Source organism: Methylobacterium sp. TK31 (assembly GCF_055361545.1).
Genome location: NZ_CM143964.1, coordinates 4330159 through 4554706, shown reverse-complemented (window position 1 = coordinate 4554706; position 224548 = coordinate 4330159). Strand labels below are relative to the sequence as shown.

The following is a 224548-nucleotide window of genomic DNA, read 5'->3' as shown; positions in this document are numbered from 1 at the left end:
CGGAGATCGAGAGCGTGATCTCCTGGGGGTCGATGATCGTGATCTGGTCCCGTCCCTCGGGCGTCCGCAGGTTCAGCGACTTCTTGGGCAGTTCGCGCCGAAGGTAGGTGAGGATTTCTCCCAGGGTTTTTCCCTTGGCGTCGATCGGGCCGACGAGGGGAAGCGTCACCCGGCCGTCCGTATCGACGGTCGACGTCCGCTGGAGGGACACGCCCGCGACCGAGAAGTCGAGCGTATCACCGATGTGGAGGCGATACTCGTCCGCCTGGACCGGTGATCGCAGGAACACGGCGGCCGAAATACATAGGATAAAAATCCAGCATTTCATCGAAATCTCTCTGTTCATGCGCCGTCGTCTGACCTTGGATACATGCCTGCCCAGCCTGAATGGTGAGGTGCCGCGATCGTTCGAACGCGAATCCCAACACCAATCGGAACGATATTTACAAAATACAGATTCGATCTGTCTTATTTTTCATGGTCGGTGATCGACCAATTGTGCGTCCCTGGATTCGGTTGCTTGGAATATCACTTCGGAGCCGCGGCGGTCATATCGCCCGGAGCATCTAAACCCTACGCACGCTCACATGTAACTCCGTGCACATCAAGGTACCGAAGTGCCATGGTCGAGAGGACAGGACTGGGCCAGCGGGGGGCTCGGCGGTCCTCTGCCCCGTACCGATCCCCGCCCAGGCGTCACGGGCCAGTCCGGGCACGCCGTCCCGTGACCCGCGAAGTCGATGTCATGAGCCTCCTCGCGCCCCTTCGGCATAGCGGGCGTTAGGGGCGAAGCGTGCTCGATCCCCGCGAGACGAACCCGTCGATCGAACATAAGGTTCGGGCGGTCCGTCACTCCTGCGTGTGGTTCCCCGCAGACCTTTTCCGAGACATTCGTCGACATGATTCTCGAGCCCGCGCCTCCCTGTCCCATCGCTCGAATGCCGGATCGCCGTGCGTTCGGGCTCGGCTTGTTCGCGGCTTGCTGGGCGATACGAACGCAGGCGGCGGTCTCCCCTGCGATCGTCGCCTGGGGCGACAGCCTCACCTACGGCACCGGCGCCCGCACGGTGGCGGCACGCTATCCGGTCGTTCTGGGGCGGCTCTTCACACCGATGCGCAGCGTCCGCAATGCGGGCGTGGGCGGGGAATCGAGTTCGGAGATCGCCGCTCGCATGCTGGCCGACACGCGGTCCCACGATGCGGTGACGATCATCTGGGCCGGCCGCAACAACTACGAAGACGTCCGGCGGGTACGGGCGGACGTCAAAGCCATGGTGGACGCCGTCAGGAGCAAGCGTGTCCTCGTCCTGTCGATCCTGAATGCCGACACGTCCGAAGAGCGGCGGGGCGAGTCCGGTTACCGCACCATCGTGGATCTCAACGACGCCCTCCGGGCCGCCCACGGCCCGTCCTACGTCGATATCCGCTCCCGGCTCATCGATTCCGGCCTGGCGCTGGCCCGGATCGCGCCGACGGGGCCCGATCGTGCGGATCTGGCTCGGGACGTGCCGCCGCGCTCGCTGCGCGAGGATCACATTCACCTCAACGACGCCGGCCAGGCCGTCGTCGCGCGGGTGGTGCATGACTCACTGGTCGCGCGCGGCTGGTAGGGCCGGTGGCAGCGGGGAGAGGGCTCCCCCGGGTTCATCGCGGGTGTCGAGCCGCCGCCGCAGGCGTGCGAACGGGCGCTCGACGAAGCGGTGCATCAGCGCAGCATAGGTCAGCGTCAGGCCGAGGGCGACGACGATCTGCAGGAAATCGGAGCCGATGTAGCCCGTGACGGCTTCGATCATCACCGCGTGCACGAGATAGATGGTGTAGGAGTAGAGGCCGATCCGCCGTAGGAGCGGTCCCGACAGGTGGCGCGCCAGCCGGCCGCAGAGGCTGGCGTCCGCGGGCCGCAGGATCGCCGCGAACAGGACGAACAGGGCACCGCCCTGGATGGTGTAGCGCAGGGTCTGCCGGAACGTCTCGTCGCGCAGCAGGATCGTTCCGCAGAGCACGCCGAACGCCAGGGCCGCCTGGAAATCACCGGGCCGGTAGGCCTTGGCTCCGTCGATCAGGGGATTGCGCCAGAGGGCGAGACAGCACCCGAAGAGAATCGAATCGATACGGGTATGCGTCCAAATGTAGGTGTCGCTCGCATCCGTCAGCAGCCGGACCGCGGCGATCCGCAAGCCGAGCACCACGAGGCAGACCGCGAGGCAGGCAAGCGCGAGCCGGGGGGGCGAAGCGCGTCCGACGAGGAAGACGAGGGGGAAGAGCAGATAGAAATGCTCTTCGACGGCCAAGGACCAGAGCGGCAGCGGCAGCGCGAGGCTGATGTCGCCCCCCAGGGGCCCCACGTAGTTCACCAGGAAGGTCGCCTGGGTCAGGATCACGAAGGGATCGTAGGGGCCTTTGAGGGCGCCCGCTGCGTAGAGGCCCAGCGCGAAGAGCAGGGTCAGGTAGAGAGGCGGAAAAATCCGGAAGACACGGCGGAGGTAGAAGGCCGGCAGGCTGACGCTTCCGGTCCGTCCGGCCTCGCAACGCAGCAGCGTGGTGATCAGATAACCGCTCAGGAAGAAGAAGATCGTGACCCCGAGGCCCCCCGGTACGATATGCCCGAGGCCTGCATGGGACAGGAAAACGAGCCCGACCGCGAGGGCGCGGATGCCGTCCAGTTGGGGCAGGTAGGGCATGCCGCCGCCCTTCGGATCCGGGTCCGGTCTCATGCCTGCCGTCCGCATCGCCATGGCCGGACGAGCCGCACCGGAGTCGGGGCGCCCGGGGCTTCGAGTGGGCGGAGGAAACCGGGGAACCAGGACAGAAGCCCGGCTTCGGGTGCGGGCCTCATCCTGCGGCGTTCCGCGGTCCCGCGCCGAGCCGGATTGGGCCGAGGGCCGGTCCGGCATAGTGCCGGCCGAGGACGAACAGGCAGTAGAACTGGAAGATCGTCGACATCCGGTTGTGCGCCAGGAACACGAAATTGGTCGCACTGTTCAGGATGAAGACGATGAGGATCGCCGACAGCACCAGTGCGCAGCGCTGATCGAGGCTGGGATGGGCGAAGATGCACGACGAAACGGACAGCAGGAGGACGTACAGGACACCGCCGACGATCCCCAGTCCGACGAGGATGTCGAGGAACGCGTTGTGGAAGTCCGGCGTGAAGAAATACAGTTCGTGCTCCCACACGCGCCAGGCCCCCGAGAACGGGTCGGTGTTGAAGAAGCTGAGGTAGCCCGCCCCGAACAGCGGGCGTTCCCGGATGGCGTCGAAGGCGTAGGGCCAGAAGGTGCTCCGCCCCGTGAAGTCCGCGCTGCGGCCGAGGGCGAGCGCGAGGTCGCCGATCCCGATGAGGGGCAGTGTCAGGGCCAGCACGATCGCGAAGACCGTCGCCACCGCGAAGACGGGGATGCTGAGGCGCGGCAGCAGCCTGGCGGCGAGCAATGCCGCTCCGGCGACGATCGCTCCGGCGACCGACCCCATCGAGTTGGCCAGGATCAGGCCGAGCGTGAGCAGGGCAATGGCCGGCCAGCGCCGGCCGCGCCCGCTGGCATCGGGCAGGAACAGCAGGATCAGGATGGCGATGGAGGCCGAGATGCCGTGGACGGTCTTGTTCGCATAGGCGCCGAACAATTCACCGGCCATGAGCAGACCCGGGCGGGTGACGTCTGTCCGGACTCCGTCGGGATCGAGCACCAGCATGACGAGGGAGATCCCCACCAGCGCGACGTTCGTCCAGGCGAAGAGGCGCAGGAACCGCGCCGGGTGAACCGCCGCCGCGAGCGCTCCCGCGATGACCATGTTCAGGACGAGCATGCCGGCCGGCACCAGCGACGCCCATGGATCCGCGGACCATGTCGACGAGAGCAGGATGTAGCCGGCCAGCGGCGCCAGGGCGATGAGGCAGAGATCGAGCCCGTTGCGCAGCGAATCGCGGAAGATCACCCATCCGGAGAGGGCATAGAGCCCGAGCCAGAGGCCGACATAGATCAGATTGCCGCGGTTCGAAGGGACGTGCGACTTGTCGTTCCCGAAGCTTTCGCCGCCACCGGCGAAGACCGAGTAGAACGCGTTCACGCTCATCAGCACCGCGAACACCACGAAGAGCGTGTTCCACAGATCGCGGGTCCGCTCCGCCGGCGCCCGCGTCGGCGCGCCCGGTGCCGCGGCCGAGAGGAATGGCGGGATCATTCTGGGTCTCCCCGGCGGCGCAGCGTCACGGACCCCGGCCCTGAACCTCACCCGGGCCGGCGGGCCGGCGGAGCGGTGGCGCCGCGGCCTGCAGGCGCCGCGCGGCCGGATCGGTTCCGGGCCGGGTCTCGCCGCGCAGGAGTCCGAGGACGAGCGTCGCCATCAGCCCGGCGGCCAGCCCGATCAGGGTTCCAAGGCCGATCACGATGGTCTTGCTCAGGTTCGCCGGACCCGTCGGCGGGATGGCGGAGCTGATCGGCCGGATGTTGCTGACGTCGACCCGCGTCTGCTCGGCAAGCTCGCGTGAACGGACGAGGAACTGCGTGAACAGCGTGCGTCGTGCCTCGGCCTCCCGCACCAGGTCCTGGAGCTGGCTGAGGGCCCGGCTGTCGGTGAACGAGGCTTGCGATAGGTTCGTCACCGCCTTGCGCAGACTTTCCTCGACCTGCTTCGCCCGCTGGTAATTCGCCCGCGCGGCATCGACGATCCGGCGCAGCTCCTGGTCGAGCTGCTCCTGCAGCTCGGTGATTTCCTGGTTCAACGAGGTGAGCTCCGGGTGGCGAAGGCCCAGGAGGTTGGCGAGGTTGGCCCGCCGTCGCTTGGCCTCCGCGATCTGGCCGCGGAACTGCGTCACCGTCTGGGACTGCATCGCCTCCGGCGAGCCGCCGAGCTTGTCACCCGGTGCCGTCACCTGTTCCAGGCGCGCGCGCGCTTCGGCGGCACGCGACTGAGCGGCCACGAGTTGCTCGTTGAGGTCGCGCAGGCGCCGGTCACGGGTGAGCACGCCGTCGGCCCGGACCAGATCGTTGCGGACCTTGAAGGCCTCGACCCGGTCCTCGGCCTCCCGTGCCGCCGCGCGCAGCTCGGCGAGCCGGCCGTCGAGCGAGACGCCCGAGCGACGCGCCAGCTCGGCCCGCGTCTTGTTCGCCTGCTCGATGTAGATGGCCACCAGTTCGTTGGCGATCCGGGCCGATTTCTCGGCCTCGCGGCTCGCCACGGTGACTTCGACCACGAAGCTTCGCTCGGCGCGGCGCACGGCGATCTTGCGGTCCAGGGCCTGCAGCGCGGCGATGCGCGGTGCCGGCTCGCGCGTCGTGGGCGGGGTCCGGAACAGGTCGAGGACGGTGCTCTTCAGCCGGCCCAGGGCCCCCGGCGGATTGCCGACGAATTCAGGATCCTTGTCGAGGCCGAGGCGGGTGATCAGCGCATCGAGGACTTCGCTCGATTTCAGGACCCGCATCTCGTTCTCGACGGTCGCGACCTGACCGTCGGCGTTGTCGGTGCTCGGATTGACCTCCCGCTCGACGACGCGCAGGCCGCGCGGGTCGATGATGACCTGACTGGTCGCGATGTAGCGCGGTTCGGACGAGGCGACGAAGAACACGGCTCCGGCGAAGCCGAGGATCAGCCCGAGTACGACGATCCAGCTCCGGCGCCGGATCAGCGCGACGGCCTGGCTCGCCGTGATGGTGCGCGCACGCCCGGCGGAGTCGCCCTGCCACTCGATCGGATGCAGCGGCACGGGGCCGTGCGCCATCGGGTGGTTCGTCATCTCGAAACCTGCCATCTCACGACAGCACCCCCCTGTGCGTGTGTCCGTGCCACCCTCATCCGATTCCACGCGGGTGTGTCCCGAGTGCTGCAAGGTCGTGGCCATCCGGTCCGTGCCATATCGGGACGGACCCGTGGCCCCTGGGCGCCAACCCCCGAGGCCTCCGCAGATCGGCCTGCCGGAAATCCGCCGTGGCGCAACCCCGGCGGAATACGGGTCAGCCCCCATTTGAGAGCACGACGAACCTTCGAGCCCCGTTAATTCCGCGTCGGAAAAGGATGGGAGTCCCAGCGCGGAACACCTGTCCCGAGTGTTATCCCCGCTAACCTCGTTGACGATTTAAGAGCGCATCGCCCGAAACGGATGCCCGGAGACTTGCATCGGGGCCGAGGCGGGAAAAGCGGCCCAGGTCTCCGCGCCCGGCGATGGCGGCGCGGCACCGGCTTGTGGAGCGGCGCAGGTTCCGGCAACGTCGCCGCGCCAGTCGGGCTCCCGTCCGCTGTCACGCCGTCAGGCGCTCGTCTTCGGTGTTCCCGTCATGCCTGTCCGCGACCCGGCTGCCCGTCGGCTCCGTCGTCTCGCCTCGGCCGATCTTGCGCAGCCGTACAGGGCCGCGGGCGCGTGGATTGCGTCGATCCGGAGCGCCACGGTCGGAATCGGCCTCGTCCTGGCCGCCGCCGTGCCGGTTATCGCGTTACATGTAACTCCGGCCTCGGCCGAGCAGGTGATCCGCGTTCCGCCGCCCGGCCCCGGCCCCGTCTCGGGTCCGGCCGAGGCGCTGGGACGGATCGCAGCGATGCGTGCCCGCCAGCCCGGGCAACCGCTGGCCGTCGAGTTCGCATCGGGGGTCTATCATCTGCCCGCGGCTCTGCGGATCGGATCCGAGCACAGCGGCACGCCGGGTGCGCCGCTGGTGCTTCGCGGGGCCCCGGACGGAAGCACGCACCTCGTCGGGAGCGTCCCGGTCTCGCCCGCGGCCGTACCGGCGGACCTCGCGAACCGACTGCCCGCCATCGCCCGCCGCCATGTCCGGGCCTACCGCCTGCCGGCCGGCGTGATGCCGAACGCGCCCATCAGATCGCCGCGCCTCCTCGGTCCGCCGCCGCCGCCGCTCACGCTTGAGGTCTATGACGAGCGCGGTGCGCTGACTCCGGCGCGCTGGCCGAACGACGGCTTCGCCCGGGTCGAGGCCGGTCCGGGCGGCGATGCCGCTCATTTCCGCCTCGTGGGAGCCCGGCCCGAGCGCTGGCTCGGTGAGACGGATCTATGGGCCGAGGGGTACTGGCGGTGGGACTGGCTGTTCGAGACGATCCCCCTGCGGATCTCGGGCCGGGCGATGCCCCTGCGCCTGGGCACGCGGCCCTATGAGGGGATCCGCGACGGTGCGCGGGCGCGTGTCGTCCATGCCCTGGCGGAACTCGACGAGCCCGGAGAGTGGTGGCGCGACCGTGCGCGCAACCTGCTCCTGGTCTGGCCGCGCGAGGGGACGGGGGCCATCGAAGTGGCCGTCGCCGATACGCTCCTGACCCTCGAGGGGGCCGCCCATGTCCGGATCGAGACCCTGCACCTCGCGCGCAGTCGTGGCGATCTGCTGACGGCCCGCGGGGGGCGCGACGTCGTCGTGCGCAACAGCGCGCTGGCCTGGAGCGGGCTTCGCGCGGCGGTGTTCGAAGACATCGAGGGCGGAGGCCTGGAGGCCTGCAGCATCGCCGATACGGGATTCGGGGCGGTCCGCCTCTCCGGCGGAGACAGGCCGTCCCTCCGGCCGGGCGGGCTCTTCCTGAAGGACAGCCGCATCACCCGCTACGCGCGTCTGTCCCGCACCCAGAGTCCCGCCGTCGAGCTCGACGGCGTGGGGGCGCAGGTCACCGGCAACTACATCCACGACGCCCTCGACTACGCCGTGCACCTGCGGGGCAACGACCACCTCGTGGCCGACAATGAGATCGCCCGCTTGCTCCAGGGCGCGACGGATAGCGGTGCGATCTATGCCGGGCGGGACTGGACCGCCCGCGGATCGACCATCCGGGGCAATTTCCTGCACGACCTCGCGACCGACCCGGGTCACGAGGTGAAAGGCGTCTACCTCGACGACATGGCGAGCGGCTTCGCCGTCACCGGCAATCTCTTTCTGCGGGTGGAGCAGCCGGTCTTCATCGGTGGAGGGCGCGACAATGCCATCACGGGCAACATCTTCGTGGCGTCGAGTCCGGCGGTCCACATCGACGCGCGAGGTCTGGACTGGGCGTCCGGCTCGGTGATGAACCCGACCTCCGAGATCCGGACGGCGCTCGCCGCGATGCCCGTGTCCTCGCCTCTGTGGCGCAGCCGCTACCCGAACCTGGCGGAGATCCTCAAGCGAACGCCGGGGGCAGCTCGGGACAACCGGATCACCGACAACGTGTTCTGGCTGAGCGACCCGTTCCGATACGAGCCTCCGGCCCGCGCGAGCGACCAGACCGTCCAGCGCAACGTCGCTGTGACGCCGGACCATCCGCCGGGCGCGGGTACCGATCCGGCTTCCTTTGCCTCACCTCCCGCCGCGAATGCCCTTCGGCTGGATGTCGGCCGGATGCATCGCTCGACGCTTCCCTCGGCTCCCGTTCCCAGGATCGTGCCACGAGGCTGACGCGCAAGAAGACCGAACAAAATCCGGGGAGGCCGGGGGCGCATGACGGCGCGTGGCCGAATGCATCAGAGACATCGCGCCGCTCGAAGCGGGCACCACCATCCCCAAATCTTCGTCGATCGAAAAGGAGAGTGGTGCTGCTGGACAGGATTGAACTGTCGACCTCCTCATTACCAATGAGGTGCTCTACCACTGAGCTACAGCAGCCAAACGTCCTGGGTTGCGGCGAGGGCCGTGCGAACCGGACGGAGGGGCAATTAGCCGATCATCATGCCCTTGGCAATCGCATCGCAGCGAATTGTCCGGGTTTCTCGCGGGCCGGTGTCCGAATCCCGACGCCGCCGGCAGATCTGCCGCCGAGCGGCGTCAGGCGAGGGCCCCGGCTTCGCGCTTGCAGGCGGCCCGAATGATCGCGGCGAGCCCCGCCTCCGCCACGGCATCTGCCGCCTCCGAGGGCCGGAACCAGCGATCCTCGCGCTGGTGGCGCTCCGGCCAGTGCTTGAGCTGCTTGCGCACTTCGAGGGGGAACACCTTCACCTGGCACAGCACCGCATCGCGGCTCTTCAGGCGCTTTTCGTAGAGGTAGAAGCCGAGCGGGCGCTTGCCGACGGTGCCGAGGAGACCGGCTTCCTCGTAGGCCTCGCGCGCGGCCGCGTCGTAGGGCTTGCGCCCCTTCATGGGCCAGCCCTTCGGAATCACCCAGCGCCGGCTCTCCCGCGAGGTGATGAGCATGACCATGAAACTGCCGTCGGGCATCCGCCGGAACGGCAGAACGCCAACCTGCCGCCGCGGGGCCAGATCCGCTTCGCCCGCATGCGCACTCATCGATCGGAAACGCCCTGAGCCCGGGCAAGTTCGACGCCGGCAAGTTCGACGCCACAAAGTTCGACGGCACAAAGTTCGACGGCACCCAGCGCGACGCCGTTCCGGTTCAACGCAGCGGTCAGGAGGGCGATCCGGCCATCGCTCGCGTCGAAACGGAACGGCGTCGCGAGAGCCAGCTGGACCGATCGATGGGCATCCACGATACGCTCAATCCCGTACAGGTGTGAACGAGGGCTTGTCCGCGGCACGACGCATCGGAAGGCACCGCCTTACCGGGACTATCCCGTCCCAGACAAGCGAAACTTACCCGGCAAAGTTTCAGACTCGCGCAGGGGGCGAGGAGCAGCCCCGGGCGGCGCCCGATCGAGGCCGTCGCAGCGCATCAACCAGCCGCGCTCAGGTTCTCGATCAGGGCGTTCAAGTCGGCGCGCATCGCCTGAACCTCCGGCTCCGACATGTTGAGCTGGCACATCACCGATTCCCGCACAGCGGTCGCCTCCGCGCGCAGGTCCCGTCCATGCGGCGTCAGCGCGATCTCGACCTCGCGCTCGTCAGAGCGACGACGGCTGCGTACGAGGAAGCCCGCCGCCTCCAGGCGCTTCAGCACCGGGGTCAGGGTGCCGGAATCGAGACGCAGGCGCCGTCCGATCTCCGAGACCGTGATGCCGTCGGTTTCCCAGAGCACCAGCAACACGAGGTATTGCGGGTAGGTGAGACCCATGCGCTCCAGCATCGGCCGGTAGGACTTCGTCATCCGATGGGCGGCCGCATAGAGAGCGTAGCAGAGCTGATTGTCGAGCAGCAGCGGATCGACGAGAGGCGTGGTTGTCTCGCGGGGAGCGTCCGTCATGCATGCCATGCCACTGAAATTCCCGAAGCCCGCGACCGCAGCGTCCCAGGATGACGACCAGGAACCCCCTGCGGACAATCGAGGATAGCGGACCTAGAGGGCTCTAGTATATGCCTGTTTCGCCGCAGCGGTAGCAGGATCACGGCGTTCTGCCGGGTGCCGGACCTTCCGGTTCGGCCTGCCTGTACCCAGGCCGGTCTCCGGCCGGCCTCAGGCCGCGACGCTCTCGGGCGGATGCTCCGCGATCAGCACCACGATGTCGGTCCAGCGCGAAACGAAAGCGGCCACGCAGTCCGGATCGAAGTGGGTGCCGGCATGCGTCTCGATGTGCTGGCGCGCCTTCTCCAGGGACCAAGCCTTCTTGTAGACCCGCTCGGAGATGAGGGCATCGAACACGTCGGCCACCGCGATGATCCGGCCCGCCAGGGGAATCTCCGTGCTCCGCAATCCCTGGGGATAGCCCTTGCCGTCCCAGCGCTCGTGGTGGGTCAGGGCGATGTCGGAAGCGAGCTGCAGCAGATGGGACGGGCTGTCGTTGAGCATGCGATAGCCCCGCAGGGCATGCTGCTTCATCTCTTCGCGCTCGGCCTCGGTGAGGGCGCCCGGCTTCATCAGGATGTGGTCCGGGATGCTGATCTTTCCGATGTCGTGCATGGTCGAGGCGAACGCGATGTCGTTCGCCTCTTGCTCCGACAGGCCGAGGCCCTCGGCGATCGCGATGGCGCAGCCGGCGACGCGGGTGAGATGGCCCCCGGCCTGATCGTCGCGGAACTCGGCGGCCAGCATCAGGCGCCGGATGATCTCGCGCTCGCGGGCGGCCGCCTCGACCACGGCCCGCTCGACGGTGCGGGCTGCCAGACGACCCTGCTGCTCGGCGGCCCGGCGGGCGAGGGCGAGTTCGAGCAGGTTGCCGACCCGGATCCTGAGGTCGAAGGCATCGACCGGGTAGGCCATGATATCGGTCGCTCCCGCGGCCGCGGCCTCGCGCCGGACCTGTGCCGCGTCCTCGGCCGCGACCAGCAGGATCGGCGTCCGGGCATGCTCGGTCAGTCCGCGCACGCGCGCGACGAGCGCCAGGACATCCCCGTGCTCCTGCGCGCCCGCCTCGACCAGGATCAGGTCGCAGGCCTGGATGGTCGTGAGGTCCGGCGACGGTCCGACGATCGGTCGGATCACGCAGTCGAGGGTCGACAGGGCCCGAATGAGGTGCAGCGGAGCGGAGCCGGCCAAGATGGCGATCAGGGCAGTGCCGGCGTCCAATGCCATCCCTCGATTCCCAGTTCAGGATTCCGCCCGCCGCCGCCCCGGCACCGACCGGTTCCGATTCCCGCGCTTCGAGCGTCGCACCGGTCCGGTTAAGCAACGCTGAAGGCCCGACGATCCCGAAGGGGCGACTCAGGAGGAGCGGACCAGCAAGACCGGCCCGGTGCAGGTGTCTCCCGTCCCGCGCCACGCTTTCCGCGATCCGCCGCTTGTGAAAGCCGAACCACTCGTGCTAGTGACCGCCCGTCTCATCGAGGCGCCTTCGCGGAGAGGTGGCAGAGCGGTTGAATGCACCGCACTCGAAATGCGGCATGCCTGCAAGGGCATCGGGGGTTCGAATCCCCCCCTCTCCGCCACTAAGCTCTTGTTACTGTTTGCTTTTTGGTTAGGTAGCTGTAGGCGGTGATACGCTAGTACCTGTTTCGTCTGTCACACTTTGTCACAGTGGCAGATATCAAATGGCGACGTTTCGAAAACGCGGCAGTTCCTGGCAGGCACAAGTGCGTCGCGCTGGTCGTGATCCTGTCTCACGCTCATTCCCAACCAAAGATGAAGCCGCGCGTTGGGCCAGGGTGACAGAAGTCGCCATGGATGGTGCTTCCTCGCCTGCGGATGGTCATCAACCCCATGCAATCGCCAACTCCGACGGCCGAACCGTTGCGGACCTGTTGACCCGTTACGAACGAGAAATCACGCCAGCCAAGCGCGGTGCAGAACGGGAACTCCATAAATTTCGAGTGATCCGACGTTATCCTATCAGCGCAATCCCAGCGTCTGCCGTGACCCGCGGTGCACTTGCTTCCTACAGAGACGCACGAATGGCGGTTGTGAAGCCGGCCACGGTAAAGCGCGAACTCGCGATAATCCGGCACTGCCTTGAGATAGCAATGCGCGAATGGGACCTCGGCATAAGCGAAAATCCAGCACGAAGTGTCAGGGTTGTCCAAGCCGATGAATGCCGCCAGCGCCGTCTCTCCCCAGAGGAATTCCATCGCCTAGAGGCAGCCCTAGATGCCGGCAAATGGTTTCTAAAACCAGCCTTCATACTTGCTGTTGAAACAGGGATGAGACGCGGAGAAATACTTAATATATCTGACACTGATCGGTCTAAGTGCGGGACTCTTTTAAAGATTTGTCCGTCGTCAGATGATTTGGGACATTCAGCGGTGTTCAGGAGCGGAGGCTCTGGTCCATCTGGGGTAAGAGGTTAGGCAGCGTGCGCGTGGTGGCGCAAGCGGCGATCCATGAGGGTCTGGCGCTTGATGCGTTCTCGCTCGGCCAGGATCCCTTCGCCGCGTCCGAAGTAGACGTCGGCGGGCGTGAGGTTGCTCAGGCTCTCATGGGCTCGGGCATGGTTGTAGTGTTCGACGAAGTTGGCAACCTGCGTCTCCAGCTCGCCGGGCAAGTAGGCGTGTTCAAGCAGGATGCGGTTCTTGAGCGTCTGGTGCCAACGCTCGATCTTGCCCTGCGTTTGAGGATGGCATGGCGCGCCGCGGATGTGGGTCATGGCCCGAATGCCGAGCCAGTCGGCTAGGTCGCTGGCGACGTAGCTCGGTCCATTGTCGGAGAGCAGGCGTGGCCGCGGCATCACCCGCGCCTGATCGAGCCCAGCCGCACCCAGCGCCAGGTCGAGCGTGGCGGTGACGTCGCTGGCCTGCATCGTCGTGCACAGCTTCCAGGCGACGATGTAGCGTGAGAAGTCGTCCAGGACCGTCGACAGGTAGTACCAGCCCCAGCCAACGACCTTCAGGTAGGTGAAGTCCGTCTGCCAAAGCTGGTTGGGCGCGGTGGTCTTATCGCGGAACTCGTCGGCGGCCTTGATGACGATATAGGCCGGGCTGGTGATCAGGTCCTGAGACTTGAGCAGCCGGTAGACGGTCGCTTCCGAGACGAAGTAGCGCCGCTCGTCGGTGAAGCGTACCGCCAGTTCACGCGGGCTGAGTTCAGGCTGCTCCAAGGCCAGAGCAACGATCTGCTCGCGGATCTCCGCAGGTAGGCGGTTCCAGACCCGGCTTGGCTGCGAAGGATGGTCATTCAACGCCTCGGGGCCGCCGCGCTGGTAGGCGTCGTACCAGCGGTAGAACGTCGAGCGGGTGATGCCGAGCTTGTCCAGGGTAGCGCGCACCGGCAGGTGGGATTGCTCGACGAGCCGGATGATCTCCAGCTTCTCGGGGGCCGGGTACCTCATGCCTCGTCGCCCCCAGCCCCGCTCATGCTTTTTTTGAGCAGACGGTTCTCCAGGACGAGATCAGCTACGACCTCCTTCAGCGCCCCCGTCTCGCGACGGAGGTCCCGCACCTCATCCGTGGTGGCCGCACGAGACGTGTCGCCGGACAGGCGCTTCTTGCCAGCCTCCAGGAACTCCTTGGACCAGCCGTAGTACATCGAGGCGGCGATCCCCTCACGTCGGCATAACTCGGCGATGCTGTCCTCGCCCCGCAAGCCTTCCAGCACCACACGGATCTTCTCCTCGGACGAGAACTGCCGACGTGTGGCCCGACGGATGTCCTTGATCACCGCTTCTGCCGGCTTCTTGGCCGGTCCGGATGTCTGCTTCATCTTCGCTCCTCAGGGGCTACGATGAACCAGCCATCCTCCGTTCGTGAAGACCCTCAATCTGTCCCACAGGTGCTGACGTCGGACAGGAATGACGACCGGGATGTCTTCGTTGGCGCAGATCACGTCGCGATGCGCCACCGGCGGCCCGTCGCCGACATTCTCGAATCTCAGGGTGACCTTGGCGCCGTCGACCGCGCCTTCGTAGTCGGAGACGAGATAGCTGAAGGTCGCCTCGCCCCAGTAATCGGCGTCCGGCGTGAAGATGATGGTGCCGTGGTTGGTGACCTGGATGTCGCCGTGCACGGCGTTGCCGGCGCTCTCAAAGCGCACCGAAAAGCCTTCGGGATCGTAATCGTTCTTCAAGAGTTCGATAATCGGGATCTCGATCGGCGTATCCTCGAAGCCGCGCAGGATCGGCAGGACGTCGTCGCCGTGGCTGTCGTCGCGCGCAATGGGCAGGTCGTTCACGGCCTGGTAGGCGAGCGTCGTCCGCGCCCAGACGCTGGCGCCGTGCCCGTCATCGACCTGGTACTCGAACGACGCGTCGCCGTTGAAGTCCGTGTTGGGCGTGAACAGGACCGTGCCGTTCGCAAGAAGCGTCGCGTAACCGCCACCGCCTTGAACGTTGCGCACGGCGGTGAGGATCATCGTCTCGCCGTCATGCTCGATGTCGTTGGTGAGCAGGCGGTCGGCGCCAATGATGATCGGGTTGTCCTCGCGGATCGGGCCGCCGAAATCGGTGGTCTCGAAGCGATCGTCATGGAGCTCGGGCGGGTCATTCACCGGGGTCACCGTGAAGGTGACGCGACCGGTGGAGGTCGCGCCGCTGGCGTCGGCGACGACGTAGTCGAACCAGGCCGCGCCCCAGAAATAAGCGCGCGGCGCCACGCGGATGAGACCGTCGGCGCCAATCGCCGCCGTCACGTTGGCGTTGGACTGGACGGACTGGACCGCGAGCCGGTCGCCATCGATGTCGGTGTCGTTGACCAGCAGCGTGCGAGGATCAAGGGTGAAGCTCGCGCCTTCGGCGATGGCCTCAGCGGTGTCGTCGCGACCGACCGGCGCGTCGTTGACGGCCGTCACCTGGATCACGACCTTGGCCTCGGCCCGGCCGCCCTCCAGCGTGTTCGCCACGTAGGTGAATTCGGCGCTGCCGTTGAAGTCGGCGGTCGGCGTGAACGAGATATTGCCGTCGCTAGACAGCGAAACGGAGCCGTTCTTGGCGCCGGTGATCTGCCCGACGATCATGCGATCGCCGTCGAGATCGTTGGCGAGCAGGCGCTCGACGCGGATGACGAGCGAGGCATCTTCCGCCACCGTGAAGCCGTTGTCCGGATAGGCAGTGGCGACGGGGCGCACGCGCAGGTCGATCGAGGCGGTCGAGAAGCCGTTCCGGCCATCGGAGACCGTGTAGCTGACCGAAGCCGGCCCATAATAGCCGTCGACCGCGTGGAAGCGGATATTGCCCTGGGCGTCGATAGACGCGACGCCGATATCGCCGGCGTCGACGGCGACGATGGTAAGGGCATCGCCATCCGCGTCGAAGTCGTTGCGCAGGATGTCCGAGGCCTTGATGACGATCTCCACGCCCGTCGTGACGGAGTAGAAGCCGTCGCCCAGAGCGGTGGGCGCCCGGTTGCCGAGAAGCTGGCGAAGGGTGTCCTTGGTCCAGGTCACGCCGTCGACGAAGACGTAGCTCTCGATCCCCTTCGGCCCTGTCGAGAGCGCGTCGAAGATGGTCAGGCTGTCGGTCTTGTTGCCCGTGAAGCCGATGCTGATGGCATCGGACCCGCGATAGAGCTGCTCGACGCGCGCGTCAGTGGAGGCGAGGCCCAGGATCGTGACCCTGTCGGCCCCGTAGCCCCCGGAATCGACGATGGTGTCGGCGCCCGAGCCGCGGCCGAACAGGTAGAGATCGCCGCCTTCTCCTCCCGAGAGCAGGTCGTCGCCGCCGCGCGCCGCGAAGGTGTCGGCGCCGTCGAAGCCGTAGACGGTGTCGCTTTCGGCCGCGTCGATGTCCGACAGCGCGCGAGCGCGCATGGCGTCGCGATCCCAGACTGCGCCGTCGGCAAAGCGCAGCGACAGCGCGCCGCCGCCGTTGTTCGACGGACTCAGGGCCGCGAGCAGGACGAGCCGGTCGCCCGCGCCGGAGAAAGTGATCACGAGATCGTTGCTGTCGGGTCCGGCGCGGACCGCCGAGCGGATGTCGGCGATTGTGTAGTCGGTGAGGCTCACGGCATCCGGCCCGGCTCCCACCGCGTCGATGCGGTCGTCGCCGTCACCGCGTCGATACAGGTAGGTGTCTGCGCCGGATCCGCCGCGCAGCAGGTCGCTGCCCTTGCCGCCCGTCAGCGTGTCGGCACCGTCGGTTCCGATGACGATGTCGGCACCGTCGGTGGAGAGCCCGGCGAGGATCGCCAGACGCATGTCCGCAACGGAAAACAGCGTTCCGTCGGCCAGGGCAACGGTCTCAATGCCCACCGAGCCCGAGCCGAGCGCGTGAACGATGACTGTCCGACGTCAGCACCTATGGGACAGATTGAGGGTCTTCACGAACGGAGGATGGCTGGTTCATCGTAGCCCCTGAGGAGCGAAGATGAAGCAGACATCCGGACCGGCCAAGAAGCCGGCAGAAGCGGTGATCAAGGACATCCGTCGGGCCACACGTCGGCAGTTCTCGTCCGAGGAGAAGATCCGTGTGGTGCTGGAAGGCTTGCGGGGCGAGGACAGCATCGCCGAGTTATGCCGACGTGAGGGGATCGCCGCCTCGATGTACTACGGCTGGTCCAAGGAGTTCCTGGAGGCTGGCAAGAAGCGCCTGTCCGGCGACACGTCTCGTGCGGCCACTACGGATGAGGTGCGGGACCTCCGTCGCGAGACGGGGGCGCTGAAGGAGGTCGTAGCTGATCTCGTCCTGGAGAACCGTCTGCTCAAAAAAAGCATGAGCGGGGCTGGGGGCGACGAGGCATGAGGTACCCGGCCCCCGAGAAGCTGGAGATCATCCGGCTCGTCGAGCAATCCCACCTGCCGGTGCGCGCTACCCTGGACAAGCTCGGCATCACCCGCTCGACGTTCTACCGCTGGTACGACGCCTACCAGCGCGGCGGCCCCGAGGCGTTGAATGACCATCCTTCGCAGCCAAGCCGGGTCTGGAACCGCCTACCTGCGGAGATCCGCGAGCAGATCGTTGCTCTGGCCTTGGAGCAGCCTGAACTCAGCCCGCGTGAACTGGCGGTACGCTTCACCGACGAGCGGCGCTACTTCGTCTCGGAAGCGACCGTCTACCGGCTGCTCAAGTCTCAGGACCTGATCACCAGCCCGGCCTATATCGTCATCAAGGCCGCCGACGAGTTCCGCGATAAGACCACCGCGCCCAACCAGCTTTGGCAGACGGACTTCACCTACCTGAAGGTCGTTGGCTGGGGCTGGTACTACCTGTCGACGGTCCTGGACGACTTCTCACGCTACATCGTCGCCTGGAAGCTGTGCACGACGATGCAGGCCAGCGACGTCACCGCCACGCTCGACCTGGCGCTGGGTGCGGCTGGGCTCGATCAGGCGCGGGTGATGCCGCGGCCACGCCTGCTCTCCGACAATGGGCCGAGCTACGTCGCCAGCGACCTAGCTGACTGGCTCGGCATTCGGGCCATGACCCACATCCGCGGCGCGCCATGCCATCCTCAAACGCAGGGCAAGATCGAGCGTTGGCACCAGACGCTCAAGAACCGCATCCTGCTTGAACACGCCTACTTGCCCGGCGAGCTGGAGACGCAGGTTGCCAACTTCGTCGAACACTACAACCATGCCCGAGCCCATGAGAGCCTGAGCAACCTCACGCCCGCCGACGTCTACTTCGGACGCGGTGAAGGGATCCTGGCCGAGCGGGAACGCATCAAGCGCCAGACCTTCATGGATCGCCGCTTGCGCCACCACGCGCACGCTGCCTAACCTCTCACCCCAGATGGACCAGAGCCTCCGCTCCTGAACACCGCTGAATGTCCCAAATCATCTGACGACGGACAGTCGATGCCTACAACCACGCCCGCAGGCTCAAGACCCTGCGGGGCCTGACGCCCGCTGAGTTCATCCTCGATGCCTGGACGAGGGAGCCCAATCGCTCCAGGATCGACCCGCCACACCTCATCCCGGGACCATACAGCTAGGCGGGAGGCTCTGGGCAGACCGCGCCAGGATTGCACCTTCCCCCGGAGTGCTGCGCGTGACACCGTGTCGCCCGAGGCCTGCATCGTGCTGGCGGAGACCCGCGTCTACATGCAAGCGGGGCAGCGTTCGGGGCGTGATGACGGCACTTTGGTTCATATTGGCGTTCATGACCGGCACAGCGGTGTTCGCCCTGCTCTGGCCGATGTCGCGCCGGGCCAATCCCGCCGCCGCGCCGGAGGCCGGCGGCCTCGCCACCGAGACCGGCTTCTATGAGGACCAGCTGCGCGAGATCGAGCGCGACGAGGCCCGCGGCCTGATCGCGGCCCCCGAGGCGGAGGCCGCGCGCACCGAGGCGGCCCGCCGCCTACTGCGCGCCAACCGGGCCGGTGTCCCCGCCGCCCAGGACATCGCCGAGCCGGCCCTGCGCCAGCGCCGGGCGGCCTCGGCCTTCGCCCTCTCGACCATCCCCCTCGTCGCCCTCATCGCCTACGGCCTCTACGGCTCGCCGCACATGCCCGCGCAGGGCCAGGCCGAGCGGGCGGCGGTCCAGAGCGGCGACCAGGATCTCCTCAAGGCCATCGGGCAAATCGAGGCGCGCCTCGCCGCCGACCCCACCGACGGGCGCGGCTGGTCGGTGCTCGCCCCGGTCTACATGCGGATGGGCCGCTTCGACGACGCCGCCCATGCCTACGAGGCCGCCACCCGCCTCCTCGGCGAGACGCCGCAGCGCCTGTCCGACTGGGGCGAGGCCCTGGTGGCGGCGGCCAACGGCGCGGTCACGCCCCAGGCCAAGGGCATCTTCCAGCGCGCCGTCGATCTCGACGGACAGGTGGCCAAGCCGCAATTCTACCTGGCGCGGGCGGCCGAACTCGACGGCGACATCCCCCAGGCGGTCCGGCGGCTGCAGGCGATGGCCGATGCCGCCCCCGCCGATGCGCCCTGGCTGCCCCTGGTCCGCGAGACCCTCGGGCGACTCAAGGGCGAGAGCGCACCGGGACGGCTCGCGGCGCCCGAGGCCGGCGCCGCGGCCGCCCTCCAGGCCCTGCCGCCGGCGAGCCGCGACGGCGCCATCCGGGCCATGGTCGACAGCCTCGACAAGCGCCTCGCCGACCGGGGCGGCAGCCTGGAGGATTGGCTGCGCCTGGTGCGCTCCTACGGCGTGCTGCAGGAGCGCGATAAGGCGAAGGACGCCCTGGAACGGGCGCGCAAGGCCCTGGCCGACGATCCGGAAGCAATGCCCCGCCTCGACGCGATCGCCGCCGAGGCGGGCCTGGCGGCGGCCGGCCCGGCCCCGGGCGCCCCGGCTCCCGCAAGTCCGCCGATCGCTCCACCGGTCCCCCCATCCGCTGCGCTCCCGCCCGCCGCACCGGTGGCCGGAGCGGGGTCGGACGACGCGGCCCGGGCCGGCACCGAGGCCGCCGTCGCGGCCGTGAAGGCGATGCCGGCGGCCGAGCGCGACGCGGCCATCCGCGGCATGGTGGCCGGGCTCGACCGGCGGCTGGCGGCCAAGGGCGGCAGCGTCGACGACTGGCTGCGCCTCATCCGCTCCTACAGCGTGCTGGGCGAGCGCGAGCGCGCGCTGCAGGCCCTCGACCGGGCCCGCATGGCCCTGAGCCCGGATGCGGAGGCCATGGAGCGGCTCGGCGAATTGTCGCGCGAGCTGAGTCTCCAGCCCGGCGCGAAGCCGGGCACCGCCGCGGCGAAGCCCTGAAACCCTGACGAGAAGCCTCGGCCCCTGACAATCGGTCCCGGCCCCGGGCCTTGACCCGGATGGCGCCCCGGTCGACACCGGAGGACACGATGTTGCCCGCCGGGGATCGCGCCCCGCCGGGGGGCCGGCGCAGGATGCGACCCGCCCCGCCCTCCGAGCCACCAACCGGGATCCTGCCCACGTGACCCGCAAGAGCCGCCGCCTGATCCTGATCGCCGCCTGCGGCGCCGTGCTGGCCCTGGCGCTCGGCCTGATCCTGTCGGCCATGAGCGGGTCGATCGTGTTCTTCCGCTCGCCCACCGAGGTGGCCGCCCAGAGTGTGGCGCCGGGCACCCGCTTCCGCCTCGGCGGCCTCGTCAAGGACGGCTCGCTCCAGCGCGGTCCGGACCAGACCGTCGACTTCTCGGTGACCGACACCAACGCCACCATCGCGGTCCAGTACCGCGGCCTGCTGCCCGACCTGTTCCGCGAGGGCCAGGGCGTGGTCGCCGAGGGCACGCTCCTGCCCGGCGGGATCTTCCGGGCCGACACCGTGCTCGCCAAGCACGACGAATCCTACATGCCGCGCGAGGTCGCCGATGCCCTCAAGGCGCAGGGGCGCTGGCAGGAGGGCAAGGGCATGATCGACAAGCCCGCCGCGGCCGCCGGCTCCGAGACCCGGACGGCGGTCGAGGACAAGACCCTCGGCCGGCGCAGCGAGCGATGACGTTCCCCCTCCGCCGGCCGGCTTCCCGCCGGCTCATCCTCCCCCGGAAGGACACCCCGCCTTGCTGATCGAGGTCGGCCATTTCGCGCTCGCCCTGGCGCTCGCCCTGTCCCTGGTCCAGGCGGTGATGCCGGTCTGGGCCGCCCGCTCGGGCGACCAGGCCCTGCGCGCCGTGGCGACCCCGGCGGCGCTGGGCGCCTTCGCCTGCATCCTGTTCTCGTTCGGGGCGCTGACCTATGCCCACGTCACGTCGGACTTCTCGGTCCTGAACGTGATCGAGAACTCGCATACGGCGAAGCCCTTCCTCTACAAGATCTCCGGCGTCTGGGGGAACCACGAGGGCTCGATGCTGCTCTGGGTCCTCATCCTCGCCCTGTTCGGGGCGCTGGTGGCGGTGGCGCGCGAATCCGTGCCGCCGACCCTGCGGGCCAACACCCTGGCGGTCCAGGGGCTGATCACCTTCGTGTTCGTGCTGTTCATCATCACGACCTCGAACCCGTTCACCCGGGTCAGCCCGGCCCCGGCCGAGGGCAACGACCTCAACCCGCTGCTGCAGGATTTCGGCCTCGCGGTGCATCCGCCGCTGCTCTACATCGGCTATGTCGGCTTCTCGATCACCTTCGCCTTCGCCATCGCGGCGCTGATCGACGGGCGCATCGATGCCGTCTGGGCGCGGGCCGTGCGGCCCTGGACCCTGATCGCCTGGAGCTTCCTGACCCTCGGCATCGCGATGGGCTCGTACTGGGCCTATTACGAGCTGGGCTGGGGCGGCTGGTGGTTCTGGGACCCGGTCGAGAACGCCTCGCTGATGCCCTGGCTCGCCGGCACCGCCCTCCTCCACTCCACCGTGGTGATGGAGAAGCGCGACGCCCTCAAGGTCTGGACGGTGCTGCTCGCCATCCTGACCTTCTCGCTCTCGCTGCTCGGCACCTTCATCGTGCGCTCGGGCGTGCTGACCTCCGTCCACACCTTCGCCACCGACCCGACCCGCGGCGTGTTCATCCTCGCGATCCTGATCCTGTTCATCGGCGGCTCGCTGACCCTGTTCGCCTGGCGGGCGCCGATGCTGCGCCAGGGCGGCATCTTCGCGCCGATCTCCCGCGAGGGGGCGCTGGTGATGAACAACCTGTTCCTCGCCGCCGGCTGCGCCACGGTCTTCGTGGGCACGCTCTACCCGCTGCTGCTGGAGATGCTCACCGCCGAGAAGATCTCGGTCGGCCCGCCGTTCTTCAACTACACCTTCGTGCCCCTGGCGATCCCGCTGCTCCTGATCGTGCCCTTCGGCCAGACCCTGGCCTGGAAGCGCGGCGACGTGCACGCGGCGACGCAGCGCCTGTTCGCGGCCCTGGCCGCCGCCCTGGTGGTCGGCCTCGCCGTGATGGCCCTGACCTGGGGCGGCCCGATGATGGCACCCGTCGGCATCGGCCTCGGCGCCTACCTCGTCATCGGCTCGGTGATGGAGATCGTGTCCCGCGCCCGCGGCTACGGCGGCAACCGCGCCCGGGGCGCCGCGATCTGGCGCCGGGCCGCCGGCCTGCCGCGCTCGGCCTGGGGTACCGCGCTGGCCCATGCGGGCGTCGGCGTCGTCGTGCTCGGCATCGCCGCCCAGGGCTGGGCGACGGAGGGGCTGAAGACCCTCAAGCCCGGCGAATCCCTCGCCTCCGGCCCCTACGTCGCCACCCTCGACCGGGTCGGCCCGCGCACCGGCGAGAACTACGCCGAGACCACCGCCTTCCTGACCATTCGCAACGCCGGCGGCGACTTCGTCGGCACCGTGGAGACCGGCAAACGCTTCTATCCGAGCCGCAAGATGACGGTGACCGAATCCGGCCTGCTGACCATCGGGGCGAGCCAGGTCTATGCCAGCCTCGGCGAGGTGCTGCCGGAAGGCGCCATCGGCCTGCGGCTCTACTACAAGCCCCTCGTGCTGCTGATCTGGCTCGGCGCCGTGGTGATGGCGCTCGGCGGCGCCGTATCGCTCACCGACCGGCGCATGCGGGTCGGCGCCCCGGCGCGGGCACGGGCCAAGCCCGTCCCGCCCGGCATGGCCGCCGCCGAATGAGCCGCCCTCGGCTTCCGCGCCTCGCCCTGGCGCTCGGGCTGATGCTCGCCTCCGCCGCCGGCGCCCTGGCGGTGCAGCCGGACGAGGTGCTGAAGGACCCGGCCCTCGAGGCACGGGCGCGCGACATCTCGTCGGGCCTGCGCTGCCTCGTCTGCCAGAACCAGTCCATCGACGATTCCGACGCCCCCCTCGCCCGCGACCTGCGCCTGATCGTGCGCGAGCGCCTCACCGCCGGGGACGACGACCGGCAGGTGCAGGCCTACGTGGTCGGGCGCTACGGCGAGTACGTGCTGCTGCGCCCGGTCTTCGCCCTGCACACCCTGCTCCTCTGGCTGACGCCGGTGGCGGTCATCGGCCTCGGCCTGTTCGGCCTCTGGCGCCTGTCCCGCCGCCGCCCTCCTGCCGCCGCCGCGAGCCTCAGCACCGAGGAGCGCGCCGAGATCGCCGCGCTGACCCGGCGGGACTGAGCCCCCCGCCGAGACTCTCCGTTGTGCGCCGCACATCGCGGCCGCCGCCGGTTCGGCGCCCGGACGTCCTTCTTGTATATTACGCCGAAAACGCATGGAAAACGGGCACGATCCGCCCAGCGGAGATGCTTTCCGTGCATGGGAGAAACAATCTTAAGCCAAGCTATGCGGCAAGGGGATTGTTGCAATGCAAAATTTTAAGCTTTGCAGCGCACCAATTCGACGGCATGGTGCGGGCTCCCGGTACGACCGGCTCTCCGAACGGGCACTCCCGGCGGACAGTAACCGGACAGGACGACCCCCATGCGCGCATTTCTCATCGCCCTCGCCGCCGCCTCCGTCGCGACGGCCCCGGCGCTCGCCACCGAGCTCAAGGTCGCTCGCGCGGTCAGCGTCGATCTCGCCTCCTTCCGCGGCACCGCCTATTACACCGAGACCAAGGACGGCTACCGCGTCGTCGCGACCCTCGCCTCCGTGAATTCCAGCGCCGCGACCCCGCAGGTGATCCGGATGGTCACCACGCTCAACCCCGACCAGACCGTGCACCTCTCCGTGCCGGGCGCCCTCGGCGCCGACGGTCGCGAGGCCACCATCGCCTTCTCGCGCCGCGGCGACCGGGTGGACGTCGCCTCCTCCGACTGAGCGCATTGGCGTGGGGGCGCCCTCGGGGCGCCGGACCACGGGTGCAGGACCTCATGTCCGACGCCGGACCGGCCCCTCGCGCGGCCGATCCGGCGTCGCTCGTTTTCGGGGGCGCCCTAACCCGCGCCTCGCTTTCGCCCCAGTGAGGCGGGAGATCGGTCCGTGGCGACGGATCACGCGGCCGGCGCAGCTTTACGAAGTCTTTACCCTGACTCGCGAGCGTCCCGTGCCATGCCGACCGCCTCGCTCCCCCGCATCGCCGCCCTGTTCGGGGCCGCCCTCGCAGCCCTCGCCACGTCTCCGGCGCAGGCCCATCCCCATGTCTGGGTGACGACCAAGGCCGAGATCGCCTATGGCGAGGGCGGGCGCGTCACCGGCGTCCGCCATGCCTGGACCTTCGACGCTTCCTACTCGGCCTTCGTCACACAGGGGCTCGACGCGAACAAGGACGGCAAGCTGACGCCGGACGAGCTCGCCGGCCTCGCCGCCGAGAACACCGCCAACCTCGCCGAATTCGGCTACTTCACGAAGATGAAGGTCGGCGGCAAGGAGCAGGCCTTCGCCGACCCCGTCGAGCCCCGCATGGCGATGGAGGGCGACAAGCTGACCCTGAGCTTCCTGCTGCCCCTGAAGGCGCCCGTGGCCCAGGGCCGGGGCGTGACGGCCCTCGAGGTCTACGACCCGACCTTCTTCGTCGCCTTCAGCCTCGCGGAGGGGGCGGACGTGGCCCGCCTCGCCGGGGCGCCGGCCGGATGCGCCGCCACCCTGACGCGCCCGAAGTCGGAGACGCCCGATGCCAAGACCGCCGATGCCAAGCCCGGCATGTCGGAGGCGTTCTTCGAGGCCCTGACCTCGGCCTCGAACTACGGCGTCCAGTTCGCCAACCGGATCATCGTCGCGTGTCCCTAGGCGCCGCCCTCGCCGCGCGGACGGACGGGCGCTCCCGCCTCGCCCGCCAGGTGCTCCTCGCCCTGGCGGCCGTCGCCCTCGCGACCCTGATCGTCGCCGGCCTCGCCTGGCTGGTGAGCCCGGGCGTCGCCGCCCCGCCGGCGCGCTCGCCCTTCGGCATCGGATTCCGCGAGGCCGCCCCCGCCGCCACCGGTCTCGGGGGCCGGATCCTCGCCCTGCAGGCGAGCTTTTCCCGCAGCCTCCAGGCCGCGGTCCAATCCCTGAAAGCCGAGGGCGCCTGGGGCCCGATGATGCTCCTGGGCTTCGCCTATGGGGTGTTCCACGCCGCCGGGCCGGGCCACGGCAAGGCGGTGATCGCCGGCTACATCGTCGCCGGCGAGCGCGCCCTGACCCGTGGCTTCAGCCTGAGCTTCGCCGCCGCCCTGCTCCAGGCGCTGGTGGCCATCGCCCTGGTGGGGGTCGGGACCCTGGTACTCGGCGCCACCGCCGCGGGCATGACCCGCGCCGGCACCGTGATCGAGACGGTGAGCTTCGCCCTGGTGGCGCTCCTCGGCCTCGCCGTCACCTGGCGCAAGGCCGGGCGGCTGGCGGGCGGCAGCGACCCCGCCTGCGCCCCCGGCTGCGGCCATGTCCACCTCACCGATGCGGCGGCCATCGCCCGGCTCGATTCGTGGCGCGAGCGGGCGGGCGTGGTGCTGGCTGCGGGCACGCGCCCCTGCGCCGGCGCGGTGCTGATCCTGGTCTTCTCCGCCTCGCAGGGCCTGCTGGCGGCCGGCATCGCCGCGACCCTCGCCATGGCCCTCGGCACGGCCCTGACTACTGGCACCCTGGCCAGCCTGGCGGTCTTCGCCAAGGCCTTCGCCCTGCGCCTCGCAGGCGGGCGCGGGCGGGCCGGGGCGCTCACCATCGGCGGCCTCGAACTCCTCGCCGGCGCCTTCGTGCTGGTGCTCGGCCTCGCCATGCTGGCCGGGCTCGCCGGCGATCTCGGCGGCTGACGGACGGCACCGGCGCGCTCGCCAAGCCTTCCCTCGCCAAAGCCTTCCCTCGCCAAACCTGGCCCGCACCGAGCCTGCCCTCGCCAACCCCGCCGCGCCGTGGCAGTCTCAGCGTCCGAGGGACGAGAGAGCGCGGACATGGCAGCAGGCATGGCGGCGGACTTAATGACTGCGGATTTCGCCCATATCCTGAACTGGCGGCTCCTGGCGGGCTCGCACGACTTTCCCGGCCCGGACGGCGGCACCTGCATCAACGAGGCGGCGATCGTGGCCGCCGGACTGCCCTACCGGGCGATCCGCGCCTCGGCCGATTGCCCACCCTGCTTCTCGCCGCCCCTGGCCGCCTACGCCCTCGGGTTGAACGACGCCATGCCGGATGCCGAGCGGCCGCGCCTGATGGCCTTCGTGCTGCGCCTCTCCGGATCGGCCGACGCGCCGGCCGTGGAGGCGCAGCGCATTGCCTTCCTCGCCCGGGCGAGCGTGCGGCGCATCCTGCCCCCGCTCCTCGACCGGGCGGGCCTGCCCAGCCTCGCCGCCGCCTGCGCGGAGGCCGCCGATGCGGAGCAGGCGCTGGCGGCGGCGCGGGCGGCCGCCTGGCAGGGCGGGGCGCGGGCGCAGGAGGCATCGCGGCGCGGAGCCTGGAGACAGGGCGCCCAGGCCGCGGCGGTCGCCCGGACCGCCACAGCCGCCGCAAAGGCCTTCGCGGATGCGCGCTGCGCGGCGGAGGTCGCCGAGGGCGCAGCGCCCTTCGTGCCGGAGACCTAGGCGAGCGCCGTGGCGATCCTCGACGAGGCCCTGGCGATCGGTCGCCGGGCGGAACCCCTCGAAGTCGCCCTGGTGCAGCGACGCCTGGACGCCGCGCGAGCCGTGCCGGCCTGACGCCCGGATCAGACCGGTACGGGCGCCGCGCTCGGGTCGAAGCTCACGGTCTGGCAGTTGTCGAGCCAGACCCCGGTCAGGTGATAGAAGAAGGTGCCGTGGCCGACGACCGCGATGCTGCGCTCGGGCCGGGCCGCGAGCCAGTCGCGAAAGCCGAGGACGCGGGCATCGAAGAGGGTGCGCGGCTCGATATGGATGCCGCGGGCATCGGCCTCGCCCTCCGCGTGCCACCAGATCTCCGGCAGGTGGCCGACATCGACGTCCGGAAACTCGGCCGCCAGCACGGAGGCGGCCCGGCCGACGTCGCAGCTGCTCTCCTGGCACTCCCGGTGCAGGACTTCCACGAGGATGCGCGGCCGGCTCGGATGGTCGCCGAAGATGCCCTTGGTGGTCTGGATCGCCCGGGTCAGGGGCGAGGTCACCACGAGATCGAAGGGGATGTCGTGCAGGGCGGCCCGCGCCGCCCGGACCTGCCCCTGCCCCCGCTCGGTCAGCCGGGCATCGACATGGCCCGGGTCCTGCCCGGTCAGGCGATGGGCGGCGTTGAAGGTCGATTCGCCGTGGCGGACGCAGACGATGCGGGAGGGGGCCATACGGGTCCGGTTTCGATGGATGGATCGGCAGTGCCGGCGACAACCCCGCCGGGCGGCCCATCGTTGCGCCGCGCGGCGGAGCACCGCGCCTGGGCAAGAGCCTCGCGGCGAGGATCATGGCTGGCACGGCAGGACGAAGAGGGCCGCGCAAAGAAAAAGGCCCGGTTGCCCGGGCCTCGATGGATCTCGCGCGCGGGCGCGGCGACGGGGTAGGCCGCGCGGGTCAGGCCTTGCGGGCGAGCGGGCCGCGACGGCGCAGGCGGACGATCACCTCGACGCCGGCGATCTCCATGCCCTCGGGGGCGTCGGGCAGGGAATCCACGGTGATCCCGCAATCGGGCATGTCCATCACCTGACCCTCGTCCTCGAGGAAGAAGTGGTGATGCTCGCTCGGGTTGGTGTCGAAATAGGCCTTCGAGCCGTCGAGGGCGAGCTGGCGCAGCAGGCCGGCCTCGGTAAACTGGTGCAGCGTGTTGTAGACGGTGGCCAGCGACACCGGAACCTTGGCGCGCATCGCCTCGTCGTAGAGCATTTCCGCCGTGAGGTGGCGGTCGCCGCGGCCGAACAGCAGCCAGCCCAGGGACAGGCGCTGGCGGGTCGGACGCAGGCCCGCCCGGCGCAGGCGATCGCGCAGATCCGACAGCGGGCAACCGCGACGGCCGGCGGCCGTGTCGCCGCCGGGAACGGAGGCCCGCGCGTTCAGCACGGCCTGCAGGGGCAGAAGGTTCGACATCGGGCGGACAAACATCCCACGCGGAAAACTGGAGACTGAGCGACATGTATACGGAACCCGCCGCCGCATCGCAACCCGAGCCCCGCGCGGGGCTCGGGTTGCGATGCGGCGGTCCTGCCGGCTCGGCCGGGGTTCCACCCGTACTGGGCTTGCCACCCGGCAGGGCTCGACAAGTCTCACCGCAAGGCGTCCAACGGGCCGGCGGCCGCGGATTGGCACGTCCGGACCCGGCGGGCAGCTTTGAGGCGCACAGGCCCTGTGTTAACGAAGCGCCGATTTCACGCCGCGTCGCCGGCCGGATCGGCCCGTGCCGGTCCGGCTCCGGGGATGACGGCGCGATGCCGAGGGGGCCTTTCCCGCCCCGGACCCATCCTTGAGGACCGATCCGCTCATCATGTCTTCCGCTTCCGATCCGAACGCTCCGTCGGGCACCGCCCCGGCGACCGCCGCGCCCCAGCGGGCCTCGCACTATTCCTACGAGGAACTGCTCGCCTGCGGCCGTGGCGAACTGTTCGGTGCCGGGAACGCGCAGCTACCGCTGCCGCCGATGCTGATGTTCGACCGCATCGTCTCGATCGGTTCCGAGGGCGGCGCCCACGGCAAGGGCCACGTGCTCGCCGAGTTCGACATCCGGCCGGACCTCTGGTTCTTCGGCTGCCACTTCAAGAACGATCCGGTGATGCCCGGCTGCCTCGGCCTCGATGCCCTCTGGCAGCTCGTCGGCTTCCATCTCGGCTGGCTCGGGGCCCCCGGCCGCGGCCGGGCGCTCGGCGTCGGCGAGGTCAAGTTCACCGACCAGGTCCTGCCCACGGTGACCAAGGTCGTGTACGGCATCGACATCAAGCGCGTGCGCCTCGGCAAGCTGGTGCTCGGCATCGCCGACGGCTGGCTGGAGGCCGACGGCACCCGGATCTACGAGGCCAAGGACCTGCGCGTCGCGCTGTTCCAGGCGCAGGCCGACGCCGCGGGCGGCTGAAGGCCGGGTCGGGTCGGCCCGGCGCAGTTGAGATCGGGACGTCCACGTCCTACCTGAGACCCACGCGAAGGTGCCGTCTCGAGAAGAAGCACCGCGAAGAGCAAGCCCCGGCGGCGGAGAGCATCGTGTCCATGCGGCGTGTCGTGATCACCGGGATGGGCATCGTCTCATCCATCGGCAACAACACCGAGGAAGTCCTCGCCTCCCTGCGCGAGGCCAAGTCCGGCATCGGGCGCTCGGCCTCCTACGCGGAGCACGGCTTCCGCAGCCAGGTCGAGGGCCGTCCCACCCTTGATCCGGAGGGCGTCGTCGACCGGCGCGCCATGCGCTTCCACGGCGGCGGCACCGCCTGGAACCACGTCGCCATGGATCAGGCGATCCGGAATGCCGGGCTGGAGGCGTCCGACGTCTCCAACGACCGGACCGGCATCATCATGGGCTCGGGCGGCCCGTCCACGAAGGTCATCGTCGAATCCGCCGCCATCGCGGTGGACAAGGGCCCCAAGCGCGTCGGCCCCTTCGCCGTGCCGAAGGCGATGTCCTCCACCGCCTCGGCGACCCTGGCGACTTGGTTCAAGATCAAGGGCGTGAACTACTCGATCTCCTCGGCCTGCGCGACGTCGAACCACTGCATCGGCAATGCCGCCGAGGTGATCCAGGGCGGCCGGCAGGACATCATCTTCGCGGGCGGCTGCGAGGACCTCGACTGGACCCTGTCGGTGCTGTTCGACGCCATGGGCGCCATGTCCTCGAAGTACAACGACACCCCGGCCCGGGCCTCCCGCGCCTACGACGCCAATCGCGACGGCTTCGTCATCGCGGGCGGCGCCGGCGTGCTGGTGCTCGAGGAATACGAGCACGCCAAGGCCCGCGGCGCGACGATCTACGGCGAGATCGCCGGCTACGGCGCCACCTCGGACGGGCACGACATGGTCGCCCCCTCCGGCGAGGGCGCGGTGCGCTGCATGCGCCAGGCGATCGAGGGCCTGAAGGGCGCCAGGATCGACTACATCAACCCGCACGCCACCTCGACGCCGGTCGGCGACGACAAGGAGATCGAGGCGATCCGCGAGGTCTTCGGACGCGGCGATGCCTGCCCGCCGATCGCCGCCACCAAGTCGCTCACCGGCCACTCCCTGGGGGCGACGGGCGTGCAGGAGGCGATCTATTCGCTCCTGATGATGAACAACGACTTCATCTGCGAGAGCGCGCATATCGACGAGATCGACCCGGCCTTCGCCGACATGCCGATCCTGCGCCAGCGCCGCGACGGGGCCAAGCTCGGCCACGTCCTCTCGAACTCCTTCGGCTTCGGCGGCACCAACGCGACGCTGGTCCTCAAGCACGTCGACGCCTGAGGGCGGCGGATCCGGGCCGGCCTTAACCGGCGGCCCGGCTCGTTAAGGAACTGGAGACGCCTTCCGCGGTTCATTGTTTCTATGGATTGCTGGAAGGCACGGCCATGTTGTGGTTCACCCTCGGAACGGTCGGCGGCCTCGCCATTGCCGGAACCACGGCCGTCTACATCAAGCAGATCATGATCGACCGCGCCAACTGCGACACGGACGGCTACTTCTAGCCCCGGCCGAACGACCCCCCGCCGCGAGACCGAATCCCGATCCCAGGCCCCGTCCCGGCTCCAGTCCGCACGGGGCCTTCGCGTTTCGCAACCCCCTCCCCTCCTGTCGGGGCCGGACCGCGCCCGGATTGGACAGGGCCACGAGCGCCGGGCTAAGCCTCCAGCCAACGATGACGGGCCCGAGGGGCCCAGGGTCCGCGTCCGGGGGAAGTTGCATGACGGGATTGATGGCGGGAAAGCGCGGCCTGATCATGGGGGTCGCCAACGATCACTCGATCGCGTGGGGCATCGCCAAGGTCCTGCACCGGCACGGGGCCGAACTCGCCTTCACCTACCAGGGCGAGGCGCTGGGGCGCCGGGTGACGCCGCTGGCGGCCTCCGTCGGCTCGGACATCGTGCTGCCCTGCGACGTCGAGGACATCGCCAGCGTCGATGCGCTGTTCACCGCCCTGGACGCGCGCTTCCCCGAGGGCCTCGACTTCGTCGTCCACGCCATCGGCTTCTCCGACAAGGGCCAGCTCAAGGGCCGCTACGTCGACGTCACCACCCGCGAGAATTTCTCGCGGACGATGACGATCTCCTGCTTCTCCTTCACCGAGATCGCGCAGCGCGCGGCCAAGCGGATGCCCCGCGGCGGCTCGCTCCTGACGCTGACCTATGGCGGCTCCACCCGGATCATGCCGAACTACAACGTCATGGGCGTCGCCAAGGCGGCGCTCGAGGCCTCCGTGCGCTACCTCGCCGGCGATCTCGGCCCGGACGGCATCCGGGTCAACGCCCTCTCGGCCGGGCCGATGCGGACCCTGGCCGGCGCCGGAATCGCCGATGCCCGCCTGATGTTCAACCACCAGAAGGCGCACGCCCCCCTGCGCCGCACGGTGACCCAGGAGGAGGTCGGGGGCTCGGCGATGTACCTGCTCTCCGACCTGTCGGGCGGCGTCACCGGCGAGATCCACTTCGTCGATTCCGGCTACAACATCATCTCGATGCCCCGCCCCGACGTGCTGCAGGCCCAGGACGAGGCGGGCGTCATCGGCGACGCGGTCTGAGGCGAAAAGTTCAGTCCTCGAACAGCTCGGGTCGGCGGGCGCGCAGGGCGAGGACCAGGGTCAGGGTCTTGAGATCGGTGAATTCGCAGCGCTCGGCCATCCGGGCGAGGTCGGCCAGCGACATCTCGACGACCCGGATGTTCTCGTGCTCGCCGTCCGCGCCCCCGCCGCCCTCGACCCGGTCGGCCGCGGCGTAGGCGGCCAGGAACAGGTGGATCCGCTCCGTCGAGATGCCGCCGCAGGAATAGGTGGCGCCGACGAAGTCGAGGTCGCGCAGGCGCAGGCCCGTCTCCTCCAGCACCTCCCGCCGCGCATTCTCCTCCGGCGTGCCTTCATCGATCAGGCCCGCCGGGGCTTCGAGCTGGCTCTGCTCGCCGGCCGCGTAGAGGGCGGGCACGCGCAGCTCGCGCACCAGGGTCGCGACCCGGCGGCCCGGATCGTAGGGCAGCACCCCCACGGAATCGCCGTGGTCCTCGATCTCGCGCTCGGCTTCGCTGCCGTCGGCGAGGCGGACCCGGGCGAGGGAGAAGCGGCTCCAGCCCTCGTGGAGGGTGCGCAGGCTGAGGATCTCGGCTTTCATCGCAGGGACGGTCTTTCTCGCGCGGGCGCGCGTTTCGGCTCGCGCCGGAGGGACGTGTCGGGATGGCGGCGACCGTCAGGGGCCGCCCGCCAGGGCGCCCTCGATCACCATGATGAGCTCGTCGAGGTTGATCCGGCCGTCGAGCCGGAGGAAGCCCGGTTCGCCGGCCTCGACGGTCAGGCCCTCGTCGCTGACCTCGGCCCGGCGCTTCAGCTCGGCGACGATCGCCTCCGCGATGGTGGTCTGGATGTCCATGTCGGCCTCCCGCGCGCGGCGTCTTCAGTGTCCGAGGGCGACGAGGGCGGCGCCCATCAGCACCAGCACGATCAGGCCCGCCATCAGCACCGCCGCCCTGACCCGCCGCCCCTCGACGGGCGGAGCCGCCGGGGACGGGGTCCCGCCGGCGGCGACCGGTCCGGCCGCCCGGGACGGCGGCGTGATCGGGCGCCGCGGCTCGGACGCCCCGTCGAGGGAGGGCAGTCCGGGCGCGGGGGCGAGGGGCACCGGCGCGATTCCGTCGGGGTGGGCCCGCCCGGGGAGCAGGTCCTCCAGCTCCACCGGAATGCCGACGGCGTCGAGGTCCAGGACCACCTGGGCAATCGCCTCGGCGCTCATGCCGTGGATCGGCAGGACCGCCTGAAGGTCGGCCGGGGAGAGCTCGCCCTTCTGCCGCCCGAGGGCGATCAGCCGGTCGAGGTCGCCCCGGGCGACGGCCGGGGCGGCGTTCACCACGGACGCGGCGCCGTCACGGCGCCGGCCGGTCCGGAGGGTCGTGCGTGTTCTGATCCGGCCATTCGCCACTCCCGACGCTCTGCCGTCGGGAAACCCGTGGGGGCTCCGCGCTGTTCCCAGGCTCCCCGGGCGCCACCCGGCCCCGTCCGCTCACTCCTGGCTCGGGCCCACGCTGTCGGCGGCGAAGGCCCGGCGCACCCCCAAGGGCTTTGGCCGGCCCTCGGTGCTGTCGCAGGCGGTCTGGCGCTCCATCTCCGAGTTGATCTCGGCGCCCACCAGGACGATGACGATGGACAGCCACATCCAGGTCATGAAGCCGATGCCGGCGCCCAGCGACCCGTAGATGCGGTTGTAGCTGTCGAAGCTCGCCACGTACCAGGAGAACACCCCCGAGGCGCCGACCCAGAACAGCGCTGCGAGGCTGCTCCCCCAGGTCACCCAGCGCCACTTCGCCCGGTTCCGGCTCGGGCCGTAGCGGTAGATCAGCGACAGGCTGAGGGTGACGACGCCGAGCAGGGCCGGCCAGCGCACGATCTGCAGGATGGTGTCGGTGGCGCTGATGAAGCCGAGCCGGTCGAGGACCGCCGGCAGCAGCACCACGGCGCTGGTGGAGACGAGGAAGAACACCACGCTGGTGATCGTGAACAGGAAGGTGGTGGCGTAGAAGCGGACCAGCGTGCGCTTCTCGCGCTCCTTGTAGATCACGTTGAGGGCGTCGAAGAGCGCGCTCACCCCGGAATTGGCGCTCCACAGGGCGATCAGCAGGCTGATGCCCGAGGTGGTGCTGAGGGAGCCGGTGCTGCGCTGCGCGATCCGCACCAGCTGGTCGGAGAACAGCTGGAGGGCGCCCGGCGGCAGGATGTCCGCGAGCAGGCTCACGTGCTGGCTGATGACGTGGGGGTCCGAGAACAGCCCGTAGATCGAGACCACCGCGACGAGGCCCGGAAACACCGCCAGCAGGGCGAAGAACGCGACGCCCCCCGCCGTGGTCAGCACCCGGTCCTGCGGCATCGCCCAGAACACCCGCCACAGGATGTCCCGCCATCCGTCTCTGGGGATGTCGACGGGATCGGTCGCGCGCCGGCCGCGGCCGGGCTCGTGCGCGCGCTCGCGCGCCTCCGCCAGTTCCTCGGGGTTCAGGGCGCGGGTGCTGACCGAGCGCCAGTCCTGACCCTCTTCCTCTTCTCGCATCATGCCGAGACCCTGCCGGACCGCTCGTCGCCGGAACGCCGCCGCGAGGGGTTCGCCCCCGGGATCACACTCTGCCCGAACTCTCGTTATAGGTCGCCACCGATGCCGGCACAGGCGTGGGACGATCGAGCCCGGGCACCGTGCAGATCGCCGCCCTCCGGGCCATCTTGCTGCGGACGTGCTCGCGGAACAGGCGCACCCGCGCGGGAAGCTCGCGGCCCGCGAGGGTGACGGCGCGCAGGGTCCCGCCCCGGCTCGCCCAGTCGGGCAGGACGCGCACGAGGTCGCCCCGGTCCAGGGACTTGGCGGCGACGAGGCTCGGGATGTGACCGATCCCGGCCCCGGCCAGGGTCAGGCGCAGCACCGTGGCGAAGTCGGTGGCCCGCACGGCGGGGCGCAGGGTGATCCCGGCCTCCCGCCCCGCGACGTCCGAGACGAGGATCTGGGTGGCGCCGAGGCGCTCCCGGGCCAGCACCACGTCGTGCGCCGACAGGTCGGCGATGTCGGTCGGGCCCGGGCGCTGCGCCAGGTAGGCCGGGGCCGCGTAGAGGCCGATCGTCAAGTCGGCCAGGATCGGGGCGGTGTAGCCGCTGTCGGGATGGTCGCCGCCGCCGAGGCGCAGGGCGAGGTCGACCCGGTTGGCGGCGAGGTCGAGGCGGCTGTCGGTGATGAGGAGTTCGAGAGTGATCTGCGGGTGCCGCGCCCGGAAGCTCGCCACGAGGTCCGGCAGCACCTCGACCCCGAAATCGATCGAGGCCGTCACCCGCAGGTGCCCCCGCGGCAGGGTGCGGGAGCCCCGCGCCGTCTGCAGGGCCTCGTCCAGGAGGGCGAGGCTCTCCAGGGCCCGGGCATGGAAGGCGAGGCCCTCGGCGGTGGGCGAGACCGCCCGCGGGGTCCGGGCGAGCAGGGTCACCCTCAGCACCGCCTCCAGGCGGGCGACGCGGCGGCTGACGCTGCCCTTGGTCTCGCGCAGGAAGGCGCCGGCCTGGGTCATGCTGCCGAGATCGACCACCGCGCAGAAGGCCCGGACGTCGTCGAGGTTTCCGGCGAAGGTTTCCAGATGCGCAACCATGTGTCCCCGATTAGCGCGCTATCGCACCCGCGGGAAGCGGCCTATCTGCGCTCCACAGACCCGGCGCCCTGGCGCCCCCATTCTTGGAGCGAACCCCGTGATCCGTCTCTTCCCGTCCCTCGTCGCCCAGACCGTGTCCCTCGCCCTCGCGTTCGCCGCACCGGCCCTCGCCCAGACCCCGCCGACCCGCGACCCGGCCCAGATCCAGGCCGGCACCTACGCGGTCGATCCCGGCCATACCCAGGTCGGCTTCACCGTCTCGCACATGGGCTTCTCGAACTATTCCGGCGGCTTCTCGGACGTCTCGGGTACCCTGGAGCTGCAGCCCAAGACCCCCGCCGCCTCCAAGCTGTCCATCAAGATTCCGGTGGCCTCGGTGATGACGACCAGCGAGAAGCTGACCGGCGAGCTCAAGGGCGACCAGTGGCTCGACGCGGCCAAGTTCCCCGAGATGACCTTCGTCTCCACGAAGGTGACGCCCGAGGGTAAGGACAAGGCGAAGGTCACCGGCGACCTGACCCTGCACGGCGTGACCAAGCCGGTGACGCTCACCGTCACCCTCGTGGGCGCCGGCGTGAACCCGCTCAATAAGAAGGTCACCGTGGGCTTCGAGGCCACCGGCACGCTCAAGCGCTCCGAGTTCGGCGTGAAGACCTACGTGCCGCTGATCGGCGACGACCTGCACCTCACCATCGCGGGTGCCTTCGAGCGCAAGGAATAAGGCGCGCCGTCCACCCCGCCCAAGGGAGAGCGTCATGATCGGGACCGTCCGCGCCGCGCCCCCGCCGCGCTACACCCGCGTCGCCATCGCGCTGCACTGGCTCAGTGCGCTGGCGGTGCTGGGGCTGATCGCGATCGGCCTGGCCATGACGCACGGGGACCTGGCGCCGATGCGCCGGTTCCAGCTCTATCAGTGGCACAAGTCGGTGGGCCTGACGGTGCTCGCGCTGACGCTGCTGCGCCTCGGCTGGCGGCTGGCCCACCGGCCGCCGCCCCTGCCCGCCACGCTGCCGGCTCGGGAGCGGGCCGGGGCGCACGCGGCCCACGCCCTGCTCTACGGGCTGCTCCTCGGCCTGCCGCTCGTCGGCTGGGCCGTGGTCTCGGCCTCGCCCTTCAACCTGCCGACCGTGCTCTACGGCGTCCTGCCCTGGCCGCACCTGCCGGTTCTGCCGGACCTGGCGAACAAGGCCGCCGTGGAGGCGGTGCTGAAGCAGGTCCATGCCTGGGGCGCCTGGTTCCTCATCGGTCTCCTGCTGCTGCATGTCGGCGCGGCCCTGCGCCACCACCTCGTGCTGCGCGACGACACGCTCCGGCGGATGCTGCCCCGCGCCCCGCTCCAGTCCGGATCCCGCACATGATCCCCGCCACGATCGCATCCCCGCCATGATCGCCGTTCGTCTCGCCTGCGCGGCCGCCCTCGCGGCGGCGCCCCTGGCCCTCCCCGCCCGCGCCGAGGCCGCCGCCTGAACCGTCGACGCGGCCCGGAGCCGGATCGGGTTCTCCGGCGTCCAGGTCGGCGCGCCCTCTCAGGGCCGGTTCAAGCGCTTCACCGCGCAGATCGACTTCGACCCCGCCGCTCCCGAGAGCGGGCACGCCGTGGTCGACATCGATCTGGCGAGCGCCGAGACCGGCGACGCCCAGCGCGACGCCTCGCTGCCCCAGGCCGAGTGGTTCGACGTGAAGGCCGCATCGCAGGCCCGGTTCGAGGCGACGCGGTTCGTCGCCAAGGGCAATGATGCCTCCGAGGCCATCGGCAGGCTGACGATCCGCGGTATCCGCCGCGACGCGGTCCTGCCCTTCCGCCTGACCCGCACGGGAGCGACGGCCCGGGCGGTGGGCCATCTCGACCTCGTGCGCACGCAGTTCGGCGTCGGACAGGGCCCCTGGGCCTCGGGCCAATGGGTCGCCCTGGAGGTCGGCGTCGATATCGACCTGACCGCGACGGAGACGGTACCGAAGCCCTGACGCGGATCGGCAAGCAGACAGGCCGCCGGCCGGCTCAAAAGAATACACGCCAGATCGTATTGCTACGATTGCGCATCGACGGGAGGAGGCGCCGAAGGCAAAACCTGTGTTTGCAGGGCAGATCGCGACCTTTGCGCCGCACCGGATTTCTTGTTTCTGACTTGTAACGCATGCGCAAAAGCCTTGGGCCGTGCGCACAAAGCGGGAGCCCTGCCGCGGCGGTTCGGTTATTCCTCTGGTCCGGTCCCTCCGACGGCTTCGTCCCCGGCGCGCCCGGCACGGCGGCGTCCACGCGGGGCGCCGGCCGCAAGACGCCAGAGGAAGAGACCCATGCCCGTGCCGACGATCGACCGCCGTGCCCTGCTCGGCTCCGCGGGCCTCGCGCTCGTGGGAGCCGGCAGCGCCGTCCCATCCGCGCAGGCGGCCTCCGATCCGAAGGGCGAGACCAGGGCGGAGCCGAAGCCGGTGCCGCCGGAGGTCACCCGGATTCTCGCCCGCTACGTCGTCGGCGCCCGCTACGCGGACCTGCCCGAGGCCGTCCGCCGCGAGGGCACCCGCACCCTGCTGAACTGGGTCGGCGTCGCCATCGGCGGCTCGCATCACCAGACCCTCGACGTCGCGGTCTCGGCCGTGAAGCCGTTCTCCGGCCCGCCGCAGGCCGGGCTGTTCGGGCGCCCCGAGCGCTTCGACATCATGAACGCGGCCTTCCTCAACGGCGTCGCCAGCCACATCTTCGACTACGACGACACCCACCTGAAGACCGTGATCCACCCGGCCGGTCCCGTCGCCTCGGCGATCCTCGCCTATGCGGAGATGCACCCGGTCTCGGGGGCGGACTTCCTCAACGCCCTGGTGCTCGGCGTCGAGACCGAGTGCCGGATCGGCAACGCGGTCTATCCGAACCACTACGATGTCGGCTGGCACATCACCGGCACCGCCGGGGTGTTCGGCGCGGCGGCCGCGGCGGGCAAGCTGATGGGGCTCTCCGAGCAGCAGATGGTCTGGGCCCTCGGGCTCGCCGCCTCGCAGCCCGTGGGCCTGCGCGAATCCTTCGGCTCCATGAACAAGAGCTTCAATCCGGGCCGGGCCGCCGCGAACGGCCTGTTCGCCGCGATCCTGGCCGCCAAGAACTACACCAGCTCGGACGGGATGATCGAGGCCAGGCGCGGCTGGGCCAACACCATCTCGACGAAGCAGGATTACCGCGAGATCACGGAGGGGCTCGGCACCCGCTACGAGGCGGCGCTGAACACCTACAAGCCCTTCGCCTGCGGCATCGTCATGCACCCGGCCATCGACGCGGCGGTGCAGCTGCGCAACGAGAACCACCTCACCGCCGACGCGATCGAGCGGGTCGACATGAAGGTCCACCCCCTGGTGCTCGAGCTCACGGGCAAGACCGCGCCGCGCACCGGCCTCGAGGGCAAGTTCAGCATCACCCACGCCGTCGCGGTGGCGCTGGTGGAGGGGGCCGGGGGCGAGAAGCAGTTCAGCGACCGGGCGGTGAACGACCCCGTCGTCGTGGGGCTGCGCGCCCGGGTGAAGCCGGTGGTCGATCCCGCGATCCGGCCCGAGCAGGTCGAGCTCACGGTGGTGCTGAAGGACGGCCGCAGCCTGCCCCGGCGCATCGAGCACGCCATCGGCAGCGTCGAACGGCCGATGTCGGACGCCGCGCTGGAGACCAAGTTCACCGACCTCGCGGAGGGTATCCTGCCCGACGCTCAGGTCCGCCGGGTCATGGACCTGTGCTGGCGCATCGCCGAGCTGCCCGATGCGGGCGACGTGGCCCGGGCCGGCGTCCAGGCCTGACCGGCGCGGAGCCGGGATCGACGGGCCGGTCCCGGCCGCGTATGGCGAAGCCGCTCCGGGGGCCTTCCCCGGTACCCGGTCCCCTCCGCCGCTCTCTCCGCCGCACCCTCCTCCGCCCCCCTGCCCTCCATCAAGGACACCGGACCTGAAGGCCGAGTTCTCGACCACGCGCCTGATCGTGATCCTGGCCTTCGCCGGTTTCGCCAGCACCTTCGCGGGCCGCTCCATCGAGCCGCTGGTGGGCGTGCTGGCGCGCGACCTGCGCAGCGATCCCCACACGGTGGCGCTGCTCTCCACCGCCTTCGCCCTGCCCTACGCGCTGATCCAGCCGATCCTCGGCCCCGTGGGCGACGCCCTGGGCAAGGAACGGATCATCACGATCTGCCTCGCCATCCTCACCCTGGCGCTGGCGGCTTGCGCGCTCACCACCGACCTCGACACCCTGTTCGTCCTGCGGATGATCGCCGGGGGCAGCGCCGGCGGCGTCGTGCCGCTGGCCCTGGCGCTGATGGGCGACCGCATCGCGATCGAGCGCCGGCAGGTCGCCATCGGCCGCTTCCTCGTGGCGGTGATCCTCGGGCAGCTCTCCGGCTCGACCTTCGCGGGCCTGATCGAGGGGGCGATCGGCTGGGCCGGAGTCTTCGCCATCACCTCGGCGGTGGCGGCGCTCGGCTGCGGCGCGGCCCTCCTGGGCTTCGACCGCGGCGCGGCGGCGCCGGCCCGGCGGCCGGACTTCCGCACGGCGGTGGCGCGCTACCGCAGCATCGTGGCCAATCCGCGCGCCCGCATCCTGTTCGGGGCCGTGTTCATCGAGGCGATCGCGGTGTTCGGGATCTTCCCCCACCTCGCCCCGCTGATCGAGGCGCGGGGCGAGGGCGGCGCCCGCGAGGCCGGCCTGGCGCTCGCCGGCTTCGCCGCCGGGGGACTGATCTACGCGTTCTCGGTGGGCCTGCTCCTGCGCTTCCTCGGCCTGTCGCGGATGCTGATCGGCGGCGGCCTGATCTGCGCCGGCGCCCTCGTCACCATCGGTCTGGCCGGAACCTGGCAGCTCGACTGCGCCGCCCTGGTGGCCATGGGGCTCGGCTTCTACATGCTCCACAACACCTTCCAGGTGCAGGTGACCGAGGTGGCGCCGACCGCCCGCGCCTCGGCGGTGGCGCTCCATGCCTTCTCGTTCTTCTGCGGGCAGGCGCTCGGCGTGGCCATCCTCGGCGGCGCGCTCCAGGGCCTCGGCCAGCGCACCGCCCTGAGCCTCTGCGCCGTGGTCATCGCCGGCCTCGGTTTCGTCACGGCGCGCCGCCTGGCGACGACCCCGTCGCGGTGACATCCCGACCGCCGGGATGCGGGCCGGCGGTCCGAGGGCGGATGAGCGGGGGCGCGGAGGGTTGACGGAGGCGACACGGGGTCGATCTCTCCCGGGACCGACAATCCGCTCGAGCGAGGCGCAAGGCATGACCGAGGCGACGCGACGAACCCTCCTGGCCTCGACCCTGGCGGCCACCGCCCTCGCGGGCTCCGGCGCATCGGCGCGGGCGGCCGACGCGGCCCCGGCCGGGCCGCAGGCGCCGGGCTTCTACCGCTACCGGGTCGGCGACGTCCGCGTCACGGCGGTGACGGACGGGGCCAACACCCTGCCGCTCCCCGAGCGCTTCGTGCTCAACGCCGATCGCGCCGCGGTCTCGGCGGCGCTCACGGCGGATTTTCGCGACGGGGCCAGCCTCACCGTGCCCTTCACGCCCCTGGTGATCGAGACGGGCGGCCGGCGCGTCGTCATCGACACCGGCAACGGCGAGGCCGCCCTGCAGGCGAGCCGGGGCGCCGTGGGGCAGTTCCACGCCAACCTGAAGGCGGCGGGCTTCGACCGGGGCGCGATCGACGCCGTGGTGATCTCCCACTTTCACGGCGACCACGTGAACGGCCTGCTGAATCCCGAGGGCAAGCCCGCCTTCCCGAATGCCGAGATCCACGTGCCGGAGGCCGAATGGGCCTACTGGATGGATGACGGCGCCATGAGCCGGGCCCCGGCGGGGCGGATGCAGGACCAGTTCCGCAACGTCCGGCGGGTCTTCGACGGGCTCGACCGGAAGGTGACGCCCTACGCCTGGGAGCGGGAGGTCCTGCCCGGCCTCACGGCGCTCGGCACCCCCGGCCATACGCCCGGGCACACGTCGTTCCTGCTCGCCTCGGGGAGCGACAGCCTGTTCGTGCAGTCCGACGTCACCAACGTACCGGTGCTGTTCGCGCGCCATCCGGGCTGGCACGTGATGTACGACCAAGATCCCGCCATGGCCGAGGCCACGCGGCGCCGGGTCTACGACCGGATCGCGGCCGACCGCACCCTGCTGCAGGGCTTCCACTATCCCTTCCCGGCCGCCGCCCACCTGGAGCGGACGGCGGACGGCTACCGCGAGGTCCTGGTGCCGTGGGACCCGGTCCCGCGCTGAGCGGAACCGGGCCGACGTCCGGGAGGCCCGGCGATCAGGGAGCCATGTCGGGGACGGGCTTCAGGACGCCGCCCTGGGCGCTGGCAGCCCTGCCGGTCGTGGCCGGCACCTGCGAAGCGGCGACGGGCTGGGGCGGCGGCGTGAGCTGCAGGTGCTCGCTGGTATAGACCAGCTCCTGGTAGGCCTTCTGCGCGTCGTCGTTCAGCTTGGTGCCGTAGCTCGGCACGATCTGGCGGATCTTGGCCTGCCACTCGGGCGTGGCGACCTTCTGCGCGAAGACCTTCTCCAGCACGTTCAGCATGATCGGCGCGGCGGTCGAGGCGCCCGGCGAGGCGCCGAGCAGGGCCGCGATGCTGCCGTCCTTGGCGCTGACGATCTCGGTGCCGAGCTTGAGCACGCCGCCCTTCTCCGGGTCGCGCTTGATGATCTGCACGCGCTGGCCGGCCTGGACCAGGCGCCACTCGCTCTTCTTCGCGTTGGGGAAGTACTCGCGCAGGGCCTGGTAGCGGTCCTCGTCGGAGAGCATCACCTGGCCCGCGAGGTACTCGATCAGCGGATACTGGTCGACGCCGACCCGGACCATCGGCCAGACGTTGCTGGTGGTGGTGGAGGTGAGCAGGTCGAAATACGAGCCTTCCTTCAGGAACTTGGTCGAGAAGGTCGCGAAGGGTCCGAACAGGATCACGCGCTTGCCGCCGAGCACGCGGGTATCGAGGTGGGGCACCGACATCGGGGGCGAACCGACCGAGGCCTTGCCGTAGGCCTTGGCGAGGTGGCGGGTCGCCACGTCCGGGTTCTCGTTGACGAGGAACGAGCCGCCCACCGGGAAGCCGCCGTAATCCGCGCCCTCCGGGATGCCGGAGGCCTGGAGCAGGTGCAGGGCGCCGCCGCCCGCGCCGATGAACACGAACTTCGCGTCGACGGCCTGACGGCTGCCGTCCTTGAGGTTCTTGGAGCTGATGCGCCAGGTGCCGTCCTTGTTGCGCTCGATGCCCTCGACCTCGGTGGAGAGCCGCAGGTCGAATTTCGGCTGGGCCTTCAGGGCGGCGACGTACTGGCGGGTGATCTCGCCCCATTCCACGTCGGTGCCCACCGGCGTCCAGGTGGCGGCGATCTTCTGCTTCGGGTCGCGTCCCTCCATCATCAGGGGGACCCACTTCTTCAGCGTCTCCGGATCGGTCGAGTATTCCATCCCGGCGAAGAGGGGGCTGGCCTTCAGGGCCTCGTAGCGCTTCTGCAGGTAGGTGATGTTGTCGTCGCCCCAGACGAAGCTCATGTGCGGGGTCGAGTTGATGAAGGAGCGCGGGTTCTTAAGAACGCCCTTCTGAACCTGCCAGGCCAGGAACTGGCGGGTGATCTGGAAGGCTTCGTTGATCTTGACGGCCTGCTCGATCCGGACGGTGCCCTTCGAGTCCTCGGGCGTGTAGTTCAGCTCGGCGAGCGCCGAGTGGCCGGTGCCGGCATTGTTCCAGCCGTTCGAGCTCTCCAGCGCCACGCCGTCGAGACGCTCGATCATTTCCAGGGACCAGTCGGGCTCGAGTTCGCGCAGCCAGACGCCGAGCGTGGCGCTCATGATGCCGCCGCCGATCAGCAGGACGTCGACCTTGCGCGCCTCGGGGGCGGCCAGCACGGAGGCGCCCGGCAGCGTCGAGACCGCCAGGCCCGCCATGGCGCCGCCGATGATCTGCCGACGGTTCATCGGCAGTGCGTTATGCTGCATTGCGGCATGGCGAGTCTGCATTTTATCGTCAGTGATCATATTATTTTTCGGCACGCATAAGTTTTATTTGAATAAATCTCCGCTACAGCATCGACGCCTGTCGCACAAGGCGCCCGGGTCATGGCTGCCATGCCGGCGAAACCCGATTGTTCCCAAGGAATTGTTCATCTCCGACGCGAACACGCGCTGCGCAGCGGCAAAGATTTGCGCTGCACTGCACAGAGATTGTGCGGCTTGCGGACGGGTGTCCGCCCTCCGTGCCGGTCAGGGATTCGGGTGAGCGCGCGATCTGGGGAGACCGGACCCGCCGGCTCGGCGATCCGTCGTGGCCTGCCCGGCCATCGGGGCCGCTGCATCCTGCCCCGCGGCTGAGCGGCGGCCGGGCCAGGGAGCGGGCGCCTGTCCGGGCCGCCGGAATCACCACGTGCGGTCCGCAGGGGCGGAAGGGCTTTCCAGCGTTGCGCCGCCCGGAGGCTCGGGACGGCGTTCCCAGGTTCCTCGTCCGTCCCGGGATGCCCTCGGGGACAGACCGGGAGTCTTCAGGTCTCGGGAGTCTTCAAGTCCCGGGAGACCTTCGCGTCCCGGGAGGCCTTCGCGTCCCGGGATGTCCGTGCCTTCGGGTGAACCGGGACCGGCGCGATGGCACCAGCTCCCCGGTCCGACAGTTCAGGGACGGCGGGCGAGCCATCCGACGGCGAAGGCGACGGCGGCCAGGCCGAGCAGGGCCGAGGCGCGGTGGTCGTCGGCGTAGCGGACGGCCTGCCGGCCATAGGCGGTGCCGCGCGCGCGGGCCTGGCGGGCGCGGTCGCGCCCGTCCGCGATCAGGTACCCGGCGCGATCCCGGGCCGCGCCGGCGCGGTCGCGCCCGTCCTCGGCCCAGTCCTCGACCCGGTCGCGGGCCCGGCCGTAGGCGTACTGGGCCCCGCCCGCCACCTGGTCGACCGCCCCGCGCACCTGGCGGGCCGGATCGCCCGTGAGGCCGCCGAGGGCGGTCTGGGCCCGGCCCTTGAGGTGGCGCGCGGCGCCTCGGAACTCGTCGCGGTTCATGGCAGGTCTCCTGGGATGGGGTCGGGCCCCGGGGCTAAGTGGATGGACCCGGCCGGTCCCGCGGGGGGACCGGCCGGGGGTCGGCTCAGGCGCGGCGGGCGTCGTAGCCGGCGGCGAGGGTGTGGAGCTTCGGCGCGCCGAGGCGGCCGCCGAGGAAGCCGGCCAGCGCGCCCAGGATCAGCGCCAGCGCGCCGTAGAAGGCCCCCTGGGTCGCCGCCGACTTGGTCGCCAGCGCGGCCGCTTCGGCCTTCTGCTTGGCGCTGGCCACGGTCTCGTCGTACTGCTTCTTGTAGTCCTGGATCTGCGCCCGGGCCTGGTCGGCCGGGATGCCCTGCGCCTTGGCCAGGGCGTCGGCCGCGCGGGTCTCGGCCTGGGCCTTCTGGGCCGGGTCACCGGTGAACAGCGCCCGGATGGCGGCCACCGCCGCGTCCTTGGCCGCCTGCGGGTCCTGGCCGGCCGCCTGCTGGCGCACCGACTGCTCGATGCCGTCGAAGGGGTTCGAGATCTTCGACAGGGACGGCGCGGCCGCCTGGGCGGCGGTCTGCACCGTGCCGCCCACCAGCGAGCCGGCCCCGCCCAGCGTGCTGGTCACGCCCGAGAAGGCCCCCCCGATCAGCCCGCCGGCCGCCGAGGTCAGCAGGTAGAGCACCACCAGGGTGGTCACCGCCCAGGAGACGAGGCCGTGCAGGCCGGCCGCACCCGGGACGGGCTTGCCCGACAGGCGCCCGGCGATGAGCCCGCCGGCGAGCGAGGCGACCACGCCCGATCCCACGAACCAGAGCCCCGCGCCCAGCGAGAGCGTCGCGGCGGCCGGGTTGTCGGCGGCGTTCGCGCCGACGCTGGACAGGCCCACGCCCACGCCGACCATGTTGAGGATGACCTGGCTCACCAGCGCGGTGACGGCGCCCGCGAAGATGGCGCCCCACGAGACCTGGTTGAGCAGGACCGTGCGGGTGTCGGCGGAGGCGCCGGGGGTCGAGGTGGCGAGAAGGGGGGAGGTGGACACGTGACAGGTACTCCGGGTCGTCGGTCGTCCGAGAAGCTCGGTCGTTCGAGGGGTCAGTCGGGGCGAGGGGTCAGTCGGGGGTGTGAGGTCGTCGGGGGGGTGAGGGGGCGGCCGGGCAGGGTCCCGGCCGTGGAAGTTCCAGCCGTGAAGTCCCGGCTGCGAAGAAGTCCCGGCTGCGAAGGCGCCCGGCCGCGGCGAAGGCCGCCGCGGCCGGGGCTTCAGTCGCGGCCGTGGATGAGCAGGCCGAGGCCGTAGCCGAGGAGGCCGGCCACCAGGAGCGCGGCCACGGGATGCTCGGCGACCTGGTGGCCGACCTCGTGGCCGCCCTGGCGCAGGGAGCGCCGGCCGGCCGCATAGGCGTCCCCGACCTGGTCGTAGGCATCGTCGGCGGCGTGGCGCACCGCCCGCTCGGCCCGCTCGTAGGTGTCGCCGGCCGCGCCCTGCGCCCGGCGGGCCCGCTCCTCGAGCTCGCCCGAGCCGGTCAGGTGGCCGACCGCGTCGCGGACCTTGCCGCCGAGCTCGCGGGCGGTGTCGGCGACGGTGTCGGCGGCCTCGCGCACCCCGTCCTTGGCCTGGCCGTAGAGGCTCTCGGCCGCCCCTTGCGCCTCGCGGGCCCGGCCCTCGAGGGAGTCGCGCTTCGAGCCGGTGAGGTCGCCCACCGCGCCCTGGACCTTGCCGCCGAGTTCCTGGGCCGCGCCCGTGATCCGATTGGTGTCCACCATGATGCCTGATCCTTGTTGGCCGCGCCTGGGGCGGGCCGGGGTGAGTGGGTGAGTGGGTAAGGGGTGGGGTGAAGACGCGCGGGGGCGCCGGGGGTGAGGCGGGGCGGGTCGGGCGAGGCCCGCCGCTAGCGACCGGCCGGCCGGGTCGCCGGCTTGTCGGCCCTGCGCGGCCTGTCCGCCCCGGGCCTGCGGGCCTCGTCCCCGGGGGACGCGCCCTCGCGCTGCCCCCGCGCTTCGGGGTCGCCTTGCCCCTCGGGGGAGCCTTGCGCCTCGCTGCGGCCCTCGGCCTCGACCGACCCGTCGCCGATCAGCTTGCCGAGGGCTTCCTTGACCGAGCCCTTCACGGCAGCGGCGGAGGCGGGCGGCTTCATCGCGGTCATGGCAGGCCTCCGGAAAGACGGGGCGGGCCGGACGCTTATATCGGTGGCGAGGATCACGAAGCGGCTCCTGAACCTCTTCGATCGTCGGCGAGGTCCCTGCGTAACAGGGGCTCGGGACCGATGTTCCAGGGCCGGAACGGCCAGGATTGGTATATCTGGATCACTGACGTGAATGTGATGACCTAAAGCCGGACCGTCGCGGCCGACGGATCGGCCTCTCGGCCGAAACCCCGGTCCCGTTCTGCGGCCGAGCGCCCCCGGTGACAGCGCGGGCACCGACTACCGCGAAATCCAGTCGAGGCGCTTGATCGGCCGAGCTTTTCTCGACATGGCTCGCACCATCAAATCCAAAAACACTCTATAGCGGCTGTCGAGCCGGGAGGGGTCCGGCCGCACGGATGCGAAACCCGCGTCACGGCTCGGCCTTGCCTTCCTTCGGCAATGCCGGCCCGCGGCGAGGTCATGCGACGACGAGTTCATGCGAAGGCAAGTTCATGCGAAGGGATACTGACCGGATGGATGAACCTGGACGCCGGGAGACGCGCGACGGGCCGCAGCCCCTGCGGGTCGTCGTCGTGACGCCGCTCGGACGCGGTGGACGCGGCGGGATCGACCGGCTGATGGACGAGTTGCGGGTCTCGCTGCGCCTGCCACGGTTCGTCGATACGGACGTGACCTTCCTCACGAGCCGGGGCCAGGGTTCGCAGGCCGCGGCGCCGCTGCTCATCCTCCGCCTGCTCGCTGAACTCGTCCGGCGCAAGCTGACGTCCCGGGTCGATGTCGTCCACATCAACCTGTCCCAGACCGGAAGCACCTACCGCAAGCTCGTCATCAGCGCGGCCTGCCGGCTCCTCGGCCTCCCCTACGTCCTCCACCTGCACGGATCGCGCTACCGCCAGTTCTGGGACGGGGCTCCGGCACCGGTCAGCCAGGCCGTCGCCCGGATGTTCGCCGGCAGCGCGCGGATCCTGGTCCTCGGCAGCGTCTGGCGGGACTATGTCGGCGCAAAGGTGCCGGCGGCGCGCGAGCGCATCCTCGTCCTGCCGAACGCGACGCGCGACCCCGGCCGGCGTGAGCGCGTGGAGGGACGGCCGCTGCACATCCTGTTCGCCGGGCGCCTGGGCGAGCGGAAGGGCATCGTCGAGCTCGTCGCCGCCCTCGGGCTCTTGAAGGACCGCCCCTGGCGGGCCACCCTGGCGGGCGACGGCGACGTCGAGAAGACGCGCCAGGCGGTGGCGGCACTCGGCCTCGCGGAGCGGGTCTCCATCCCGGGCTGGATCTCGGGCGAAGCCTTCGAGGCGCTCCTGGGCGAGGCCGACATCCTCACGCTGCCCTCCTACGACGAGAACCTGCCGCTCTCGGTGATCGAGGCCTTCGCCCGAGAGACCCCGGTGGTCTGTACCCCGGTCGGAGCGGTTCCGGACATCGTGGAGGATGGGAAGACGGGGCTCCTGGTGCAGCCGGGCGACGTCCCGGGCCTCGCCGACGCCCTGGGCCGCCTCCTCGACGGGCCGGAGCTGCGCCGGTCCCTGGCGACCCGGGCCCGCGCCCTCTACGAGGAGCGCCTCGAATTCGTCGACTATACCGGCCGGCTGATCGCCGCCTGGCGGTCGGCGGCCGCGCACGGCCGGCGCTGACGGCGCACCGCGCGCCTCGGCGCGGACCCGCGCCTGTCCGTCTGATCCATCGCTCCGCCGCCGACCCGGTTCGGCGGCTCCCCGCACGGGCCTCCCCCGCCGGAGGCCGCCCCAGGAGGGACCCCGAGCCATGTCGCTCAAATGGTACATCGGACGCCTCGCCGCGATGAGCCCGGCCGAGATCGGCCACCGCGTCGGCGAGGTCGCCAAGAAGTCGCTGTCGCGCCGGCGCTCCTACGGCTGGGCGGCGTTCCCGGCGGCGGCCGGGCCCGTCCCGGTCATCCCGGGATTGCGGGACGCCTTCCTGGCGAACGTCACCCCGGACTTGGCGGCGGCGGTGCGGGTGGCGGGCGACACGCTCCTCGCTGGGCGCTTCACCGCGCTCGGGGTCGCCTGGCCGGAGCGGGCGGCCTCGCGGCTCTTCCCGGCGGAGGTCTGGCACCTCGATCCGGTGACGGGCGGCACCTGGCCCGGGTCGGAGCGCTTCTGCTTCGACATCCCCTACCGGCACGAGCGCACCCTGGGCGACATCAAGTACGTCTGGGAGTTCAACCGCCTGCAGCACCTCCAGCCCCTGGCCGCCCGGGTGGCGCTGGAGGGCGACCGCGCCGCCCTCGCGGCGATCGAGGCGGCCATCGAGAGCTGGTACGAGGCCAACCCGCCGTTCCGGGGCCTCGGCTGGAACTCGGGGATCGAGCTGGCCCTGCGGTCCGTCTCCCTGCTGGTCGTCGCCAGCCTCTGCGGCGACGTCCTGTCGGCCGCAAGCGTCGGACGCATCCGGGTGATGCTGGCCGCCCATCTCCACTGGCTCCGGCGCTATCCCTCGCGGTTCAGCTCGGCCAACAACCACCTCGTCGCCGAGGCCATGGCGGAATTCCTCATCGCCCTGGCACTACCGGACCTCGCCGAATCGCGCAGGGCCGAGAGCGACGCCCGCGCGATCCTGGAGCGGGAGGCGGCCAGCCAGATCCTGGACGACGGCGTTCCCGCCGAGCAGTCCCCGACCTACGGCGCCTTCACCGCCGAGATGCTGATGCTCGCCAGTGCCGCGGCGCGGGCGGCGGGGCGTCCGCTCGCCGCCATCGTCGGGACCCGGCTCGCCGCCTTCGCCCGCTTCGTCGGCACCCTCGCGACGCCCAGCGGGGCGGTGCCGGCCATCGGCGACGACGACGAGGGGCGCGTGCTGACCCTGACCGTCCCTCCGGAGACCGCCTACCCGGCCTCGGTCTGCGCCGCCATCGCGGGGCATCTCGGGCAGCCGCCCTTCGGCCCGGTCTCCGCCGAACCGGAATTGCGGGACGCGGTCTTCGCGGCGCCGCGGTCCGGTGCGCTCCCGCCCCTGGGCCTCGAGACCTTTCCCACGGGCGGCCTGACCGTAGTGCGCGAGGCCCGTCGCGGCCGCGATCTGGTGCTGGTGCTCGATCACGGCCCGCTCGGATACCTGGCGATCGCCGCCCACGGCCATGCGGACGCCAACGCCATCATGCTCGCCCTCGATGGCGAGCCGGTCCTCGTGGATCCCGGGACCTACCTCTACCATTCCGGCGGACCGTGGCGGGACTGGTTCCGCGGGACGGCGGCGCACAACACGCTGATGCTGGCGGGCCTCGACCAGAGCACCATCTCGGGGCCGTTCAACTGGTCCCACAAAGCCAAGGCCCGGGTGGAGCATGTGCAATCCGGGGACAAGTGGTCGGTGACGGCGAGCCATGACGGCTATCGCCGCCGCCTCGGGACGGACCACGTCCGCACCGTAGAGGCGACGAGCACGGGCCTGAGGATCATCGACCGGCTCGATCCGGTTCCGCCGCAGCCGCTCACCGGGGATCTGGTGTTCCAATTCGCGCCGGGAATCACCCTGCAGGAGACGGACGGCGCATGGCAGGCGAGCCGGAACGGAGCGCCGCTCCTCGTCCTGGCCTTCGACAGCCCGGGCACCGTCACGGCGTCCACAGGTGAATCGGCGCTGTCCGGAGGCTGGGTCTCGCCGGCTTTCGGGCTCAAGGTCCCGGCCACGCGCCTGGTCTGGCGCGGCAGCCTCGGTCCGGCCGGCCTGGCGACGGAGATCACGGTCCCGCCACGGGCCTGAGGCGAATCGTCCGGCGGCGCCCGCGATCATCGGGGCGCTGCCGGAGGATCATTCCCACGCCTCCTGTAACGGCATCGTGAAAACGATCGTTCACCATAAGTCTTTTCGGCTCTTTAAGAGCAAAAGCCTATGACGATTGTCTTAGACGCTCGGTTCGGGGCATTCGGCGGGCCGCACGACGCCCTCCCGGCTCCGATCGTGCCGGCCTAATCCCAGGAATACAGTTGCCGGTAGGGTTTGGCTCGCAGCAAAGGCGCCGTCGCGACCTGATTCAGGACTGCGACATCGTCGGGATACAAGGGGACCTCGACATGCGGAGCGCAGCGCAGGAGAAGCACGATGCCGTCCTTGCACGGCGGCACGGCGACGGCGAGCGGACGCGCGATCGGCCGCGGCGCGTAACCGCCTGCGTAGCTCGGCCCGAGGTCCGAAGCGTGCGCGCCGACGATCGGACCCCCGATCGAACAGGCGGCAAGGGTTGCGAAAAGCAGACAGATCCTGTTCATGCAAGCTTCCTAAGCCCGGGACACGACGAACACAAATCAAAAAATCGCACGATCGACAGATTCATTGTACCCGTGAGTTGCAACTAACGTGTTGCGACAATGTAACGGTTGGCCGCAAATGAAACTGTAGAGCAGAAACGCATAACCTTCGGCTAGCTCCACCAAGCCCAGATGGATAAATCCCGGTGGGGCTCTTCTGATTATAAGCCACATTTTGAAAATTGAGATGCGGCACTCCATGTTGCATTCAGGAGACTCGTGAATGAGGTCCGTAGTTCTAACTCTCCTGATCGGCCTCGGAGTCGGAGCCTGCCAGCCTGTCGCGAAGGACGGACCCACCAAGAGCAGCTTCCTCGACAACGCCGATGTGATCGTGGAGGAGACCGCCCCCACCGTCAGCTACGCGCTGGTGGACCTGAGCGCACAGGCGATCCAGGCGTCGAACCGGTTCACGCTCGCCAAGAACCCCGCCTTCGCCAGAGACTTCATGGAACGCGGACCGTCGCGGACCGGACTCATCGGCTTCGGCGATATCCTGGCCATCACGATCTTCGAAGCGGCCTCGGGCGGCCTGTTCATCCCGAGCGAGGCCGGGTCCCGAGCCGGCAACTTCGTCCAGGTGCCGAACCAGCAGGTCGACGCAGCCGGCAACATCGTGGTGCCCTATGCCGGCACCATCCGGGTCGGCGGCCGCACCGCGCAGGACGTGTCCGCCGAGATCGTCCAGAAGCTCCGCAATCGCGCCATCGAGCCGCAGGTGGTCGTCACCATCGCGGAGCGCCGCGGCAACGACATCAGCGTGATCGGCGAAGTGAACCAGCCCGCGCGCATCCCGCTCGATCCCGGCGGCCTCAAGGTGCTCGGCGCGATCGCGCGCGCCGGCGGGCCGCGCAACCCGGCCTACGAGACCATCGTGACGATCCAGCGCGGCCGCGCCACCGGCCAGTCGTCGCTGAGCACGATCGTCCGGGACCCGTCCCAGAACGTCGCGGTCCGGCCCGGCGACGTGATCTACGTCTCCCGCGAGCAGAAGGTCTTCATGGTGCTCGGTTCGACGCCGTCGCCGGGCGCGATCGGGGGCACCAACAACCGGCGCTTCACCTTCGACAACGACAACGTGACCCTCGCGGAGGCAATCTCGAAGAGCGGCGGCCTCGACGGGCTCCGGGCCGATGCCGGGGCGATCTTCCTGCTCCGCTACGAGTCGCGCGACGCCCTTCAGGCGATGGGGGTCGACACCTCCAGCTACCAGGGGGACCTGATCCCAACGATCCACCGGGCGAACTGGACCAAGGCCGCCGGCGTCTTCCTGACCAACGACCTGTATGTCCGGAACAAGGACATCATCTACGTCGCCGAGCATCCGGCCTCGGACTTCGCAAAGCTGAGCGCCATATTCCGGAGCGTCTCGGTGCCGGCCTCGGATGCGGCGCTGGTCGTCCGCTGATCCGCCCGGAAGATCCGTTTCCGCCGGGCCGGCGGCGCCCGGCGGCGATTGCCGATTGATATCGAGCGGACGGCGCGGCTCAGTTATTGCTGAGCCGCGCCGTATGCCCGCTGCAGACGCGGATCACGGTCCGGCGACCGAAGAGATCCGACTGGATCTTCTCGGCCTCGCCCCGTACCGCCGATATCACGTTGGAGATCGTCAGGCATGTTGAGCCGCTGGCTGGCTCGCCGGGTGGACCCGGGCTCGAAGCATCGCCGCGGCGTGTCCGGTGCGATCGCGCGACATCCACCCGCCGTCCCGCCCGGTATTCGCATCTATGCGATCGGCGACATCCACGGCCGCCACGATCTTCTCGACCGGATGCTTCTGAAGATCGACGCGCATGCCGAGGCCGATCCGTGCCCACGCAACGTGATCGTTCTGGTGGGCGACTACATCGACCGCGGGCCGCACTCGGCACAGGTCCTCGACCGGCTCGTCGCACTCAGTATGGGCCGGGACATCGTGCTGCTTCGCGGCAATCACGAAGCGATGATGATCGACGCCCTCTCACATCCGTCGCGTCTTGCGAGTTGGATCAGCAATGGTGGGCGCGAAACACTGCTCTCCTATGGCCTCGACTCGTCCGGTCAACTCAATAGCCCAACGTCGGCCGCGAACCTTTCCGATCAAATCTTCTTGAACGTGCCAGATAGCCACATCGGCCTTTTGAAGACTCTCGACTGGACGTTTCTGTGCGGCGACTACCTGTTCGTTCATGCCGGGGTTCACCCGGACCGGTCCCTTCATACGCAGCGCCCTCGGGACCTGCTCTGGATTCGCGAACCTTTTCTCTCCTGGCCAGCAGATTTCGGTGCCGTCATCGTCCATGGTCACAGCCCCGTTCCCAGACCTGAGCAGCACCCGAACCGAATCAATATTGACACCGGCGCTTATGTGACGGGTCGTTTGACCTGTCTGATCCTGAAAGACACCATTCAGGACTTCATACAGACCTGATTCCCGTTTCCTGTGCAGTTGCTCATCGCCGGTCGGGCCCCTTCCCGCCACGCCCTTCCCGGATCGGATCGAACGTCCACGGCGCAAACTGGCGCCGATGGGCAAATGGCATCCCCTGCTTTAGAACCCCGAACTGCGAGCGGCCATGGGGAGATGGCGTGGCGCTGGGCCCAATAAGCCGTGTAACCGGCAGCTGTTCTGATGCGTTAGCGAGTCGAAAAGAGATTATTCGTTACAATCTGGCGCAGTACGATCGACGTCATCCGCCGCCAGAGATGTAGATCGCGGGCATTGAGCAGCGCATTATGCTAGACAAGCAGCCGAATACCCGGAAGACGGCACCCGAGAAATCTATCGCAAGTCGTGCGCATGCAGGCAAAATCGTATTCATTCTGCCTACACTGACCCTCGGTGGCGCGGAGCGCCATACCGTTCAGTTGCGAAATCTTATGCGAGCCCGAGGTTTTTCTACCGCACTCATCGTCCACGGCCGGGCCTGGTCGCGAGAAATGGCCGAGGCCAAGGGCGCAGAGGATCCGATCCATTTCAACCTGCGCGGCATGTCGGATCCGATGGGCTGGCTCCGACTCTGGTCCACCCTCAGGACGCTCAAGCCGGACGTCATCGTCGGCGTGAACCAGACGCCGCTGATCGTCGCGATCGTCCTGCGGCTCCTCGGGGCGACGCGCGCCCGCGTCATCAGCGTCTTCCACACGACCTACCTCCTCGAGAAGGAGATGCGGCGGTTCTTCCTCTACAAGTGGACCCTGCGCCTGGCCGACGCCATCGTCTTCGTGAGCGCGACTCAGAAGCGGGTCTGGCAGGAGCAGGGATTGAGCGCCCGGCGGATGGAGGTCATCCCGAACGGGGTGGACCTGGCGGGCTTCCGCCCGGACCCCGTGGCGCGTGAGCGCGTCCGCGCGGAACTCGGGTTCCGGGAGGACGCGCTGGTCCTCGCGCTCGTCGCGGCCTTCCGCCCCGAGAAGAACCACGAACAGCTCCTGCACGCGGCCCGCAGCTTGCTGGACCGGGGCGTGCCGGTGCGGATCCTGTTCGTCGGAGACGGCCCGACGCGGCCCGCGATCGAGACGCTGGCGACGACGCTGGGGGTTCATTCGAGCGTGACCTTCGCGGGCTCGCAATCCGACGTGCGGCCGTGGATCGCGGCGTCCGATCTCGGCGTCCTGTGCTCCCATGCCGAGACGTTTCCGCTGAGTGCGCTGGAATTCATCGCGATGGGCGTTCCGATGATCATGCCGGCCATCGGCGGCACGTCCGAGATCGTGCAGGACCGGATCAACGGACTCCTGTTCGAGCCCGGCTCCAACGAGAGCCTGACGCAGGCGATCCTGTCCCTGGCAGACCCGAAGGAGCGCGCCCGCTATGCGGAGGCGGCGGTGCAATCGGCGCTGCAGTTCTCCGTCGAGACTATGGCGGATACCTATCGATATTTGTTAGAGGGGCTCATGGACCGCACCGACTCGCTTCTCCCCGCCGAGGTATCCCGAGCCCTATGAGGATGGAGAGCAGCCCCGGAGCGAAGCGTCCGTCCTTCCTGCTGTCCATCGATACCGAAGGCGACGACGTCTGGGCGAAGCCGCGTCCGGCCCTGACCCGCAATGCGGAGACGCTCCCGCGCTTCCAGCAGCTCTGCGAGCGCCACGGCCTGCGTCCGACCTACCTGACCAACTGGGAGATGGCGAATTGCCCGGTGTTCCAGGAGCTCGGGCGCGACGTTCTCAGGCGCAACGCCGCCGAGATCGGCATGCACCTGCACGGGTGGGATTCGCCGCCCATCGTGCCGCTGTCCTCCGACGACGCCGAGCACCAGCCCTACCTCTTCGAATACCCGGCGGCGGTGCGCCGGCAGAAGATCGAGACGATGACCCGGTGTCTGGAGGATACGTTCCAGATCCCGATCCTGAGCCATCGCGCGGGCCGGTTCGGCTTCGACGCCGTCTCCGCGCAGGCGCTGGAGGCCCTCGGCTACCTGGTCGACTGCTCGGTGACCCCCAACGTCTCGTGGACCAGCCATCCCGGGTCCCCGACGGGCCGGGGCGGAGCCGACTTCTCGGCGTTTCCCGAGCACGCCTACCGGATCGACCTCGAGCGGATCGACAGGCCGGGCACGGCGCGGCTGCTCGAAATTCCGATGACCATCATCCGGCAGCGCCGGCCGCTGCCGGCGCGGCTGGCGCGGAAGCTGCTTGGGAAGTCCGTGGACCGGGTGTTCTGGCTGCGCCCGAACGGTCGGAACGTGAAGGACATGCTCGAGGTTCTCGACATCGCGGAGGCCGAGGGACGCGACTACGTCCAGTTCACGCTTCACTCCTCGGAGTTCATGCCCAACGGCAGCCCGACTTTCCGGACCGCGGAAAGCATCGAGAAGCTGTACGAGGACATGCAGATCCTTTTCAGCGCCGCGCAAAAACGTTTCGTAGGTCGAACCCTGTGTGAGCATCGAGCCGTGTTCCACTGATCTTACATGGTACCATGGAGCATGCAGTCGATATGACGGGAATACGATCGTATGCCGAGCAAGGCCCCATCGTCTTCTTTCTTCCGGGCCTCGATGTCGGCGGTGCCGAGCGCCATACGATCGATCTGAGGGCGCGCCTGCGCCGGCGGGGCTGGGACACCCAGGTCCTGGTCTACGGCCCGCGCCGCTCCGAGGCGATCCTCCGCATGGAGGGAGCCGAGGACGTCCTCCAGCTCAACATCGCCGGCATGTCCCGCATCCGGGGCTGGGTGACCGCCTGGAAGAGCCTGCGGCGCATGCGGCCCGGCCTCGTCGTCGCGGTCAACCAGGCCCCCCTGATCGTCGCCGTCGTCCTGCGGCTGCTCGGCGCCTCCCGGGCGCCCATCATAGGCATCTTCCACACCACCGTGCTGAGGAAGTCCGAGGAGCGGACGTTCTTCCTGTTCCAGGCGGCCATCCGCCTCGCGGACGTCCTGGTCTATGTCAGCGCGAACCAGCGGGCCTACTGGACGAAGCGGAATCTCCAGTGCCGGAAGACCGCCGTGATCATCAACGGCGTCGACCACGCGCGCTTCGCCGAGAACGAGGCCGCGGGTCCCGAGACGCGCAGGCGGTTCGGCCTCGCCGAGACGGACTACGTCATCGGCAACGTCGCGGCGCTGCGGCCCGAGAAGAACCATTGCCAGCTCGTCGAAGCTGTCTCCGTCCTGCGCCGGAACGGCATCCCCGCCCGCGCCCTGCTCGTCGGCGACGGCCCGGCCCGCGCGGAGATCCTCGCCAAGGCCCGCGAAGCCGGGATCGAGGAGCACGTCATCCTGGCCGGCGAGCAGGCCGACGTCCGTCCGCTCATCGCCGCCTGCGACGTCGGCGTGCTGTGCAGCAACGCCGTCGAGACGCTCTCCCTGTCGGCCCTGGAATTCCTGTCCAGCGGCGTCCCCATGATCATGTCGGAGATCGGCGGCGCCTCGGAACTGGTCCGGGACGGCGTCAACGGCTACCTCTTCCCCTCCGGCGACACCGACATGCTGGTGAACCGCCTGGTCGCCGCCGCCGACGCCACCACCCGGGCCGGGCTCGCGGCGCAGGCCCGCCCCTCGGTGAGCGGCCTCTCGGTGGAGGGCATGGTCGACCAGTACGCGCAGCTCCTCGGCGAATCGCTCCGGGCGCCGCAGGCCCCCATCCGGACCCTGGCCCTGGACGACCGGTGAGGGCTTGGCCGGCCCCCTGCGCCGCCGGGGCGCGGAGCGGGCCGCAGCGGCCGGAGACCGCCCCTCAGGGCGCGACCGCCCCCTCGCCGGCCCTGTGCCGGTAGGCGTCCACATCGGCAATATTTCGCTTGGCCACGGCCGGAATGCCCGCGATGAGCGCGTTGGCGGGCATGTCCTCGATCACGACCGCATTGGCCGCCACCACCGAGCCGGCGCCGATGGTGATGGGCCCGATGATCTTGGCGCCCGCATGCACGATGACGTTCCGCTCGAGATGGGGCGCCCCCGGCAGCGGGGTCCGGCCGCCGAGCACGACGTGGACACCGATCTCGCAGCCATCCTCGATCACCGAGGCGCCGTTGATCACGACGCCGATGCCGCTGTGATGGAACATCACGCCCTTCCCGATCGACGCCCGCCCCGGGATGGAGGCGGCGAACCCGACCCGGACGATGCCGTCGATGATGCGGGACAGCGGGCGCAGGCCGCCGAGATGGAAGCGCCGGGAAAGCCGCTGGAGGGCAGCCACAGCCTGCATGCGAGCACTCCGCCTGACGGGATCGTTGCGGCGTCGTTATACGGCCGGTTCCAGATCAGGGAAATGGTTTTTCCGAACGGAATAATATCGCCAGTGGATGTCGACCTTTCACCAATATACAGACGAATGCGGAGTCAGGCGCCACAGATCGAGCGACCAGCGTGAAGCCTAAACTTACTTTTTTCGTTCCGGGTCTCGATATGGGCGGAGCGGAGCGACACACGCTCGACCTCCGCGCACGCCTGATGGAGCGCGGCTATCCCACCTCGGTCGTCGTGTTCGGCCGCGGCCGCTCCCCGCAGACCCTCGCCCTGCCGGGCGCCCAGGGCGCCCGGATGCTGGGCTGCCGCGGCCTGGCCGATTTCGGCTCCTGGCTCCGGATCGGGAAAGCCCTGCGTCAGGAGAACGCCGACGTCCTCTTCGTCGTCAACCAGGCCCCCACCATCGTGACCCTGCCGTTCCGCTGGAGCCTGCGCGGCAAGGTGGTCGGCATCTTCCACACGACGGTGCCGCGCCCCGGCGAGGGCCCCCGCACGGCGCTGTTCCGGATCGCGGCCCGGTTCGTCGACCGCCTCGTCTACGTCAGCGTCAACCAGCGGGCCTACTGGCGCGCGCGCGGGCTTACCGGGACCCGCGACGAGGCGATCGTCAACGGGATCGATCTCGACCACTTCGCGCCCCGCCCGGGGGATCGCGAGGCGACCCGGGCCGCCTGGGGCGTCCAGCCCGACGATTTCGTCATGGGCCTGGTGGCGACGATGCGGCCGGAGAAGAACCACGCGCAGCTCGTCGACGCCCTCGTCGCGCTCCGGCAGCGGGGCATCCCCGCCAAGATCGTCTTCGTCGGCAACGGTCCCGACCGGGAGCGACTGACCCAGGTCGTCGAGACCGCCGGGATGACGCCCCACGTCGTGTTCACGGGCGAGCAGGGCGACGTCCGGCCGAGCATCGCCGGCTTCGACGTCGGCGTCCTGTGCAGCACGTCGATCGAGACCCTCTCCCTCTCCGCCCTCGAAATCCTCGCCGGCGGGGTGCCGCTGGTGATCTCCGAGATCGGGGGCGCGTCCGAGATCGTGCAGGACGGGGTCAACGGCTACCTCTTCGAGGTCGGACGGACCGATCAGCTGATCGATCGGCTCGCCCGCGTCGCGCAACCGGAGCAGCGCGCGCGCCTGGCCGGGGCGACCCGCCGGACCGCGGCGGCCTTCAGCGTGGACCGCATGCTCGCCTCCTACATCGCCCTCGTGGACGACCTCGTCGCGCCCGGGCGCTGAGGGACGCCGCCCCGGCCTGTCTCCTCCCGCGTCGGTCCAATCCCGCCGCAGTGCCGCGGGCGCCTGACACCGGTGCGCGTCGCAGCGAAGACGATCCGGTCCGTCCGCGGCCTGCGCGGCGGCTTCGATCCGCGCCCATAATACACGCCCGTGTCCCGCGCCCATGTTCTACGCTCTTGGCCCACGTTCCTGGCCCGAGTGCCCGCGCGCGCATCATTCCCTGCCTGCATTCCACGCTTTCGAAGCCTTCCTGCGCAAGTGCAGTGCAACATCACGGCCCGACTTGACGGATCTCAGCGGCGCATATTCTATGCGTATAGTTTGGATAGTTTATCCGACGCGAGAGCGGGGAGCGGTGCCATGCGTGATCGTCGTGCGTTTCTGAAGACCTCGCTCACGGCGGCGGCCCTGGGGGCCTCCGGCCTCCCGCTGCCCGGGTTCCTGCGCGGCGCCCGCGCGGCCGACGGCCCCCTCGTCATCGGCGCGCCGCTGCCGATCTCCGGCGCCTTCGCGGCCAACGGCAAGTACGCCTCCCTCGGGGCCGCCTTCGCCGCCCAGGAGGCCGGCAAGGTCCTCGGCCGCGCCGTCACGGTCGCGGACATCGACACCGAGGGCAAGCCGGCACCGGCCGCCCGCAAGGTGCAGGAGGCGATGGCCCAGGGCACCCGTCTCTTCGCGGGCGGCATCCTCTCCTCCGAGGCTCTGGTGATGGGCAAGGAAGCGGCGAAGTCCGACGGCGTCTTCATCACCACGGCGGGCGCCGACGAGATCACCGGGTCGGACTGCAACCGGGGCACCTTCCGCTGGACCGTGCCGACCTTCGGCGCCATCGCCCAGACGGTGCGCCCGCTGATCGCGCAGATGCCCCAGGCCAAGCGCTGGTACACGATCACCCCGCAATACGTGTTCGGCGAGGGCCTGCTCAGCGCCGCCAAGGCGGTCTTCCAGGAGAAGGGCGTCGAGCATGTCGGCAACAGCTACCACTCGCTGGCCGAGAAGGAGTTCAGCGGCTACCTGACCAACGCCATCGCGGCCAAGCCCGACGTGCTGCTGCTCCTCAACTTCGGCTCGCAATCCTCGGACGCCCTGCGCCAGGCGGTGAGCTTCGGCCTCAAGAAGCGCATGACCATCGTGCTCGCCTGGGCCTCGGGCCTGGAGCAGTTCGAGGCCCTGGGCGCCGACCTCTGCGAGGGCGTCTATTTCGGCGCGCAATACTGGCACGGCATCGACTCGCCCCTGAACAAGGCCCTGGTGGCCAAGGTCCGCGAGACCGCCAAGATGACGCCGAACTACTCCTTCGCCGGCTCGTACCAGATCACCAAGCTGCTCCTCGACGCGGCCGCCAAGGCCGGCGCCGCCGACGGACCCGCCGTGATCAAGACCCTCGAGGGCATGCGCTATGCGGGCCTGACCGGCGAGGAGGAGATCCGCGCCGCCGACCACCAGGTCATCAAGGATTACTACCTGCTCAAGGGCAAGGCGAAGTCCGCCATGAAGGACAAGGACGACTTCGCCGAGGTCATCCAGTCCGGCAAGTCGTTCCTCTCGCCCGAGGCCGCCGGCTGCAAGATGGCGTGAGGGTGAACCGGAGCCGAGGTTCCTCACCAGACCGGTTGTCGCTCAAGCGTTGCGTCATTCCGGGGCGCCGCAGGCGAGCCCGGAATCCAGAGCCGCTGACGGAGCCAAGCAAGACGCCACCTGTGTTTCTGGATTCCGGGCTCCGCTTCGCGGCCCCGGAATGACGCGGTGGCGCGCTGGTCGGCGCAACCCTCGAACCAATGCCTGACACGGACCTGGAGACCCTGTGACCTACCTGTTCCAGATCCTGAACGGTCTCGGCCTCGGGATGCTCTACTTCCTGCTGGCGGTGGGTCTGAGCATCATCTTCGGGCTGCTGCAGTTCGTGAATTTCGCCCACGGGGCGTTCTATCTCCTCGGCGCCTACCTCGCCTACGAGGGCGTCGAGCGAGGCCTGAGCTTCTGGGTGGCGATGCCGCTGGCCGCCCTCGTCGTCGCGGGGCTGGCGGCCCTGACCGAGATGCTGCTCCTGCGCCGGGTCTACAAGCTGCCCCACACCTTCCACATCCTCGTCACGGTCGGCCTCGCCCTGGTGGTGCAGGAACTGGTCATCATCGTCTGGGGGCCGATCGGCGGGAACGTCGCCCCGCCGGAGGAACTCGGCGGCGTGATGATCCTGGGCGACTTCATCTATCCGGAATACCGGCTCTTCGTGATCGGCTTCACGGCGATCCTGGCGGCCGGCCTCTGGTGGCTCCTCGACCGGACGCGGCTCGGCGCCATCGTGCGGGCCGGGTCGGAATCCCCGTCGAATATGGCGCTCCTCGGCTACGACACCCTGCGCATCAACACCGCGGTGTTCGCCCTCGGCGCCGGGCTCGCGGGGCTGGCCGGGGCACTCGCCGCCCCCATCCGCGGCGTCGAGCCCTTCATGGGGGTCGAGGCCCTGGGCATCGCCTTCGTGGTGGTGGTGATCGGCGGGATGGGCAGCTACGCCGGGGCGCTCGCGGCCGGCCTCCTCGTCGGCATCGCCCAGAGCCTGATGGCCACCCTGTGGCCCGAGGGGGCGCGCCTCGTCATCTATCTCGGCATGGCCGGCATCATCATGGCGATGCCGCGCGGCCTGTTCGGCCGGGCCTGAGGAGGATTTCGCGATGATCCCCGTCCTCGACCGGCCCCTGGTTCAGTTCGGCCTCGCGGTCGCCGCCGTGCTGGTCCTGCCCCTCGTCATGCGCTCCGGCACCCTGGCCAGCGAGATCCTGATCTTCGGGCTGGCGGTCGCCGCCTGCAACCTGCTGCTGGGCTACACGGGCCTCCTCTCCTTCGGCCAGGGCATCTTCTTCGGCCTGGGCAGCTACGTCGCCGGGCTCGGCCTCGTCCGGGCCGGCCTACCCGCCCCCGTCATGCTGCTACTGTCGCTCGCCCTCGGCGCCCTGGTGGCGGCCGTGGTGGGCTGGGTCTCGATCCGGCGCCAGGGCGTCTACTTCGTGATGCTGACGCTCGCCTTCTCGCAGATGTTCTACTTCCTGGCCTACACCTTCAGCGGCATCACCGGCGGCGACAACGGCCTGCTCGACATCCCGCGCCCGCGCCTCGCCGGCACGGTCCTCAGCGATCCCTGGAGCTACTACGCCTTCGTGGCCGTGCTCTTCCTCGCGCTCTTCGCCGCCCTGCAGCGGGTCGCGCTCTCCACCTTCGGGCGCACCCTGCTCGCCATCCGCGACAACGAGGGCCGGGCCGGGGCGATCGGCTACCCGGTGCGCGCCTTCAAGGTCGCGGCCTTCGCGATCTCCGGGGCGGTCACGGCCTTCGCGGGCGCGCTCCACGCCATGCTGATCGGCGTCGCGCCGCTGTCGAACATCGACTACCACACCAGCGAGACCCTGCTGATCATGACGATCATCGGCGGATCCGCGAACCTGTTCGCCTCGCTCCTCGGGGCCGGCGCCTACCTGCTCGCCGCCGACGCCCTCTCGGCGATCTGGCCGCGCTGGCTCCTCCTCCTCGGCCTGCTCCTCATCGTGATCACGCTGTTCCTGCAGCGCGGGCTCTGGGGCCTGATCGAGCGCGCCGTCGCCCTCGTGACGCGGGCCCCGCCGCCCGACGACCCGGCGCCGGACCGGCCCGTGGTGGCCGACCCCGCGGTCGCGCCCGCGGCGGAGGGTCTCCCGGTGGCGGAGAGCGGACGCGCACCGGAGGTCGCCCGATGAGCGCGCCGATCCTCGCCACGGACGCCTTGAGCGTGCGCTACGGCAGCTTCGTCGCCCTGCAGGACGTGACCCTGCGCATCGCCGAGAACAGCGTCCACTCGATCATCGGCCCGAACGGCGCCGGCAAGACCACGCTGTTCCACGCCCTGACCGGCCGGATCGCGCCCTCGGCCGGGCGCATCACCCTGGCCGGGCGGGACATCACCCGCACGGCCGACCACGAGCGCGTGCGCCTCGGCCTCGCCCGCTCGTTCCAGGTCACCAGCCTCTTCCCGACGCTGAGTGTCCGCGAGAACCTGCGGCTGGCCGCGCAGGGCCGGACGCCCTGGCAGGCGCTGGCCCCCTGGCGCCGGGCCGAGGCCAACCGGCCGGCGCTGGCCATGGCGGAGGCGATGCTGGAGCGCCTCGACCTCACCCGCGTGGCCCTGCGCGCCGCCGGCGAGCTCTCGCACGGCCAGCAGCGGCGCCTCGAGGTCGGGATGGCGATGGCGGCGGCGCCGAAGGTCATCCTCCTCGACGAGCCGACCTCCGGCATGGGCATCGACGACATCGCGGCGATGACGGCGCTGATCCGCGACCTCGGGCGCGACCACACCGTCCTGTTCATCGAGCACAACATGGGCATCGTCATGAACATCTCCGACACCGTGACGGTGATGCGCGCCGGCCGCGTGCTGGTGGAGGGGCCGCCGGCAAGAGTCCGCGACGACCCGGAGGTGCGCCGGGCCTATCTCGGCAACATGATCACCGGGGACCTGGTCTCGTGAGCGGCCCGGTCGCCCTCGCCCTGGACGCGGTCCAGGGCTTCTACGGCAAGAGCCACATCCTCCAGGGCGTCAGCCTGGAGGTGCGGGCGGGCGAGATCGTCTGCCTCCTCGGGCGCAACGGCGCCGGCAAGACCTCGACGCTGAAAGCGATCAGCGGACTCCTGCCCCCGCGCGGCGGCCGGGTGCGCTTCCACGGCACCGACGTGGCCGGCTGGCCCGCGCATCGCATCGCCCGGGCCGGCCTCACCCTCGTGCCGGAGGATCGCGGCATCTTCAGCCTGCTCAGCGTGGAGGAGAACCTGGCCATCGCCGTGCGCAAGGGCTCGCCCTGGGGCCTGCGGGAGATCTACGCCATGTTCCCGCGCCTGGAGGAGCGCCGCCGCAACGGGGGCGCGCAGCTCTCGGGCGGCGAGCAGCAGATGCTCTCGATCGCCCGCGCCCTCCTCTCCGGGCCGAAGCTCCTCATGCTCGACGAGCCTGTGGAGGGCCTCGCCCCCGTCATCGTCGAGGAGATCGTCGCCCAGATCCGCGCCATCCGCGAGGCCGGGGTCCCGATCCTGCTGGTGGAGCAGAACCTCGCGGTCTGCACGAGCCTCGCCGACCGCCACTACATCCTCGAACTCGGCCGCGTCGCCTACGCGGCCGGCAATGCCGACTTCGTCGCCGACGAGGCGGCGCGCGACCGCTTCCTCGGCGTGAAGGCGGCGTGAGCAGCAGGGAACCCGGGACAGCCATGTCGAACCTCACCATCAACGCCGAGCGCCTCTGGGACACCCTGACGGAGACCGCCGCCATCGGCGCCACCCCCGACGGCGGCATCGCCCGCCTGACGCTCAGCGACGAGGACCGCCGGGTGCGCGACTGGCTGCGGGCCCAGGTCGCGGCCCTGGGCTGCACCCTCACGGTGGATGCGGTGGGCAACATGTTCGCCCTGCGCCCCGGCCGGAACCCGGACCTGAAGCCGATCGCGCTGGGGAGCCACCTCGACACCCAGCCCACCGGCGGCAAGTTCGACGGGGTGCTGGGCGTGCTCGCCGGCCTCGAGGTGCTGCGCACCCTCGACGGGGCCGGCTTCGTCACCGAGGCGCCGCTGCTGCTGGTGAACTGGACCAACGAGGAGGGCGCGCGCTTCGCCCCCGCCATGCTGGGCTCCGGCGTCTATGCGGGCATCTATGCCGGCGACTGGGCCGAGGCGCGCCAGGACAGCGCCGGCACCCGCTTCGGCGCGGCCCTCGACGCCATCGGCTATCGCGGCGCGGCCCCCGCCGGCTCGGTGCCGTTCGGGGCGATGTTCGAACTGCACATCGAGCAGGGCCCGATCCTGGAGGCGGAGGGCGCCGCCATCGGCGTGGTGCAGGGCGTGCAGGGCATGCGCTGGTACGAGGTCACCCTGGAGGGCCAGTCCGCCCATACCGGCTCGACCCCGATGCCGATGCGGCGCAACGCGCTTCTCGGCGCCGCCCGCCTGGTCGAGGCGGTGGACGCGGCCGCCCGGGCCCACGCCCCCGACGCGGTCGGCACCGTCGGCCACCTCACCGTGACGCCGAACTCCAACAACGTGATCCCGGGCCACGTCTTCCTCACCGTGGACCTGCGCCACCCGCAGGACGCGGTGCTCGACGCCATGGAGGCGGCCCTGGAGGCGGCCGTGGCGCGCGTCGCGGCCGAGCTCGGCCTCGAGACCCGGCTGAAGACCATCGCCCGGACCGCGCCGGTCGCCTTCGACCCCGCCTGCATCGCCTCCGTCCGGCGCGCGGCCGAGAAGGGCGGTCACGCCACCCGCGACATGGTCTCGGGGGCCGGCCACGACGCCGCCCACGTCGCCGCCCTGGTGCCCACCACCATGGTGTTCGTGCCGAGCGCCGGGGGCCTCAGCCACAACCCGGCCGAATCCACCGCGCCCGCCGAATGCGCCGCCGGCGCGCAGGTGCTCCTCGACGCGGTGCTCGACTACGATGCCCGCCACGCCCCCGCGGCCTGATCCCAATCCCAGCAAGGCTTCGAAGCGCATGCGTATCGTCACCGCCCGGGTGAACCACGAGACCAACACCTTCTCGCCCCTGGCGACGCCGCTCGCCGCCTTCGCCCCGCTCTGGGGCGAGGCCGCCCTGGCAGCGGGGCGCGACAGCACCACGGCGCTCGGCGCCTTCATCCGCTTCGCGGAAGGCCGGGGCGCCACCGTCGCGGTGCCGGTCTCGGCCCATGCCAACCCGAGCGGCCCGGTGGCGGACGCGGCCTTCGAGGCGCTCAGCGCGGCGATCCTCGAGGCGATCCGCCCCGGCTGCGACGCGATCCTCCTCGACCTGCACGGGGCGATGGTGACGCAGAGCCACGACGACGGCGAGGGCGAACTCCTGGCCCGCATCCGCGCCCTGGCGCCCGGCGTGCCGCTCGGCGTCGCCCTCGATCTGCACGGCAACATCACCGGGCGCATGGTGGCGAACTGCGACGCGATCGCCGGCTTCAAGACCTATCCGCACGTGGACATGGCCGAGACGGGCGCCCTCGTCGCCGGCATCGTCGGGCGGATGCTCGACGAGGGCCTGAGCCCGTGCCGGGCCTGGGTCCACCCGCCGATGCTCGCCCACACCCTGCGCATGGACACCCGCGTGCCCGGCCCGATGCAGGCGGCGGTGGCGGCCGCCCGGGCGGCGGAGGCCCGCCCCGGCGTCCTGGCCGCCACGATCTTCGGCGGCTTCTCCCTGGCGGACCTGGCCGAGGCCGGGGTCTCGGTCACGGTCACGGCCGAGACCCAGCAGGCCGCCGATGCGGCGGCCCGCGACCTCGCCGCGGGGCTCTGGGAGGCGCGTCAGGACTTCGTCTACGACGAGGCGCCGCTGGCCGGGTCCATCGCGGCGGCCGAGGCGGTGCTGGCCGGGCCTGGCGAAGGCCCGGTGCTCCTCCTCGACCACGGCGACAACTGCATGTCGGGGGGCACCTGCGACGTGATGGACGTCCTCGCCGCCGCCCTGGCTGCCGGGATGGAGGGCATCCTCGCCGGCCCGATCTGCGACCCCGAGGCCGTCGCGGCGCTGCAGGCGGCGGGCGTCGGCGCCCGGGTCGAACTCGGCCTCGGCAACCGCGTGCCCCTGCCGGGCTTCGAGCGCCAGGCCCCCCTCCCCCTGACCGGGACGGTGGCGGCGCTCGGCGACGGCACCTACGTCATCACCGGCCCGACCTATACCGGCCAGCGCTGCCACATGGGCCGTGCGGCGGTGCTCGACACCGGGGCGGCCCGCATCCTGGTGACGGAAGAGCCGCACGAGCCCTGGGACCTCGGCGTGTTCACGGGCTCGGGCCTCGACCCGGCCGCGGCCCGGGTGCTGATCCTGAAGTCGCGGATGTATTGCCGGCCGGTCTTCGAGCCCATCGCCCGGGCCGTGGTGGAATGCGCGAGCCGGGGCGTCACCAGCTCCGATTACGGGCTGTTCCCGTTCGCCAAGCTCGCCCGCCCGATCTTCCCCCTCGATCCCGACGTGGCCTGGACGCCCCCGACGAACCAGGTCCCCCGATGACCACCACGCCCGAGGCGGCGGAGCCGCCCGCGCCGATGCGGCGGATCAAGCTGTCCGACCAGATCGCGGAGGATCTCTGCAACCGGATCGCCCGCGAGCGCCTGGCCCCCGGCGACCGCCTGCCGAACGAGCGCGCCCTGATGCAGCATTACGGCTGCGCCAAGGGCACGATCCGCGAGGCCCTGAAGGCCCTCGAGGTCCAGGGGCTGGTGACGATGCAGTCCGGCCCCAATGGCGGCCCGGAGATCCGCCCGATCTCGGTGGACGCCGCCGCGCAGCAGCTGCGCCGGTTCCTGCACTTCCAGGAGCTCGATTTCGCCCAGGTCTACGCCCTGCGCCGCAGCCTAGAGGTGACGCTGGGCGTCAGCGTCGTCGGCCGCCTCGGCGAGGCCGAGTTCCGCCGCCTGGAGGAGAACATGGCCGCCTGCGAGGCCGCCAATGCGGGCGACCAGCGCGGCCTCGGCCGGGTCGTCGAGGTCGATTTCCACGACATCCTGTGCGACGCCAGCGACAACCCGCTGCTGGCCTTCATGTGCCGGTTCCTCAACAGCCTGCTGCGCGACCTCGTCGAGTTCCGCAGCGACAGCCTCACCGAGCACGAGGCCTTCGGCGCCCACAACCTCGCCAGCCACCGCGCCCTCGTGGCCGCCTACCGCGCCGAGGACGCCGAGGCCGTCCGCCGCGAGATGCACGACCACATGTGCTGCGCCGAGCACTTCATGCAGCGCCTGGACGCCAAGTTCCGCAAGGACCTGCTCAGCCGGCGCGGGGCGAACGGCGCCGGCGTCTGAGGGGACGCGGCCCGGGCCTGTACCAGGGGCACGCGCTTCCTGAGCGAGCCTCGTCTTGGCCGTTGCTCGCTGCGACAACGACGACGCAGATTATTCCCGGTGCGACAAAATGCCTTTTGCGGGGATGCCGTGGTATTCGGCTTCGCGCCGAGCGCCGTAATTCGCCCGTCAACTTACGGTGCCCGATCCGATGCGATCGCCAATGGCTAAGCTAAGTCCGATCGACCGCCCTGGGGCGTCCGAATATCTCGGACCCGATCGATACGCCTCTTGATCCAGGCTTTTAGTGATCTTTTCTCGAACTTCCGAAACACGAAAAGATAATTCCTACGATAACACCTGTAGATCAGCATATATTCTCTTACGATAGCTTGTTACAATTTGATAAAAATCGACTTGATTGCATAGCTTTTAACCATATGCTGACGAAGTTAGTTGAACATATGCGTTTCGCAGCAGCCTGTCTTTCTCATCGAGATGCGCCGCAGATTTGCAATTTTGTGCAGAGATCGAGCTTGATCGCACGAGAGCACGCAGATAACAGGCATTATTGTGACGATTTACTATGTCGACAACTCCTCCTCGTCTGCCTCGGATCGAAATGCCGGCACATCGGCGGCAGCGCCCCTGAGCAGCCTCGACGCGGTCAACAAGCTCAAGCTCCAGGCCGGTGACACCGTCGCCTTCAAGGCCGGCACCGCCTACACCGCCTCGGCCGCCCACACGGGCGCGCTCACCATCAGCGCATCGGGCACCGAGAAGGCTCCCATCACCTTCACCAGCTACGGCACCGGCCCGGCCGCCAAGATCGGCAACAGCGCCACGGGCTATTCCGACGGGATCTACGTCGGCAACGCCAAGTACGTGGTCATCGACGGGCTGAACATCACCGGCGCCGGACAGGCCGGGGTCAACGTCAGCAAGTCCGCCAGCCACATCACGATCCAGAACGTCGAGGCCAGCAAGGTCGGCGAAGGCGTGATGCTCAGCGGCACCGACAACCTCGTCACGCGCAGCTACTTCCACGACCTGAAGATGATCAAGAACACGGCCAACGTCTACGACGACGATTACGGCGCCGCCGGGGTGATGATCGCCAACAGCAACAACGAGGTCTCGTACACCAGGATCGTCAACGCCAAGGCGCCGAGCTTCGATTACGGCACCGATGGCGGCGGCATCGAGCTGTTCGGCTCGATGAACAACATCAAGATCCACGACAACTGGGTCGAGAACAGCGACGGCTTCGTCGAGGCCGGCGGGTTCAAGAGCACCCTGACCAACATTGCGATCTCGAACAACGTCAGCCTGAACAACGGCGGCTTTCTCTCCCTGCACAACGGCGGCGGGGCCTTCGCCAGCACGTTCAGGAACGTGGACCTGTCCCACAACACGGTCGTGGAGCAGAAAAACGGCGCCAAGACCAGCGCGAGCGTCTTGTTGGACGCGCCCTACAAATCGGGGCAGCTATCCTTCCATGACAACGCCATCTACCTGAACGCCGGCGACTCCTTCTTCAAGCAGCATGGCAACTACCATTCCAACAACGTCTTCTACAAAAATTCGAGCGCGACCCATCTCTACAACGACTGGGGCATGACGCTCGGAAGCGGAGAGACGTTCGCGACCCTGGCATCCGCCGGCGCGTCCTCCATCGTCCAGGCCGTCGCGGCGCAGTCGGGCAGAGCCGGGTCGACGCTCGTCGCGGCGACGCAGACCGGGCCGGGCTCCACCGCCTCGCATGCCGCGACCGGAACGACGCCGGCCTCCGCGTCGACCGGGACCGACACGTCGGCTCCGGTCTCCGGGACCGCGCCCGTACAGGCTCCGGCGCCCGCCCCGGCACCGGCACCGGCTCCCGTACCGGTCTCGACCGAGAAGGGCAGGACGGAGTTCGCCCTGATCGACGGGGACCGGGTCACCTCCACCTACGACGCCTCCGGCACGCTCACCAGCAAGGTCGTGCAGCATCCCGACACCTCCAGCGAGCTCTATGTCGACGGCCTGACCGGCAGGCCCTACGCCTCGGCCCACACCAGCTACGACAAGACCGGCAAGGTCGTGCTGCAGGAGCAGTTCCGCGAAGACGGCAGCCTGATGTCGAAGAAGGTCGTCGGGACCGATCTCACGCTGGAGACCTACGACACCCACGGCGCCGTCATCAGGAAGGTGGTTCAGCACGCGGACAAGACGTCCGACATCTATTCCAGCGGCGTCACCAGCCGGGACCACGTCGCCGAGCACGCCAGCTACACCGCCGACGGCCGGATCGGCTTCGTCGACCGGACGAAGCTGGACGGCTCGCATACCCAGACCGCCTTCCGGGCCGATCAGACGCTGGTCTCCACGCCCGGTGCGAGCGACGCCTTCAAGAGCTTCGGCGGCGATACCTTCGTGTTCGCCTCCGGCTTCGGCAGGGACACGATCACGGGGTTCCATGCAGGCTCGGGCAGCGGGCACGACACCCTGCAGCTGGACAGGGCCCAGGTCTCGAGCTTCGCCGAATTGCAGGCCCACCTGACGGATACGGGCGCCGACACCCTGCTCACGCTGAGTGCCCACGACACGATCCTGCTCAAGGGCGTCGAGAAGGCCCTGCTGACGGCGGAGAACCTCCACTTCGTCGATCACGGCCTGCTCCACGCCTGATCCCCGGCGCTCGGCGGGGCCTGACCCGCCGGCATCGGCGGTGGGCGACGGAAAACGTCACCGTGGCGTTCGCCCACCGATCCGGTACAGGGTAGGCCTCGGACCGACCGGCCCTGCCGGCCGATCGGACAGCGAGGAGCGACGGGTGAACCTGCCGGGAGAATCCCCGAACCTCGCCTCCGGGCCGAGCCCGGCGGCCGGCCCACCCGCCGAACGATCCCTCGCCGCCGAACGATCCCTCGCCGCGGAACGCTCCGCCGCCGGATCTCTTCCCGTAGTTTCCCCTGCCGAAGTTCCCCCTCCCGAAGTTTCCCCTGCCGAAGTGCCCCCTCCCGAACTCCCCCCTGCCGGAGGATCGCCCGCGGAGGTGTTCCGGGTCTTCCTGAAGCTCGGCCTCACCTCCTTCGGCGGCCCGATCGCGCATCTCGGCTACTTCCGGGCCGAGCTGGTGCAGCACCGGCGCTGGATGGACGAGGCCGGATACGCCGACCTCGTCGCCCTGTGCCAGTTCCTGCCGGGGCCGGCCTCCAGCCAGGTCGGGTTCTCCCTCGGCCTGCTGCGGGGCGGCGGACTCCTCGGGGGCCTCGCCGCCTGGGCGGCCTTCACCCTGCCCTCCGCCCTGGTGCTCCTCGCCTTTGCCCTGGGGGCCGGCGCCCTGACGGGGCCCTGGGCCGAGGCCGTGCTGCACGGCCTCAAGCTCGTGGCCGTGGCGGTGGTGGCCCAGGCGGTCTGGGGCATGGCCCGCACCCTCGCCCCCGACCGGCCCCGCGCCGGGATCGCCGTGGCGGCGCTGACGGGCGTCGTCGTCCTGCCCGGCGCCGTCGGCCAGGTGCTGGCGATCGGCCTCGGGGCGGCGGCCGGGCTGATCCTGTGCCGGGCCGGCCCCGCCGCGACCGGCGGCCGCCTCGCGGTGCCGGTCTCGCGCCGGGCGGGCGCGGCGGCGCTCATGCTGTTCGCGATCCTGCTCGTCGGGCCGGCCCTCCTCGCGCCCGTCCTGCCCGCACCGGGCGGCGGGGGGCCGGCGGCCCAGGGACTCGCCCTGTTCGACGCCTTCTACCGCTCGGGCGCCCTGGTGTTCGGCGGCGGCCACGTGGTGCTGCCCCTGCTGCAGGCGGAGTTGGTCGGCCCCGGCTGGATCGACCCGGCCCGGTTCCTTGCCGGCTACGGCGCCGCCCAGGCGGTGCCGGGGCCGCTCTTCACCGTGGCGGCCTATCTCGGCGCCGCGGTCCAGCCGGCGCCGCACGGCCTTGCCGGGGCGGCCATCGCCCTGGCGGCGATCTTCCTGCCCGGCCTGCTCCTGGTCTACGGCGCCCTGCCCTACTGGGACGTCCTGCGCGCCCGCCCCCGGGCCCAGGCGGCGATGCGCGGCACCAACGCCGCCGTGGTCGGCATCCTCGGGGCCGCCCTCTACGATCCCGTCTGGGTGAGCGCCGTGGGCAATGCCCGCGACTTCGCCCTCGCGGTGCTGGCCTTCGTGCTCCTCACCGTGGGGCGGGTGCCGCCCTGGATCGTGGTGCTGCTCACGGCGGCCGGCGGCCTCGCGCTGGCCTGGGCCCGCTGATCCTCACGGGCGCACCGCCGGGGTCTCCACCGGCAGGGGCGCGGCCCGGTCCATGAGGTAGCGCTCCAGGGCGACGAAGTCCGGCGACCCGTAGGCGAACGGCTCGGCCCGCATCCCCGTCATGCAGTTGCGCAGGCGCCGCTGCACCGAGCCGACCCCCTGCCATTCGAGGCGATAGAGCGGATAGCCGGTGGGATGTCCCTGCGGGATCAGGGCCGGGCCGAGCCGGCGCCCGTGATTGGCGTCGTGGCAGGCGGCGCAGGACAGGCCGAGCTGGCCCATGCGCTGCGTGAACAGCGCCTTGCCGGCCGCCCGGGCGGGTCCGAGGCGGGGATCGTCCGGGACCGCGATCGGCAGGCCCGCGGACTGGGCGGCGACGTAGGCGGTGAGCCCGAGGAGCTCCCGGCTCTCGTACGGATAGGGCTCCGCGCCCTGGTGGCGGCGCCGGCAGGCGTTGACCCGGCCCTGGAGGTCGATCGGCGCCCCGGTCTCGGCGTCCCAGGCCGGGTAGCGGGCGGCGACGCCGCGCATCGCGGTTCCGGCCTCGCCGTGGCAGCCGGCGCAGGCGGGCCCGCCCGGGGCCGGCGGCTTGCCCCAGAGGTCGGCGCCGTCCTCAAGCCAGAGCAGGGCCGGGTTGGCCATGCCGTCGCGCTGCATCGCTTGGATGTCGGGGCTCATGGTGTCGAAGCCCGAGCGCCGGTCGGCCGGCGGGATCTCGCCCGCCCGCGCCGGGCCCGCCGCCAGGCCCGCCAGCATCAGGAGCGCCAGCCGCCTCACGTCACCGTCAGGGTCGCGGTCTCGGTCTGCGAGAAGCCGTTGTCGCCGCGCCAGGTGAAGGTGAGCGTGCCCGTCTGCGTCGCCCGCAGGGTGAAGGTCAGGTAGGGGTTGGCCGCCGTCGCCGGGAACAGCTCGGCCCGGAACACCGCCTCGCCGTCGTACAGGCAGGTGAACTCCGTGATGATGTCGCGCGGGCGGATGCGCCCGTCGGCCCCCGGCCGGAAGCCGGTCTCCATCGGATGCGAGATCAGGGTCTTGATCGTGACGACCTCGCCGGCCCGGGCGGTCTTCGGAACGTTGATCAGGGTGCGGGCCATGGCGGCTCAGCCCTCCAGGCAGGCGGCGAGGGTGACGATGGCGTCGGCCGTGGTCGACCAGTAGCGCCCGTCGCTGGTCTCCGCGATGGCGGTGATGCGTTGCGTGTCGGCGAGGCGGATCCGGGTCGTGATCGCGGCGCGACCTCCGCGCGACCCCAGGTATACCGTGATGACGTTCGGCTGCGGATTCTTGTCGTTGAACACCGCGATGCGGCGGACATGGTCCTCCGGCGTCATCGGGCTGTCCACCGTCACGGTGATCGTCACCGCGTTGCCGTTCTCGACCAGCGGCGGCAGGTCGAGGCGGATGCGCCCCGCCTGGATCTCGGCCTCGCCGGCAAAGCGCCGGATGGCCTCGGCGGTGCTCTCGGTGCGGGTCGCGGCCCCGGCCGCCACCGGGCGCAGGGCCACGGTCGCGGCGATGCCGGGTCCCAGGGCGAGGAGTCCGCGACGGCTCGGACGATGGGATGTCTGCGGGCTCACGGCGCCGGCCTCTCCGATGGTGTGTCGCGCAACGTCGCCAGGAAGGCGACGATGTCCTCGATCTCCTGGGGTCCCAGGACGGGCCGGCCCCGCCAGGCCGCGCCGACCCGCACGGTGCCCGCGAGGCTGTAATAGGAGGGCATGATGGTGTCCGGGTTCAAGACCCGGCCGTCGACGAGGCGTAGGCGCAGGGCACCGGATGCCAGCCGATCGCCGACACCCGTGAGATCGGGGCCGAGATCGCCGGTGAAGCGCTCCTCGGGGAACGGCCCGGCATGGCAGAGCAGGCAGAGTCCCCTGGTGCGGTCGGTGACGATCGCCCGGCCCCGCGCGGGATCGCCCGGTACCCCGGTCAGGCTCGCGGGAATGGCCTGGCCGACGATGGCCACGGGTCGCATCCCCTCCGCCTCCGAAACCTCTCCGGCCTCCGCCCTTGCGGGCAGGATCGCGCAGGCGATCCAGGCCCAGAAAAGCACCCCCCTCACCCGAAGACCTGCCGGGTCATGGTGCGATACCAGTCGGCGGCGTAGAGCGCCTCCTGCTCGCGCAGGGCCATCGGCGCATCGACCGGGCTGATCCCGCCGGCGCCTTCCACGTCGGCGAGAACGCCGCCCGCCGGATGGTAGACCCCCGCGATGGAGATGCCGTAGCCGGGCGCCACCAGGCTGTAGCAGGTGTTGATCAGCTTCGGGATCTCGGGGGCGCGCCCGGCCAGGAGGTCGATCACCGCATCGGCGCAGACCTTGGCCTGGGCATTGGCCGAGAAGGCGGATTTCGGCATCGCCCCGGCGATGGCGGCGTCGCCGATGACGTGGATGCCGGGCACCAGCCGGGATTCGAAGGTGACGGGGTCGATCGGGCACCATCCGCTGCGATCGGCGACCCCGGCGACCGCAGCGATCCGGCCGGCCCGCTGGGGCGGGATGATGCAGGCCACGTCGGCCTTGTATTCCGAGAAGTCGGTGCGGACGATCATGGCGTCCGGATCGACGGCGCTGACCTGACCGCCCTCCGCCAGCGGTACGTATTCGAGCTGGGTCGGGTAGAGCGCGGCCCAGGCCGACTGGAACAGGCGCTGCTTTGAGAAGGTATCCTTGGCGTCGAGGAGGATCAGCTTCGCGCGCGGCTTGGTGGTCTTGAGCACATGGGCGATCAGGCTCGCCCGCTCGTAGGGACCGGGCGGGCAGCGATAGGGGTTGCCCGGCACCGACAGCACCACGGTACCGCCCTCGGGCATGGCCGCCAGTTGCCGGGCGAGCAGGAGCGTCTGTTCGCCCGCCTTCCAGGCATGGGGCATGCGGTCGGCCGCGGCCGCGTCGTAGCCCGGTATGGCGTCGAAGCGCAGGTCGATCCCCGGCGACAGCACGAGGCGGTCATAGGCGAGCGTGCTGCCGTCGGCGAGCGTCACCCGGCGCGCGCCCGCATCGATACCGGTGGCGGCGGCATGCACCACCTGGATGCCGGCGCGGACAAGACCTTCGTAGCCGAACCGCTGCGCCGCCATGGGCTGGAGGCCGGCGATGACCTCGTTGCTGAATGGGCAGGAGACGTAGGTCGGGTTCGCCTCCACGAGCGTCACATCGAGGCCGCCGCGGTGAAGCGCGCGCGCGGCCGTGGCGCCGCCGAAACCGCCGCCGACCACCACGACCTTCGCGGCGGACTGGGCCAGAGCCGGCCGCCCCAGAGCGAAGGCCGCCCCGGTGGCGAGGAGCGCGCGGCGCGTCGGATTCATGGTCGTTCCTGGCTCGTGGGGTGGTTCGTCTCCCGCTCGGTCGGGCGTTGCCGCGACAGGTAGGCGGCGATCGCCTGGGAGTCCGCCTCCGAGAAGCCCTTGGCGATCCGGCTCATCACGCTCGCGGGCCGCGCCCCCGAGCGGTACTCGGCCAGGGCGGCCGCGATCTCGGCCTCCGGGCGCCCGTCGATCGCCCCCATCGCCGCCCCCTCGGCGTGGCATCCGGCGCAGGAGGACGCCCCCGGCGGCGGGCGCTCCGCCGCCGGGGCGACCCCGACCGACCCGGCCAGGAGCCAGGCCGCGACCATGCCCGAGCGCCTCACGCCCGGCGCAGGTCCGTGTTCTTCACCGGCATCTGGCGCACGCGCTTGCCGGTGGCCGCGAAGATGGCGTTCAGCACGGCGGGCGCCGCCACCGCGATCGTGGGTTCGCCGACGCCGCCCCAGAACCCGCCCGACGGCATCACGATGGTCTCGACCACCGGCATCTCCTCGAGGCGCATCACCGGATAGGTGTCGAAGTTCGTCTGCTCGATGCGGCCGTCCTTGACCGTGCATTCCTGGTAGAGCGCCGCCGACAGGCCGTAGACGAAGGAGCCGGCGATCTGAGCGTCGATCTGCTGTGGATTGAGGGCGTGGCCCGGATCGGTGGCCGCGACGATGCGGTGGACCTTGACCGCCCCGTCATCGCCGACCGAGACCTCGGCCACGGCCGCCACGTAGGAGCCGAAGCCCATCATCTGGGCGAGTCCCCGGTGGACGCCTTGCGGAGGCGTCGTGCCCCAGCCGGCCTTGTCCGCCACCGCCTGCAGCACAGCCCGATGCTTGGGGTGCTTGTCCATCAGCTTCAGCCGGAAGGCCAGCGGGTCCTGCCCCGCCGCATGAGCGAGTTCGTCCATGAAGCATTCGAGGTAGATGGCGTTCGGGTTCATGTTCACGCCGCGCCAGAAGCCCGGCGGGATGTGCGGGTTGCGCATGGCGTGATCCACGAGGATGTTCGGGATCGCGTAGCCGATCGCAGCCTCCGCGCCGCCGGGGTTGAGGCCCTGAAATACCACCGGGTCCTTGCCGTCCACCATTCGGTTCGGCGCCACCGAGACCAAGATCGACTGCCCCGAGATGCGCATGTGCAGCCCGGTGACGTTGCCGGCCTCGTCCAGCCCGGCGCGCATCCGGCACTGGGTGATCGGGTGGTAGCGCCCGTGGGTCATGTCCTCCTCGCGGGTCCAGATCAGCTTGATCGGGGTCCCGGGCATCTCCTTGGCGATCAGCACCGCCTGGCGGAGCCAGTCGTGGGTGGCGCCGCGCCGGCCGAAGCCGCCGCCGAGCAGGAGCTTGTAGACGTCGCACTGGGTCGCCGAGAGGCCGGCGGCCTCGGCCACGGCGGCGAGCGCCGCCTCGCCGTTCTGGGTCGGCGCCCAGGCCTCGCAGCGCTCCGGCGTCCAGCGCACCGTGGCGTTCATCGGCTCCATGGTGGCGTGGTTCTGGAACGGCACGCCGTAGGTCGCTTCCACGACCCGGGCCGCGCCCTTCAGGGCGGCCATGACGTCACCGCCCTTGTTGCCCACATAGGCGTCCTCGGCGTCGAGGCCCTCGCGCAGGGTCGCCGCGATGGTCTCGCTCGAGACCTGACCGTTCGGGCCCTCGTCCCAGACAATCGGCAAGGCCTCCACGGCGGTCTTGGCGCGCCAGAACGTATCGGCGATCACCGCCACGCCGGACTCGCCCACCGCGACGACCTTCTTCACGCCGGGCATGCCCTCGACCGCCTTGGCGTCGAAGCTCTTCACCGTTCCGCCGAAGACCGGGCAATCGCGGATCGCCGCGTTCAGCAGGCCCGGCATCGTCAGATCGATGCCGTAGACCTGGCTGCCGTCGGTCTTCTCGACGGTGTCAAGGCGCTTCACCGGCTTGCCGGCGATGGTCCAGTCCTTCGGGTCCTTGAGGACGACCTCCTTCGGCGGCGTCACCTTGGCCGCTTCCATCGCCACTGCGCCGAAGGTGGTGGTGCGGCCGGAACCAGCGTGGCTGATCACGCCCTTCTCGACCCGGCACTCGGAGGGGGCCACGCCCCAGCCCTTGGCCGCGGCCTCCACCAGCATGATGCGGGCGGCGGCGCCACCTTTGCGGACATAGTCCTGGGATTCACGGATGCCGCGACTGCCCCCGGTGCCGAAATCGCCCCAGACCCGGCCGCGGGCGACGTTCTGGCCCGGCGTCGGGTACTCGGTGACAACCCTGCTCCAGTCGCAGCCGAGTTCCTCGGCGACGAGTTGGGCGAGGCCCGTGAGGGTACCCTGGCCCATTTCGGAGCGGGCGATTCGGATCACCACGGTCTCGTCGGGCTTGATCACCACCCAGGCATTGACCTCGGGGGTGAGCGCGGGGGCGCCCCCCTGCGCGGCAGCCTCGGGGAAGGGTACGTGGAAGCCGAGGCTGAGGCCGGCGGCGGCCGTGCCGGCCACGAAGGCGCGGCGGGAGAGGTTCGTCACGGGGGCGTTCTTCTTCGCGGACGCGTTCATGGCTCTCTCCTCAACCGGCCTGGCCGCCATCGGCGGCGAGCTTGATGCCGGCGAGAACACGGTTGTAGGTGCCGCAGCGACAGATGTTGGTGATCTCGGAGCGGATCTGCGCCTCGCTCGGGTGGGGGTTCTGGGCCAGCAAGGCCGCCGACGCCATGATCATCCCGGATTGGCAGAAGCCGCATTGCGGCACGTCGAGTTCGGCCCAGGCCTTCTGCACCGGGTGGGAGCGGTCCTTTGACAGGCCCTCGATCGTCACGATCTTCTGGTCCGGCGTGACGCTGGAGACCGGCATCGAGCAGGAGCGCACCGCCGTGCCGTCGATGTGCACCGTGCAGGCCCCGCACTGGGCGATGCCGCAGCCGTACTTCGTGCCGGTCAGGCCCGCCTGCTCGCGGATAACCCAGAGGAGCGGCGTATCGGGCTCGGCCTCGACCTCGCGGACGGTGCCGTTCAGGTTCAGACGGATCATGCGTTTCCTGCCGTGTTGCCCAGTCGTGAGCCGTGCTCCGCCAGATCTCCGCGGCGACGGCTTCGTCTTTGGAATGATTGTACGGTGCCGTGGTCGACCAAGTCCACAGCCATTTGGCGCGACGACACGTAGGGGGCCGACCCCTGGAGCGGGACGATCCTGAGACTCCGACGGGCAGACTTCACGAGGACCTGCGTGATCTTCGTCGATGCTCGCGGTACACGTAACGGACGTCGGGCATGGCCCGGTGCGGGCTCTGAAACGGGGCGCCGCGCTTCTCCGCGAGGACCGAGACAATGGCCGGGGCCTGTCACCGGCGCAGGGCCGCGTCGCGGTTGAAACCCGCGCCCGCGGTGCCGACATCGCAGGTGTCTCACGAAGATCCGGTCCAGAGGGCGCGGATCTTCCATACCGATCGAAGTGCCTCCTTCCCAAGGTCAGCGCTCCGATAGGGGCCGGGCGGCTCAAGTCTCAACAGCTGTCCCCGCCCGGCCCTGCCCCGCCCGCACGAACCGGTGGGATTCCGATGCGACGTCCGGGATCGGGGGCAGGCGGGATGATGCGGCCATCCTCGCCCTCGGGCAGCCCATGGCTGCCGGCGAAGAGCGCCTCCAGAGCCTGGCGGTCCCGCTCGCGCCGGGTCTCGATCCGGCGCAGGACTTCGCAGGCTACTTCGAAGGCTGGCACGCCCGGCGAAGCGTCAGAGCGCTGCCGTTCGCGCGATGATCGTCTGTGGCGACACCGACGGCCAAAGTTGGCGCCTCCCTCTCGGTCTTCATGCTACAAGATGACGACGGAGCGGCCCGGCCGCGCTATGGGATTTCGACACGCCTCCCCTTCCCTGGGAGACTGGCGGTCGTCAGACCCTCAGAACCTAGACCTGTCGACATCAAACCTTCCCAAGAAAGGCATTTTCGCAATGAGCCTCGCCGCTGGTGCCGATCTCAGCATGCTCATTCGGAAGCTGGAGACCATCATCACGGTCTCCGATGCGGAGCGTCGGGCGATCGAGGGCCTGCCGGTGACGCGCCGCCACCTGGGCGCCCATCAAGACATCGTGCGCGACGGCGATCATCCCAAGCAGTGCTGCCTTCTGCTGGAGGGGTGGGCCTTCCGCTACAAGCTCCTCGACGAGGGCAAGCGTCAGATCCTGTCGGTTCACATCCCGGGCGACATCCCGGACCTGCAGAGCCTGCACCTGCCGGTGATGGATCACAGCCTCAGCACGCTTACAGCCTGCACGCTGGCCTTCATCCCGCATGAGGCGTTGCTCGACCTCACCCGCAATTATCCCGGCATCACGGCCGCCCTCTGGCGCGACACACTCGTGGATGCCGCGATCTTCCGGGAGTGGATGACCAATATCGGCCGGCGCTCGACGCTCGGCCGGATCACCCATCTGTTCTGCGAGATCTATCTGAAGCTTCACGCCCTGGGACTGGCGCGGGACTTCACCTGCGAGATGGCCCTGACGCAGGGCGACATCGCCGACGCGATCGGCGTCTCGAACGTGCATGTCAACCGCGTCCTGCAGGAACTGCGCGGACAGGGTCTGCTGACCCTCCAGGGCCAGCGCCTCGTCATCCACGATTGGGACGCCCTGACGAACCGCGCGGAGTTCGACCCGGCCTATCTGCATCAGAAGAAATCGGTCATCCCATGACCCTGATCTCATGACCCTGCTCCCATGACCCTGGGCCCCCAGCCCGTGCGGATCCGGAGCAGCGACGAGGGACGCCCGCCGCCGCTCGGGCAACCGGCCCGTTCCGGCGCGGGGCCTCAGGTCAGGAGGAGGCGATGGCCGTCCGGGTCGCGGAGTTGGCGGGGCTCACCGCCGGCGCCCTCGAAGACCAGGACGGTGGCGGCGATGTCGCGGTCTCCGCAAGGCTGCGCGTCGCGGGAAAATTCACCAGCGTAATCAAGAAGTTCGACGTGCGGCGTCGGGGCGCCCGGCGGAGTCAGGCCCGTCACGGTGACGTGCGGGTCGGGCACGCCGTCGAGGCGGGCCTGCTCGGGCCCGACATTGATGGACTGCGCCGTCACCGAGAAGCCGAGGCCCGCATAGAAGGCGAGGCTCGCGGCGGTGTCCGTCACCGAGAGGGCCGAATGGTCGATGCCGAGGCAGGGATCCGGCCCCGCCCGGCGCCAGATCTCGGGTATCCCGGAGGCGGGAAATGCAAGGAATTCAAGGGGATGCCCTTCGGGGTCGCGAAACTTGAAGGCGCTCACCCCGCCCGAGGCCGCGGGCAGCCGCTCCGGCCCGGCCGTGGAGATCGGGCGCCAGCCCGGGCAGGCGGCGAGGCGGGCATGGGCGGCGGCCATGTCCGAGACCACGAGGGCGATGTGCTGGAACAGGGGGCTCCAGCCCGGCACGGCGTCCGGATAGGGCCGGCCCGGCCGGTCGAATCCGACGAGGTCGACGGCCTGCGCGCCGAGCCGGAGGGGCACGATCGTCGCGCCGGAAGTGGTTCGCCGGTCGACCGGGGGTCGCGTCGAGGTCACACGGGTGAAGCCGAGGGCCGCGGTGAAGAACACGGCCAGGGCCTCGGGGTCGGCACTGACCAGGCGGATGCGGCTCAGGCGGAGGCCTGCGGGGCTCGGCGGGCCGGCGCTCACGGCGTCTGCGCCCCGCGCCGGTTGAGGAAGATGGCGTAGAGGGTGTGCGAGCCGCCGATGAACAGGCGGTTCTTCATCCGTCCGCCGAAGGCGAGGTTCGAGACCCGGTGGGGCACGAAGATCTTGCCCATGAGATGGCCGTCCGGGTCGATGCAGTGGACGCCGTCGGCGGCGCTGCTCCAGACGTTGCCGTCCTCGTCGACCCGCATCCCGTCGCAGTAGCCGGGCTCCACGGTGTGGAAGACCCCGCCGCCGGAGAGCGCGAAGTCCGGTCCGACATCGAAGACGCGGATGAACTGGCGCGGGTTCGGCCGGCTCTGGTCGCCGGTCTCGGAGACGTAGAGCCTTCGCTCGTCGGGGGAGAAGGCGAGCCCGTTCGGGCCGTCGAAATCGGTGGCCATGGCGCGGATCTCGCCCGAATCCGGGTCCAGGCGGTAGAGCGCTGGCGGCTGCTCGGAGGCCTGGCGGCCGCCCTCGTAGTCGTTGGAAATGCCGTAGACCGGATCGGTGAACCAGATCCCGCCGTCGGAGGCCACCACCACGTCGTTCGGCGCGTTGAGGCGGCGCCCGGCATGGTGGGTGACGAGGGTGGTGACGGCGCCGTCATACGCGGTGCGGGTGAGGCAGCGGTTCCGGTGCGAGCAGGCGATCAGCCGGCCCTGGCGGTCGCGGGTCTGGCCGTTGGCGAAGTGCGAGGGCGCCCGGTAGACGGACAGCCCTTCCGCCTCGCTCCAGCGCATGGTGCGGTCGCGCGGCAGGTCCTGGAACAGGAGGCAGTCGGCATCCCCGAACCAGACCGGCCCCTCGATCCAGCGGAAGCCCGTGGCGATCTCCTCGAGTTCGGCATTGCCGAGCAGGTACCCGGCAAAGCGCGGATCGACGACCTCGAAGCCCGGATTCGGGAGCGGGGACGCCATGGCGCTACCGGAACCGGCAGGGGGTGGCGAGGGTGGGCGGGGAATCGAACTGCACCACCATCAGCACGGCGGGTTCGTCGCCGACGGTGCCGGAGAGGTGCCCCTGGCGTCCGTCCACCGCCCTGGTGTTCTGGTCCTCCCCGAAGGAGATCTCACCGGGTCCCATCTCGACCCGGGTGCCGTCCATCGATTCGACGAACCAGCGCCCGGAGAGCGGGACGATCCATTGCGGCTTCGGGTTCTCGTGCCAGGCGCCGGTCCAGCCCACCGGCTGCACCGTCACCATCACGGTGGCGCCGTCATGGGTCTTGGTGCCCTGCCATTGCGGGTCGGCCGGCGGCTGCATCGACTTCATGTCGAAATCCGTGAGCGCGCAGCGGGTCTGGTGGCTGACGCCCTCGGCGTCGGTCCAGAGGTGCCAGTAGGGCACGCGGGGTTTCTCGGGGGCGGTCTCGTCACGCGTGGCATCACTCATGGGCTTGTCCTGACGGGCTCGGGAAAACGGGCGGGCTCGGGAAAAGGGGTGGTGCGGTAGGGCTGCGAGGAGGCCAGCGGATCGGCGAGGAAGAGCCGCACCGTGTCGGCCCCGGTGCCGAAGGTGATGAGCAGAAACCCGCCGGCCAGGGCGAAGTTCTTCAGGAAGTCCCAGAACAGGCCCCGGCCCTTGCTGTCGCCGCCGGCCCAGAAGTCGCCCGGGCGCCAGAACTGCTTCCACAGGAGGGCGGTGACGCCGCAATAGCCGGCGAGCACGAAGGCGGCGGCCCGGTCGGCGATGCCGGTGAGGATGCCGGCCGACATCACCACCTCGACGAAGAGCCCGGCGAGGATGAGGGCGCGGGCGAGCCCGGTGCTGGCGACGCGCTCCCGCGCCTGGCCCACCGCCCCGCGAAAATTCAGGATCTTGTCCAGGGCACTGAAGGGCAGGAACAGCAGCACCAGGAGGAGCCGGACCGCGAAGGCGACGACGAGGCTGAGTGCGATCACGGAGCGGTCCAGACCTGAGACGGGCGCCGAGAGGTCGCCCGGAGACGCAGAGGGCACCCCGCATGGACGCCAGCCCCGGAAGCGAAGCCGACTCCGGGGGTGACGGCCCCGGACGTGAAGCCGGCCGCCCCAAGCGAACGTGATGCCGTCGGCGGTTGAACGCGGCACCCGCGTGCCGGTTCAAACGTTCGAAGCGTCGGAGGCCTCACGTCGGCGCGACCACTTCCGGCCGGCACGGCGCCGGCATCCGCGGCCTGCTCCGGGCCGCACCCCGGACCCGCGAAAGCCCACTTGTACGAAGGCCCCCTTGCACGAAGGCCCCCTGGCACGAAGGCCCCCTGGCGTGAGGGCTGTCATCAGCGAAGGACCCCCATGAGCGACGAGCATTACGACGTGGTCATCGTGGGCTCGGGCCCCGGCGGCGGCACCATGGCCTGGCGCCTGGCCCAGACCGGCAAGCGCGTGCTGCTGCTGGAGCGCGGCGGCTACCTGCCGCGCGAGCGCGAGAACTGGGACAGCCAGGCCGTGTTCGTGGATGCCCGCTACCAGGCGCCCGAGACCTGGTACGGCGCCGACGGACGCAGCTTCCACCCGGGCCTGCACTACTACGTGGGCGGCAACAGCAAGGTCTACGGCTCGGTGCTGCTGCGCCTGCGCGCCCGCGACTTCGACGTGGTGCGCCACCCCGACGGCGACGCGCCCGAATGGCCGGTGAAGTACGACACCTTCGAGCCCTACTACCAGGCGGCGGAGGAACTCTTCCACGTGCACGGCCTGCGCGGCGAGGACCCCACCGAGCCGCCCGCGCCCAAGCCCTACGCCTACCCGCCGGTCTCCCACGAGCCGCGCATCCAGGAACTCTTCGACGGGTTGAAGCGCGAGGGCCACCGGCCCTTCCACCTGCCGGTGGGCGTGCTCCTCGACGAGCGCGACGGCCAGGCCCTGCCGCACTCGGCCTGCATCCGCTGCGACGCCTTCGACGGCTATCCCTGCCTGACCAACGGCAAGGCCGACGCGCAGATCATCTGCGTCGACCCGGCGCTCGCCCGGTACCCGAACCTCACCCTCTGGACCGGCGCCTACGTGGAGCGCCTGCTGACCAGCCCGAGCGGGCGCGCGATCACCGGGGTCGAGCTCGTGCGCGAGGGCCGGCGCCGCACGGTGACGGGCGACATCGTGGTGGTGGCCTGCGGCGCCCTCTCCTCGGCGCTGCTGATGCTGCGCTCGGCCAACGACGCGCACCCGCACGGGCTCGCCAACGCCTCCGGCCAGGTCGGGCGCAACTACATGCGCCACAACAACGCCACCGTGCTGGCGGTCTCGCGCACCCCGAACCCGACGAAGTTCCAGAAGACCCTCGGGCTGAACGACTTCTACTTCGGCTCGGACGACTGGGACTTCCCGCTGGGCCACATCCAGATGGTCGGCAAATCCGACGGCACGCAGATCCACGGCGAGGGCCTGCCGGGCTTCCTGCAATGGTTTCCCGAGAAGCCCTTCGACTGGATCGCCAAGCATTCCCTCGACTTCTGGCTGACCTCGGAGGACCTGCCCCGGCCGGAGAACCGGATCTTCTACGAGGGCGGCCGGGTCCGCCTCGACCTGACCGAGAGCAACATGGAGGGGCATCGACGCCTGAAACAGAAGCTGCGCGACCTCTGCGGCAAGCTCGACGTGCACCCGCACCTGTTCGACCGCTCGCTCTACCTCGGCAAGGACACGCCCATCGGCGGCACCGCGCACCAGGCCGGGACGCTGCGCTTCGGCGAGGACCCGGCCACCTCGGTGCTCGACCTCGATTGCCGGGCCCACGGCATCGACAACCTCTACGTCACCGATGCGAGCTTCTTCCCCTCGATCGGCGCCGTGAACCCGACCCTGACGATCATCGCCAACGCCCTCCGGGTCGGGGACGGCCTCGCGGCCCGGCTGTGACCGGCCCGCCCGCCTCCTCGCCCTGGCGATCCGCCGCAGCGGGCGCCGGCGCGGCCTCGCCCGGGCCGATCTCGACCCCGCGGCGGCGGCGGCGACGCGCCCGGCCCGGCCGACGCCCGCCCAGCGCCGGAGCCCGGCGGTGCGCTGGGAGACCCGCGACGGCCTCGAGCTCTGCACGCTGGCGCCGCGCACGGGCGCCCGGCTGCTCGACCGGCCGCCCGACTCGAATCCGATCGAACTCGCCTTCGCCGAGCGCAAGGCGGGCCTGCATGCCCAGGCCGCCCGCACGGGCGCGGACCTCCGCGACACCCTCGAGCCAGCCTTCAGACGCTTCGCACCGGACGCATGCCGCAACGACCCGACGGCCGCAGGCTGCGATGCCTTCGACCCCACCTGATCGGATGCAAATCTCGCCGTCGTAGCGCCAGCGGCACTGGAGGATCTCGAGCGCCGGCTCCGCACCCTGGCCGGCGCCCCGATAGACCAGGCGATGCGCCCCGGTGATCCGGCGCGACCACCAGCCCTCGGGATTGCCCTGCAGGGGCTCGGGCTTGCCAAGGCCCCGGAACGGGTTTCGCCGCGCCTGTCCGATCAGTGCGTCGATGCGCCGGAATGTCGTGCGGTCGGTCGCCCGCCCGTGGCGGTGATCGTCCCAGGCATGGTCCGACCAGACCAGCTTCACGGCTGGATCAGGTCCCGCTCCGTCCCGCCGCCCGCATCGAGCTGCGCCATCCCTTCCGTCAGTCGGCGGGCATTCGCGGGCGTGCCCAGGAGGTGAAGGGTCTCCCGCAGGCTCTCGAGCTCGGCCAGGGGCAGGATCACGAGATCCTCGTGGTTCTGCCGCGTCACCACCAACGCCGTGCGGTCGGCCTCGACGCAATTGAAACGGGTCGCGCGGTTCCTGCGCAACTCGCCGAAGCCGACATGGGTCATGGACCGCAGACCTATCTGTACAGGTTTCTGCCCGTGGCTCGGCAGCACCGAGGGTTCAAGGCGGCCCCCTCAGGGCATCTGCTCGATCAGCCCGTCCCGGATCGTCACGCGCCGGTCCATGCGGGCGGCCAGGTCCATGTTGTGGGTGGCCACCAGGGCGGCGAGGCCGGAGGCGCGCACCAGCGAGACCAGGATGCCGAAGACATGGGCCGCGGTGTGCGGGTCGAGGTTGCCGGTGGGCTCGTCGGCCAGGAGCAGGCGCGGGCCGTTGGCCACCGCCCGGGCGATGGCGACGCGCTGCTGCTCCCCGCCCGAGAGCTCGGCCGGCCGGTGCAGCAGGCGCTCCTTCAGGCCGAGGAAGCTCAGGAGTTCGCTCGCCCGCGCCCGCGCCTCGCGCTGGGACAGCCCGCGGATGAGCTGGGGCATGACCACGTTCTCCAGGGCGGAGAATTCCGGCAGGAGGTGGTGGAACTGGTAGACGAAGCCCATCTCCTCGCGGCGCAGGCGGGTGCGCTCGGCATCCGCCATCGCGGCGGTGGGGTTGCCGCCCACGTAGATCTCGCCGCCATCCGGGCGCTCCAGCAGGCCCGCGAGGTGCAGGAGCGTGCTCTTGCCGGCGCCCGAGGGCGCCACCAGGGCGACGAGCTCGCCCGGCCAGATCGCGAAATCCGCCTGCCGCAGGATCTCTAGAGCGCCCGCCCCTTGCGTGTAGCGCCGCTCCACCTTGGCGAAGAACAGGGCCGGGACCGGCTGCGCGCCGGGCGCCTCGGCTTTCGTGGTCATGGATGTTCGGGCCTCAGCCGTAGCGCAGGGCCTGCACCGGATCGAGCCGGGCGGCGCGCCACGAGGGATACAGCGTCGCGATCAGCGACAGGGCGATGGAGGTGACGACCACCACGGTGATCTCGTTGGCGTTCATCTCGGCCGGGATCTCGGCGAGGAAGCGCACGGTCGGGTCCCAGGCGGAGGGGAACAGCACCCGCTGGATGCCCTTGATGTTCATCGTGATCAGGACGCCGAGGCCGAGGCCGCTCAGGGTGCCGACCACGCCGATCAGCGCGCCGTTGATGAGGAACACCCGCATGATGGTGCCCGGCGTCGCCCCCATGGTGCGCAGGATGGCGATGTCGCTCGACTTGTCGCGCACCAGCAGGATCAGCCCCGAGATGATGTTCAGGGTCGCCACCACGACGATCAGGCTGAGGATCAGGAACATCACGTTCCGCTCCACCTCCAGGGCGCCGAAGAAGGTCCGGTTGCGCTGGCGCCAGTCGGTGAGCAGCACCGGGCGCTCGGCCGCCATCTCGAGGTCGGGCCGCATGGCCGCCACCGTCTCGGCGTTGTCGAGGTAGATCTCGATCAGGCTGACGTCGGCGTCCCGGTTGAAGAAGGCCTGCGCCTCGGTGAGCGGCATGAACACGAAGGTCGAATCGAACTCGGTCATGCCGATCTCGAAGATCGCCCTGATGGTGTAGCCCTTGGTGCGCGGCGCCGTGCCGAAGGGGGTCGAGGCGCCCTTCGGGGTCAGCAGGTTGATCTGATCGCCGGCCTGGACGCCGAGGGATTCGGCCAGGCGCCGGCCGATGGCGACGCCCGAGCCGTCGTCGAAGCCCTCCAGGCTGCCGCCCTTGATGTTGCTCGCGATGGCGCCGATCTTGCCGAGGTCCTCGCCCCGGATGCCGCGCACCAGCACGCCGCTGCCGGCGCCGCCATAGGGCGAGGAGGCGAAGGCCTGACCCTCGACCAGGGGGATGGCCGCCCGCACCCCGGCGACCTTGGACAGGCGCTCGGAGAGGTCGGCATAGTCGGTGAAGAGCGTGTCGATCGGCGCGACGAAGACGTGGCCGTTGATGCCGACGATCTTCGACAGGAGTTCGGTGCGGAAGCCGTTCATCACCGACAGCACGATGATCAGCGTGGCGACGCCGAGGGCGATGCCGAGCAGCGAGAAGAACGCCACCACGGAGACGCCGCCGCCCCGGCGCCGGGCCCGCAGGTAGCGCCCGGCGATGATCCACTCGAACCCGGCGAAGGGCGGCGTGCTCCCGCGCCGGAACCGGGCGCGAAGGCCCGCAAGCCTGTCCGTCAGGGTCGCCGCCATGGGGGGCCTCAGAGCCGCTTCAGACGGGCGAGGAGATCGATCGGCGCGATGGTCTCCCGCTCGCCGCCGGCCCGACGCTTCAGCTCGACCTTGCCCTCGGCGAGGCCGCGCGGCCCGACGATGACCTGCCAGGGCAGGCCGATGAGGTCGGCGGTGGCGAACTTGGCGCCCGGGCGCTCGTCGCGGTCGTCGTAGAGCACGCTGAGGCCGGCCGCCTCCAGGGTGGCCTGGATCTCGCCGCAGGCGGCGTCGGTGGCGGCGTCCCCGGTCTTGAGGTTGATCAGCGCCACGTCGAAGGGCGCCACCGCGTCGGGCCAGATGATCCCGGCCTCGTCGTGGCTCGCCTCGATGATCGCCGCCACGAGGCGGCTCGGGCCGATGCCGTAGGAGCCCATGTGGACCGGGCGCTCGACGCCGTCGGGGCCGGTGACCTTGGCGCCCATCGGTTCGGAATACTTGGTGCCGAAGTAGAAGATGTGCCCGACCTCGATGCCGCGCGCGGCCATCTGCTTGTCGGCCTGCACCTCGGCGAAGGCGGCCGGCTCGTGCATCTCGGAGGTGGCGGCGTAGAGCGAGGTCCAGCGGTCGACGGTGCCCTGCAGGGCGGCCACGTCCTCGAAGTCGGTGCTGACCGGCGGGACCTCGAAGTCGAGATACTGGCTGTCGCAGTAGACCTCGCTCTCGCCGGTCTGGGCCAGGATGATGAATTCGTGGCTGAGGTCGCCGCCGATCGGGCCGGTATCGGCCCGCATCGGGATCGCCTTCAGGCCGAGGCCCGCGAAGGTGCGCAGGTAGGCCACGAACATCCGGTTGTAGGCGTGGCGGGCGGCGGCCTGGTCGATGTCGAAGGAATAGGCGTCCTTCATCAGGAATTCGCGCGAGCGCATGGTGCCGAAGCGCGGGCGGACCTCGTCGCGGAACTTCCAGGAGATCTGGTAGAGGTTCTTCGGCAGGTCCTTGTAGGATTTCACGGTCCCGCGGAAGATCTCGGTGACGACCTCCTCGGCGGTGGGGCCGAACAGCATCTCGCGGTCGTGGCGGTCGGCGATGCGGAGCATCTCCTTGCCGTAGGCCTCGTAGCGGCCGGATTCGCGCCAGAGCTCGGCCGACTGGATCGCCGGCATCAGGATCTCGATGGCGCCCGCCCGGTCCTGCTCCTCGCGGATCACCGCGCAGACCTTGTTCAGGACGCGCAGGCCCAGCGGCAGCCAGGCATAGATGCCGGCCGCCTCCTGGCGCACCAGCCCGGCGCGCAGCATGAGGCGGTGGGAGACGATCTCGGCCTCCTTGGGCGTCTCGCGCAAGGTCGGCAGGAAGTAGCGGGAGAGACGCATGGAAGACCCTGGAAACAGCGCGCCAGCGGGTCGGCGGCACGCCCCGGCACACAACACATTGCATCGGGAAAACACAAGCGCAGCGGGGCGACACTGCTCCGCAGCGTGGCGTTTCGCCCCTCCCGGAGCGGATCGTCCGCGCCCGGCGCCGGCGCGCATTCCGGTAGGAAAGCGCAGGAATGTTTCATCAAGCAGGTGACAATGGGAATTGTTATTCCTATAAGCGCGTCCGTGATGATCGCGCTGCCAAGCAGCAGCGCCGCACGGTCCGAGTCTCGGGAGGAATTTCAGCCGCCACGCCGTCAGCAATGCGTGAGACAATCGAGGCTGAACCGACTACCATCTTCATAAAAGCAAGGCTTAGGCCTTGCTTTTTTTATGTCTCGCCGCTTGCGCGAGGCTGTCGCCGCTGCGGCGTGATCCGCGCGACGGCTTGTTCTCACTGGAAGGCGGCGCACGCGCAGACGGCACCGCCCTGTCAGTCCGGGGCGCCGCAGGCGAGCCCGGACCCGAAGGGGCGCGCCGGCCGCGTGCCACCCGGAACCGCCGACGGCGTCAGGTTCGGCACCCCCTACGGATCTGGATCCCGGGCTCCGCTGCGCGGCCCCGGGATGACGGCGTGCTGCGCGCGGGTGTCCGGACCCGGCCTACCCGTCCCGGTAGGGCGATCGCAGATAGCCCCACACCGTCATTCCGGGGCGCCGTAGGCGAGCCCGGAATCCAGAGCCGCTGACGGTGTCAGGTTCGCGCCCTCCTGCGCGTCGGAAGCCCGGGGGCCCGGACGCTCTCAGAGGCCGGCCAGCTCGAAGACCTGGATCGCCGCCAGGAAGACGACGCTCGCCAGGACGGAGGTGAGGATCGCCTTCTCGCGCAGGCGCGGGGCGGCGGGCGCCCCCGGATCCTGCCCGGGCACGATCCGCTCCGGATCGGTCTCGACCTGGTTGCGCAGCGGCAGGATGACGAAGAGCAGGGTCCACCAGACCACGAAATACAGGGCGAGCGCCCCGAACACGGTGAGCTTGAACAGGCCCACCGCGAGGACGACCACCGCGGCGAGCACCGCCACCATCACCGCCACGGTGCGCAGGGTGGAGGCCGCCAGGGTCTGGAGGACGGTGCCCATCCGGCTCAGACCTGCTCCAGCTCGACCAGGGTGCCGAGGAAGTCCTTCGGGTGGAGGAACAGCACGGGCTTGCCGTGGGCGCCGATCTTCGGTTCGCCGGTGCCGAGGACGCGGGCCCCCTGGGCCTTCAGCTTGTCGCGGGCGGCGATGATGTCGTCGACCTCGTAGCAGACGTGATGCACGCCGCCGTTGGGATTGCGCTCCACGAAGCTCTCGATCGGCGAGCCCGCGCCGAGCGGCGACATCAGCTCGACCTTGCTGTTGGGCAGGTTGACGAACACCACGGTGACGCCGTGCTCGGGCTGCGGCAGCGGCTCCGTCACGGTGGCCCCGAGCGTGTCCCGGTAGATGGCGCAGGCGGCGTCGAGATCGCGCACCGCGATGGCGACATGGTTCAGGCGTCCGATCATGATGTCCTCCCCTTCCTTCCCCAAAACGGTCACGCCACCCCTCCCCCGTCGAGCGGGGCGATATCGATGGCACCGCGATGTCGTTCCGGGGCGCCGCAGGCGAGCCCGGAATCCAGAGCCGCCGACGGTGCCGGACGCGACGAAACCTGTGGTTCTGGATCCCGGGCTCCGCTGCGCGGCCCCGGGATGACGGTGTGCTGCGCGCCGGCGTCCCGCGCAACCCACCCGCATCGGCGACGCCCCTCCCCCGCAGAGGGGGGAGGGTTTCAGCATTAGACCTCGACCACCTGCACGTGGCAGGCGGGCTTCTTGCCCCAGACCTCGTTGACCGCCGAGCGGATCGCGCGGTCGACGGCCTTCTCGGTCCCCTCGGCGTCCTTGCGCTTCTGCTTCGACAGGCCCGAGAGCGTGCGCGAGACCGATTCGACGACGACGTCGAGCATCGCCTGACCGTTCCGGCCGCGATTGGGCAGGCCGATGATGTCGATGGCGGGCTCGCCCAGGACCTCGCCCTGCACGTCGATGGCGATGGCCACCGAGACGAGGCCGGCCTGCGCCAGCTTGCGGCGCTCGGGGATGGCCCGGTCCTTGGCGTCGATCAGGACGTTGCCATCCTTGAACAGGCGCCCGGCCTTGACGTGGTCGACGATCTCCGGCGTGCCGGGCGCGAGGCGCACGACGCTGCCGTTGCGGGCCTTGACGATGTTCGGCACGCCCTGGGCCCGGGCGAAGCGCGCATGCTCGTCGAGGTGCAGGGCCTCGCCGTGGACGGGGATCGCCGTCTGCGGCCGGGTCCAGGCATACATCTCCGCCATCTCGTCGCGCCGGGGGTGGCCCGAGACGTGGACGAGCTTCGTGCGGTCGGTGACCACCTCGATGCCGGCATTGATGAGGTCGTTGATGATCGCGCCCACCGCCCGCTCGTTGCCGGGGATCGCCCGCGAGGAGAAGATGACGCGGTCGCCCGCCGCCAGGGTGATGTCGGGATGGTCGTCGCGCGAGACCCGGGCGAGCGCGGCGCGCTCCTCGCCCTGGGAGCCCGTGAGCAGGGCCACGACCTTGTCGCGGGGCAGGTAGCCGTAGCTGTCCGAAGACCGGAACTCCGGCAGTCCGTCGAGGAAGCCGCATTCGCGGGCGACCGCGATGACCCGGTCCATGGCGCGGCCGACCGCGACCACCTCGCGGCCGCAGGCCTGGGCGGCCTCCGCCACCGCGCGCATGCGGGCGACGTTGGAGGCGAAGGTGGTCACCGCGACCCGGTTGGGGGCCTCGGAGATCAGCTCGCGCAGGGTGGCGGCGACCTCGGCCTCGCTGGGGGAGCGCCCCTCGCGCACGACGTTGGTCGAATCGCTGATCATCGCCAGGATGCCCTCGTCGCCGAGGGCCCGGAAGGCGGCCTCCGAGGTCACGTCGCCGAGGATCGGGGTCGGGTCGAGCTTCCAGTCGCCGGTGTGGAGCAGGAGGCCGTGCGGCGTCCGGATCGCGACCGCGTTCGACTCGGGGATCGAGTGCGAGACGGGGACGTACTCGATCTCGAACGGGCCGATCTGGACCCGGCGGCCGGCCTGGATCTCCTTGAGGACGACCTTGGGCGCGCCCGGCTCGCTCAGGCGGCGGGCCTCGAGGAGGTTCTTGGCGAAGCGCGTCGCGTAGACGGGCGCCTTCAGCTTGGGCCAGAGCTCGCCGATCGCGCCGATATGGTCCTCGTGCGCGTGGGTGATGAAGATGGCCAGGAGGTCGTCCTTGCGCTCCTCGATGAAGCTGAGATCCGGGAACATCAGGTCGATGCCGGGGAATCCCTCCTCGCCGGCGAAGCCCATGCCGCAATCGACCATGATCCATTTGCGCCGCTTCGGGGGGCCGAAGCCGTAGAGCGCCGCGTTCATGCCGATCTCGCCCACGCCGCCGAGCGGCACGAAGACGAGTTCGTCTTGCCCTGTCGTCATTGTCCGTCCAAACCTCAAGCCGCCGTCGCGGCCGTTCCCAGATGCACCTCGCCCGCCGTCACGGTCCGTCGCGTCCCATCCTCCGATCGGACCACGAGCCGTCCTGCCTCGTCGATCGTCTCGAAAATTCCGTGTACGAGGGTGTCGCCTGTCCGCACCGAAACCGGCGCGCCGATCCCGGCCGCGTCAGCGATCCAGCGCTCGCGGATCCTCGAGAATCCGCGGCCACACTCCCAGAGTCGCGCGGCGTCGACGAGTCCGTCCGTCAGGTGGACGAACAGATCCTCGGCGCGCGTGTCGTACTGCATCTGCCTGAGGCACGTGGCGCGATAAGGCAAGCCCTGCGGCGTCGCAGCGACGTTGACGCCGAAGCCCATCACCACCGCGCGGCGCCCGCCGGGCCGGCTCTCGGCCTCCAGCAGGAGCCCCGCGAGCTTGGCGCCCGCGGCCAGGACGTCGTTGGGCCATTTCAGCCGGCACCCGGCGATTCCGCAGGCCGCGAGGGCGGAGGCCAGGGCGAGGCCGGCGACGAAGCCGAGGGTCGGCACCTGTGCCGGGTCGACGTCGTCCACGGGCCAGAGCAGGCTGGCGGCGAGGTTTCCGGGCTCGGAGACCCAGGCGTTGCCGCGACGGCCGCGGCCCGCCTCCTGCCGGTGCGCCACCACCCAGAGCGGCCCGGCCTCGCCATCGCGAAACCGCTCCAGCGCCTCGGTGTTGGTGGAGCCGAGGCGGTCGTGCACGTGGAGGCGGTGCCCCTCCGTCCGCGCCTGGATGCCGAGGGCGTAGCCGCTCAACGCCCTAGAACAGCGACTTGGCGGCGGCGCCCGCGGCCCCGACCAGGGGACCCGGGACGATGCCGAGCAGCACCACGACCAGGCTCGCGAGCGCGAGGACGATGCGGGGGCCCGGCGCCATCGGCTCGTAGGCCGCCACCGGCTCGTCGAAATACATCACCTTGACGACGCGCAGGTAGTAGAACGCCCCGACCACGCTGGTGACGACGCCGATGACCGCCAGGGCCACGAGCCCCGACTGGATGGCGGCGAGGAAGACGTAGTACTTGGCGAAGAACCCGGCCAGCGGCGGGATGCCGGCCAGCGAGAACATCATCGCGGCGAGGCAGAAGGCCATGACCGGATGGGTGCGCGACAGGCCGGCGAGGTCGTCCACGGTCTCGAACATCTGGCCGCCGCGGCGCAGCGACAGCAGCACCGCGAAGGCGCCGAGCGTCATCGCCAGGTAGATGATCATGTAGACCACCACGCCGCTGATGCCCGCCTGCGAGCCGGCCGCGAGGCCGACCAGGGCGTAGCCGACATTGCCGATGGAGGAATAGGCCATCAGGCGCTTCAGGGAGCGCTGGCCGATCGCCGCGAAGGAGCCCAGAGCCATCGAGGCGATCGCCACGAAGACGATGATCTGCTGCCAGACCGCGGTCACGTCCGGGAAGGCGCCGATGAAGAGCCGCACCGTCATCGCCATGGCGGCCATCTTGGGCGCCGAGGCGAAGAAGGCGGTGACGGGCGTCGGCGAGCCCTCGTAGACGTCGGGCGTCCACATGTGGAACGGCACGGCGGCGAGCTTGAAGGCGACGCCGGCCGCCACGAAGACGATGCCGAGCACGATGCCGAAGCTCGCCGTGCCGTCCAGCGCCGCGACGATGCCGGGGAACGAGACGGTGCCGGTGAAGCCGTAGACCAGGGAGGCGCCGTAGAGCAGCATGCCCGAGGAGAGCGCCCCGAGGACGAAGTACTTCAGCCCGGCCTCCGTGGACTTCAGGTTGTCCCGGTGGAAGGCGGCGATCACGTAGGCGGCGAGCGACTGCAGCTCGAGGCCGAGATAGAGCGAGATCAGGTCGTTGGCCGAGGCCATCACCATCATGCCGATGGTGCAGAGGATCAGCAGGATCGGAAACTCGAACCGGTCGATACGCTCGCGCTGGAAGTAGTCGCGCGAGAGCAGGATCGAGGCCGCCGAGCCGAGCAGGATCAGGGCCTTCATCACCTTCGAGAAGTTGTCGACGATGAAGGAGCCGTTCAGGGTCGTGATCCGGGCGCCCGACTGGGACATGACCGCGAACAGCGCGACCACCAGCAGGACCAGCGCGCCGACATTGACGCCCTCGGCGGAGCGCTCGCCCCGGAACGCGCCGTAGAGGATCAGCACCAGCACGCCGAGGCTGAGGATCAGCTCCGGCAGGGCGGGCCCGAGCGCGGGCATGACGATCTGAGCGGCGTTCATCGGGTCAAGCCTTCAGCGCGACGCGGGCGGCAGGGTGGCCGCGGCGGTCTGCGTGTTCGAGAGCGCGGTCCGCATGCTCTGCATCAACGCTTCCGTCGAGGGCGCGAAGGTGTCGAGCACGGGGGCCGGGTGGACGCCGTAATAGATCGTCAGGGCGACGAGCGGCGCGATGATGATCTTTTCGCGAAGATCCAGGTCGAGGATGCCCTGCAGGTTGGGCTTCTCGAGCTTGCCGTAGATCACCCGGGCGTAGAGCCAGAGGGCGTAGCCGGCCGACAGGATGATGCCGAAGACCGAGAAGAACGCCACCGTCGGGTTGGCCCGGAAGGCGCCCATCATGGCGAGGAACTCGCCGACGAAGCCGGAGGTGCCCGGCAGGCCGACATTGGCCATGGTGAACACCATCATGGCCGCCGCGTAGAGGGGCATCCGCTTCACGAGGCCGCCATAGGCGGCGATCTCGCGGGTGTGCATCCGGTCGTAGACCACGCCGACGCAGAGGAAGAGCGCGCCCGAGACGATGCCGTGCGAGATCATCAGGAACAGCGCGCCCTGGATGCCCTGCTCGTTCATGGTGAACAGGCCGAGCGTCACGAAGCCCATATGCGCCACCGACGAATAGGCGATGAGCTTCTTGATGTCGGTCTGCATCAGCGCGATCAGCGAGGTGAAGATGATCGCGATCACCGAGAGGGCGAACACCATCGGGGCGAAGGCGTGGGAGGCGTCCGGGAACATCGGCAGCGAGATCCGGATGAAGCCGTAGCCGCCCATCTTGAGCAGGATGCCCGCCAGGATCACCGAGCCGGCGGTGGGCGCCTCCACGTGCGCGTCCGGCAGCCAGGTATGGACCGGCCACATCGGCATCTTCACCGCGAAGGAGGCGAAGAAGGCCAGCCAGAGCCAGGTCTGCATCTCCACGGGGAAGCGGGTGTGCAGCAGGGTCGGGATGTCGGTGGTGCCGGCCTGCCAGTACATCGCCATGATGGCGAGCAGCATCAGCACCGAGCCGAGCAGGGTGTAGAGGAAGAACTTGAAGCTGGCGTAGATGCGCCGCTTGCCGCCCCAGATGCCGATGATGAGGAACATCGGGATCAGGCCGGCCTCGAAGAACAGGTAGAACAGCACCAGGTCGAGGGCGCAGAACACGCCGATCATCGTCGTCTCGAGGACGAGGAAGGCGACGAAGTACTCCTTCACCCGGGTGTTCACCGAGAGCCACGAGGCGCCGATGCAGAACGGCATCAGGAAGGTGGCCAGCAGGATCAGCGGCATCGAGAAGCCGTCGACCCCGAGCTTGAACCGGGTGGCCTCGCTCAGCCAGGCATGGGTCTCCACGAGCTGGAAGCTCGCGGTGGTCGCGTCGTAGCGGCCCCAGGCCACCAGCGAGAGCAGGAAGGTGGCGAGCGTGGTGATGAGCGCGGCCCAGCGGGCGTTGCGCTTCGAGGCCTCGGTCTCCTCACCCAGGGTGAGGATGAAGGCCGCGCCGCAGAGCGGCACGATGAGGAGGCCGGAGAGGATGCCGAGGCCGAACATTAGCGGGCGCTCCGATAGGTGACAGCGGCCATCAATGGGCGACCTTGGGCAAGCCGGTCAGCATGTACCAGCTGATGAGGGCGGCGACGCCGACGAGCATGACGAAGGCGTAGTGGTAGACGTAGCCGGTCTGGAGGCGGACCACGCCGCGGGTCACGTCGAGGACGCGGGTGGCGATGCCGTCCGGGCCCATGCCGTCGATGACCCGGCCGTCGGCCTCCTTCCAGAGGAACTTGCCGAAATCCTTGGCCGGACGGACGAAGATCCGGTCGTAGAGCTCGTCGAAGTACCACTTGTTGAGCAGGAACCGGTACAGGCTTGGCTGCTGCGCGGCGAGCTGGCCCGGCAGCTCGGGCCGGCGGATATACATCCAGTAGGCCAGCACGAAGCCGATCAGCATCATGATGAAGGGCGAATAGGCCACCAGCGCCGGCACCGAATGGATGTCGTGCATGATGTGGTTGTCGGGACCGTGGCCGAGGGCGTGGCCCCAGAACGATTCCATGCCCTCGCCGATGAAGCGGTTCTTGAAGATCAGGCCGGCGAAGAGCGCGCCGAAGGCCAGGATGCCGAGCGGGATCGTCATCACCAGCGGGCTCTCATGCGGGGTGTGCGCATGGTCGTGGTGCTCGATGGCGCTGTGCGAGGCCGGCTCGACGTCGTGGCCCTTGTCGTCGTGGGCCACCCCCTCGTGATGGCCCGGCGCCCCGTCGGCCTGGGCCGATGCGGCCGCATGCGCCACCGCGGAATGGTCGTCGTGGTGCGCCCCGTGGCCGGCCCAGCGGGCGGGTCCCTCGAAGGTCATGAAGAACAGGCGCCAGGAATAGAACGAGGTCATCAGCGCGGCGACCACGGTGCACAGGAAGGCCAGCGTGTGCCCGGGCCGGGTCGAGGCGTAGGCCGCCTCGATGATCGCGTCCTTCGAGTAGTAGCCGGCCGTGAAGGGGAAGCCGATCAGCGCCAGGGTGCCGATGGTCATCATCGCCGAGGTGAAGGGGATGTAGCGGCGCAGATTCCCCATGTTCCGCATGTCCTGCTCGTGGTGCATCGCGTGGATGACCGAGCCGGCCCCGAGGAACAGCAGCGCCTTGAAGAAGGCGTGGGTGAAGAGGTGGAACACCGCGGCCGAGTAGGCGCCGACGCCGAGGGCCACGAACATGTAGCCGAGCTGCGAGCATGTCGAGTAGGCGATCACGCGCTTGATGTCGTTCTGCACGAGGCCGACCGTGGCCGCGAAGAACGCCGTGATGCCGCCGATGACCGTGACCACCACGAGGGCGTTGGGGGCGAGCTCGAAAACCGGCGACAGGCGCGCCACCATGAACACGCCGGCCGTCACCATGGTGGCGGCGTGGATCAGCGCCGAGACCGGGGTCGGCCCCTCCATGGCGTCCGGCAGCCAGGTGTGCAGCAGGAACTGGGCCGACTTGCCCATGGCGCCCATGAACAGCAGCAGGCAGGCGAGCGTCCAGGCGCTCCAGTCGTAGCCGAGGAAGTGGAAGGTCGCGTCCTTGATCTCGGGCGCCCGGGCGAAGATGCCGTCGAAGGCGATCGAGCCGGTGAGCACGAAGACCAGGAAGATGCCCAGCGAGAAGCCGAAATCGCCGACGCGGTTGACGATGAAGGCCTTCATGGCCGCGGCGTTGGCCGAGGGCTTCTCGTACCAGAACCCGATCAGCAGGTAGGAGGCCAGGCCGACGCCCTCCCAGCCGAAGAACATCTGCACGAGGTTGTCGGACGTCACCAGCATCAGCATGGCGAAGGTGAACAGCGACAGGTAGGCGAAGAAGCGCGGCCGGTGCGGGTCCTCCTCCATGTAGCCGATGGAGTAGAGGTGCACGAGGGTCGAGACCGAGGTCACCACCACCAGCATGATCACCGTCAGGGTGTCGATGCGGAAGGCCCAGTCGACCACGAGGTCGCCGGCGGTGAACCAGGTCGCGACCTGCACGCGGGTGGCGTGCTCGGTGCCGGGCACCTCGAGGAAGGCGCCCCAGGACAGCAGCGCCGAGAAGGCGAGGAGGCCGGTGGTGATGCCCTCGCTGAGCTTCGGGCCGAGCTGGCGGCCGAACAGGCCGGCGAGCAGCGCACCGACGAGCGGGAGGAAGACGATCGCGTGATACATCGCTGGCTTGTCCGGCCTCCTGGGGCGCGCCCGGACCCCGCGCGACCTGCGCGGGGGGCCGGGGCGGCGCCCTGTGGGGTTCGTGTCACCGCCCTGGCGGCGCGAGGACCGCGCCGCCGGACGTCGAGGAAGTTCCGCCTCGGGTTCCGCTCAGCCCTTCATCATGCTGACGTCCTCGACCGCGATGGAGCCGCGGTTTCGGAAGAACACGACGAGGATGGCGAGGCCGATGGCCGCCTCCGCCGCCGCGACCGTCAGCACGAACAGGGCGAAGATCTGTCCGGTGATGTCGTTGAGGTGGGTGGAGAAGGCCACGAGGTTGATGTTCACTGCGAGCAGGATCAGCTCGATGGACATCAGGATGACGATGACGTTCTTGCGGTTCACGAAGATGCCGAGCACGCCGAGCGTGAACAGGATCGCGGCGACCGTCAGGTAGTGGCTCAGGCCGATCATCGGATGTGGCTCCCGGTCTCTGCCGTTCGAGGTCTGCCGGCGCGTGTGGCTCCGCCGGCCATCAGACTTCGACGCCCTGGCGCGAGGGCACCTTGCGGGTCTCCACCGCCATGCCCTGCGTGCGCGCGTTCTGGACGGCGATGTTCTGGCGCTTGACGCCGGGGCGGTCGCGCAGGGTCAGAACGATGGCGCCGATCATCGCGACCAGCAGGATCAGTCCGGCGAGCTGGAAGAAGAAGACGTAGTCCGTGTAGAGCACCCGGCCGAGCGCCTGGGTGTTGGTGACCGAATCGGCGCTGGCGACGGGGCCGAGCGGCGCCTGGACCAGGCCGGGATCGATGGTCCAGGAGCCGACCACGAGCAGCAGCTCGATCAGGAACACCGCCCCGATCAGCGCGCCGATGGGCAGGTATTGCTGGAAGCCCTGGCGCAGCTGCGCGAAATCCACGTCGAGCATCATCACGACGAACAGGAACAGCACCGCGACCGCGCCCACGTAGACGACCACGAGGATCATCGCCAGGAACTCGGCGCCCATCATCACGAACAGGCCGGCGGCGTTCACGAAGGCGAGGATGAGGAAGAGCACCGAGGCCACGGGATTGCGCGAGGCGATCACCATGAAGCCCGAGGCGATGGTCACACCTGCGAACAGGTAGAAGAAGGCAGCGGCTGCGCTCATGCGGTTCTTGAGATCAGCCGTCCCGAGGACGGCCCCTTCTGCCGAAAATGTGCCACGGCCCACCGGCCGCCCGTCTATAGAACCCGCCCCTGCGGCACACAACCGCCTCGGCGGGCCCGGGCCGGCTCCGTGGGCACGGAACCGGTCCCCTGTCTCATTCCGCCGACCGGCGGACGGTGCCACCTCAGCGGTAGGGCGCGTCCACGGCGAGGTTGCGCGCGATCTCGCGCTCCCAGCGGTCGCCGTTCAGGAGAAGCTTCTCCTTGTCGTAGAGCAGCTCCTCCCGGGTCTCGACCGAGAACTCGAAGTTCGGCCCCTCGACGATCGCGTCCACCGGGCAGGCCTCCTGGCACATGCCGCAATAGATGCACTTGACCATGTCGAGGTCGTAGCGGGTCGTGCGGCGGGTGCCGTCGTTGCGGCGCGGGCCCGCCTCGATGGTGATGGCCTGGGCGGGGCAGATGGCCTCGCACAGCTTGCACGCGATGCAGCGCTCCTCGCCGTTGGGATAGCGGCGCAGGGCGTGCTCCCCCCGGAAGCGCGGGCCGCGATGGCCCATCTCGAAGGGGTAGTTGATCGTGGCCTTCGGCTTGAAGAAGTACTTCATCGCCAGGACGAACCCGGACGCGAACTCCTTGAGCAGCAGACCCTTAGCGACCTGATCGAGCTTCATGGCTCGGATCTCCGTGAGGGGTTGTCAGGCGCCCGGCGCGAGGCCGGTGAGCTTGAGGACGAAGGCGACGACGACGACCGAGACGAGCGAGAGCGGCAGGAACACCTTCCAGCCTAGGCGCATAAGCTGGTCGTAGCGGTAGCGCGGCACCATGGCCTTCACCATGGCGATCATGAAGAACAGGAAGCTGGCCTTGAGGGCGAACCAGATCAGGCCCGGCACCCAGGTGAAGGGCGCGAACGGGATCGGGGAGAGCCAGCCGCCGAGGAACAGCACCGTACCCAGCGCGCACATGGTCATGATGGCCACGTACTCGCCCAACATGAAGAGCAGGTACGGCGTCGAGGAATACTCGACCATGTAGCCGGCGACCAACTCCGATTCGGCCTCCGGCAGGTCGAAGGGCGGGCGGTTCGTCTCGGCCAGCGCCGAGATGAAGAACACCACGAACATCGGGAACAGCCAGAGCCAGTACCAGCCCAGGATGCCGAGGCTGGTGTCCTGCGCCATGACGATGCGCGAGAGGTTGAGGGAGCCGGCGCAGAGCAGGACGCAGATGATGACGAAGCCGAGGGAGACTTCGTAGGAGATCATCTGCGCGGCCGAGCGCAGCGCGCCCAGGAAGGCGTATTTCGAGTTCGAGGCCCAGCCGCCCATCAGGACGCCGTACACGCCCAGCGACGAGATCGCGAAGATGTAGGTGATGCCGACGTTCAGGTCGGCGATGGCCCAGCCCTCGGCGAGCGGGATCACCGCCCAGGCGGCGAGCGCCAGGGTGGCGAAGACCAGGGGCGCCAGCAGGAACAGCGCCTTGTTGGCGCCGGCCGGGATGACCGGCTCCTTCAGGACGAACTTCAGCAGGTCGGCGAAGGACTGGAACAGGCCCCAGGGCCCGACCACGTTCGGACCCCGCCGGAGCTGCACCGCCGCCCAGATCTTGCGGTCGGCGAGCAGCGCGTAGGCGATGAAGACCAGCAGAAGCGCCAGGAGCACGAAGCTCTTGAGCGCCAGCAGCAGGACGGTGCCGAGGATTTCCCAGAAGGTCATCGCAGGAGATCCTTATTCGGCCGCTTCGAGGCCGCGCACCCGGGCGAGGCTCGAACATTCGGCGAGCACCCGCGAGGCGCGGGCGATCGCGTTGCTGAGGTAGAAGTCCGGGACCGCCGCCGCGAAGGCGGTGCGGGCCGGCTCGCCGCCGAGACCCGACAGGGTCTCCACCGTGGCCACCGCGTCGCTCGGCGCGATGGCGTCGAGGGCGGCGAAGTGCGGATGCTCGGCGTAGAGCGTCCGGCGCAGGGCTCCCAGCGAATCGAACGGCAGGCGCTTGCCCAGCACGTCGGACAGGGCGCGCAGGATCGCCCAATCCTCGCGGGCATCGCCCGGCGGGAAGCCGGCGCGATTCGTGGTCTGGACCCGGCCCTCGAGATTGACGTAGGTGGCGCTCTTTTCCGTGTAGGCGGCCCCCGGCAGCACGACGTCGGCGCGGGTGGCGCCGCGGTCGCCGTGGGTGCCCTGGTAGATCACGAACGCACCCGGTCCCACCGCGACCTCGTCGGCACCCAGGTTGTATACCACGTCGAGATTCGCCCCGTTCGCGATGCCGGCGAAGTCGAGCCCGCCCTCCCCCGGCACGAAGCCGAGATCGAGGGCCCCGACCCGGGCGGCCGCCGTCTGGAGCACGCCGAAGCCGCTCCATTCGGGCGTGACCGCACCGATCTCCCGGGCGAGCTTCGCCGCGGCGGCGAGGATCGCGGTGCCGTCGGGCCGGGCGAGCGCGCCGGTGCCGACGATGATCAGGGGCCGGCTCGCCGCCTTCAGCACCTCGGCGAAGCTGTGCTGGCCGGAGGCGAGGTCGGCCAGGGTCTCGGGTCCGGCGCCCAGGTAGGTATGGGGGTAGGTCAGGTCGACGGGCTCACCGATCAGGCCGACGGCGAGCGGCCCCATCCGCCAGCGCTTGCGGATGCGCACGTTGAGGAGGGAGGCCTCCAGGCGCGGATTGGTCCCCACGAGCAGGATGGCATCCGCCTCCTCGATCCCGGCGATGCCGGTGCCGAGGGTGTAGGCGGACCGGCCCCAGGTCGGGTCAATCGCCTCGCCGGCCTGCCGGCAATCGAGGTTCGTCACCCCGAGGGAGGTCATCAAGGCCTTGAGCGCATAGGTTTCTTCGACACCCGCGAGGTCGCCGACCACCGCGCCGATGCGCTTCGGATCGGTGCCCTTCACCCGGGCGGCGATGGCGGCGAAGGCCTCACCCCAGGAGGCGGGGCGCAGGCGGCCGTTCTCGCGCAGGTAGGGCCGGTCGAGGCGCTGGGTGCGCAGACCGTCCACGGCGTGGCGGGTCTTGTCGGAGATCCACTCCTCGTTGATCCCCTCATGCACGCGCGGCTCGATCTGCATGACCTCGCGGCCGCGGGCATCGACCCGGATGGCGCAGCCGACCGCATCCATCACGTCGACGGATTCGGTCTTGGACAGCTCCCAGGGCCGGACCTCGTAGCTCTGCGGCTTGTGGACGAGGGCGCCCACGGGGCAGAGATCGGCGACGTTGCCCTGCAGTTCGGAGCCCATGGCGGATTCGAGGTAGCTCGTGATCTCCATGTCCTCGCCACGCCCGATGGCACCGAGATCCGGCACGCCGGCCACCTCCGCCAGGAAGCGGACGCAGCGGGTGCAGTGGATGCAGCGGTTCATGGCGGTCCGCACCAGCGGCCCGATATACTTCTCCTCGACGGCGCGCTTGTTCTCGCCGTAGCGGGTCGAGTCGACCCCGTAGGCCATCGCCTGGTCCTGCAGGTCGCAATGCCCGCCCTGGTCGCAGATCGGGCAATCGAGCGGGTGGTTGATGAGGAGGAACTCCATCACCCCCTCGCGGGCCTTCTTCGTCTGGCCCGAGCGCGTCAGCACCTCCGGCGGCTCGCCGTTGGGGCCCGGACGGCAATCCTTCACCGCATAGGCGCAGGAGGCCACCGGCTTCGGAGCCCCCTTGAGCTCCACGAGGCACATCCGGCAGTTGCCCGCGATGGACAGCCGCTCGTGGAAGCAGAAGCGCGGGATTTCCGCGCCTGCGACCTCGCAGGCCTGGAGCAGCGTGTACTCCGCCGGAACATCGACCTCGGTGCCGTCGACGACGATCTTGGTCATGCGTGGGTCTCGGTCTCGAAACTTAGGGGCGGCGCGAGGGGCGGATCACTCCGCCGCCATCGGCACCGGATCGGAATGCGGGTTGGCGCTGTAGCGGTCGATGCGCTTCTCAATCTCGGGGCGGAAGTGCCGGATCAGCCCCTGGATCGGCCAGGCGGCGGCATCCCCGAGCGCGCAGATGGTGTGGCCCTCGATCTGCTTCGTCACGTCGAGGAGCATGTCGATCTCCCGGCGCTGGGCCCGGCCCTCCGCCATGCGCAGCATCACGCGCCACATCCAGCCGGTACCCTCCCGGCAGGGCGTGCACTGGCCGCAGGACTCATGCTTGTAGAAATAGGCGATGCGGGCGATGGCCGAGACGATGTCCGTGGACCTGTCGAGCACGATCACCGCCGCCGTCCCGAGGCCGGAGCCGAGGTTCTTCAGGGTGTCGAAGTCCATCTTGGCGTCGATGATCTGCTCGGCCGGGACCAGGGGCACCGAGGAGCCACCGGGGATGGAGCAGAGCAGGTTATCCCAGCCGCCGCGCATGCCGCCACAGTGCTTGTCGACGAGTTCGCGGAACGTGATCCCGAGTTCTTCCTCGACGTTGCAGGGCTTGTTGACGTGGCCCGAGACGCAGAACAGCTTGGTGCCGGTGTTGTTCTTGCCGCCGAGGCCGGCGAACCAGGCGCCACCCCGGCGCAGGATGGTGCCCGCCACCGCGATCGACTCGACGTTGTTGACCGTCGTGGGGCAGCCGTAGAGGCCCATATTCGCGGGGAATGGGGGCTTCAGGCGCGGCATGCCCTTCTTGCCTTCGAGGCTCTCCAGCAGCGCCGTCTCTTCGCCGCAGATATAGGCGCCGGCGCCGTGATGGACGTAGATGTCGAAGGGGTAGCCGTGAACGTTGTCCTTACCCACGAGGCGGGCTTCGTAGGCCTCGTCCACCGCCCGCTGGAGCGCGTGCTTCTCAGCGACGTACTCGCCGCGGATGTAGATGTAGCAGGCATGCGCGGCCATCGCGAAGGAGGCCAGCAGGCAGCCCTCGATCAGGAGATGCGGATCGTGCCGCATGATCTCCCGGTCCTTGCAGGTCCCCGGCTCGGACTCGTCGGCGTTGACGACGAGGTAGTGCGGGCGCCCGTCGGACTTCTTGGGCATGAACGACCATTTGAGGCCGGTTGGAAAGCCGGCTCCGCCACGGCCGCGCAGACCGGACTGCTTCATCTCGTCGATGATCCAGTCCCGTCCCATTTCCAGGAGGAACTTGGTCCCGTCCCAGGCGCCCCGCTGCTTGGCGGCTTCCAGACCCGGGGAGTGCAGGCCGTAGAGGTTCGTGAAGATGCGATCCTGATCGGCGAGCATGTCAGTTCCCCTTCTTTGGGGCGGGAGACCGGGGCGTTGACGGCTTCGTCGTCGAGGCCTTCGTCGTCGGTGCCTTCGCATCGCCCGGCTTCGCGCTGGCGGCTTCCGGGCTGGCGCCCGATGCGGCGGGCTGCGGCGGCGGCTCGTTGCGGGGCAGATCGGACTGCGTACCGGCCTCAGCGCCGGCCGCCTCCGCCCTGGCGATCGTCTCCGGCGCGGCAGCGGGCTGCGCAGATGGCTGGACCGTCGACTCCGTTCCGTCGGCGGCATCCGCCTTGTCGCCGGACTTCACCGGGGTTTCGCCGGCCGCAATCCGCTGAGCGGGGCCATCGGTCGCCGGCGTCCCCACCGCCCGACCGGCATCGGGACGAGCCGGCATCGGCTCGGCGGCGGCGCGTTGCTCGGACGATGCCGCCTCGGCCTTGCCCTGCTCGGTGCCCCCCTCGGCTTCCTTCTCCTCGAAGCGCTTGCGCCACGCGCCGACGCGAGATCCATCGAACAGGGTTGCGTCGGTAAGCGTATCGGCGCCGCCCAGCGGCTCGGACGAGGTTCGTCCGGCCTGCGATCCGACCTTCACGGGCCGACCGGCGGCGAGGTCGTCCATCAGCTTTCCGAGGAGATCGGGCGTCAGGTCTTCGTAATAGTCCTGGTTGATCTGTGCCATCGGCGCATTGCAGCAGGCGCCCAGACACTCGACCTCGAGCCAGGAGAAATTCCCGTCCGCACTGACATGGCCCGGGGCGCCGAGGCGGTGGTGCAGGTAATCCTTCAGTTCGCGGGCGCCGCAGGAATCGCACGGCACGGTCCCGCAGAGCTGGATCCAGAACTTGCCGACCGGCTCCAGCGCGAACATCGTGTAGAAGGTCGCGACCTCGAGCACACGGATATGCGGCATGCCGAGCTCGTCGGCCACGGCCTCGATCGCCTTCTGCGGCAGCCAGCCGCCATTCTGCTCCTGGGCCTTCCAGAGCAGCGGGATCACCGCGGACGCCTGACGGCCCTCGGGATACTTCTCGATCTGGCCCTTCGCCCACTCGGCGTTCTCGGACGAGAACGCGAAGGAGGCAGGCTGCTCGGCGGCGGGGGCGAGTCTGCGGTTGGCCATCAGTTTCGAACCTTGATCCTCACCGGTCCACTTCGCCGAACACGATATCCAGCGTGCCGAGCACGCAGGACACGTCGGCCAGCATGTGGCCGCGGCACATCCAGTCCATCGCCTGCAGGTGGGCGAAACCCGGAGCGCGGATCTTGCAGCGGTAGGGTTTGTTGGTGCCGTCGGCGACGAGATAGACGCCGAACTCGCCCTTGGGCGCCTCGACGGCGGCATAGACTTCACCGGCCGGGACGTGGAAGCCCTCTGTGTAGAGCTTGAAGTGGTGGATCAGCGCTTCCATCGAACGCTTCATCTCACGGCGCGGCGGCGGCGCAATCTTGCCGTCGGTCGCCGCGATCGGCCCCTGGCCGGCAGGCTCGCGCAGCTTGATGCAGCACTGCTTCATGATCTTGGCCGATTCGCGCATTTCTTCCATGCGAATGACCTGGCGATCGTAGGTGTCGCCGTTCTTCCCCACGGGGATGTCGAATTCCATCTCCTCGTAGGCTTCGTAGGGCTGCGACTTGCGCAGGTCCCACGGGATGCCCGAGCCGCGCACCATCACGCCGGAGAAGCCCCAGGCCATGGCCTCGTCCACGGTGACGATGCCGATGTCGACGTTGCGTTGCTTGAAGATGCGGTTCCCCATGACGAGGTTGTCGAGGTCGTCGACCACCTGCAGGAACGGATCGATGAAGGCCTCGATGTCGTCGATCAGCGCAGGCGGCAGATCCTGGTGGACGCCGCCGGGTCGGAAGTAGTTGGCGTGGAGCCGGGCGCCCGACGCGCGCTCGTAGAAGATCATCAGCTTCTCGCGCTCCTCGAAACCCCAGAGCGGGGGCGTCAGCGCGCCGACGTCCATGGCCTGCGTGGTGACGTTGAGGAGGTGGGAGAGAATACGACCGATCTCGCAGAACAGCGTGCGGATAAGCTGCGCCCGCCGTGGCACCTCGAGTCCGAGCAGTTTCTCGATGCCGAGACAGAAGGCATGCTCCTGGTTCATCGGCGAAACGTAGTCGAGCCGGTCGAAATAGGGCGTCGCCTGTAGGTAGGTCTTGTGCTCGATCAGTTTCTCGGTGCCGCGGTGCAGGAGGCCGATATGGGGATCGACGCGCTCAACGATCTCACCGTCGAGTTCCAGCACGAGGCGCAGGACGCCGTGCGCCGCCGGGTGCTGGGGGCCGAAGTTGATCGCGAAATTGCGGATGTTGTGCTCGGTCATGGCCTCGCTCCGCCGCTCAAGCCGACGTCTTCTCGTCGCCCGGGAGCACGTACTCGGTGCCCTCCCACGGCGAGAGGAAGTCGAAGTTCCGGAATTCCTGGGTGAGCTTCACCGGCTCGTAGACGACGCGGGCCTCGTCCTGATCGTAGCGGACCTCCACGAAGCCCGTGAGCGGGAAGTCCTTACGGAGGGGATGCCCCTCGAAGCCGTAATCGGTGAGCAGGCGGCGAAGATCCGGGTGGCCCGAGAACAGGATGCCGTAGAGATCGTAGGTCTCGCGCTCGAACCAGTTCGCCGCGGGAAAGACTTCGATCACGGATGGTACAGGCGTCTGGTCGTCGGTCTGCACCTTCACGCGAATACGCGTGTTGTGGCGCAGGGAGAGCAGGTGGTAGACCACGTCGAAGCGCTTCTCGCGGGCCGGATAGTCGGCGCCGCAGATGTCGATGAAGCAGCGGAACGCGCAAGCCGGGTCGTCGCGCAGGTAGGTCAGCGCGTAGACGATGTCGCTGGCCTGCACCACGAGGGTGAGCTCTCCGAACGCGATCGCGCGGGAGACGATCGCGGGGCCCAGCGCGCCGGCGACATGGTCGCTGATCCGCTGCAGGGCGCCGATGCCGGAATCCGGTGCTGTATGGGCGAGGATGCTGATGCCGTTGGTCATGCCGGGCGTCCTTCCTCAGCGCTCGATCGTGCCGGTGCGGCGGATCTTCTTCTGGAGCAGGAGCACGCCATAAAGCAGCGCCTCGGCCGTGGGCGGGCAGCCCGGGACGTAGATGTCCACCGGCACCACCCGGTCGCAGCCGCGGACCACCGAGTAGGAGTAGTGGTAGTAGCCGCCGCCATTGGCGCAGGAGCCCATGGAGATGACGTAGCGCGGCTCCGGCATCTGGTCGTAGACCTTGCGCAGGGCGGGAGCCATCTTGTTGGTCAGCGTGCCGGCGACGATCATCACGTCGGACTGCCGCGGGCTTCCCCGCGGTGCGAAGCCGAAGCGCTCGCAATCGTAGCGCGGCATCGACATCTGCATCATCTCGACGGCGCAGCAGGCGAGACCGAAGGTCATCCACATCAGCGAGCCCGTACGAGCCCAGTTGATCAGGTCGTCCGTGGAAGTGACGAGAAAGCCGCGGTCGGCGAGCTCGTTGTTGATCGACAGGAACGTCGGATCGTCGGCGCCGATCGGCAGCCCCGTATTGGGATCGATGATCCCCTTGGGGGCCGGCGCGATCGCCGGGGCGCGGGAGAGGTCGGGGCTGAAGGCCATCGGTTTCTCGGGATCAGGCTTCGGACAGGTAGGCTTCGTGAGCAGCGCGATTCGGAGGCGCTAGTCCCATTCGAGCGCGCCCTTGCGCCACTCGTAGACGAAGCCGACGGTCAGAACGCCGAGGAAGGCCATCATCGACCACATGCCGAACCATCCGAGCTCACCGAACGTGATCGCCCACGGGAACAGGAACGCGACCTCCAGGTCGAAGATGATGAACAGGATCGCGACAAGATAGAAGCGCACATCGAATTTCATGCGCGCGTCGTCGAAAGCATTGAAGCCGCACTCGTAAGCCGACAGCTTCTCCGGATCGGGGCTGTTGTAGGCGACGAGAAAGGGTGCAACCAACAGGGCCGCGGCAATGAACACCGAGACGCCGATAAAAACGATGAGGGGCAGATAGTCTGCCATCAGGCCGGACATGCGGAACCTCTCGTGTTCGCGGACGATTGCGACGCCTTCGGCGCCGCCGGCCACGTGGAATTGCTCCAATGCCAGACTGCGCAGGCGCGAGGCTTAGACGACCCCCCGAAGTGAAACAAGGGCATCGTGCGTCGCACAAAATCGGCCATGCGCCTCAAGTAGTTCTCCGTCCCTTCCGCACAACACGACCGATGCGCGCAGGGCCCTTCGCGGCAGGGTTCCTGCCAGTCCCGCCATAGGCTTGGCTGGTATGCCAGACAGCACCGAGCACGGGGATATCGGGGACATCCCGGACGATTTGTCAGAGAGCCCTGGCGATGAGGCGGGGCCGGGAACCATAACCTTGGCCGTCCGTTTCGTTCATGTCCCACTCAGGCCGGATCGCGTTAGGTCGGCGCAACATTCGACCTCATAGGAGACGCTTCGTGCGCATTGCCCAGATTGCTCCGCTTTCGGAGGCCGTACCCCCGAAGTTCTATGGTGGGACCGAGCGCGTCGTGTCGTGGATCACCGAGGAACTGGTTCGCCAGGGCCACGATGTGACCCTGTTCGCCAGCGGCGATTCGGAGACCTCGGCCAAGCTGGCTGCCTGCACGCCCGAGGGCCTGCGTCTCCTGGGCTATCGGGATCATACCGCGAGCCACCTCGCGATGCTGCACCACGTGCACAAGCGGGCGCACGAGTTCGACATCCTGCACTTCCACATCGATCTGCTTCAGTATCCGATGTTCGAGGATCTGAACCACAAGTGCCTCACCACGATGCATGGCCGCCTGGACGTACCGGACTTCATGCCGGTCTACCGGACCTTCACGGGCATGCCCCTGGTGTCGATCTCCGACAACCAGCGCGATCCGATGCCCGAGAACGTGAACTGGCTCTCGACCATCCACCATGGCCTGCCGGCCCAGAACTGCCCGTTCTACCCGGAGTCGAAAGGCGGCTATCTCGCCTTCCTCGGCCGCATCTCCCCGGAGAAGCGCCCCGACCGCGCCATCGAAATGGCGATCCGCTCCGGCGTGCCGCTGAAGATCGCCGCGAAGGTCGACAAGGCCGACCAGGATTATTGGGACGAGGTCATCGAGCCGATGATCCACCATCCGCTCGTCGAGTTCATCGGCGAGATCAACGAGGAGCAGAAGAAGGACTTCCTCGGCAACGCCCTCGCCCTCGCCTTCCCGATCGATTGGCCGGAGCCCTTCGGCCTGGTGATGATCGAAGCGATGTCGGCCGGCACGCCGGTGATCGCCTTCCGCAACGGCTCCGTGCCGGAAGTCATCGCCGACGGCGTCTCCGGCGTCCTGTGCGACTCGATGGACGATGCGGTGGCGGCCGTTCACACCGTGAAGACGATGAGCCGGGCCGGCGTGCGCAAGCATTTCGAGGGCAATTTCACCGCCGAGTGCATGGTGCGCAAGTACGTGGCCGCCTACGAGCAACTGCTCGCCGGCGCGAACTCGGTGATCAAGCTGCCGCATGCGGGTGCCTTTTCCTCGCATTACGGCGAGATGAACGGCTCCGCCCTGCCCCAGATCTCCGTCGCCGCCATGCCGGCCTGAAGCAGGCCGAGCCGGGTCCGCCCGGCATCGGTTTTGCTCGCCGCCGGGCGGGCTGGCGCCGCAAGATTGCCGCACTACCTCTGCCACTGAGGGCCGCCGCGCCGCATCATGCGACCGGCGGCCCTTTCGATTCGACCCCCATTTCGGAGACGCTCAGGCATGGCAGCGGATACACTGAAGGCGACCTCCGAGCCCGCGACCGAGACGCGGATCCCCCGTGGCTTCCAGGATGCCGACGAAGTCCTGCCGCAGTACCACATCGAGGCGCAGACCTCCCTGGTCGAGCGCCCGCTGCGCTCGCTGAAGTATGGCGAAGCCTTTGCGGTGCTCGACAGCTACGGTGACATCGGCGTGCTTCCCGGTCCCGAGGGTCTCTACTTCCAGGACACCCGCTATCTCTCACGTCTGCACGTGACCATCGAAGACCAGAGGCCGTTGCTGCTCTCCTCCGTGATGCAGGATGACAACGGCGCCCTCAGCGTCGACATGACGACGCCCGACATCCGCATCGATGCGCATGACGAGACCACGATTCCGCGCGAACTGATCGCGATCGAACGTACCAAGTTCCTGTTCAAGGGCGCCTGCTACGACCGGATCGGCCTTCGCAATTACGACTCCCGGCACTGGCACCTGAAGGTCGCCGTCACCTTCGATGCCGATTTCCGTGATCTCTTCGAGGTTCGCGGCATGGATCGCCCCGTGCGCGGCAAGCGCAGCGTCCAGGTTGCGAGCGAGTCCGAGGTCCAGTTCCGCTACGCCGGTCTCGACGAGGTCGTGCGCACCACGAGCCTTCATTTCGGGCCGAAGCCGAAGCACATCGAGCCGGGCCGCGCCGAGTTCACCGTCTCCCTGCCGCCGGGCGGACGGGCGTCGCTGTTCCTGAGAGCGGTCTTCGAATCGCATCGCGCCTTCACGAGTGCCCCAGCGGCCGAGCGCGTCGGCGAGGATGCCGCCGCTGGCCTGTCGCGCGCCGCCGGCAGTTCCGCCGCTCCGCGCCATCCCAAGGGTCTGGCCGAGGGTGTCATCTTCGCCCGGGCCTACCGCGACTCTCGCCGCGACCTGCGCCAGCTCACGGCAGGCATCACCACGATCATCTCGTCGAACGATCAGTTCAACGAGGCTGCCTGCCGCGCCACCGCCGACCTCTACATGCTCGCGAGCCGCACACCGGAGGGTATCTATCCCTTCGCCGGCATCCCCTGGTACTCCACGGTGTTCGGGCGCGACGGCATCATCACCGCCATGATGGCGCTCTGGATCGACCCGAATTTTGGTAAGGGTGTCCTTCGCTACCTCGCCTCGACCCAGGCCAAGGCCGTCGATCCGGCCGCCGACGCACAGCCCGGCAAGGTGCTGCACGAGACCCGGCGGGGCGAGATGGCCATGCTCGGCGAGGTGCCGTTCCGCCACTATTACGGGACCATCGACGGCACACCGCTCTTCGTGATGCTGGCCTGGGAATACTACGCCGTCACCGGCGATCTCGAGACGATCTCGGCGATCTGGCCCGCTCTGGAACTCGCCCTCACCTGGATGGACGAGTACGGCGACCGGGACGGCGACGGCTTCGTCGAATACGCTCGCGATACCGACAAAGGCCTGGAGAATCAGGGCTGGAAGGACAGCCACGACTCGATCTTCCATACCGACGGCAATCTCGCGAAGGGACCCATCGCGCTCTGCGAGGTCCAGGGTTACGTCTATGCCGCCAAGAACGGGGCTGCCAAGCTCGCCGCTCTCCTGGGCCATGACGATCTGGCGCAGCGTCTCGGCGACGAGGCGACGGTCCTGCGCGAAAACTTCGACAAGGCGTTCTGGTGCGAGGCGATCGGCACCTATGCCCTCGCCCTCGACGGTGAGAAGCGGCAATGCGCCGTGCGCTCGTCCAATGCCGGCCACGCGCTCTTCACCGGCATCGCCCTGCCGGAGCGAGCAGCGAGCGTCGCGGCCAACCTTCTGTCGAAGGATGGCTTCAATGGGTGGGGTGTGCGCACCATCGCCCGCGGTGAAGCGCGCTACAATCCGATGTCGTACCACAACGGCTCGATCTGGCCGCACGACAACGCGCTCATCGCCCTCGGATTGGCGCGCTACGACCTGAAGCAGGAAGCCTCGCGCATCTTCGAGGGCATGTTCGACACGGCTCTGTATCAGGATCAGAAGCGCCTGCCGGAGCTGTTCTGCGGCTTCATGCGGCGGCACCAGCGCGGGCCCGTCTCCTACCCCGTAGCCTGCTCGCCGCAGGCCTGGGCAGCGGCCGCCCCCTTCGCATTCCTGGCGGCCTGCCTCGGGCTGGAGATCGACCACGATCGCAACCGGGTGCGCTTCCGCAATCCGACTCTGCCACCCTTCCTCGACGGAGTCTCGATCTTCAACCTGAAGATCGGCACCTCGCGCGTGGACCTGCGCCTGCAGCGCTACGGAGAGGACGTGACGGTCAACGTCCTGCGGCGGACGGGCGACGCACAGATCTCTCTGCTGAAATAGCGACCCCTAGGATGGGCAGCATCCTCGTGCGGGATGCTGCCCGTGAGCTGAGGCCCCCTCCACCTCAATCGCGCCGGACGGGGCGATTTCGAAAAACGAAAACACCGCCTTTCCGGGGAAAGGCGGTGTTTTGTCGAGGACGAACGGTAAGCCTAGCGCAACTCAGCGGGGCGCCAGGATCATGATCATCTGACGGCCTTCGAGCATCGGCTCGCTTTCGACCTTCGCGATCTCCTGGGTCTCGTTCTTCACCCGCTCGAGCAGACGCAGGCCGATATCCTGGTGTGCCATCTCACGGCCGCGGAAGCGCAGGGTCACCTTGACCTTGTCGCCCTCCTCGAAGAACCGGATCACGGCTTTCATCTTGGTGTCGTAGTCGTGCTTGTCGATGCCGGGGCGGAGCTTGATCTCCTTGACCTCGACCGTCTTCTGCTTCTTGCGCGCCTCGTTCTGCTTCTTCTGCTCGTTGAAGCGGAAGCGGCCGTAATCGAGAAGCTTGCAGACGGGAGGGACGGAGTTCGGTGCGATCTCGACCAAGTCGAGACCTGCCTCCTCAGCCATCGCGATGGCGTCGAAGAAGGCGACGACGCCACGGTTCTGTCCAGTGTCGTCGATGAGCTGCACTTCGCGAACGCCGCGGATATCCCGGTTGGCGCGCGGCCCGTCCTTCTGCGGGGCCGGCATAGCTCTCATAGGTCTACGAATGGCTTTGGTCTCCTAGTGAAACGACGAAACGGCAGCCTACGAACCCGAACCCCGGTTGGGGTCGATCCTGGCCACCCATCGCTCGCGAAATTCGATGCGACACCTTGGCTGAACTGTCGTGCAAGTCAACTCGGTCGTCGCGGTTTGGTTCATTGGACGCAGCGATCACGCCTGCGCGGCCATCGCCCGGCTCGCGATGAGGTCGGCATAGACAGCGAGCGTGTCGCCGACCATGCCTTCCAGTGAGAAATGCGCTTCGACATGCGCCCGGCCTCGCCGGGTCATGGCATCGCGTGCACTGGCCCCAAGGGAGAGAGCCTCCGACAGGGCATCGGCAAGAGCCCCGGCGTCGCCGGGCGGTACCCGCCAACCCGTCCGCTGCGCGGGCGGGACCTCGGGGGGCGCCAGCACCGTCTCGGGCACGGCGCCGAGATCCGAAACCACGACCGGCGTACCCAGCGCCTGCGCCTCTACCGCGGAGCGCCCGAAAGCCTCGGGTTCCACGGACGGAACCGCCACCACGGAAGCGGCCCGGAAGGCCGCCGGCATGTCGGTGCAATGCCCGACCCGGTGCACGATCGACTGAAGGCCGCGTGCCGCGATCAATGCGTCGAGCTCGCGCTCGTAGCCGACGCGCCCCTGCGGATCGCCCGCGAGCACGACCGCGACATCGGTGACGCCGCGGTCGCGCATCAGCGCCGCCGCCTCGATCAGGACGCGCTGGCCTTTCCAGCCCGTCAGGCGTGCGGCGAGCAGCACCACCCGTTCGTGCGGGGCGACACCCCAGGCGCGGCGCAGAGTCTCGACCCGTGCGGGAAGGACCGCCGCAGGTGTGAACTGCGCCAGATCGGTACCGCGATGGATCACCCGGACCCGGTCACCCGCCTGCTCGGGATGCAGGGTCCGGATCAGGTCTGCCGTGTAGTGCGAGTTGGCGATCACCACGTCGCCCCGGGCCATCACGGAATTGTACAGGACCTTCACGCCCGTCCGGCCGGAATAGCTGCCGTGATAGGTGGTCACGAAGGGCAGCTTCAGCCGCCGCGCGGCGCCGAGCGCGACCCAGGCCGGGGCCCGCGATCGCGCATGAACGATCTGCACCCCTTCGCGCCGACACAGCCGCGCGAGGCGACCGACGTTCAGAGCCATGGCGAGCGGGTTCTTCGAAGCCGCCGGAAACGGCAGCCAGATCCCGCCCTTGGCCTGTAGTTCGCCGATCAGGCGTCCCCCTTCCGTTGCGACCAGCGCACGAGCACCAGCCGCCGCGAGAGCGGCAGCGACGTCGACGGTCGTGCGCTCTGCGCCCCCCGCATCGAGTTCCGGGATGATCTGCAGGATGGTTGCCCCGGCGAGGGGCACCCGCTCGCTGGGGAAACTGCCGCGCACGTCGCCATTCATGACGAGCAAGCCGAGTTGGCCCAGGGCCCGTAGAAGAAACCAGGGCTGGTCACCCGAGGCCAGCAGAATCCGTCTTGCGTATCGGTCATGGCCGTGAGCTTGAACGCCGCGCTTTACGGCCCGGTAAACGAAATGCGAAGGCGATGCATTCAGTTCGATGCATCCCAGGGCGAGGGTTAACGAATGACGTCTGCGCAGGGCGAGGCTCCGGACTTCATCGAAGTCGGGACCGGAGACGCGGCACGCCAGATCGCCGTACGGCGGCGGCCCGGGAACGGTCCACCGTTGGTCTGGCTCGGCGGATTTCGCTCCGACATGGGAGCCACGAAGGCGATGGCCCTCGATGCCTGGGCCGCGCAGGCCGGCCGCGCCCTGGTCCGCTTCGACTATACGGGCCACGGTGAATCAGGCGGTGTGTTCGCCGAGGCCACGATCTCCACCTGGCTCGCCGATGCGCAGGCGGTGATTGCCGCGCATGCGCTGGAACGCCCGATCCTGGTGGGATCGTCGATGGGCGGCTGGATCGCGTGCCTGGTGGCACAGGCTCTCGCGCGACACGGCCGACCGGCCCCCTCGGGCCTCGTGCTCATCGCTCCCGCTCTGGACTTCACCCAGAGCCTGCTATGGGACCGATTCCCGCCGGAGGTCCGTGCACAGATCGAACGGGACGGGGCCTGGTTTCGGCCGAGCGCTTACGATCCGACCCCCGTTCCGATCACCCGCGCGCTCATCGAGGATGGGCGAAGCCACTGCCTCCTGGGAAGCCCCTTCGATCCCGCCTGCCCGGTCCACATCCTGCAGGGCATGGACGACCCGGACGTGCCCTATACGCACGCCCTCCGGGTGGTGGAGAGACTGCCGAAAGCCGGCACCCTCCTCACGCTGATCGCCGATGGCGACCACCGCCTCTCGCGCCCGCAGGACCTCGCGCGGCTCCTGGCGGTGGTGGCCGATATGCCGCCTAGTGTAGGCTGACCGTGTAGAGGTCGTTCGCGGCCGCGTTGGCCACCACGGCGTCCCGGGAATCAGCGAGTAGGATCGGCGCGCCGCTGGCGGAAAGGAGCGCGAACAGGTCGAGGCCGGGGGTCAGGTCCGGCGCCTGTGGGAAGATGCGCTTCACCTCATCCGAACGGATGGCCCGCACGTAGGCGATATGCCCCTCACCGAGTGCCGCGAGATCGGCCACGTTGAACTCCGCCGGGTCGAGATCGGCCTGGGTGAGTGGATTGGTGTTGAACTCGGTCATGGACTGCCCTCCTTCTTGGCAGAGCGGTACACCGGGATCATGCCCGGCGGTCTATGTGGTGCCGAGGCCCCGATGTCAGGCCTCGTCACGGGATGCGATGGCGATCTTGCGCACGATCCGGTCCGGCTCGGGCCGGGTCAGATCGATGGAGAGCAGACCGTTCGAGAGGTCGGCGCCCATCACCTCCATGCCGTCCGCGAGCAGGAAAGCTCGCTGGAACTGACGCGCGGCGATGCCGCGATGCAGGAACTGCCGGGTCTTGTCGTCGACCTGCCGGCCTCGCACGACGAGTTGGCTCTCCTCCAGCATCACGTCGAGCTGATCGCGGGTGAACCCTGCGACCGCGAGCGTGATGCGAAGGCGCTCGGGCTGATGCTCGGTGCGCGCCAGACGCTCGATATTGTAGGGCGGGTACCCATCGTTGGCGGCCTTCGACACCCGGTCGAGGGCCTGCTCGATCTCATCGAACCCGAGGAGAAAGGGATGTCCGAACGGTGAGGGCCGAGTCGTCACGAACGCATATCCTTCCAGCGAAGCCCGAAACAGAGTTTCATGAGGCACTTCGGTGATCGGGGCCCGCCTGAGCAGCACCCCTCCCGGCGATGGCTCCCCGGTCCTCGCGATATGGAGGCCGCCCCGGAGCGCATCAAGGGCTGCCCTGTCGGACGCATTGCCCCGTTAACCTCCGGGCGTTCGGGTGTTTTCGGCAAACCGACACGGGACGCTCCGGCACACCACAAGCTTGACTGCATATGGGCCACGAGTAACAGTTTGGAATTCCTCTGATATTCGGCCCTGCGCTTGATCTGCGGTCCGGTCCTCGGATATGCCCACCCCGCATCAGGCAGCGCACGGATCGTGGTTTTCGGACCGCGCGTCTCGGCGTTGGCGAACCCGAATCGGGACCGGGCAGGGCCGTCGCGACGTCACGTCGGGACGGGCATCGTGCGGGAACCGTGAAAAGCGTCGCATTGGGCGGCGGAGGCCTTTGACGGAGTACGCGGCGTGATCGGAGAACGGCCCTTGCGGAGGAATCGGATCATCGTGGCGCGGCGTGCCATCTCTGGTCTCGCGTCGCTGACGATGCTCGCGGGCCTCGCCGTGCCCGCGCTTGCTCAGGACGGCAAGGGTGCGGCCGTTCCCCTGAAGCTCGAACTCAACCGCCTGGAGCCGGCGGGCGACGCTTGCCGGACCTACCTGCTCGTGGACAACAGCCGCGGCCCGGCCCTGAAATCCCTGAAGGTCGACCTTTTCGCGTTCGATACTGAGGGCATCGCCCAGAAGCGACTCTCCGTGGAACTCGGGCCGGTACAGGACCGCAAGACGATGGTCCGCCTGTTCGACTTCCCCGGCATCGCCTGCCCGAAGATCAGCCGTCTGCTCCTCAACGATGTCCTCGCCTGCGAGGGCGGCGAGGCCAGCCGCGAGACCTGTCTCGACCGTATCGAGACCGAGAGCAAGACGCCGGCCGCCTTCGTGCGCTGATCGGCGCACCCGAGATCCGACGACACAGTCCGCACGTCGAACACCGCACGCACCGAGAGAGACCGCCATGGATCCGACCGCCGCGCCGGCCGAAGTCGCCCACGACTTTTCCTTCATCGGACTGTTCCTGCAAGCCGATCCGATCGTGAAGGGCGTGATGATCCTGCTCGTGATCGCCTCGATCGCGTGCTGGACCGTCGTCTTCGAGAAGATCGTACGGATCGCCGCCGCCAAGCGTCAGGCCAAGGCCTTCGACGTGCTGGTGCGCTCCGGCGGGGCCTTGGAATCGTCCGGCGGCGGCATCGACGCCCAGATCACGGGCGCGGCCGTCGAGGCCTGGCGCGATCAGGATGCCAGCGAGACCCGGGCCGAGCGGCGCGACCGCATCGAGCGCGCCATGCGGGCCACGCTCACCACCCGGATCAAGCGTCTCCAGACCGGCCTGCCGCTCCTGGCCACCGCCGGCTCGACGGCGCCGTTCATCGGCCTGTTCGGCACGGTCTGGGGCATCATGAACTCGTTCTCGTCGATCGCGAAGAGCCAGGACACTTCGCTGGCCGTGGTGGCGCCGGGCATCGCCGAGGCGTTGTTCGCCACCGCCATCGGCCTCATCGTCGCGATCCCGGCGGTGATGGCCTACAACAAACTCATCAACGACGTCGGCCGGGTCCAGTCGAGCTTCGTCTCCACCATCGGCATCCTCGGCAACCGCCTCGCCCGTGACCGCACGGTGCACGGGCGCGCGGCCGCGGCCGAGTGACCGTTCCACTCTGACCGAGACCTCCTCGGCGCCGAGCGAGCGCCGATTCCCGACACCAACCTGTGCGGCGGACCGGCCTGATCGCCAGCCGCCCTGGCCCCGGAGGGCCGCTCCACCATGGCAATGGGTTCGATCCGCGCCGGCGGCGGCGACGACGAAGATGGCCTCGACGCGGCGCCGATGTCGGAGATCAACGTCACCCCGATGGTCGACGTGATGCTCGTGCTGCTGATCATCTTCATGGTTGCCGCCCCCCTGATGACCACGGGCGTGCCGGTGCAGTTGCCGAAGACCACGGCCCAGAAGGTCGCCCAGGCCAAGAAGCCGCTGGAGATCTCCATCGACAAGGACGGCAAGCCCTACCTCGCCAAGGAAGAACTGACGCCGGACGCGATCATGCCGCGCCTGCGTGCCCTCGCGGCCCAGGACCCGAGCCAGGTGATGCTGGTGCGCGGCGACCGCGACGTGCCTTATGGCAAGATCATGGAGGTGATGGGGCTCGTCGGGCAGGCCGGCTTCACCAAGGTCTCGCTGATCGCCCAGTCGCCCGGCGGCGCGCTGCCGTCGGTGCCGGCTCCCGCCAGCGGAACGCCGCAGTAATCCATGAACGCCCTGCATCCCAACAGCGCCTTCGTGACGAATGCCGAGCCGGAGCAGCGCGGCCCGTCCGGTCTGACAGCCGCCTTCCTGGTCGCCCTCGCCCTGCACGTCGCGGCGCTGGTCGGCATGGCGCTGTTCGGCACGGCACCGTCGGCGCCCCCGGGCGAGAACATCGTCACGATCGATCTCGCGCCGCAGATGACGGAGGCGAACACCCAGGCCCCGGCCGAACAGGCGGCTCAGGCGCCCGCTCCCCCGGAGGCGAACCCGGTGGAGACGCCGGAGGCCGTCCCGGTGACGAAGCCCCTGGAGACCACCGAGGTGGCGCCCCCCGAGGCCACGGTTCCGCCGCCTCCCGACGCGACGCCGGTCGCGCCCGAAGCCACCACCATGGCCGAGCCGCCGGAAGCGCCTGTCACGCCGCCGGTGGAAGCGGTGGCCGAGCCGCCGCCCGAGGATCAGGTCATCACCTCGACCGGAGAGGCGGCACCGGCCCTCGCGCCCCCGCCGCCGACGATCGCGGAGGCACCGAAGCCCGTGGAGGTGGAGAAGCCGAAGCCTGACATGGCCAAGATTCTCGAAGCCAAGCGCGAGGCCAAGCGGAAGGCCGATCGCGAGGCACGCCTGAAGGCCGAGCAGGAGGAGCGCCGCGAGGCGATCGCCGAAGCCCGGCGCGAGGCCGCCAAGGAAGCCAAGGCGAAGGCCGCCAAGGAAGCCGCCCGCCGGGCCGCGGCCGCGGCGAGCGAGGGCCGCGCGCAGCAGAATTCTGCCTCCGCCTCCCGTCAGAGCAGTGCCGGCGCCGCCGCCGGAGGGAACGATCCCAACGCTCTTCGGGCGTGGCAGGGCATGCTGAGTTCGGCAATTCGTGGCCGAATGAACGCCAATGCGGCGGCCGGTACCAGCGGGGGCGTCGCTGTGGTCCGGTTCACCGTGTCCCGCTCCGGTCAGGTCCTGAGTTCCGGTTTGGCCAGCAGCAGCGGCGTCGGCGCCATCGACAGCGCTGCCCTGGCGACGGTCCGCGGCTCCCTGCCGGCGGCCCCGGCCGGAATCTCGCTCAGCAGCCTCGCCGTGACCGTGCCGTTGCGCTTTAGTCCCGGCCGCTGACGGCGACGGGCGGAATACAGCCGTGGCCGTGTGGTTCACCAGCGATACGCATTTCGGCGATCCGCGCATTCTGCGGATCAACAAGCGGCCCTATCCGGACCTCGCCGCACACGACGCCGCCTTGATGGCCGCCTGGAACACCGTGGTGGGTGCCGAGGACGAGGTCTGGCACCTCGGCGATTTCGCTCTCGGTCCCTCCGACGCGCGGATCGCAGAGATCCTTGCGGCCCTGCCGGGCACCAAACACCTTATCGTCGGCAACAACGATGGACCCGGGACGCTCCGGGCGGCCGGCTGGAGCTCGGTCTCGCACTATGCCGAGGTGACCGTGGATGCACGCCGCCTGGTGCTTTGCCACTATGCGTTCCGAACCTGGAACGGGATCGGGCGCGGGGCCATCAACCTGCACGGCCATTCTCACAACAAGCTGAAGCCGATCCCCCGGCAGTACGACGTCGGTGTCGACGCGCAGGGACCGAGTCCCGTTTCGCTCGCCACGATCCTAGTGTCGCGTCGGCGGCGGACGGCACCGCACAAAACCGTGGAACCTTAGCGGCGAGTTTGCCGTTTCCGGAACCTGAACGCGAGGTGAGCGGCGCCGATCCAAGGCAGTATTGGAAAAGTGTCGTTATCTTGCGGACACTTTCGAACGCTCGATGAATTCTGTTCACCGTCCGAACGCCCAGGTGTCCTCATCTCAGGTGTCCCCATGCGTCAATCGCTTCGACTTACCCTCTCCGCCGGTCTCATCCTGAGCTTTGCAGGCACGGCTCTCGCAGCACCGGCCTGCCTCGATGCGCAGCGCAAGGTCGATGAAGCCAACGCGCTACGCTACCAGTTCCGCCAGGAGGCGCGGATCGGAAACCACGACCGCGCTTGTGAAACCCTCGACGAGATCGGCGACCGCTACGCCGATGCACGCGACGCCTTCGAGGATTGCGGCGCAGGCGTCATCGCGATCGACCTTCGCAGCGAATCACGGGCTCTGCGTGCGGCCAAGCGAGCGAACCGCTGCGACTGACCGAGTGTGGGCTCGCACCTCCACGCTCGACACGTCGTTCCAATGTGAACTCACACGCGGCCGATGATTCGCCGCCAAGGTCAGCCATCATGAACACCATCGCAGCCCTCGATCTGAAGACCACCGACCGCAACTTCTCCACCGGTCCGTCCTTCGCAGCCGCTCTCTGCGGTTTCGTCAGCACCACCGTAGCGACCACGATGGTGATGTTCCTCATCAGCAGCATCTGAGACGCGTCCCGGCGCGAAGTCAGGGAGCGACGAACCAGAACCGGCGCTTCGAGAACAACATGTCGGGCTGCCCGACGGTTTTTCCGGGTCGACAGGCCGTATCGAGGCGCGGCGCATCCGGCGCCTTCGCTGCCGGCATCATCAGGGCGCTGGAGACGGGAAACAGGCCCAGCTTGGCCTGAACGGCCGGCTGGCGAACGGCGGAGATCGTGACGAGCCCGACCAGGAGCCCGCCCGCGACCGTACCCAGAATGAAGTTCATCATGGTGGCGGAATCCGGCACCCCTCGCGTGGTCCGCGCGGGTGCGCGCCCTCCCTCGTCGCATATCCCGGCATGATTACGGCACGGATTCGTCTTACGATCCCTTAACGATCGAATGTCTAAGGTTCCTTCCGCGCCCCGAATCGGGTCCGCGCCCCTTGAAGAAGGATCCTTCGATGTCGTACGGCGCCAGCGCCTATGCCCGGGTTGCACAGACCGCACTGTCGCCGCGCGAAGCGGAAGCCGCCGTCCTGATCAAGGCCGCGACCCGCCTTCAGGCGATCCAGACCGATTGGACCAATCAGGCCCCTGCTCTGAACGAGGCACTGAACTTCAACCAGAAGGTCTGGACGATCATCGCCGGGGCAGCCACCGCACCCGAGAGCCCGCTTCCCATCGAGATCAAGAACAACATCGCCGAGTTGTCGACCTTCGTCTTCAAGCGGATGATCGATACGCTGATCGAGCCGAGCGCCGAGAAACTGTCCGCCCTCATCAGCATCAATCAGAACATCGCCGCCGGCCTGCGCATGTAGGTCCGAGACACGCTGCGCGAAACAAGGGAGCCCGCCGCTTCGCAGCGGCGGGCTCCCTTGTTTCGTTTCCGGTCCCGGCGTCTCAGTTCTCCGACGCCGCGGGCGGCGCCAGCCGCTCGGCCAGCGACTGCTCGTATTGAATTAGTTCCTTGCAGCGCTTCAGGGCGCGGTAGAGATCGCGCTCGGCGATGAAGTCGTGGATGTCGCGCAGGTAGGGCGCCATGCTGGGCGCTGCCGCGATGAGCGCATTGGCCTGGGTGATGAACAGGTCCTCCGCCTCGGGCGTGACCTCCGCGAGGTACATCACCGTCAGGGTCACGTAGAGGCGCTTGCAGGCGGTATCGGCCTCGCTTTCCAGGATGATGTCGCTCTCCCGCAGGAACTTCGTGACGGTCTCGATGACGAAGCTGGAGCGACGGGACCCGTTGCGGATCGCCGTGCCCCCGATCAGCAGGCGCTCGAACGGCTTGAGTTCGATCTTCAGAGGCATGGCGGTACTCGCTCCGGGATTGAAGCCGACATTCGCCGATCTTGGTTAACAAGATTCCAACGGCATAGCGGCACCGGACGGTCAACACCCTGAAAAACAAGCGTCTTTTCCAGATCAGCCGCAATCGATCGATCTCCGTAAGCTTTCGTTCGGCGCGCCTATTAAGTCGATCGCAAGGGATGGGTGGTCATGTGCACGGGCCTCCAAAAACGGAGGCGCACCGATCAGAATGGATCGAACACCATGTCCTCAGGCATCACCCTTACCGCCGCGACCCGCCAGAACCTGCTCTCGCTGCAGGGCACGGCCGATCTCCTCACCCAGACCCAGAACCGCCTCTCCACGGGCAAGAAGGTCAACTCGGCCCTCGACGACCCGACGAGCTTCTTCACCTCGCAGTCGCTGACCGGCCGCTCCGGCGATCTCGGCTCGCTCCTCAACGGCATCTCGAACGGCGTCCAGACCATCCAGGCCGCCAACCAAGGCATCACCTCGATCCAGAAGCTGGTCGACTCGGCCAAGTCCACCGCCAATCAGGCGCTAGCCGACAAGAGCGCCGTCACCAGCGGCCTTGCCGCGACTGCCGCTACTGTGAGCGGAAGCAAGAGCTTCCAGGGTCTCGCCGGCACCTCCGACGGCACGCAGGATTTCTCGAGCGTCGCCAAAGACGGCTCACTCGACATCTCGCTTGACGGCGGCAAGACGAAGACCACGATCCGACTCGACTCTTCGACCCTCGCCAACAACAGCTCGGACCTGACCAAGGTCTCGGCCAATCAGTTGGTGACAGCAATCAATAGCCAGATCTCCAACAGCTCTGCACTGAAGGGCAAGATAGCTGCGACGGTTGGCGGTGATGGCCGCATCAACTTTGCGACGACCACTTCCGGTGCAACCCAGCAGCTCTCCGTGAACGGCTCGGCGAGCTCGACCCTCGACATCGGTTTTGGAAAAGCAACTTCCACGACCAACGCGAAGGTCGCGGCCGGTGCAGCCTTTGGTACGCCGACCCTGAGTGCGACTGCCGGATCGTTCCTCAACGTCGGTGATGGCAATGTCACGACTTCGCTGGCGGTGAATTCGACCACCCTCAAGTCGGACGGAACTGCTGTTGGTACGGGTCCGAGCGCGGATGACGTTGTCGATGCGTACAATGTTCAGCTGAAGGCCGCGGGTTCGACCGTCTCGGCTTTCAACAACGCCGGCACCATCGAATTCCGTGCGCAAGATGTTGGGCCGACGGGTGTGGTGACGGTCAGCGTCGCCGCTCCGCCTTCGGGCAGCACGCAAGTTACCACTGGCTTCGGTACGACGACGGGTGCAAGCTCGGGCACCTTCACGGCTGGTACGGGTACGGCCGCTACCGGCCTGTCCTCCACGGGCTCCGATGCTACGGATGGATCGGCTAAGGCGACCATCAACGGTTCAGTTGCAGTCGCCGACGCGACGGGCGGACCGCCCGCGACCGCTGGCGGTATCGACCTGTCGGGTACCAAGAACGGATCTTTCACCATTCAGCTCGGTTCCGGTCCGGCCAAGACGATCACGCTTGATGCGGCCAAGATCGTGGCTGCCGGCGGTACGGCTGCTTTCGCCAGCAGAGACAGCATCGCCGCTGCAATCAACACGCAGATTGCTGCCGATACTGGCTTGGCCGGCAACGTCTCCGCGAGCTTTGATGCCAACAACAAGCTGGTTCTGAGCTCCACCAATGCGGGATCGACACAGAAGATCACCGTAACGGCCGCTCAGGGCACGACGGTCGCCAACAACGTCAATATCGGCCTCGGAACGCAGACCTCCACGGTCAACGGCACTTCTACCAACACCGCAACGCCGATCACCTCGACCGGCAAGGACAGCTCCGGCTCGACAAACTCGACCCGCACCACCTTGTCGAAGCAGTTCAACGAGATCTTGAACCAGATCACCCAGCAGGCCAAGGATTCGAGCTACAACGGCATCAACCTGCTCTACCGGAGCGGTGACGACCCGAGCGAGAACTCCCTGAAGGTGACCTTCAACGAGACGGGCACCTCCAGCCTGAGCATCTCGGGTGCCAAGCTCGACTCCGATGGTCTCGGCCTCACGGCCGTGACCGGCGGCTTCCAGACCGACGACGAGATCAACAAAACGCTGACGGCCATCACAACGGCCACCAGCCAGCTCCGCGCCCAGTCCTCGACCTTCGGCTCGAACCTGTCGATCGTGCAGAACCGTCAGGACTTCTCGAAGAACCTGATCAATATCCTCGACACCGGTGCGGCCAACCTGACAAACGCGGACCTCAACGAGGAAGCCGCCAACTCGCAGGCCCTGTCGACCCGCCAGTCGATCGGCATCTCGGCCCTCTCGCTCGCCAACACGGCGCAGCAGGGCATCCTGCAGCTCCTCCGCTAAAGGACGAGCCCGCCGCCGGCCTTCGGGCCGGCGGTTTTTTCCTGTCGATGCGACAGCAACGAAGAAGGCCGGGGCTCAGCGCCCCGGCCTTCTCTTCGTTTCGGTGGGTGTGGCGCGTCAGGCGGTGCGGTCGAGGGGCCGGGCGGCGGGCTTGGAACGGGCTTCGGCGGCCTCCGCGTAGGCGCGGGCCTTGAGCACCACCGGATCCGGCAACTGGACCACGACGTCCCCCGAATTCGGGTCGACCTCCTGGTAGACCACGGCCTTCGTGTCCCGGTCGATGCGGATGCGCGGCTCCATCGCCGCCGGGGCCGCCTTCGCGTCCTCGTCGCTCGTCGGCGCCCGGGGCGTTCCGGCCCGGGGATCGGTCCCCTGATCCTGACCGCGGATATCGACCCGCACCGCTGGCGCGAGGGGGGCCGGCGCCTGAACGGGCTGGACCGGTGGTATCGGGGCCGGCGTGGCGCCGGTGACGCGGGCCGGCAGCACGGCGCCGAGGCTTGTGATCGACATGGCACGCTCCTGCTCGCGGCTTCTGCGCTGTCCCCCTAGACAAGACCCGCGCCGTGAATGGGATCTTAAGGAATTGGTTTTGCAGGCCCTTTCTTGAGTCGCATGCTCAATGCCACGCTGAGGAGATGCATCGAATTTTAACGACCCCTTAGATCTCGACGGCGGCGGCCGCGCGTCCCATGCCGTGGGGATCGAAGGCGACGCTCTTCACGATGGCGAAGACCGGACGTCCGGGCACGAGACCGAGCTCGTGCACGGAGGCTCGCGTCAGGCGGGCGGAGAGCACCGCCCCGCCGCAATCCACCTCCACCAGCACCGTGCCGCCGGCCTGGACATGGAGGGCAAGGACTTGGCCGCTCAGGCGATTTCGGGCACTCAGCCCGACAGGCTCTGCGAGAGAAAGCAGGACGTCGCGGGCGGGGATGTGGACGCGGATCCCGGTGCCGACGGCCTGGGCCAGGCGGGGCACCAGCAGCCGCCCGGCGCGCCCGGAGAGGAGCGTCAGACCCGAATTCGGAGCATCGGCCTCCACCACCATGTCGAGGAGCGCACCGGCCTCCGCCGCGTGGAAGGCGCCGAGATCGCCCCGGCGCAGGATGCCCTCTGCGGCCCCGGCCGCCGCGACCCGGCCCCCTTCGAGCACCACGATGGTGTCGGCGAGGCGGGCCACCTCGGGCACCGCGTGGCTGACGTATACCAAGGGGATCGCGGCCACGTCGCGCAGGCGCTCGATCAGCGGCAGGATCTCGGCCTTGCGCTCGGCATCGAGGGCGGCGAGGGGCTCGTCCAGGAGGAGCAGGCGGGGTCGCGACAGCAGCGCTCGGCCGATCGCCACGCGCTGGCCCTCGCCGCCGGAGAGGCCGGCCGGCCGCCGGTCGAGGAGGTGGCCGATGCCGAGGAGCGCGATGACGGCGTCCGGGTCCAGGCCGGCCTTGTCCCGGCGGCCGCGGGCGAACCAGCGCCCGTAGGCGAGATTCTGGCGGACCGAGAGATGGGGCATCAGCCGCGCCTCCTGGAAGACGGTGCCGATGCGGCGGCGATGGGCGGCCACCGCGCGGCCCCGCTCCGTGTCGAGCAGGGTCTCGCCGTCGAGGACGATCCGGCCCCGGTCGGGCCGGGCCAGCCCGGCGAGGCAGGCGATCACCGTGCTCTTGCCCGAGCCCGAGCGTCCGAACAGGGCGGTGAGGCCCGGCGGGGCGGTGAAGGCCACGTCGAGGCGGAAGGCGCCGCGCGCCAGGGCGAGATCGACCGCCAGCGTCATGGCCTCAGCCCGCCCCGATCCGGCGCCCGACCCGGCGCGCGAGGAACTCCGAGACGAGCAGGGCCGCCATCGAGATCGCCACCGAGATCAGGGTGAGGCGCAGGGCGCCGGCCTCGCCGCCGGGCACCTGGGTCAGGGTGTAGATCGCCGAGGGCAGGGTCTGGGTCTCGCCGGGGATGTTCGACACGAAGGTGATGGTGGCGCCGAACTCGCCCATCGCCTTGGCGAACGCCAGCACGCCGCCGGCGAGCACCCCCGGCAGGGCGAGGGGCAGCGTCACGGTGAGGAAGACCGCGAGGGGGCCGGCGCCGAGGGTCGCGGCGGCCTGCTCGACGCGGGCATCGACGGCCTCCAGGGAGAGGCGCATCGCCCGCACCATCAGGGGGAAGCCCATCACCGCGCAGGCGAGCGCCGCCCCGGTCCAGCGGAACGAGAACACGATGCCGAGATCGGCGAGGGGCGCCCCGAGGGCGCCGCGCCGGCCGAAGGCGAGGAGCAGGAGGTAGCCGGTCACCACCGGCGGCAGGATGAGCGGGAGATGGACCAGCCCGTCGAGGAGCGCCCGGCCGGGAAAGCGCCGCCGTGCCAGGACCCAGGCGACGGCCAGACCCGGCACGAGGCTCGCCAGGGTGGCGACCCCGGCCACGCGCAGGCTGAGGGCGATGGCGGACCATTCCTCCGGCGTCAGGCCGAGCCGGTCCGGGAGCGGCGGAGCCAAGACCGGACGATCAGGTCCGGTTCTCGGCGCCGATCACCGAGAAGCCCTGGCGCTCGAAGAACGCCCGCGCGGCGGGGCTGCGCAGGTAGGCCAGCAGCGCGGCCGCATCCGGGTTGGCCGAATCCTTGGTGAGCGCCACCGGATAGATCACCGGCGGGTGGCTGGCGGCCGGGAAGGTGGCCACCACCCGGACGCTCGGGTCCGAGACCGCGTCGGTGGCGTAGACGATGCCCAGCGGCGCCTCGCCGCGGGCCACGAGAAGGAGCGCCGCCCGCACGTTCTCCGCCTGGGCGACCCGGCCCTTCACGCCCTCCCAGGCGCCGAGATGCTCGAGGGCCGCCTTGCCGTACTTGCCGGCCGGCACCGCCTCGACGTTGCCCATGGCGATGCGCCCGTCGCCGAGCGCAGGGCCGAGGTCGAGGCCGGGCTTGAGGTCCACGGCCACGCCCGAATCCTTCGGCGCGATCAGCACCAGGGCGTTGCGCAGGAGGTTCGCGCGGGTGCCCGGCTTGAGACCGTCCCGGGCCGCCACGTAGTCCATCCAGGCGAGGTCGGCGGAGACGAACAGGTCGGCCGGCGCCCCGGCCTCGATCTGCTTGGCCAGGGCGCTGGAGGCCGCGTAGGAGATCCGGGCGGTCTTGCCCGTCTCCTTGGTCCAGGCGGCGGCGGCCTCGTCGAGGGCGTTCTTCAGGCTGGCGGCCGCGAACACCACCACGGGCGTCTCGGCCCGCGCCGGTGTCCCGCCGGCCCAGATCGCCAGGCCGAGCACCGCACCGAGCCACGTCCGCCGCGTCTGGATCATCGATCTGTCTCCCGTCGCCTGCCGGAGTCGCCCGGCGGGTCCGCCATAGCACGGATCGCGACCGCGTCCGTCAGGCGCCGCGCTCCTCCTCCTCGGCGGGCACGCGTTCCGACCGGTGCAGGCGGCTCAGGAGCACCAGCATCGGTCCGGGAAGCGGCCCCGTGAGCGTCTCGGCATCGGTGAAGACCCCGCGCTCGCGCGCGAGGCGACGGCGGGCCTTGGACTTTTCCGCGAGGACGACCGGCGTTCGTCCGCCGGTTCTTCTGATTTTCATACGCACAACGCACGCTCCGACATCGACGTGAGCCTGGAGAAGCGACAACAAACGCGGATCGGGCGGTTCCGTTCCGGCCAAGCTTGCGCGCGAGGTGGCGGCGGGACGTCGCGGATGGTAGAGCCCCGACCATGCTCGAAGGCCTGCCTCCCCACCGCCCGACCCACGTGCTGCGCCTCCTCACCGACGAGGGCTCGGCGCGCGCGATGACCGATCTCCTCGGCGAGATGTTCGACCCGACGCAGACGGCGGTGGCCGCCTTCGAGGCCGAGGACGGCCGGACCTGGCGGCTCGAGGCCTATTTCGCCGACGCGCCCGACGAGGACATGATCCGCGACCTGATCCGCCCCGTGGTCGGCGCGCAGGCGGACGTCGCCACCTTCGAGACCATTGACCAGCAGGATTGGGTGCGCGCCTCGCTCGAGGGCCTGAAGCCGGTGCGGGCCGGCCGCTTCCTCGTCCATGGCAGCCACGACCGCGACACCGTCCGCGCCAACGACCTCGCCATCGAGATCGAGGCCGCGCTCGCCTTCGGCACGGGCCATCACGGCACCACCCTGGGCTGCCTGCGGGCCTTCGCGGACATCCTCAAGCGCGGGCGCCCGGCCCACGTGCTCGACGTCGGCACCGGCACCGGCATCCTGGCCTTCGCGGCGGCGAAATACCTGCACACGCCGGTGATCGCCGGCGACCTCGACCCGGAGGCGGTGACCACCGCGATCGGCAATGCCCGCCTCAACGGCCTCGGGCCGGTGCTCCGGCTCTACCAGGGTCCGGGCGTGCGCCACGCCCTCGCCGACCGGCCCCGCCGCTTCGACGTGGTCTTCGCCAACATCCTGGCGCGCCCCCTGAAGGGCCTGGCGCCGTCCCTGACGGCGGTGGTCGCCGACCACGGCGTGCTGATCCTCTCGGGCCTGATCGAGCGCGACGTGCCGGGCGTGCTCGCCACCTACCGGCACCGCGGCTTCCATCTCGCCCGGCACGGGCTGATCGAGGGCTGGGCGACGCTGGTGCTGAAGCGCGGCGGCGCGGCGGCGCGCCCGCGCCGGACGCGGTTGCGGCCCTTCTGAGCTCGGCGTAACCCTTGAGCGCCATGACCCGTGCCCGCTTCCAGACCTTCGACGATCCGAGCCACCGCCAGGGGGCCGCCCGCATCCGGGCCCTGCGCGGGGCCCTGACGGATGCCGGGCTCGACGGCTTCGTGGTGCCGCGCGCCGACGAGCACCAGTCGGAATACGTGCCGCCCCAGGCCGAGCGCCTGGCCTGGCTCACGGGCTTCACCGGCTCGGCCGGCACCGCCGTGATCCTGGCCGAGACGGCCGCCCTCGTCGTCGACGGGCGCTACACCCTCCAGGCCCCGGCCCAGGTCGACACCGCCTTCATCACCCCGGTGCCGCTCGCCGAGACCAGCGTGGCGGCCTGGATCGGCGCCCATCTCCAGCCCGGCCAGGTGCTGGCCTACGATCCCTGGCTGCACACGCCCGACAGCGTGGCGCGGATGGAGCGGGCGGCGGCCAAGGCCGGCGCGCGCCTGCAGGCGGTGGATCGGAACCCCGTCGACGCGGTCTGGCCCGACCGGCCGGAGCCGCCGGCGGGGGCCGTCGTCGTCCATCCGCCGGAGCTCGCCGGGGAATCCGCCGGGGACAAGCTCGCCCGCATCCGGGCGGCCCTGGCCGAGGCGGAGGACGCCGCCCTGGTGATCTCCGACCCGCACAACCTCGCCTGGGCCTTCAACCTGCGCGGCGGCGACGTGGCCCACACGCCCCTGGTCCTGGGCTACGCGCTGGTGCCGCGCGCGGGCCGGGCCGCCCTCTACCTGACCTCGCCGAACCTGAGCCCGGAGCTGCGCGAGGTCCTGGCGCCCCTGGCCGACCTGCACCCGCGCGCCGCCTTCGCGGACGGCCTCGCGGCCCTGGCGGCGAACGGCGCGCGCCTGCGCCTCGACGCCGCCACCGCCGCCTACGCCCTCAAGCAGCGGGTCGAGGCCGCCGGCGGCGTCGCCGATCTCGGTCCCGATCCGATCACCGCCATGAAGGCGGTCAAGAACCCGGCCGAGATCGCCGGCACCCGGGCCGCCCATCGCCGCGACGGTATCGCGGTCACCCGCTTCCTCGCCTGGCTCGATGCCCAGGGCGAGACGCTGACCGAGATCGCCGCCGTGGAGGCCCTGGAGGATTTCCGGGCCGAAGGCGGTCTGCTGCGCGACGTCTCGTTCCCGACGATCTCGGGCAGCGGCGCCAACGGCGCCATCGTCCACTACCGGGTCAGCCGGGAGACCGACCGGCGCATCCGGCCCGGCGAGCTGTTCCTCGTGGATTCCGGGGCGCAATATGCCGACGGCACCACCGACATCACCCGCACGGTGGCGATCGGCCCGCCCTCCGAGGCGATGCGCGACCATTTCACCCGCGTGCTCCGGGGCCATATCGGCATCGCCCGGGCGGTGTTCCCGAAGGGGACCACGGGGGCGCAGATCGATGCCTTCGCCCGCCTGCCGCTCTGGGAGGCCGGGCTCGACTTCGACCACGGCACCGGCCACGGCGTCGGCTCGTTCCTGTCGGTGCACGAGGGGCCGCAGCGCATCGCCAAGACCGGGACGGTCGCCCTCGAACCCGGCATGATCCTCTCGAACGAGCCGGGCTATTACAAACCCGGCGCCTACGGCATCCGCCTGGAGAACCTCGTGCTGGTCGAGGCCCGCGCGGTGCCCGGCGGCGAGCGCCCGATGCTCGGGTTCGAGACCCTGACCCTCGCCCCCTTCGACCGGCGCCTGATCCGGCCCGACCTCCTGAGCCCGGAGGAGATGGCCTGGATCGACGCCTACCATGCCCGCGTGCGGGAGGCCCTGGGGCCGGACCTCGACGCGGCGACGCGGGCCTGGCTCGAGGAGGCGACCCGGCCGATGGTGGCGGCGGTCTGAACCCGGCTCGGCCGGAACGCCGGACGGCCCTTGCGACCATCGCCCGCCTTCCGGCGGCGCGGAAATGCGCGGACAAGGGATCTCGCGGCGTCGGGATTTTGCGCTCCTGCCGAACGGACGTAACCTGCACGCCTCCAGCACCGAACAGGACCCGATGATCCGGCTTCTCGCCCTGGCGCTCGCGCTGCTCGGCCTCGCCCTGACGCCCGCCTCCGCCCAGGGGCTCAAGATGCCGGCCGACCTCGTCAAGGCGAGCCTCGTCGGGGAGCCCTCCGCGATCCGGCCCGGCGAGCCCTTCACGGTCGCCATCCGCCTGGTGATGCGGCCGCACTGGCACGTCTACTGGCGCAATCCCGGCGATTCCGGCCTCGCCCCGGAGGTCGCCTGGACGCTGCCGGCCGGGTTCACGGCGGGGCCGATCCAGTGGCCGGTCCCGAGCCGCATCCCCGTCTCGCACCTGATGAATTTCGGCTACGAGGGCGAGGCCGTCCTCCTCGCCGAGGTGACCCCGCCGGACACGCTCGCGGCGGCCAAGCCGGTGACGCTCCAGGCCAAGCTGACCTACCTCGTCTGCGAGCGCGAATGCGTGCCGGGCTCGGCCGAGCTGCGCCTGACCCTGCCGGTGGCGCAGGGCGGCACCAGCACGGGGGTCGCGCCCGGCGCGATGATGCTGTTCGAGGCCGCCCGCGCGGCCCTGCCGGTGCCCGCCCCCTGGCCCGTGCGCTACGGCGCCGAGAACGGGCGCCTGCAGGTGCACCTCGCCACGCCCCCGGGGCTCGCGGCCTCCTCGGTCGCCTACTTCCCCTATGCGGAGACCGCCATCGAGAACGCCGCGGCCCAGGAGGCGCGCAGCGACGCGGACGGGCTGCACCTCGACCTCGCCCGCGGCGACACCACCGAGGCGGCGCCCGCGACCCTGCCGGGGGTGCTCGCCTTCGACGAGGCGACGCCGGACGGACCCGTGCGCCGCGCCTACGCGGTCGGCGAGGCCCCGGGCGCGGGCAGCGCCGCCAGCGCCGCCTCCGCCGCCGCGCCGACCTCGGGACCGGTCCGGGCTCCGGACGAGAGCCTGACCCTGTGGAGCGCGGCCGGCCTCGCCTTCCTGGGCGGCCTCCTCCTCAACCTGATGCCCTGCGTCTTCCCCGTCCTGTCGATCAAGGTGCTCGGCCTGGTGTCGCATTCCGGCGAGCCGGCGGGGCGCGTCCGGCTGCACGGGCTCGCCTACACGGCCGGCGTGCTCGCGTCCTTCCTGGCGCTCGCCGGCCTGCTCATCGCCCTGAAGGGGGCGGGCGCCGGCATCGGCTGGGGCTTCCAGCTGCAATCGCCCCTGGTGGTGGCGGGCCTCGCCGACCTGCTGTTCGCCATGGGGCTCAGCCTGTCGGGCGTCGTGCATCTCGGCGCCGGCATCGCGGGACTCGGCGACGGGCTGACCCGGCGGGCGGGCCTGGAGGGCTCGTTCTTCACCGGCGTGCTCGCCACCGTGGTGGCCACCCCCTGCACCGCCCCCTTCATGGGCTCGGCGGTGGGCTTCGCCCTGACGCAGGAGGCCGGCGTGAGCCTCGCCGTGTTCGCGAGCCTCGGCCTCGGCCTCGCCCTGCCCTTCCTCGTGCTGACCGTCTGGCCCGCGGCCCTGCGGCGCCTGCCCCGGCCCGGCGCCTGGATGGACACCCTCAAGGGCGCGCTGGCCTTCCCGATCTACGCCACCGTGGCCTGGCTGGTCTGGGTGCTGTCGCAGCAGGTCGGCTCGGCCGGGCTCCTCGCCGCCCTGGTCGGGCTCGTGCTGGTCGGCCTCGCCGCCTGGGCCTGGGAGCGCGGGCACGGGGCCGGCCCGGCCGGCACCTGGATCGCGCGCGGCACCGCCGCGGCGGCCCTCGCCGCCCTGGCGATCCTCACCCTCGGCCTCGACCGGGACCGGGCCGGGGCCGAGACCGCGCAGGCCGGGACCGGCGCCTTCACCCAGGCGCGCCTCGACGGGCTCCTGGCCGAGGGCAAGCCGGTCTTCGTGAACATGACGGCGGCCTGGTGCATCACCTGCCAGGTCAACGAGCGCGCGGCCCTGCGCTCCGAGGCGGTCCAGGCCGGCCTGAGGGCCCGCGGCATCACCTATCTCAAGGGCGACTGGACCAACCAGAACCCCGAGATCACCCGCCTGCTGGAGCGCCATGGCCGCAGCGGCGTGCCGCTCTACCTCCTCTATGCCGGGTCCGGCGAACCCGCGGTCCTGCCCCAGATCCTCACCCCCGGCCTCGTGCTGGAGGCCCTGCAGGCGGTGCCGCTGGCGGCGACGGACCGGAGCGCCGCCCTGACCACGGAGCGATAGCCGATGCCCCGGACCCGCCGTCTCCTCCTCGCCGCCGGCCTCGCGGCGCTCCTCGCGGGCCCCGCCCTGGCCGCCGGCCCGCAGGTGGGCCAGCCCGCGCCGGCCTTCAGCGCCCAGGCCTCCGACGGCCGCACGGTCCGGCTCTCGGACTATGCTGGCAAGACGGTGGTCCTCGAATGGACCAACCACGACTGTCCCTTCGTGATGAAGCATTACGGCGCGCACGCCATGCAGGCGCTGCAGAAGACGTGGACCGGCCAGGGCGTGGTCTGGCTCAGCGTGATCTCCTCGGCGCCGGGCGAGCAGGGCGCCGTCGACGGGGCGGAGGCCGACCGCCTGACGAAGAGCCGGGACGCCGCGCCCAGCGCCGTGCTCCTCGACCCGACCGGGACCCTCGGCCGGGCCTACGACGCCAAGACCACCCCGCACATGTTCGTGGTCACCCCGGACGGCACCCTCGCCTACCAGGGCGGCATCGACGACAAGCCCTCGGCCGATCCGGCCGACCTCAAGACGGCCCGCAACCACGTCGACGCGGCCCTGACCGAGCTCGCCGCCGGCAAGCCCGTCTCGGTGCGGTCGGCCAGGCCCTATGGCTGCACGGTCAAGTACGCCTCCTAATCCTTTTCCTTGACGGGAAAACCTCCCTGCCGCAGCACGGCCGGATGAGCACCGATGCCGCGCCGCGCTGGACCGTCTTCCGCAACGGCGATTTCCGCCTGTTCGGAACGGCCCGCTTCCTGACCGGCCTCGCCTTCCAGATGCAGGCGGTGGCGGTGGGGTGGTTCGTCTACGACATCACCCGCTCGGCCCTGGCCCTCGGCATGGTGGGCCTGGCGAGCTTCCTGCCGGCCCTGCTCTCGGCCCTGGTGACGGGCCACGTCGCCGACACCTACGACCGGCGTCTCGTGGCGGCCCTGGCCTACGCGATCCTGGCCCTGGCGGATTTCGGGCTGCTCCTCGCGGCCCATTTCGGCACCACGACCCTGTGGCCGATCTACGGGCTCGTCGTCGTGATCGGCACCGGCCGCGCCTTCGCCAACCCGGCCCTGCAGGCCCTGCTGCCGACCCTGGTGCCGCGCGCCCTGTTCGGCTCGGCCATCGCCTGGAACGCCTCGCTCTGGCAGAGCGCCTCGATCCTGGGCCCGGCCACCGGCGGCTTCCTCTACGCCCTCGGGCCGGCGGTGGTCTTCGGCGCGGCTGCCGCGAGCTTCGCCCTCGCCAGCGCCCTCATCCTGGCGATCCGGTTCCGGCCCGCCCTCCTCGCCGAGCGGCCGCCCGTGACCTGGGAGACCCTCTCGGCCGGCCTGACCTATATCCGCACGCATCCGGTGGTGCTCGGCGCCATCAGCCTCGACCTCGTGGCGGTGCTGCTCGGCGGGGCCACCGCCCTGCTGCCGATCTTCGCCGCGGAGGTGCTGCATGTCGGCCCCCTCGGCCTTGGCATCCTGCGCAGCATGCCGGCGGCCGGTGCCGTGCTCACCGCCGTCGCCCTCGCCTACCGGCCGCTGCAGCGCCATGCGGGCCTGCGCATGCTCCAGGCCGTGGGCCTCTTCGGCCTCGCCACGGTGGGCTTCGGGCTCTCGACCTCCCTGCCCCTCTCCATGGCCTGCCTGTTCGTCACGGGGGCAGCCGACATGATCAGCGTGTTCGTGCGCCAGACCTTCGTCCAGGGCGAGACGCCCGACGCCATGCGCGGCCGGGTCTCGGCGGTGAACTCGGTCTTCATCGGCGCCTCGAACGAGCTCGGCGAGTTCGAATCCGGCACCCTCGCGGCCCTGATCGGCGCCGTCCCGGCCGTGGTGGCCGGCGGCCTCGCCACCCTGCTGGTCGCGGCCCTGTGGGGCCGGGTGTTTCCCGCGCTGCGGGCACGGGACCGGCTCGTCCCGGCGGAGTGAGGAGCGGGATTATCCCTTTGGCGGCACGTTCGTGGTGCGTGAGGGATAATGCGTGATGCAGCAAGCACTTGGCCCGGGTCTCAGCGTCCCGCGCCTTGTGATCCCGCATGGCCAAGCTTTTGTGCATGACAGCCGCCTGCACGCAGAGGTAGAAATACGGCGGGAGGATGCGATGGCCGACATCAAGGTGGTTGCGGGGAACTGCGGCAAGGGCCGGGGCACGTATCAGGCCGGGGTCCTGACCAGCCCGGACGGCGTCGAGCGCTCGGTCGAGAGCATTCTGACCGTGGAGGCCCACGGAGACGTCGCGGGCGCACGCAACTGGGGCGGGCAGGTTCTCGAAGGCCTGAAGGGAAGCCTTGCCCTTGCCTCGAACATCGACTTGAGCGGAACGGCCCTGCTCGCCGCGACCGCCCTGACGTCGGTCTCGGCCGAGGAATCCCAGCCTCAGACGCTGCTGGAGATCACCTTCCAGGAGGGAGACCTGCTGATCGCCCTGGCCGACCCGCGGCTTCCGGCGCTGATCAGCAACGATCGGGAAGTGCTGCGGCGGGGCTTCGCCCGGGCCGCACAGCGGGTGTCCCAGCCGGTCGACGGACCGGGACACGCGGATTCGTCCCTGGCGACGACGGCGAGCGAAGCGGCCCAGGCGGCCGTCGGCGCCGTTCAGGCTGTGACCGGAGCCGCCGGCGCATCGCTGAGCTCGGCTTTCAGCTTCGTTCGCCGAACCACGGGCTACGAGCGCGGCTGAGGCTGCCGCCGCGCTCGTCGGTTTCTACTTCCCCGACAGCAGCGGCGACCAGGTCGGGTCCGAGGCGTAGGAGGGGGTCGGCACCGGCTGCTCCACCTTGCCGGTGATGTCGACCATGTAGAGCTTGCCGCCGCCTTGGCCGCCCGGATCGCGGAAGAACAGCACGTACTGGCCGTTCGGCGCGAAGGTCGGGCCCTCGTTGTGGAAGCCTTCCGTGAGCACGCGCTCGCCCGAACCGTCCGGCTTCATCACGCAGATGGCGAAGCCGCCCTTGCGCTGGCGGGTGAAGGCGATGAGGTCGCCGCGCGGCGACCAGGCCGGCTGCGAGGCCGAGCCCTCGCCGAAGGAGAGGCGGGTGGGCGTGCCGCCCGAGGCGCTCATCACGTAGATCTGCTGCGAGCCGCCGCGGTCGGATTCGAACACGATCTGGCTGCCGTCCGGCGAGTAGGTCGGCGAGGTGTCGATGGCGTTGCCGTTGGTGATCGGGGTCTGGGCCTTCGAGGCCAGATCCATGACCACGATGTCGGCGTTGCCGCCCTGCTGCACGCTCATCACGAGGCGGCGGCCGTCCGGCGAGAAGCGCGGGCTGGTGCTCATCGAATCGGCCTTGCCGAGCGCCTGCCGGCTGCCGGTCTCCAGGTTGATGACCTGGATGCGCGGCTGCTGGCCGGTGGTCTGGGTCATGAAGGCGATGTCCTGGGTCGCCGGGGAGTAGCGCGGCGCCACCACGGCGTTCTCGCCGTTCGTGAGGGCGCGCACGTTGGCGCCGTCCTGGTCCATCACCATCAGGCGCTTGCGCCGGTTCTCCTTGGAGCCGGACTCGTCCACGAAGGCGATGCGGCTGTCGAACCAGGGCCCGAGGCCGGTGATCTTGGTGTAGACCGCGTCCGAGATCAGGTGGCCGGTGCGGCGCGCATTGGCCGGGTCGGTGCCGTATTGCTGGCCCGTCATCTGCTGGCCCGAGGTCACGTCCCAGAGGCGGAACTCGACCTTGAGCTTGCCCGCGGCGTCGCGGGCGACGCGGCCGGTGATCAGGGCCTGGACGCCGGCCGCCCGCCACTTCTCGAAGCCGGGCACCGAATCGAAGCCCGGCGCCTCGGGAAACTTCGCCTTCTCCACGGGGGTGAAGTAGCCCGAGCGCCGCAGGTTGTTGGTGACCACGCTGGAGACGAGGAGCCCCAGGCTCGGATCGCCGGAGAAATCCGTGACCGCGATCGGCATCGGCTGGAACGAGCCGCCGCCGATGCGCAGGTTGAGCTGCGCCGCCGCTGGCGTCAGCCCGAACAGGACGAGGGCCAGGAGCGCGAGGAGCGACGTCAGGCCCTTGGACACGGGGCTCTCGGGAAGACTGCGATGCATGATCGATTCCGTGGTCGTGGGAATGCGAGGATCGGGGATGGGTCCGCGAGGTACGCGCGGGCGGGACGGCCCCGCCTCACGCCGCGGGCGCCGGGTCGCCGCCCCGGGCCGCACGCAGGTGCCGCCGGGACGGGGCCGCCGCATCACGCCCGCGAGAACTCGAACTCCGCGTTGATGGCTTTCCAGTCGTTGTAATACGGGGCGTACTGGGCCGGGATCTTGTAGGGCGCGCAGCGGCGCACCGCCCGCTGGGCCGCCTCGGCGATGGAGCGATCCACCGCGTTCGCACCGCCGCGCATGATCCGAGGCTCGGAGGTGAGCGTGCCGTCCGGGTTCAGCCGGATGTCGAGCATCGGCAGGACCACGCCCTGGGTCGCGCCCGGAGGCGCCACGTAGCAGCGCTCGATCTGCTGCTGCAGCATGCCCACCAGGGCATCCCGCAGGGAGGGCGACAGGCGCTGGGCGGTGCCGGAGGCCGCCCCCAGGGAGGCGGTGCGCTGGACCTCGCGCCCGGTGGCGCCGGTGGATTGCGAGGGTGCCTTCGAGGCGAGCAGCGAGCGGATGTCGCCCGCGCTGAACTTGTCGGCGAGCTCGGCCTGCTTCTTGGCCTTGGCCTCCGCGTCGGCCTTCGCCTTGGCATCCGCCATCGCCTTGGCCTTCGCCTTGGCGGCCGCGTCGGCCTTGGCCTTGGCCGCGGCTTCCGCCTTGGCTTCGGTCTCCGCCTCGGCCTTCGCCTCGGCCAGCTCCTTCTGACGCTCCGCTTCCGCCTTGGCCTTCGCCTCCGCCACGGCCTTCGCCTTGGCTTCCGCCTCCTTCTCCGCCTTGGCTTCCGCTTCCTTCTCGGCCTTGGCCTGCGCGTCGGCCTTCGCCTTGGCCTCCGCCTTCGCCCTGGCGGCGGCAGCGGCCTTCGCGGCCTCAGCCTTGGCGGCGGCCTCGGCCTTGGCCTCCGCCTCGGCTTCCTGCTTCTCGATCAATTCGGCGAGCTGCTCGCGCTTGACCGCCTCGGCCTTCGCCTTGGCGGCGGCCGCGGCCTTGGCTTCCGCGGCGGCGGCCTTCGCCTCGGCCGCAGCGGCGGCCTTCGCCTCGGCGGCGGCAGCGGCCTTGGCAGCCTCGGCCTTGGCCGCCTTGGCCGCTTCAGCCTTGGCCGCTTCCGCCTTTGCGGCCTCCTTGGCAGCCTCCTTGGCGGCTTCCTTGGCCGCCTCGGCCTTGGCTTCCTGCGGGTCGGGCTCGCTGGAGCGCAGCGGCATCTCCTCGGCGCTCGCCACCTTCATGTCGGCCGGGCGCTTCGGGGGCGCCGGGGCATCCACCTTGGCGTTCTCGGGCTCGCGTTCCTCGAACTTCTCGGCGACGCGGTCGGCGCGCGGCTTGGCGTTGGGCTGCGGCGCGTCGGCGTTGCGCTCGCCCTTGGTCAGCTCCGAATATTGCTGCTCGGTCATCACCTCGACGGGCACGCCCTCCTGCGCATCCGGCAGGGCGGGGGCCGCCACCGAGAGCAGGGCGACCGTCAGCAGGCCGACATGCGTCGCCGCCGAGACCCAGACGCCCGGTTCACTGCGCTTGAAGGGAACTCGCACCGCCGGGGCCCGCTACTTCTGGTCCGGCTCGGTGACCAGGGCGACCTTCCTGAAGCCGCCGCCGGTCACGATCGCCATCACCTGGGCGACGCGGCCGTAATCGACCCGCTTGTCGCCGCGCACGAACACCCGCTCCTCGAAGCCGGCCTTCGCGCTCTCGGTGAGCTTGGGCACGATGGTGTCGTCGGACAGTTCGCTCTCGCCAAGGAAGACCTGGCCCGACTGGCGGATCGACAGGGTCACGGGCTTGGTGTCGGAGTTCAGCGGGCTCGCCTTCGATTGCGGCAGGTCGAGGGGCACGCCCACCGTCATCATCGGCGCCGCGACCATGAAGACGATCAGCAGCACGAGCACGACGTCGATGAACGGCGTCATGTTGATCTCGTTGATGGCCGCGTGCCGGCGTCCCCGCCGGCGCCGTCCGCCACCACCCTGCGCTGCTCCGTGGGCCATGCCCATGATCGTTCCTCGGGTGTGGGAGTGGGGTCAGGCGACGAGCGAGAGGCGCTCGTCGATCTGCCGCGAGAGGATGGCGGAGAACTCGTCGGCGAAGCCCTCGAGGCGCGACTGGTTCTTGGCCACGGTCGATTGCAGCTTGTTGTAGGCGAGCACGGCGGGAATCGCCGCGAACAACCCGATGGCGGTGGCGAACAGCGCCTCGGCGATGCCCGGGGCCACCACCGCCAGCGAGGTGTTCTTGGAGGCCGCGATCGAGGTGAAGGCGGTCATGATGCCCCAGACCGTGCCGAACAGGCCGATATAGGGGCCGGCCGAGCCGATGGAGGCGAGGAAGAGCAGGCGGGATTCGAGGCGCTCGACCTCGCGCTGGATCGTCACGTCCAGCACCTTGTCGATGCGCTGGGACAGGCTCTGGATCTGGCGGCCCGAGCCCTCGAAGGAGCGCTTCCACTCCCGCATGGCGGCCACGAACAGGGCCCCCTGCCCCACCGGCTGCCGGTCGTTGAACGAGCGGTAGAGTTCCTCCAGCGAGCGGCCGGACCAGAACGCCTCCTCGAAGGCGTCCATCTCGGCCTTGGTGCGGCGGAACAGCAGGGTCTTGTCGACGATGATCGACCAGCACCAGATCGAGGCGCCGATCAGCCCGAGCATCACGACCTTGACGACGAAGTGGGCCTGCAGGAACAGCCCGAGCAGCGTCATGTCGGGGGCCGGCATCGCCTGCATGGCATCGGCTGGGTTCATGACGTGATCCTCGAAAAACCCCGCGCGGAGCCGTCACGGAACCGGTGGTCCGTCTTGCGCGCTTCAACCGGAACCTTGAGCGATTTCAAGGCTCAATGGCCCGCGAATCTGTCGAAAGTATGGGCCGGCCTTGTGCATCGCACGCGCCCGGCAGGACGCAGTTAAGCACCCGGCAGGGTTAACATTCCCTTGCTGCCCCCCGGCCGCCCTCGGCCGCCCCCGGCCGCCCTCGGGCCGGCGGGTGGCCGGCCCCGCTCCGGACGCTGCGAATCCCCCATGTCCGACGCCATCCGCCCGCCAGGCGGACAGAGACACGGGGAATTCAGTCGAGACGGAAGAATTCATCTTTGTTTTATACTTGTTTAATCAATATAAGGTACGTTTACCCGGCACATAAGGCTATAATCATCGACTAGAAAGTCAAACCCATGCCCAGCCAAAGAGCGCTTTTTGGGTCCCTGCGCCGGCCGCAACCCGAGATCCGGACCGATGTCGGGACGCAGATCGAATGGGAGGCCGTGCTGAACGCGCTCCCGGTCAACGTCCTCGTCCTCGATCCCGTGACCGCGAACATCACCTATGCCAACCGCCGCAGCGTCGAGACCATGCATGCACTGCGGCAATACCTGCCGCGGGAAGTGAATCCCGATCAGATGGTGGGCACGTCGATGGACGTGTTCCACAAGAACCCCCATCACCAGCGCAGCATCGTCGCCGATCCGTCCCGCCTGCCGTGGCGCACCAAGATCCGGCTCGGCCCCAAGACCCTCGACCTGCACGTCTCGGCGGTGATGGCACAGGGCGCCTACATCGCGGCCGTGCTGTCCTGGGCCGACGTGACCCCCTTCACCGATGCGATCTCGGCCTTCGATTCCGCGATCCAGACCGCCCTGGATGCCGCCGGGGGCGCGACGCAGACCATGCAGGACTCCGCCAACCAGGTCCTGGAGAAGACCGGCGAGACCTCCGACGCAGCCGCGACGGCGTCGACGGGCGCCGTCGGGACCTCGGTCAACGTCCGGACCGTGGCCAGGGCGGTGGAGGAACTCAACACCGCCAATGCCGAGATCACGCAGCAGATGAACCGCTCCCGTTCCGTCACCGGCGAGGCGGTGGAGGAAGCGCGCCAGGCCGTCACGAGCGTGCGCGCCCTGAGCGAGAATTCGAACCATATCGGTCAGGTCGTCGGCATGATCGGCCAGATCGCCAGCCAGACCAACCTGCTGGCCCTCAACGCCACCATCGAGGCGGCGCGGGCCGGGCCGGCCGGGCGGGGCTTCGCCGTCGTCGCCAGCGAGGTCAAGGAACTCGCGGCCCAGACCGCCCGGGCCACGGACGATGTCTCGCGTCAGGTCGCGATGATCCAGACCGCGACGACCTCCACCGCCTCGACCATCGAGCGGATCGCCGGCATCATCGCCCGAATCGACGAGAGCGCGATCTCCGTCGGGTCCGCCGTCGAGGAGCAGTCGGCCACCTCCACCGAGATCCGCCGCAGCGTCGAGGAGGCCTCGGGCCGGACCGAGACGGTGAGTTCCAGCGTCGCGGCGGTCGCCATGAGCGCGACGGATTCGGCCAAGTCGGCCGAGAGGATGCTGCGCGCGACGGCGGATCTCAATCGCGAGATCGAGGCGGTGGCGGCCGCGGTGAAGCTCTTCCTCGGCGAAGTCCGCAAGATCTGAGGCGGACACGCCCCCGATCGGGGGCGGGGCCACCGGCCGGCCCCGTGCCTCCGGCTAGGCCAGCGGCGTGGGTTCGGGATCGCCACGCTCGGGCGACAGGCGCTGCCGCAGGCTGTCGGGCAGGCGGACCGCGCGGCCGTCGCGGACGCAGGCGACCACGACCTCGGCCTGCACGAGGCGCTCGTCCCCGCGCAGCACCTCCTGGGCGAGGTGCATCGAGGCGCCCTTCAGGGCGGTCGTCCAGGTCCGGATCGCCAGGAGATCGTCCATCCGCGCGGGCTTGGCGTAGTCGATCACCATGCGGCGCACGACGAAGTGCAGCCCGGCCGCGTCCCGGTGCAGATCGGATTGATCCCCCGCGAGCCCGCGCAGGAGTTCGGTGCGCCCCCGCTCCATGAAGCGCAGGTAGCTCGCGTGATAGACGAAGCCGGAGAAGTCCGTGTCCTCGTAGTAGACGCGCACCGGCAGGGTGTGGAGGCCGGGTTCGGACTGGGTCAACGGCGAGTCTCCCGGTTTTGTGATGAACGACAACACCGGCCGGATCGCGCTGCCGGGCCGGCATACGGTCCGCGTGGCGAGGGCGGCCTTTCCCGCGAAGGGCCGGCCATGCGCCCCCGACAGGCCCCCCGAACCGGCTGGCCGCTCTAGCAGATTCCCGAATGCGAGCAACGCCGCCCCACGCGAAGCCGCGCCTCCGGGCCGATTGCCGCGCGGAGCGGGCGCGGCCACGTCCCTGCGCAGGGCAGAAAACCCGCTGGACAACGCGGAAGGAAAATTAATCCATTCCCCCGTTGATCGAGTGAAAGGCGCCCGCACGCCGAGTTCTCGACGTTTTTGGACAAAGACGTCAATGTGATTCGGCGCGATGTCCGTGCCGCAGCGGCGGTACACAGGATAGGATCATGCCGACGACCAGTGCTCGGAAGCAATTGTCTCGCCTGATCACATCGACGAAAGACCTTTGCACAAATTCTTTTGTCTTTCTCGCCGCTGCCGGCGGCATCCTCGGCCTGGCCATTGCCGCGAGTGCGGCGCTCTTCATCGCGGACCTGTACGGACGGGCCATCGCCGATACCGAGCAGAACCTCGTCAGCCTGACGACCGTCCTAGCCGACCAGGCCGACCGGGCCCTACAGGCCATCGAGCTGGTGCAGGATTCCCTGATCGACGAACTCCGCGTCGCCGAGATCGCCACCCCGGCCGCCTTCGCGACCCAGATGGGGACGCGGGCCATGCACGAGTCCCTGCGGGCGCGGACGGCGGCCCTGCCCCAGGTCAATGCCGTCACGGTGGTCGACCACACGGGCAGGCTGCGCAACTTCACCCGGTTCTGGCCGATCCCGGACGTGAACATCGCCGACCGGGACTACTTCAAGGCGCTGGCGTCGGATCCGCTGCTGCAGCGCTTCATCAGCGAGCCGGTGCAGAACCGCGGCAACGGCAGCTGGACCCTGTATATCGCCCGCAAGATCTCCGCTCCGGACGGGACCTTCCTCGGCCTCGTGCTCGGCGCCGTGGAACTGCAGTACTTCGCCGGCCTCTACGGCCAGATCGCGCCGCAGCCCGACTACGTCATCTCGCTGTTCCGCACCGACGGGGTGCTCCTGGTGCGCCATCCGCACCGGGAGGATGCGATCGGGCGCGGCTACACCACGACCGGCGCCGCCCTGATCGCTCTGCGCAACAGGGCCGGCGGCGTCACCCGCACCGTCAGCCCCATCGATGCGCAGGATCGGCTCATCGCGACCCGCACGCTCTCGAACTACCCGGCGATCCTCAGCGTCAGCCGGACCACGGCGGAGGCTCTCGCGCCCTGGCGCCGCCAGGCCACGGTGCTGGGCACGGCCGCCGGCCTCCTCGACCTCGGCCTCGTCGGGCTCTTCGTGCTCGGCCGACGCCAGGCCCGCGGGCAGGAACTGCTCCTGCGCGCGGAGGAGCGGGCCCGGGGCGAGCACGCGCTGCGCACGCAATACGCCCGCTTCGGGATCGCCCTCGACAACATGGCCCAGGGCCTCTGCCTGTTCGACCTCGACAATCGGCTGATCGTGATGAACGCGCGCTACGTCGACCTCCACAGCGTCCCCCCCGATCTGCGCCAGCCCGGCACGACGCTGGACGCCATCCGGGCCTATCTCGCGGCCAGCCACGACGATCGCGTGCCGCCCTGGCCGGACCCGAGCCGGGCCTCGACGCATCCGGCCTCCTTCACCTGGGATCTCCCCGATGGGCGCGCCCTCGCGATCAAGCACGTGCCGATCCGCGGCGGCTGGCAATGCACCCACGAGGACATCACGGAGCGACGCCAGAGCGAGGCGCAGATCGTCCGGATGGCGCGCCACGACGCCCTGACCGGGCTGCCCAACCGGGCCTTCCTGCGCGAGCACATGGCGGGCGTCCTCGCCGGTCGCGGCTCCGGCGGGCGGACGGCGGTGCTCTACCTCGATCTCGACGGCTTCAAGGGGGTGAACGACACGCTCGGTCATCCGGCCGGCGACGCGCTCCTGTGCCTGACCGCGCAGCGCCTCGGGGAGTGCCTGCGCGCCTCCGATTTCGTGGCGCGCCTGGGCGGCGACGAGTTCGCCATCGTCCAGTCCGGGATCGTCGCGCCCGCCGATGCGGCCGATCTCGCCGCGCGCCTGATCGCCGTGTTCCAGGCGCCCTTCGCGATCCAGGACCAGGAGATCGTCATCGGGACCAGCATCGGGATCGCGCTCCTGGAGCCGGACGACGCGGACAGCGACACGGGCCTGCGCCGTGCCGACGTGGCGCTGTACCAGGCGAAGGCGGCGGGCCGCGGCACCTGGCGCTTCTTCGAGGCGGACATGGATACGGACATCCAGCGCCGGCACCATCTCGGCGCGGAGCTGCGGCGTGCCCTGGCGGGCGGCCAGTTCGAACTGCATTACCAGCCCCTCGTGGCCGCACGGACCCGGACGCTCAGCGGCTTCGAGGCGCTGCTGCGCTGGCGCCATCCCGAACAGGGCCTGATCAGTCCGGACATCTTCATTCCGGTGGCCGAGGAGATGGGGCTGATCCGGCCGATCGGCGCCTGGGTCCTCGCCCAGGCCTGCCGCGAGGCGGCGACCTGGCCGGACACGCTCAAGATCGCCGTCAATCTCTCGTCCGTGCAGTTCGTCCGCGGCGATCTCGTCGAGGACGTGACGCGGGCGCTGGTCGGCTCCGGGCTCGTGGCGAGCCGTCTGGAACTGGAGATCACCGAATCCGTCCTGCTGCGCGACAATGCCGAGACCTTCCGGATTCTGCACCGGCTGCACGGGCTCGGCCTGCGGATCGCGATGGACGATTTCGGCACGGGCTATTCGAGCGTCAGCTACCTGCGGCGCTTCCCCTTCGACAAGCTCAAGATCGACAGGTCCTTCGTCCGCGCCCTGGGCCAGGAGAGCGGAAGCGTCGCCATCGTGCGGGCGCTGGTGGGGCTGGGCAAGGCCTGCAGCATGGGCGTCGTCGCCGAAGGGGTCGAGACGGCCGAGCAGGCGGCGATCCTCGAGGCGGAGGGCTGCGACGAGCTGCAGGGCTTCCTCTTCAGCCGTCCGCTGCCGGGGGCCGACCTCGGGGACATGCTCGCACGCCGGGTCTTCGCCGTGCCGGGCATCGAGGGCGTCCGCTGCGAGTCGAAGCAGCACCGGGACGCGGCCTGACGCCCCGGCCCGCGCCGCTCAGGCGTCCGGGTCGTCGGCGTTGAACAGGCCGAACTGCCCGCTCGGCTCGCGCCGGGGCTCGGGAAAGCCCATGTGGCGGAAGGCGTGGGGCGTGAGCATGCGCCCGCGCGGGGTGCGCTGGACGAAGCCCTTCTGGATCAGGAACGGCTCGATGATGTCCTCGATGGCGTCGCGGGGCTCCGACAGGGCGGCCGCGATGGTCTCGATCCCGACCGGGCCGCCATTGAAGGAACTCGCGATCATCGTCAGGTACTTGCGGTCCATCACGTCGAGGCCGGCCGGATCGACGTCGAGGAGCTGCAGCGCCCGGTCGGCGATGGCGCGGGTCACGGTCGGCGCGTCGGCCACGATGGCGAAGTCGCGCACCCGGCGCAGCAGGCGCCCGGCGATGCGGGGCGTGCCGCGGGCGCGCTTGGCGATCTCGTTGGCGCCCTCCGCCGACATGCCGAGGCCGAGGACGCGCGCGCCGCGGCTGACGATGAGCTCGAGCTCGTCGACGTCGTAGAATTCGAGCCGGATCGGGATGCCGAAGCGGTCGCGCAGGGGCGTGGTCAGCAGGCCGGCGCGGGTGGTGGCGCCCACCAGGGTGAATTTCGGCAGCTCGATCTTGACCGAGCGGGCGGCCGGCCCCTCGCCGATGATGAGGTCGAGCTGGTAATCCTCCATGGCCGGATAGAGGATCTCCTCCACCGCCGGGTTGAGCCGGTGGATCTCGTCGATGAAGAGCACGTCGCGCTCTTCCAGGTTCGTCAGCTGCGCGGCGAGGTCGCCCGCCTTGGCGATGACCGGGCCGGAGGTGGAGCGGAAGTTCACCCCGAGCTCGCGGGCCACGATCTGCGCCAGGGTCGTCTTGCCGAGGCCGGGCGGCCCGACGAACAGCACGTGGTCGAGGGCCGAGCCGGTCTTCTTGGCCGATTCGATGAAGATGCTCATGTTGGCGCGCGCCGCCCGCTGCCCGATGAACTCGGACAGGCTCAGCGGCCGGATCGACTGCTCCAGGTCGTCCTCGCGCCGCTCGGGCGTGAGGAGCGATTCGGGAAGTGGCTGGAGGGTCGGCGATTTGGGCGCCGACGCCTTCGAGGTGGGTCTCGTAGGTTTGCTCACACGGATTCTCGGTGGGGGCCGGGGCCGGCGTCCATCATCTGTTCTCGTGGCGGATGTCGCACAACGGCGCCGTTCGCGCTACATTCCCGTCGCGGCGCAGGGCGTGTGGGGCGCTGGTTCGTCGCAGCCGGAGAGCTTCCCGTGGGTGGTGCATCGCACGAATTCGAATGGATGGCTCTCGACGATTTCGAGGAGTTGCTGGCCGATAAGCCCCGGAACGAGCGATGGGAGCTGATCGGGGGGCGCGTGGTCCGGATGATGGTCGGCGCGCGCTGGGAGCATGCGCGGATCGTCCAGAACATCGCCCTGGGCCTGGAAGTCGGCTTTCGCGCGAAGGGATCGTCCTGCCAGACCTTCACCGAAACATTCTATATGAAGAGCAAAACCCTAGACGCCGCGATGCTTCCGGATGTGCTCGTCGTCTGCGGCGACATCGAACCTGGCGCAACGTCTGTTGAAAATCCCACGGTCCTGGTCGAGGTGCTCTCACCTGGGACCGAGGCCCGAGATCGCTTCGAGAAGTGGGCCGTCTATCAGCAGCTCGCCTCACTTCAGCACTATGTGCTGGTGGCGCGGGACCGGCCGCATCTCGAGGTCTTCGACCGCATCGAAGGACGCTGGAGCGGGTTTCGGGTTATCGATGGCCTTGACGAGGTCCTCGATCTTTCGACGATCCAGGCGGTGCTGCCCCTGCGCGATATCTACTTTCGCGTACTGTCCGTTTGAGCGCCGGGCCTCGAAGCCCGGCGCCCAATCCTTCCGACCTTTATTCGGCTTCGGGAGCGATCGGCTCCAGGCCGCCGATATGCTTCTGGGCATAGAGCGGCAGGCCGACCTGGCCGATCAGCTCCAGCTGCGTCTCGAGGAAGTCGATATGGCCCTCCTCGTCCTCGGCCAGGTCCTCGAACAGGCGCTTCGACACCCGGTCGTTGATCGAATCGCAGTACTTGGCCGCCTCGAGATAGAGCGCGCGCGCCTCGTTCTCGGCGGCGAGATCGCACTCGATGATCTCCTGGACGTTCTGGCCGATCCGCAGGGGATCGAGTTCCTGCAGGTTGGGGAAGCCGTCGAGGAACAGGATCCGGTCGACGAACCGATCCGCGTGGTTCATCTCTTCGATGGATTCCTTGCGCCAGAACTTGGCGAGCTCGATGTAACCCCAGTCGTTGAGCATGCGGAAATGGAGCCAGTACTGGCTGACCGCCGTGAGCTCGCTGCGCAGTCCCCGATTGAGGTACTCGACGACCTTCGCATCACCCTTCATCCGCCCAATCTCCCTTGAGGCACGTTCTGCCGGAGGGGAGCTTCAGCACCCGGAATGGGCGCTCAGGCGGCGATCCCCTCCTCCGCAGCCTGGACCTTGACCAAACTACAGGAGCTCGCGCAAGTCGCCGTGCACGCATGCGCGGCCTCATCGAGGGCGTTTTCGAGGGCGTTCTGCAGGATGCCGCGGATGGTGCGGGCGCAGCGCCCGCATTTCGGGCTGCATCCGAGGCAGGCCTGGACCTGGGCCGGCGTGCGCGGGCAATCCGGGCCGCGATGCAGGCAGGCGCGCACCGCGCGATCGGACAGGACGTTGCAGGAACAGACGATCATGCGGGACCGTGACTCGTGCGTGGCTCGTGCCGTGGGGTGAGGCCGCCGGATGGGTTTCCACCCGGCCACTTCGTCGAATCTGAGGCGGTACCGATGCCGAAGCGCAAAAGCTGAGCCCGGACATCGAATTGTCGACTAGATTAGAACAATTGAAAACTGCTTTACTTTCAGCAGGTTAGCGTCGTTCCTCTCAACTGGCAACCGGGCGCGCGAGGATCAAGGGCACAATCGCGTCGCGCACAAGGGATCGCGGCCGCCCTCAGCGGGCGAGTTCGCGCAATCCGAGCCGGATCAGGGTCTTGGCCTCGGCGCCCTCGCCCGCGTTCTTGAGGGCCTCGGCGATGGCGGCCGAGGCCTGGACGGGGGCGTAGCCGAGATTGACCAGGGCGGAGATGGCGTCGGCGACGGGCTGCGGCGCGGTGCGGGCCTCGACCGCGCCGGAGAGCGCGATCACCGCGGGATCGATGGGCGCGAAGGCCGGTGCCTTGTCCTTCAGCTCCGCCACGAGGCGCGCCGCGAGGCGCGGGCCGACGCCGGGCGCCCGCGCCACCGCGCCCTTGTCGCCCATGGCGATGGCCGAGGCGAGGGCCCCGGGTTCGAGCACCGAGAGCAGGCCGAGCGCCACCTTGCTCCCCACCCCCTGCACGGTCTGGAGCAGGCGGAACCACTCGCGCTCGGCATCCGAGCGGAAGCCGTAGAGCCGGATCATGTCCTCGCGGACATGGGTCTCGATGGCGAGGTCCGCCGCCTCGCCGATGCCGGGCAGGCGCTGCAGCGTCCGGGCGGAGCAATGGACCACGTAGCCGACGCCCTGCACGTCGAGGATCACGAAATCCTCGCCATAGGAATCCACCACGCCCTTCAGCTTGCCGATCATCGCCTCGCCCATCCCTCGCGCCGCCGGATGCCCATCCGTCGGCGGATTGCCTACAGGGGGTCGGGCGCGAGCGCCATGTGCTCCGTCGCGACACCGACGGCGCCCGCGGCCGGCACCGGTGCCGCCTTGAGGCCGCGCGGCGTTCGTGAAATCAAAGGCCCCCCGCCCGACACACACGGATGACCGCCTCGATGCGCCAGACCGCGCTGCTCCTCGCCTTCGGGCTTCTGCTCACCGCCGGCCCGCTCGCGGCGGCGGAGACCCCGGCCGCCGCGCCGCCCGCCGCGCCCTCCAGCGACCCGACGCAGGTGCGCCCGGGCGCCTACGTCCTCGATTCCGCCCACGGCAAGATCACCTGGTCGGTCAGCCATCTCGGCTTCTCGACCTATTACGGGCAGATCACCGACGTGACCGCGCAGGCGGTGCTCGACCCGAAGGAGCCGGCGAAATCCACCCTCACGGTCACCATCGGCACCGACAGCGTCAACGGGCTGAACGACCGGCTCAACCAGCACCTGAAGTCGCCCGACTTCTTCGACACCGCGAAATTCCCCAAGGCCACCTTCACGGCGACCGGCATCGAGCCGACGAGCCCGACCACCGCGCGCATCACCGGCGACCTGACCCTCAAGGGCGTGACGAAGCCGGTCGCCTTCGACGCCACCTTCAATCAGGCCGGGATCAACCCGGTGAACAAGGCCTACACGGTCGGCTTCGACGGGCGCACGGTGATCAAGCGCTCGGATTTCGGCATCAGCGCCTTCCTGCCGCTCCTGGGCGACGACGTCTCCCTGCGGCTCGAGGGCGAGTTCAAGGCCGTGGAGTGAGGCCGCGCTCCGGCGCCCGCAGCCGCCGGTAGATCTCGGCGAGCAGCGCCGTCACCAGGACGAGCAGGGCCATGCCGATGAGGCCCGAGGCGAGGATCCGGACCGCCAGCACGAAGGGCGGCAGGTCGGCCCCGGAGCGCTCGGGCGCGTGCAGCATGCGGTCGAGCAGGCCGAGGGGCAGGATCGTCGCCACGAGGATCAGCGCGATGCGGGCGGCCGATCCGCGCGTCATCGCGAACACCGCGCGCAGGGTCGCGTCCGGGGCGCCCACAGCCAGGGCGGGCGCCAGCATGCTGGTCCAGATCTGCAGAAGCAGGAGGGCGATCCAGGCCGAGAAGCCGAAGGCCACCCGGCCCGGCCCGAGCAGGTCCGGCGAGAGCACACGGTCGAGCAGGCCGCTGACCAGGAGCCAGAACACCTCGAGGGCGAGGAAGTCCCCCACCGGGCCGGCCCGGCCCTCGACGACGTCGCGCACGGAGCCGCCGGCGCCGAGGATGTGCCGGAACAGGGCCATCCAGTAGGGCGCGAGCAGGATCGTGCAGGCGCAATCGACGAGGAAGACGTCCTCCTGGAAGCGGGCGGCCCGTGTCGGATCGCCCATCAGCGTGTGGGCGGCCTCCTTGGCCAGGACGAGGAGGAACGCGACCGTAGTGGCCGGGCCGAGGGCGCGGACCGAGCGCAGCCCGGAGGCCGCGGCATCGCGCAGGATGTCGCCGATCGGCAGCGTCGGGCGCGTCGCCCCAGGGTCGGCCATTCCACTCGCTCTCCGTCCGGCAGGTTCCGAGGCGAGGACCTGCACGGGCGGGCCCGGACTGTCCAGGGTCCAGTGCGTCCAGGGCCCGGACCGTCCGGGGCACAGGAGAGGCATGGATCGGCGGAGGTTCAGCCCCGCGCCAGGGCCGCCGCGATGCGGGCCGCCGCCAGGCTGCTGGTGCCGGCCACGGGGACGTGCTGGCGCTTCAGGGCATGGGCGCCGCGATGGCTGTTGTGGGTGATGGCGATGGCCAGGGCGTCCGCGGCGTCGGCGACCTTGAACTCGGCCTTCGGCAGCAGGAACTTCACCATGGCCTGGATCTGCACCTTCTCGGCGTGTCCCGAGCCCGCGACCGTCTTCTTGATCAGGTTGGCCGAGTACTCGAACACCGGCATGCCGGCGAGCGCCGGGACCAGCAGCGCCACCGCGCGGGCATGGCCGAGCTTCAGCGTGGCCTGCGCGTCCTTGTTGACGAAGGTCTCCTCGACCGAGACCTCGTCGGGCTGGAACGCCTCGACGATGCGGGTGATGCCCTCGTAGAGCTCGCGCAGGCGCAGGGCGAGAGGCAGGTCCCCGTCCGAGGTGACGACGCCGCAATCGACGTAGGCGAGCTTGGTGCCCGTGGCCGTGACGACGCCCCAGCCGGTGCGCCGCAGGCCCGGATCGATGCCGAGGATGCGGACGGGAACGGTCATGCGGACACGATCATGAGGGCGCGGCTCCGGGCGCGGACATCGCGCCGTTCCGAGCGTTAGGGACATACCGTGAACGGAGCGTTATGCCAATGCGCGTTCCGGTGCGGACCCCGCCGGGGCATCGGATCGCAGATCGACCCAAGACCGAAGAAGAGGCGAAGCGGATCGGTCCGAAACGGCTTGCTCCGACCAGTTGTCGTCTGTCTTCGTCCTTGTCTGCACAGATTTCGCCGACGGGCGCCCGTTCTCCTGCCGTGCAGTCCGGATTTTCCTCCGCGTCGAAGCGGCAGCCACATTTCGGCCGGCGCGGAATTCAGAACAGCGGCGGCGGCGCGAGCACCAAACACCTCCCGTAACGCCTTCTTAGCCTATCGCACCGTATTAACACAGGACAAATTCGAATCGGATTGCTGTCCTCGTGGCCGACATCGCCCCCTCCCATCGTCCGAGCCGGCTCACGGGGGGCCTCGCGGTGCTCGCGACCCTGGTGCTGCCGCTCGGCGTGCTGGCCTTCCCGGCCTCGGAGACCGTGGCGGTGATCGCGCCTGCGGGGGTGGACGCCGCCGCCATCGTGGCGCGGGCGGGCGCCAGCGTCCTGCGCCTGGGCGGCCGGAGCAACGTCCTGGTGGTCCGGGCCGGATCGCCCGATCTCGTCGCCCGCCTCTACGCCTCCGGGGCCTGGCTGGTGATCGACGCCCGGTTCGCCACGGCCTGCACGCCCTCCTCCCAGACCTGATTTCCGCAACGGACACAGCCCGGCGATGACGAACCTCGACAGCCTTCGGCAGACCTTCGGCCGCTTCCTCATCGCCTTCCTCTGGCTGCACCTGCCGGTGATCGCGCTCGGCGCCTGGCTCGCCGGCAACGGGCTCACCGTCCCCCTGGTGATCGCGGCCCTCCTGGCCGGGCTCAGCACGCTGGCGTGGCGGCGCGCGCCGACCGGGCTGGCGACGCGGCTGGTCAGCAGCCTCTCGCTCATCGGTATGGCGGCGATCCTGCTCTCGGCCCTGGCCGGGCATCCCTGGCAGATCGACCTGCACATGTACTTCTTCGCCTGCATGGCGGTGATCGTGGCGTGGTGCGACTGGACCATCCTGGTGGCCTGCGCCGCGGCCGTGGCGGGCCACCATCTCGCCCTCAACATCGTGATGCCGGCGCTGATCTTCCCCGGCGGCACCCGCAGCGCCGACCTCGCGCGCGTGGTGCTCCACGCCGTCATCCTGGTCCTCGAGACGGGGGTGCTGGCCTGGGTCGCGCGCACCATCACGACGGCCTTCGCGACGCAGGCCGCCTCCGAATCCGCGATCCGGGCCCAGATGGAGCGCATGCAGGTCCTGGAATCGGAGACCGCCCTGGCGCGGGCCGGCGCCGAGGCGCAGCGCCGGGCGGCCCTGCAGCAGACCGCGCATTATTTCGAATCGACCGTGGGCGGCATCCTGGCCCGGGTCACGCAGGCCGCGGCGGCGATGCAGGGAACGGCACGGACCATGACGGGGGCGGCGGAGGGCACGGCGAGCCGGGCCGGGTCCGTGGTCGACGCCGCCGAGATGGCCGCGCGGAACGTCGACCGGGTGGCCGGGGCCGCCGAGGAACTCGGCGCCTCGGTGCAGGAGATCGGGCGGCAGGTGGCGGATTCGGCGCGGATGGCGCAGGGCGCCGTGGGCCAGGCCGACGCCACCGGGCAGCTGGTTCACGCCCTGAGCACGGGGGCGGCCCGCATCGGCGACGTCGTCGGGATGATCTCCGGCATCGCCGGCCAGACCAACCTGCTCGCGCTCAACGCCACCATCGAGGCCGCGCGCGCCGGCGAGGCCGGACGGGGCTTCGCGGTGGTGGCCGCCGAGGTCAAGGAACTCGCCAACCAGACGGCCCGGGCAACGGAGGAGATCACGCAGCAGATCGACGCGATCCGGGGCACGACCGGCGAGGCCGTGACGGCCATCGAGGCGATCGCCGGGCAGATCCGCACCATGAGCGCGACCGCCGACGCCATCGCGGCGGCGGTGGACCAGCAGGGATCGGCGACCCGGGAGATCATCCGGAACGTGGCCGAGGCGACGACCGGCACCGGCGCCATCACGGCCACCATCGGCGGCGTCGCCCGCTCGGCCGGAGAGACGGGCGAGGCGGCAGCGCGCGTCCTCGCCTCCGCGTCGGACCTGGCCCAGGAGGCCGACCACCTCGGCGCCGAGGTGAACCGGTTCCTCGGGACCCTGAAGGCCGCCTGACGGCGGCCCCCGGTCAGCCCTGGAGCTTCTCCATCAGGGCGTCCGAGAGCGCGAAGTTCACGAAGACGTTCTGGACGTCGTCCTGGTCCTCGATCACCTCGACGAGGCGGATCAGCTTCTCGCCGGTCTCGTCGTCGACCTCGATGGTGTTCTGGGCCTTCCAGACCAGGGCGGTGCGGCGCGGCTCGCCGAAGCGGGCCTCCAGGGCCTTCGAGACCTCGCCGTAGGCCTCCTGGGCGCAGGTAATCTCGTGGCCGGCCTCGTCCGAGCGCACGTCGTCGGCGCCGGCCTCGATGGCGGCCTCCAGCATGGTGTCGGCATCCGCCACCTTGGCGTCGAACTCCACCACGCCGACATGGTCGAACATGAAGGAGACGGCCCCCGTCTCCGCGAGGCTGCCGCCGGACTTGGTGAAGGCCGAGCGCACGTCGCTGGCCGTGCGGTTGCGGTTGTCGGTCTGGGCCTCGACGATCAGCGCGGCGCCGCCGGGGCCGTAGCCCTCGTAGCGGATCTCGTCGTAGCTCTCCGCATCGGCGCCCTGCGCCTTCTTGATCGCGCGCTCGATGTTGTCCTTGGGCACGTTCTCGGCGCGGGCCGCGATGATGGCGGCGCGCAGGCGGGCGTTCATCGCCGGGTCGGGCAGGCCGAGCTTGGCCGCGACCGTGATCTCGCGCGCGAGCTTGCCGAACAGCTTCGAGCGGACCGCGTCGACGCGGCCCTTGCGGTGCATGATGTTCTTGAACTGGGAATGGCCGGCCATGACGTGACCCTAGACTGGTAGGAACGAAGCCGGATCGCGAGGGCCAGGTGCCGGGGCGGCGGGTCCGCGATGCCGGACGGAAAGGGATTGGCCGGCTTATAGGCCGCCGCCGACGCCGATGACAACGCTGCGCCGCAGCGTGGAGGCCCGCGCCGGGCCGGGTCGCACGGCCTTCCCGGTGGCTATCCGGCGCGCCGGCGCTATCGTGGGGCGATGACGCGCCCAACCCTCGACCGGGGACGCCCCGGGACCCGCCCCACCGATATGCGCGCCCCCGCGCCGGACCGGGGACGCACCCGTCCGGCACCGCGCTGGCTTAGGCTCGGGATCGCGGGGGTGATCGGGGCGGTCGCCGGGGCGGTGCTGTTTCCGACCCGCGCCGAGGGCGCGCCGCCGGAGCGGCTGGGCAAGCGGCCTCCACGGGACTGAGGCGCGGCCTGCACGGGACTGAGGCGCGGCCTGCACGGGACTGAGGCGCGGCCTCAGGCGGCGCGGCGCGCGTGCCAGTCGCGCAGGGCGCCCAGGGTCACGATGCCGTCCGGCCAGACATGGCCGGAGAGGTGCCGGTGCGGCGCGCCGGGCTCGCCGAGATCGGAGACGGCCGAGAACGCCCCGTCGAGGCGGTGGCTCTCGGTGTAGCGGCTGCGGGTGGCGATCACCGGCAGGCCCGCATCGAGGGCCGAGCGGATGCCGGCGGCGGAATCCTCGAAGGCCACCGCCTCGGCGGCCGAGACCCCGAGGCGCTCGAGCGCGAGGTCGAACACGTCGGGGGCCGGCTTCTTGCGCGCCGCCTCGTCGCCGCAGGCGATGACGTCGAAGGGGACGTCGCCGGCCGGGAAGTTGATCCGCAGCAGGGTGTCGACGTTGGGGCGGCTCGTGGTGCTGGCCACCGCGAGCCGGATGCCGGCGCCCCGCGCCTCCGCGATCAGGCGCGCCACCCCCGGGCGCAGGGCGAGGCTGCCGCCCTCCACGAGGTCGCCGTAGCGGCGGGTCTTGCAGTCGTGGATCTCGCCCATGCGCGGGCGCAGGGCCTCGACCTCGTCGGCATGCTCGGTCTCGACGTAGTGGCGCAGGCGCTCCTTGCCGCCCATCACGGTCAGGAGGTCGGCGTAGCGGGCCGGGGACCAGGACCAGGGCAGGCCGAGATCCGCGAAGGCGCCGTTGAAGGCCTGCCGGTGCAGGTCCTCGGTCTCGGCCAGCGTCCCGTCGACGTCGAAGATCAGCGCCCTCAGCATGAAAGGGGGCCGCCTCCGGCCTCCGCGGCACCGGCCCGGATCGCGGCGATCCGCTCGGCGTAGCCGTCCGGCCCGCCCTTGAAGACGGCGTTGCCGGCCACGAAGGCGTTGGCGCCGGCGCGGGCGGCCAGCTCCACGGTCTCGGGGCCGATGCCGCCATCGACCTCGATGTCGATCGCCCGCCCGGCGGTCATCGCCCGGATGCGCCGGATGGTCTCGAGCGTCGAGGGGATGAAGCTCTGGCCGCCGAAACCGGGATTGACCGTCATCACCAGGACGAGGTCGACGAGGTCGAGGAGCGGCTCGACGGCCGAGGCCGGCGTGCCCGGGTTGAGGGCGATGCCGGCGCGCTTGCCGAGGGCCCGGATCGCCTGGAGCGAGCGGTGGATGTGCGGGCCGGCCTCGACATGGACCGAGATCGCGTCGGCGCCGGCCTCCGCGAAGGCCGCGAGGTAGGGATCGGCCGGCGCGATCATCAGGTGCACGTCGAAGGGCTTGGCCGAGTGCGGCCGCAGGGCCTTGATCACCGCGGGGCCGAAGGTGAGGTTGGGCACGAAGTGCCCGTCCATCACGTCGAGATGGATCCAGTCGGCGCCGGCCTCGGACACCGCGCGCACCTCCTCGCCGAGCGCGGCGAAATCCGCCGAGAGGATCGAGGGCGAGATGATCGGGCCGTTCATGGTGGGTTCCTCTAGAGCCTTGTGGCCGCGCTCAGGCCATGCGGCGCTTGCGCTCGACGAGCTGCATGATGATCGGGGTCAGGATGAGCTGCATGGCCAGGTCGAGCTTGCCGCCCGGGATGACGATGGAGTTGGCGCGGCTCATGAAGGAGCCCTGGATCATCGAGATCAAATAGGAGAAGTCGATGCCCTTCGGGTCCTTGAAGCGGATCACCACCATCGATTCGTCGGCCGTGGGAATCCAGCGGGCGATGAAGGGGTTCGAGGTGTCCACCGTCGGCACCCGCTGGAAGTTGATGTCCGTCCAGGTGAATTGCGGGCAGATCGTCTGCACGTAGTCGGGCATCCGCCGCAGGATCACGTCGGTGACGGCCTCGGTGGAGTAGCCCCGGAACGAGCGGTCCCGGTGCAGCTTCTGGATCCATTCGAGGTTGATCACCGGCACCACGCCGATCTTCAGGTCGGCGTAGCGGGCCATGTCGACGTTGTCGTCGACGACGCAGCCGTGCAGGCCCTCGTAGAACAGCAGGTCCGAGCCGGGCGGGAAGTCCTCCCATTCCGTGAAGGTGCCGGGCTCGGTGCCGTAATGGGCCGCGTCCGCCGCGTCGTGGGCGTAGTGGCGCGTGCGGCCGCCCCCGGATTCGCCGTAGGTCCGGAACACCTCCTCCAGCTCCGGCAGGAGGTTGGCGCGCGGCGCGAAGTGGCTGAGGGTCGGCTCCTCGACCATCAGCCGCCGCATGGTGTCCCGATCGTAGGCGTGGAACGCATCGCCCTCGATATAGACCGCGCTGACGTCCTCGCGCCGGAAGATCTGCTCGAAGGTGTTGCGGACCGAGGTGGTCCCCGCCCCCGAGGAGCCGGTGACCGAGATGATGGGGTGACGCGCCGACATGGATGTGCGTGCTGTCCCGGGCGCGCGCCTAGCTGCGCATCAGGCCGCGCTGCCCGAACAGGGGCGAGCGGCCGGCGGCGGCGTTGCGGCCGTCGTAGTACTTCGCCACGCAGGCGACCTCGTCGAGGGAGCCGAAGATCAGCGGCACGCGCTCGTGGATGCCGGTGGCGCCGATGTCGAGGATTCGGCGCTCGCCGTCGATGGCGGCCGCCCCCGCCTGCTCCATCAGCATGGCGATGGGCGCGGCCTCGTAGAGGAGGCGCAGGCGCCCCTGGGCGTAGCCCTTCCGGTTGTCGCCGGGGTAGAGGAACACGCCGCCGCGCAGGAGCACCCGCTGGGCATCCGCCACCAGCGAGCCGAGCCAGCGCATGTTGAAGTCCTTGTCCAGCGGGCCCTCCGAGCCGCGCAGGCAATCCTCGATATAGGCCTTCACCGGGCCGTCCCAGTTCCGGGCGTTCGAGGCGTTGATCGCGTATTCCTTGGCCGAGGCCACCACCTCGAGGCGGGGATGCGTGAGGCGGAAGGTCCGCGTCTCCCGGTCCAGGGTGTAGATCTGCGTGCCGTGGCCGAGGGTGACGACGAGGGAGGTCGCCGGGCCGTAGGTGACGAAGCCGGCGGCGATCTGCTCGCTGCCCGGGGTGGTGAAGGAGGCGATCGAGTCCGCGGCGCCGGCCACGACGGGGCGGATGCCGAAGATCGAGCCCACCGCCATGTTGACGCCGATGTTGGAGGAGCCGTCCAGCGGGTCGATCGCGACGGCCAGCGGCGCGCCGGGATTGAGCTGCATCATGCCCTCGGCCTCTTCCGAGGCCACCACCGCCACTGGGGCGCCGCGCAGGGCTTGCGTGAAGCGCTCGTGGGCGAGGACGTCGAGGGCCTTCTGGACGTCGCCGTCGCTGTTGTTCCCGCCCGTGGCGGCGAGGTCGGCGCCGCCGAGCATGCCCCGGCCGATCACCTCGCTGACATCGACGGCCGCCTCGGCGCAGGCCGCGATCACGGCCGCCGCGTCGGCGAGCCGTGCATCGGCCGCCACCGTCGCCGCGAGGCCGTCCGCGAGTGTGGACCCGAATTCCAGAGACACCGTCGACATGAATGTCCGTCCTTCTTTCAATCCCGGCCGGTTGGCCCGGCCGAACCGGGGCGGCGCCCCGGCCGCCGGCGTCGGGTCGGAGCGCCGCCCCGGTTCGGATCGTCGCATCCTGCCCCTTGGCACGAGTGCCCCCGCGGGCACCAGTGCCCGCGGGGCATCCGCGCCGCGAAGGCCCCCATGGTATCACCGAAAGAATTCTGAAAAAACTTGCGGGTGATTCCAAAAAAACTAGAAAAGCCGAATGCGCAATCTCTCTCTCAAACAGCTCCAGGCCGTCGCCGCCGTCGCCCGTCTCGGCACCATGACCCGGGCCGCGCAGGAGCTCAACGTCACCTCGGCCGCGCTCTACGCCCGCATCCGCCAGCTGGAGGAGGAGGCGGGCCTGATGCTGTTCGATCGGACGCCCACCGGCCTGAAACCCACGGATGCCGGCCGCGAAATGCTCTGGGCGATCAACAGCATCAACACGGTGCTGGAAACCTGCGCCGACCGCCTCGAAACCCTCAAGGGCGGCAGCAGCGGTCGGGTGGCGATGGGCGTGGTCTCCACGGCCAAGTACTTCGCGCCGGGGGTGATCGCGGGCTTCATCGGGCTGCACCCGGCGGTGGAGATCAACCTGACGGTGGGGAACCGCGGCAACATGGTCGAGGCGCTGCGCAACTACGAGATCGATTTCGCCATCATGGGCCGTCCGCCCCGGGATTTCGCCATCGAGGCCGAAATCTTCGGTCCGCACCCCATCGTGATCATCGCGGGGCCCCATCATCCCTTCGTCGGCCGCACCGGGCTGACCCGGGCCGACCTCGCCCAGGAATCCTTCCTGGTCCGCGAGGAGGGCTCCGGCACCCGCACGGTGTTCGAGGAGTTCATGGCCGGGATCATGATCAAGCGCGCGCGGCTCGGGATCGATTCCGGCTCGAACGAGACCATCAAGCAGGCGGTGATGGCCGGGCTCGGGATCGCCCTCATCTCGGCCCACACGGTGGCGGCCGAGCTCGAGAGCGGGCGCCTCGTGGTCCTCGACGTCCAGGGCCTGCCGATCCGGCGCGACTGGTACGCGGTGCGCCGGGCCGACAAGGTGCTGGGGCCCGCGGCCGCATCGTTCTGGGACTACATCGCCAAGGATGGCGGGCGCTGGCTGCCCCAGCTCCGGCTGTCGCCGAGCCCCTCCCCCGTCACGGCGGAATTCGAAGCATGAGCGCATCCGGTGTCGTCATCGTCGGCGCGGGCCAGGCCGGCTTCCAGGTGGCGGCCTCCCTGCGCGAGGCGGGCTTCGCCGACCCGATCACGCTGCTGGGCGACGAGGGCCTGCCCTATCAGCGTCCGCCCCTGTCGAAGGCCTACCTCGCCGGCAAGACCGATGCGGCCGGCCTGACCCTGCGGACGGCCGCCTATTTCGAAGACCACCGCATCGCCCGGCGATCCGGCGTCTCCGCCACCGCGATCGACCGGGCGGCGCGGCAGGTCCGGCTCAGCGACGGCGGCGCCCTGGCCTACGACCACCTCGTGCTGGCCACCGGCGCGCGCAACCGGGCGCTGCCGGTGCCAGGCACCGACCTGGCGGGGGTGCACCAGCTGCGCTCGCTGGCCGATGCCGATGCGCTGAAGGCCGCCCGGGCCGCGGCACGCGCCATCGCCATCGTGGGCGCCGGCTTCATCGGCCTGGAATTCGCCGGCCTCTGCGCCGGCTCCGGCATCCCCGTGACGGTGATCGAGGCCGCCGACCGGCCGATGGCGCGGGCGGTCTCGGCCGAGACCGCCGCGTTCTTCACGCAGGCGCATTCCCGCGCCGGCATCCGCTTCGCCTTCGGGGCGGGCGTCGCGGGGCTGGAGGGCGAGGCGGGCGGGGTGGCCCGGGTCCGCCTCGCCGACGGATCGGCCGTCGAGGCCGACCTCGTCCTCGTCGGCATCGGCGTGGTGCCGAACCAGGATCTGGCCGAGGCCGCGGGCCTCGCCGTCGGCGACGGCATCCACGCCGACGCCTTCCTGGCGACGGCCGACCCGGCGATCTCGGCGGTCGGCGATTGCGCCCGCGTCCCGAGCCGCTTCGCGGAGGGCCGGCCCGTGCGCATCGAATCCGTGCAGAACGCCGTCGACCAGGGCCGCTGCCTCGCCGCCCGCCTCGCCGGACATCCCGCCGCCTACGCGGCGGTGCCCTGGTTCTGGAGCGACCAGGGACCGCACAAGCTGCAGATCGCCGGCCTGACGCGGCCCGACGATTCCAGCGTGGTGCGCCGTTCCGAGAGCGGCCTGTCCGTCTTCCGCTTCCGCCAGGGCCGCCTCAGCGGCGTCGAGACGGTGGACCGCCCGGCCGACCACATGGCGGCGCGGCGCATCCTGGGCCTCGGGCTGCCCCTGACGCCCGAGGAGGCCGCCGACCCGGCCCGCGACCTGAAGGCCCTCGCCAAGGGCGCGGAGCGACCCCGGCCCTAGCGGTCGTTCTCGGTGGTGAGGGCGTCCAGCCGCGTGCCCTCGCCGCGACCCTGCTCGCTCAGGCGGACCCCGGCCGAGCCGCCCTCCTGGCTGAACACCACGCCGTGGGCCATGAGCGTGCTGCGCAGCGCCTCGATCTGCCCCGAGGGCTGCTCCCGGCCGCCCGATTCGAAGTCGCGCACGAAATCCGCGCCGAGCCCGAGCTTGCCCGCAAGGTCGGCCTCGGACCAGTTCAGCAGGGCGCGGGCCGCCCGCGACTGGGCGGGGCTGATGATGTTCGGGCCCGATGCCGCCGGCTGCAGGCCGCTCGGGGTTCCCTCGTCCGATCCCGTCACCCTGTCGACTCCCTGGTTTCGCTGCGCCGGGACAACGGCAGCCCGGCGGGTTCGTTCAATGCGAACCGCCCCAGGGGACGGTTAACGGGGGATCGTGCCGGCTTCCCGTCGAATCCCGCTCACGCGGCCTTGACCATATTTGTGCTGGAATCTTATCCGATTGGCCGCAGTGCCCGTCCCATCCCGAGCGGTTCCGCGCGCACGACCCGCGTCGAGCTCCGAGGGGACCGGCAAGGTTGCAACGTTCGACGCGACGCGAAGCGCGCTTGAAGGGGGGCCAGACGATGAGAGCGATCCGAATCGCCATGGTAGCCGGCGCGATCGCGGCCGGGACCATGACCACGGCAGCGACCGCCCAGATGGGCAACAACGTCACGGGCTTCGGCCGCGACGCCCGCGAGAAGCCCGAGAAGAAGCAGTACGTCCCGGCGGCCAAGCCCCAGGAAAAGATCTTCCCCCTCGATGCCACCTGGACGGCGGTGAGCCTGAACGGCAAGCCCTTCGGCGGCAACGACCGCCCGAGCTTCACGATCGACAAGCAGTACCGCGCCCGCGGCTACGGCGGCTGCAACACCTTCGCGGCCACCGCCTTCCCGCTCAAGGAGCAGCACCTCGCGGTCGGCCCGCTCGCCCTGACCAAGAAGCCCTGCGACAAGGGCCTCGGCGCCAGCGAGCAGGACTTCTTCATCGCCCTGCGCACGGCCGGGCAGTGGGATCTTGTCGGCTCCCAGCTGGTCATCAAGAGCCAGAAGGGCGAGCTGCGCTTCGACCGCGCCCTCTGAGGCGGGTCCGCTGCGGGCGCCTTTAAGCGTCCGTTGACGACGATCCGCGGTCGCGGCCGCGGATTTACCCGCCGTTCAAGCCGCTCCGTGCCTCCTGTCCCCGCCGCCGGCCGTTCCGGCGCACGGGGAGTACGCGATGGGCACCAGGGTGGAATGGACCACCGGCAGCAACGGCCTCCGGCCCGGCCTGCGCGAGGAGACCCGCTACGCCTGGCCCCAGGGGCTCCATGCGGGCGCCGCGATGATCGTCACCGCCAGCCCGGTCGTCGCCACCATGGTGATGCTCTGCGCCGCCCTGCTGACGCACTGATCCGGCGGCGCCGTCGGGGCGGCGCCCGAATCGAGAAACAAATTCTCTAGTTCGCGCGCTTCACAGTAGAAGACTACTCCGTCTCCGCGGCACGATTGCCGACAGAGAAGATTTGTCTTTGATACGCGGGCTTTGTCGATTGCCTCGACAGAAACGACACGATATCTCCCGGCCCTGAGTTCGTTCCAGGCGAGGTCCGGCGCGCCGTTGCGCCGGCCGCCGAGACGCAAGCCTCACGCTGTTCAGGAGAGATCTATGGCCGAGTCCCAGAGCCCCGCCTCGACCCGCACGCCGGGCCACGGCCACATCTTCGGCTCGATCACCGAGACCATCGGCAACACCCCGCTGGTGCGGCTGAACCGCATCACCAAGGAGCACGGGGTCGACGCCGAGATTCTCCTGAAGCTCGAGTTCTTCAACCCGATCGCGAGCGTGAAGGACCGCATCGGCGTCAACATGATCGACGCCCTCGAGGCCTCCGGTAAGCTGAAGCCGGGCGGCACGCTGGTGGAGCCCACCTCCGGCAACACCGGCATCGCCCTCGCCTTCGTAGCGGCCGCGCGCGGCTACCGCCTTATCCTGGTGATGCCCGAGACCATGTCCCTGGAGCGCCGCAAGATGCTGGCCTTCCTCGGCGCCGAGCTCGCGCTCACCCCCGGCCCGCAGGGCATGAAGGGTGCCATCGCCAAGGCCGAGGAACTCCTCAACGAGATCCCGGGCGCGATCATGCCCCAGCAGTTCTCGAACCCGGCCAACCCCGAGATCCACCGCAAGACCACGGCCGAGGAGATCTGGAACGACACCCAGGGCCACCTCGACGCCTTCGTGGCCGGCGTCGGCACCGGCGGCACCATCACGGGCGTCGGCTCGGTGCTGAAGCCCCGCCTGCCCGGCCTGAAGATCGTCGCGGTCGAGCCCACCGACTCGCCGGTGATCTCCGGCGGCCAACCGGGCCCGCACAAGATCCAGGGCATCGGCGCCGGCTTCATCCCGGACAACCTCGACAAGTCGATCATCGACGAGGTCATCACGGTCTCGAACCAGGAGGCCTTCGACACCTCCCGCCAGCTGTCGCGCCTCGAGGGCATCCCCGGCGGCATCTCCACCGGCGGCAACGTGGCCGCGGCCCTGAAGCTCGCCGCGCGTCCCGATTTCCGTGGCAAGCGGATCGTCACGGTCGCCTGCTCCTTCGCCGAGCGCTACATCTCCTCGGCGCTGTTCGACGGCCTCTGAGGCCGGCCGGCGGTCCGGGCGACGCAGCCCGGACCGGCCCCGCGAAGATCATCCGATCCGCCCGCGCCGGCCCCCGCCGGCGGGGGCGAAGCAACCTCGGACCGTGCGCCGGGTTGAGCCTCCGACACCAGGAGGACACCATGACCGACGAGCCGCGCGCGCAGAGCGTGCAGAAGGGCCTCGACGCCGACCGCGCCCCCGAAGGCCTGACGCAGGACAACGCGCCTCAGGACGGCGCCGCCCGTGCCGGGTCGACGCCCCCGGGCGGCGAGCCGGAGAGCGGGACGCCCGCGACCCTGGAGGCCATCGGCGCCGCCGCGCGGAAGGCCGAGAGCTCGGGCGCCGCCCACGAGGCTATCGAGCGCGCCACCGCCCCGAACGGCAAGGATGCGGGAGAGTAGCCATGCCGAACGAGCACATCCCCATCGTTGGAACGCGCAAGCCGGACGACGACGTCGGCAAGCCCGGCGAAGCCGCCGCCGCGGGCGGTGGCCAGTCGGCCGACCAGGCCGCGATCACCCGGCAGGATTCCGGCGGCCGGAGCGACACCGACCGCAACGCCGCCTGGGACGGCACGCCGAAGGGACGCAACCCGGCCCCGGCCGGCGGCTCGTCCGACGGTCAGTCCGACCGTCCCCGGTCGCCCGCCACCGGCTCCGAGGAGTGACGCGATGACAGGCCCCGACGACACCGACCCGCAGAACGACAAGGACCCGCCGAAGGGCAAGCCGGCCAATACCGCGCCGGACGCGGTGATGGATCCCAACGAGAAGACCGAGGGCAAGCCCGGCCAGGGTCCCAAGGGCGGCGGCCAGCCGGACGGCGAGACGGATCCGGGCGGCGGTTAGGCAGTCTTTATGGGAAGCCCCGTGCGGCGGCCCGGAAACGGCCGCCGGCGCCTGCCTCCGTCGACCCGCGGTGGGCGCCGGCTCGCATCCGGGACGGATGGGCGGGGCTCCGGTCCCCGCCGGTCCGGAATCAGGATTTCTGCATCCCGAGACTTCCCATGACGTCCTGTTCGAGGGGCGCCTCGTAGGCCCAGTAGGCCCAGGGGAAGCCCCTTGCCTCGGCGGCCTTACGGACCGCGGCGAGCCAGGCCAGACGATCCGCCGTGACGGCGTCGTTCCCCGAGATCCGCCAGAGCCCGCCGAACTCGCCCAGGATGATGCGTCCGCTGGGGATGCCGTGGGTCCGGCCCCAGGCCGCGACGGCATCGAACCGGCGGTCGAAGACGTCGAGACCCGTCGGTGCCAGGAAATAGTCGCGGACCAGCTTGCGGCTCTGAGCGATCAGGGCGTCCTTGTTGGCAGCCGGCACGCTCGCATCGGCGTTGATGCGCCCAATCGCGCCCTCGATCAGCTGATCCGCCTGCTTGGGTTGCGACGGCCAGTTCATGTTCTTGATGTACTTGGCACCCTCGTTCGGCATGCCCTGATGGGTGAAGGTGTGCGGGTCGTAGAAGTGGAACGTGTAGAAGACGTTGCTCGACTTGAAGGGCGCCGGGTCGAGGCGCAGCAGGGCATCGATCGAGCTCCACTGCGCGCCCGTGAGTACCAGGGGAAGCTGCGGTGCCGCAGCGCGCGCCACGGCATGGAGCCGCTCCATCATCGGCTGCCAGCGCGGGAGCTCGGCCGTCTTCACGATCCGCGGCTCGTTGATGAGCTCGAAGGCCACCCGGTCGGGCGGGAGGCTGGCGAGGCTTCCGGCGACCCGGCCCACCATCTCCACGTAGCCGGTGAACAGATCGGCGTTCTCGGGGGCGATCAGACGGTCGGGCGCATAGAACGGATTGACCGCCACGGGATGCAGATCGACCACCACCGAGAAGCCCGCGGCGAGGATCTGGCGGACCGTCCGCTGGAGAATCGCCATCAGCTCGGGCTGCCGTTCGGCAGGACTCGCCATCACGATGCTCGGATCGACCGTGAGCCGGATGAAATCGAACCCCGTACGCTTGAGTTCGGCGAGGGCCTCGTCGCTGATGTGGTAGCGCGGTGTCGCGAATGGCGGCCAGACGTAGGTGGTCTGGTTGTCGCGCCGCTCGACCAGGGGCCAGTTCAGGACCCCGTGAATGTTCATGCCGCGGCGCAGCACGGGCGCGGCATCCTGGGCCGAAGCGGCCCGGGGCGCGAGTGCGGGGAGCCCGACCAGGAGCGCGGTCAGGGCGCGGCGGCTCAATCCCGGTCGGGCGAGCCTCGGGAACGGATCTGTCGGGCGAGAACTCACGGCGAGGGATCTCCTGTTGGCAGTCGCGGACTCAAGGGTGAAGTCGCGGACCTGGATTCAAGCAGACGCTCGGGATGCCCCGTCTCCGAGCCGGCCCCCGGCTTGGGCCGTCGCCGGACCGCATCCGGCGCCGACGCGACCGATGCTCCCCGGCCCCCGAGGGGCCTCACGCGGTTCGCCCGGGCCCGACGCCGGACCGGAGCCGGATGTCCGGATCGACCAAGCAATCCGGACCGGCGCGAGCGATGCGGATGCGCAGGGTCGTGCCCATGATCTCCATGACCCGCCAAAGACGATGTCACGGCGTGAAACTGTCCCTGCCCATGCCTATCGACGACGGAATCACTTCGATCGACAACAAATCCTGCCACGAACACCCGGCTCTGAGTTTCTATGCTGTTAAACGACAAGTGAGACCGTTCTCACGACGTTTGTCGTGAAGGTCTTTGCCGACGCCGTCACGGGTCTGCATCCGCCGGGCGAGTGTATTTCAGTAGCGGCGTGCACTGCAAACGGATATGAGCCAATCTCCCATGAACGTCGCCCGGGCGAGCGGACAAGAATGCCAGGATTCCATGCCTCGCACGGACATGTCCGTCGGTGCGCCGGCCCTCGACATGGCTCCTGCACCGGCCGGCCGCGCAGGCATCGGCCAGAGTCTCCGACCGCCGAACACGAGCCCCGGCCCCACTGGGGACGCCGGCTGAGACTCTTTCCCGCCCGCAGCGTGCAGGGCACCACCCGCCGGTCACGCCGGCGCGGTTCCCGCGACGGACGCCTCGCACCGTCGAAGGCCCCGGCCCACGCCCGGCTCGGCGGAGCTTGCCCGACGCCCGACCCGACCTTCCTCCGCCCGTGCAGGAGACGCTGACACCGTGCCCGAACGCCAGACCCGACGCCGTCGCATCGCGATCTTCGCCCCGCACTACGCCGAATACACGATGCGACTGGCGATCGCCCTCGCGGCGAAGGCCGATGTCCTGCTCGTGGCGGAAGTGGCGAACGTGCGCAACGAGTGCCGGGCCGAGCTGGTCTCGAAGGCGCGCCGCGCGCTGACCCTGATCACCTACGATGCGCACAGCCGGATCGGACGGGTCCTGGCCACGGCCCGCATCCCCGCGGCGGTCGTCGCCTTCCGGCCGGACGTGCTGCACGTCCAGGAACAGCCGGACAAGCTGACGGCGCGAATCGTCGGCCTGCTGCGCAGGCTGGTGCCGATCCTGATGACGGTTCACGACCCGCGCCCGCATAGCGGCCGCGACGCCGCCTATGCGCGGCGCCAGGACGCCTACCGGCAGAGGCTGCGCTCGGCCGCGGCCGCCTTCCATATCCACGGCGACCATTGCCGCCGGGAACTGATCCACGCGGTCGGAGCGCAGCGAACCATCGTCAACACGCTGCACGGCGTCATCCTCTGCCCCGAACCGCAGGAGCGCCGGACGCCGGAGAGCGGGCGCATGCTCTTCTTCGGACGCATGGAAGCCTACAAGGGGCTCGAGACCCTGCTCGATGCGGCCGATGCCCTGCAGGCGCGCGGAACGCGCTGCCGCATCGTCGTGGCCGGGCGCGGCCCGGAACTCGACCGCCTGCGCGTGCGCCTGCTGGCGCATCCCTGCATCGAGGTCCTGGAGAAGTTCCTGACCCCGGCCGAGGCCACGGAGCAGTTCCAGCGCGCGGAGATCGTGGCGGCGCCCTACCAGGACGCGACGCAGAGCGGCGTCATCGCGGCGGCGATCGGCAACGGGCGGGCGATCGTGGCGAGCGCGGTGGGCGGTCTCGTCGATGCGGTCTCCGACGGCGTCAGCGGCATCCTGGTGGAGCCGGGGCGGCCGGACGTCCTGGCGGATGTCCTCGCCGACCTCGTGGAAAACCGCGGCCGCCTGCAGGAGCTCATGGCCGGCAGCGAGGCCGAGGCATCGGGACGTTTCGCCTGGGAGACCATCACCGACGATCTGCTGGCGGCCTACGGCGACCTGTCCCGCCGCTGAGGAGGTCTCTGCGCTCCACGAGCGGCAGCGCCGAACACCGGCCACCGGGATGGCAGGGGTCGGCGCCGGGTGGTCCGATCCGAGCGCCTGCTCGGTGATCCCTGGATCACCGAGCAGGCTCTCTCTTGTGGCGGGGCCGCAGTGTCTGTGCGCGAGCCGGCATCCACCGCGCTTGAAAATGCCCTAGGCGTGCAGCAGGCCGTGGTCCTTGAAGGCGAAGTCGTCGACGGTCAGAGATCCCGGCAGGATGTTCTTCAGAAGGATCGTGTCCGTCGGGCTCAGGCTGATGAGCGTGTCGTTTCCGGAAGCGCTCATGTGGCTCTTCAGGCTCGCGAAGTCGGCGATCTCGGACTTGTCGAGCCACAGGGTATCGTGACCGCGGGCCGAGCCTGCGTGGAAACCCTCGATGACATCCTTTCCGAAACCCGCGGCGAAGACGAAGGTGTTGCTGCCGAAGCTCTTGAAGGTGTCGGTGACTCCCGCGGTGGAAACCAGCGTCTGATCGGCCTGATAGGCCGTCTGGGTGTGGGAGCCGTTCAGGTTCGTCTGGTCCACGAATTCCAGCTTGCCGTTCGCCCCGTAGCTGTCGTGTTCGGCAACGTACGACTTTCCCGAGATGCCCGACAGGAACACGTCCTTGCTGTTGTCGGCGTGGATCTGGGTCTCGGACGTGAGCGTGCCCTTGGCGTCGAACAACTTCGTGATCGTATCGACCCCGACGATCTTCTGCATGATCAGGCTGCCATCGGCCCGGAACTGCTCCTGCAGGACGACCTTGCCGGCGCTGTCGGTGCTGGTATGGGCGGAAACGTAGTCCCGGCCCGTGATGCCGGCGAGATAGACGTCGGTGGACTTGTCGGCGTGCTGGATCGTCTTGTTGGTGAGAACACCGGCCGCGTCGTAGATGTCGGTGGTGGTGTCGATCCCGACGACCTTCTTCATCACCAGGCTGCCATTGGCCCGGAACTGCTCCTGTAGCAGGACCTTGCCGGTGCTGTCGTAGCTGGTGTGGGCCGAGGTGTAGTCCCGACCCGTGATGCCGCCGAGATAGATTTCAGAGGACTTGTCGGCGTGCAGGATCGTCTTGTTGGTAAGCGTCCCGGTCGCGTCGTAGGTGGCGGTGATCCGGTTCCCGTCGACCACGGACACTTCCGTTCTCGCCAATTTCCCAGGGGCCGGGGTCGCGGCCGGTGTGGAGGGAGCGGGCTGAGAAGGGGCAGGACTGGACTGGACCGGGGTGGACGGAGCCGGGGTGGACTGGACGGGGGTGGACGGGGCCGGGGCGGACTGGACCGGAGCGGACTGGACGGGGGTGGACGAGGCCGGGGCGGACTGGACGGGGGTGGACGGGGCCGGGGCGGACTGGACCGGGGTGGAGGGAGCCGGGGCGTTCACCACGGGCGGGAGGGAAACGGCGGGCGTCAGGCCGACCTGGGTCGCGGCCACGAGGGTCGCTCCGGCTCCGCCCGACTGCGCCGCGACGGCCTGGACGATGGAAGAGCCGCTGCCGAGCGTCAGCGTCGCGAATTTCTCTCCCGCGTTCAGTGCCATGCCCCAGTCGTTGTAGAGGTGCGTGGCATTCGAATTTTTGTAGAAGACGTTGTCGGTATGGTAATTGCCGTTCTGCTTGAAGAAGGAGTCACCGGCATTCAGGTAGAAGGCGTTGTCATGCAGCGACAGCTGACCGGGCTTGTAGTTCGCATCCAGGAAGACGCTCGCCGACTGCTTCAGGCTGTTGTTCTGCTCGACGACCGTGTTGTGGCTCACATCGACGTTCTTGAACGTGCTGGCGAAGTTTCCGCCGCCGTTGTGCAGCACGAGGAAGCTGCCGTTGTTCAGGCTGACGTTATTCGAGATCGCAATGTTGGTCAGGCTGCTCTTGAACCCGCCGGCCTCGACGAAGCCGTCGCTGTTCTCGACCCAGTTGTCGTGGATCTTGATGTTGTCCATCGAGCCGAACAGCTCGATGCCGCCGCCATCGGTGCCGTAGTCGAAGCTCGATGCCTTGGCGTTGACGATCTTGGTATACGAGACCTCGTTGTTGCTGTTGGCGATCATCACCCCGGCGGCGCCGTAATCGTCGTCGTAGACGTTGGCCGTGTTCTTGATCATCTTCAGGTCGTGGAAGTAGCTGCGCGTGACGAGGTTGTCGGTGCCGCTGAGCATCACGCCTTCGCCGACCTTGCTCGCCTCGACGTTCTGGATCGTGATGTGGCTGGCGGACTTGCTGACGTTGACCCCGGCCTGTCCGGCGCCGGTGATGTTCAGCCCGTCGATGACGACATACTTGGCGTTGCCGACATAGATGCCGTCGGAATAGCCCGTGGCGGTGTTGGCGATGGTCGGGGCGGGGCCGCTGCCGTAGCTGGTGAAGGTGATGGGGGCCTTCTCGGTGCCCGATGCGCTGATGGTGAGCGCGCCCGTGCCGGCGGCCGAGGTGGTGTAGGCGGTGCCGGCCTTGAAGGCGACGGTGTCACCGGCCTGGAGCTTGAGCTTGTTGACCGCGTCGAGGCTGGTCAGGGGCGCGTCGGCCGAGAGGCCGCTCTTGTTCGAGCCGCCCGTGAAAGAAGAGTCGACGTAGTAAATCGTCATCGCGGTTTTCGCTCTGGATCAGAAGAAGCCTGGATGACTTTGATGTACCCTGCGTGAATTGCGCTCCGGTCATGAAAGTAACTAAACTTCGACAAGTTAATTCAGAGTGCGTTAACTGTAGTCTTTACTGCATGCTATCGAGCGCCTTTCGGGCCATTTCTTGCCGGAAAATGGTGGCTGCCTTGCACATCCATGGGTTGTGAAGACGCTCCGGTCGCGAGCAGCGCAGCCGCCAAGCCATTGATGTCGAAGGACTCTCTGCGCGCCGGTCTTCGGTGACCCGAACCGGGATCGCGTGGCGATGCTCGGGTTCGCCGCACGACGCGAAACGCGCCCGTGATCGAATCACGGGCGCGTTTCTGTGGATATTTCGATTTTCGGGTTGCTGGCCTGTCGAGGACAGGCGCTCGCGCCGGTTCGCGGCGCGATTACGGAGCCATGACCGGGTTCGATCCGGCCCGGATCACTGGTTTCCGATCGAGGGACCGCCGGCAGCGCCCCCGGTGCCGGGCGGGCCACTCGTGGGGGTGCCGCCGATGTTCAGGCCGGGCGTGCTGCCCGGAACGGAGGCCGGGCTCGGATTGCCCGGAATGGCGGGCGAGGGCCGGGAAATCGGGCCGCCGGCCTCCGGAAGCTCGCCGGGCCCGCGCGTGGGCGGCGCCACGCCGGTATTGCCCGCGCCACCCGTGGGCGCCAGTGGCTCGGCCAGAGCGGGACCGCAGAGACAGAGTCCGAGGGCTGCCGTGCGTACCAGGGTCCAGGGGGTCATCGGTGCATCCGTTCCGTCGCGCTTCGTGACGCAACCGCCGAGACCCGCGGAAGTTCACGGCGCCGGCGGATGCGCACCGTAGCCCGACGGCTTCCTCAGGTGATGCGTCAGGGTGGCGGCATCGGCAGTCACGCCATTGGCTTCGAGGTCGCCGCGCACCCGCTCCACGAGGTCCTGTTGCGGAACGCCCTGGACGACCGAGGCCAGGAGTTCGTCCGCATAGGCGGCGGCGCTGCGCGGGTCGACTCCGAGCACGTCGGCGGCGTAGGCGGCCAGCGACCGGACGCCCTGGCACTGCGCCAGGAACCGCGCTTCCTCGGCGCGAACGAACAGCATCTCGGCCGCGCGTTCCCGCTCCTCGAAAAACCGGGACATGCCCGTCTCCTTCCCATCAATATTGGCCAAGCTTTGTTCGCCGGCTTCTCAGCACAGATTTAATGCCGGCACGGCTGGCCTGCCTTTACAAAGATCAAGATCCGGTCCGCGCGCGGCGAAGACGGCCGCACTCACGGAAGAATCATCGCGTCGACGCTTGGCGCGCGGGAGCCTCGTGGCCCATCTTCCGCGGCGGCACCCCGGACGGCCGCACCAGGACGGAGACGGGAATTCGGCCGCCCGCACGTGGTGCTCCGGCCGAGCTTGGCGTATGGCCCGGGGACTCGCGGAACGGGAGCGGCGTTGGAACAGGCATTGCTCTCATGGATCGGCGCCCTGACGTCGATCCGGACCGAGGTCTTCTGGATCCTGGGCGCCACCCTCTCGGGCCTCGTCAGCATCCACGTGCTGCTGCGCAAGCGCGAGGTCGGCGCGGCCATCGGCTGGATCGGCCTGGTCTGGCTGGCACCCCTGTTCGGCAGCGCGCTCTACGCCCTGTTCGGCGTCAACCGGGTCACCCGGCGGGCGCAGAAGCTCGGCATCAAGCCGTCCCAGGCGACTCCACCGCGCGGCGACGGCGGGACGCCTGCCCCCGTCCTGCCGGAGCGTTTCCAACCCCTCGACCAGGCGGTGCGGCGCATCACCTCGCTTCCCCTCGAGGCCGGCAACCGGATCGCGACGCTGCGCAACGGCGATGCGGTCTATCCCGCGATGCTGGAAGCCATCGGCGCGGCCCGGCACTCGATCGCCCTGTCGAGCTACATCTTCCGCAAGGACGAGATCGGCCGGGCCTTCCTCGACGCGCTGGAGGCGGCCCATCGCCGGGGCGTCGCCGTCCGGGTCCTCGTGGACGGCATCGGCAGCGGCTACTTCTTCGCCTCGGTCTATGGCGGCCTGCGCCGCCGCGGCGTGCCGGTCGGGCGCTTCATGCATTCCGTCCTGCCCTGGCGGATGCCGTTCCTGAACCTGCGCACCCACAAGAAGCTGCTCATCCTCGATGGGACGCTCGCCTTCACGGGCGGCATCAACATCGCCGACGAGAACCGGGTGGCGACCCGTCCGCCGGAGCCAGTGCGCGACGTCCATTTCCGGATCGAGGGGCCGGTCGTGACCCAGCTCACGGCCGCCTTCGCCAGCGACTGGGCCTTCGTGATGGACCAGGAGCTGGAAGGCCCGGCCTGGTTCCCACCGCTGCCCCCCCGCGGCGAGACCCAGGCCCGGGTCGTCTCCTCGGGCCCGGACGCGGACCTGCGCAAGATCGAGCTCGTGGTGCTCGAGGCGATCACCTGCGCCCGGATCAGCATCCGTCTGATGACGCCCTACTTTCTGCCGAGCGAGGTGCTGGTGAGCGCCCTCTCGCTGGCGGCCCTGCGCGGCCTGACGGTGGACGTCATCATCCCGATGGAGAGCGACCACGCGGTCGTCGACTGGGCGACCCGGGCCCACGTGGACCCGCTCCTGCGCAGCGACGTGCGGATCTGGCTCGACGACCCGCCCTTCGACCACGCCAAGCTCCTCGTCATCGACGATGCCTGGTGCTTCATCGGCAGCGCCAACTGGGACACCCGCAGCTTCCGCCTGAACTTCGAGTTGAACGTCGAGGTCTATGATTCCGGGCTCGCCCGGCACCTCGACGCCTTCATGCGGGAGAAGATGAACGTCCGGCTGACGCGCGAGGACCTGTCGCGGCGCGGTCTCCCCGTCCGGCTGCGCGACGCAGGCGTCCGATTACTCCTGCCATACCTTTGATGCGTTCCGGCTCCGCTCCCTCCTGGCGGGCGACCTCGTGCGTGGGGGCGAGGTGCACGATGATCGGACGGTGGTCCGAGGCACCCCGCGGCAGCACGCTGCGCCCGTGGCAGGTCAGCCCGCGCACGAGGCAGCGGTCGAGCCGCAGGGGCACCACCCGCGCCATGGCGTGGGTCGGCAGGCGCGGGCCGACGTCGCGGAAGCCCGGCAAGAGCGTCGGCCCTACGAGGTTGTAGTCGCCGATCACGGCGGCCCGGTCCGGCAGGCTCTGCTCGATGCAGCGCAGCTGGCGCCGGTTGAGCATCTGCCCGTGCGAGAGGTGCACGTTGGCGACGCCGAACTCGCCGAGATCGATCACCTGGCTCACCCGGTCGAACATCGCCCCCGCGGGCAGCTCGATCGCCTTCGGGGGCGTGGCGAACGGCGTCGGGCTCCAGACGGCGAGGCCGTGGATGCGCCCCGGCATCTGCGCCCAGGCGTAATGGCCGCCGACCTTGGCCTGGAGGGCCTCGATGTCCTTGGTCGCCTCCTGCATCAGCACGAGGTCGGGCTGTTCGCGCTCGATGAGCACGGCGATGCCGGCGACATTCGCGCCGACCCGCCGCAGGAGGTTCCAGCTGACGATCTTGCGAAGGCCGGGCCGGTCCTGGCCCGGACGCCCGTGGGAATTCTGGAGGGCACGGGCGGTCAGGCGCGCGAGGCGGCGATCGTTCAGCATCGGCACATAGGTGGGTCAGGTGCGCCCAGCGGAAAGCCCGGGCCGGGACGCGGCCGGGGCTTTTGCGCCTCACGGCTTCGGGAGCGCCCCTCACGCCTCCATGAGCGCCGCGACATGCGCGGCCGTGGATTCGGCCAGACCCTTGAGGTCGTAGCCGCCCTCCAGCAGGGACACGATGCGGCCGTCGCAGGCCTGTTCCGCGACCTCCATCACCTGGCGCGTTGCCCAGGCGAAGTCCTCCGCCTCCAGCATCAGGTTGGCCAGGGGATCGCGCCAATGGGCATCGAAGCCCGCCGAGAGGATGATGAGGTCGGGCCGGAAATCCTTGAGCCGCGGCAGGATGCGCGACGTGAACGCCTCGCGGAAGCGCTCGCCGTCGGCGCCGGGTTTCAGGGGCGCGTTGACGATCGTGTCGTGGTCGCCGGATTCCGAGACGGCGCCGGTGCCGGGATAGAGCGGCATCTGGTGGGTGGAGCAGAACAGCACCGAGGGATCGGCCCAGAAGATGTCCTGGCTGCCGTTGCCGTGGTGCACGTCCCAGTCGACGATGGCGACGCGGTCGACCCCGTGCACCGTCCGGGCGTGGCGGGCGGCCACCGCGGCGTTGTTGAACAGGCAGAAACCCATCGCGCGGGTGCGCTCGGCATGGTGGCCCGGCGGCCGCATGGCCGAGAAGGCGTTCCGGGCCTGACCCGCCATGACCGCATCGACGCCCTGGACCGCGGCGCCGACGCCGCGCAGCACGCAGTCGATGGTGCCGGGCGACAGCACCGTGTCGGAATCGACGTGGACCAGGCCCTCCGCGGGCGCCGCCGCCACCATGGCCCGCACCCATTCCTCCGGATGGGCCAGCGCGACGGTCTCCAGCCTCGCCGGTTCCGGCGCCCGGCGGTCGAGGGCCGCGAAGGCCTCCGTGCCGAGGGCCTCCTTGACCGCCAGCATCCGCTCGGGCCGCTCGGGATGCCCGTGCGGCGTCCGGTGCCCGAGGGCGGCGTCGTGGCTGAAGAGGATGGTCATGCGGCACTCCCGAGCCTGCGTCTCAGCGTGGTATACCAGATGGGCCGCGGGAGGCCAGCGCCGCGATGCGCGGATGCGCCCGCGCGCGTCTCAGAAGGTCGGCGGGGTGCAGGCGCTCACCACCTCGCAGGCGACCGGACCGACGCAGCGGAAGCGGTGCGGGCGGCGGCTCTCGAAGGAATAGGCGTCGCCCGGCCCCAGGATGCGGCGCTCGGCATCCACCGTCACCTCCAGGCGGCCCGACAGGACGATGCCGCCCTCCTCGCCCTCGTGGACCAGGGGCACCCGCCCGGTATCGGCGCCGGGCTCGTAGCGCTCCTTCAGAAGTTGCAGGCCGCGCCCGAACAGGTTGTCGCCCACCTGCCGGTAGGAGATCGGCCCCTTGCCGATCTCGGTGAGTTCGTCGGCCCGGTAGAACGCCTTGCGCGGGCGCTCCGGCTCCACGGCGAAGAACTCGGACAGCCCGATGGGAATGCCGTCGAGGATGCGCTTGAGGGCGCCGACCGAGGGATTCACGCCGTTCGATTCGATGAGCGAGATCGTCGAGTTTGGCACGCCGGTGCGCTTGGCGAGCGCCCGCTGCGACAGGCCGTGCAGGGTGCGGATGGTGCGCAGGCGCGCGCCGAGATCGATGCTCATCGGTAAGCCTTGGAAACCCTCGGGGTCGCCCCTCGGGCGGACCGCCCTGTTAGGGATGTTCAGGATTCACCGACATTGCCCCTGCCGGCCCCGTCTTTTCAAGGACATCGCGCGGGAAAGAAAAGGACTTGTTCGTCCCGCGCAATCGGCGCCTCCTCCGGGTCCATAGACGTCCCCACGGGAGGATCGCCATGGATCACCACCACGCCGCCAATGCCCCCGGGCTCGACGCCTACTGGATGCCGTTCACGGCCAACCGGCAGTTCAAGGCGGCCCCCCGCCTGCTCGCCTCGGCCAAGGGCATGCACTACACCGCCAGCGACGGGCGCAGCGTCCTCGACGGCACCGCCGGCCTCTGGTGCGTGAATGCCGGACACGGGCGCCAGGGCATCGCCTCGGCGGTCGAGCGCCAGCTCACCACCCTCGACTTCGCGCCCTCGTTCCAGATGGGCCACCCGGCGGCGTTCGACTTCGCCGAGCGCCTCGCCGCCATCGCGCCGGGCGGCCCCGAGGCCGGGCTCGACCGGGTGTTCTTCACCGGCTCCGGCTCCGAATCCGTGGACACCGCCCTGAAGATCGCGCTCGCCTACCAGCGCGCCATCGGCCAGGGCACGCGCACCAAGCTGATCGGGCGCGAGCGCGGCTATCACGGCGTCGGCTTCGGCGGCATCTCGGTGGGCGGCCTCGTCAACAACCGCCGCGTCTTTCCGCTGCTGCCGGGCATCGACCACCTGCGCCACACCCACGATCCGGAGCGCAACGCCTTCTCGAAGGGCCTGCCCGCGCACGGGGCGGAGCTGGCCGACGATCTCGAGCGCCTCGTGGCGCTCCACGGGGCCGAGACCATCGCGGCCTGCATCGTCGAGCCGGTGGCCGGCTCCACCGGCGTGCTGCTGCCGCCGACGGGCTACCTGGAGCGCCTGCGCGCCATCTGCGACCGGCACGGCATCCTGCTGATCTTCGACGAGGTCATCACCGGGTTCGGCCGGCTCGGCACCCCCTTCGCCACCGATTATTTCGGCGTGGTCCCGGACCTCGTGACCACCGCCAAGGGCCTGACCAACGGCACGCTGCCCATGGGCGCGGTGTTCTGCAAGCGCACCGTCCACGACGCTCTGATGCACGGCCCCGAGGCGGTGATCGAGCTGTTCCACGGCTACACCTATTCTGGGCACCCGGTGGCCTGCGCGGCCGGCCTCGCCACCCTCGACATCTACGCGGCCGAGGGCCTTCTCACCCGCGGGGCGGAGCTCGCCGAGGACTGGGCCGGCGCCATGCACGACCTGCGCGGCGCGCAGCATGTCATCGACATCCGCACCATCGGCCTCGTCGCCGGCATCGAGCTGGCGCCGCGACCGGGGGCACCCGGCGCGCGGGCCTACGACGTCTTCGTCGACTGCTTTGAGCGCGGCCTGCTCGTCCGCGTCACCGGCGACATCGTCGCCCTGTCGCCGCCGCTCATCGTCGAGCGCGACCAGATCGACACCATGGCGTCGATCCTCGGCGACGCCATCGCCCGCGCGGCTTGAACTCTTCCGACTCTCCGTCCGTCAGGATTCCCGATGCCCACCGCGATTTCCCACTTCATCGGCGGCCGGACCGTTCCCGGCACGGCCACGCGCTCCGCCCCCGTCTTCAACCCGGCCACCGGCGAGGAGACCGGCCGGGTCGCCCTGGCCGATGCGGCGGACGTGGACGCGGCGGTGGCCGCCGCCAAGGCGGTCGCCCGCGACTGGGCCCTGACGCCGCCCCTGCGCCGCGCCCGCATCCTGAACGCCTTCCTGCGCATCGCCGAGGCGCGCACCGACGAGCTCGCCGCCCTGATCACCGCCGAGCACGGCAAGGTGCTGTCCGACGCCAAGGGCGAGATCCAACGCGGCCTGGAAGTGGTCGAGTTCGCCACCGGCATCCCGCAGCTCCTCAAGGGCGAGGTCACCGAGAATGTCGGCACCCGCGTCGACAGCCATTCCCTGCGCCAGCCGCTCGGCGTGGTGGCCGGCATCACGCCGTTCAACTTCCCCGTCATGGTGCCGATGTGGATGTTCCCGGTGGCCCTGGCCTGCGGCAACTGCTTCGTGCTGAAGCCCTCCGAGCGCGATCCCTCGCCCGCCCTGCTGGTGGCGGCCTGGCTCAAGGAGGCCGGCCTGCCCGACGGCGTGTTCAACGTGGTGAACGGCGACAAGGAGGCGGTCGACGCCCTCCTGCACCACCCCGACGTGGCCGCGGTCAGCTTCGTCGGATCGACCCCGATCGCGAAGTACATCTACGCCACCGCCACCGCCAACGGAAAGCGCGCCCAGTGCCTGGGCGGCGCCAAGAACCACATGATCGTCATGCCGGACGCCGACATGGACCAGGCCGTGGATGCGCTGATGGGCGCGGCCTACGGCTCGGCCGGCGAGCGCTGCATGGCGATCTCGGTGGCCGTGCCGGTGGGCGAGAAGACCGCCGACGCCCTGGTGGCCCGGCTGATCCCGAAGGTGCGGGCGCTGAAAGTCGGACCCGGCACCGATCCCGATTCGGAGATGGGCCCCCTCGTCACGAAGGTCCACCGCGACAAGGTCAGCGGCTACATCGATGCCGGCGTGGCCGAGGGCGCCGAGCTCCTGGTCGACGGGCGCGGCCTGAGCCTCCAGGGCTACGAGGGCGGCTACTTCCTCGGCGGCACCCTGTTCGACCGGGTCACTCCCGAGATGTCGATCTACCGGGAGGAGATCTTCGGCCCCGTCCTGGCGATCACCCGGGCGCCGGACTACGCGACCGCCGCCAGGCTCATCAACGAGCACGAGTTCGGTAACGGCACCGCGATCTTCACCCGCGACGGCGACGCCGCGCGCGAGTTCGCGCACGGGATCGAGGTCGGGATGGTGGGCATCAACGTGCCGATCCCGGTGCCGATGGCGTTCCACTCCTTCGGGGGCTGGAAGGCCTCGCTGTTCGGCGACCACCACATGCACGGCCCCGAGGGGGTGCGCTTCTACACCCGCCTGAAGACCATCACGACGCGCTGGCCCACCGGCATCCGCGCCGGCGCCGACTTCGTCATGCCGACGATGGAATAGCCGCTCCGGCCGGGGACGCCCTTCGGCCCTCAGGGCCGCGGCGTCCTCGAGCCCGGCTGCTGGCGCAGCATGAACAGCTTGCCCATCAGCGCGGCCATCTCGCTCTGACGGGCGACGCCGAGTTTCTCGAAGACCCGCCGCAGCACCGTGCGGGCGGTGTTCTGCGTGATGCCGAGGGTGGCCGCCGCATCGGCCGGCGCCGTCCCGGACCCGACGAGGGCGGCCAGGCGCGCCTCGCCCAGAGTCAGGTGAAACAGGTCGCGCACGACGGCCGGGTCGAACGGCCGGCTCCGGGCCTGGTCGGTCACCAGCACGATGACGCTCGCGGTCTGCAGGGCCGGGCCCTCGATCGGCGTCCGGAGCGGGACGATCTGAAGGATCAGGCTGCGGTCGCCGTCGGGCAGGATCAGGGCCGGGCCGACGCGCCCGTCGCCTGCGGTCCCGTCACCCCCTGCCCCGATCCCGACGCGGCCGAGCTGCTGGGCCAGGGCGCGCCGGGCCGCCCCGTCGCCGAGTTCGAGCCGCCCCGCCGCCAGGGAGAGGCCGCCGCCCAGGAGCTCCTGCGCCGTCTGGTTGGCGAACAGGACCTGTCGGTCGGCGTCGAGAACGAAGACGCCGCAATCGATCCGGTCCAGCGCCTGCGCGAATCCGAGGCGCTCGGCCTCGGCATCCATCAGCCGGATCGACAGGCTCAGGGCACGTTCCACGTGCCGGCTGAGGGCGAAGAGCTGCTCCTGCAGCGCGTCCGAATAGGCCGGCTTGTCCTTGTCCCGCAGGAGCGAGAGGATGACGCTCACCTCCGGGTGGGGCGAGACCGGCACCGCCATGCCCCAGAGGATACCGTGCGGCAGCAGGAACTGCTGATAGATCGGCAGGGTGGCGATCTCGTCGGCGCTGAAGAGCTGGTGGTCGGCCTGCACGTCGCGGTGGCCGTTGGCGATCGCGTGGAAGACCCGCTCGGCCCGGACGTCGAGGTGCTGCCAGTTCCGGTCGTATTCCTGGGCCATCGAGACGAGTTGCGGCGAGACGATCGCCCCGAACCGGTGATTCCGATGCTGGTACAGGAGCAGTGCGCCCCGAGAATCGAGCAGTTCAGCGATCGACCGAAGCGCCTCCGGCCATCGATCGGGCGCGGACGCGGCGGCGTAGATGGCTTCGATGACAAGGTCCCACGCCGCCAGATGCATCGGTCGTCCAGCAATCGAAATTTTTCCTGGGCGCGCCTGATCTCAAGCCGCCGGGATATGCAGCTTAGATCAGATTTTCGGTCGAGGAATATAGACTTGGCGATGCGCGAGTGCGCCTTGTGACGGTTTCCGAGCCGGACGCCTGCCGAAATGCCTTCGCCCGCGTGCCGGGCGGGAGAGGCCGGACAGGGCATCGTGATTTGGTTTCCGGCCGCGGATGCGGTTTGCTCGGCGGCATGCGGACGAGGGGGTAAGCCCCGTCACGATCGCGTCGGGGACGAACCGGGGGCGGGACGCGCGGACCGGATGGACAGGGTGTTCGGGATCATGGTCAGGGCGGCTCCGGAACACTTCCGCGACCTCGGATGCCTCGACGGGCCCGGACGCGCCGGGAAAGATCCCTCGTGACCGGCGCGGTGGTGATCGGCGCCTCCGGCGGCATCGGACGGGCGCTCGTCGACGCTCTCGCGGCCGACCATGCCGACCGGCCCCTGTTCGCCCTGTCGCGCTCGGGCCGGTCCTTCCCTGCGCCGATCCACTCCGGGCGCATCGATCTCGCCGACGAGGCTTCGATCGCCGAGGCCGCCGAGGCCGCGGCGCGGGTGGCGCCGCCGGGCCTCGTCATCGTCGCCAGCGGGCTGCTCCATCAGGCCGGCCTCACTCCCGAGAAGACCTTCCGAAGCATCGACCCGGCGGCCATGGCCACCGTGTTCGCCGTCAACACGATCGGTCCGGCCCTGGTGGCCAAGCACTTCCTTCCCGTGATGCCCCGTGCCGGGCGAAGCGTCTTCGCCGTCCTGTCGGCGCGCGTCGGGTCCATCGAGGATAACCGGCTCGGCGGCTGGTACAGCTATCGTGCGTCGAAAGCGGCGCTGAACCAGATCCTGCGCACCCTCGCCATCGAGGTCAGGCGGACGCATCCCGAGGCCATCATCGCCGGGCTTCATCCCGGCACGGTGACGACGCCCCTGTCCCGGCCCTTCCGTCCCGACACGAACGCCCCCGGACTGTTCACGCCGGAAGCGAGCGCATCGCATCTCCTGGCCGTGCTCGCCCGGCTGGAACCGGCCGATTCCGGCGGTGTCTTCGCCTGGGATGGTCAGCGTATCCCGGCCTGAGAACGCGCGCGCCGGGCGTGGGCCCTGCGTGCAGCCCCGCTCCGCTCGCAACGCTCGACGCCTGCGCGAACGACCCCGGATTTGCCTGCTTCCCGAGTTGGATCGTTGGGCCGGAACGATGCGCACCCTGACCCGTTTGGCGTGAGCGAACCCCACGCCCGTGCGGGAAGGAACGACACGTCCATGCTGGTCTTTCTGCGATTTCTGCGCGCTTGGACGCTCCTGTCCATCCCGGCCGGCATCGTGCTGGGAAAACTGCTCAAGGCGAACCGCAGGGCGATGGAACGGCCATCCGATCGCTCCTAGCCCACCGCAGCCGGGACTGGGCGCGCTCCGGCGCCCCGAGGGCCCGCATCGGGATGCCGGCAGGTGCCCTCGAACCGGAAGCTTCAGCCTCGCCACACGAGGCGCGCGACCCGACCGATCCCCTCCCTCAGCGCTCCGGGGGCGCCCGAAACATGGTGCCGGAATCCGGAGCCTGGAGACCTGGGCGTTCGAAACTCGGGACGGCGACCTAACGATCGCCACCCCGCCCGGCGATCGCGGATTGGCTGCGAAAACGATCGTCGTTCGAGGCATCGGAGGTCGCCGCTTGCGGGACGATACCGCAGGCCTTGCAGTACGCCTGGATCAGCTTGGGAACCTGGTGCTGCCAGGACAGGCTGCTCTCAACCCGCTCGCGGCCGATCGCGCCCATGGCGTCGCGCTTGTCAGGATCGTCGAGCAGCGAGACGATCTTCTCGGCGAAATCGATCGGATCGTTCGATTTCGCATAGAGCGACGACCCTTCTGCGGACCGGCGGCCTTCCGTGACGTCGAATTGAACGATCGGCTTGCCGAGCGCCATGTACTCGATGATCTTGTTCATGGTCGACTTGTCGTTCATCGTGTTCACCCGGTCGGGGTTCACGCAGACGTCGGACGTGGAGATGATTTCGAACAGGTCCTGATCCGGGATCCGCCCCGTGAAGACGACGTAGTCTTCGAGGCCCATGTTCCGAGCCTGCTCCTGCAAGGATTTCAAGCTCGATCCGCCACCGACGAGGCAGAACAGAACGTCCTGACGCCCCATGGTGAAGATCATGTGCGCGGCCGCCTCTAGCAGGAGGTCGATGCCCTCCTGATCTCCCATGACGCCGAGATAACCGACCATGTGCTGGCGCCCGCGCCGCAGGGCGGGGTTCGGAGGGAGCAGCTGGAGTCGTCGCAGATCCGGACCGCTCCGGACGATGAAGACCCGATCGGGCGCCATGCGGCCACGCTCGATCGCGATCTGCTTGTAGCTCTCGTTCGTTGCGATCGAGACATTCGCGAATGCGAAGGTCAGCCGCTCGAACAGGATCATCAGGCGCCAGAAAAACCCCCGGCGGCCGAATTTGGCTTCGTAGAGTTCGGGGTTGATGTCGTGGTGATCGAAGATGAAGGCCTTGCCCAGGAGCTTGAACTGCAACGCGACGAGGAAGATCAGGTCGGGAGGGTTGCAGGCATGAATGACGTCGAAGCCGTGCTTGAACAGAATCTTCCAGGCCAGACGACTTTCATGGAACAGGGCAACCCCGTATTCGCGCAGATAGCCCAGGGCGTTCTCGGCATCGGATGGGAGCGGATGCCGGTAGACATGCACGCCTTCGAGACACTCGTAGGGTGCCTCGTATCCCTTACCCATCGGGCTGATGACCGAGACCAGCGCCCCGGCCTCGTTGAGCGCACGCGCCTCCTGCCAGACGCGACGATCGAACGGCACCGGCAGGTTTTCCACGATGATGAGAACGCGTTTCCCTTTAAGCTGCATGGCCTCTTCCATTCCCAACCAGATCTCGAACAAGCCTCAGGAGGGACTTACTTCAGTCGACTGATGTCGAGGACAATCGGATCGCGGAGATTGAGATCCGAGCCCCGTCCGTTCGTATCGATCACAATGTCGAAATGCTCGCTCTCCGCATGCTCACGCGAAACGAGGATATTGGGCAGCTCGGGCAGATAGGACACCGCGTAACCGAGGTTCTGACCGACCAGATTGTCGGGCTTGAGGAAGGGATCGTAGACGGCGAGCCCGTACCCGCCCTGGAGCAGCTTGCGCGCGAGATCGATGTGGGGGCTCTCGCGAAGATCGTCGCTGTCGCTCTTGAAGGCCAGACCCAGCATCAGCACCTTCGCACCCGGCTTGAGCCCTTGCGTGCAGTACGTGAACAGGAAGTGCTTGTGCGCTTCGTTCGACCGGATCAGCGCATCGACGACCGGCGTGTTCGCGCCGACATCGCCCGAGATGTACTGAAGTGCCCGCACGTCCTTGGGCAGGCAGGAGCCGCCGAACGGGCCGCCGGGACGCAGATAGTAGGGAGAGATGTTGAGCTTGGTGTCCGACACGAAGATCTTATGGACGAGGCGCGTGTCGATGTTCAGCTGGACGCACACCCGGCCGATCTCGTTGGCGAACGCGACCTTGAGAGCGTGGAAGGTGTTGTCGACGAACTTCGTGAACTCGGCATCGCGGAAGCGCGTGTAGAACGTCGGCGCCGTGATGCCCTCGTTCATCTGCTCGAGGCGCGCGCAGGGCTCGCCGTCCGCCGTGCCGACGACGATCTTCGGCGGATCGAAGTAGTCCTCGATCGCGGTCGATTCGCGGAGGAACTCCGGATTGTAGACCAGCTCCACGGCATCGACCTTGTCGCCCAGGACGAACTTGAAGATCGGCTGGATCAACTCATCGATCGTACCGGGGCGGATGGTGCTCCGGTAGACAACCGTGAGCGGAACCGTTCGGCCGGATCGGAGCGAGGTCGCGATCTGACGCGACACCTCCGCGATGAAACTCATGTTGTGAGATCCGTCCGCGGCACTCGGGGTGCCGACGCAGACGATCGCGATGTCGCACTGCTCGAGTTCGGTGCTCACCGCCGTGACGCACTTCAGCCGATTGTCTTTCAGAGCGGCGCGAAGAAGATCTTCGATGCCGGGCTCGAGAATAGGCGACCGCCCCTCGTTGACCTGGCGCACTTTATCGCTGCTGACGTCGACTCCGATCACCTCGTGCCCTTGCCGCGTCAGGCAGGCTGTTGTCGTAAGTCCAACGTAGCCAAGTCCAAATACAGCAATACGCATCAGGTAGCTCCGACAATCTTCGAGTCACAACTCGACATTGCATCAAGTCTTGGATTTTTTGCTTTGGTCACGCACGTCATAGGCGAACGCCCCCGGGAATGCAAAAACCAATCCCGCCCGGTCGAGTAGGGACAGACAACATCTGCTCAGCGCCCGAAGGGATCATTTGCCTGAACCGCGAGAGATCTGTTTTGCCCATATGTCATGATTCTGTCTCCGAACGATGACGCAGGACTTCACATTGCGGCTCGACATTGGAGCAAAATTCGCGCCAGAGGATCACGACCATCATGATTAGCCTGAACCGACAGTCTTGACATCCATAGCTATGTTGCAGAAACGCACGTCGAGGCTCTCAACATAGGAATAATACTTCGCTCCTGTGCAGAGGGAATCATCCGGTGAAGTGCGGATCGTTTCGGCCCCCGGAAGTCGTCCACGCATCGCCGCCTCCGATCCTGTGCCTCCGGCGACGCACACATCGCCGTCATCAATGGAAATCCTCGTCTGCAACTTCAGCAAACGCTGACGGGACTCGAACACGCCTCGACACCGAATAACGCATTCGGGTGCAGAGGCGCGCATAGCAATGGAACCGCGACTCACTTGGCAAATTCACGATCAAGCGAACCGGCTTACTTGTCGCAACCGACTGATTTCCTTCCCAGAGGAAAGCGCACCATCCGGATTCAGATCTTCGCGAGAGGCAATCCACCTCACCCTGAAGAATTCGAGCGTCCGGCTTCACCCGTGTTTTGCATATGAGTGCAGAATTAGCAGTTTTTTTTCAGCGCGGCAACGCGCTTGCTGCAGCGCAACACCCGCCCAGCGCAAGCTGCGATTTGTCGAGATCAACGCCTCGAAGCGTGGCTCCCATCGTGCGTCGCGGCTCGTCATCCGATGGCTGATCGGATGAGCCACCAATACTCGGTCCCATTCAACGATCCGCGCGCCGCCTGATTTCGCGTTCTTCGCCACGGGCCTTCATCGAATGAGCGCCGGTGGAACGCGCGGACCTTCCGAAGACCCGCGGATCGCGCCACCCGGACCCGCGTGAACCCCGATGATCTTTGCAGCGGATCGGCTGCCGATCTCCCAGCGTCCCGTGCCACGAGGCCGGGAGGGCCCATTCTTCGTGTCCAAAGTGAGTGTGTCCCGTGTGAGTCGGCGAAAGCAGCACGGCCTCGTCCTCGGCCGCGCGCCGCGGCAGATGATCGACGGGGCCTGAGCGCAAAACCCGCGCTTGGCCGTGGAGGTCGCGGCGCGGCTCAACGAACTGGTGAGAAACGCGCGGTATACAGGGCCCGAAATACACGGCGCATCCGTCGAGGTCGCGCCATCCGGACAGGGAGATTGCGGGTGAGTGCCGCTCCAGCGTCATCGATCGGGGCCGCGACGCCCACCGACCGGCTGCCCGAGCTGTCGCGGCTGGCCGCCCTCCTCGCGCGGACGGTGCTGGAGGACCAGATCCAGGGCCGTCCCGGTCCCGACGACCAGATCCGGTTCCTGCTCGACGCGGCCTTGCTGCTGAACGAGTACGGCATGGATCTGCCGTCTCCCCTCGACCAGATCATGCAGGACGCCAGCGCGCCGAAGGCGCCCGAGCCTGCGGCCGTCGTGCCGGCGCCGGCCGAGGCGCAGGACGACGACGCGGGGCGCCTCGCCTGGCTGCTGCGCCCGTTCCAGGGCGCCAAGGGCTGAGGCCGCCTCAGGGCAGGCTGTAGCCCGGCTTCTTGAACAGGGTCTCCGGCCGGCCGACGATCTCGGGGCGGTAGACCTGCGATTCCCAGTCGGCCTGGGCGACATCCTCGATCGAGACCGAGACCGCGCGCTCGGGGCTGCCGGCGCTGGCCATGAGGGCGGCCGCGAGGGCCTCGGCGATCTCCGCCTTCTGCGCGTCGGTCTTGCCCGGGTACATCTTCACGGTCACGTGCGGCATGGGTCCGGTCCTGCAGGCTGATGGCGGGGGGAGGACCGCCGGGAGCGGTCGCCCGGGTCCATGCCAGGACGGGACCGGACCGGCAAGGCACCCCCCGGGATCATCCCGCCGGACGCTTGCGTGCGCGCCGATCGATGCCGGCCGGGCATCGATCGATCCGGCCTTCGCATTGGACGCCCCCGATCGCCGCCGATACCCCTGTGGTCAAATGCGTCTTCGCGCGACGAAGGCCGGCATCAATAAAATATCGGGTTGGAAACGATGGCGCTGGCTCACCCGCTGGCAGCGCGCGCGCAGGGTCGCGTCCGTTGGGGCATCCTCCTGATGCTGTTCGTGACCACGGTCGTGAACTACGCCGACCGGGCCATCATCTCGATCGCCGGCACGCCGATGTCGCAGGAACTCGGCCTGAGCCCGGTGCCCCTGGGCTACATCCTCTCCGCCTTCAGCTGGTCCTACGTCGCCGCGCAGGTGCCCGGCGGCTGGCTGCTCGACCGCTACGGCTCGAAGTGGGTTTATGCCGGCGGCATCTTCTTCTGGTCGCTGTTCACCCTGCTCCAGGGCTGGGTCGGTTTCCTTGGCGGCGGCGCGGTGGCATCCTCGGCGGCGTCATCTCGGACGCGATCCTGAAGCGCACCGGCTCGCTCACCCGGGCCCGCAAGATCCCGATCGTGGCCGGCATGCTGCTCTCGATGTCGATCATCGCCTGCAACTCCGTCGACTCGCCGGCCCTCGTCGTCGGCTTCATGGCGCTGGCCTTCTTCGGCAAGGGCATCGGGGCGCTGGGCTGGGCGGTGATCTCGGACACCTCGCCCAAGGAGGCGGCGGGCCTCAGCGGCGCCATCTTCAACATGTTCGGCAACACCGCCGGCATCACCACGCCGATCGTCATCGGCTACCTCGTGCAGGCCTCGGGCTCCTTCAACGGCGCCCTGGTCTTCGTGGGCTGCAATGCGCTGATCGCGATGATCGCCTACCTGGTCATCGTCGGCGAGATCCGCCGGGTCGAGCTGCGCGCGGCCTGACCGGCCCGAGGTTTGAGGGAACGCGATCCATGCTCGGTGAACCCGCGACCGATCCCAGGCAGGCCGGCGACACGCCCCGGACCCTGCGCCTGCACCCGGACGACAACGTCGCCATCGTGGTCAACGCCTTCGGCCTGCCCGCCGGCACGGTGTTCGCCGACGGCCTGACCCTGCTGGAATTCGTGCCGCAGGGCCACAAGGTGGCGCTCGCCGACATCCCGCAGGGCGGCATGGTGGTGCGCTACGGCGAGGGGGTGGGCATCGCGCTGCGCCCCCTGCCCCGGGGGTCCTGGGTGGAGGAATCCCGCGTCGAGACGCCGGTGGCCCCCGACCTCGACGCCCTGGAGAAGGCGACCCGCGTGCCCGCCCCCCTGCCGCCCCTCGACGGCTACACCTTCGAGGGCTACCGCAACCCGGACGGCTCGGTCGGCACCAAGAACATCCTGGCGATCTCGATCAGCGTGCAATGCGTGGCGGGCACCCTCGACGTCGCCATCCGGCGGATCAAGCAGGAGCTGCTGCCGCGCTTCCCCAACGTCGACGACGTCGTCGGCCTCACCCACGCCTATGGCTGCGGGGTCGCCATCAACGCCCCCGAGGCGGTGATCCCGATCCGCACCCTGCAGAGCCTCGCCCGCAACCCGAATTTCGGCGGCGAGGTCATGGTGGTCGGCCTCGGCTGCGAGAAGCTCGTCTCCGAGCGGCTGCTGCCGGAAGGCCCTACGGCGGCGGATGGCGGCGTGGTGCGCCTGCAGGATGAGCGCCACGCGGGCTTCGGGATGATGCTCGACAGCATCATGGCCATGGCGGAGGCCCGCCTCGCCGTGCTGGACCGGCGCCGGCGCGAGACCTGCCCGGCCTCCGACCTCGTGGTCGGCCTGCAATGCGGCGGCAGCGACGCCTTCTCGGGCGTCACGGCCAACCCGGCCCTCGGCCATGCCGCCGACCTGCTGGTCCGCTGCGGCGCCACGGTGCTGTTCTCCGAGGTGACGGAGGTGCGCGACGCCATCCACCTGCTGACGCCGCGGGCCGCGACGCCCGAGGTCGCCGACGCGCTGATCCGCGAGATGGCCTGGTACGACGACTACCTGGCGAAGGGCGGCGCCGACCGGCGGGCCAATCCGTCGCCGGGCAACAAGAAGGGCGGCCTCAACAACATCGTCGAGAAGGCGCTGGGCTCGGTGGCCAAGTCCGGCTCCTCGGCCATCACGGGGGTCCTCGCCCCCGGCGAGCGGGTCCGCGAGAAGGGCCTGATCTTCGCCGCGACCCCCGCGAGCGACTTCGTCTGCGGCACCCTCCAGCTCGCCTCGGGCATCACCCTCCAGGTCTTCTCCACCGGGCGCGGCACCCCCTACGGCCTCGCCCACGCCCCGGTGATCAAGGTGGCCACCCGCACCGAGCTGGCCGAGCGCTGGTCCGACCTGATCGACCTCGATGCCGGCCGCATCGCCACGGGCCACGCGACCATCGAGGAGACCGGCCGGGACCTGTTCCACCTGATCCTCGACGTGGCGAGCGGGCGCAAGCGGCCCTGGTCCGACCGCTGGGGCCTGTTCAACGACCTGACGCTGTTCAACCCCGCTCCGATCACCTGAGGCCGGGCCGGGCGGGGGGCCGCCCCCCGGATCGCGCGCCGAGGAACTTAGCCGGCCGGTCCGCATTGCAGGCGGGATGGTCGGCAGCCTCGGTCCGACCCGACCCGCGCGCCGGACGTCCGGGCCGGATCTGGAGATGCCCATGGTCGGCCGAATCGCTCTCGCCGCCTGCTGCGTGCTGCCCGCGCTCGCGGCCACCGGCGCCCGGGCCGGCGAGGAGAAACAGGCCGCCCTGTGCCGCGGCGACGTCATGCGCCTGTGCCTGAGCGCCGTGCCGGACCGCGACCGGATCGTGTCGTGCATGAAGGTGAACCGGGCGAGCCTCAGCCCCAGCTGCCGCACGGTGTTCGACGGCGGCACGCGCAGCGAGGGCGGCACCCGCTCGGCCGGGCTGCGCTGAACCGCGGCGCGGCCCCGGGGCCGGGACGCGCCTCGGGACGACCCGGTTTCGGCCCCGGGGCGTTGGTGTCCCGGACCGGCTCCTGTAAAGCGAGGGCCATGCACGCCCCCTCCCCGCTCCGCCGGCCGTTCTCGGCCTTCCGGTCGATGCTCACCAGCGAGGCCGGCGGCGGCCTCGTCCTGATGGCGAGCGCGGCCCTCGCGCTGGTGGTCGCGAACTCGCCCCTGGGGGCGGGCTACTTCGCGGCGTTGCAGGCCAAGGTCGGGGGCCTGAGCGTCCTGCACTGGATCAACGACGCGCTGATGGCGCTGTTCTTCCTGCTCGTCGGCCTCGAGATCAAGCGCGAGACGCTGGACGGGCGACTGCGGACCTGGCCGGACCGGATCCTGCCCGGCCTCGCCGCCCTCGGCGGCATGGCGGCGCCGGCCCTGGTCTACGTGGCGGTGAACCGGCACTCGCCGGAGACCCTCCGCGGCTGGGCGATTCCCGCCGCCACCGACATCGCCTTCGCCCTCGGCATCCTGGCCCTGCTCGGCTCCCGGGTGCCGGTCTCGCTCAAGGTCTTCCTGACCGCCCTGGCGATCATCGACGACCTCGGCGCGGTGCTCATCATCGCGCTGTTCTACACGGCCGGCCTGTCCCTGCCGATGCTGGGCGGGGCGGCCGTGATCCTGGCGGTGCTCTACGGCCTGAACCGGGCCGGCATCCGCCGCCTGTCGCCCTACCTCGTCCTCGGTGCGGCGCTGTGGTTCCTCGTCCTGAAATCCGGAGTGCACGCCACGGTGGCCGGCGTCCTGCTGGCCCTGACGATTCCCCTGCGGCCCAGCCCGGGCCGGCCGGACGACCCGACCTCGCCCCTGCACCGGCTCGAACACGCCCTGCATCCCTGGTCGGCCTACCTGATCCTGCCGATCTTCGGCTTCGCCAATGCGGGCGTGTCGCTGGCGGGCTTCACGCCGGGGATGCTGCTCGAACCCGTCACCCTCGGGGTCGCCCTCGGCCTCATCCTCGGCAAGCAGATCGGCGTGTTCGGCCTCGTCCTCGCGGCGGTGAAGCTCGGGCTCGCCCAGCGGCCGGCGGGGGCCGGCTGGATGCAGGTCTACGGCGTCTCGCTCCTCTGCGGGATCGGCTTCACCATGAGCCTGTTCATCGGCCTCCTGGCCTTCGCCGACGCGCCCGAGCTCGAATCCGAGACCAAGGTCGGCGTGCTGGCCGGATCGATCGTCTGCATGGCGGCCGGCGCCCTGGTCCTGCTGGTCGCGCCCCGTCGCCGGGCCGGGGCGCCGAAGGTCCGGGCCGCCGCCGACGCCTGAGATTTCGCGCGGGCGCCGAAAGCCTTGCTAGCCGCGCCGGTCCTCGCCCGCGGCGGCGCGCGATCCGGATCGGCGGCGCCCTGGGCGGGCTCTCCGTGCTGGCGACGATCGTCCCGGCCGAGCGCTCGGGCGCGGCGATCCTCACCGGGATCACCGTGACGGCCGCCATCGCGGCCGCGACGCCGCTCGACCATCGGGATGGCTCGGCGTCGCCCAGCCCAGGGCGGGGCTCTGGCGCATCCTCGGCTGCCTGCCGATGCGCGTCGGCCTGGTGCTGGTGTCGCTGTTCCGAAGGGGAAACGTCGAAGCGGCGGGGAGGCTTCGAGGGAAGTGGTGGGCGCGACAGGGATCGAACCTGTGACCCTTCGCGTGTGAAGCGAATGCTCTCCCGCTGAGCTACGCACCCGGACCGAGGGCCTTCTAGGGCGAGGGGCGCGGCCGCGTCAAGCGCTGATCGGCGGGTTCTGCGCCGGCTTCGCTGCGCGGCGTGCCGAGGCGGAGCAGGATCGCCACGGGCACGAGCCCGACCGCCACGATGAGCAGGGCCGCCACGGTGCCGTCCTCGTAGGTGCCGCGCGCGGCCTCGCCGTAGAGGTGGGTCGCCAGGGTCTCGACGTTGAGGGGACGCAGCAGCAGGGTCGCGGGCAATTCCTTGACGCAGTCGACGAACACCAGGAGCGCGCCGCTGAGTACCGCCGGCCAGGCCAGGGGCAGCTGGACCCGCCACAGGGTCGCGCCGGGGCCGCGCCCGAGCATCCGCCCGGCATCGGGCAGGCTGCGGGGCACCCGGCCGAGGCCGGCCTCGCAGGTGCCGATGCTGACCGCGAGGAAGCGCACGAGATAGGCGGTGACGAGGGCGCCCCCGGTGCCGAGGCCGATCAGGGCCGGGGCGACCCCGAAGAGCTGCGTCGTCCCGGCCGAGAGGGCGCTGTCGGCGAGGGCCAGGGGGCCGAGGAGGCCGATGGCCAGGATCGCGCCCGGCAGGGCGTAGCCGAGGCTCGCCACCCGGATCAGCGCCTCGCCCCAGCGGCGCGGGACGAGGCGCGGGCCCGCCGCCACCACGAAGCCGATGGCGGCGGCGATCACGGTCGCGGCCCCGGCATAGAGCAGGGTGTGGCCGATCTCGGGCAGGATCGTCTCCGGCAGGCCGCTGCGCCGGAGACGCCGGAGCGCGGAGACCACGAGGTAGCTCGCCGGAATCGCGAAGCCGATCGCCACGGGCACCAGCCCGAGGGCCAGGGCGGCCCCGGCGCGCGGGCCGGTCAGGCGCTGCCGGGCGAGGCGGCGCGGGCGCTGGGCGCCCCCCGAGAAGCCGCGCCCGGCCCGGGCCCAGCGCTCCAGGGCCACCAGGGCGACGACCGCCACCAGCATCACGAGGGCGATCTGGGCGGCGCCCGCGAGGTCCTGGCGGTTGACCCAGGTGGCGTAGACTTGGACCGTGAGGGTGCGCACCCCGAGGAATTCCGCCGCGCCGATGTCGTTCAGGGCCTCCATCAGGGCCAGACTCGCCCCGAGGGCGATGGCCGGGCGCGCCATCGGCAGGGCGACGCGCAGGAAGATCGCCGAGGGCCGGCGCCCGAGCATCCGCGCCGCCTCGATCAGGTTGGCGGCCTGCATCAGGAACAGCGCCCGGGTCGGCAGGTAGACGTAAGGGTAGAGCACGAAGCCGAGGAGCAGGATGCAGCCGGGCAGCGAGCGGATCTCCGGCAGCACGAAGTCGCGCGGGCGGGCATAGCCGAGGAGGTCGCGCAGGGTCGTCTGCACCGGGCCGATCGGGTGCATCAGGTCGAGATACGCGAAGGCGACGATGTAGGTCGGCACCGCCATCGGCAGCAGCAGCCCCACCTCGAGGAGGCGCCGGCCGGGGAAGTCGTAGGCCGCCACGAGCCAGGCGCAGCCCGCCCCGAGCACCACCACCAGCACGCCGACGCCGGCCAGCAGCAGGGCGGTGTCGCGCAGGGCCTGCGGCAGCACGTGGGCGACGAGGTGCGGCCACAGCGCCCCGCCCGCCCCGCCGCCGACGCCGTCCCCCGCCGCGATCACGAGGGCGACGACCGGGCTCAGCACCAGGGCGCAGAGCGCCAGCGCGGCGGCGCTCCAGGCGAGGCCGCGCGGGCGGCCGGTGAGCGGGAGGGCGGGGATGGCCCCGGTCATGCTGGTCTCAAGGGCGTTGTCCGACGACCGGGGGGCGGGCGGGCCTCAGTTGTCGAAGCCCACCGTGTCGAGGAGGAGGCTCGCCGCCTTGCGGTTGCGGGCGATCTCCACGAGCGGCACGGCGTCGATGGTCAGGGGGCCCAGCGCCGTGAGCAGCGGGTCGATGGGCGCGCCGGCCTTCACCGGGTACTCGTAATCGGCCTTGGCGTAGAGTCCCTGGGCCTCGTCGGAGACGAGGTATTCGAGGAGCTTGACCGCCTCGTCGCGGTTGGGGGCGTTCCTGGCCACCACCGCGCCCGAGATGTTTACGTGGGTGCCGCCCCCCGTGAAGGTCGGCATCACCACCTTGATGCCCTCGCCCCACTTCTGCTGCTCGGGGCCGCCGCGGCCCGAGCGCATCAGGCCGACATAGTAGGAATTGCCGAGGCCGATCTCGCAGGTATCGGCGAGGATGTCGCGGGCGACGTCCCGGTCGCCGCCGGCGGGCTTGCGGGCGAGGTTGGCCTTCAGGGCGCGCAGCCAGGCCTCGGTCTTCTCCGGGCCGTGCTTGACGAGGTGATGGGCGATGAGGGCCGTGTTGTAGGGGTGCTGGCCCGAGCGCAGGCAGAGGCCGCCCTTCCATCTCGGGTCGGCCAGCCCCTCGTAGGTGGCGGCCTTGAGGTCGGCGAGGTCCTTGTCGGCGTAGAGCACGCGGGCCCGCATGGAGAGGGCGAACCAGCGGCCCTCGGCATCGCGCAGGGTGGCGGGCACCGCCGCCTCGAGCACGCCCGAGCGCACCGGCTGGGCGAGGTCGCGGTCGACGAGGTCGATGAGGTTGCCGACGTCGACGGTCATCAGCACGTCGGCCTTGGCGCGGGCGCCCTCGGCCGCCACGCGCTCGGCGAGGCCCTTCTCGACGAAGACCGTGTTGACGGTGACGCCGCTCTTGGCCGTGAAGGCGTCGAGCAGGGGCCGGATCAGGCCGGGCTCGCGGGTGGTGTAGAGGTTCACCTCGGCCGCCGCGGCCGTCCCGATCAGGCCCGCCAGCGCGAGGCCCGCGATCCCGCCCGCGATCCCGATTGCCTTGATCCCACCCGCCATGGTCGACACCCTCCCGTCAAAACGTGGCGGGTGTTCAGAAGCATCGGCGAGAAAAACACAAGCACGATGTTCTGGACTTAAAACAATTCAAAACTAAAGCCGCGCGCCGGACAGGACTTTCGACCGCGCCCGTCTTTTAATCCGTCCCGCGCGCAAAAATAAAGCCGTGTCGCGGCTCGAGGCTCAGGCCCACGGCCTCCCCCTCCCGGCGCGGGTCGTCCGCCGGAACGGGCAGGCGCAGGGGCTCGGGCAGCCCCTCCGCCGTCAGGGTCAGGAGGGCGCCCGCCCCGAGGAAGCGGCGCGCCCGCACCACGGCCCGGAGGGACGCGTCCGGCGCCCCGAGGCGAATCGCCTCCGGGCGCAGGCAGAGGGTGACGGCGGCGCCCTCGGCGTGGCCCGGGGCCGGGACCGGCCCGAACGGCGTCGCCACGGCGCCGGCGCGGCAGGTGGCGTCGAACTCGACGCAGTCGCCGAGGAAGCGGGCGGCGAAGCGCGTCGCGGGGCGGTGATACAGGTCCGGCCCGGTGCCGACCTGCACGATGCGTCCCCGCCGCATCAGGGCGATGCGGTCGGCGAAGCCGAGGGCCTCCTCGGGGTCGTGGGTGACGAGGAGCGTGGTGGCGCCGCTGGCGCGCAGCACAGCTAGGGTTTCGTCGCGGACCCGGTCGCGGGTGCGCCGGTCGAGGTTCGAGAACGGCTCGTCGAGGAGGAGGACGCGCGGCCCCGGGGCGAGGGCCCGGGCCAGCGCCACGCGCTGGCTCTCGCCGCCCGAGAGCGTGCCCGGATAGCTCCCGGCCCGGTCGGCGAGGCCGACCTGCTCCAGCCGGGCCTGGGCCAGGGCGCGGGCCTCTGCGGCGGGTTTGCCATGAAGGCCGAAGCGCACGTTCTCCGCCACCGTCAGGTGGGGGAACAGCGCGTAGTCCTGGAACATCAGCCCGACCCCGCGGGCCTCGGGGGCGACGCCGCGGCCGTCCTCGCTCACCAGGGCGCCGTCGAGGCGGATCGTGCCGGTCTCGGGCTGCTCCAGCCCGGCGATGGCGCGCAGGAGCGTGCTCTTGCCGCAGCCGGAATCGCCGAGCAGGGCGAGGATCTCGCCGGGCCGGACCTGGAGCGAGACGTCGGCCAGCGCCCGCACCGCGCCGAAGCGCAGCCCGATGCCACGCAGGTCGAGGCGCGGCGGCACGGGGTCGGGCGGGGGCGCGTCGAGGCTCATGCGCGCCTTGTGTCATCGCGGGCGGACGGCGAAAACCCTCCGGTGCGCAGGAAGCGCAGGGTCTCGGCGATCACCGCGGGGTTGCGCATCATCAGGCCGTGGCTGGTGTGCAGGATGATGTGGTCGGCCATCCCGGCGACCCGGGTGCGCGCGACGGTGACCCGGCCGTCATCGGGACCGGGCAGCATCAGCCAGGATTCCAGGGGATAGAGCGTGCGGTCGCCCGCGATGATCCCGAGGGGAAAGTCGACGGGGCCGAGGCGGTTGCGCAGGCTTTCGTCCGGTTTGGTGGTCAATTGGGCGCCGGCCGGACCGAAGACCCGGCGATAGGCGCGCAGGGTGTGGAGGCGGTCGGCGACCTCGCTGCCACCGTTCGGTGGCCCCAGCATCACCACCCGTCCGAGATTGGCCGGCCGGTCTTCGCGGAGCCAGGCCCGGGCGAGGAGCCCGCCCATCGAGTGGGTGACCACGTGGAGAGTCCGCACCCAGGCCGCGAAGGCGGCGGCGGGCGGTCCGATGATGCCTGCGAGATCCGCGAGATCCGCCGTGCGGGAGGGATAATCGAGGTTCAGCGTCGCGAACCCGGCGGCCCGGAGGGCGCGCTCCATCCGGGCCAGGGAGGCGGCCCGCCGGGCGAGGCCGTGCAGGAGCAGCACGCCCTCGGGACCCGGATCGCCCGTCGTTCCGAGAGCCGGCGGTTCGGGTCCGTCCATCCTGGGGCGCCTCCGGGCGACGATCGGCGGCGCGGCGGTCGCGCATTGCCTCCGGCATGCTTATATTCCGGTTATGTTCCGTCAAAGACCCGCCCGATGCCCTGCGTCGCCGAGATCCTGATCCCGCTGGCGCTGGACAGCGCCTACAGCTACGCCGTGCCGGCCGGGCTCGACCTCTCGGTCGGCGAGGTCGTGCAGATCCCCCTCGGGCCGCGCGAGACCGTGGGGGTGGTCTGGGGCGTGCGCCAGAGCCCCGGCGGCTCCAACCTGCGTGCCGTCACCGGCCGGATCGACGTGCCGGCCCTGCCCGACGCGCTCCGCGAACTCGTGGACTGGCTCGCCCGCTACACCCTGGCGCCGAAGGGCTCGGCGCTCGCCATGGCCCTGCGCCTGCCCGACGAGGCGGCCCTCACCGAGACGGTGCGGATCGGCGTCCGCATCTCCGGCAAGACCCCGGCCCGGCCGACCGCGGCCCGCACCAAGGTGCTGGCGGCGGCGGCCGACGGGGCGATGCGGGGCAAGAGCGCGCTGGCCAAGGAGGCGGGCGTCTCCTTAAGCGTCGTCGACGGGCTCATCGACGACGGCGCCCTCGAGGCGGTGGCCCTGGCGCCCGAGCCCGTCGCCCTGCCGCCGGACCCGGACCACGCCCGCGTGCCCCTCTCGGAGGCGCAGGAGGCGGCGGTGCGGGAGCTCGTCGCCCTGATGAACCCGGCCCCCGACGCGCCGGCGCCCACGGACGCCATCGGCGATCCCCTGCCGGCAGCCGCCGCGGACGGCAAGGTGCCGCCGCCGGGGACCGAGGCGAAGGCGCCCACCGTGCTGCTGGAGGGCGTCACCGGCTCGGGCAAGACGGAGGTGTATTTCGAGGCGGTGGCCGATTGCGTCCGCCGCGGCCACCAGGCCCTGATCCTGATGCCGGAGATCGCGCTGACCGCGCAGTTCCTCGACCGCTTCGCCGAGCGCTTCGGCGCCCGCCCGGCGGCCTGGCATTCGGGCATCGGGGGCAAGCGCCGCGAGCGCATCCGCGCCGGGGTCACGGCGGGCGAGATCGCCGTGGTGGTGGGCGCGCGCTCGGCCCTGTTCCTGCCCTTCGCGGATCTCGGCCTGATCGTCGTCGATGAGGAGCACGAGGCCGCCTACAAGCAGGAGGACGGGGTGCATTACCACGCCCGCGACATGGCGGTGGTGCGCGGGCGGATCGAGAACTGCCCGGTGGTGCTGGCCTCGGCGACGCCCTCCATCGAGACCCGGGTCAATGCCGAGCGCGGGCGCTACCGCCGCATCCTCCTGCCCGAGCGCTTCGGCGGCCGGCGCCTGCCCGACATCGCCGCCATCGACATGCGCGCCGACAAGCCCGAGCGCGGGCGCTTCATCGCCCCGGCCCTGGTGGCGGCCGTGCGGGAGACCGTGGAATCGGGCGACCAGGCGCTGCTCTTCCTTAACCGGCGGGGCTACGCACCCCTGACCCTGTGCCGGGCCTGCGGCCACCGCTACCAGTGCCGCAACTGTTCGACCTGGCTGGTGGAGCACCGCTTCCGCCGGGCGCTCGTCTGCCACCAGTGCGGCTATGCCGAGCGGCGCCCGGATTCCTGCTCGGAATGCGGCACCTTCGACAATCTCACGCCCTGCGGCCCCGGGGTGGAGCGCATCGCCGAGGAGGTGGCCGAGCTCTTCCCCGACAAGCGCGTCATCGTCCTGTCGAGCGACTTCCCCGGCGGGGCCGAGCGCCTGCGGGCCGAACTCCAGACCGTGGCCGAGGGCGGCTGCGACATCGTGATCGGCACGCAGCTCGTGGCCAAGGGCCACAACTTCCCGCACCTGACCCTGGTGGGCGTCCTCGACGCCGATATCGGCCTGACCTCCGGCGATCCGCGGGCGGCCGAGCGCACCTTCCAGCTGCTGCAGCAGGTGACCGGCCGCGCCGGGCGCGGCGAGAAGCCGGGGCGCGCCCTGCTCCAGACCTACCAGCCGGAGCATCCGGTGATCGCCGCGCTGCTCTCGGGCGATTCGGAGCGCTTCTACGAGGAGGAGATCGGCGCCCGCGAGGCCGCCGGCCTGCCGCCCTTCGGGCGCCTGGCCGCCCTGATCGTCTCGGCCAACGAGCGCGAGGTGGCCGAGGCCCACGGGCAGGCGCTGGCGCGGGCCGCCGAGCCGCCCGACGGCGTGATGGTGCTCGGCCCGGCCGAGGCGCCGCTGGCGCTGATCCGCGGCCGCTACCGATTCCGGCTGCTGGTGAAGACCGAGCGCGCCGTCGACCTGCAGACCTACCTGCGCGACTGGTTGGCGCGCGGCCCCAAGATTCGCGGCAACGTGAAGGTCGCCATCGACGTGGACCCGCAGAGTTTCCTATAACGCTGGCGCGACGTTCGCTCGGGTCGCGTTCGACCCCCTGAGGAGTGCCACAACGTGCTGACCTACACCAAGAAGCCGGATTCGAGCGTCGCCGAGATCGTGGTCGACGGCCAGATCACCGATGCCGAGATGAACACCGTGATCGCGGCCATGCAGGCCGATCTCGACAAGGGCGGCAAGATCAAGCTGCTGGAGGACGTGCGCGACTTCAAGGGCATGGAGCCGGCCGCCTTCTTCAAGGACCCGCGCTTCGGCCTCGCCATGATGAAGGGCGTCAGCCACGTCGCCCTGGTGACCGACGCCTCCTGGCTGCGGATGATCGCCGACACCTTCGGCAAGGTCTCGCCGGCCCAGATCAAGACCTTCGACCGCGCGCATATCGAGGAAGCGCGCCAGTGGCTCGCGGCCGCCTGACGACCTGTCTGGCAACGGAAGACCTGCTGTCCCCTCTCGCCGCCTGAGCGGGGCGAGGGGATGCCCGGGGCCGTGCGGCCGAGGCCCGCCTCGGGCCGGCGCGGTCCCGCCCGGCCCTACTCCGCCTGGGCGGTCCGCGTCGTGTGACGCCGGGCCGTCCAGCGGCCCGAGCACAGGGACGAGACCTTCCAGGTGCCGCCGCCGCTCTGGGCCTGGAGGCGGCCCGAGACCGCGCCCGAGGCGGTGCCGTTCGAGACGTTGAGGCCGACCGTGCCGTCCGGCCCGACGCGGCCGTTCAGGGTGGCGCCGGCCGCCGCGGAGGTGAGGCGCACCTGCCCCTCCTGCACCGACACCCCGTAGGTGTAGCGGCTGTCGCAGACCATGCCGCTCTCGGTGACGAGTTCCACCGACCAGGTCCCGTTGAAGTTTCCGCCGTCTCGGGCGGCGGCCGGGATCATCGCGGGCGAGGACAGGCCGGCTCCGAGCGCCAGAACCACCGCAACTTTGGACATGCATCATCCTTCGGCAAAAAGCGTCCGCCCGAGCCGCGACCGCAGGGCGGTGCAACGGCTGTGCAAGCAGGCGATGGAGTGAGAATGCGCTGATCATATCCGCCGAAGCGGCAAGATTATGACAGGCCCCACAATTCGATGATGAGACTTATTGCCGAAGCTGCCTGAACGGGCCATGACCGAGGCAAAGCTTGGCGTTATCGGTCGTAATACGCCTGCAATGCTTGGCGGTCCCGCGTGATCGGCAGGGCGAGCAGCGCCAGGACCCGGGCCTTGTCCGGCGAGAGGTCGTCGGCGAAGACCGCGCCGGCCGCCCGCAGCGTGCTGCCACCACCCTTGAAGCCGTAGACCGGAAGCGCCCGGCCGTGCGGGACCTGGCTCGCCACCACGATCGTGACGCCGGCGGCGATCGCCTCCGCCACCGCGTCGTAGAGGGCCTCGTTGACGTTGCCGAAGCCGTAGGCGGCAATCACCACGCCCTCGGCCCCGTCCGCCACGGCGTGGCGGAGCTGGCGCCCGTCGCCGCCGGCCGTCATCGCCACGATCTCGACCCGGGCGAGCCGGTCGGGCAGCGGCAGGGTCTGGCGGCGCAGGGACCTGCGGGCGAAGACCACCCGGTCCTCGTCGACATGGCCGAGGAAGCCGGCCTCGCCGGACTGGAAGGTCTCGACGTTGTTGGTGTGGGACTTCCGCACCTCGCGGGCGGCGTTGATGTTGTGGTTGAGCGTCACCGTCACGCCCAGTCCCCGGAGATCCGCGCGCGCGCCCTGGGCCAGGATCTGGCGGACCGCGTTGAGGAGGTTGCGCGCCCCGTCGGCATCCGCCTCGGAGGCGTTGCGCTGGGCGCCCACCATCACCACCGGCTTGTCGCTCGCCAGCGTCAGGTCGAGGAAATAGGCGGTCTGGTCGAGGGTGTCGGTGCCGTGCAGGACGATGGCGCCGGCGATCTCGGGGCGCGCGAGCAGGCCCGCCACCGTGCGGCTGAGGTCCGGCCAGAGGTCCGGCCCCATATAGGCGCTCGGCACATTGGCGAATTCCACCACCTCGATCCGCGCGAGCTCGGCCAGGCGCGGCACCGCCGCGGCGAGGTCGGCCCCCGTCAGGGCGGGAACCGGCGCCCCCGTGGCGGGATCGTGCTTCATCGCGATGGTGCCGCCGGTGGCGACGATGGCGACGGTCGGGCGATCGGTCATGCCGGGGGAGCCCCTCAGTCCGTCAGGGCGCGGGCCTCTTCCGGCAGCATGATCGGGATGCCATCGCGGATCGGGTAGGCGAGGCGCGCGGAGCGGCTCACCAGCTCCTGGCGGCCGGCATCGTACTCGAGGGTGTCCTTCGTCAGCGGGCAGACGAGGAGTTCGAGGAGCTTGGGGTCGACGCGGGTGGCCTCGACGGGGCCCGGGGTGTCAGCGGCCATCTGTGGCGTCTCCTTGGCGGAACGGACTATTGCAGGGTGGGCTCGGAGCCCGACCCGCGCACCAACTCCATTTCGGTCACCGCAATCAAGACCTCGGCCCGCGTCTTGAGGTCCGCCGCCTCCAGCATGGCCTGCTTCTCGCGGGCGCCGAAGGGGCTCATCATGCACAGGGCGTTGACGAGGGCCTCGTTGGGCGCCTCCTCGATGCCGGCCCAGTCGACCTTGAGGTCGTTGACCTCCACGAAGTCGCGCAGGGCCTTCAGCACACCCTCCCGGTCCACCGCCGCCTCGCCCGCCCGCGCCTCGAAATCGGTGGCGAAGTCGTCGTAGGAGACCTGGCAGCGGCGGTAGCGGGTGGTGGTGGCGAGCTCGCTCTCGACCCGGAACCGGGCGATGCCGGTGAGCGAGATGAGGTAGCGCCCGTCCCCAGTCTCGGCGAACTGCGTGATCCGCCCGGCACAGCCGACGCGGAAGAGCTTCGGCGTCATCGGCGACGAGCCCGCCTCCACGTCCGGCTGGATCATGCCGATGATCCGGTCCGTGCGCAGGGCGTCGTCGATCATGGCGAGGTAGCGCGGCTCGAAGATGTTCAGCGGCATCTGTCCGCGCGGCAGCAGCAGCGCACCGGGCAGCGGGAACACCGGAATCACCCCGGGGCAGTCGGCCGGTCCCTTGTAGCCCGCATGCGTGCTCATCGTGTCCCCCTGCGGTTCGTTCGCGGCCTCACGCAAAGACCAGGGTCGACAGGCGTCGCCGACCGCGGATCGAGGCCTTGTCCATCAGGCCCCAGGCCTCGAAGAAGGTGAGGAGCTGCTTGCGTGCCGCGCCCTCGTTCCAGGTCCGGTCCCGGCGCTCGATCTCGATCAGCTGGTCCACCGCCTCGTCGCGCAGGTTGCGGCCGTTCAGGCCGAGCGCGAGGTCGAAGCGGGCCTGGAAATCGTTCGGGTCGGCCTCGATCCGGGCCTGGAAGGTGCCGAGGTCGCCCAGCGCCGCCGCCTGCTCGGCGAGCTCGATCGCCGCGCGCACGCTGGCGAGGCCGGCATGGGAGGCCTTGTCGGCGGGCGCCATGGCCACGAGCTCCTTGGCGTTCTCGAGGTCGCCGAGGTCGAGCTGGATCTTGGCGAGCGCCGCGATCGCGTCGACGTTCTCGGGCTCCTCGGCGAGCACGGCGGCGTAGAGCTGCGCGGCCTGGGCCACGTCGCCGACCCCGAGGAGGGCCTCGGCCTCCGACATCGCCTCCTCGATCGGCGTCGGCCCGGCGGGGCCGGCCAGGCGCGCGATGAACTCCTTGATCTGGGCCTCGGGCACCGCGCCCATGAACCCGTCCACCGGCTGGCCCTTGTCGAAGGCGATCACGGCGGGAATCGACTGGATGCCGAGCTGGCCCGCGATGGAGGGGTGCTCGTCGATGTTCATCTTGACGAGCTTCACCTTCCCGGCGGAGCCCTGGACGACCTTCTCCAGCACGGGGGCGAGCTGCTTGCACGGGCCGCACCACGGCGCCCAGAAATCGACGAGCACCGGCTGCTGCATCGACTCGGCGATGACGTCCTGGCGGAAGCTCGCCGTGGTCACGTCCTTGGTGGGGGTGGGGCCGCCCGGCACCGGCGCATCGTTCAGCATGACGTCCTCGAAGGCTTCGTTTCGATCCGTGGGAGTGGCCGGGTCTGTCCGCCCGTCCCGTCCTGCGTCAAGAGATGGGAACTCCGCGCGCTCGGACCAGAGCGGACGTCCACACGCAATCGCCCCCGGGTCTCCGGCAGGTTCCGTCTCCGCAGGTTCCGTCTCCGGCGAACCCCGCTCGGCCGGCTCCCGTGCCCGGCGCGTCCCGCCGCCCGCAGGACGACCGGCGCGCCTAGCGCGGCGCGCTCCCGCCGCCCGCCTCCGGCGTCTTCCCGTCAGGCGCCTTGGCATCGGTCACGAACACGCCCTGGTAGATCCCCTTGGCGGCGTTCGCCTCGCAGGTGATCGCGGTCTTGCCCGGCTCCGGCGTGCTGAAGGTGCAGGAACCGACGGCGACCAGGGGCCCCTGGGCCACGCCGTCCTTCGTCGTCTCGCTCGGGATCACGAGGTTGATCGGCTGGAGCGGGTCGGTCTCCTCCGTGCGCTCCTGCTGGGCGCCGTTGCCGCTGAAGCTCAGGGCCCGGCCCTCGGCCGCGAAATCGAAGCTCGTGCGGTTGCGCGAGACCGTGTTCATCAGCGTGTTCTTGCAGGTGGCCGAGACGTCCTTGCCGGCGATCACGAGCTTCTCGCAGCGGCCCTCGAGCTTGACGGCCGTCTGGGCGAAGGCGGGCGCGGCGACGAGGAGCGCGGCGGCGGCGAGGACGAGGCGGGGGGTCGGGAGGCGCATCATGAGTCCGATGTAAGGCTGCGGTTCGGTTCGTCGAGGGTCTGCGGGCGCGCAGGGTCCCGCGCTCAGGCGGGAAAGCGCGCGGCGCGGTCGTTCGGGGCCGCGAAGTCGAGGGCCGGCCCGAGGGGCACGATGCGGGTCGGATTGATGGTCGGGTGGCTCTCGTAATAGTGCCGCTTGATGTGGCTGAGGTTCACCGTGCCGGCGACCCCCGGCAGGGCGTAGAGGTCGCGCAGGTAGTTCGACAGGTTGGGATAGTCGGCGATGCGCTGGCGGTTGCACTTGAAGTGCCCGACATAGACGGCGTCGAAGCGCACCAGGGTGGTGAACAGGCGGATGTCCGCCTCCGTCAGCCGGTCGCCGCAGAGGTAGCGCGCCGTGTCGAGGCGGGCCTCGAGGGCGTCGAGTTCGGCGAACAGCGCGGTGAAGGCCTCCGCATAGGCGCCCTGGTCGGTGGCGAAGCCCGCCTTGTAGACCCCGTTGTTGACGGCGTCGTAGACGCGGGCGTTGACCGCATCGATCGCCCCCGCGAGGTCGGCCGGGTAGAGGTCCGGCCCCGCCGCCCCGAAGGCACCGTTCAGCATGCGGATGATCTCGGCCGACTCGTTCGACACGATGGTGGCGCGCTGCCGGTCCCAGAGCACCGGCACGGTGACGCGGCCGGTGAAGCCGGGATCGGTCTTCAGGTAGACCTCGTAGAGGCGGGTCGCGCCGTTGACGGTGTCGGGCGTGGCGCCGGGCGAGTCGCCGAAGACCCAGCCCTCACGGCCCATGTGGGGATCGACCACCGAGACCGAGATCGCCTCCTCCAGGCCCTTCAGGGCGCGCACGATCAGGGTGCGGTGGGCCCAGGGGCAGGCCAGCGAGACGTAGAGGTGGTAGCGCCCGGCCTCGGCCGGGAAACCGCCCTCCCCGCTCGGACCGGGGGAGCCGTCGGCGGTGATCCAGTTCCGGAACTTGGCGTCCGTGCGCTTGAAGCGGCCGCCGGTCTCCTTGGTGTCGTACCAGGTATCCTGCCAGACGCCGTCGACGAGCAGCCCCATGATGCGTCCTTCCCGTGTTGCCTGTTCGCGGGAAGATGGGCGCTCAGGCCTCGGCGGACAGCCCCTCCGCCGCCGCGGCCGGCGCGGCGGCCTCGAGATGCCTGCCCTTCTGGTAGGTCGCGATGTCGAAGGTGTCGTCGGGCAGGCGCGTGACGAAGCGCTCGGCCATCTCGAACACGAGGAGATCGGGCCGCACCCGCTCGACATAGGCCCAGTCGATGCTCGACGACCAGACGAAGTGCACCTCGCGAAAACTCTCGGCCAGGATGCCGGTGAGCATGATCGGTGCGAAATGCGCGTAGGAATCGCCGAACAGCATCAGGGTGCGCGGATCGACGTCCGGCCGCTCGTTCCGGAAGCAGACATGGGCGCCGACATGGAGGTCGGGCGCGCGCCCGGCGGCCTCGTAGGCGGCGACGAGCGGGCTGGCGTAGGTCCGCCGGGCGTCCCGGTCGAGCACCACGTGGCTGGCGGTCTCGATCGGCTTCTCGGGCAGCTTCTCGCCGAGATCGCGCACCCGCGTGGTCTCGTAGCGCTCGCGGGCATCGATGTCGCCCGGAGGCACGGCCCCGCAGGCCCGCATCAGCACCCCGTAGGCGAAGCGGCAGCCCTCGTAGTTCCAGTGCGTGTCGGTGCGGTAGTAGAGGGGCACGGCCCCGTCGCGCGCCGCCCGCATCGGGGCCAGCAGGTCGACGTAGTGGGGATTGTTCATCAGGCGCCGGGCCAGCACGCGGGTGGGCGCCTGGCGCGCGTCGAAGCGCAGGTCCAGGGTGCGGTCGTCGTAGACCGAGAGCTTCTCGGGCACGACCACGTGCAGGTAGCGGATGCCGAGCGCCCGGGCCCGGGCGGCCCGCGCCTCGATGAGCCGGACCCAGCCGCGCAGGCGCCACCACCGGGACAGGGTGGCGCGGTACTGCTCCAAGACACCATTGGTGCCGCCGATCAGGAAGAGCCAGCCCTCGCGCCCCACATGGACGATTTCCCGGTGTTTGCGCCGCATCGGGGCTCTCTAGCCGGCTCGGACGGCTCTGAACAGGGCGCGCCGTGTCACCGCCGACCTCGGGCCGTCACCACCTCGGGCCGTCGCCGGGCCGGCCTGCATCGCCGCCGCGGCGGCGCCCCAAGTCCCGGACGCAAGCCCCGAACGCAGGCCCCGAGCGCAGGCCCTGGACGCAGGCCCTGGACGCAGGCCCCGGCCGCGCCATCTCCCTGCCTCACGCCGGATCGGACCATGACAGACCACACGCCCACGCCCGATCCCCTCATTCTCACCCTGGCGATGGATCCCGACAGCTTCGCGCGGTTCGACGGCCTGCGCCGCCGGCACTTTCCGCAGGCGCTCAACCACATCCCCGCCCACGCGACCCTGTTCCACCACCTGCCCGGCCCGGACGAGCCGGGCATCGTCGAGACCCTGGCGGCGATGACCCGGACGCAGGCGCCCGCCGAGGTGGCGGTGACGGGCCTGCGCTTCACCGGGCGCGGCGTCGCCTACGTGCTCGCCTCCGACGCCCTCTCGGCCTTCCGGGCGCGCCTCGCCGACCAGTTCGAGGGCCTGGGCGAGGGCTTGACCGCCCAGGACCGGCAGGGCTGGCGCCCGCACGTCACGGTGCAGAACAAGGTCGACGCCGCCACCGCCCGGGCGCTCCACGCCGACCTGGAGGCGGCGTTCACGCCGTTCCGGTTCACGGCGCCCGGCCTGCTGCTCTGGCGCTACCTCGGCGGTCCCTGGGAGCGCCGTGCCAGCTTCGCGTTCGGGTAGCGCGAGGTTCGCTCGCGTGGCGTTCGCCCGGATGGAGGCCACCCCGCCGATCCGCTATGCCGGGAGTCTCCGGCCCCTCATCGACGCATTCGCGAAGTCGCCCGCATGAAAGCCCTGCCCTCCGGCTACCGCAACAATCCGCTCGTGACCCGGGCGAACGCCCTGCGGCTGGCGCTGCGCCTCAACGAGGTCGGCCCGGTCCTGGCGCTGCTGGCGGTGAGCCTCCTCGGCTACGGCTTCTTCGCTCTGGCCAACGAGGTCGGCGAGGGCTCGACCGCGGCGCTGGATCGCAAGGTCCTGCTGGCGCTGCGGAATCCGGCCGACCTCTCCGACCCGATCGGGCCGCGCTGGCTCGAGGAGACCATGCGCGACATCACCGGGCTCGGCAGCGTCTTCACCATCGTGTTCGTGACGGCGGCGGCCTGCGCCTACCTGGCGATGACCGGGCGCCGTCGCATCGCCGTCTTCGTGATCGCGGCGATCGGCGGCGGCGAGATCGCCTCGACGGTGCTCAAGCTGTTCTACCACCGGCCGCGGCCCGACCTCGTGCCCCACGGGATGGAGGTCTTCACCGCGAGCTTCCCCAGCGGCCACGCCATGATGTCAGCCATCGCCTACCTGACCCTGGCGAGCCTGATCGCCCGCGTCGACCGCCAGCGCGGGGTGAAGATCCTGGTGCTCACCGTCGGGGTGTCGATGACGCTGCTGGTGGGCCTGAGCCGCATCTATCTCGGCGTGCACTGGCCGAGCGACGTGGTCGCGGGCTGGTGCGTCGGCGCGGCCTGGGCCGCCCTGTGCTGGTTCGTCGCCCTGGTGCTGCAGCAGCGCGGCGAGGTCGAGGGTCCGACCGGCCACGGGGAGCCCGGCAGAACGCCTTAACCGGAACGACGTCTTAACCCTACGGGACGAAAGATCGCGCCGACGCTTGTGCCGGGCGGCACCGGCGGTTCACAACCACGTTACCCCACCTACTACTTCTGGAGAGGGTCACATGGTTCCGCCCATCCGCGAGCGTCGCAACGGAAGCCGGTCGCGGAGCCTCCTCGGCGCCGATATCCGCATCGCCCCGGACGTCTCCGACACCCCCTGCCTGGTGCGAGACCGCGGCCCGGACGGGTTGCGCCTCGCCCTGAGCGACGGCGTGCCGCTGCCGGAGGTCTTCGATCTCCACATCCACAAGACCCGGCAGAGCCGGACGGTGCGCCTGATCTGGCGGGGGGACGATTGCGTCGGCGTCCAGTTCGTGCCGGACCCGCCCGCCGCCGTGCCCGTCCCCATCGGACTGATGCGCGACCTTCGGGCGGCGCGCTCGGAGGTCGAATCCCTGCGGGCCCGCCTGGCCGCGCGGGGCGACGAGGCCTGAACCGGCCGGCTTCCCGTTGGCGCAGGCGCCCGGATCGCCGGAACCGCGTTTCTCGCCGTGACGTTCCCGACGGGAGACCCGCCGGAACCGACAGCGAGCGACATGACGGATGAACGCCCCCTTTCCCGCCGCAACGTCCTTCGCGCGGGCAGCGCGACGCTGACCGGCCTCGCCCTCGGGGCGACGGGCGCGGGAGCGCAGTCGGGGCTTCCGGGCCCCTCCGTGCCGGCCGATACCGGCGCGGTGCAGGGCGGCAAGGTGATGTTCCCGAACTGGCGCGGCCCCGGCGACCGGGCGCCCCCGCCGCCGCCCGCGCCGATGCCGCCGGGCCAGCGCGTGGGCTTCGCCATCGTGGGCCTCGGGCGCCTCAGCCTGGAGGAGATCCTGCCGGCCTTCGGCGAGACGAAGCGGGCCCGCGTGGTCGCACTGATGTCGGGTACCCCCGCCAAGGCGAAGCTCGTGGCCGAGCAGTACGGCATCGCGCCGGAGGCGGTCTACGGATACGACGAATGGGACCGCCTGGCGCAGAACCCGGCGGTCCAGGCGGTCTACATCGTGACGCCCAACGCCGTGCATCGCGGCGACGTGCTGGCCGCGGCCAAGGCCGGCAAGCACGTGCTCTGCGAAAAGCCGATGGCGGCCTCCTCGGCGGAGGCGCGGGACATGATCGCGGCCTGCGCGGCGGCCAAGGTCAAGCTGATGATCGCCTATCGCTGCCAGTACGAGCCCTACAACCGCGAGGTGGTGCGCCTCGCCCGCTCCGGCGAGTTCGGCCGCCCGCGCCTGATCCAGGCCTTCAACGGCCAGACCACCGGGCTGCCCCAGCAATGGCGCCTGAAGAAGGCGCTGGCCGGCGGCGGCGCCCTGCCGGATATCGGGCTCTACTGCCTCAACGGCGTGCGCGCCTTGACCGGCGAGGAGCCGGTCTCGGTGACGGCGCAGATCCACTCGCCCGAGGGCGATCCGAAATTCGCCGAGGTCGAGGAATCGGTCGCCTTCACCCTGCGCTTCCCCTCGAATCTCATCGCCCAGTGCATGACGAGCTACGGGGTGCACGAGTCGCGCCGGCTCCAGCTTCACACCGAGAAGGCCGATATCGACCTGCAGAACGCCTTCGCCTACCGGGGCCAGCGCCTCGTGATCGCGCGGCCGGACGGGCAGGTGGAATCGCAGGATACCCGCATCCTCACGCCCAAGAACCAGTTCGCCCTGGAGATCGACCACATGGCCCGCTGCGTCCAGGAGGATCGGCGCCCGCGCACCCCCGGCGAGGAGGGGCTGCAGGACCAGGTCCTGATGGAGGCGATCTACGAGGCGGCGCGCACCGGCCGGCCCGTCCCGGTCGGTCCGCCGCCGGGCGCGCCGGGCGGCCTCGACGTCACGCGCGGCCCCGAGCTCGACGGGGCCGGCTGATCCGGCGCCGCCGGGACGGTTGCCTGGGCGTCACGCAATCCGTCTAAGGTGAGGTGGGCGTGGCGCGGGACCGCGCCCCGGATCGCTCGACGCTTGGCTCCATCACCGAACAGACCCCGCCCGCGGCGTCCCTGCGCGGCCATCCCCTGCGGCGTCCTCGCGCTCGCCGGCCTGCTGGCGGGTGCCGCCCGCGCCGAGACGCCGGCCGAGACGGCCGCGCGCCTCGCGCGGGAGGGGCTCGCCATCGGTTCGCCCCGGGGCGCGGGCGGCGACCCCCAGACCTCGGTCGCCCAGTCGGTGACCTCGTCGCGCCCGTCCGCCAACCTCGACACCTCGATCCAGGACCAGCTCGGCCCCTCCGGCGATCCCTTCGGCTTCCGGGCCTTCCTGAGGGCGCGCGGCGTCACCTACAGCCTGACCTATATCGGCGAGAGCCTCGGCAACCTCACGGGCGGCCTGCGCCGGCGCGGCATCTACGAAGGCCTGCTCGACCTCGAGGTGGATGTGGATCTCGGGCCCCTGGTCGGCTGGACCGGGGGCGCGCTCCACACCAACCTGTTCCAGATCCACGGCGCCGGCCTGTCGCGCAGCGCGGTGGGCAACCTCGTCACGGTCAGCGGCATCGAGGCCCTGCCGTCGTCGCGGATCTACGAGCTGTGGTTCGAGCAGAAGCTCTTCGGCGACCAGTTCGGCCTGAAGTTCGGGCAGATCGCCGCCGACACCGAGTTCGCCGTGACCCAGACCGGCACGGTGTTCGTGAACTCCACCTTCGGCTGGCCCAACAACATGGCCGTGGTGATCCCGAGCGGCGGGCCGATCTATCCCCTGGCGGTGCCGGGGGTGCGGGCGAAATACGTGCCCAACGCCAACCTGTCCTTCCAGGTCGGCCTGTTCGACGGCGATCCGGCCGGACCGGTGCGCGGCGACGCGAATCCCGATCCGCAGCGCCGCAACCGCACGGGGACCAACTTCCGCACGAACGACCCGGCCCTGGTGATCGCCGAGGCCTCCTACGCCTACAACATCGAACCCGGCAGCACCGGGGAGGCCGGGACGGTGACGCTGGGCGGCTGGTATCATTTCGGGCGCTTCGACAGCCTGCGCTTCGACGGCGCCGGCACCTCCCTGGCCGCCCCGGAGAGCAGCGGCATCGCCCGCCGCTTCCGCGGACAGGCCGGGCTCTACGGCCTGATCGACCAGACCGTCTACCGCGAGCCCGACGACCCCAACGACGGCGCCAGCGTGTTCCTGCGCGCCTCCGCCTCCCCGGCCGACCGCAGCCTCGTCGATCTCTACTCCGATGTCGGCATCGCCTATAAGGGCCTGCTTCCCGGCCGCTCCGACGACACGGTGGGCCTCGCCTTCGGCTATTCCCGGATCTCCCCGGCGGCCCGCGGCCTCGACGTCGACACGATCCTGGAGACCGGCGTCGCCCTGCCGAGGCGCAGCGCCGAGGCGGTGCTGGAGGCGACCTACCAGGCGGTGCTCGGCCCCGGCGTCACGCTCCAACCGGACTTCCAGTACGTGTTCCGCCCCGCCGGCGGCATCCCGAACCCGCGCGACGCCAACGGCGCCCGCATCCGCAACGCGGCGGTGGTCGGCCTGCGGGGGACGATCCGGTACTGAGGGCTACTCCGCCGCCGGCGCGTGCAGCGACAGCAGGCGGGCGGTGCGGGCGTGGTCCACGGCGCGGCCGTTGCCCTCCACCGTCTCGCCGAGGTTGCGTCGCTCGTCGTTGATCGCGGCATGGACCGCGTCGATGGCGAGGATGAGGGCGCTCACGGTGCGGTTGTCGATGTTGCGCTCGCGGGCGTGCTGGACGACGTCGGCCACGAGGTCGTCGGTCTCGCGCACGAGGCCGTCGAGGTCGGCCTTGCAGGTGGCGGCGCGGACCTCGCGCAGGATGTCGAGGAGCCGGTCGAGGACGACGTCGATGCGCTCGCGGCGCTTGCGGGCGAGGCGCTGGGCGATCCAGGCGACGCCCGAGCCGACGGTGCCGCCGAAGAACGCCAGGAGATAGATGTAATCCTCGTAGCGCTCGAACATCGTCTGCTGTTCGCGCTCGAAATAATCCACCGCGCCGGGGTGGTTCGGCAGGCGGGCGCTGGTGGCCGCCACCGTCGAGTCGAAGTCCGGCGCCTTCATCAGGTTGGCGATGGGGGCGAGGGGCGCCAGCTTCGAGCGCCACTCGAACAGGTGCTGGGTCACCGAGGCGACGGTGAAGCGGCTGACGCCGCCGCGGGCCATCAACCGATAGGAAGCGCCCACCGTCTTCACGTCCTCCTCCGGGCGCTTGGGGCGGCCGCCGAAGGTGCCGGCCGGGATGGTCACGGATTGGAGTTCCGGCATCCGCTGGACGATCGCCCCGCCATCCGGCACGGAGACGAAGTTGATCTTCTTCTCGGCGGAGGCGGCCTCGACGGCGCGCACCGTCGAGATCGCCGCCTTCGAGGCCGGGGCGGCGATGACCGCCACCGCGTCGACGCGACCCTCGGCGATGGCACTGGTGACCTCCTGGGGGGTGAGCGCCACCAGGGCGACCCGGGCCGGGCCGAGGCCGCCCTCGGGGGCCGGCTCGGAGGCCGGCTGGGCCGTGAAGTCGTAGAAGCCCAGGAGGTTCGTCAGGAACGGCAGGTCGGCCGCGTGGCGCTGGACCACGCCGAGGCGCTTGCGCGCCAGGTCCGGGAAGTTCTCGATGGCGGCCGCCTCGGGGGCGGCGATCAGCAGCGCCTCGTCGTGGAGGATCGCCAGGGTCAGCCCGTTATCGGGCAGGAGCACGTCGGGCCGCACCACGGCGAGGTCGGCCTTGTTGCGCTGGAGCGCCTCGGCGCTGTCGCGCACGTCGTCGTAGAAGTCGAGCTTGAGGCGGACATCCTCGCGGCCCCGGGCAAGCGCCTGGGCGTAGGTCTGGAGCAGGGTCGCCTCGGCGCCGTCCCGGGGCCCGACCGCCACGGTGAGCGTGGTCGGGCGCGACAGGTAGACCAGCATCCCCGCCACCAGGGCGAAGCCGAGGGCCAGGAGGACGAGAAGCCACTCGCGTCTCACGAGGAAAGCCGGCATGGCAGGAACGAGCCTTTGTCCAGCGTGATCACCATATCTGCGAGACCGAAACCCGTCCGGATCGTGAAGAACCGATGACACCGCGAAACGTTGCGTCCCGCCGCCCCACCGGAGCCGAACCGGAGGGCCGGGCCGAGGTGAAACCGCCGCCGCCCGTCACACCCGCCTATCTCGAACGGGCCGCCCTGCATTACCTCGAACGCTACAGCGCCTCCGTGGCAATGCTGCGGCAGACCCTGAAGCGGCGCGTCGACAAGCGCTGCCGCCTGCGCGGCGAGGATGCGGGCGCCTTCGCCGAGGCGATCGAGGCGACGGTGGCCCGTGCGGTCGGCGCCGGCCTCGTGGACGACGCCCGCTTCACGGCCGGGCGCCTCGCGGCCCTGCGCCGGCGCGGCGCCTCCGCCCGCGCCCTGTCGGCCAAGCTCGCCGCCAAGGGCGTGTCGCGCGAGCAGGTGGCCAGCGCGATGGAGAACGAGCGCGAGGCGGCGGACGAGGGCGTCGACCTCGAGGAGGAAGCGGCCCGGGCCTATGCCCGGCGCCGGCGCCTCGGGCCCTGGCGCCGGCCCGGGACCCGCGAGGCCCATCGCGACCGCGACCTCGCCGCCATGGCCCGGGCGGGCTTCGGCTACGGCCTCGGCCGCCGGGTGATCGAGGCCGACCCCGAGCCCGATCCGTTCGCGACGGACGCTTAGTCCGGATCCGGTTCCGAAGTGCGGGCTGCGACATCGCGGCGGCGGAGAAAGCCCGGATTCACGCGCGAAAACTTGAACGAACCGCGAACGAGGCGCATCTCTTCCTCATGGACGAAATGCTCGCCAAGAAGCTGCGCATCCTCGCCGATGCGGCCAAGTACGACGCCTCGTGCTCGTCCTCCGGGGCGCCGAAGCGCACGGCCGGCAAGGGCGAGCTCGGCTCGACCACCGGCGCCGGCATCTGCCACGCCTACACGCCGGACGGGCGCTGCATCTCGCTCCTGAAGATCCTGCTGACGAACTACTGCCTGTTCGACTGCGCCTACTGCGTCAACCGCCGCTCGTCGAACGTCCAGCGGGCGAAGTTCTCCGTCGAGGAGGTCGTGACCCTCACGGTGGAGTTCTACAAGCGCAACTACATCGAGGGGCTGTTCCTCTCCTCGGGCATCATCAAGTCGCCCGACCACACCATGGAACTGCTGACGCGGGTGGCCAAGTCCCTGCGGCGCGACCACGGTTTCCGCGGCTACATCCACCTGAAGTCGATCCCGGAGGCGAGCCCCTGGCTGATCGAGGAGGCGGGCCTCTACGCCGACCGGCTCTCGATCAACGTCGAGTTGCCCACCGAGGCGAGCCTGGAGCGCCTGGCGCCCGAGAAGGACGGCGCGGTCATCCAGCACGCCATCGCGCAGATCGGCGAGCGCATCACGCAGGCCAAGGCCGAGAAGCGCCGCTTCTCCCCGGCCGGGCAGTCGACGCAGGTCATCGTCGGGGCCGACGCCACCACGGACGAGGCCCTGATCCGCAAGAGCGCGCTTCTCTACGGCTCCTACAACCTCAAGCGGGTCTACTATTCCGCCTTCAGCCCGATCCCGGACGGCTCGAGCATCCTGCCGCTGAAATCCCCTCCGCTCCAGCGCGAGCACCGCCTGTACCAGGGCGACTGGCTCCTGCGGTACTACGCCTTCACCCCCGACGACGTGGCCGACGCCACCGAGGACGGGATGCTCTCCCTCGACATCGACCCGAAGCTGGCCTGGGCCCTGAAGCACCGGGCGCGCTTCCCCGTCGACGTGAACGCCGCCGACCGCGAGATGCTGCTGCGGGTGCCGGGCCTCGGCGCCCGGGCGGTGGACAAGATCATCCGGGCCCGCCGGCACACCCGCCTGCGCCTCGACGACGTCGCCCGCCTGACCTCGGCCCTGAAGCGGGCGCGGCCCTTCCTCATCGCGGCCGACTATCACCCGGCGGGCGGCCTCACCGACCGACTCGACCTGCGGGCCCGCCTCGCCGACCCGCCGCAGCAATTGTCGCTCTTCTAGGATGGCGGGCGCGCACCGATCAGCCCCTCCCCCCGCGACGGGGGAGGGCGGGGGGCCCAGCGGCGCGCTGGAGGCCGTCGCCCTCGCCCCGGGGGCCGATCTCGACGGCTTTCGCGCCGCCGCGCGGCGTCTGGCCGGCCGGCGCGTCCCCCCCGAGCGGGTGCTGTGGTCCATCGGCGAGGCGTCCGGGCTGTTCGGGTCGCCGGCCCCGGCCCCGTCCGACGAAGCCCCCTTGAGCCTGCCGCGCGGGGTGGGCGAGATGGTCGCCCGGGTGGTGCTCCACCGCGACCCCGAGCGCTACGCCCTGCTCTACGACCTGATCTGGCGCATCCTGCACGGCGAGCGCCGGCTGCTGGAGGTGTCGAGCGATCCGCTGGTCCATCGCCTGGAGCGGATGCGCAAGGCCATCGCCCGCGACCTGCACAAGATGCACGCCTTCCTGCGCTTCCGGCGGGTGGAGGGCGACGGGCCGGAGCGCTTCGTCGCCTGGTTCGAGCCGGACCACCACATCCTGGGCGCCGCCGCGCCGTTCTTCGTCGAGCGCTTCCGCAGCCTCCACTGGACCATCCTGACGCCGGAGGGCTCCGCCCGCTGGGACGGCGGCGCGCTCACCTTCGGGCCGCCGGGGCGACGCGAGGACGCACCCGCCCAGGACGGCTTCGAGGCGGGCTGGCGCGATTACTACGAGAGCACGTTCAACCCCGCCCGGACGAACCTCGCCGCGATGCGGGCGGAGATGCCGAAGAAGTACTGGCGCAACATGCCGGAGACCGCCGCCATCCCGGGCCTCGTCCGGCAGGCGGCGGCGCGCACGGGCGCCATGATCGAGAGGGAGCCGCAGATGCCGGTCAAGCGCAACCCCGCCCGCGCCGTCGCGGCCATGGCGGACCAGGCCCCGGATTCGCTGGAGGCCCTCAACGCCATCATCCGGCGCTCGGAACCGCTGGTGCCGGGGGCGACCCAGGCCGTCCTCGGCGAGGGGCCGGTGGGCGCGTCGATCGCCTTCGTGGGCGAGCAGCCGGGCGACCAGGAGGACCGCCAGGGGCGCCCCTTCGTCGGACCCGCCGGGCAGCTGCTGTCGCGGGCGCTGGCCGAGGCCGGGATCGACCGGGGCGAGGCCTACCTCACGAATGCGGTCAAGCATTTCAAGTTCGAGGAGCGCGGCAAGCGCCGCATCCACCAGAAGCCCACCGCCGGCGAGGTCAGCCACTATCGCTGGTGGCTCGACCGGGAACTCGACTTCGTCGCCCCGAAGCTCGTCGTGGCGCTGGGCGCCACCGCCGTCCTGGCCCTGACCGGCAAGGCGATCCCGATCACCCGGGCGCGCGGGCCGGCCCAGTTCGAGAAACCCTATGCGGGCTTCATCACCGTGCACCCGTCCTACCTGCTGCGCCTGCCGGACGAGGCCAAGGCGCAAGCCTACGCGGCCTTCGTGGACGACCTGCGCCGGGTCCACGACCTCGGGCGGTCCCTGGCCGCCTGAGGCCTACGCCTCCTCCTCCTTGTGGGGGCGCAGCTCCGGCGTGACCTGATCGATCGCGGTCTCGATGGGTGCGGAGCGGCTCTCGACCCGGGTGCTGTCGACGAAGATGCGGGCCTCGCCCTCCTTCAGGCCGAGGCTGCGCAGGGCGTAGAGGGTCATGCCGAAGGCGAGTTCGCGCTCGGCCATCAGCACGAGGCCGACGCCCTGCTCCTCGAGGTGGCGGCGCTCGCCGTCGTTGTGGGCGCGCACCAGGGTGTCGATGTCCGGATGGATCTCCCGGGCGAGCTCGACGATGCGCCGCGCCGTGTGCGCCTCCGGGGTCGCCACCACGATCAGCCGGGCCTGGGCGATGTCGGCGGCCTGGAGGATGCCCGGCGCGGTGGCGTCGCCGAACACCGCCTCGATGCCCTCCTGGCGCAGGTCCAGCACCCGGCGGCGGTCGCGGTCGAGGACGATGTAGGGCAGGTCCCAGGCCTTCAGCGCCTTGCCGATGGTGCTGCCGACCCGGCCGTAGCCGACGATGATCGCGTGGCCGCGATGGGGCGGGCCCTCGGCGGTCACCGCCAGGGCCGCCGCCCCTTTCCGCTCGAAGCGGGCGGCGAGGCTGGGGCGCTCGGCGACCTTGCGCCCGACCCAGTCGGTGAGGGCGAAGAACAGCGGGTTCAGGGTGATCGACAGGATGGCGCCGCCGAGGATCAGGTCGCGCCCCTCCTCCGGCAGCAGCTTCAGGGACAGGCCGAGGCTGACGAGGATGAACGAGAACTCGCCGATCTGGGCCAGGCTCGCCGCGATGGTGAGGGCGGTGCCCAGCGGATGCCGGAAGGCGAGCACGATCGCCACCGCCGCCAGGGACTTGCCGATGAGGATGACGCCCAGCACCGCCAGCACCGAGAGCGGTTCGCGGATCAGGATGCCGGGGTCGAACAGCATGCCGACCGAGACGAAGAACAGCACCGCGAAGGCGTCCTGCAGGGGCAGGGAATCGGCCGCCGCCTGATGGCTGAGGTCGGATTCGGCGAGCACCATGCCGGCGAAGAAGGCGCCGAGCGCGAAGGAGACGCCGAAGAGCTCGGCCGAGCCGAAGGCGATGCCGAGCGCCAGGGCCAATACCGCCAGGGTGAAGAGCTCCCGCGAGCCCGTGCGCGCCGCCTGGTCGAGGAGCCAGGGCACGAAGCGCCGCCCGCCCACCAGCATCACGGCGGCGAAGACCCCGACCTTGGCCAGGGTGAGCCCGAGGGTCAGCCAGATGTTGCCGTCCCCGGCATGGTGCGCGGCCCCCGCGCCGTCGCCCCCCAGGGAGGGGGCCAGCGCCGGCAGCAGCACCAGGGCGAGCACCATCGCGAGGTCCTCGACGATGAGCCAGCCGACCGCGATGCGGCCCTTGTCGCTGTCGAGGAGCCGGCGCTCCTCCAGCGCCCGCAGCAGCACCACGGTGCTCGCCACCGACAGGGCGAGGCCGAAGACCAGGCCCGCGCCGAGGCCCCAGCCCCAGCCCAGCGCCAGGGCGCCGCCCATGGCGGTGGCCGCCACGATCTGCACGATGGCCCCCGGCAGCGCGATGGCGCGCACCGCCATCAGGTCCTTGATCGAGAAGTGCAGGCCGACGCCGAACATCAGCAGGATCACGCCGATCTCGGCGAGCTGTCCGGCGAGCTGGCTGTTGCCGACGAAGCCCGGCGTGTAGGGGCCGACCAGGACGCCCGCGAGGAGATAGCCGACGAGGGGCGGCAGGCGCAGGCGCTGGGCCAGCATTCCGCACACGAAGGCAAGCACGAGGCCGAGGGCGATGATGGCGATCAGCTCTGTCGCGTGCGGCACGGGTCGGGAATCTCCGGGTCGGGGTCAGGGGCCTCAACGGCCGTGCCGCGCGGCGCCCACGAGGGCAAGCCGCGATCGGCCCTCACGTCCACGATGCGCCCGAAATTCCGCGCCCTGCGTCGCCCCGGGTGCCGCGACGCACAACGCCCGCCGTCGGACCGGGGTTTCGCGGAATAAGTTCGAGCGGACCGAAACGCGCCGTCTGCTCGCTTTTCCGTGAGCACCCAGGAAACTCTTGGCCGTCGCATCCTGTTGTCGAAGCAACGTTTGTTGCGTCGAGCAACGCCGGCATCATTTGCCAAGCATCTTTTGCGATGACGATCCCTTCGGCGGAACGGACGATCGATGACATCAGGTAACGAGCGCTCGTCTGCCCCCCGTGCAGGCGAGACCAGGACTCCGACCGAAACCCGGAACTCGACCCTCTGGACCGTCGCCCTCGCCACCGCGCTCCTCGGCTTCGTCGCGCTTCCGCGCCGGACGGGCGGAGCAGCGACCGGCCGGGCGATGCCGAAGGACCCGACGCGCCGGCCCTCCCCCTCCCATGCGGGGGCCGACGCCCGCCGCGTGGCCGCGCGCGAGCCGGAGCGCGGCCGCGGCGCGCGCGCACCGTCCGAGATCCCGGCGAAGGGCTGGAAGGACATCGGCCTGCGGGTGTTCCACGACGTCTCGGAGAACAACATCGTCTCGGTCGCCGCGGGAGTGACCTTCTACGTGCTCCTGGCGATCTTCCCCGCCGTCGCCGCCCTGGTCTCCTGCTACGGGCTGGTGGCGGACGTGGCCACCATCAACGAGCACCTGCAGAGCCTGCAGGGCGTCATCCCCTCCGGCGCCCTCGACATCATCGGCGAGCAGGTCAAGCGCATCGCCGCCAAGGGCGACACCACCCTCGGCCTGACCTTCTTCACCGGCATCCTCCTGTCGCTGTGGAGCGCCAACGGCGGCATGAAGGCGGTCTTCTCCGCCCTCAACATCGTCTACGAGGAGCGCGAGACGCGCAGCTTCGTCTGGCTCAACCTGCGCTCGCTCGCCTTCACCGCCGGCGCGCTGCTGTTCATCATCCTGGCGCTGGTCGGCATCGTGGTGGTGCCGGCGGCGATCAACATCGTCGGCCTGAGTTCGGAGGCCTGGTACATCGCGCTCCTGCGCTGGCCGGTGCTCCTCGCCGCCGTGCTCGGCGGCCTCGCCCTGCTCTACCGCTACGGCCCCAGCCGCGACGCGCCGCGCTGGCGCTGGGTGACCTGGGGCAGCGCCGTGGCGGCCGTGGGCTGGCTCGCCACCTCGCTGGGCTTCTCCTGGTACGTCGCCAATTTCGGCAAGTACAACGAGACCTACGGCTCGCTGGGCGCCGTGATCGGCTTCATGACCTGGATCTGGATCTCGACCACGATCGTGCTCATCGGCGCCGAGATCAACGCCGAGATGGAACACCAGACCGAGGCCGACACCACCCGCGGCCCCGAGCAGCCGCTGGGCACCCGCGACGCCCGGATGGCGGATACGGTGGGGGCTGCGGGGTGAAAGGAGCGCTTCAGCCAGTCCCTGTTTTCGGGTAGGGTCATCGGATGGATAGTGGCGCCGCCCTCGATATTCTTCGAACCCATGAGGGCGAGCTGCGGAAACGCGGTGTGCGTCACGCGGCGCTCTTCGGCTCGGTCGCGCGAGGCGATGCCACGACCACGAGTGACGTGGATGTCCTGATCGTCCTCGATCGCGAGACCGTGCGTGACGTCTATGGTTATGTCGGCGTCGTACACTTCATTGAGGATTTGTTCCCCGTCGCCGTCGATGTTGCAAACCGGGAAACTTTAAAAGAGCGCATCCGTCAGAACGCTGAGCGCGACGCGATCGATGCTTTCTGAACGCGAACGCGCGGTATGCGAGGATATCATTGCGAATGTTGAGAAGGGCCGTCGCTTCACGAAGGGCATGACCTACGAGACTTTCGAGGCAGACGAGCGAACCGTCTATGCGGTCGTCCGCTGCTTGGAAATCATTTCCGAAGCGAGCCGGCGCCCTTCGGCCGAGACGAAGGCACGGCACCGGCACATCCCATGGCGTGTGGTCGCCGATGCGGGAAACGTCTATCGCCACGGATACCATCTGGTTGAACTCGACATGGTCTGGTTCACGCTGACCGAGCGCCTTGAAACGCTTGTCGATGTATGCCGAATCGAGCTTGCGTCGACGGCCTCATGAGATCGGCATTTGACCAAATCCCCCTATCGAATCTGCGTGGCCGATGACCCCTGTTGATTCCAATGCTCCCGTCGGCCCTGGCGACCAGATCATTCTGGTCGACGGCTCGTCGTTCATTTTCCGGGCCTACTTCCAGTCGATCAACCAGGACCAGAAGTACAACACCCGGCCCTCGGACGGTCTGCCCACCGGGGCGGTGCGGCTGTTCTGCACCAAGATCGCCCAGTTCGTGCAGGAGGGGGCGGCGGGAGTGATGCCGACGCACCTGGCCATCGTGTTCGACAAGTCCGAGGGCTCGTTCCGCAAGGAGCTGTTCCCCGACTACAAGGGCCACCGGCCGGACGCGCCGGACGACCTCAAGCGGCAGATGCCGCTGATGCGCGACGCCGTGCGGGCCTTCGGCCTGCAGCCGATCGAGCTCATCCGCTACGAGGCCGACGACCTCATCGCCACCTATTCGCGCCAGGCCGAGGCGCGCGGGGCCGGCGTCATCATCGTCTCCTCCGACAAGGACCTGATGCAGCTCGTCGGTCCCCTGGTCCGGTTCTACGACTTCGAATCCGGCGCCAAGGGCAAGCCCGGCTACCGCCCCGAGCGCAACCTCGACCGCGAGGCGATCATCGCCAAGTGGGAGGGCCTGACCCCTGAGCAGATCGGCGACGCCCTGGCGCTCATCGGCGACACCTCGGACAACGTGCCGGGCGTGCCCGGCATCGGCTTGAAGACCGCAGCCGCCCTGATCAAGGAATACGGCAGCCTCGACGCCCTCCTGGAGCGCGCCGCCGAGATCAAGCAGCCCAAGCGCCGCGAGACCCTGCTCGCCAGTATCGATCAGGCCCGGCTCTCGCGACAGCTGGTGGCGCTGGAGGAGAACGTGCCGGTTCCGGTGCCGCTCGACGACCTGCGCCTGCCCAAGCCCGACCCGCAGAAGCTCGTGGGCTTCCTGAAAGCCATGGAGTTCAACACCCTGACCCGGCGCATCGCCCAGATGCTCCATGTCGACCCGGAGGCGGTGCAGCCCGACCCGGCCCTGCTGCCGAACCGCGAGCCCGCGCCCGACGCGCCGTTCTCCCTCGACGCGCCGATTCTTCCCAACGGGCTCGGCGACCCCGTCCCCCTCGATCCCGAGACCGCGTCCGGCGCGCCGAGCGGCGAGGTCGATCCCTTCGCCGATCTCGGCCTGCCCGACGCGGCGCCCAAGCCCCGCGGCCCCTCCGAGCCGACCCCCGCCGGCCTGGTGGCGGCGCGGGCGGCGGAATCGGTCAAGCCCTTCGACACGGCCGCCTACGAGACGATCGGGTCCGCGGAGCAGCTCGACGCCTGGATCGCCGAGGCCGAGGAGGCCGGCGTCATCGTGGTCGACACCGAGACGGATTCGCTGGACGCCAACAACGCCAACCTCGTCGGCGTCTCCCTCTGCGTGGCACCGGGGCGCGCCGCCTACATCCCCCTCCGGCACGTCGAGCCCGTGACGGGCACCGACGGCAGCGACCTGTTCGGCGACGCCAAGGCGGCGACGGACGTGTTCCAGCCGGCCGCGGGCCAGATCGACGCGAAGGTGGCGATCGCCCGGCTGAAGCCCCTCCTGGAGAATCCGGGCGTACTCAAGGTCGGCCAGAACCTGAAATACGATCTCGCCGTCCTGTCGCGCTCCGGCATCCGGGTGGCGCCCTTCGACGACACCATGCTGATCTCCTACGTGCTCGATGCCGGCAAGGGCGGGCACGGCATGGACGAGCTCGCTCGCCGCCATCTCGGCCACCAGCCCATCACCTTCTCGGACGTGGCCGGCACCGGCCGGGCCAAGATCACCTTCGACCGGGTGGCCCTGGACAAGGCCACCGCCTACGCCGCCGAGGATGCCGACGTCACCCTGCGCCTGTGGCGGATGATGAAGCCGCGCCTCGTGGCCGAGAAGCGCGTGGCGGTCTACGAGACCCTGGAACGCCCGCTGGTGCCGGTGATCGCCCGGATGGAGGCGGAGGGCATCCGCGTCGACCGCAACATGCTGAGCCGGCTGTCCGGCGACTTCTCCCAGATCCTCGTGCGGCTCGAGGAGGAGATCCAGGAGGATGCGGGCGAGCGATTCCAGGTCTCGTCCCCGAAGCAGATCGGCGACATCCTGTTCGGCAAGATGGGGCTGCCCGGCGCCAAGAAGACCCCCTCGGGCCAGTGGGCGACGCCCGCGACCCTGCTCGAGGAACTGGCCCAGGCCGGGCATCCGCTGCCCAAGAAGATCCTCGAATGGCGCCAGCTCGCCAAGCTGAAATCCACCTATACGGATTCGCTGCAGCAGCATGCCGACCGCGAGACCGACCGGGTCCACACCTCGTTCTCGCTGGCCGCCACCACCACCGGCCGGCTCTCCTCCTCCGAGCCGAACCTGCAGAACATCCCGATCCGCACGGAGGAAGGCCGCCGCATCCGCCGCGCCTTCGTGGCCGCGGAGGGCAACCGCCTGATCTCGGCCGATTACAGCCAGATCGAGCTGCGCCTCCTCGCCCACATCGCCGACATCCCGCAGCTGCGCCAGGCCTTCGAGGACGGCATCGACATCCACGCGGCCACCGCCAGCGCCATGTTCGGCGTGCCGCTGGCCGAGATGACGCCGGACCTGCGCCGGCGCGCCAAGACCATCAACTTCGGCATCATCTACGGCATCTCGGCCTTCGGTCTCGCCGACCGCCTCGGCATCGGCCGGGAGGAGGCCGGGGCCTTCATCAAGCAGTATTTCGAGCGCTTCCCCGGCATCCGCGCCTATATCGACGACACCAAGCGCCGTTGCCGCGACCTCGGCTACGTCACCACCCTGTTCGGCCGGGTCTGCCACTATCCGCAGATCCGCTCGAACAACCCCAACGAGCGCGCCTCCGTCGAGCGTCAGGCCATCAACGCCCCGATCCAGGGCTCGGCCGCCGATATCATCCGCCGGGCGATGATCCGCATGGAGGCGGCGCTCCGGGCCGAGCGCCTCAACGTGCGCATGCTCCTGCAGGTGCACGACGAACTCGTGTTCGAGGCCCCCGAGGACGAGGTGGCGAAGGCCCTGCCGGTGATCACCCGCATCATGGTCGACGCCCCCGCCCCCGCCCTGACCCTGCGGGTGCCGCTGGTGGTCGAGGCCCGCGCCGCCCTGAACTGGGAGGAGGCGCATTGAGCGCGGCATCGGACGCCGCCTCCGCCTCGGCCCGCTCGAGGAAGGCGGCGATGTCGGTGCCCAGGATCAGGGGCAGGTAGGCGGCGATCCGCGCGTCGGGCCAGGCCCACCAGTTCGTCCGCAGCAGCCGCGCGACGGTCGCTTCGTTGAAGCGGTGGCGGAGGATTGCGGCCGGGTTGCCGGTCACGATCGCGTAGGGCGGCACGTCGCGCCGCACCACGGCGCCCGCCCCGACGACCGCGCCGGTGCCGATGGTGACGCCCGACAGGACGGTGCTGTTCGCCCCGAGCCAGACCTCGTCCCCGATCACCACGTCGCCGCGGCTGTCATGGTCCGGTCCCGCCTCCAGGGCCGGCGCCCAGGGTCCGCCGCCGACGATCCCGGCGATGGCCCGGAACGGATAGGTAGTAACGAGGTCGGTGCGGTGGTTGCCCAGCGCGATCGTGACGCTCGGCCCGATGGAGCAGAAGCGCCCGATGGTCAGGCCGGCGAGGCCCGCCTCCAGCACCCGCGGGTCACCGTAGGTATGCGCCCCAATCGACCAGCCCCAGCGCTCGATCTCGCGGGCGAGGTGGAAGCGGGTCAGGTCGTCGAAGAGCGGGCGAGGTTCGGTCATTCCGGGTTCGATCCTATCGGACGCCATCCTGTCGGGCTCGGGTCCGGAGCCTCGCGGTACAACCGCCGCCCGATGCGTTTCATCTAGCCCTCGACCCCGCACCCACCGCACGGAACGGGCCCGCGTTGGAGTCGGCGACGCCGAATGACACCCCCCGAAACGCAAGGCTCCAATGCGACGCAGGGTGGAACGCCCGGTCCGGCCACGTGTTGCCGCACCGCAAACGATTCCCAAGAATGGTGCCGTTCGGGCACCCCGGAAAGAGAACCCGCCATGAACAAGTCCCTTCTCGCCGCCCTCGGCCTGTCGGTCGCCGCCCTCGCCACCCCGGCGCTCGCCCAGGAGCCCCTGTCCTTCCGCGTGGCGCCGCAGTTCGACGGCAACCAGCCGGCCGTGACCGACACCTCCGACTTCCGCGCCGCCGCCCTGCGTTCGGACGCCGTCAGCATCGAGTCGAGCCGCATCGCCCTGGAGCGCTCGCGCAACCCGCGCGTCCGCCAGTACGCCCACAACGTCCTCGTCGAGCGTAAGGCCACCACCCAGGCGCTGCTGCCCGAGGGCACCTCGCTGACCGCCGGCGGCACCGTCGTCTCCGACACCCAGCCCTTCGAGACCCGCCTCGACAACCCGGTCGGCGTGGTGCTCGCCCCGGTGACGATCTCGGCCACGATCGCCCAGCGCGTCGTCGGCGGCGTCCTCGGCGGCGTCGGCCTCGTGGACAACAGCCCCTCCGAGCCGGGCCGTCGCGTCGCCATCGGCGCCGAGGGCCAGGGCCGCATCGACCGCCTGAAGTCCGCCCGCCCGGGCCGCGACTTCGACCGCGCCTATGTCGACCAGCAGGCCAATTCGGATGCCCGCACCCTCGGCCTCTACGCCTCCTATGCCCGCAACGGCGACAGCGCGCAGGGTCGTGAGTTCGCCAACCAGGCGTTGCCCTACATCGCCGGCGAGCACGCCCACTCGGCCAACCTCGCCGACCGCATCAACTGAGCGGCGCACGCCGAACTGAACGAAGGAAGGGTCGCCCCCGAGGGGCGGCCCTTTTTCGTGCGGCGATCCACCATGTTCCTTCAGGCGGCCGCCACCAGGGCCTCCACGGCGGCGCCGAGCTCGTCGAAATGGGCGATGACCCGATCCGGACCGAGTTCCGTCACCGGCAGGTCGGTGTAGCCGAAGGGCACGGCCACCACGGGAATGCCGGCCGCCTTGGCGGCGTCGATGTCGGCACGGGAATCCCCCACCATCACGGCCCGGGCCGGATCGCCACCGGCCCGCTCGACCGTCAGGGTGATGTGGCGCGGATCCGGCTTGAAGTAGGGGAAGGTCTCGCGGCCGCAGATCGTCGCGAAGCGGTCGGCGATGCCCAGGAGGCCGAGCAGGCGCACGGCCTGGCCCTCGTACTTGTTGGTGCAGACGGCGAGGAGGAAGCCGCGGGCCCGAAGGGCGTCCAGCGCCTCGACCACGCCGGGGAACAGGTGCGACTGCTCGCAGAGATGGTCGCCGTAATGGGCGATGAAGTCCGAGAACAGCGCTTCCAACCGCTCGGTCGAGAGCGGTTCGCCGGCCGTGGTGAAGCCGCGCTGGATCAGGGCCTTGGCCCCCGCCCCGATCATGTCCCGGGCCTGTTCGAGCGGCAGCGCCTGGAGGCCCTCCCGGCGCAGGATCACGTTGAGGGTGCCGATGAGGTCGCCGGCGGTCTCGGCGAGGGTCCCGTCGAGATCGAAGACGGCGATGGGCGGCAGGGCGGTCATGGACGCTCTCGGAAATGGGGTAGCACGGGCCGGATGGAGCCGCCGCTCTAGCTCATCCGGGCCGGACGGGCGAGGCCGGCCGGCGCAGGACCGCCCGGCCTTTGCCGGTGGACAGGTGAACGGGGTGCCGGGCCGTCGTCCCGGCTGCACTTGCCTCCGCGTCTCGGCCTCCTGTACGGTTCGCAGATCGACGGCCGGGGGGCCGCTGCCCATCATCGATGACGTCCCGATGTCCGCGCCGCAGGCCCGGTGCAGGGGCATCTCGTGAGCGGAACGGGCGGATGCGGGCGATTTCGGAGGGGGCTATGACGGAAACGGTCCCGGGTTGGTCGGATGAGCGGGTCGATCTCCTGCGCCGGCTGTGGGAAGACGGCCTGAGCGCCAGCCAGATCGCGACGCAGCTCGGCGGGGTGACCCGCAACGCGGTCATCGGCAAGGTGCACAGGCTCGGCCTGTCGGGCCGCGTGAAGTCGGCCGAGACGCCCGGCGTCTCGCCCCGCAAGGTCGTGCGTGAGGTGGAACTCGAGGTCGTGGCGTCGGCCGTGGCGGCCGAGATCGACGGGACGCCCGCCACCTTCGAGGCTCCTCCGGCCCCGCCGGCCGTGGTGGCCCCCGTCGCCCTGACGATCTCGCGTCGCGTAACGATCATGGACCTGCGGGAATCGATGTGCCGCTGGCCCATCGGCGACCCGACCTCGCCCGACTTCCACTATTGCGGCGACCGCTCGATCACCGGCCTGCCCTACTGCACCACCCACGCGCAGATCGCCTACCAGCCGGCGGCCGAGCG

At 70.0% G+C, this 224548-nt stretch carries 212 protein-coding genes, 3 tRNA genes and 5 pseudogenes (2 of these 220 running past the window's edge); 102 read left to right on the top strand and 118 right to left on the bottom strand.

All coding sequences use genetic code 11. The features are described from left to right. Positions 1-346: the 5' portion of a polysaccharide biosynthesis/export family protein gene (locus ACXJY8_RS21205; RefSeq protein ID WP_463773334.1), read on the bottom strand. The gene continues 917 nt to the left of window position 1, outside the view; 346 of the gene's 1263 nt are visible here — the first part of the coding sequence; its start codon is at positions 344-346; the stop codon falls past the left edge of the window. 553 nt (positions 347-899) lie between these two features. On the opposite strand from ACXJY8_RS21205, the gene ACXJY8_RS21200 reads away from it, so the two are divergent. Further along, the gene (locus ACXJY8_RS21200; RefSeq protein ID WP_463773330.1) at positions 900-1610 is read left to right on the top strand and encodes an SGNH/GDSL hydrolase family protein; all 711 of its coding nucleotides are present in this window, start codon (positions 900-902) and stop codon (positions 1608-1610) included. Here the strand turns inward: ACXJY8_RS21200 and ACXJY8_RS21195 are convergent. The 3 genes from ACXJY8_RS21195 to ACXJY8_RS21185 all read right to left on the bottom strand — a co-directional run bounded on the left by ACXJY8_RS21195 (position 1587) and on the right by ACXJY8_RS21185 (position 5731). Further along, positions 1587-2714, bottom strand: coding sequence for an acyltransferase family protein (locus ACXJY8_RS21195; protein ID WP_463773325.1), 1128 nt, complete (start codon positions 2712-2714; stop codon positions 1587-1589). The two genes, ACXJY8_RS21200 and ACXJY8_RS21195, sit on opposite strands and share 24 nt — an antisense overlap. 118 nt (positions 2715-2832) lie before the next feature. Then, on the bottom strand, positions 2833-4179 hold the full coding sequence (locus ACXJY8_RS21190) for an O-antigen ligase family protein (protein ID WP_463773323.1): 1347 nt from the start codon (positions 4177-4179) through the stop codon (positions 2833-2835). A 25-nt stretch (positions 4180-4204) separates the two neighbouring features. Beyond that, positions 4205-5731, bottom strand: a complete 1527-nt coding sequence (locus tag ACXJY8_RS21185; RefSeq protein WP_463773320.1) for a GumC family protein — start codon at positions 5729-5731, stop codon at positions 4205-4207. 538 nt (positions 5732-6269) lie between these two features. On the opposite strand from ACXJY8_RS21185, the gene ACXJY8_RS21180 reads away from it, so the two are divergent. Next, the gene (locus ACXJY8_RS21180; protein WP_463773316.1) at positions 6270-8360 is read left to right on the top strand and encodes a right-handed parallel beta-helix repeat-containing protein; all 2091 of its coding nucleotides are present in this window, start codon (positions 6270-6272) and stop codon (positions 8358-8360) included. A gap of 132 nt (positions 8361-8492) precedes the next feature. On the opposite strand, the gene ACXJY8_RS21175 is transcribed toward ACXJY8_RS21180, so the two are convergent. The 5 genes from ACXJY8_RS21175 to ACXJY8_RS21155 all read right to left on the bottom strand — a co-directional run bounded on the left by ACXJY8_RS21175 (position 8493) and on the right by ACXJY8_RS21155 (position 11301). After that, positions 8493-8567, bottom strand: a tRNA-Thr gene (locus ACXJY8_RS21175). Between the two features lie 159 nt (positions 8568-8726). Continuing rightward, a complete protein-coding gene (locus ACXJY8_RS21170; RefSeq protein ID WP_463773312.1) occupies positions 8727-9185 on the bottom strand; it encodes an NUDIX hydrolase in 459 nt (152 codons plus the stop codon). Beyond that, positions 9182-9385 carry a hypothetical protein gene (locus ACXJY8_RS21165; RefSeq protein ID WP_463773308.1) on the bottom strand — a complete coding sequence of 68 codons (204 nt, stop codon included), beginning with the start codon at positions 9383-9385 and terminating at the stop codon, positions 9182-9184. The genes ACXJY8_RS21170 and ACXJY8_RS21165 overlap by 4 nt, the downstream gene beginning before the upstream one ends. A gap of 182 nt (positions 9386-9567) precedes the next feature. Continuing rightward, the gene (locus ACXJY8_RS21160) at positions 9568-10035 is read right to left on the bottom strand and encodes a MarR family winged helix-turn-helix transcriptional regulator (protein ID WP_463773304.1); all 468 of its coding nucleotides are present in this window, start codon (positions 10033-10035) and stop codon (positions 9568-9570) included. A 210-nt stretch (positions 10036-10245) separates the two neighbouring features. Beyond that, positions 10246-11301 carry an HD-GYP domain-containing protein gene (locus ACXJY8_RS21155; RefSeq protein WP_463773301.1) on the bottom strand — a complete coding sequence of 352 codons (1056 nt, stop codon included), beginning with the start codon at positions 11299-11301 and terminating at the stop codon, positions 10246-10248. Positions 11302-11564: 263 nt separating this feature from the next. Here ACXJY8_RS21155 and ACXJY8_RS21150 point away from each other — a divergent pair. Continuing rightward, positions 11565-11654: transfer RNA gene (locus tag ACXJY8_RS21150), tRNA-Ser, on the top strand. 177 nt (positions 11655-11831) lie between these two features. On the opposite strand, the gene ACXJY8_RS21145 is transcribed toward ACXJY8_RS21150, so the two are convergent. The 3 genes from ACXJY8_RS21145 to ACXJY8_RS21135 all read right to left on the bottom strand — a co-directional run bounded on the left by ACXJY8_RS21145 (position 11832) and on the right by ACXJY8_RS21135 (position 16284). Beyond that, positions 11832-12290 carry a hypothetical protein gene (locus ACXJY8_RS21145; protein ID WP_463773297.1) on the bottom strand — a complete coding sequence of 153 codons (459 nt, stop codon included), beginning with the start codon at positions 12288-12290 and terminating at the stop codon, positions 11832-11834. A 215-nt stretch (positions 12291-12505) separates the two neighbouring features. After that, positions 12506-13857, bottom strand: a protein-coding gene (locus ACXJY8_RS21140; RefSeq protein ID WP_463773292.1) for an IS3 family transposase whose coding sequence is annotated in 2 segments (ribosomal slippage) — positions 12506-13521 and positions 13521-13857 — 1353 coding nt in all. Because the reading frame shifts where the segments join, the coding sequence is not laid out codon by codon here. A gap of 9 nt (positions 13858-13866) precedes the next feature. Then, positions 13867-16284 carry a tandem-95 repeat protein gene (locus ACXJY8_RS21135; protein ID WP_463773288.1) on the bottom strand — a complete coding sequence of 806 codons (2418 nt, stop codon included), beginning with the start codon at positions 16282-16284 and terminating at the stop codon, positions 13867-13869. 169 nt (positions 16285-16453) lie between these two features. Between ACXJY8_RS21135 and ACXJY8_RS21130 the strand changes: the two genes are divergently transcribed. From ACXJY8_RS21130 to ACXJY8_RS21085, 10 genes and pseudogenes are all read left to right on the top strand, one after another. Next, positions 16454-17805 (top strand): IS3 family transposase gene (locus ACXJY8_RS21130; RefSeq protein ID WP_463773284.1). Its coding sequence is split into 2 segments (ribosomal slippage): positions 16454-16790 and positions 16790-17805, totalling 1353 coding nucleotides; the frame shifts between segments, so codons are not numbered across the junction. A gap of 74 nt (positions 17806-17879) precedes the next feature. Further along, positions 17880-18020 (top strand): annotated as a pseudogene (locus ACXJY8_RS21125) (IS481 family transposase); the annotation flags it as partial. A 137-nt stretch (positions 18021-18157) separates the two neighbouring features. Then, positions 18158-19732, top strand: a complete 1575-nt coding sequence (gene ccmI / locus ACXJY8_RS21120) for a c-type cytochrome biogenesis protein CcmI (RefSeq protein WP_463773281.1) — start codon at positions 18158-18160, stop codon at positions 19730-19732. 181 nt (positions 19733-19913) lie between these two features. Continuing rightward, positions 19914-20438: a cytochrome c maturation protein CcmE gene (gene ccmE, locus ACXJY8_RS21115; protein WP_463773277.1), complete on the top strand. Its 525-nt coding sequence runs from the start codon at positions 19914-19916 to the stop codon at positions 20436-20438. Positions 20439-20499: 61 nt separating this feature from the next. Then, complete coding sequence (locus tag ACXJY8_RS21110; protein WP_463773274.1) at positions 20500-22500, top strand: heme lyase CcmF/NrfE family subunit; 2001 nt, start codon at positions 20500-20502, stop codon at positions 22498-22500. Continuing rightward, the gene (locus tag ACXJY8_RS21105; protein WP_463773270.1) at positions 22497-22967 is read left to right on the top strand and encodes a cytochrome c-type biogenesis protein; all 471 of its coding nucleotides are present in this window, start codon (positions 22497-22499) and stop codon (positions 22965-22967) included. The genes ACXJY8_RS21110 and ACXJY8_RS21105 overlap by 4 nt, the downstream gene beginning before the upstream one ends. 303 nt (positions 22968-23270) lie before the next feature. Next, positions 23271-23609, top strand: a complete 339-nt coding sequence (locus ACXJY8_RS21100) for a hypothetical protein (protein WP_463773265.1) — start codon at positions 23271-23273, stop codon at positions 23607-23609. 231 nt (positions 23610-23840) lie between these two features. After that, positions 23841-24518, top strand: a complete 678-nt coding sequence (locus tag ACXJY8_RS21095) for a DUF1007 family protein (protein ID WP_463773262.1) — start codon at positions 23841-23843, stop codon at positions 24516-24518. Then, positions 24509-25513: a nickel/cobalt transporter gene (locus tag ACXJY8_RS21090; protein WP_463773259.1), complete on the top strand. Its 1005-nt coding sequence runs from the start codon at positions 24509-24511 to the stop codon at positions 25511-25513. The genes ACXJY8_RS21095 and ACXJY8_RS21090 overlap by 10 nt, the downstream gene beginning before the upstream one ends. Positions 25514-25678: 165 nt before the next feature. Further along, positions 25679-26392 (top strand): annotated as a pseudogene (locus tag ACXJY8_RS21085) (hypothetical protein). Between the two features lie 8 nt (positions 26393-26400). On the opposite strand, the gene ACXJY8_RS21080 reads toward ACXJY8_RS21085, so the two are convergent. Both ACXJY8_RS21080 and irr read right to left on the bottom strand, forming a co-directional pair. Then, positions 26401-26985 carry a histidine phosphatase family protein gene (locus tag ACXJY8_RS21080; protein ID WP_463773257.1) on the bottom strand — a complete coding sequence of 195 codons (585 nt, stop codon included), beginning with the start codon at positions 26983-26985 and terminating at the stop codon, positions 26401-26403. 223 nt (positions 26986-27208) lie between these two features. After that, positions 27209-27718 (bottom strand): Fur family transcriptional regulator Irr, encoded by a 510-nt coding sequence (gene irr / locus ACXJY8_RS21075; protein ID WP_463773255.1) that lies wholly within the window; start codon positions 27716-27718, stop codon positions 27209-27211. A gap of 394 nt (positions 27719-28112) precedes the next feature. Between irr and fabA the strand changes: the two genes are divergently transcribed. The 3 genes from fabA to fabI all read left to right on the top strand — a co-directional run bounded on the left by fabA (position 28113) and on the right by fabI (position 31322). Beyond that, complete coding sequence (gene fabA / locus ACXJY8_RS21070; RefSeq protein WP_463773253.1) at positions 28113-28694, top strand: 3-hydroxyacyl-[acyl-carrier-protein] dehydratase FabA; 582 nt, start codon at positions 28113-28115, stop codon at positions 28692-28694. A gap of 131 nt (positions 28695-28825) precedes the next feature. Beyond that, a complete protein-coding gene (fabB, locus tag ACXJY8_RS21065) occupies positions 28826-30052 on the top strand; it encodes a beta-ketoacyl-ACP synthase I (protein WP_463773250.1) in 1227 nt (408 codons plus the stop codon). Positions 30053-30488: 436 nt separating this feature from the next. Further along, positions 30489-31322, top strand: a complete 834-nt coding sequence (gene fabI / locus ACXJY8_RS21060; protein ID WP_463773247.1) for an enoyl-ACP reductase FabI — start codon at positions 30489-30491, stop codon at positions 31320-31322. 10 nt (positions 31323-31332) lie between these two features. On the opposite strand, the gene ACXJY8_RS21055 is transcribed toward fabI, so the two are convergent. The 5 genes from ACXJY8_RS21055 to ACXJY8_RS21035 all read right to left on the bottom strand — a co-directional run bounded on the left by ACXJY8_RS21055 (position 31333) and on the right by ACXJY8_RS21035 (position 34897). Then, positions 31333-31902 (bottom strand): NUDIX domain-containing protein, encoded by a 570-nt coding sequence (locus ACXJY8_RS21055; protein WP_463773244.1) that lies wholly within the window; start codon positions 31900-31902, stop codon positions 31333-31335. A gap of 75 nt (positions 31903-31977) precedes the next feature. Further along, a complete protein-coding gene (locus tag ACXJY8_RS21050; protein ID WP_463773240.1) occupies positions 31978-32157 on the bottom strand; it encodes a hypothetical protein in 180 nt (59 codons plus the stop codon). A gap of 24 nt (positions 32158-32181) precedes the next feature. Further along, positions 32182-32634 (bottom strand): RNA polymerase sigma factor region1.1 domain-containing protein, encoded by a 453-nt coding sequence (locus ACXJY8_RS21045; protein WP_463773237.1) that lies wholly within the window; start codon positions 32632-32634, stop codon positions 32182-32184. A gap of 150 nt (positions 32635-32784) precedes the next feature. After that, a complete protein-coding gene (locus ACXJY8_RS21040; protein WP_463773233.1) occupies positions 32785-33828 on the bottom strand; it encodes a YihY/virulence factor BrkB family protein in 1044 nt (347 codons plus the stop codon). Between the two features lie 61 nt (positions 33829-33889). Beyond that, positions 33890-34897 carry a LysR family transcriptional regulator gene (locus ACXJY8_RS21035; RefSeq protein WP_463773231.1) on the bottom strand — a complete coding sequence of 336 codons (1008 nt, stop codon included), beginning with the start codon at positions 34895-34897 and terminating at the stop codon, positions 33890-33892. Positions 34898-34997: 100 nt separating this feature from the next. Between ACXJY8_RS21035 and ACXJY8_RS21030 the strand changes: the two genes are divergently transcribed. The 6 genes and pseudogenes from ACXJY8_RS21030 to ACXJY8_RS21005 all read left to right on the top strand — a co-directional run bounded on the left by ACXJY8_RS21030 (position 34998) and on the right by ACXJY8_RS21005 (position 41115). Then, entirely contained in the window at positions 34998-35618 is a 621-nt protein-coding gene (locus ACXJY8_RS21030) for a YceI family protein (protein WP_463780871.1), read from the top strand. Between the two features lie 34 nt (positions 35619-35652). Beyond that, entirely contained in the window at positions 35653-36255 is a 603-nt protein-coding gene (locus ACXJY8_RS21025; RefSeq protein WP_463773228.1) for a cytochrome b, read from the top strand. A gap of 121 nt (positions 36256-36376) precedes the next feature. Then, positions 36377-36862, top strand: a pseudogene (locus tag ACXJY8_RS21020) (YceI family protein); the annotation flags it as partial. Between the two features lie 330 nt (positions 36863-37192). Continuing rightward, a complete protein-coding gene (locus tag ACXJY8_RS21015; RefSeq protein ID WP_463773226.1) occupies positions 37193-38671 on the top strand; it encodes an MmgE/PrpD family protein in 1479 nt (492 codons plus the stop codon). 145 nt (positions 38672-38816) lie between these two features. Then, the gene (locus ACXJY8_RS21010; protein WP_463780868.1) at positions 38817-39995 is read left to right on the top strand and encodes an MFS transporter; all 1179 of its coding nucleotides are present in this window, start codon (positions 38817-38819) and stop codon (positions 39993-39995) included. A 127-nt stretch (positions 39996-40122) separates the two neighbouring features. Beyond that, the gene (locus ACXJY8_RS21005; protein ID WP_463773223.1) at positions 40123-41115 is read left to right on the top strand and encodes an MBL fold metallo-hydrolase; all 993 of its coding nucleotides are present in this window, start codon (positions 40123-40125) and stop codon (positions 41113-41115) included. 34 nt (positions 41116-41149) lie between these two features. Here ACXJY8_RS21005 and mqo read toward each other — a convergent pair whose 3' ends face one another. The 5 genes from mqo to ACXJY8_RS20980 all read right to left on the bottom strand — a co-directional run bounded on the left by mqo (position 41150) and on the right by ACXJY8_RS20980 (position 45990). Next, the gene (gene mqo, locus ACXJY8_RS21000; RefSeq protein ID WP_463773219.1) at positions 41150-42874 is read right to left on the bottom strand and encodes a malate dehydrogenase (quinone); all 1725 of its coding nucleotides are present in this window, start codon (positions 42872-42874) and stop codon (positions 41150-41152) included. Positions 42875-43501: 627 nt separating this feature from the next. After that, positions 43502-43882 carry a CsbD family protein gene (locus ACXJY8_RS20995; protein WP_463773215.1) on the bottom strand — a complete coding sequence of 127 codons (381 nt, stop codon included), beginning with the start codon at positions 43880-43882 and terminating at the stop codon, positions 43502-43504. 85 nt (positions 43883-43967) lie between these two features. Continuing rightward, entirely contained in the window at positions 43968-44888 is a 921-nt protein-coding gene (locus tag ACXJY8_RS20990; RefSeq protein ID WP_463773211.1) for a PhnA-like protein, read from the bottom strand. Positions 44889-45106: 218 nt separating this feature from the next. Next, positions 45107-45610 (bottom strand): CsbD family protein, encoded by a 504-nt coding sequence (locus ACXJY8_RS20985; RefSeq protein WP_463773207.1) that lies wholly within the window; start codon positions 45608-45610, stop codon positions 45107-45109. 125 nt (positions 45611-45735) lie between these two features. Continuing rightward, positions 45736-45990 carry a CsbD family protein gene (locus ACXJY8_RS20980; protein ID WP_463773205.1) on the bottom strand — a complete coding sequence of 85 codons (255 nt, stop codon included), beginning with the start codon at positions 45988-45990 and terminating at the stop codon, positions 45736-45738. Positions 45991-46505: 515 nt separating this feature from the next. On the opposite strand from ACXJY8_RS20980, the gene ACXJY8_RS20975 reads away from it, so the two are divergent. Together ACXJY8_RS20975 and ACXJY8_RS20970 are read left to right on the top strand one after the other, a co-directional pair. Then, positions 46506-47627, top strand: a complete 1122-nt coding sequence (locus ACXJY8_RS20975) for a glycosyltransferase family 4 protein (RefSeq protein WP_463773202.1) — start codon at positions 46506-46508, stop codon at positions 47625-47627. A gap of 130 nt (positions 47628-47757) precedes the next feature. Beyond that, positions 47758-49716, top strand: coding sequence for a heparinase II/III family protein (locus ACXJY8_RS20970; protein ID WP_463773199.1), 1959 nt, complete (start codon positions 47758-47760; stop codon positions 49714-49716). 206 nt (positions 49717-49922) lie between these two features. On the opposite strand, the gene ACXJY8_RS20965 is transcribed toward ACXJY8_RS20970, so the two are convergent. Beyond that, the gene (locus ACXJY8_RS20965; protein WP_463773196.1) at positions 49923-50222 is read right to left on the bottom strand and encodes a hypothetical protein; all 300 of its coding nucleotides are present in this window, start codon (positions 50220-50222) and stop codon (positions 49923-49925) included. Positions 50223-50484: 262 nt separating this feature from the next. On the opposite strand from ACXJY8_RS20965, the gene ACXJY8_RS20960 reads away from it, so the two are divergent. The 5 genes from ACXJY8_RS20960 to ACXJY8_RS20940 all read left to right on the top strand — a co-directional run bounded on the left by ACXJY8_RS20960 (position 50485) and on the right by ACXJY8_RS20940 (position 56358). Then, positions 50485-51669 (top strand): polysaccharide biosynthesis/export family protein, encoded by a 1185-nt coding sequence (locus ACXJY8_RS20960; protein ID WP_463773193.1) that lies wholly within the window; start codon positions 50485-50487, stop codon positions 51667-51669. A 207-nt stretch (positions 51670-51876) separates the two neighbouring features. Then, positions 51877-52671 carry a metallophosphoesterase family protein gene (locus tag ACXJY8_RS20955; protein WP_463773190.1) on the top strand — a complete coding sequence of 265 codons (795 nt, stop codon included), beginning with the start codon at positions 51877-51879 and terminating at the stop codon, positions 52669-52671. Positions 52672-52976: 305 nt separating this feature from the next. Continuing rightward, the gene (locus ACXJY8_RS20950; RefSeq protein WP_463773186.1) at positions 52977-54188 is read left to right on the top strand and encodes a glycosyltransferase; all 1212 of its coding nucleotides are present in this window, start codon (positions 52977-52979) and stop codon (positions 54186-54188) included. Positions 54189-54190: 2 nt separating this feature from the next. Further along, positions 54191-55150, top strand: a complete 960-nt coding sequence (locus ACXJY8_RS20945; RefSeq protein ID WP_463773183.1) for a polysaccharide deacetylase family protein — start codon at positions 54191-54193, stop codon at positions 55148-55150. Between the two features lie 32 nt (positions 55151-55182). After that, the gene (locus ACXJY8_RS20940; protein ID WP_463773180.1) at positions 55183-56358 is read left to right on the top strand and encodes a glycosyltransferase; all 1176 of its coding nucleotides are present in this window, start codon (positions 55183-55185) and stop codon (positions 56356-56358) included. Positions 56359-56422: 64 nt separating this feature from the next. Here ACXJY8_RS20940 and ACXJY8_RS20935 read toward each other — a convergent pair whose 3' ends face one another. Then, a complete protein-coding gene (locus ACXJY8_RS20935; RefSeq protein WP_463773176.1) occupies positions 56423-56896 on the bottom strand; it encodes a serine O-acetyltransferase in 474 nt (157 codons plus the stop codon). Between the two features lie 200 nt (positions 56897-57096). Here ACXJY8_RS20935 and ACXJY8_RS20930 point away from each other — a divergent pair, with 200 nt between their 5' ends. The 11 genes from ACXJY8_RS20930 (at position 57097) to chrA (ending at position 71181) form a co-directional block, all read left to right on the top strand. Then, entirely contained in the window at positions 57097-58170 is a 1074-nt protein-coding gene (locus ACXJY8_RS20930; RefSeq protein WP_463773171.1) for a glycosyltransferase family 4 protein, read from the top strand. Between the two features lie 360 nt (positions 58171-58530). Further along, positions 58531-59748: an ABC transporter substrate-binding protein gene (locus tag ACXJY8_RS20925; RefSeq protein WP_463773167.1), complete on the top strand. Its 1218-nt coding sequence runs from the start codon at positions 58531-58533 to the stop codon at positions 59746-59748. Positions 59749-59974: 226 nt separating this feature from the next. Next, a complete protein-coding gene (locus tag ACXJY8_RS20920) occupies positions 59975-60829 on the top strand; it encodes a branched-chain amino acid ABC transporter permease (protein ID WP_463773165.1) in 855 nt (284 codons plus the stop codon). 13 nt (positions 60830-60842) lie between these two features. Then, entirely contained in the window at positions 60843-61898 is a 1056-nt protein-coding gene (locus ACXJY8_RS20915) for a branched-chain amino acid ABC transporter permease (protein WP_463773163.1), read from the top strand. Next, on the top strand, positions 61895-62665 hold the full coding sequence (locus ACXJY8_RS20910; RefSeq protein WP_463773161.1) for an ABC transporter ATP-binding protein: 771 nt from the start codon (positions 61895-61897) through the stop codon (positions 62663-62665). The genes ACXJY8_RS20915 and ACXJY8_RS20910 overlap by 4 nt, the downstream gene beginning before the upstream one ends. Beyond that, on the top strand, positions 62662-63375 hold the full coding sequence (locus ACXJY8_RS20905) for an ABC transporter ATP-binding protein (protein ID WP_463773159.1): 714 nt from the start codon (positions 62662-62664) through the stop codon (positions 63373-63375). Before ACXJY8_RS20910 ends, ACXJY8_RS20905 begins: the two co-directional genes overlap by 4 nt. 23 nt (positions 63376-63398) lie before the next feature. After that, on the top strand, positions 63399-64646 hold the full coding sequence (locus ACXJY8_RS20900) for a Zn-dependent hydrolase (protein WP_463773155.1): 1248 nt from the start codon (positions 63399-63401) through the stop codon (positions 64644-64646). A 28-nt stretch (positions 64647-64674) separates the two neighbouring features. Continuing rightward, positions 64675-66180, top strand: a complete 1506-nt coding sequence (locus ACXJY8_RS20895) for a M81 family metallopeptidase (RefSeq protein ID WP_463773152.1) — start codon at positions 64675-64677, stop codon at positions 66178-66180. Next, positions 66177-66971, top strand: coding sequence for a FadR/GntR family transcriptional regulator (locus ACXJY8_RS20890; protein ID WP_463773149.1), 795 nt, complete (start codon positions 66177-66179; stop codon positions 66969-66971). Before ACXJY8_RS20895 ends, ACXJY8_RS20890 begins: the two co-directional genes overlap by 4 nt. 552 nt (positions 66972-67523) lie before the next feature. Then, positions 67524-69620: a right-handed parallel beta-helix repeat-containing protein gene (locus ACXJY8_RS20885; protein WP_463773147.1), complete on the top strand. Its 2097-nt coding sequence runs from the start codon at positions 67524-67526 to the stop codon at positions 69618-69620. 367 nt (positions 69621-69987) lie between these two features. Next, the gene (gene chrA, locus ACXJY8_RS20880) at positions 69988-71181 is read left to right on the top strand and encodes a chromate efflux transporter (protein ID WP_463773143.1); all 1194 of its coding nucleotides are present in this window, start codon (positions 69988-69990) and stop codon (positions 71179-71181) included. A gap of 3 nt (positions 71182-71184) precedes the next feature. On the opposite strand, the gene soxA is transcribed toward chrA, so the two are convergent. From soxA to ACXJY8_RS20840, 8 genes are read right to left on the bottom strand one after another with little or no spacing between them, the layout of a single operon-like run. Continuing rightward, positions 71185-71937 (bottom strand): sulfur oxidation c-type cytochrome SoxA, encoded by a 753-nt coding sequence (gene soxA / locus ACXJY8_RS20875; RefSeq protein WP_463780865.1) that lies wholly within the window; start codon positions 71935-71937, stop codon positions 71185-71187. A 17-nt stretch (positions 71938-71954) separates the two neighbouring features. Next, positions 71955-72275, bottom strand: coding sequence for a thiosulfate oxidation carrier complex protein SoxZ (gene soxZ, locus ACXJY8_RS20870; RefSeq protein ID WP_463773140.1), 321 nt, complete (start codon positions 72273-72275; stop codon positions 71955-71957). Between the two features lie 6 nt (positions 72276-72281). Then, positions 72282-72758 carry a SoxY-related AACIE arm protein gene (locus ACXJY8_RS20865; RefSeq protein WP_463773137.1) on the bottom strand — a complete coding sequence of 159 codons (477 nt, stop codon included), beginning with the start codon at positions 72756-72758 and terminating at the stop codon, positions 72282-72284. Further along, positions 72755-73234, bottom strand: coding sequence for a sulfur oxidation c-type cytochrome SoxX (gene soxX, locus ACXJY8_RS20860; RefSeq protein ID WP_463773135.1), 480 nt, complete (start codon positions 73232-73234; stop codon positions 72755-72757). The genes ACXJY8_RS20865 and soxX overlap by 4 nt, the downstream gene beginning before the upstream one ends. Positions 73235-73239: 5 nt before the next feature. Then, a complete protein-coding gene (locus ACXJY8_RS20855; protein WP_463773133.1) occupies positions 73240-74490 on the bottom strand; it encodes an FCSD flavin-binding domain-containing protein in 1251 nt (416 codons plus the stop codon). Beyond that, entirely contained in the window at positions 74487-74813 is a 327-nt protein-coding gene (locus ACXJY8_RS20850) for a c-type cytochrome (protein ID WP_463773130.1), read from the bottom strand. The genes ACXJY8_RS20855 and ACXJY8_RS20850 overlap by 4 nt, the downstream gene beginning before the upstream one ends. Further along, positions 74810-77011, bottom strand: coding sequence for a xanthine dehydrogenase family protein molybdopterin-binding subunit (locus tag ACXJY8_RS20845; protein WP_463773128.1), 2202 nt, complete (start codon positions 77009-77011; stop codon positions 74810-74812). Before ACXJY8_RS20845 ends, ACXJY8_RS20850 begins: the two co-directional genes overlap by 4 nt. A 10-nt stretch (positions 77012-77021) precedes the next feature. After that, a complete protein-coding gene (locus ACXJY8_RS20840) occupies positions 77022-77483 on the bottom strand; it encodes a (2Fe-2S)-binding protein (protein WP_463773126.1) in 462 nt (153 codons plus the stop codon). A 949-nt stretch (positions 77484-78432) separates the two neighbouring features. On the opposite strand from ACXJY8_RS20840, the gene ACXJY8_RS20835 reads away from it, so the two are divergent. Further along, positions 78433-79146, top strand: coding sequence for a Crp/Fnr family transcriptional regulator (locus ACXJY8_RS20835; RefSeq protein ID WP_463773123.1), 714 nt, complete (start codon positions 78433-78435; stop codon positions 79144-79146). A 116-nt stretch (positions 79147-79262) separates the two neighbouring features. Here the strand turns inward: ACXJY8_RS20835 and ACXJY8_RS20830 are convergent, their stop codons facing one another. Genes ACXJY8_RS20830 through ACXJY8_RS20815 form a run of 4 tightly spaced genes read right to left on the bottom strand, consistent with a single transcriptional unit; the run spans position 79263 to position 82000 of the window. After that, positions 79263-80099 carry a VOC family protein gene (locus ACXJY8_RS20830; RefSeq protein ID WP_463773119.1) on the bottom strand — a complete coding sequence of 279 codons (837 nt, stop codon included), beginning with the start codon at positions 80097-80099 and terminating at the stop codon, positions 79263-79265. Next, on the bottom strand, positions 80096-81016 hold the full coding sequence (locus ACXJY8_RS20825; protein ID WP_463773116.1) for an SMP-30/gluconolactonase/LRE family protein: 921 nt from the start codon (positions 81014-81016) through the stop codon (positions 80096-80098). Before ACXJY8_RS20825 ends, ACXJY8_RS20830 begins: the two co-directional genes overlap by 4 nt. 4 nt (positions 81017-81020) lie before the next feature. Continuing rightward, the gene (locus ACXJY8_RS20820) at positions 81021-81491 is read right to left on the bottom strand and encodes a cupin domain-containing protein (RefSeq protein ID WP_463773114.1); all 471 of its coding nucleotides are present in this window, start codon (positions 81489-81491) and stop codon (positions 81021-81023) included. After that, on the bottom strand, positions 81488-82000 hold the full coding sequence (locus ACXJY8_RS20815; RefSeq protein ID WP_463773111.1) for a DoxX family membrane protein: 513 nt from the start codon (positions 81998-82000) through the stop codon (positions 81488-81490). The genes ACXJY8_RS20820 and ACXJY8_RS20815 overlap by 4 nt, the downstream gene beginning before the upstream one ends. A 372-nt stretch (positions 82001-82372) precedes the next feature. Between ACXJY8_RS20815 and ACXJY8_RS20810 the strand changes: the two genes are divergently transcribed. Both ACXJY8_RS20810 and ACXJY8_RS20805 read left to right on the top strand, forming a co-directional pair. Further along, positions 82373-83935, top strand: a complete 1563-nt coding sequence (locus ACXJY8_RS20810; protein WP_463773109.1) for a GMC family oxidoreductase — start codon at positions 82373-82375, stop codon at positions 83933-83935. Between the two features lie 139 nt (positions 83936-84074). Beyond that, positions 84075-84332: a hypothetical protein gene (locus tag ACXJY8_RS20805; protein ID WP_463780940.1), complete on the top strand. Its 258-nt coding sequence runs from the start codon at positions 84075-84077 to the stop codon at positions 84330-84332. 33 nt (positions 84333-84365) lie between these two features. Here the strand turns inward: ACXJY8_RS20805 and ACXJY8_RS20800 are convergent. The 23 genes and pseudogenes from ACXJY8_RS20800 to ACXJY8_RS20690 all read right to left on the bottom strand — a co-directional run. Continuing rightward, positions 84366-84617, bottom strand: a pseudogene (locus tag ACXJY8_RS20800) (Txe/YoeB family addiction module toxin); the annotation flags it as partial. Beyond that, positions 84614-84868: a type II toxin-antitoxin system Phd/YefM family antitoxin gene (locus ACXJY8_RS20795; RefSeq protein WP_463773106.1), complete on the bottom strand. Its 255-nt coding sequence runs from the start codon at positions 84866-84868 to the stop codon at positions 84614-84616. The pseudogene ACXJY8_RS20800 and the gene ACXJY8_RS20795, both read right to left, overlap by 4 nt. 69 nt (positions 84869-84937) lie before the next feature. Then, on the bottom strand, positions 84938-85651 hold the full coding sequence (locus tag ACXJY8_RS20790; RefSeq protein ID WP_463773104.1) for an ABC transporter ATP-binding protein: 714 nt from the start codon (positions 85649-85651) through the stop codon (positions 84938-84940). Between the two features lie 13 nt (positions 85652-85664). Then, the gene (locus tag ACXJY8_RS20785; RefSeq protein ID WP_463773101.1) at positions 85665-86969 is read right to left on the bottom strand and encodes a lipoprotein-releasing ABC transporter permease subunit; all 1305 of its coding nucleotides are present in this window, start codon (positions 86967-86969) and stop codon (positions 85665-85667) included. An 8-nt stretch (positions 86970-86977) separates the two neighbouring features. After that, entirely contained in the window at positions 86978-88303 is a 1326-nt protein-coding gene (proS, locus tag ACXJY8_RS20780; protein WP_463773099.1) for a proline--tRNA ligase, read from the bottom strand. A gap of 787 nt (positions 88304-89090) precedes the next feature. After that, a complete protein-coding gene (locus ACXJY8_RS20775) occupies positions 89091-89426 on the bottom strand; it encodes a DUF1467 family protein (RefSeq protein WP_463773097.1) in 336 nt (111 codons plus the stop codon). 5 nt (positions 89427-89431) lie between these two features. After that, positions 89432-89836 carry a methylmalonyl-CoA epimerase gene (gene mce / locus ACXJY8_RS20770; RefSeq protein ID WP_463773094.1) on the bottom strand — a complete coding sequence of 135 codons (405 nt, stop codon included), beginning with the start codon at positions 89834-89836 and terminating at the stop codon, positions 89432-89434. Between the two features lie 272 nt (positions 89837-90108). Beyond that, positions 90109-91782 (bottom strand): ribonuclease J, encoded by a 1674-nt coding sequence (locus ACXJY8_RS20765; RefSeq protein WP_463773090.1) that lies wholly within the window; start codon positions 91780-91782, stop codon positions 90109-90111. Positions 91783-91796: 14 nt separating this feature from the next. Further along, positions 91797-92576, bottom strand: coding sequence for a biotin--[acetyl-CoA-carboxylase] ligase (locus tag ACXJY8_RS20760; RefSeq protein ID WP_463773084.1), 780 nt, complete (start codon positions 92574-92576; stop codon positions 91797-91799). 4 nt (positions 92577-92580) lie between these two features. Further along, positions 92581-94023 (bottom strand): NADH-quinone oxidoreductase subunit NuoN, encoded by a 1443-nt coding sequence (nuoN, locus tag ACXJY8_RS20755; protein WP_463773081.1) that lies wholly within the window; start codon positions 94021-94023, stop codon positions 92581-92583. Positions 94024-94035: 12 nt separating this feature from the next. Then, positions 94036-95559 (bottom strand): NADH-quinone oxidoreductase subunit M, encoded by a 1524-nt coding sequence (locus ACXJY8_RS20750; protein ID WP_463773075.1) that lies wholly within the window; start codon positions 95557-95559, stop codon positions 94036-94038. 31 nt (positions 95560-95590) lie between these two features. Beyond that, positions 95591-97684 (bottom strand): NADH-quinone oxidoreductase subunit L, encoded by a 2094-nt coding sequence (gene nuoL, locus ACXJY8_RS20745; RefSeq protein WP_463773073.1) that lies wholly within the window; start codon positions 97682-97684, stop codon positions 95591-95593. A 150-nt stretch (positions 97685-97834) separates the two neighbouring features. After that, complete coding sequence (gene nuoK / locus ACXJY8_RS20740) at positions 97835-98140, bottom strand: NADH-quinone oxidoreductase subunit NuoK (RefSeq protein ID WP_463773071.1); 306 nt, start codon at positions 98138-98140, stop codon at positions 97835-97837. A gap of 61 nt (positions 98141-98201) precedes the next feature. Continuing rightward, positions 98202-98822 (bottom strand): NADH-quinone oxidoreductase subunit J, encoded by a 621-nt coding sequence (locus ACXJY8_RS20735; RefSeq protein WP_463773069.1) that lies wholly within the window; start codon positions 98820-98822, stop codon positions 98202-98204. A 184-nt stretch (positions 98823-99006) separates the two neighbouring features. Continuing rightward, positions 99007-99495 (bottom strand): NADH-quinone oxidoreductase subunit NuoI, encoded by a 489-nt coding sequence (gene nuoI, locus ACXJY8_RS20730; protein ID WP_055947361.1) that lies wholly within the window; start codon positions 99493-99495, stop codon positions 99007-99009. A 24-nt stretch (positions 99496-99519) separates the two neighbouring features. After that, positions 99520-100542 carry an NADH-quinone oxidoreductase subunit NuoH gene (nuoH, locus tag ACXJY8_RS20725; RefSeq protein ID WP_463773066.1) on the bottom strand — a complete coding sequence of 341 codons (1023 nt, stop codon included), beginning with the start codon at positions 100540-100542 and terminating at the stop codon, positions 99520-99522. A 12-nt stretch (positions 100543-100554) separates the two neighbouring features. Beyond that, positions 100555-102636: an NADH-quinone oxidoreductase subunit NuoG gene (nuoG, locus tag ACXJY8_RS20720; protein WP_463773062.1), complete on the bottom strand. Its 2082-nt coding sequence runs from the start codon at positions 102634-102636 to the stop codon at positions 100555-100557. A gap of 45 nt (positions 102637-102681) precedes the next feature. Continuing rightward, the gene (gene nuoF, locus ACXJY8_RS20715) at positions 102682-103983 is read right to left on the bottom strand and encodes an NADH-quinone oxidoreductase subunit NuoF (RefSeq protein WP_463773060.1); all 1302 of its coding nucleotides are present in this window, start codon (positions 103981-103983) and stop codon (positions 102682-102684) included. A 1-nt stretch (position 103984) separates the two neighbouring features. Next, positions 103985-105088, bottom strand: coding sequence for an NADH-quinone oxidoreductase subunit NuoE (gene nuoE / locus ACXJY8_RS20710; protein ID WP_463773057.1), 1104 nt, complete (start codon positions 105086-105088; stop codon positions 103985-103987). A 19-nt stretch (positions 105089-105107) separates the two neighbouring features. Then, complete coding sequence (locus tag ACXJY8_RS20705) at positions 105108-106298, bottom strand: NADH-quinone oxidoreductase subunit D (protein ID WP_108035458.1); 1191 nt, start codon at positions 106296-106298, stop codon at positions 105108-105110. A 16-nt stretch (positions 106299-106314) separates the two neighbouring features. Further along, the gene (locus ACXJY8_RS20700; RefSeq protein WP_463773054.1) at positions 106315-106962 is read right to left on the bottom strand and encodes an NADH-quinone oxidoreductase subunit C; all 648 of its coding nucleotides are present in this window, start codon (positions 106960-106962) and stop codon (positions 106315-106317) included. A gap of 15 nt (positions 106963-106977) precedes the next feature. After that, positions 106978-107565 carry a NuoB/complex I 20 kDa subunit family protein gene (locus ACXJY8_RS20695; RefSeq protein ID WP_056465993.1) on the bottom strand — a complete coding sequence of 196 codons (588 nt, stop codon included), beginning with the start codon at positions 107563-107565 and terminating at the stop codon, positions 106978-106980. 60 nt (positions 107566-107625) lie between these two features. Next, positions 107626-107991, bottom strand: a complete 366-nt coding sequence (locus tag ACXJY8_RS20690) for an NADH-quinone oxidoreductase subunit A (RefSeq protein WP_056465990.1) — start codon at positions 107989-107991, stop codon at positions 107626-107628. Positions 107992-108416: 425 nt separating this feature from the next. Here ACXJY8_RS20690 and ACXJY8_RS20685 point away from each other — a divergent pair, with 425 nt between their 5' ends. Together ACXJY8_RS20685 and ACXJY8_RS20680 are read left to right on the top strand one after the other, a co-directional pair. Continuing rightward, a complete protein-coding gene (locus tag ACXJY8_RS20685) occupies positions 108417-109550 on the top strand; it encodes a glycosyltransferase family 4 protein (protein ID WP_463773048.1) in 1134 nt (377 codons plus the stop codon). A 159-nt stretch (positions 109551-109709) separates the two neighbouring features. Then, complete coding sequence (locus ACXJY8_RS20680; RefSeq protein ID WP_463773043.1) at positions 109710-112040, top strand: amylo-alpha-1,6-glucosidase; 2331 nt, start codon at positions 109710-109712, stop codon at positions 112038-112040. A 162-nt stretch (positions 112041-112202) separates the two neighbouring features. Here ACXJY8_RS20680 and infC read toward each other — a convergent pair whose 3' ends face one another. Both infC and ACXJY8_RS20670 read right to left on the bottom strand, forming a co-directional pair. Next, positions 112203-112724: a translation initiation factor IF-3 gene (gene infC / locus ACXJY8_RS20675; RefSeq protein WP_238280755.1), complete on the bottom strand. Its 522-nt coding sequence runs from the start codon at positions 112722-112724 to the stop codon at positions 112203-112205. 186 nt (positions 112725-112910) lie between these two features. Further along, the gene (locus ACXJY8_RS20670) at positions 112911-114143 is read right to left on the bottom strand and encodes a glycosyltransferase family 4 protein (protein ID WP_463773037.1); all 1233 of its coding nucleotides are present in this window, start codon (positions 114141-114143) and stop codon (positions 112911-112913) included. Positions 114144-114326: 183 nt separating this feature from the next. Here ACXJY8_RS20670 and ACXJY8_RS20665 point away from each other — a divergent pair, with 183 nt between their 5' ends. Continuing rightward, complete coding sequence (locus ACXJY8_RS20665) at positions 114327-115118, top strand: alpha/beta hydrolase (RefSeq protein WP_463773034.1); 792 nt, start codon at positions 114327-114329, stop codon at positions 115116-115118. Here ACXJY8_RS20665 and ACXJY8_RS20660 read toward each other — a convergent pair. Beyond that, the gene (locus ACXJY8_RS20660) at positions 115105-115389 is read right to left on the bottom strand and encodes a BQ00720 family protein (protein ID WP_055947330.1); all 285 of its coding nucleotides are present in this window, start codon (positions 115387-115389) and stop codon (positions 115105-115107) included. The two genes, ACXJY8_RS20665 and ACXJY8_RS20660, sit on opposite strands and share 14 nt — an antisense overlap. A 75-nt stretch (positions 115390-115464) precedes the next feature. Continuing rightward, on the bottom strand, positions 115465-115902 hold the full coding sequence (locus ACXJY8_RS20655) for an Hsp20 family protein (protein WP_056214570.1): 438 nt from the start codon (positions 115900-115902) through the stop codon (positions 115465-115467). A gap of 570 nt (positions 115903-116472) precedes the next feature. On the opposite strand from ACXJY8_RS20655, the gene ACXJY8_RS20650 reads away from it, so the two are divergent. The 7 genes from ACXJY8_RS20650 to ACXJY8_RS20620 all read left to right on the top strand — a co-directional run bounded on the left by ACXJY8_RS20650 (position 116473) and on the right by ACXJY8_RS20620 (position 120589). Continuing rightward, positions 116473-116874, top strand: a complete 402-nt coding sequence (locus ACXJY8_RS20650) for a Tat pathway signal protein (protein WP_463780859.1) — start codon at positions 116473-116475, stop codon at positions 116872-116874. Between the two features lie 67 nt (positions 116875-116941). Continuing rightward, positions 116942-117634, top strand: coding sequence for a MotA/TolQ/ExbB proton channel family protein (locus ACXJY8_RS20645; protein WP_463773029.1), 693 nt, complete (start codon positions 116942-116944; stop codon positions 117632-117634). Positions 117635-117751: 117 nt separating this feature from the next. Next, positions 117752-118234 carry a protein TolR gene (gene tolR / locus ACXJY8_RS20640; RefSeq protein WP_463773026.1) on the top strand — a complete coding sequence of 161 codons (483 nt, stop codon included), beginning with the start codon at positions 117752-117754 and terminating at the stop codon, positions 118232-118234. A 3-nt stretch (positions 118235-118237) separates the two neighbouring features. After that, the gene (locus ACXJY8_RS20635) at positions 118238-119338 is read left to right on the top strand and encodes a TonB family protein (protein ID WP_463773024.1); all 1101 of its coding nucleotides are present in this window, start codon (positions 118238-118240) and stop codon (positions 119336-119338) included. A 22-nt stretch (positions 119339-119360) separates the two neighbouring features. Continuing rightward, positions 119361-119891 carry a metallophosphoesterase family protein gene (locus ACXJY8_RS20630; RefSeq protein WP_463773022.1) on the top strand — a complete coding sequence of 177 codons (531 nt, stop codon included), beginning with the start codon at positions 119361-119363 and terminating at the stop codon, positions 119889-119891. Between the two features lie 156 nt (positions 119892-120047). After that, complete coding sequence (locus ACXJY8_RS20625) at positions 120048-120359, top strand: hypothetical protein (RefSeq protein ID WP_463773019.1); 312 nt, start codon at positions 120048-120050, stop codon at positions 120357-120359. An 89-nt stretch (positions 120360-120448) separates the two neighbouring features. Next, a complete protein-coding gene (locus ACXJY8_RS20620; RefSeq protein ID WP_463773017.1) occupies positions 120449-120589 on the top strand; it encodes a hypothetical protein in 141 nt (46 codons plus the stop codon). Between the two features lie 19 nt (positions 120590-120608). Here the strand turns inward: ACXJY8_RS20620 and ACXJY8_RS20615 are convergent, their stop codons facing one another. Further along, positions 120609-120854 carry a hypothetical protein gene (locus tag ACXJY8_RS20615; protein WP_463773015.1) on the bottom strand — a complete coding sequence of 82 codons (246 nt, stop codon included), beginning with the start codon at positions 120852-120854 and terminating at the stop codon, positions 120609-120611. Positions 120855-121027: 173 nt separating this feature from the next. On the opposite strand from ACXJY8_RS20615, the gene flaF reads away from it, so the two are divergent. After that, positions 121028-121387, top strand: a complete 360-nt coding sequence (gene flaF / locus ACXJY8_RS20610) for a flagellar biosynthesis regulator FlaF (RefSeq protein ID WP_055947312.1) — start codon at positions 121028-121030, stop codon at positions 121385-121387. Between the two features lie 82 nt (positions 121388-121469). Here flaF and ACXJY8_RS20605 read toward each other — a convergent pair whose 3' ends face one another. Continuing rightward, positions 121470-121877 (bottom strand): flagellar biosynthesis repressor FlbT, encoded by a 408-nt coding sequence (locus ACXJY8_RS20605; RefSeq protein ID WP_463773012.1) that lies wholly within the window; start codon positions 121875-121877, stop codon positions 121470-121472. A gap of 243 nt (positions 121878-122120) precedes the next feature. Here ACXJY8_RS20605 and ACXJY8_RS20600 point away from each other — a divergent pair, with 243 nt between their 5' ends. After that, complete coding sequence (locus tag ACXJY8_RS20600) at positions 122121-124277, top strand: flagellin N-terminal helical domain-containing protein (RefSeq protein ID WP_463773010.1); 2157 nt, start codon at positions 122121-122123, stop codon at positions 124275-124277. Between the two features lie 117 nt (positions 124278-124394). Here the strand turns inward: ACXJY8_RS20600 and ACXJY8_RS20595 are convergent, their stop codons facing one another. The 5 genes from ACXJY8_RS20595 to ACXJY8_RS20575 form a co-directional block, all read right to left on the bottom strand. After that, positions 124395-124790, bottom strand: a complete 396-nt coding sequence (locus ACXJY8_RS20595) for a hypothetical protein (protein WP_463773008.1) — start codon at positions 124788-124790, stop codon at positions 124395-124397. A 148-nt stretch (positions 124791-124938) separates the two neighbouring features. Beyond that, positions 124939-126051 carry a molybdenum ABC transporter ATP-binding protein gene (modC, locus tag ACXJY8_RS20590; protein WP_463773005.1) on the bottom strand — a complete coding sequence of 371 codons (1113 nt, stop codon included), beginning with the start codon at positions 126049-126051 and terminating at the stop codon, positions 124939-124941. 4 nt (positions 126052-126055) lie between these two features. Continuing rightward, a complete protein-coding gene (gene modB, locus ACXJY8_RS20585) occupies positions 126056-126769 on the bottom strand; it encodes a molybdate ABC transporter permease subunit (RefSeq protein WP_463773001.1) in 714 nt (237 codons plus the stop codon). A gap of 10 nt (positions 126770-126779) precedes the next feature. Next, complete coding sequence (gene modA, locus ACXJY8_RS20580; RefSeq protein WP_463772998.1) at positions 126780-127571, bottom strand: molybdate ABC transporter substrate-binding protein; 792 nt, start codon at positions 127569-127571, stop codon at positions 126780-126782. 70 nt (positions 127572-127641) lie between these two features. Then, positions 127642-127845, bottom strand: a complete 204-nt coding sequence (locus ACXJY8_RS20575) for a hypothetical protein (RefSeq protein WP_463772995.1) — start codon at positions 127843-127845, stop codon at positions 127642-127644. Positions 127846-127976: 131 nt separating this feature from the next. Between ACXJY8_RS20575 and ACXJY8_RS20570 the strand changes: the two genes are divergently transcribed. The 6 genes from ACXJY8_RS20570 (at position 127977) to ACXJY8_RS20545 (ending at position 135734) form a co-directional block, all read left to right on the top strand. Then, positions 127977-128915, top strand: a complete 939-nt coding sequence (locus tag ACXJY8_RS20570; RefSeq protein ID WP_463772991.1) for a 50S ribosomal protein L11 methyltransferase — start codon at positions 127977-127979, stop codon at positions 128913-128915. A 23-nt stretch (positions 128916-128938) separates the two neighbouring features. After that, positions 128939-130765, top strand: coding sequence for an aminopeptidase P family protein (locus ACXJY8_RS20565; protein ID WP_463780856.1), 1827 nt, complete (start codon positions 128939-128941; stop codon positions 130763-130765). Positions 130766-130919: 154 nt separating this feature from the next. Beyond that, positions 130920-133085 (top strand): protein-disulfide reductase DsbD family protein, encoded by a 2166-nt coding sequence (locus ACXJY8_RS20560; RefSeq protein ID WP_463772988.1) that lies wholly within the window; start codon positions 130920-130922, stop codon positions 133083-133085. 3 nt (positions 133086-133088) lie between these two features. Next, positions 133089-133706: a redoxin domain-containing protein gene (locus ACXJY8_RS20555; RefSeq protein WP_463772984.1), complete on the top strand. Its 618-nt coding sequence runs from the start codon at positions 133089-133091 to the stop codon at positions 133704-133706. A 44-nt stretch (positions 133707-133750) separates the two neighbouring features. Further along, entirely contained in the window at positions 133751-134983 is a 1233-nt protein-coding gene (locus tag ACXJY8_RS20550) for an MFS transporter (protein ID WP_463772981.1), read from the top strand. 172 nt (positions 134984-135155) lie between these two features. Continuing rightward, a complete protein-coding gene (locus tag ACXJY8_RS20545) occupies positions 135156-135734 on the top strand; it encodes a hypothetical protein (RefSeq protein WP_463772976.1) in 579 nt (192 codons plus the stop codon). 24 nt (positions 135735-135758) lie between these two features. Here ACXJY8_RS20545 and tolB read toward each other — a convergent pair whose 3' ends face one another. The 4 genes from tolB to tolQ form a co-directional block, all read right to left on the bottom strand. Next, the gene (gene tolB / locus ACXJY8_RS20540; protein ID WP_463772973.1) at positions 135759-137093 is read right to left on the bottom strand and encodes a Tol-Pal system beta propeller repeat protein TolB; all 1335 of its coding nucleotides are present in this window, start codon (positions 137091-137093) and stop codon (positions 135759-135761) included. Between the two features lie 143 nt (positions 137094-137236). Further along, a complete protein-coding gene (gene tolA / locus ACXJY8_RS20535; RefSeq protein ID WP_463772971.1) occupies positions 137237-138667 on the bottom strand; it encodes a cell envelope integrity protein TolA in 1431 nt (476 codons plus the stop codon). 12 nt (positions 138668-138679) lie between these two features. Continuing rightward, positions 138680-139126 carry an ExbD/TolR family protein gene (locus tag ACXJY8_RS20530; RefSeq protein WP_463772969.1) on the bottom strand — a complete coding sequence of 149 codons (447 nt, stop codon included), beginning with the start codon at positions 139124-139126 and terminating at the stop codon, positions 138680-138682. Between the two features lie 27 nt (positions 139127-139153). Continuing rightward, complete coding sequence (gene tolQ, locus ACXJY8_RS20525) at positions 139154-139870, bottom strand: protein TolQ (RefSeq protein WP_056465906.1); 717 nt, start codon at positions 139868-139870, stop codon at positions 139154-139156. A 428-nt stretch (positions 139871-140298) separates the two neighbouring features. On the opposite strand from tolQ, the gene ACXJY8_RS20520 reads away from it, so the two are divergent. Further along, complete coding sequence (locus ACXJY8_RS20520; RefSeq protein ID WP_463772963.1) at positions 140299-141552, top strand: methyl-accepting chemotaxis protein; 1254 nt, start codon at positions 140299-140301, stop codon at positions 141550-141552. Positions 141553-141606: 54 nt separating this feature from the next. On the opposite strand, the gene ybgC is transcribed toward ACXJY8_RS20520, so the two are convergent. Then, positions 141607-142050, bottom strand: coding sequence for a tol-pal system-associated acyl-CoA thioesterase (ybgC, locus tag ACXJY8_RS20515; protein ID WP_463772961.1), 444 nt, complete (start codon positions 142048-142050; stop codon positions 141607-141609). Positions 142051-142454: 404 nt separating this feature from the next. On the opposite strand from ybgC, the gene ACXJY8_RS20510 reads away from it, so the two are divergent. Next, a complete protein-coding gene (locus ACXJY8_RS20510; protein ID WP_463772957.1) occupies positions 142455-145211 on the top strand; it encodes a bifunctional diguanylate cyclase/phosphodiesterase in 2757 nt (918 codons plus the stop codon). Between the two features lie 18 nt (positions 145212-145229). Here ACXJY8_RS20510 and ruvB read toward each other — a convergent pair whose 3' ends face one another. After that, positions 145230-146231 carry a Holliday junction branch migration DNA helicase RuvB gene (ruvB, locus tag ACXJY8_RS20505; RefSeq protein WP_463780853.1) on the bottom strand — a complete coding sequence of 334 codons (1002 nt, stop codon included), beginning with the start codon at positions 146229-146231 and terminating at the stop codon, positions 145230-145232. A gap of 276 nt (positions 146232-146507) precedes the next feature. Between ruvB and ACXJY8_RS20500 the strand changes: the two genes are divergently transcribed. Then, positions 146508-147062, top strand: a complete 555-nt coding sequence (locus ACXJY8_RS20500; protein ID WP_463772954.1) for a Uma2 family endonuclease — start codon at positions 146508-146510, stop codon at positions 147060-147062. A 40-nt stretch (positions 147063-147102) separates the two neighbouring features. Here the strand turns inward: ACXJY8_RS20500 and bfr are convergent, their stop codons facing one another. The 3 genes from bfr to ruvA form a co-directional block, all read right to left on the bottom strand. Beyond that, positions 147103-147600, bottom strand: coding sequence for a bacterioferritin (bfr, locus tag ACXJY8_RS20495; protein ID WP_463772950.1), 498 nt, complete (start codon positions 147598-147600; stop codon positions 147103-147105). A gap of 62 nt (positions 147601-147662) precedes the next feature. After that, on the bottom strand, positions 147663-147932 hold the full coding sequence (locus ACXJY8_RS20490) for a (2Fe-2S)-binding protein (protein ID WP_463772946.1): 270 nt from the start codon (positions 147930-147932) through the stop codon (positions 147663-147665). 259 nt (positions 147933-148191) lie between these two features. Continuing rightward, on the bottom strand, positions 148192-148809 hold the full coding sequence (gene ruvA / locus ACXJY8_RS20485) for a Holliday junction branch migration protein RuvA (RefSeq protein ID WP_056215331.1): 618 nt from the start codon (positions 148807-148809) through the stop codon (positions 148192-148194). A 179-nt stretch (positions 148810-148988) separates the two neighbouring features. Between ruvA and ACXJY8_RS20480 the strand changes: the two genes are divergently transcribed. After that, positions 148989-149636 (top strand): YceI family protein, encoded by a 648-nt coding sequence (locus ACXJY8_RS20480; RefSeq protein WP_463772943.1) that lies wholly within the window; start codon positions 148989-148991, stop codon positions 149634-149636. Here the strand turns inward: ACXJY8_RS20480 and ACXJY8_RS20475 are convergent. Both ACXJY8_RS20475 and ruvC read right to left on the bottom strand, forming a co-directional pair. Then, positions 149620-150390, bottom strand: a complete 771-nt coding sequence (locus tag ACXJY8_RS20475; RefSeq protein WP_463772941.1) for a hypothetical protein — start codon at positions 150388-150390, stop codon at positions 149620-149622. The genes ACXJY8_RS20480 and ACXJY8_RS20475 overlap by 17 nt on opposite strands. 128 nt (positions 150391-150518) lie before the next feature. Beyond that, entirely contained in the window at positions 150519-151085 is a 567-nt protein-coding gene (gene ruvC / locus ACXJY8_RS20470) for a crossover junction endodeoxyribonuclease RuvC (protein WP_463772939.1), read from the bottom strand. 418 nt (positions 151086-151503) lie between these two features. Here ruvC and ACXJY8_RS20465 point away from each other — a divergent pair, with 418 nt between their 5' ends. Further along, entirely contained in the window at positions 151504-151821 is a 318-nt protein-coding gene (locus tag ACXJY8_RS20465) for a hypothetical protein (protein WP_463772933.1), read from the top strand. A gap of 25 nt (positions 151822-151846) precedes the next feature. Continuing rightward, positions 151847-153313: a methyl-accepting chemotaxis protein gene (locus ACXJY8_RS20460; RefSeq protein WP_463772930.1), complete on the top strand. Its 1467-nt coding sequence runs from the start codon at positions 151847-151849 to the stop codon at positions 153311-153313. Between the two features lie 13 nt (positions 153314-153326). On the opposite strand, the gene ACXJY8_RS20455 is transcribed toward ACXJY8_RS20460, so the two are convergent. From ACXJY8_RS20455 to ACXJY8_RS20435, 5 genes are all read right to left on the bottom strand, one after another. Next, positions 153327-154073 (bottom strand): YebC/PmpR family DNA-binding transcriptional regulator, encoded by a 747-nt coding sequence (locus tag ACXJY8_RS20455; protein WP_463772927.1) that lies wholly within the window; start codon positions 154071-154073, stop codon positions 153327-153329. A 482-nt stretch (positions 154074-154555) separates the two neighbouring features. Further along, on the bottom strand, positions 154556-155308 hold the full coding sequence (locus ACXJY8_RS20450; RefSeq protein WP_463772924.1) for an HAD-IA family hydrolase: 753 nt from the start codon (positions 155306-155308) through the stop codon (positions 154556-154558). Continuing rightward, on the bottom strand, positions 155302-155988 hold the full coding sequence (gene rpe / locus ACXJY8_RS20445; protein ID WP_463772922.1) for a ribulose-phosphate 3-epimerase: 687 nt from the start codon (positions 155986-155988) through the stop codon (positions 155302-155304). The genes ACXJY8_RS20450 and rpe overlap by 7 nt, the downstream gene beginning before the upstream one ends. Before the next feature lie 31 nt (positions 155989-156019). Further along, a complete protein-coding gene (locus ACXJY8_RS20440; protein ID WP_463772918.1) occupies positions 156020-156880 on the bottom strand; it encodes a phosphoribulokinase in 861 nt (286 codons plus the stop codon). A gap of 28 nt (positions 156881-156908) precedes the next feature. After that, complete coding sequence (locus tag ACXJY8_RS20435) at positions 156909-157970, bottom strand: class 1 fructose-bisphosphatase (protein ID WP_463772916.1); 1062 nt, start codon at positions 157968-157970, stop codon at positions 156909-156911. A 241-nt stretch (positions 157971-158211) separates the two neighbouring features. Between ACXJY8_RS20435 and ACXJY8_RS20430 the strand changes: the two genes are divergently transcribed. Together ACXJY8_RS20430 and ACXJY8_RS20425 are read left to right on the top strand one after the other, a co-directional pair. Next, positions 158212-159168: a LysR family transcriptional regulator gene (locus ACXJY8_RS20430; RefSeq protein ID WP_463772914.1), complete on the top strand. Its 957-nt coding sequence runs from the start codon at positions 158212-158214 to the stop codon at positions 159166-159168. Beyond that, entirely contained in the window at positions 159165-160403 is a 1239-nt protein-coding gene (locus tag ACXJY8_RS20425) for an NAD(P)/FAD-dependent oxidoreductase (protein WP_463772911.1), read from the top strand. The genes ACXJY8_RS20430 and ACXJY8_RS20425 overlap by 4 nt, the downstream gene beginning before the upstream one ends. On the opposite strand, the gene ACXJY8_RS20420 is transcribed toward ACXJY8_RS20425, so the two are convergent. Further along, complete coding sequence (locus ACXJY8_RS20420; RefSeq protein WP_463772907.1) at positions 160400-160738, bottom strand: helix-turn-helix domain-containing protein; 339 nt, start codon at positions 160736-160738, stop codon at positions 160400-160402. The genes ACXJY8_RS20425 and ACXJY8_RS20420 overlap by 4 nt on opposite strands. A gap of 284 nt (positions 160739-161022) precedes the next feature. Here ACXJY8_RS20420 and ACXJY8_RS20415 point away from each other — a divergent pair, with 284 nt between their 5' ends. From ACXJY8_RS20415 to ACXJY8_RS20390, 6 genes are all read left to right on the top strand, one after another. Then, positions 161023-161520: an META domain-containing protein gene (locus ACXJY8_RS20415; protein WP_463772903.1), complete on the top strand. Its 498-nt coding sequence runs from the start codon at positions 161023-161025 to the stop codon at positions 161518-161520. Between the two features lie 136 nt (positions 161521-161656). Beyond that, on the top strand, positions 161657-161830 hold the full coding sequence (locus ACXJY8_RS20410) for a hypothetical protein (RefSeq protein ID WP_463772900.1): 174 nt from the start codon (positions 161657-161659) through the stop codon (positions 161828-161830). Positions 161831-162085: 255 nt separating this feature from the next. Continuing rightward, positions 162086-163063, top strand: a complete 978-nt coding sequence (gene cysK / locus ACXJY8_RS20405) for a cysteine synthase A (RefSeq protein ID WP_463772898.1) — start codon at positions 162086-162088, stop codon at positions 163061-163063. A 140-nt stretch (positions 163064-163203) separates the two neighbouring features. Further along, on the top strand, positions 163204-163464 hold the full coding sequence (locus ACXJY8_RS20400; protein ID WP_463772895.1) for a hypothetical protein: 261 nt from the start codon (positions 163204-163206) through the stop codon (positions 163462-163464). A 2-nt stretch (positions 163465-163466) separates the two neighbouring features. Further along, positions 163467-163730, top strand: coding sequence for a hypothetical protein (locus tag ACXJY8_RS20395; RefSeq protein WP_463772892.1), 264 nt, complete (start codon positions 163467-163469; stop codon positions 163728-163730). Between the two features lie 4 nt (positions 163731-163734). After that, positions 163735-163911: a hypothetical protein gene (locus tag ACXJY8_RS20390; protein ID WP_463772890.1), complete on the top strand. Its 177-nt coding sequence runs from the start codon at positions 163735-163737 to the stop codon at positions 163909-163911. A gap of 130 nt (positions 163912-164041) precedes the next feature. On the opposite strand, the gene ACXJY8_RS20385 is transcribed toward ACXJY8_RS20390, so the two are convergent. After that, positions 164042-165241 carry a glycoside hydrolase family 5 protein gene (locus ACXJY8_RS20385; RefSeq protein WP_463772887.1) on the bottom strand — a complete coding sequence of 400 codons (1200 nt, stop codon included), beginning with the start codon at positions 165239-165241 and terminating at the stop codon, positions 164042-164044. Between the two features lie 923 nt (positions 165242-166164). Here ACXJY8_RS20385 and ACXJY8_RS20380 point away from each other — a divergent pair. Continuing rightward, positions 166165-167277: a glycosyltransferase family 4 protein gene (locus ACXJY8_RS20380; protein ID WP_463772885.1), complete on the top strand. Its 1113-nt coding sequence runs from the start codon at positions 166165-166167 to the stop codon at positions 167275-167277. A 183-nt stretch (positions 167278-167460) separates the two neighbouring features. Here ACXJY8_RS20380 and ACXJY8_RS20375 read toward each other — a convergent pair whose 3' ends face one another. From ACXJY8_RS20375 to ACXJY8_RS20365, 3 genes are all read right to left on the bottom strand, one after another. Continuing rightward, positions 167461-169869, bottom strand: coding sequence for a right-handed parallel beta-helix repeat-containing protein (locus ACXJY8_RS20375; protein WP_463772881.1), 2409 nt, complete (start codon positions 169867-169869; stop codon positions 167461-167463). A gap of 463 nt (positions 169870-170332) precedes the next feature. Next, positions 170333-170638, bottom strand: a complete 306-nt coding sequence (locus ACXJY8_RS20370) for a hypothetical protein (RefSeq protein WP_463772878.1) — start codon at positions 170636-170638, stop codon at positions 170333-170335. 54 nt (positions 170639-170692) lie between these two features. After that, entirely contained in the window at positions 170693-171013 is a 321-nt protein-coding gene (locus ACXJY8_RS20365) for an ATPase inhibitor subunit zeta (protein ID WP_463772875.1), read from the bottom strand. A 303-nt stretch (positions 171014-171316) separates the two neighbouring features. Between ACXJY8_RS20365 and ACXJY8_RS20360 the strand changes: the two genes are divergently transcribed. Further along, positions 171317-172762: a phospholipase D-like domain-containing protein gene (locus tag ACXJY8_RS20360; RefSeq protein WP_463772873.1), complete on the top strand. Its 1446-nt coding sequence runs from the start codon at positions 171317-171319 to the stop codon at positions 172760-172762. Here the strand turns inward: ACXJY8_RS20360 and ACXJY8_RS20355 are convergent. From ACXJY8_RS20355 to ACXJY8_RS20345, 3 genes are all read right to left on the bottom strand, one after another. Continuing rightward, a complete protein-coding gene (locus ACXJY8_RS20355; RefSeq protein ID WP_463772869.1) occupies positions 172653-173480 on the bottom strand; it encodes an endonuclease/exonuclease/phosphatase family protein in 828 nt (275 codons plus the stop codon). The two genes, ACXJY8_RS20360 and ACXJY8_RS20355, sit on opposite strands and share 110 nt — an antisense overlap. A gap of 90 nt (positions 173481-173570) precedes the next feature. Beyond that, positions 173571-174497 (bottom strand): histone deacetylase family protein, encoded by a 927-nt coding sequence (locus tag ACXJY8_RS20350; RefSeq protein WP_463772867.1) that lies wholly within the window; start codon positions 174495-174497, stop codon positions 173571-173573. A gap of 90 nt (positions 174498-174587) precedes the next feature. Beyond that, positions 174588-175136, bottom strand: a complete 549-nt coding sequence (locus tag ACXJY8_RS20345) for a cupin domain-containing protein (protein ID WP_463772863.1) — start codon at positions 175134-175136, stop codon at positions 174588-174590. A 191-nt stretch (positions 175137-175327) separates the two neighbouring features. On the opposite strand from ACXJY8_RS20345, the gene aptA reads away from it, so the two are divergent. Beyond that, positions 175328-176665, top strand: a complete 1338-nt coding sequence (aptA, locus tag ACXJY8_RS20340) for an omega-aminotransferase AptA (RefSeq protein ID WP_463772860.1) — start codon at positions 175328-175330, stop codon at positions 176663-176665. 33 nt (positions 176666-176698) lie between these two features. Then, a complete protein-coding gene (locus ACXJY8_RS20335; RefSeq protein WP_463772857.1) occupies positions 176699-178198 on the top strand; it encodes a CoA-acylating methylmalonate-semialdehyde dehydrogenase in 1500 nt (499 codons plus the stop codon). A 29-nt stretch (positions 178199-178227) separates the two neighbouring features. Here the strand turns inward: ACXJY8_RS20335 and ACXJY8_RS20330 are convergent, their stop codons facing one another. Then, entirely contained in the window at positions 178228-179385 is a 1158-nt protein-coding gene (locus ACXJY8_RS20330) for a helix-turn-helix transcriptional regulator (protein ID WP_463772855.1), read from the bottom strand. A 365-nt stretch (positions 179386-179750) separates the two neighbouring features. On the opposite strand from ACXJY8_RS20330, the gene ACXJY8_RS20325 reads away from it, so the two are divergent. Both ACXJY8_RS20325 and ACXJY8_RS20320 read left to right on the top strand, forming a co-directional pair. Next, positions 179751-180503 (top strand): SDR family NAD(P)-dependent oxidoreductase, encoded by a 753-nt coding sequence (locus ACXJY8_RS20325; protein WP_463772853.1) that lies wholly within the window; start codon positions 179751-179753, stop codon positions 180501-180503. Between the two features lie 183 nt (positions 180504-180686). Next, positions 180687-180809 (top strand): hypothetical protein, encoded by a 123-nt coding sequence (locus ACXJY8_RS20320; protein ID WP_463772851.1) that lies wholly within the window; start codon positions 180687-180689, stop codon positions 180807-180809. Positions 180810-181017: 208 nt separating this feature from the next. Here the strand turns inward: ACXJY8_RS20320 and ACXJY8_RS20315 are convergent, their stop codons facing one another. The 3 genes from ACXJY8_RS20315 to ACXJY8_RS20305 all read right to left on the bottom strand — a co-directional run bounded on the left by ACXJY8_RS20315 (position 181018) and on the right by ACXJY8_RS20305 (position 184583). Continuing rightward, positions 181018-182307 carry a glycosyltransferase family 4 protein gene (locus ACXJY8_RS20315; protein ID WP_463772846.1) on the bottom strand — a complete coding sequence of 430 codons (1290 nt, stop codon included), beginning with the start codon at positions 182305-182307 and terminating at the stop codon, positions 181018-181020. Between the two features lie 35 nt (positions 182308-182342). Beyond that, a complete protein-coding gene (locus ACXJY8_RS20310; RefSeq protein ID WP_463772843.1) occupies positions 182343-183605 on the bottom strand; it encodes a nucleotide sugar dehydrogenase in 1263 nt (420 codons plus the stop codon). 744 nt (positions 183606-184349) lie between these two features. Beyond that, the gene (locus ACXJY8_RS20305; RefSeq protein ID WP_463772840.1) at positions 184350-184583 is read right to left on the bottom strand and encodes a hypothetical protein; all 234 of its coding nucleotides are present in this window, start codon (positions 184581-184583) and stop codon (positions 184350-184352) included. A gap of 381 nt (positions 184584-184964) precedes the next feature. Here ACXJY8_RS20305 and ACXJY8_RS20300 point away from each other — a divergent pair, with 381 nt between their 5' ends. After that, the gene (locus tag ACXJY8_RS20300) at positions 184965-185306 is read left to right on the top strand and encodes a hypothetical protein (protein ID WP_463772837.1); all 342 of its coding nucleotides are present in this window, start codon (positions 184965-184967) and stop codon (positions 185304-185306) included. 7 nt (positions 185307-185313) lie between these two features. Here the strand turns inward: ACXJY8_RS20300 and ACXJY8_RS20295 are convergent, their stop codons facing one another. Beyond that, positions 185314-185544 (bottom strand): tautomerase family protein, encoded by a 231-nt coding sequence (locus ACXJY8_RS20295; protein WP_463772834.1) that lies wholly within the window; start codon positions 185542-185544, stop codon positions 185314-185316. 261 nt (positions 185545-185805) lie between these two features. On the opposite strand from ACXJY8_RS20295, the pseudogene ACXJY8_RS20290 reads away from it, so the two are divergent. The 4 genes and pseudogenes from ACXJY8_RS20290 to nhaA all read left to right on the top strand — a co-directional run bounded on the left by ACXJY8_RS20290 (position 185806) and on the right by nhaA (position 189877). Further along, positions 185806-186569 (top strand): annotated as a pseudogene (locus ACXJY8_RS20290) (MFS transporter). 29 nt (positions 186570-186598) lie between these two features. After that, the gene (gene garD / locus ACXJY8_RS20285; RefSeq protein WP_463772832.1) at positions 186599-188164 is read left to right on the top strand and encodes a galactarate dehydratase; all 1566 of its coding nucleotides are present in this window, start codon (positions 186599-186601) and stop codon (positions 188162-188164) included. Positions 188165-188306: 142 nt separating this feature from the next. After that, the gene (locus ACXJY8_RS20280) at positions 188307-188564 is read left to right on the top strand and encodes a hypothetical protein (RefSeq protein ID WP_463772829.1); all 258 of its coding nucleotides are present in this window, start codon (positions 188307-188309) and stop codon (positions 188562-188564) included. Between the two features lie 98 nt (positions 188565-188662). Continuing rightward, on the top strand, positions 188663-189877 hold the full coding sequence (gene nhaA / locus ACXJY8_RS20275; protein WP_463772826.1) for a Na+/H+ antiporter NhaA: 1215 nt from the start codon (positions 188663-188665) through the stop codon (positions 189875-189877). A gap of 331 nt (positions 189878-190208) precedes the next feature. On the opposite strand, the gene ACXJY8_RS20270 is transcribed toward nhaA, so the two are convergent. The 5 genes from ACXJY8_RS20270 to ACXJY8_RS20250 form a co-directional block, all read right to left on the bottom strand. Next, positions 190209-190283, bottom strand: a tRNA-Val gene (locus ACXJY8_RS20270). Between the two features lie 14 nt (positions 190284-190297). After that, on the bottom strand, positions 190298-192031 hold the full coding sequence (locus tag ACXJY8_RS20265; RefSeq protein ID WP_463772822.1) for an ABC transporter permease: 1734 nt from the start codon (positions 192029-192031) through the stop codon (positions 190298-190300). 45 nt (positions 192032-192076) lie between these two features. Further along, on the bottom strand, positions 192077-193111 hold the full coding sequence (locus tag ACXJY8_RS20260) for an extracellular solute-binding protein (RefSeq protein WP_463772817.1): 1035 nt from the start codon (positions 193109-193111) through the stop codon (positions 192077-192079). Between the two features lie 136 nt (positions 193112-193247). Continuing rightward, positions 193248-194324 (bottom strand): ABC transporter ATP-binding protein, encoded by a 1077-nt coding sequence (locus ACXJY8_RS20255; RefSeq protein WP_463772813.1) that lies wholly within the window; start codon positions 194322-194324, stop codon positions 193248-193250. Further along, complete coding sequence (locus ACXJY8_RS20250; protein WP_463772810.1) at positions 194321-195037, bottom strand: alpha/beta hydrolase; 717 nt, start codon at positions 195035-195037, stop codon at positions 194321-194323. Before ACXJY8_RS20250 ends, ACXJY8_RS20255 begins: the two co-directional genes overlap by 4 nt. 96 nt (positions 195038-195133) lie before the next feature. On the opposite strand from ACXJY8_RS20250, the gene ACXJY8_RS20245 reads away from it, so the two are divergent. Together ACXJY8_RS20245 and ACXJY8_RS20240 are read left to right on the top strand one after the other, a co-directional pair. Beyond that, entirely contained in the window at positions 195134-197389 is a 2256-nt protein-coding gene (locus tag ACXJY8_RS20245; protein WP_463772806.1) for a primosomal protein N', read from the top strand. A gap of 54 nt (positions 197390-197443) precedes the next feature. Continuing rightward, positions 197444-197803, top strand: a complete 360-nt coding sequence (locus tag ACXJY8_RS20240) for a SpoIIAA family protein (RefSeq protein ID WP_463772803.1) — start codon at positions 197444-197446, stop codon at positions 197801-197803. Between the two features lie 116 nt (positions 197804-197919). On the opposite strand, the gene ACXJY8_RS20235 is transcribed toward ACXJY8_RS20240, so the two are convergent. From ACXJY8_RS20235 to ACXJY8_RS20200, 8 genes are all read right to left on the bottom strand, one after another. After that, positions 197920-198315: a hypothetical protein gene (locus tag ACXJY8_RS20235; protein WP_056476981.1), complete on the bottom strand. Its 396-nt coding sequence runs from the start codon at positions 198313-198315 to the stop codon at positions 197920-197922. A gap of 197 nt (positions 198316-198512) precedes the next feature. Beyond that, complete coding sequence (locus tag ACXJY8_RS20230; protein WP_463772798.1) at positions 198513-199508, bottom strand: asparaginase; 996 nt, start codon at positions 199506-199508, stop codon at positions 198513-198515. Positions 199509-199522: 14 nt separating this feature from the next. Beyond that, complete coding sequence (locus ACXJY8_RS20225; protein ID WP_463772795.1) at positions 199523-199729, bottom strand: Trm112 family protein; 207 nt, start codon at positions 199727-199729, stop codon at positions 199523-199525. 26 nt (positions 199730-199755) lie between these two features. Beyond that, on the bottom strand, positions 199756-200424 hold the full coding sequence (locus tag ACXJY8_RS20220; RefSeq protein WP_463772793.1) for an LON peptidase substrate-binding domain-containing protein: 669 nt from the start codon (positions 200422-200424) through the stop codon (positions 199756-199758). 28 nt (positions 200425-200452) lie between these two features. Next, positions 200453-201352, bottom strand: a complete 900-nt coding sequence (gene trxA / locus ACXJY8_RS20215) for a thioredoxin (RefSeq protein ID WP_463772791.1) — start codon at positions 201350-201352, stop codon at positions 200453-200455. Between the two features lie 232 nt (positions 201353-201584). Then, the gene (locus tag ACXJY8_RS20210; protein ID WP_463772788.1) at positions 201585-202079 is read right to left on the bottom strand and encodes a hypothetical protein; all 495 of its coding nucleotides are present in this window, start codon (positions 202077-202079) and stop codon (positions 201585-201587) included. Positions 202080-202144: 65 nt separating this feature from the next. Then, a complete protein-coding gene (locus ACXJY8_RS20205) occupies positions 202145-203122 on the bottom strand; it encodes a glutathione S-transferase family protein (protein WP_463772786.1) in 978 nt (325 codons plus the stop codon). Positions 203123-203165: 43 nt separating this feature from the next. Then, positions 203166-204122 carry an alginate O-acetyltransferase AlgX-related protein gene (locus tag ACXJY8_RS20200; RefSeq protein ID WP_463772784.1) on the bottom strand — a complete coding sequence of 319 codons (957 nt, stop codon included), beginning with the start codon at positions 204120-204122 and terminating at the stop codon, positions 203166-203168. Positions 204123-204353: 231 nt separating this feature from the next. Here ACXJY8_RS20200 and ACXJY8_RS20195 point away from each other — a divergent pair, with 231 nt between their 5' ends. From ACXJY8_RS20195 to ACXJY8_RS20175, 5 genes are all read left to right on the top strand, one after another. Beyond that, complete coding sequence (locus ACXJY8_RS20195) at positions 204354-204884, top strand: 2'-5' RNA ligase family protein (RefSeq protein WP_463772782.1); 531 nt, start codon at positions 204354-204356, stop codon at positions 204882-204884. A 105-nt stretch (positions 204885-204989) separates the two neighbouring features. Beyond that, positions 204990-205763 carry a phosphatase PAP2 family protein gene (locus ACXJY8_RS20190; protein WP_463772779.1) on the top strand — a complete coding sequence of 258 codons (774 nt, stop codon included), beginning with the start codon at positions 204990-204992 and terminating at the stop codon, positions 205761-205763. A gap of 112 nt (positions 205764-205875) precedes the next feature. Then, a complete protein-coding gene (locus tag ACXJY8_RS20185) occupies positions 205876-206247 on the top strand; it encodes a hypothetical protein (protein ID WP_463772775.1) in 372 nt (123 codons plus the stop codon). 102 nt (positions 206248-206349) lie between these two features. Then, entirely contained in the window at positions 206350-207660 is a 1311-nt protein-coding gene (locus ACXJY8_RS20180; RefSeq protein ID WP_463772773.1) for a Gfo/Idh/MocA family protein, read from the top strand. A gap of 93 nt (positions 207661-207753) precedes the next feature. Then, complete coding sequence (locus tag ACXJY8_RS20175) at positions 207754-209286, top strand: carbohydrate porin (RefSeq protein WP_463772770.1); 1533 nt, start codon at positions 207754-207756, stop codon at positions 209284-209286. Positions 209287-209289: 3 nt separating this feature from the next. Here the strand turns inward: ACXJY8_RS20175 and ACXJY8_RS20170 are convergent, their stop codons facing one another. After that, a complete protein-coding gene (locus ACXJY8_RS20170; RefSeq protein ID WP_463772768.1) occupies positions 209290-210720 on the bottom strand; it encodes a TAXI family TRAP transporter solute-binding subunit in 1431 nt (476 codons plus the stop codon). A 74-nt stretch (positions 210721-210794) separates the two neighbouring features. On the opposite strand from ACXJY8_RS20170, the gene ACXJY8_RS20165 reads away from it, so the two are divergent. The 3 genes from ACXJY8_RS20165 (at position 210795) to ACXJY8_RS20155 (ending at position 214217) form a co-directional block, all read left to right on the top strand. Next, complete coding sequence (locus ACXJY8_RS20165) at positions 210795-211412, top strand: regulatory protein RecX (protein WP_463772766.1); 618 nt, start codon at positions 210795-210797, stop codon at positions 211410-211412. 107 nt (positions 211413-211519) lie between these two features. Continuing rightward, positions 211520-212734: a putative DNA modification/repair radical SAM protein gene (locus tag ACXJY8_RS20160; protein ID WP_463772764.1), complete on the top strand. Its 1215-nt coding sequence runs from the start codon at positions 211520-211522 to the stop codon at positions 212732-212734. 1 nt (position 212735) lies between these two features. Continuing rightward, positions 212736-214217, top strand: coding sequence for a UdgX family uracil-DNA binding protein (locus ACXJY8_RS20155; protein WP_463772762.1), 1482 nt, complete (start codon positions 212736-212738; stop codon positions 214215-214217). Positions 214218-214220: 3 nt separating this feature from the next. Here ACXJY8_RS20155 and ACXJY8_RS20150 read toward each other — a convergent pair whose 3' ends face one another. Next, positions 214221-216035: a monovalent cation:proton antiporter-2 (CPA2) family protein gene (locus tag ACXJY8_RS20150; protein ID WP_463772759.1), complete on the bottom strand. Its 1815-nt coding sequence runs from the start codon at positions 216033-216035 to the stop codon at positions 214221-214223. 345 nt (positions 216036-216380) lie between these two features. Here ACXJY8_RS20150 and ACXJY8_RS20145 point away from each other — a divergent pair, with 345 nt between their 5' ends. Genes ACXJY8_RS20145 through polA form a run of 4 tightly spaced genes read left to right on the top strand, consistent with a single transcriptional unit; the run spans position 216381 to position 221391 of the window. Continuing rightward, positions 216381-217556 carry a YihY/virulence factor BrkB family protein gene (locus tag ACXJY8_RS20145; protein WP_463772756.1) on the top strand — a complete coding sequence of 392 codons (1176 nt, stop codon included), beginning with the start codon at positions 216381-216383 and terminating at the stop codon, positions 217554-217556. 44 nt (positions 217557-217600) lie between these two features. Then, the gene (locus ACXJY8_RS20140) at positions 217601-217897 is read left to right on the top strand and encodes a nucleotidyltransferase family protein (RefSeq protein ID WP_463772751.1); all 297 of its coding nucleotides are present in this window, start codon (positions 217601-217603) and stop codon (positions 217895-217897) included. Then, a complete protein-coding gene (locus ACXJY8_RS20135) occupies positions 217887-218234 on the top strand; it encodes a HepT-like ribonuclease domain-containing protein (protein ID WP_463772748.1) in 348 nt (115 codons plus the stop codon). The genes ACXJY8_RS20140 and ACXJY8_RS20135 overlap by 11 nt, the downstream gene beginning before the upstream one ends. A 43-nt stretch (positions 218235-218277) precedes the next feature. After that, positions 218278-221391: a DNA polymerase I gene (polA, locus tag ACXJY8_RS20130; protein WP_463772746.1), complete on the top strand. Its 3114-nt coding sequence runs from the start codon at positions 218278-218280 to the stop codon at positions 221389-221391. Here polA and ACXJY8_RS20125 read toward each other — a convergent pair. Then, positions 221300-222007 carry a CatB-related O-acetyltransferase gene (locus tag ACXJY8_RS20125; protein WP_463772744.1) on the bottom strand — a complete coding sequence of 236 codons (708 nt, stop codon included), beginning with the start codon at positions 222005-222007 and terminating at the stop codon, positions 221300-221302. The genes polA and ACXJY8_RS20125 overlap by 92 nt on opposite strands. 273 nt (positions 222008-222280) lie before the next feature. Here ACXJY8_RS20125 and ACXJY8_RS20120 point away from each other — a divergent pair, with 273 nt between their 5' ends. Continuing rightward, positions 222281-222997: a DUF4142 domain-containing protein gene (locus ACXJY8_RS20120; protein ID WP_463772741.1), complete on the top strand. Its 717-nt coding sequence runs from the start codon at positions 222281-222283 to the stop codon at positions 222995-222997. Positions 222998-223077: 80 nt separating this feature from the next. Here ACXJY8_RS20120 and gph read toward each other — a convergent pair whose 3' ends face one another. Continuing rightward, a complete protein-coding gene (gene gph, locus ACXJY8_RS20115) occupies positions 223078-223758 on the bottom strand; it encodes a phosphoglycolate phosphatase (RefSeq protein ID WP_463772738.1) in 681 nt (226 codons plus the stop codon). A gap of 305 nt (positions 223759-224063) precedes the next feature. Between gph and ACXJY8_RS20110 the strand changes: the two genes are divergently transcribed. Beyond that, on the top strand, positions 224064-224548 hold the 5' portion of the coding sequence (locus tag ACXJY8_RS20110; protein WP_463772734.1) for a GcrA family cell cycle regulator. It continues 34 nt past the right edge of the window; 485 of the gene's 519 nt are visible here — the first part of the coding sequence; the start codon lies at positions 224064-224066; the stop codon falls past the right edge of the window.

Excerpts from the sequence above, each read along its gene's own strand:
- ACXJY8_RS21200 (WP_463773330.1), top strand. The coding sequence starts at position 900 with ATGATTCTCGAGCCCGCGCCTCCCTGTCCCATCGCTCGAATGCCGGAT.
- ACXJY8_RS21195 (WP_463773325.1), bottom strand. The coding sequence starts at position 2,714 with ATGAGACCGGACCCGGATCCGAAGGGCGGCGGCATGCCCTACCTGCCC.
- ACXJY8_RS21190 (WP_463773323.1), bottom strand. The coding sequence starts at position 4,179 with ATGATCCCGCCATTCCTCTCGGCCGCGGCACCGGGCGCGCCGACGCGG.
- ACXJY8_RS21185 (WP_463773320.1), bottom strand. The coding sequence starts at position 5,731 with ATGACGAACCACCCGATGGCGCACGGCCCCGTGCCGCTGCATCCGATC.
- ACXJY8_RS21180 (WP_463773316.1), top strand. The coding sequence starts at position 6,270 with ATGCCTGTCCGCGACCCGGCTGCCCGTCGGCTCCGTCGTCTCGCCTCG.
- ACXJY8_RS21170 (WP_463773312.1), bottom strand. The coding sequence starts at position 9,185 with ATGAGTGCGCATGCGGGCGAAGCGGATCTGGCCCCGCGGCGGCAGGTT.
- ACXJY8_RS21160 (WP_463773304.1), bottom strand. The coding sequence starts at position 10,035 with ATGACGGACGCTCCCCGCGAGACAACCACGCCTCTCGTCGATCCGCTG.
- ACXJY8_RS21155 (WP_463773301.1), bottom strand. The coding sequence starts at position 11,301 with ATGGCATTGGACGCCGGCACTGCCCTGATCGCCATCTTGGCCGGCTCC.
- ACXJY8_RS21145 (WP_463773297.1), bottom strand. The coding sequence starts at position 12,290 with ATGGAATTCCTCTGGGGAGAGACGGCGCTGGCGGCATTCATCGGCTTG.
- ACXJY8_RS21135 (WP_463773288.1), bottom strand. The coding sequence starts at position 16,284 with ATGCGTCTGGCGATCCTCGCCGGGCTCTCCACCGACGGTGCCGACATC.
- ccmI (WP_463773281.1), top strand. The coding sequence starts at position 18,158 with ATGACGGCACTTTGGTTCATATTGGCGTTCATGACCGGCACAGCGGTG.
- ACXJY8_RS21105 (WP_463773270.1), top strand. The coding sequence starts at position 22,497 with ATGAGCCGCCCTCGGCTTCCGCGCCTCGCCCTGGCGCTCGGGCTGATG.
- ACXJY8_RS21100 (WP_463773265.1), top strand. The coding sequence starts at position 23,271 with ATGCGCGCATTTCTCATCGCCCTCGCCGCCGCCTCCGTCGCGACGGCC.
- ACXJY8_RS21095 (WP_463773262.1), top strand. The coding sequence starts at position 23,841 with ATGCCGACCGCCTCGCTCCCCCGCATCGCCGCCCTGTTCGGGGCCGCC.
- ACXJY8_RS21080 (WP_463773257.1), bottom strand. The coding sequence starts at position 26,985 with ATGGCCCCCTCCCGCATCGTCTGCGTCCGCCACGGCGAATCGACCTTC.
- irr (WP_463773255.1), bottom strand. The coding sequence starts at position 27,718 with ATGTCGAACCTTCTGCCCCTGCAGGCCGTGCTGAACGCGCGGGCCTCC.
- fabA (WP_463773253.1), top strand. The coding sequence starts at position 28,113 with ATGTCTTCCGCTTCCGATCCGAACGCTCCGTCGGGCACCGCCCCGGCG.
- fabB (WP_463773250.1), top strand. The coding sequence starts at position 28,826 with ATGCGGCGTGTCGTGATCACCGGGATGGGCATCGTCTCATCCATCGGC.
- fabI (WP_463773247.1), top strand. The coding sequence starts at position 30,489 with ATGACGGGATTGATGGCGGGAAAGCGCGGCCTGATCATGGGGGTCGCC.
- ACXJY8_RS21055 (WP_463773244.1), bottom strand. The coding sequence starts at position 31,902 with ATGAAAGCCGAGATCCTCAGCCTGCGCACCCTCCACGAGGGCTGGAGC.
- ACXJY8_RS21050 (WP_463773240.1), bottom strand. The coding sequence starts at position 32,157 with ATGGACATCCAGACCACCATCGCGGAGGCGATCGTCGCCGAGCTGAAG.
- ACXJY8_RS21040 (WP_463773233.1), bottom strand. The coding sequence starts at position 33,828 with ATGATGCGAGAAGAGGAAGAGGGTCAGGACTGGCGCTCGGTCAGCACC.
- ACXJY8_RS21035 (WP_463773231.1), bottom strand. The coding sequence starts at position 34,897 with ATGGTTGCGCATCTGGAAACCTTCGCCGGAAACCTCGACGACGTCCGG.
- ACXJY8_RS21025 (WP_463773228.1), top strand. The coding sequence starts at position 35,653 with ATGATCGGGACCGTCCGCGCCGCGCCCCCGCCGCGCTACACCCGCGTC.
- ACXJY8_RS21015 (WP_463773226.1), top strand. The coding sequence starts at position 37,193 with ATGCCCGTGCCGACGATCGACCGCCGTGCCCTGCTCGGCTCCGCGGGC.
- ACXJY8_RS21005 (WP_463773223.1), top strand. The coding sequence starts at position 40,123 with ATGACCGAGGCGACGCGACGAACCCTCCTGGCCTCGACCCTGGCGGCC.
- mqo (WP_463773219.1), bottom strand. The coding sequence starts at position 42,874 with ATGATCACTGACGATAAAATGCAGACTCGCCATGCCGCAATGCAGCAT.
- ACXJY8_RS20995 (WP_463773215.1), bottom strand. The coding sequence starts at position 43,882 with ATGAACCGCGACGAGTTCCGAGGCGCCGCGCGCCACCTCAAGGGCCGG.
- ACXJY8_RS20985 (WP_463773207.1), bottom strand. The coding sequence starts at position 45,610 with ATGGTGGACACCAATCGGATCACGGGCGCGGCCCAGGAACTCGGCGGC.
- ACXJY8_RS20980 (WP_463773205.1), bottom strand. The coding sequence starts at position 45,990 with ATGACCGCGATGAAGCCGCCCGCCTCCGCCGCTGCCGTGAAGGGCTCG.
- ACXJY8_RS20975 (WP_463773202.1), top strand. The coding sequence starts at position 46,506 with ATGGATGAACCTGGACGCCGGGAGACGCGCGACGGGCCGCAGCCCCTG.
- ACXJY8_RS20970 (WP_463773199.1), top strand. The coding sequence starts at position 47,758 with ATGTCGCTCAAATGGTACATCGGACGCCTCGCCGCGATGAGCCCGGCC.
- ACXJY8_RS20965 (WP_463773196.1), bottom strand. The coding sequence starts at position 50,222 with ATGAACAGGATCTGTCTGCTTTTCGCAACCCTTGCCGCCTGTTCGATC.
- ACXJY8_RS20960 (WP_463773193.1), top strand. The coding sequence starts at position 50,485 with ATGAGGTCCGTAGTTCTAACTCTCCTGATCGGCCTCGGAGTCGGAGCC.
- ACXJY8_RS20955 (WP_463773190.1), top strand. The coding sequence starts at position 51,877 with ATGTTGAGCCGCTGGCTGGCTCGCCGGGTGGACCCGGGCTCGAAGCAT.
- ACXJY8_RS20950 (WP_463773186.1), top strand. The coding sequence starts at position 52,977 with ATGCTAGACAAGCAGCCGAATACCCGGAAGACGGCACCCGAGAAATCT.
- ACXJY8_RS20945 (WP_463773183.1), top strand. The coding sequence starts at position 54,191 with ATGGAGAGCAGCCCCGGAGCGAAGCGTCCGTCCTTCCTGCTGTCCATC.
- ACXJY8_RS20940 (WP_463773180.1), top strand. The coding sequence starts at position 55,183 with ATGACGGGAATACGATCGTATGCCGAGCAAGGCCCCATCGTCTTCTTT.
- ACXJY8_RS20935 (WP_463773176.1), bottom strand. The coding sequence starts at position 56,896 with ATGCAGGCTGTGGCTGCCCTCCAGCGGCTTTCCCGGCGCTTCCATCTC.
- ACXJY8_RS20930 (WP_463773171.1), top strand. The coding sequence starts at position 57,097 with ATGGGCGGAGCGGAGCGACACACGCTCGACCTCCGCGCACGCCTGATG.
- ACXJY8_RS20925 (WP_463773167.1), top strand. The coding sequence starts at position 58,531 with ATGCGTGATCGTCGTGCGTTTCTGAAGACCTCGCTCACGGCGGCGGCC.
- ACXJY8_RS20915 (WP_463773163.1), top strand. The coding sequence starts at position 60,843 with ATGATCCCCGTCCTCGACCGGCCCCTGGTTCAGTTCGGCCTCGCGGTC.
- ACXJY8_RS20910 (WP_463773161.1), top strand. The coding sequence starts at position 61,895 with ATGAGCGCGCCGATCCTCGCCACGGACGCCTTGAGCGTGCGCTACGGC.
- ACXJY8_RS20900 (WP_463773155.1), top strand. The coding sequence starts at position 63,399 with ATGTCGAACCTCACCATCAACGCCGAGCGCCTCTGGGACACCCTGACG.
- ACXJY8_RS20895 (WP_463773152.1), top strand. The coding sequence starts at position 64,675 with ATGCGTATCGTCACCGCCCGGGTGAACCACGAGACCAACACCTTCTCG.
- ACXJY8_RS20890 (WP_463773149.1), top strand. The coding sequence starts at position 66,177 with ATGACCACCACGCCCGAGGCGGCGGAGCCGCCCGCGCCGATGCGGCGG.
- soxA (WP_463780865.1), bottom strand. The coding sequence starts at position 71,937 with ATGCTGGCGGGCCTGGCGGCGGGCCCGGCGCGGGCGGGCGAGATCCCG.
- soxZ (WP_463773140.1), bottom strand. The coding sequence starts at position 72,275 with ATGGCCCGCACCCTGATCAACGTTCCGAAGACCGCCCGGGCCGGCGAG.
- ACXJY8_RS20855 (WP_463773133.1), bottom strand. The coding sequence starts at position 74,490 with ATGAATCCGACGCGCCGCGCGCTCCTCGCCACCGGGGCGGCCTTCGCT.
- ACXJY8_RS20845 (WP_463773128.1), bottom strand. The coding sequence starts at position 77,011 with ATGAACGCGTCCGCGAAGAAGAACGCCCCCGTGACGAACCTCTCCCGC.
- ACXJY8_RS20840 (WP_463773126.1), bottom strand. The coding sequence starts at position 77,483 with ATGATCCGTCTGAACCTGAACGGCACCGTCCGCGAGGTCGAGGCCGAG.
- ACXJY8_RS20835 (WP_463773123.1), top strand. The coding sequence starts at position 78,433 with ATGCTCATTCGGAAGCTGGAGACCATCATCACGGTCTCCGATGCGGAG.
- ACXJY8_RS20825 (WP_463773116.1), bottom strand. The coding sequence starts at position 81,016 with ATGGCGTCCCCGCTCCCGAATCCGGGCTTCGAGGTCGTCGATCCGCGC.
- ACXJY8_RS20820 (WP_463773114.1), bottom strand. The coding sequence starts at position 81,491 with ATGAGTGATGCCACGCGTGACGAGACCGCCCCCGAGAAACCCCGCGTG.
- ACXJY8_RS20810 (WP_463773109.1), top strand. The coding sequence starts at position 82,373 with ATGAGCGACGAGCATTACGACGTGGTCATCGTGGGCTCGGGCCCCGGC.
- ACXJY8_RS20795 (WP_463773106.1), bottom strand. The coding sequence starts at position 84,868 with ATGACCCATGTCGGCTTCGGCGAGTTGCGCAGGAACCGCGCGACCCGT.
- ACXJY8_RS20790 (WP_463773104.1), bottom strand. The coding sequence starts at position 85,651 with ATGACCACGAAAGCCGAGGCGCCCGGCGCGCAGCCGGTCCCGGCCCTG.
- ACXJY8_RS20785 (WP_463773101.1), bottom strand. The coding sequence starts at position 86,969 with ATGGCGGCGACCCTGACGGACAGGCTTGCGGGCCTTCGCGCCCGGTTC.
- proS (WP_463773099.1), bottom strand. The coding sequence starts at position 88,303 with ATGCGTCTCTCCCGCTACTTCCTGCCGACCTTGCGCGAGACGCCCAAG.
- ACXJY8_RS20775 (WP_463773097.1), bottom strand. The coding sequence starts at position 89,426 with ATGGGCACCGTCCTCCAGACCCTGGCGGCCTCCACCCTGCGCACCGTG.
- mce (WP_463773094.1), bottom strand. The coding sequence starts at position 89,836 with ATGATCGGACGCCTGAACCATGTCGCCATCGCGGTGCGCGATCTCGAC.
- ACXJY8_RS20765 (WP_463773090.1), bottom strand. The coding sequence starts at position 91,782 with ATGACGACAGGGCAAGACGAACTCGTCTTCGTGCCGCTCGGCGGCGTG.
- nuoN (WP_463773081.1), bottom strand. The coding sequence starts at position 94,023 with ATGAACGCCGCTCAGATCGTCATGCCCGCGCTCGGGCCCGCCCTGCCG.
- ACXJY8_RS20750 (WP_463773075.1), bottom strand. The coding sequence starts at position 95,559 with ATGTTCGGCCTCGGCATCCTCTCCGGCCTCCTCATCGTGCCGCTCTGC.
- nuoL (WP_463773073.1), bottom strand. The coding sequence starts at position 97,684 with ATGTATCACGCGATCGTCTTCCTCCCGCTCGTCGGTGCGCTGCTCGCC.
- nuoK (WP_463773071.1), bottom strand. The coding sequence starts at position 98,140 with ATGATCGGCCTGAGCCACTACCTGACGGTCGCCGCGATCCTGTTCACG.
- ACXJY8_RS20735 (WP_463773069.1), bottom strand. The coding sequence starts at position 98,822 with ATGAGCGCAGCCGCTGCCTTCTTCTACCTGTTCGCAGGTGTGACCATC.
- nuoI (WP_055947361.1), bottom strand. The coding sequence starts at position 99,495 with ATGAAGCTCGATCAGGTCGCTAAGGGTCTGCTGCTCAAGGAGTTCGCG.
- nuoH (WP_463773066.1), bottom strand. The coding sequence starts at position 100,542 with ATGACCTTCTGGGAAATCCTCGGCACCGTCCTGCTGCTGGCGCTCAAG.
- nuoG (WP_463773062.1), bottom strand. The coding sequence starts at position 102,636 with ATGACCAAGATCGTCGTCGACGGCACCGAGGTCGATGTTCCGGCGGAG.
- nuoF (WP_463773060.1), bottom strand. The coding sequence starts at position 103,983 with ATGCTCGCCGATCAGGATCGCATCTTCACGAACCTCTACGGCCTGCAC.
- nuoE (WP_463773057.1), bottom strand. The coding sequence starts at position 105,088 with ATGGCCAACCGCAGACTCGCCCCCGCCGCCGAGCAGCCTGCCTCCTTC.
- ACXJY8_RS20705 (WP_108035458.1), bottom strand. The coding sequence starts at position 106,298 with ATGACCGAGCACAACATCCGCAATTTCGCGATCAACTTCGGCCCCCAG.
- ACXJY8_RS20700 (WP_463773054.1), bottom strand. The coding sequence starts at position 106,962 with ATGACCAACGGCATCAGCATCCTCGCCCATACAGCACCGGATTCCGGC.
- ACXJY8_RS20695 (WP_056465993.1), bottom strand. The coding sequence starts at position 107,565 with ATGGCCTTCAGCCCCGACCTCTCCCGCGCCCCGGCGATCGCGCCGGCC.
- ACXJY8_RS20690 (WP_056465990.1), bottom strand. The coding sequence starts at position 107,991 with ATGTCCGGCCTGATGGCAGACTATCTGCCCCTCATCGTTTTTATCGGC.
- ACXJY8_RS20680 (WP_463773043.1), top strand. The coding sequence starts at position 109,710 with ATGGCAGCGGATACACTGAAGGCGACCTCCGAGCCCGCGACCGAGACG.
- infC (WP_238280755.1), bottom strand. The coding sequence starts at position 112,724 with ATGCCGGCCCCGCAGAAGGACGGGCCGCGCGCCAACCGGGATATCCGC.
- ACXJY8_RS20670 (WP_463773037.1), bottom strand. The coding sequence starts at position 114,143 with ATGAATGGCGACGTGCGCGGCAGTTTCCCCAGCGAGCGGGTGCCCCTC.
- ACXJY8_RS20665 (WP_463773034.1), top strand. The coding sequence starts at position 114,327 with ATGACGTCTGCGCAGGGCGAGGCTCCGGACTTCATCGAAGTCGGGACC.
- ACXJY8_RS20660 (WP_055947330.1), bottom strand. The coding sequence starts at position 115,389 with ATGACCGAGTTCAACACCAATCCACTCACCCAGGCCGATCTCGACCCG.
- ACXJY8_RS20650 (WP_463780859.1), top strand. The coding sequence starts at position 116,473 with ATGCTCGCGGGCCTCGCCGTGCCCGCGCTTGCTCAGGACGGCAAGGGT.
- ACXJY8_RS20645 (WP_463773029.1), top strand. The coding sequence starts at position 116,942 with ATGGATCCGACCGCCGCGCCGGCCGAAGTCGCCCACGACTTTTCCTTC.
- tolR (WP_463773026.1), top strand. The coding sequence starts at position 117,752 with ATGGCAATGGGTTCGATCCGCGCCGGCGGCGGCGACGACGAAGATGGC.
- ACXJY8_RS20635 (WP_463773024.1), top strand. The coding sequence starts at position 118,238 with ATGAACGCCCTGCATCCCAACAGCGCCTTCGTGACGAATGCCGAGCCG.
- ACXJY8_RS20625 (WP_463773019.1), top strand. The coding sequence starts at position 120,048 with ATGCGTCAATCGCTTCGACTTACCCTCTCCGCCGGTCTCATCCTGAGC.
- ACXJY8_RS20620 (WP_463773017.1), top strand. The coding sequence starts at position 120,449 with ATGAACACCATCGCAGCCCTCGATCTGAAGACCACCGACCGCAACTTC.
- ACXJY8_RS20615 (WP_463773015.1), bottom strand. The coding sequence starts at position 120,854 with ATGATGAACTTCATTCTGGGTACGGTCGCGGGCGGGCTCCTGGTCGGG.
- flaF (WP_055947312.1), top strand. The coding sequence starts at position 121,028 with ATGTCGTACGGCGCCAGCGCCTATGCCCGGGTTGCACAGACCGCACTG.
- ACXJY8_RS20605 (WP_463773012.1), bottom strand. The coding sequence starts at position 121,877 with ATGCCTCTGAAGATCGAACTCAAGCCGTTCGAGCGCCTGCTGATCGGG.
- ACXJY8_RS20600 (WP_463773010.1), top strand. The coding sequence starts at position 122,121 with ATGTCCTCAGGCATCACCCTTACCGCCGCGACCCGCCAGAACCTGCTC.
- ACXJY8_RS20595 (WP_463773008.1), bottom strand. The coding sequence starts at position 124,790 with ATGTCGATCACAAGCCTCGGCGCCGTGCTGCCGGCCCGCGTCACCGGC.
- modC (WP_463773005.1), bottom strand. The coding sequence starts at position 126,051 with ATGACGCTGGCGGTCGATCTCGCCCTGGCGCGCGGCGCCTTCCGCCTC.
- modA (WP_463772998.1), bottom strand. The coding sequence starts at position 127,571 with ATGATCCAGACGCGGCGGACGTGGCTCGGTGCGGTGCTCGGCCTGGCG.
- ACXJY8_RS20575 (WP_463772995.1), bottom strand. The coding sequence starts at position 127,845 with ATGAAAATCAGAAGAACCGGCGGACGAACGCCGGTCGTCCTCGCGGAA.
- ACXJY8_RS20570 (WP_463772991.1), top strand. The coding sequence starts at position 127,977 with ATGCTCGAAGGCCTGCCTCCCCACCGCCCGACCCACGTGCTGCGCCTC.
- ACXJY8_RS20565 (WP_463780856.1), top strand. The coding sequence starts at position 128,939 with ATGACCCGTGCCCGCTTCCAGACCTTCGACGATCCGAGCCACCGCCAG.
- ACXJY8_RS20560 (WP_463772988.1), top strand. The coding sequence starts at position 130,920 with ATGATCCGGCTTCTCGCCCTGGCGCTCGCGCTGCTCGGCCTCGCCCTG.
- ACXJY8_RS20555 (WP_463772984.1), top strand. The coding sequence starts at position 133,089 with ATGCCCCGGACCCGCCGTCTCCTCCTCGCCGCCGGCCTCGCGGCGCTC.
- ACXJY8_RS20550 (WP_463772981.1), top strand. The coding sequence starts at position 133,751 with ATGAGCACCGATGCCGCGCCGCGCTGGACCGTCTTCCGCAACGGCGAT.
- ACXJY8_RS20545 (WP_463772976.1), top strand. The coding sequence starts at position 135,156 with ATGGCCGACATCAAGGTGGTTGCGGGGAACTGCGGCAAGGGCCGGGGC.
- tolB (WP_463772973.1), bottom strand. The coding sequence starts at position 137,093 with ATGCATCGCAGTCTTCCCGAGAGCCCCGTGTCCAAGGGCCTGACGTCG.
- ACXJY8_RS20530 (WP_463772969.1), bottom strand. The coding sequence starts at position 139,126 with ATGGGCATGGCCCACGGAGCAGCGCAGGGTGGTGGCGGACGGCGCCGG.
- tolQ (WP_056465906.1), bottom strand. The coding sequence starts at position 139,870 with ATGAACCCAGCCGATGCCATGCAGGCGATGCCGGCCCCCGACATGACG.
- ACXJY8_RS20520 (WP_463772963.1), top strand. The coding sequence starts at position 140,299 with ATGCCCAGCCAAAGAGCGCTTTTTGGGTCCCTGCGCCGGCCGCAACCC.
- ACXJY8_RS20510 (WP_463772957.1), top strand. The coding sequence starts at position 142,455 with ATGCCGACGACCAGTGCTCGGAAGCAATTGTCTCGCCTGATCACATCG.
- ACXJY8_RS20500 (WP_463772954.1), top strand. The coding sequence starts at position 146,508 with ATGGCTCTCGACGATTTCGAGGAGTTGCTGGCCGATAAGCCCCGGAAC.
- bfr (WP_463772950.1), bottom strand. The coding sequence starts at position 147,600 with ATGAAGGGTGATGCGAAGGTCGTCGAGTACCTCAATCGGGGACTGCGC.
- ACXJY8_RS20490 (WP_463772946.1), bottom strand. The coding sequence starts at position 147,932 with ATGATCGTCTGTTCCTGCAACGTCCTGTCCGATCGCGCGGTGCGCGCC.
- ruvA (WP_056215331.1), bottom strand. The coding sequence starts at position 148,809 with ATGATCGGCAAGCTGAAGGGCGTGGTGGATTCCTATGGCGAGGATTTC.
- ACXJY8_RS20480 (WP_463772943.1), top strand. The coding sequence starts at position 148,989 with ATGACCGCCTCGATGCGCCAGACCGCGCTGCTCCTCGCCTTCGGGCTT.
- ACXJY8_RS20475 (WP_463772941.1), bottom strand. The coding sequence starts at position 150,390 with ATGGCCGACCCTGGGGCGACGCGCCCGACGCTGCCGATCGGCGACATC.
- ruvC (WP_463772939.1), bottom strand. The coding sequence starts at position 151,085 with ATGACCGTTCCCGTCCGCATCCTCGGCATCGATCCGGGCCTGCGGCGC.
- ACXJY8_RS20460 (WP_463772930.1), top strand. The coding sequence starts at position 151,847 with ATGACGAACCTCGACAGCCTTCGGCAGACCTTCGGCCGCTTCCTCATC.
- ACXJY8_RS20455 (WP_463772927.1), bottom strand. The coding sequence starts at position 154,073 with ATGGCCGGCCATTCCCAGTTCAAGAACATCATGCACCGCAAGGGCCGC.
- ACXJY8_RS20450 (WP_463772924.1), bottom strand. The coding sequence starts at position 155,308 with ATGCTGAGGGCGCTGATCTTCGACGTCGACGGGACGCTGGCCGAGACC.
- rpe (WP_463772922.1), bottom strand. The coding sequence starts at position 155,988 with ATGAACGGCCCGATCATCTCGCCCTCGATCCTCTCGGCGGATTTCGCC.
- ACXJY8_RS20440 (WP_463772918.1), bottom strand. The coding sequence starts at position 156,880 with ATGTCGGCGCGTCACCCCATCATCTCGGTCACCGGCTCCTCGGGGGCG.
- ACXJY8_RS20435 (WP_463772916.1), bottom strand. The coding sequence starts at position 157,970 with ATGTCGACGGTGTCTCTGGAATTCGGGTCCACACTCGCGGACGGCCTC.
- ACXJY8_RS20430 (WP_463772914.1), top strand. The coding sequence starts at position 158,212 with ATGCGCAATCTCTCTCTCAAACAGCTCCAGGCCGTCGCCGCCGTCGCC.
- ACXJY8_RS20425 (WP_463772911.1), top strand. The coding sequence starts at position 159,165 with ATGAGCGCATCCGGTGTCGTCATCGTCGGCGCGGGCCAGGCCGGCTTC.
- ACXJY8_RS20415 (WP_463772903.1), top strand. The coding sequence starts at position 161,023 with ATGAGAGCGATCCGAATCGCCATGGTAGCCGGCGCGATCGCGGCCGGG.
- ACXJY8_RS20410 (WP_463772900.1), top strand. The coding sequence starts at position 161,657 with ATGGGCACCAGGGTGGAATGGACCACCGGCAGCAACGGCCTCCGGCCC.
- cysK (WP_463772898.1), top strand. The coding sequence starts at position 162,086 with ATGGCCGAGTCCCAGAGCCCCGCCTCGACCCGCACGCCGGGCCACGGC.
- ACXJY8_RS20400 (WP_463772895.1), top strand. The coding sequence starts at position 163,204 with ATGACCGACGAGCCGCGCGCGCAGAGCGTGCAGAAGGGCCTCGACGCC.
- ACXJY8_RS20395 (WP_463772892.1), top strand. The coding sequence starts at position 163,467 with ATGCCGAACGAGCACATCCCCATCGTTGGAACGCGCAAGCCGGACGAC.
- ACXJY8_RS20390 (WP_463772890.1), top strand. The coding sequence starts at position 163,735 with ATGACAGGCCCCGACGACACCGACCCGCAGAACGACAAGGACCCGCCG.
- ACXJY8_RS20375 (WP_463772881.1), bottom strand. The coding sequence starts at position 169,869 with ATGACGATTTACTACGTCGACTCTTCTTTCACGGGCGGCTCGAACAAG.
- ACXJY8_RS20370 (WP_463772878.1), bottom strand. The coding sequence starts at position 170,638 with ATGACCCCCTGGACCCTGGTACGCACGGCAGCCCTCGGACTCTGTCTC.
- ACXJY8_RS20365 (WP_463772875.1), bottom strand. The coding sequence starts at position 171,013 with ATGTCCCGGTTTTTCGAGGAGCGGGAACGCGCGGCCGAGATGCTGTTC.
- ACXJY8_RS20355 (WP_463772869.1), bottom strand. The coding sequence starts at position 173,480 with ATGCTGAACGATCGCCGCCTCGCGCGCCTGACCGCCCGTGCCCTCCAG.
- ACXJY8_RS20350 (WP_463772867.1), bottom strand. The coding sequence starts at position 174,497 with ATGACCATCCTCTTCAGCCACGACGCCGCCCTCGGGCACCGGACGCCG.
- ACXJY8_RS20345 (WP_463772863.1), bottom strand. The coding sequence starts at position 175,136 with ATGAGCATCGATCTCGGCGCGCGCCTGCGCACCATCCGCACCCTGCAC.
- aptA (WP_463772860.1), top strand. The coding sequence starts at position 175,328 with ATGGATCACCACCACGCCGCCAATGCCCCCGGGCTCGACGCCTACTGG.
- ACXJY8_RS20335 (WP_463772857.1), top strand. The coding sequence starts at position 176,699 with ATGCCCACCGCGATTTCCCACTTCATCGGCGGCCGGACCGTTCCCGGC.
- ACXJY8_RS20330 (WP_463772855.1), bottom strand. The coding sequence starts at position 179,385 with ATGCATCTGGCGGCGTGGGACCTTGTCATCGAAGCCATCTACGCCGCC.
- ACXJY8_RS20325 (WP_463772853.1), top strand. The coding sequence starts at position 179,751 with ATGCCTCGACGGGCCCGGACGCGCCGGGAAAGATCCCTCGTGACCGGC.
- ACXJY8_RS20320 (WP_463772851.1), top strand. The coding sequence starts at position 180,687 with ATGCTGGTCTTTCTGCGATTTCTGCGCGCTTGGACGCTCCTGTCCATC.
- ACXJY8_RS20315 (WP_463772846.1), bottom strand. The coding sequence starts at position 182,307 with ATGGAAGAGGCCATGCAGCTTAAAGGGAAACGCGTTCTCATCATCGTG.
- ACXJY8_RS20310 (WP_463772843.1), bottom strand. The coding sequence starts at position 183,605 with ATGCGTATTGCTGTATTTGGACTTGGCTACGTTGGACTTACGACAACA.
- ACXJY8_RS20295 (WP_463772834.1), bottom strand. The coding sequence starts at position 185,544 with ATGCCGCACGTGACCGTGAAGATGTACCCGGGCAAGACCGACGCGCAG.
- garD (WP_463772832.1), top strand. The coding sequence starts at position 186,599 with ATGCTCGGTGAACCCGCGACCGATCCCAGGCAGGCCGGCGACACGCCC.
- ACXJY8_RS20280 (WP_463772829.1), top strand. The coding sequence starts at position 188,307 with ATGGTCGGCCGAATCGCTCTCGCCGCCTGCTGCGTGCTGCCCGCGCTC.
- nhaA (WP_463772826.1), top strand. The coding sequence starts at position 188,663 with ATGCACGCCCCCTCCCCGCTCCGCCGGCCGTTCTCGGCCTTCCGGTCG.
- ACXJY8_RS20265 (WP_463772822.1), bottom strand. The coding sequence starts at position 192,031 with ATGACCGGGGCCATCCCCGCCCTCCCGCTCACCGGCCGCCCGCGCGGC.
- ACXJY8_RS20260 (WP_463772817.1), bottom strand. The coding sequence starts at position 193,111 with ATGGCGGGTGGGATCAAGGCAATCGGGATCGCGGGCGGGATCGCGGGC.
- ACXJY8_RS20255 (WP_463772813.1), bottom strand. The coding sequence starts at position 194,324 with ATGAGCCTCGACGCGCCCCCGCCCGACCCCGTGCCGCCGCGCCTCGAC.
- ACXJY8_RS20250 (WP_463772810.1), bottom strand. The coding sequence starts at position 195,037 with ATGGACGGACCCGAACCGCCGGCTCTCGGAACGACGGGCGATCCGGGT.
- ACXJY8_RS20245 (WP_463772806.1), top strand. The coding sequence starts at position 195,134 with ATGCCCTGCGTCGCCGAGATCCTGATCCCGCTGGCGCTGGACAGCGCC.
- ACXJY8_RS20235 (WP_056476981.1), bottom strand. The coding sequence starts at position 198,315 with ATGTCCAAAGTTGCGGTGGTTCTGGCGCTCGGAGCCGGCCTGTCCTCG.
- ACXJY8_RS20230 (WP_463772798.1), bottom strand. The coding sequence starts at position 199,508 with ATGACCGATCGCCCGACCGTCGCCATCGTCGCCACCGGCGGCACCATC.
- ACXJY8_RS20225 (WP_463772795.1), bottom strand. The coding sequence starts at position 199,729 with ATGGCCGCTGACACCCCGGGCCCCGTCGAGGCCACCCGCGTCGACCCC.
- ACXJY8_RS20220 (WP_463772793.1), bottom strand. The coding sequence starts at position 200,424 with ATGAGCACGCATGCGGGCTACAAGGGACCGGCCGACTGCCCCGGGGTG.
- trxA (WP_463772791.1), bottom strand. The coding sequence starts at position 201,352 with ATGCTGAACGATGCGCCGGTGCCGGGCGGCCCCACCCCCACCAAGGAC.
- ACXJY8_RS20210 (WP_463772788.1), bottom strand. The coding sequence starts at position 202,079 with ATGCGCCTCCCGACCCCCCGCCTCGTCCTCGCCGCCGCCGCGCTCCTC.
- ACXJY8_RS20205 (WP_463772786.1), bottom strand. The coding sequence starts at position 203,122 with ATGGGGCTGCTCGTCGACGGCGTCTGGCAGGATACCTGGTACGACACC.
- ACXJY8_RS20200 (WP_463772784.1), bottom strand. The coding sequence starts at position 204,122 with ATGCGGCGCAAACACCGGGAAATCGTCCATGTGGGGCGCGAGGGCTGG.
- ACXJY8_RS20195 (WP_463772782.1), top strand. The coding sequence starts at position 204,354 with ATGACAGACCACACGCCCACGCCCGATCCCCTCATTCTCACCCTGGCG.
- ACXJY8_RS20190 (WP_463772779.1), top strand. The coding sequence starts at position 204,990 with ATGAAAGCCCTGCCCTCCGGCTACCGCAACAATCCGCTCGTGACCCGG.
- ACXJY8_RS20185 (WP_463772775.1), top strand. The coding sequence starts at position 205,876 with ATGGTTCCGCCCATCCGCGAGCGTCGCAACGGAAGCCGGTCGCGGAGC.
- ACXJY8_RS20180 (WP_463772773.1), top strand. The coding sequence starts at position 206,350 with ATGACGGATGAACGCCCCCTTTCCCGCCGCAACGTCCTTCGCGCGGGC.
- ACXJY8_RS20170 (WP_463772768.1), bottom strand. The coding sequence starts at position 210,720 with ATGCCGGCTTTCCTCGTGAGACGCGAGTGGCTTCTCGTCCTCCTGGCC.
- ACXJY8_RS20165 (WP_463772766.1), top strand. The coding sequence starts at position 210,795 with ATGACACCGCGAAACGTTGCGTCCCGCCGCCCCACCGGAGCCGAACCG.
- ACXJY8_RS20160 (WP_463772764.1), top strand. The coding sequence starts at position 211,520 with ATGGACGAAATGCTCGCCAAGAAGCTGCGCATCCTCGCCGATGCGGCC.
- ACXJY8_RS20155 (WP_463772762.1), top strand. The coding sequence starts at position 212,736 with ATGGCGGGCGCGCACCGATCAGCCCCTCCCCCCGCGACGGGGGAGGGC.
- ACXJY8_RS20145 (WP_463772756.1), top strand. The coding sequence starts at position 216,381 with ATGACATCAGGTAACGAGCGCTCGTCTGCCCCCCGTGCAGGCGAGACC.
- ACXJY8_RS20140 (WP_463772751.1), top strand. The coding sequence starts at position 217,601 with ATGGATAGTGGCGCCGCCCTCGATATTCTTCGAACCCATGAGGGCGAG.
- ACXJY8_RS20135 (WP_463772748.1), top strand. The coding sequence starts at position 217,887 with ATGCTTTCTGAACGCGAACGCGCGGTATGCGAGGATATCATTGCGAAT.
- polA (WP_463772746.1), top strand. The coding sequence starts at position 218,278 with ATGACCCCTGTTGATTCCAATGCTCCCGTCGGCCCTGGCGACCAGATC.
- ACXJY8_RS20125 (WP_463772744.1), bottom strand. The coding sequence starts at position 222,007 with ATGACCGAACCTCGCCCGCTCTTCGACGACCTGACCCGCTTCCACCTC.
- ACXJY8_RS20120 (WP_463772741.1), top strand. The coding sequence starts at position 222,281 with ATGAACAAGTCCCTTCTCGCCGCCCTCGGCCTGTCGGTCGCCGCCCTC.
- gph (WP_463772738.1), bottom strand. The coding sequence starts at position 223,758 with ATGACCGCCCTGCCGCCCATCGCCGTCTTCGATCTCGACGGGACCCTC.